Below are 229,165 nucleotides of genomic sequence, written 5' to 3' on the forward strand. Positions count from 1 at the left end.
CCAATGACGAGTACACGCTGTACGTGGCCAACCAGAACCCGCACGTCGAGCGGCTGCTGATGACGGCCTTCGTCATGGGCCTGCCCGAGCACAAGGTGCGCGTGATCGCGCCCGACGTGGGCGGCGGCTTCGGCTCCAAGATCTTCCTGTATGCCGAGGATGTCTGCCTGACCTGGGGCGCGCGAAAGCTCAACCGCAACATCAAGTGGACGGCCGACCGCAGCGAATCCTTCCTCACCGACGCCCATGGCCGCGACCACGTCAGCCATGCCGAGATGGCCATGGACGCCAGCGGCAAGTTCCTGGCCATGCGCGTGCACACGGATGCCAACCTGGGCGCCTACCTGAGCACCTTCGCCAGCGCCGTGCCCACCATCCTCTATGCCACCTTGCTGGCTGGCCAGTACGCCACGCCCCAGGTCTATGTGGAAGTCGATGCCTGGTTCACCCACACCGCGCCCGTCGATGCCTACCGGGGCGCGGGCCGGCCCGAGGCCACCTACCTGCTGGAGCGCCTGGTCAGCCGCTGCGCCTGGCAGCTGAACCTGTCCCAGGCCGAGATACGGCGGCGCAACTTCGTCACCAGCTTCCCCTACCAGACGCCCGTGGCCCTGCAGTACGACGTGGGTGACTACGGCGCCTGCATGGACAAGGCCGAGGCCCTGGCCGACGTGGCCGGCTTTGCCGCGCGCCGTGCCGACAGCGAGGCGCGGGGCCTCAGGCGCGGCCTGGGCTACAGCAGCTACATCGAGGCCTGCGGCCTGGCGCCCAGCAACATCGCGGGCGCCCTGGGCGCGCGGGCAGGCTTGTTCGAATGCGGCGAGGTGCGCGTGCACCCCACGGGCAGCGTCACCGTGTTCACGGGCTCGCACAGCCACGGCCAGGGGCACGAGACCACCTTTGCCCAGGTGGTGGCCGCGCGCCTGGGAATACCCGTGGAGAACGTGGACATCGTCCACGGCGACACGGGCCGCGTGCCGTTCGGCATGGGCACTTACGGATCACGCTCCATCAGCGTGGGCGGCGCGGCCATCATGAAGGCGCTGGACAAGATCGAGGCCAAGGCCAAGAAGATCGCGGCCCACCTGATGGAGGCCAGCGACGCCGACATCGACTTCGCGGGCGGCGAGTTCACGGTGCGAGGCACGGACAAGAAAATCCCCTTCGCCCAGATCGCGCTCACCGCCTATGTGCCGCACAACTACCCGCTGGACAAGCTGGAGCCCGGCCTCAACGAAACCGCCTTCTACGACCCCACCAACTTCACCTTTCCCGCAGGCACCTACATCTGCGAGGTCGAGGTGGACCCGGCCACGGGCGTGGTGCGCGTGGACCGCTTCAGCGCCGTGGACGACTTCGGCACCATCATCAATCCCATGATCGTCGAGGGCCAGGTGCACGGCGGCGTGGCCCAGGGCATAGGCCAGGCGCTGCTGGAAAACTGCGTCTACGACCGCGAGACCGGCCAGCTGCTCACCGGCAGCTTCATGGACTACGCCATGCCGCGCGCCGACGATTTCCCCGAATTCAAGCTCGGCACCGTCTGCACGCCCTGCACGCACAACCCGCTGGGCACCAAGGGCTGCGGCGAGGCGGGGGCCATAGGCTCGCCGCCCGCCGTCATCAATGCCGTGCTTGACGCACTGCATCCCCTGGGTGTCAGGGACCTGGACATGCCGGCCAGCCCGCACCGTGTCTGGTCGGCCGTCGACGCCGCAGCCACCTCCTGAGGAGAGCGCCATGTACGCATTCACCTATGAAGCCCCTGGCACCACGGCCGACGCCGCTGCCCTGGCCGCCCAGGGCGGCCAGTACCTGGCCGGAGGCCAAAGCCTGCTGCCATCGATGCGCCTGCGCCTGGCGCGGCCCGAACAGATCGTGGACCTGAACCGCGTCCAGGGCCTGGCCGGCATCGCCGTCAACGGCCAGACCGTGGAAATCCGCGCCATGACACGCCACGCCGACGTGGCCGCCAACCCGCAGGTCCAGGCCGCCATCCCGGCCCTGGCCGAGCTGGCCGGCGGCATCGGCGACCGCCAGGTGCGTGCGCGCGGCACCATCGGCGGCTCGCTGGCCAACAACGACCCCGCTGCCTGCTACCCCAGCGCCGTGCTGGGCCTGGGCGCCACTGTCGTCACCGACCGGCGCGAGATCGCGGCCGACGACTTCTTCCAGGGCATGTACACCACGGCGCTGGGCAGCGGCGAGCTGATCACGGCCGTGCGCTTTCCCGTGCCGAAGAAGGCCGCCTACCTCAAGTTCAAGCAGCCCGCCTCGCGCTTCGCCCTGGTGGGCGTCTTCGTCGCCCAGACCGACAGCGGCGTGCGCGTGGCCATCACGGGCGCCGGGCTCAGCGTGTTCCGCCACACGGGGCTGGAGGCCGCGCTCAACCAGAGCTTCACGCCCGACGCGGCCGCCCAGGTGCTGATCGACCATGCCGACCTCAACAGCGACCTGCATGCCAGCGCGCGCTACCGGGCGCAGTTGATCAGCGTGCAGACGCAGCGTGCGGTATCGCAGATGCTGGGGTGACTATGGTGACCCCCTGAGTCGCTTCGCGCCTTCCCCCTTGAAGGGGGACGACACCCTCGGTGCGGGGCGGCCCTTCCTCGGTGTCCCTGAGTTGGATTGCGCCAGTTTTGCGCAGCGCAGACGAAGCGCAGTTCCATGACGATTGGATAAGGACTGAATGAAGGTTCCCGAGCAAGCCATTGCCTCCATAGACGCCCTGGTCGCCGCGCTGCAGGCCGAAGGCTATTTCGCCGACCGGCGCCTGGCCACGGCCGTCTTCCTGGCCCTGCGGCTGCAGCGTCCGCTGCTGCTGGAGGGCGAGCCCGGCGTGGGCAAGACCGCGCTGGCCCAGGCGCTGGCACGAGTGCTGGCGCGCCGCCTAATCCGGCTGCAGTGCTATGACGGCATGGAGCAGCGCGAGGCGCTGTATGAATGGAACTACGCGGCCCAGCTGCTGCACCTGCGTGCGGCCGAGCTGGCCTCGGCGCAGCCCGCGGCTGCACCGCAGCACGACCGCATGCAGCGCGCCGAGCAGGAGGTCTACCAGGAGCGCTACCTGGTAAGCCGCCCGCTGCTGCAGGCCCTGCAGCAGCCCGAGCCCGGCGCCGTGCTGCTGATCGACGAGATCGACCGCGCCGACGAGCCCTTCGAGGCCTTCCTGCTCGAATACCTGGGCGAGTACCAGGTCAGCATTCCCGAGCTGGGCACGGTGGCGGCGCGCGTGCCGCCCGTGACCGTGCTCACCAGCAACCGCACGCGCGACCTGCACGACGCCGTCAAGCGCCGCTGCCTCTACCACTGGCTGGACTATCCCGGGCGCGAGCGCGAGCTGGCCATCGTGCGCGCCCTGGTGCCCGGGGCCGGGCAGGCCCTGACCGCCCAGGTGGCGAGCTTCGTGGGACGGCTGCGCAGCCAGCCCTTTGCCGACGCCTTCCAGCGCGTGCCCGGCATTGCCGAAAGCGTGGAATGGGCCAAGGCCCTGGTGGCGCTGGACACCCTGGTGGTCGATCCCGAAGTCGTGCACGACACGGCCGGCATCCTCTTCAAGCAGCGCGAGGACGTGGCCGCGCTCACACCCGAGCGGCTGCAGCAACTGCTGGCGCCGGAGCCCGCGCCGTGACGGCTGGGGCAGCCGGTGCCGCCGGTGCCGCCGGTGCCGCCGATAGGGGCGAGCGCACCAGCTGGCTGGGCGATGCGCGCAGCGGCAAGCTCGCCGGCAACCTGGTCGGCTTTGCGCGTGCGCTGCGCCGCGCGGGCGTGCCCGTGGATGGCGGGCGCATGGCGCTGGCCCAGCAGGCCCTGTCCCTGGTCGGCCTGGCGCGCGAGGACATGGCCGCCGCGCTGGAGGCCGTATTTGTGAGCAACGCCCAGGACCGCGCCGTGTTCCGCGAACTGTTCGACGCCTACTTCCGCAATCCCGACGTGGCCCGGCAACTGCTGGCCCAGTTGCTGCCGCAGGCGCCCCGGCCGTCCGCGCCGCGCCACCGCCCGCGCGTGCAGGAAGCCCTGTCGCCCCGCCAGGCAGGCGAGGGCAGGGCCGCCGTCGATGAAGAGCTGAAGCTGGACGCCGCCATGACGGCCAGCGAGCGCCACCGCCTGCGCCATGCCGACTTCAACCAGCTCAGCGCCAGCGAATACCTGCTGGTGCAGCGCCTGGCCAGGGACATTGCCCTTTCCTTGCCCCGCTACCGCAGCCGCCGCACGCGCACCGGCCAGCGCGGCGCGGTGCCCGACTGGGCTGCCAGCCTGCGCGCGGCATCGCACCACGGCGGCGAAATGCTGCAGCTGCTGCGGCGCGAACGGCGGCGCCTGCCGCTGCCCTGGCTGGCCCTGGTCGATGTCTCGGGCTCCATGGAGCGCTATGCGCGGCTGCTGCTGGCCTTCCTGCACGCGGCCACCGGCACGCAGCGCCATGCGGGCCTGCGCCGCCAGGTCTTCAGCTTCGGCACCGAGCTGCGCGACCTGGGCCCGGCCTTTGCCCAGGCCGATACAGACGCCATGCTCGAGCGCGCCAGCGCCGCCATTGCCGACTTTGGCGGCGGCACGCGCCTGGGCAGCAGCCTGGGCGAACTGCGCCGCCTGCATGCGCGCCACCAGGTTTCAGGCCTGGTGGGCCGGCGCACCCTGGTGCTCATCATCAGCGACGGCCTGGACACCGGCGATGCCGCCGAGCTGGACCGCGAACTGGCCTGGCTGCGCCGCCACAGCGCGCGGCTGCTGTGGCTCAACCCGCTGCTGCGCTTTGACGGGTATGCCCCACTGGCCCAGGGGGCGGCCGTGCTGCATCGTCATGCCCATGCCATGCTTGCGGTACACAACCTGGAATCGCTGCAGCAACTGGCCGGTCACCTGGCGCGGCTGCTGGCGGCGCCAGGCCGCTGAGCCGCTTGCGGCCACCCCCATCGCAGAAAGGAATTGCCATGGAAATGCAAGCCAGCCGTTCCCTCGCCGTCAGCCAGCAGCAGGCCTGGGAGGCGCTCAACGATCCCGAAACGCTCAAGGCCTGCCTGGCCGGCTGCGACCGCTTCGAACCCCAGGGCGATGACCAGTACGCCGTGGGCATGGCGGTCAAGGTGGGGCCGGTATCGGCCAAGTTCAGCGGCAAGGTCACGCTGTCCGACATCACGCCGCCCGAGCGCTACCGCATCGCCTTTGAAGGCCAGGGCGGCGTGGCCGGCTTCGGCAAGGGCGAGGCCGACGTCACCCTCACCCCCGAGCCCGCTGACGCCGCAGGCCAGCCGCGCTGCCTGCTCAGCTACAGCGTGCAGGCCCAGGTCGGCGGCAAGATCGCCCAACTGGGCCAGCGGCTGATCGACGGCGCCGCGCGCAACATGGCCGACGACTTCTTCGCGCGCTTCGACACGCTGATGCAGCAGCGCCACCCGCGCGCGCCCGCAGCGCCTGCCGATGCAGGCGACACCGCCGACCTGTCCCACCTGCCTGCCGGCCTGGCCGATGAAACCGGCCACATCGAGCCCACCGTGGACGCCCAGGCCTGGGAGCACGACGCCGCAGCCGGCGTGGCCACGCCGCTGGATGCCGCACCGGCCACCGAGGCCGAGGAACGCTCGCGCCGCGCCATCCCGCTGTGGTGCTGGGGGCTGGCCATCGTCGTCGTCCTGGGCGCCGGCTGGCTGCTTTCGCGGTACTAGGGCGCTCCCCCTGAGCGGCTGCGCCGCTTCCCCCTCTCTCGCTTCGCGGGAGGGGGACGACGCCCTCGGCTGGGCGCCCCCGCCGCGAGGCGGCTCTTGCTCGGCGTCTCTGGCCTCAGATTTGTTGTGGCTTCTATGCTTCGCCCTGCGCTACCAAGCCCTTTTTACATGCTGCTGCACCCTTCTTGATGCAGAGAGACAATAGCCGCCGAAAAGCGCCAGGCGCCCAGCTGCACAGGCAAGCCAGGTGCCGGCGTGGAGATTTGCAATGGAAAACCTGGATGTTCATGTTCTGCGCCACCTCGCGCAATGGCGCGCTCAGGGCGAGCGCGCGCTGCTGGCCACGGTGGTGCGTACCTGGGGCTCGTCGCCCCGGCCCATCGGCTCCATCATGGCGCTGGGGGCCTCGGGCGCCGTGGTCGGCTCCGTGTCCGGCGGCTGCATCGAGGACGACCTGATCGCCCGCTACAGCCACGCCTCGGACGCCGACGCCCTGCGTGACGGCGCGCCCCGGCTGCTGCGCTACGGCGTCAGCGCCGACGAGGCCCACCGCTTCGGCCTGCCCTGCGGCGGCACGCTGGAGCTGCTGCTCGAATTCAATCCCGACGCTGCTGCGCTGCAGCAACTCGTGCAATGGCTGGACGAAGGCCGCATGGTGCGGCGCACCGTGGACAAGGCCACGGGCCAGGTCGTCCAGCAGGTCAGCGACGCGCCCGAGCCGCTGGTGCATGCCGGGCAGCAGGTCGCCAACAGCTTCGGTCCCGAGTACCGCATGCTGCTCATCGGCGCAGGCCAGCTGTCCGAATACCTGGCCACCATGGCGCTGTTCAACGGCTTTGCGGTCACCGTCTGCGACCCGCGCGAGGAATACAGCCGCCACTGGAGCGTGGCCGGCGTGCAGCTGTCGCGCGAGATGCCCGACGACCTCGTGCGCACCATGCGCGCCGATGCGCGCACCTGCATCATCGGCCTCACGCACGACCCCAAGCTCGACGACCTGGCCCTCATGGAAGCCCTGGAATCCCCGGCCTTCTACGTGGGCGCCATCGGCTCGCGCCGCAACACCGCGCTGCGCCTGCAGCGCCTGAGCGAGCACTTCGGCCTGGGCGACGCACAGCTGGCACGCCTGCGCGGCCCCATCGGCCTGTACATAGGCAGCAAGACGCCCCCCGAAATCGCCGTCAGCATCATGGCCGAGGTCCTGGCCGCCAAAAACGGCGTGGCCCTGCCACGCGGCATGACCGTGGAAGAAGGCAAGCTTGCCGCCGCCCAGCCCCCGCAGCCGCTGGAGGATGACGGGCCCGAGGGCATCACGCCCCTGGTGTGCGGGGTGGGTTAGACCACCGCATGGAAGGCCTTGTTGGCAATCTTCCAGCCCGCTTCCGTCTTGAGCAGCACGAAGTAGTCGATGAAGGTGATGGCGCCGTGCACCAGGGTGATCTTGGCGCTGGCCGCCGTGCCGCCGATGTCGATGGCGTCGATGCTGCGGCGGCGCGTGGCCTCGTCGGCGGCGGGCTGGCCCTTGAAGCGGGCGCAGTAGGTGTCGATGTCCCAGGAGGTCAGCGGGCCTTCGCGCACGCTTTCGATGCGGGCGGTGGGCATGAAGGCGGCGCGCATGTGGGCGCTGTTGTCTTCGGCATGGCCGCGCATGTACAGCTCCAGCGGCACGCGCACGGCGGCTTCTTCGGGGTGGTCGGTCAGGCGTGGGTTGGCAGTCGTCATGGTGTTCTCCTGGGACGGATGGATGGCGGCCTGCGCCTGCAGGCCGGCGGCCGCGCATGGTAGCCACAAGCGCGGGGGGCCGTCCAACGGGGTGCCAGGCGCGACCTGCGCCGGGTTGGAGTGCAATGCCTTGTTTTCAATGGGCTTTCGGGCCGATGCGCCCCGCATTGGCCGTGCCTGGGTCAACAGTGTTGTGAGCGCCGTGCCCTGTCTGAGGCCCTGCCGACGGGTGGCCGACCTGTTTCCCAAAAACGCTCTGGCCAGGGCGGGTAAAGCCGGGGTAAAGCGGGGGTAATGCCTGCGTAAAACGGCGATCTGCCTCGTTTTGGAGAGCATGGGACTGGCTACCATAGCCGCATCCGCCGCCGTGCCCCGTTCCGGGGCCGGGCCCACGGCTTCCTCCCACGATTTCCCGCAGTGACCATGAAACGCCTGTCCAGCAGCCCCCTTGTTGCAGATGCCCACGGCGCACGCCAGCGTGGCCGGATACGGCCTGCCCTGATGTGGGGCGTGGTGGCATTGGCCCTGGTGGCGGGGGGCGGGCTGTGGTGGTGGAACAAGCGTGCGCCGGCGCAGGGCGAGCAGGCCTCGGCCGGTGCGCCCGGCCCGGGTGGCGGGCGTGCGGGAGGCGGCCGGCGCGGCCCCGGCGGGCCGGGTGGGCCTGGCGGCCCCGGCGCCATGGGTGCCCAGGCGCAGCCGGTGTCCGTGGGCGTGGTGGAGCGGCGCGACATGCGCGTGCTGATCAGCGCCATCGGCACCATGAACCCTCGCGCCACGGCCGTGGTGCGCGCCAAGGTGTCGGGCGAGTTGCTGCGCCTGCATTTCAAGGAAGGCGACGAGGTCAAGGCCGGCCAGCTGCTGGCCGAGATCGATCCGCGCAGCTTCCAGGCCAGCTTCAACCAGATCCAGGGCACGCTGCAGCGCGACCAGGCGCTGCTCAAGAACGCCCAGCTGGACCTGCAGCGCTACAAGGAGCTGCAGGCCCAGGATTCCATTGCCGGCCAGCAGGTCGATACCCAGGCTGCGCTGGTGCGCCAGTACCAGGGCACGGTGGCCGCCGACCAGGCCCAGGCCGATGCGGCCAGGCTGCAACTGAGCTACACGCGCATCACGGCGCCCATTGCGGGCCGGCTGGGCCTGCGCCAGGCCGACCGGGGCAATGTGGTCAACCCTTCGGATGCCAACGGCATCGTCACCATCACGCAGGTCAAGCCCATCGATGCGGTGTTCTCCGTGCCCGAGGCGCATGTGGGCACGCTGGCGCGGCGCCTGGCCGAGGGCCGCGAGCTGCCCGTGGAGCTGTGGGACCGGGACCTCAAGCAGCAGCTGGGGCGCGGCCGCCTGAATGCGGTGGACAACAGCATCGACATCGCCACCGGCACCATCAAGGCCAAGGCCGCCTTCGACAATGCCGAGGGCCGGCTGTTCGCCAACCAGTTCGTCAACGTCAGGCTGGAAGTGGACCGGCTGGAGCAGGCGCTGACCGTGCCGACCACGGCCGTGCAGAACAACTACGTCTACCTGGTCCAGGAGGATGGCACGGTGACGCAGCGGCGCATCGCCGTGGGCGTGACCGATGGCGACCGGGTGAGCGTGAAGGGCGAACTCAAGCCTGGCGAGCAGGTGGTGGTCGATGGCATTGACCGCCTGCGCGAAGGCGCCAAGGTCACGGTGATCGAGCCCGACAAGGTGCAGAAGGTGGACCAGGCCGTGCAGGACGCCTCCAGCCAGCCGCGCGGCATGCGCAATCTGCCGCCCGATGTGCGCGCCAAGCTGGCGACCATGAACCCCGACGAGCGCAAGGCCTACCTGCAGAAGCTGCGCGCCGAGCGCGGTGGGCAGCGCAATGGTGGCAATGGCGGTGGCAACAGTGGCGGCAGCAATGGCGCCGGCAGCGGCGCACCGGCCGCCGAAGGTTCCGCGCCTGCATCCCAGGCACCTGCGCCGTCACCGGGCTCGCCCCAGCCATCGCCCGGCCCGGCGTCTGCCGCTCCGGCGGCTCCAGCGGCTCCCGCTCCTGCCGGGCGCTGAGCAGCGCCCGGCACCTGAAGACCGCAAGCCCTTCCAGGCGGCCCCATGAATCTTTCCCGCATCTTCATCCTGCGACCCGTCGCCACATCGCTGCTGATGGTGGCGGTGCTGATCGCCGGCCTGCTGGCCTACCGGCTGCTGCCGATCTCGGCCCTGCCCGAGGTGGACTACCCCACCATCCAGGTCACCACGCTGTACCCGGGCGCCAGCCCCGACGTGATGACCTCCAACGTCACCGCGCCGCTGGAGCGCCAGCTCGGCCAGATGCCGGGGCTGTCGCAGATGTCGTCCACCAGTTCGGGCGGCGCCTCGGTGATCACGCTGCGCTTTGCGCTGGACATGGCCATGGACGTGGCCGAGCAGCAGGTGCAGGCCGCCATCAACGCGGGTGCCAACCTGCTGCCCAGCGACCTGCCCATGCCCCCGCTGTACAGCAAGGTCAATCCGGCGGATGCGCCCATCCTCACACTGGCCATCACCTCGCCCTCGCTGCCGGTGATCCGCGTCAATGACCTGGTGGAAAACCGCCTGGCGCCCAAGCTCTCGCAGGTCAACGGCGTGGGGCTGGTGGCGATTGCCGGTGGGCGCCGTCCCGCCGTGCGCATCCAGGCCAACCCGACGGCGCTGGCCGGCCTGGGCATGACGCTGGACGATGTGCGCACCGCCATCGCCGCCGCCAACGTCAAGCAGGCCAAGGGCGGCTTCGACGGGCCGGCGCGCGCCTCTACCATCGATGCCAACGACCAGCTGCAGTCGGCGGCCGAGTACCGCAACCTCATCATCGCCTTCAAGAACGGCCTGCCCGTGCGCCTGTCCGACATCGCCCAGACCGTGGACGATGCCGAGAATACGCGCCTGGCCGCCTGGGCCGGCACGCCCGAGGGTGGTTCGCGCGCGGGCGTGATCCTCAACATCCGGCGCCAGCCCGGCGCCAATGTGATCGAGACGGTGGACCGCATCAAGGCGCTGCTGCCCCAGCTCAAGGAGACCCTGCCGGCCTCGCTGGACGTGCAGGTGCTGACCGACCGCACGGTGACCATCCGCGCCTCGGTCAACGACATGCAGCTGGAGCTGATGCTGGCCATCGCCCTGGTGGTGGCGGTGATCTTCGTCTTCCTGCGCAGCGCCTCGGCCACGCTGATACCGAGCTTTGCCGTGCCGCTGTCGCTGATCGGCACCTTCGGCGTGATGTACCTGGCCGGTTTTTCCATCAACAACCTCACGCTGATGGCGCTGACGATCTCCACCGGCTTCGTGGTGGACGATGCCATCGTGATGATCGAGAACATCGCGCGCTTCGTGGAAAAGGGCGAGCCGCCCATGCAGGCCGCGCTCAAGGGCGCCAGGCAGATCGGCTTCACCATCATCTCGCTGACGATTTCGCTGATCGCCGTGCTGATCCCGCTGCTGTTCATGGGCGACGTGGTGGGGCGGCTGTTCCACGAGTTCGCCATCACCATGGCGGTGGCCATCCTGATCTCGGCCGTGGTCTCGCTGACGCTCACGCCCATGCTGTGCGCGCGGCTGCTGCGCCACCAGCCCGAAGGGGCCGAGGAGGAAAAGCATGGCCGCCTGTACCACGCCACGGGCCGTTTCTTCGACCGCACCATCGCCGGCTACGGCCGCATCCTCACCTGGGTACTGGACCGCCGGGGCCTGACATGGATCGTCTTCCTGGCCACGCTGGCCGTGACCGTGCTGCTGTACTTTGCCGTGCCCAAGGGCTTCTTCCCGGACCAGGACACGGGCACCATCCAGGCCACGACCGAGGCCGACCAGTCCATCTCGTTTGCCGCCATGGCCGAGCGCCAGCAGGCCCTGGCCGAGCTGCTGCTCAAGGACCCGGCCGTGCAGAGCATCTCGTCCTTCATCGGCGTCGATGGCAGCAACACCACGCTGAACACGGGCCGGCTGCTGATCGACCTCAAGCCCCATGGCCAGCGCGATGGCGTGCCCGCCGTGCTGCGCCGCCTGTCCGACGATGCGCTGCAGATCCCGGGCATACGCCTGTACGCCCAGCCCGTGCAGGACCTGACCATCGAGGACCGCGTGGCGCGCACCCAGTACCAGCTGCTGATGTCCTCGCCCGACATGGCGCAGCTGGCCAAGAGCACCCAGGCCTTGGTCGAGCGCATGCATGACCTGCCCGAGCTGGTGGACGTGGGCAGCGACCTGCAGGACCAGGGCCTGCAGGCCTTCGTGCAGATCGACCGGGCCCAGGCCAGCCGGCTGGGCGTGACGGTCTCGGCCATCGACACGGCGTTGTACAACGCCTTCGGCCAGCGGCTGATCTCCACCATCTTCACGCAGTCCAACCAGTACCGCGTGGTGCTGGAGGTGGCGCCGCAGTTCAAGGTCGGGCCCGAGGCGCTGCAGTCCATCTACGTGGCCTCCAGCGCGGGCGCGCCCGTGCCGCTGTCCTCGGTGGCCACGGTCAGCGAGCGGCCCATGGCCCTGGCCGTGAACCATGTGGGCCAGCTGCCCGCCGCCACCATCTCGTTCAACACTGCGCCCGGCGTGTCGCTGGGCCATGCCGTCAAGGCCGTGCAGGACCTGATGGCCCAGCTGCGCACCGAGGGCCATATGCCGCTGTCGGTGGACGCTGCCTTCCAGGGCGCGGCCCTGGCCTTCCAGGCCTCGCTGTCCAACACGCTGCTGCTGGTGCTGGCGGCGGTGATCACCATGTACATCGTGCTGGGCGTGCTCTATGAGAGCACCATCCACCCGGTGACCATCCTGTCCACGCTGCCCTCGGCCGGCGTGGGCGCGCTGCTGGCCCTGCTGCTGGCGGGGCTGGACCTGGACATCATCGCCATCATCGGCATCGTGCTGCTGATCGGCATCGTCAAGAAGAACGCGATCATGATGATCGACTTCGCGCTGGAGGCGCAGCGCGAGGAGGGGCATACGCCGCGCGAGGCCATCTACCAGGCCTGCCTGCTGCGGTTCCGGCCTATCCTGATGACGACCTTGGCGGCTTTGCTGGGGGCCTTGCCGTTGATGCTGGGGACGGGGGTGGGCAGTGAGTTGCGGCATCCGTTGGGGGTGACGTTGGTGGGGGGCTTGCTGGTGAGTCAGTTGCTGACTCTGTTCACTACGCCTGTGATTTATTTGACGTTTGAGGGGTGGGCGCAGAGGTGGCGGGATCGTTCTTCTCGGGAGAGCGTTCATGCCTGAGCTTGCGCTCTTGTCTTGGCTGGCGCCGCTGGCCGGGGTTCGGCCCGGCGGCCGACCTACTTTCTTGCCTCGCAGCAAGAAAGTAGGCAAAGAAATGCGCCCCCACTGCCCACGACCCTTCGCTTCGCTGCGGGCAACCTGCGTTGGGCACGATGCGGGGTGTGCCGCAGAACTCGCTTTGCGCTTCGCGCGCCGCTCAGACAACTGCGGCAAGTCAGATGACGAAGCAAGCCTGTCCTTCGGCAGGCTTGCCACCCCGCATCGCCCCCAACGCAGGCGTGGGCAGAGGGGGGAAGGCCGGGGGACGGGCCATCGCTTCGCTCGGCCTGGGGTTTTTGGGGCTGGGTCATGAGCCAGCTTTCCAATCTCTCGGCGCCGTTCATCTTCCGGCCCATTGCCACCATGCTGATGACCATCGGCCTGGCGCTGGCGGGGGCAGTGTCGTATTTCCTGCTGCCGGTGGCGCCGCTGCCGCAGGTGGACTATCCGACGATTTCGGTGTCGGCCAGCCTGCCGGGTGCAAGCCCCGACACCATGGCTGCCACGGTGGCGACGCCGCTGGAGCGGGCGCTGGGGGCGATTGCGGGGGTCAATGAGATCACGTCCAGCTCCAGCCTGGGCAGTACACGCATCACGCTGCAGTTCGATCTGTCGCGCACGGTGGACAGCGCGGCGCGAGATGTGCAGGCCGCCATCAATGCGGCGCGCACGCTGCTGCCTTCGGGCATGCCGGGCAATCCGACGTATCGCAAGGTGAATCCGGCCGATGCGCCGATCATGATCCTGGCGCTGACGTCCAGCGCGCTGACGCGCGGGCAGATGTATGACGCGGCGTCCACCGTGCTGGCGCAGAAGCTCTCGCAGGTGGAGGGCGTGGGCCAGGCGTCCATCAGCGGGGGGGCGCTGCCGGCCGTGCGCGTGGAGCTGGACCCGGTGAAGCTGGCGGCCAATGGCGTGTCGCTGGACCAGGTGCGTACCGCCATTTCGGCCACGAATGCCAACCGGCCGCTGGGCGCGGTGGAGCGCGAGGACCATTACTGGCAGGTGACCGCCAATGACCAGGCCCGCGTGGCGGCCGACTATGCGCCGCTTGTGCTGCGCTGGAGCAATGGCAATGCGATCCGGCTGCAGGACGTGGCCGATGTCACGGATTCGGTGCAGGACGTGCGCAACTACGGCGTGGCCAATGGCAAGCCCGCCATCCTGCTGCAGATCTTCAAGCAGCCCGATGCCAACATCCTGGAGGCCGTGGCGCGCGTGCGCTCTTTGCTGCCGCAGCTCAAGGCGTCCATCCCCGAGGCGATCGATCTGACCATCGTGTCCGACCGCACGCCCACGCTGCGCGCCTCGGTGGTGGAGGTGGAACGGGCGCTGTTGATCGCCGTGGCGCTGGTGATCCTGGTGGTGTTCCTGTTCCTGCGCAATGGCCGGGCCACGCTGATTCCGGCCGTGGCCGTGCCGGTGTCGCTGGCGGGCACGTTCGGCGTGATGTACCTGGCCGGCTATACGCTGGACAACCTGTCGCTGATGGCGCTGACCGTGGCCACGGGCTTTGTGGTGGACGATGCCATCGTGGTGCTGGAGAACGTGATGCGCCACATGGAGCGCGGCAAGACCGCGCTGCGCGCGGCGCTGGACGGGGCGCGCGAGATCGGGTTCACCGTGGTGTCCATGAGCCTGTCGCTGATCGCGGTGTTCGTGCCCATCCTGTTCATGGGCGGCATCGTGGGGCGGTTCTTCCGCGAGTTCGCGGTGGTGATGTCGGCGGCGATTCTGATCTCGATGGTGGTGTCGCTGACCACCACGCCCATGATGTGCGCGGCGCTGCTGCGGCCGCAGCGGCCTGCTGCACAGGCGCGTCCGCGCGGGCCAATGGGCCGCGCCTGGGACCGCTTCGGCGCCTGGGTGGGCCGTGCCGAGCGGCGTGCCATGTCCGGCTACCGCGCAAGCCTGGCCTGGTGCCTGCGCCACCAGCCGCTGGTGCTGCTGGTGCTGGCCGGCGTGGTGGCGCTGAACGTGCACCTGTACATGGCCATCGACAAGGGCTTCATGCCCAGCCAGGACACGGGCCGCGTGATGGGCTTCATCCGGGCCGACCAGTCCACCTCCTACCAGGCCATGGAGCAGCGGCTCAAGCGCTTCCTGTCCATCGTGCAGGAAGACCCGGCCGTGGAGTACGTGACGGGCTTCACGGGCGGCGGCCAGCGCAATGCGGCCAACATGTTCATGTCGCTCAAGCCGCTGGCCGAGCGCAAGGTATCGTCCGACGAGGTGATCAACCGCCTGCGCGACAAGCTCAAGAACGAGCCCGGCGCGAGGCTGTTCATGGTCACGCAAAGCGATATCCGCATCGGCGGGCGGCAAAGCTCGGGCTCGTACGACTACACGCTGCAGGCTGACGACATCCAGGACCTGCGCACCTGGGAGCCGCGCATCCGCCAGGTGCTGTCGCAGCTGCCCCAGCTCACGGACGTGAACAGCGATGTCTCCGACTTCGGCCTGCAGACCTCGCTGGTGATCGACCGCGACGCGGCCACGCGCCTGGGGCTGACGGTGGCGCAGATCGACGGCACGCTCAACAACGCCTTCGGCCAGCGCCAGGTGGGCGTGATCTACAACCCGCTCAACCAGTACCGCGTGGTGATGGAGGCCGCGCCGCGCTACCTGCAAAGCCCCGAGACGCTGCGCGGCTTCTTCTTCGTGAACAACCAGGGCGAGCAGGTGCCGCTGACCTCGTTTGCGCGCATCACCACCACCAACACGCCGCTGTCCGTGAACCACGACCGGGGCACGCCGGCCAGCACCATCAGCTTCAGCCTGGCCGAAGGCGTGGCGCTGTCGGATGCCAGCGACGCCATCCGCGCGGCCGTGGCCGAGCTGGGCGTGCCCGTGTCGGTGCGCGGCAGCTTCAGCGGCACGGCCGGGGCCTTCCAGCAGGCGCTGTCGGGGCAGCCGCTGCTGATCCTGGCGGCCATCATCACCATCTACCTGGTGCTGGGCGTGCTCTATGAGAGCCTGGTGCATCCGCTGACCATCCTGTCCACGCTGCCCTCGGCCGGCGTGGGCGCGCTGATGGCGCTGATGCTGTTCAAGACGGAGTTCTCGCTGATCGCGCTGATCGGGGTGATATTGCTGATCGGCATCGTCAAGAAGAACGCCATCATGATGATCGACTTCGCGCTGGAGCGGCAGCGCGCCGGCCATGCCACGGCTGCCCAGGCCATCTACCGCGCCTGCGAACTGCGGCTGCGCCCCATCCTCATGACCAGCCTGGCGGCCATCTGCGGCGCGCTGCCGCTGGCCCTGGGCCGGGGCGATGGCGCCGAGCTGCGCCAGCCGCTGGGCATTGCCATCGTGGGCGGCCTGATGCTGAGCCAGCTGCTCACGCTCTACACCACGCCCGTGGTCTATGTGCTGCTGGACAGGCTGCGCCAGCGTGTCATGGGCCTGCGTGGCCGCGTGCAGGGCAAGGACCGCGGCACCCCTGTGCCCGCCGCATCACCCCAGTGAACCGAATCCGAAAGCCCAAGGCCATGCAGCTGAAGACACTCCAAACCCCGGCGATCTGGCTGGCAGCCGCGCTGCTGGCCGGCTGCTCCACGCAGAGCGCCTACCAGCGCCCCGCACTCGAGGTGCCGGCCCAGTTCAAGGAAGCCACGCCAGAGGCGGCCGAGGCCGGCATCTGGCGGCCCGCAGATCCGTCGCGCGCGCAAGTGCCCGACAACTGGTGGGAGCTGTTCGGCGACGAGCAGCTCAACCGCCTGCAGCAGCAGGCCGCCACCGGCAACCAGAGCATCGCCCAGGCCGCCGCGCGCCTGCGTGCCGCGCAGGCGGCCGTGGCCAGCAGCCAGGCCGGGCTGTTCCCCACGCTGGGCAGCACGGCCGGCGCCACGCGCTCGCGCAGCGGCGGGGCCTCCGGTGCATCGGGTGCATCAGGCACGGGCGGCAACACCGGCAGTAGCGGCAACATCTCGACCAACTACTCGCTGGGCCTGAACGCCAGCTGGGAACTGGACCTGTGGGGCCGCGTGTCGGGCACGGTCAGCGCCAGCCAGGCCAGCGCCCAGGCCAGCAGCGACGACCTGGCCGCCGCGCGCCTGTCGGCCCAGGCATCGATCACGCAGACCTATTTCTCGCTGCGCGCGGCCGATGCCAGCGTGCGGCTGCTGCAGGAAACACTGCAGAGCTACGAGCAGAGCCTGAAGCTCACCAACAACCGCTACCGCGCGGGCGTGGCCTCGTCGGCCGACGTGGCCCAGGCCGAGGCGCAGTACAAAAGCACCCAGGCCCAGCTCATCGAGGCGCAGACCAGCCGCGCCCAGCTGGAGCACGCCCTGGCCGCGCTGCTGGGCCTGCCGCCTGCGGCCTTCAGCCTGGAGGCCGGCGCCGAGCTGCCGCCGCCGCCCGAGGTGCCGGCCATGCTGTCGTCCCAACTGCTGGAGCAGCGCCCCGACATTGCTGCGGCCGAGCGCCGCGTGGCCGCCGCCAATGCCCAGGTGGGCGTGGCGCGCGCGGCCTTCTTCCCGGCGCTCACGCTGTCGGCCTCGGCGGGCTACCGGGGTGCATCGCTGTCCAACCTGGTGAGTGCGCCCAACCTGTTCTGGTCGCTGGGCCCCTCGCTGGCGCTGGCGCTGTTCGACGGCGGCGCGCGCACGGCGGCCGTGGAGTCGGCGCGTGCCTCGCTGGACCTGGCTGCTGCCACCTACCGCCAGACCGTGCTGACGGCGTTGCAGGAGGTGGAGGACAACCTGGTCACCGCATCCGCCCTGGCGCGCGAGCAGCAGGTGCAGATCGAGGCCGTGGCCGCCGCGCAGAAGGCGCTGGATGTCGTCAACAACCAGTACCGCGCGGGCACGGTGGCCTATCTGAATGTGCTCAGCGCCCAGACCACGGTGCTGTCGGCGCGGCGCAGCCTGATCGATGTGCGCAACCGGCGGCTGGCCGCCGTCAACACCTTGCTCAAGAACGTGGCCGGGCGCTGGGAGCCGCTGGGACCGGCCTCCGTGCAGGGGCCGCAGGCTGTCGCGCGCTGATGTTCAGTCCTGCAGCTCAAAGGCCTGGCGCAGTGCTTCGCCGAAGGCCGCGCTGCCGCTGATCGACAGGTTCACCGTGGTGCGGCCATCCCCGGCCGCCACGGATTGCAGGCGCGCCGTGGCTGCGTCAAAGCGCCAGTCCAGCGGCTGGCCGCCGTCGTCCTGGGCCTGCAGCTCGTAGTCCCAGTCGCCGCCTTCCTCGATGGGGCCGCGCCGGCCCTTGAAGCGGCGGTGCGCCCAGGCCAGCAATTGCTCCACCTCGGCCGCCAGCGCCGGTACGCGCGTGGCGGGCACGCTGGCCATGGCGTCCCAGCAGCCCGTGCCTTCGTCGTCTTCGCTGTAGTCGAAATCCAGGTAGTCGAGGGTCATGGTGGCGGTCCGCATGCGTAGTGCGTGGTTGAAAAAGGGAAAGCCCGGCATTGTGCCGCGTGCACAATCGCCCGCATCGCAGAACCGGAAAGACATTCAGATGGACACCGCACAGCAATCGATGGCGCCGCCGATGGTGAGCGCGCAGGCCCTGCGCTTCGGGCAGCCGGGTCTTCTGCTGTGGGATGGCGCCTCGCACGACTGGCCCGTGGGCCTGTGCCTGGTGCGCGGCGGCGAGGGCTGCGGCAAGACCAGCCTGCTGCAGGCGCTGGCCGGCCATTTGCCCTTGCAGGGCGGGCGCCTGGTATATCCGCAGCAGCCGGACCCGTCGCAGCGCCCCGCACTGTTCTGGCGCGACCCGCGCGCCGAACTGTCCAATGCCGAGCGCGCCCGGCCCGCGCAGGAATGGGTGCAGGCCCAGCGGCAATTGCACCCGGCCTGGAGCGAGGCTGCCTGGCAGGCCCATGCCGACGGCCTGGGGCTGGAGCCCCATCTGCACAAGCCCCTGCTGGCCCTGTCCACGGGCAGCCTGCGCAAGCTGTGGATGGCGGCGGGCTGGGCCAGCGGCGTGCCGCTGCTGCTGATCGACGAGCCGCTGGCCGCGCTGGACCGGGGATCGATGGACCATGTGCAGCGCACGCTGGCGGGGCTGAACCGGGCCGGCCAGCAATCTGCGCCCGTGGCCGGGCACGGGCCGCGCTGCGTGATCGTCGCGCACTGGGACGAGATGCAGGGCGTGGCCTGGGACGACGTGCTGGACCTGCCCGATCAGCCGCCGCTGCGCTGACGGAGCCGGCGTCTACATCGCCACCTACATCGCCACCTACATCGCCTTGAACCGCTGCGCGTAGAGGCGGCTGACGGCCAGTTTCTCCGCTCGCTCGCGCAGCTGCAGCCACAGCCGGCCGGCCTCGTCGCGCTGGGCGCTGGCAATGGCGGCTGCGCGCACCACGGTGCCACGGTGCACCTGCCAGAAATCCTCGGCGTCCAGCCGGGGCAGCAGCTCCTTGAGCGGCGTGCGCACCAGGTACTCATGTGATGCCGTGAGCACACGCACGTACTTGTCGGCGGCCTCGAAGTAGACGACGTCCTGCACGGGCACCATCTGGATCTGCGTGCCCACGCCGGCCTGGATCATCTGCAGCGGCGGCTCGGTGGCGGTGGCGGCGGGGGCCGTGGCACCGGCCAGGTGCCGCAATTGCTCCAGCGCCTGCGCCAGCGCAGCGCCGGCCGGGGCCACCGTGCGCTGGGCCAGCAGCTCGCGCAGGCGCTGCACGCTGCGCGCCAGCCGCTCGGGCTGCACGGGCTTGAGCAGGTAGTCCACGGCCTGGGCCTCGAAGGCGTCCATGGCGTACTGGTCGTAGGCGGTCACGAAGACGAGGATGGGAAACGGCTGCGCCTCTGGCCAGGCGTCGGCCAGTTCGGCGGCGGCCTCCAGGCCGCTCTGGCCCGGCATGCGGATGTCGAAGAACAGCACATCGGGCTGCAGCGCCAGCGCCTGCCGGGCGGCACTCAGGCCGTCGCCCACCATGGCGGCGATCTGCAGCTCGGGCCAGGCGCGGGCCAGTGCCTGGCGCAGGTCCTCGGCCAGCAGGGGTTCGTCTTCGGCGATCAGGGCGCGGGGGGAGGAGGTCATTTCAGTCTTCTATTTCACTTGCGCATTGCCGACAGCGTATGAAACTGGCGCGGCCCAACTCAGGGACACCGAGGAAGGGCAGCCCCGCACCGAGGGTGTCGTTCCCCTCCCGCGAAGCGAGAGAGGGCGCCGTGCACACGGGGGAAGGCGCGAAGCGACTCAGGGGGTGCATTTGAGGGTGATGCGGGCTAGCGTGCCGCCTTCGGGCAGGGCGGCCAGTTCGAAGTGTGCGGCGTCGCCATAGCGGCTGGCCAGGCGCTCGCGCAGTTGGGCCGTGCCGAAGCGGCTGCCGGGCAGGGCGGGTGCACCGGAATCCAGGCCCATGCCGTTGTCGGCCACGGTCAGCTCCAACGGGCCGCCGTCCATGCGGCGCGCACGCACGGCGATATGCCCGCCTTCCAGCTTGGGCTCCAGTCCGTGGCGTATGCAGTTTTCCACCAGGGGCTGCAGCAGCAGCGGCGGCACGGGCACCTGGCCCACGTCCTCGGGCAGGTCCAGCGTGTATTGCAGGCGCGGGCCCATGCGGATGGACATCAGCGCCAGATAGTCGCGCAGGCGCGCGAATTCCTCGGCCAGCGCATGCTCGGTGCTGCGCGAGCCGCCCAGCGTGGCGCGCAGGTAGGCGATCAGATGGTCCAGCATGGCCTGGGCGCGCTGCGGGTCGCTGGCTACCAGCACGCGCAGGTTGGCCAGGGTGTTGAACAGCATGTGCGGCTCCAGCTGGGCCTGCAGCAGGGTCAGTCGCGCCTCGGCCGCCTGGCGGCGGGCCTGCTCGGCCTGCATCTGCAGGTGGCGCGAGTAGCCCAGCAGGAAGAAGGCCAGCGACATCACCGTGCTGGCGACGATGGTGACGGCCAGCGGTATCCACAGCCGGTGCATCAGGGCCGTGCTGGCGTCGGGATCGGCCCACTGCCTGTAGGCCGTGCCGATCAGCGACCCGATCACGAACCCCGTCACGATGCCAGCCACCACCAGCGCGGCGCCGCGCCAGCCGCCGGGCCAGGGAATGTCCTGGCCCCGCGTCAGGCGCCAGCGGCCCAGTTCGATGGTGAGCCAGCTGGTCAGGCCGATCGACAGCGAGTAGATGAGGTTCACGTCCCAGCGGCCGTGGTTGCTCAGGCTGAATGCGGCGGCAATCAGGGCGCAGGCCGAGGTCGTCGCGATGCCGTGGCGCAGCAGCGTGGTCCGTTCCACGATGTGGCCAGGGGCGGCCGGCTGGCGTGTGGCGTTGGATGCGGGGTCGGGCATGGAGGGCAATGGTAGTCCCATGGCGTGTTTCAGCGGGCGCGGCCCTGGCGTGACTGCAGCGCCTGCCGCTCGCGCTCCACCATGCGCCCGTGCCAGCCGTTGCCCGGCAGGGCCAGCCAGACCACGGCGCCGTGGATGGCCAGCCCCAGGCCCCAGCCCAGGGCCGGGAAGATGGCCCAGTGCCGGCCCTGGGACAGCGACAGCGCCGCCAGCCCGAGGTTGACCAGCACATAGACGCTGGCGTGGATCATCCAGCCCAGCTTGGCGCCTGCGCGGCGGCGCGCCATGCGCTCCAGGGCATCGTCGTCGTGGCGGGCAGAGGGATCGAGGGGATCAAGGGGATCAAGGGTGCGCATGGGGAGTTCTCCGTCAGTGGGAAGGAAAGCGGCGTCAGGCCAGGCCCAGCTGCTGCCACAGCAGGTCGCCCAGATAGCGGCCGGGCAGCAGGGTGAACAGGCCCGCCACGACGCAGGCGCCGATGTAGACGCTGCGCATGATCTTGCGGTGGCCGGCGATGTTGCCGTGGTACAGGTGCCAGAACGAGCGGCCCAGGCCGGCAAAGGTCAGCGGCACCAGCAGGTGGACGGGCGTGTAGCCGCCCCAGTTGGGCAGGCGGTAGTCGCGGATGAAGCAGGCGGACACCGCCGCGCAGACCATGAGCGTGACGAAGGCATGGCCGGCCGCGCGGTGCAGGCGGGGATGGACGGCGGCCTGGCGGCGTGCCAGCAGGGCGATGGCGCCCGTGGCCGTGGCCCCGAGGGCGGCGCTCATGTGGATGGCGATCAGCGGTGTCATTTGCATGGCGGTGTCCTGGCGTGCGGCCCGGGTTGGCGGGCCTGTATGGGACAGGACTGTCGCTGCCGGGCGCCGCAGGGGCCAGCGCCATGCGACGGACGGACGAGGGCAGGGTGCCAGCTGCATCCTGGCGCCGCGAACGGCAGGCACGTCCACGGCATCTGGAGGATGCAGTCCGCAGGGTGGAGGCCAGGGTGAGTGCGCACGGACTATCGATCAGGGCCTTTGAAACCAATCACCCCCAGGATTGCTTCGATGCAACAGATTGAGAAAACTCATAGTTGCGTGCCCAGGTGGTTGGTAAGCTAACGGGTTCTGCAAATCATTCTCAATCCCATCCTCATGCCTTCCATTCGCCCCATATCCCTGGCCGTTCTTTGCCTGTGCAGCCATCAGGCGCTGATTGCCCAGACCCGGGGCGGTGACACCGTGCTGGAGGCCGTGACGGTGGAGGCCAGCGCCGACGCATCGGCCCAGGGCCTGTCCAAGCCCTTCGCAGGCGGCCAGGTGGCCACGGGGGCGCGCAACGGCGTGCTGGGCACGCTGGACTGGAAGAACTCCTCGTTCTCCACCACCAGCTACACCCAGCAACTGATCGAGGACACCCAGTCCAAGAGCGTGGGCGACGTGCTGCTCAACGACCCGGGCGTGCGCCAGGCGCGCGGCTTCGGCAACTTCCAGGAGCTGTATGTGCTGCGCGGCTTCCCGGTCTATTCGGACGACATCGCCTACAACGGCCTGTACGGCCTGCTGCCGCGCCAGTACATCGCCTCGGAATTCTTCGAGCGAGTGGAGGTGCTGCGCGGCGCCAATGCCTTCCTCAATGGCGCAGCACCCGGCGGCAGCGGCATTGGCGGCACCATCAGCCTGCTGCCCAAGCGCGCCGGCAACGATGCACTGACGCGCGTGGGCGCCGGCATACAGACGGGCGGCCAGGCCTTTGTCTCCACCGACATCTCGCGCCGCTTCGGCCCTGACCGGAGCACCGGCATCCGCCTGAACGCCGTGCGCCGCGACGGCGGCACGGGCGTGGATGGCGAAGACCGCTCGCTCACCGCCCTGGGCCTGGGCCTGGACTGGCGCAGCCGCAACGTGCGCCTGTCGGGCGACGTGGGCTACCAGCGCAACAGCTACAACGGCGGCCGCCCCAGCGTGACGCCCGGCAGCTTCATCCCGGCCGTGCCCGACAACAAGACCAACTACGGCCAGAACTGGTCGTACTCCACCGAGCGCGACCTGTTCGCCACGCTGCGCGCCGAATGGGACATCAACGACACCACCACGGCCTGGGCTGCGGGCGGCCTGCGCCGAGGCAAGGAGGACAACTCCCTGAGCGGCGTGACCGTCACGAATGCGGCCGGCGACACCACGGGCACGCGCTTCGACAACAAGCGCAAGGACAGCGTGGGCACGGGCGAGGTCGGCATCCGCACGCGCCTGGCCACGGGCAGCGTGGGCCATGAGCTGGTGGCCACGGCCAGCACCTACTCGGCCACCGAGCGCAATGCCTGGGGCATGGGCTTTGGCGTGGTCAACAACATCTACAACCCCTGGAGCAGCGCGCGCCCGGCGATGACGCTGTTCGGCGGCAACCTGGCCGATCCCACGCGCGTGGGTGAAACCCGGCTCAACAGCTTTGCCATCGGCGACACGCTGACGATGCTGGACGAGCGCCTGCGCCTGACCGTGGGCGTGCGCCGCCAGAGCATCGAGCAAAGCAGCTACGACTACAACACGGGCGCGCAGACCGACCACTACAAGAAGTCGGCCACCACGCCCATGCTGGGCCTGGTGTTCAAGACCAGCGAGAACACCTCGGTCTACGCCAACTACATCGAAGGCCTGACCAAGGGCGCCGTGGCGCCGCAGACGGCCAACGACCTGCCCGTGTCCAACGGTGGCCAGGTGTTCGCGCCCTACAAGTCGCGCCAGAAGGAAATCGGCTTCAAGTGGCAGGGCCGGCAACTGGGCGCCACGGTGGCGCTGTACACCACGGACATGCCTTCGGCCTATGTGGCCAACCAGGTCTTCGGCCAGTACGGCAAGCAGCGCAACAGCGGCCTGGAGGCCACGGTCTTCGGCGAGCCCGTCAAGGGCCTGCGCGTGCTGGGCGGCGTGACCTTCAGCGAGGCCAAGATCCGCGAGGCCGCCGATGCCGCCACCATCGGCAACTACGCCATCGGCGTGCCCAAGCGCCTGCTCAACCTGGGCGTGGACTGGGATGTGCCCGGCGTCTCGGGCCTGGCCCTCAATGCGCGCGTGATGCACACCTCCAGCCAGTACGCCAACGGCGCCAATACGCTGAAAGTGGCCTCCTGGACGCGTACCGACATCGGCGCGCGTTATCTCATGGACATCGGCAACAACCGCCTGCTGACCCTGCGCGCGCGCATCGACAACCTGTTCGACAAGGGCTACTGGTCGTCCGTGGGCGGCTACCCGGGCGCCAACTACCTGGTGCAGTCCATGCCGCGCACCTTCTCGCTGAGCGCATCGGTGGACTTCTGAGCCGGAGCGATCTGAAGCATGCGCGCGTTGTGGACGGTGGTGCACCGCTGGATAGGACTGGTGCTGGCCGGTTTCCTCACCATGGCCGGCCTCACGGGGGCCGTGCTGTCCTGGGACCATGAAATCGACGAATGGCTCAACGCCGACATGCTGGAGACCCCGGCACGCGGCCCGCTGAAGACCCCGCTGGAGCTGGCCGCCGTGGTGCAGGCCAGCGAGCCGCGCGCCGAGATCAGCTACATGACCCTGGGCCTGGTCGAGGGCGAAGCCGCCATGTTCATGGTGCGCCCCCGGCCCGACCCGGCCACGGGCCAGGCGCCTGCGCTGGGATATGACACGGTCTTCGTCGATCCTGTCAGCGGCCACATCACGGGCCAGCGCAACGGGCGCAGCCTTGCGCTCAGCCAGCGCAACCTCATGCCCTGGCTGCGCCACCTGCACGAAAGCCTGCTGGCCCCGCGCTTTTGGGGCACGGACCGCTGGGGCTACTGGTTCATGGGCAGCCTGGCCCTGCTGTGGGTGGCCGACAGCTTTGTCGCGCTGCTGCTGACCTTTCCCGTCAAGCTCAGGAAAAGCGCCCCGCGCCTGACGGCGGCCATGGGATCGTGGTGGCGGCGCTGGCTGCCCTCATGGCGCGTGCGCTGGGGCGGCGGCGCCTACAAGCTCAATTTCGACCTGCACCGCGCGGGCGGCCTGTGGGTCTGGGCCGTCATCGTCATCGTGGCCTTCACCTCGTTCTCGCTGAACCTGTACCGCGAAGTCTTCTACCCGGTGATGAGCACCGTCTCCACCACCACGCCCGGCCCCTACGAAACCCTCAAGCCCGCGCCACAGGGCACGCTCCTCGAGCCCAAGGTCTCGTTCGCCCAGGCCATCGCCATCGCCCAGAGCGAGGCCAAGCGCCTGGGCTTCGCCCAGCCCGCAGGCGGCATCTGGTGGGGCGGCGACTTCCCGTTCTACAACATCTCCTTCTTCGACCCGCACGACGAAACCGGCGCCATGGGCATGGGCCTGTCCAACATCTACGTCAGCTCGGACAACGGCGAAGTCCTGGGCACCTACCGCCCCTGGCACGGCACGGCCGCCGACGTCTTCGTCCAGCTGCAGCTGCCCCTGCACAGCGGCCGCATCCTCGGCACCCCCGGCCGCGTGCTCATGTCCTTCGTCGGCGTGCTCGTCGCCGTCCTGTCGATCACCGGCGTCATCATCTGGTGGCGCAAGCGAAGGGCCAGGAAGATGACCCCCTGAGCGGCTGCGCCGCTTCCCCCTTCCCGCTTCGCGGAGGGGGACGCAGCCCTCACTGCGGGGCGGCCCTTGCTCGGCTGCCCGCGCTTGAGCCCTGCGAGTTTGAACGGCTGTCGGTAGTACACGGCTCCATTGATAGCCGAATCAGAAAACTATCCGCCTAAACAGCAAAGCCACCGAAAACGGTGGCTTCAATGAAGGCTTGCTGCAGAAATAGGGCGCAGCCTCCAAATCTGGCGCGGCCCGACACCAGAGACGCCGAGCAAGAGCCGCCTCGCGGCGAGGGCGTCGTCCCCCTCCCCCGCGAAGCGGGTAGAGAGGGGGAAGCGGCGTCAGCCGCTCAGGGGGAGCTTCAGTCCTTCTTCAAGCATTCACTCATGAACGCCTTGCGCTCGTCGCCCTTCTTGCCGGTGGCGTCGGCATTGCAGGTCTTCATGCGTTCCTGCTGGCGCTTCTTGCCGTCGGACAGGCAGGACTTCATGAACTCCTTGCGCTCGTCGCCCTTCTTGCCGGCGGCTTCGGTGTTGCAGGTGCCCATCAGCTTTTGCTGGGCCGTGGGGGCCTTGTCTCCGGCGGCCATGCCGATGCTGCAGGCCAGGGAGACAACTGCCAGAACAACGATTTTTTTCATGATGGAATGGTTTTGAAGGCGCGCCGAAATCCAGCGCCCCCACATTGCAGCACAGCGCCGGGCGCACAGCAACGTTGCGCGCCGGCCGTTGTAAAAGTTTGCGATTGCCGCCGGCGGGCCGGCAGGCGTCCATCGTCAGGCCATGGCCAGCGCAGATAATGGCGCACTTTTGCATTGCGACAGGACGCTTGCCGTGGACATTCTTTTGCTGGTCAAGGCCGCCATCATGGGCATCGTGGAAGGGCTGACGGAGTTCCTTCCCATCTCCTCCACCGGCCACCTCATCCTGGCCGGTTCGCTGCTGGGCTTCGACGATGCCAAGGCCAAGGTCTTCGACATCGCCATCCAGACCGGTGCCATCTTCGCCGTGGTGCTGGTGTACTGGCAGAAGATCCGCTCCACCGTGGTCGACCTGCCCACCAGCGGCCAGGCGCAGCGGCTCACGCTGAACGTCATCATCGGCTTCCTGCCGGCCGTGGTGCTGGCGCTGATCTTCGGCAAGTTCATCAAGGCGCACCTGTTCACGCCCACCGTGGTGGCCACCACCTTCATCCTGGGCGGCTTCGTCATCCTGTGGGCCGAGCGCCGGCCCGCCTCGGCCATGCGCGTGCAGACCGTGGACGAGATGACGCCGCTGGACGCCCTCAAGGTCGGCCTGGTGCAGTGCCTGGCCATGATCCCCGGCACCAGCCGCAGCGGCGCCACCATCATCGGCGGCATGCTCATGGGCCTGTCGCGCAAGGCGGCGACCGATTTTTCGTTCTTCCTGGCCATTCCCACGCTGATCGGCGCCGGCGTCTACAGCCTCTACAAGGAGCGCGCCCTGCTGTCGGTGGACGACATCCCCATGTTCGCCGTGGGCCTGGTGTTCTCCTTCATCAGCGCCTGGCTGTGCGTGCGCTGGCTGCTGCGCTACATCTCCACCAACAGCTTCGTGCCGTTTGCCTGGTACCGCATCGCCTTCGGCATCATCGTGCTGGTCACGGCCTTCACGGGCCTGGTCAACTGGAGCGGCGGCTGACCAGGGCCGGGCCATCGATGGGGACAAGCCACCTTCGGGTGGCTTTTTTGCGTCATGTGCCCGGGGGAGCAACCGCATGACGAGCGCGTGGTTGCCCCATGAAAACCCCTGTACTTCTGAGAATGATGATGTTCTATGGTTATAAAAAATATGTTTTTTTTATAACTTTTTCCGAGGGTTGCCATGGCCATCGAACAAGGGCAGTTGATGTGGCGTCCCAGCCCGCAGCAGGTCGCGCAAAGCGGCCTGTCGCGCTACATGGATTGGCTGGCTACGGCAAGGGATAGGCGCTTCGATGGCTACCAGGCGCTGTGGCAGTGGTCGGTCACGGATCTCGATGGCTTCTGGCGCTCGATCTGGGACTACTTCCAGGTCATGGCCGACGGTGACCCGACGCGCGTGCTCGGTGAGCGCGGCATGCCGGGCGCGCAGTGGTTTCCCGACACGCACCTGAACTATGCCGAGCATGTGTTCCGCAGCGCCAGCGCCGAGCACCCGGCCATCATCGCGCGCTGCGAAGGCGCCGAGCCGGTGGAGCTGTCATGGCGGCAGCTGGAGCGTGACGTGGCGGCGCTCGCGGCCCGGATGCGCGAACTCGGCCTGGGCCGCGGCGATCGCGTCGTGGCCTACCTGCCCAATGTGCCCCAGGCGGTCGTGGCCTTCCTGGCCTGTGCCAGCATAGGCGCCATCTGGTCCAGCTGCGCGCCCGAGATGGGTGTTTCCGTGGTGCTGGACCGCTTCCAGCAGATCGGCCCCAAGCTGATTTTCGCCACCGATAGCTATGTCTACGGGGGACGGTGTTTCGATCGCCGCGCCGTACTCGGCGAGGTGCTGCGGGGATTGCCCGAGATAGGCCATGTGATCCACGTGCCCGGCCCCCTGTTCAGGCCCGGGGACCCCGCGTGCGAGCTGCCCTGGCGCGATGTCATGGCCTGGGCCGACGCGCTGGCCAGGCCCGCAGAGCCGGTCTTCGAGCGCTTGCCGTTCTCGCACCCGCTGTGGGTGGTCTATTCCTCGGGCACCACGGGACTGCCCAAAGCCATGGTGCACAGCCATGGCGGCATCGTGCTCACCCACCTCAAGACCCATGGGCTGCAGCACGACGTGCGGCCCGGCGACCGCTTCATGTTCCTGGGCAGCACGGGCTGGATCGTCTGGAATCTCATGGTGGGCAGCCTGCTGGCTGGCGCCACCGTGGTGCTGTCCGATGGCAACCCGACCTCGCCCGACGATGGCGCATTGTGGGACTTCATCGATCGCCAGCAGGTCACGCTGTTCGGTTGCGGCGCGGCCTTTCTGGCCAAGACCATGAAGGATGGCGTGGTGCCCGCCCGGGGCCGCCGCTTCGAGAAACTGCGCGCCATCAATTCCACGGGGTCGGCGCTGCCGCTGGAGGCCTACGGCTGGGTCTACGAGAACATCAAGCGCGATCTGTGGCTGGCCTCGGTCAGCGGTGGAACGGATATCGCCTCGGGCTTCGTGGCCTGCGCGCCCCTGCTGCCCGTGCGTGCGGGCGAGATCCAGTGCCGTGAGCTGGGCGTCGCCGCGCACGCCTTTGACGAGCAAGGGCGCAGCGTGACCGGCGAGGTGGGCGAACTGGTGATCACCGAACCCATGCCTTCCATGCCCTTGTATTTCTGGAACGACGCCGATGGCCTGCGCTACCGTGAAAGCTACTTCGACGTCTTTCCCGGCTACTGGCGCCATGGCGACTGGATCTTGTTCAGCGAGCATGGGTCGGCCGTGATCTACGGCCGCTCGGACACCACGATCAACCGTTTCGGCATCCGCATGGGAACGGCCGAGATCTACCGTGTCGTCGAGGAAGTTGACGAGGTCTTGGACAGCCTCGTCGTGGACCTGGAGTTCCTGGGGCGCCCCTCTTTCATGCCCTTGTTCGTGGTGCTGGCCCCGGGCCTGGTGCTGACGGATGCGCTGGTGGCCCGGATCAAGGATGCCATCAGGGCCCAGGCCTCTGCGCGCCACGTGCCCGATGCGGTCATCCAGGTCGCCGAGATTCCGCGCACCCTCACGGGCAAGAAGATGGAACTGCCCGTGCGCAAGCTGCTGCTGGGTGCAGAGCCCGCCAAGGTGGCCAGCCCCGACGCCATGGCCAATCCGCGCAGCATCGATTTCTTCGTGCAATACCGGGCTCGGGTCCCGCTGGCCTGAGGTGCGGCGACCCTGACCGATTGCATCCATGACGCAGGAGACAAACCCATGACCGTCTCTATCGAAAGGTCCGCCAGGCCCCGTTCGATGCGCCTGGCCCCCCCCTTGGACCGAGCCACCCCATCGCCCATGAAGCCAGCACTCCAGCAGAATTTTCTGATGCAGCAGTTGGGCCACTGCACGCGCCTGGCCCATGCCACCGTAAGGCCTCACTATGCGAAGCACATGCTGGCGCTGGATCTCAAGCCGTCGGAGTTTGCCGTGCTGTCGCTGATCTCGGCCAATCCCGGCGCATCCCAGCGCCAGATCGCCGAGACCGTGATGATTTCCCAGCCCAACATGGCGGCGCTGATGGAAAGACTGCAGGTGCGCGGCCTGCTCAGGCGCGAGGCCGATCCTGCGGACAGGCGCCTGTCGCTGCTGTATCTGACGGCCGAGGGCGAGCGCCTGCACGAAAAGGCGGCGGCGCAGGTGGAAATTCTGGAGCAAGAGGCCAGCCGCATGCTGAGCGCTGAGGACAAGCAGCAGCTGCTGCGCCTGCTTCACAAGATGATCGGTTGCGCCGGGTAGCCGGCCCGCCATCGCCAAGACCCTCGCCCGCTGCCGTGAACGCCGATGGGGCCCGATCCTTGAGGAAGGCGCCAAGGGGTTCAAGCTCCATCCCATGGTCCAGGGTTGCCATCCGGATCTCGGCCTGAGCCGGACGCCGCTCAGGTTTGCATGTTCAGCAGCGCGGCCTCGATGGCGGCGGCCGTGGCGTGGGGCCGCTCCATGGGGAACAGGTGGCTGCCGTCCAGCATCATCACGCGCCCGCGCGTGATGCGGCGCGTGAGGTCCATGCCCACCTGGCGCATCTCCACGGAGGCACGCCCGCCGATGAAGGCCGCCGGGCAGCGCAGCGGATGGTGGTGCAGCAGCGAGGCCAGGTTGTGCGGCAAGGTGTTGTAGATGGCGGTCTCCACCTCGCGCGTGAAGTGCAGCGTGCGCCGGCCGTCCAGGTCGGCCAGGCCGCCCTGCACATAGTCCTGGAGCACCTGCGGATGCCATTGCGCAAACACCTTCTTGGCGCGGAAATAGGCCAGCGCCTCGTCATCGCTGTCCCAGGCATTGCGGCGGCGCGCGCTGATCTTGCCTGGCGAGACCGAGCCCACCAGCTGCGTGCGCTTGGCCACCCCCACCGCATTGGCACGCCAGCCGCTGAGCAATGGCGAGTCGATCAGCAGCACGCCGCGCGCCAGCTCGGGATGGCGCGCGGCCGTCATCACGCTCAGGAAACCGCCCAGCGAATGCCCGACCAGGAAGACCGGACCGCCCACGCGCTCGACCTCGGCGCGCGTGAACTCGGCCAGTTGCTCGACCAGGTGCGGCCAGTTGTTGGTGACGGGAAAGCGCGGGTCATGGCCGAAGCGCTCCACGCCCTGCGCCGCGATGCCGCGCTCGGCCAGCAGCGAGAGCAGCAGCCGGTAGGTGGGCAGCGGAAAACTGTTGGCATGCGAGAACACCACGGGCAGCGGCGCCGATGCAGTGCCCGCGCCCGTACCCGTGCCGGCAACCGCCGCATCGCTCTCGGCCCGCTGTGCGGACCGGGCCGCGTTCACGGCCGAGGCTCCTGGCCGGCCTGTGCGGCGCCATCGGGCACGCCTTGCTGGTGGCCCGAGGGCTGGCCTGCATCGGGCCGCACGGGCGATGCCGGGCCCGGCTGCTGGGGCGTCATGGGTGTCATGGGCGTCATGGGGGAGGTCGCAAGACCGTCTGCCGTGGAGGTGCCCAGGGCCGCGCCCGTGCCGCTGTGATAGGGCTGGCGCAGCGCCGCAGGCGGCAGCCGGCCCATGCTGCGCGCCGACGAGCGCAGGGCGCCTGCCGGCGCGTTGACCTTGGTCAGCGGCTGGGCCTGGCGGCTGTGCACGCGGATGGGCACCTCGGAGGCGCCGCCGTCCCAGGCCGGGTCCTCGATGCTGTCGAAGACATGGCGCAGGCGCTCGCCCCAGCTGTCGTGCAGCATGCGGAAATACGGATTGCTCTCGTCGATGCTGACGATCTTGTCGGAGGCAAAGCGGTCCTTCTCGTACACGATCAGGTCCAGGGGCAGGCCCACCGACAGGTTGGACTTGAGCGTGCTGTCCATGGACACCAGGGCGCACTTGGCGGCCTCGTCCAGCGGCGTGCGCGGCGTGATCACGCGGTCCAGCACGGGCTTGCCGTACTTGGACTCGCCGATCTGGAAGTAGGGCGTCTCGCTCGTGGCCTCGATGAAGTTGCCGGCCGAATACACCTGGAACAGCCGCATGGTCTCGCCCTGGATCTGGCCGCCCAGCACCAGCGAGATATTGAAATCCACGCCCGACCGGGACAGCGCCACGCCGTCGCGCTCGTACACATGGCGCACGGCCGCGCCCAGCACGCGGGCCGCATCGAACATGCTGCGCACGTTCCAGATGGTCAGCATGTCGCCCGTGGCCTCGTCGCGCAGCTGCTGGCTCTCCAGCAGTTCGCGAACGGACTGGGTGATGGACAGGTTGCCGGCCGACAGCAGCACCATGAAGCGGTCGCCGGGGTTCTCGTAGACCATGAGCTTGCGGAAAGAGCTGATCTGGTCCAGGCCGGCATTGGTGCGCGAGTCGGCCAGGAAAACCAGGCCGGCGTTGAGCTTGATGGCAACGCAATAAGTCATGGAAGCGTCCGAATCTGCGGAAATGGCAAGTTTAGTGCGAGGCGATTGACCGCGTTCAGGCGGCGATCTTCTTGAGCTGGTAAAGGGCTTCCAGCGCCTCGCGCGGGCTCAGCGCGTCGGGATTGATGGCGGCCAGCGCCTGGGCCAGCGGGTCGTGGCGGCTTTCGGGCTCGGGCATGTCGGGCGCATCGAACAGGTCCACCTGCAGGCGGCCCTCGTCGGCATGGGCCTCCAGTGCCTCCAGCGCATGGCGCGCGTGGTGCAGCACGCCGGCCGGCATGCCCGCCAGCTTGGCCACCTGGATACCGTAGCTGCGGCTGGCCGGCCCGGGCTGGATCTCATGCAGGAAGACGATGTCCTGGCCGGACTCCGCCGCACTCACATGCATGTTCACGGCCGCGCGTGCCTTGGCCGGCAGCTCGGTCAGCTCGAAGTAGTGCGTGGCAAACAGCGTGAAGGCGCGCGTCCTGTCGTGCAGCTGGGTGGCGATGCCGCTGGCCAGCGCCAGGCCGTCGAAGGTGCTGGTGCCCCGGCCGATCTCGTCCATCAGCACCAGGCTGTGCGGCGTGGCCGAATGCAGGATCTGCGCGGCCTCGGTCATCTCCATCATGAAGGTGGACTGGGCATTGGCCAGGTCGTCGGCCGCGCCGATGCGCGTGTGGATGGCGTCGATGGGCCCCAGCCGGCAACTGGACGCCGGCACATGCGAGCCCATGCTGGCCAGCAGCACGATCAGCGCCACCTGGCGCATATAGGTCGACTTGCCGCCCATGTTGGGGCCGGTGATGATCTGCATGCGCGTGTTGGCGTTCATGCGCGTGTGGTTGGCGATGAAGCTGCCGCTGGAGGTCTCGGCCATGCGGGCTTCCACCACCGGGTGGCGGCCGGCCTCGATCTCGATGCAGGGATGGTTCACGAACTCGGGCGCGCACCAGTTCAGCGTCAGCGAGCGCTCGGCCAGCGTGCACAGCACGTCGATGGCCGCAATGGCACCGGCCACGCGCGTGAGCGCGGGCACATGGGGCTGCAACTGGTCCAGCAGCTGCTCGTAGAGGAACTTTTCGCGCTGCAGCGCACGCTCCTGCGCGGACAGGGCCTTGTCCTCGAAGGCCTTGAGCTCGGGCGTGATGTAGCGCTCGGCGTTCTTCAGCGTCTGGCGGCGGCGGTAGCGCTCGGGCACCGCGTCCTTGTAGCTGTTGGTGATCTCTATATAGAAGCCGTGCACCTTGTTGAACTGCACGCGCAGGTTGGGAATGCCGGTGAGCAGCTTTTCCTTGGCCTCCAGCTCCAGCAGGAAGTCGTCGCAGTTGTTCTGGATGGCGCGCAGCTCGTCCAGCTCGGCGTCGTAGCCCGTGGCAAACACGCCGCCGTCGCGCACCAGGGCGGCCGGCTCTTCCATGATGGCGCGCACCAGCAGTTCGGCGCAGCCCTCGGGCGGTTGCAGGTCGGCAAACAGCTGGGTCAGGTGGGCCGAGGGTGTCTGCCCGGCCTGGGCCAGCAAGGCCGCCTTGTGCAGCGTGCGGCCCAGTCCCACCAGCTCGCGCGGGCGCACCTGGCGCAGGGCGGTGCGCGCCGTGATGCGCTCCACATCGCTCACGCCCTTGAGCTGCTCGCGCAACTGCTGCCAGGGCGCGGCCATGCCGCCTGCGCTGGTGCCCTGCAGCGCCCGCGTGGCCTCCAGCCGCGCCATGGCCTGCGTGCGGTCGCGGCGCGGCTCCAGCAGCCAGGCCTTGAGCAGGCGGCTGCCCATGCCCGTCATGCAGGTGTCCAGCAGGGAGAACAATGTGGGCGAATCCTCGCCGCGCAGCGTCTTGACCAGCTCCAGGTTGCGGCGCGTGGCCAGCGGCAGCGCAATCAGCTCATCGTCGCGCTGCACCTGCAGAGCGTGGATGTGCGACAGGCTGCGGCCCTGCGTGTGCTCGGCATACGACAGCAGCGCGGCGCTGGCGCCATGGGCCAGCGGCATGTCCTCGGCCTCCCAGGCCTTGAGGCTGGCCGCGCCCAGCAGCTCCAGCAGCTTGCGCTCGCCCAGACCGCCGTCGAACTGCCAGTCAGGGCGCGGCGACAGCGGGCAGGCGATGGAGCCGCCATGGCGCAGCGCGAACAGGCTTTGCTCAAAACGCTCGGTCACGCCCGCGCTGTAGATCAGCTCGCTGGGCGCAATGCGAGAAATCCAGGCGCCCAGCTCGTCGTGGGAGCACTCGGCCAGGTGGATGCGCCCCTGCGTCACCGCCATCCAGGCCAGGCCGCAGCGCTGGCGCCCGGCCGTGTGCAGGGACAGCAAGATCGCTTCGCTCTTGTCCGACAGCAGCTCACTGTCGGTCAGCGTGCCCGGCGTCACCACGCGCACCACCTTGCGCTCCACCGGGCCCTTGGCGGCGCCCACCTCGCCCACCTGCTCGCAGATCGCCACCGACTCGCCCAGCTTGATCAGCCGGCCCAGGTAGTTCTCCAGCGCATGGAAGGGCACGCCCGCCATCGGAATCGGCTGCCCCGCCGTCTGCCCGCGCGTGGTCAGCGTGATATCCAGCAGCCGCGCCACCTTCTCCGCATCCCCGAAGAACAGCTCGTAGAAATCCCCCATGCGGTAGAAAACCAGCGTGTCGGGGTAGTTGATCTTGATGCCCAGGTACTGCTGCATCATGGGCGTATGCGCCGACAGATCAGGGGCCGGAGAGGGCTGTGTGCTTTGCGAAAGGTCGCTCATTGGTTTGGGAATCAACAGGTTGCAGCGGCGCGAAGGTGCCGGGCAAGGCCTGCCTGGATGGCGCGGGGCTGCAGGAAGGCGCGAATGTTCTTGTAGGGTACTTGCCGCCTTCGGCCACCTCAGTCAGAGGTGGGCGCGATGCCGGTGAAGGGGGACATTATTCCACGGGGTGTTGAGCGGGGCTTGGGGATGGTGTTCGTGGCCGTGCCACTGCAGAGCAACGGGTGGAATTGCGAATGCTTTCAATCGCCTGCCGGTGATAGGATGCATGAAACTTCAATGAAAAATCCAGCCATCATGCGTGTCGGCCGTTCTTCTGCTGAACCCTTGCGGGGAGGTGCTGCACTCCTGGCGGAAGAGCTGCGCCCTGGTGGCGTGTACCGACGCGAAGACCTGGCACCGCTTTCCACGGCGGTAGACCGGCATCTGAGTGAGCTGGTGGCTGGCGGAAGATTGAAGAAGTTGGCGCAAGGGCTGTATCACGCACCCAAGCAGTCCGATTTCGGGCCGCTGCCACCTGCTGACGATCAAGTGGTCCAGAGCTTTCTGCGGGACAGCGATTTCCTGTTGTTTTCGCCTTCCGCCTTCAATGCGGTGGGTGTCGGTACCACGCAGCTGTACAACAGCACCTGGGTCTACAACCGCAAGCGGCACGGCATCTTTCGGTTGGGCAATCGTGATTTCGACTTTCGGGTAAAGCCCCGTTTTCCAAAGAAACTCAGCCCCGAGTTCCTGTTCGTGGACTTGCTCAACAACCTGGATGAGCTGGCTGAAGATGGGGAACTGGTTCTTGGGCAGGCGCGCAAAAAGATGCCGTCCTTTGATGCCGAGCGCCTGCGCCGGGCGATTGAGCGCTATGCCAACGCGGCTACCCGAAAAATCTTGAGGGAGTGGAGCGGTGGCTGATTTTCTTCACGAGCGCAGAGATTTCGACCAACTCCTCGCGTTGGTGGCCGACGAGCGTGGTTTGGCTCCTGTGCTGGTGGAAAAAGACTACTGGATCATGCATTGCCTCTGGGGTCTTCAGGCCCAGGGGCTGCGGTTCGAGCTGAAGGGCGGCACATCGCTGTCCAAGGGCTTCGGTGTCATCCATCGTTTTTCCGAAGACATCGATATCCGCATCGACCCGCCGCAAGGAATGGACGTCAAGACAGGCCGCAATCACGACAAGCCCGCTCACGTCGAATCACGGCGAGCCTATTACGACGCGCTCGCGCAAACCATCTGCATTCCCGGTGTGGTCGAAGTTCAGCGGGATCGCCTGTTTGACGATGACAAGATGCGCAGCGCCGGGATCCGGTTGTTCTACACGCCAAGAACGGCGGCGCTTGCGGGGATCAAGGACGGCATCCTGTTGGAATTGGGATTCGATGACACGGCACCCAATCGCGCAGTGACCATCTCTTCGTGGGCCTTGGAGGCTGCCATGGGGCGCGATATCCCGCTGCGGGACAACCGTGCGGTGAATGTGCCTTGCTATGCACCGACGCACACTTTCGTCGAAAAATTGCAGACCATCTCCACCAAGTACCGCAGGCTGGATGCAAGCCGGGCATTTCCTGCCAACTTCCTGCGGCATTACTACGATGTGTATTGCCTCCTGGGCATGGAGGAAGTGCAGGGCTTCATCGGAACACCGGCCTATCAGCAACGCAAGATCGAGCGGTTCCGTTCCGGAGATGAGCTGGCTATCTCCCTCAACCCGGCATTTGTGCTGGCCGATGCTGCTCAATGCGACCGTTTTGCGCAGGAGTACCGCAAGACACGGGCCTTGTACTACCAAGGACAGCCGGATTTCGACCTTCTTCTGGCCCGCATCCGCGAGCACATCCATGTGCTGTGATGGGCACAGGAATCCTTGATGAAAAAGGACTCAATAGTCCTCATGGTCTTGCATAGGGATGGCCCGCCTGCCTGACTGGCAAGCCTCTGTGTTCTCTAACCCCGCCCCCCCGCCACCACCCACTCCTGCGGAAACGCCATCCCATCATCCTTGGCAATCTTCCTGAGGATGTGCAGGCAGGCGCTTTGGAGATCCTGCACCACGGCTTGCCGGGCGGCGGGGCCGTCCCTTTGCTCCAGCGCATGGATCAGCCGGATGTGCGGATGTTCGGCCGCGCGGGCGTAGGTGCCACGGTAAAGGTAGCGCACGGAGGGGCCGCACTTGAGCCACAGCAGGCCGATGAGGCTGGCCAGCACGGGCTGCTGCGCGGCTTCGATGATGGAGAAGTGGAAGCGCTCGTTGGCGATCAGCGTGGCGTCGTCGTCCACGGCGATGGATTTTTCCAGGTCCTGGTGCAGCCGGGTGAGGGTGTCGATGAAGCCCTGGCCCGGATGGCGGCTGGCGGCGGCTGCGGCGGCGCGGCCTTCCAGTTCGATGCGCAGGGCGATGATTTCCACGTACTGCTCCACGCTGAGCACGGGCACGGTGGCCACGCCGCGGTCGTCCAGGTCCAGGGCGCCTTCGGAGGCCAGGCGCTGTATGGCATCGCGCACGGGCGTGGGGCTGATGCCGAACTCTTCGGCCAGGCTGCGGTAGACGAGGCGCTGCGCGGGTTGCAGCTGGCCTCTCACGATGGCGTCACGGATCTGCAGATAGGTTTTTTCGGCAAGGGTCTGATTGGTTCGGATCTGTGAAAAAACGCTGGACATCGGGCCTCCGCAACTGCTTGGGCGCAATGGTACCTCCCGGGGGATGGTGGGGTGACCGTCACATCCGAGCGTGCCTGGTCCACGGGCTAACCCCATGTTTGGTGTTTGATGCATCAAGTACCATGCATCAAAATTCAGGGAGGACACATGCCCGTACCACCATCTAACCGCCGCCAATGGCTTGCCATGGGCACGGCCCTTATCAGCCTTTCTTGCGCGGCGTCCGCTGCATCCACTACCTATCCATCCAAGCCGCTGCGAATCCTGGTGCCCTATGCCGCAGGCGGGGCCTCGGACAACATCGCGCGCCAGATTGCGGCGGCCATCACGGGGCAGACCGGACAGGCCGTGGTGGTGGACAACCGGCCTGGCGGCTCGGGCGTGATCGCCGTGCAGGCCCTGCAGGCCGCACCCGCCGACGGCCATACCTTTGCGGTCTTCGATCCCTCGGTGGCGTCGATGAACCCGTTCCTCTTCAAGAAGCTGGCCTATGACCCGGAGCGTGCACTGGTGCCGGTGACCGTGTTGGCGCGCAATCCGATCGCGTTGGTGGCCTTGCCTTCGTTTCCCGCAGGCAGTGTTCGGGCGCTGGTGGCCCATGCCAGGTCGCATGGCGACCTGAGCTATGCCTCCACCGGCAATGGCAACGGCACCAACCTCGCCATGGAGATGTTCCTGGCCGGCAGCGCCATCCAGATGGTGCACGTGCCCTACAAGGGCAGTGCCCCGGCCATGCAGGCCCTGCTGGCGGGGCAGGTGCCGGTCTTCATGTCCGACCTGCCCACCGTCGTGCCCTATGCCCGGTCGGGCAAGGTCCGGGTCATCGCCGTCACGGGAGACCGGCGCTCGCAGCATCTGCCCGATGTGCCGACCTTCGCCGAGGCGGGCGCGCGCGGGGTGGAGATCGCCAACCATTTCAGCGCCTTCGTCGCTGGCGGTACGCCGCCCGCCGTGGTGCAGCAGCTCAACGCCGTGCTGCACAAGGCCCTGGCTGATCCCCGGTTGCAGAAGAATTTCTCGGAAATGGCGCTGGAGGTTTCGCCGTCCACCCCGCAGGAGCTGCGCGCCATGGTCAGGGACGACTCCGAGAAATACGGTGCCGTGATCAGGCGCTTGAACCTGAGCATCGATTGATGGAGTGAGGCGCACATGACATACACGCTGCAAAAAACAGAACCCTCGCTCCGGGCACTGGCCGACGGCCTGGAGTTTCCCGAAGGCCCGGTGGCCATGCCCGATGGATCGGTCGTGCTGGTGGAGATCGCCAATGGCTGGCTGACCCGGGTGACGGCCGATGGCACAAGGCGGCAGCTCGTCCACCTGGGCGCAGGCCCGAACGGCGCCGCCATAGGCCCCGGCGGCAAGCTGTTCATCTGCAACAACGGTGGCTTCCAGTGGCACCGCAGTGCGGAGCATGGACTGCGGCCCATAGGCCAGGCCAACGACTATTCAGGCGGGCGCATAGAGGCCGTGGACCTGGCCTCGGGCCAGGTCGAATGCCTGTACACGCAAAGCGGCAGCGGACCCTTGAAGGGGCCCAACGACCTGGTCTTCGACCGGCATGGCGGGTTCTGGTTCACCGACCACGGCAAGGTGCGCCCGCGCGAGGTGGACCGGGGCGGCGTCTGCTACGCGCTGGCCGATGGCAGCGCCATCCGCGAGGCCGTCTTCCCGCTGTGGTCGCCCAACGGAATCGGTCTTTCTCCCGATGAGAAGACGCTCTATGTGGCGGAGACCTTCACGGGGCGGCTGTGGGCCTTCGACATCGGCGAGCCCGGGCACATCCTGGCCCGGCCCTGGCCCGATTCGCCCAATGGCGGACGGCTGGTCTGCCGCCTGCCGGGCATGCAGAACATCGACTCCCTGGCCGTGGATGCCGAAGGGAACATCTGCCTTGCCACGCTGGGCGAGGGCGGCATCACCGTGGTCTCGCCAGCCGGGCAGGTGCTGCACCGGGTCGAGCTGCCCGACCCCATGACGACCAACATCTGCTTTGGCGGCAAGGACCTGAAGACGGCTTTTGTCACCCTGTCTTCCACGGGGCGGCTGGTGGCGCTGGACTGGCCGTGTCCTGGATTGCCTTTGAATTTCCTGAATAGATAAGTTCCCCCTGGCTTCCCTTTCCATATCGCTGGCGATTGCCATGGCGAGGGAGCCGCTACGCCTTTTTTTGTTGAACGGAAACCGCAACCCATGTCGAAACCCCTGAGCAACCCTGGATTGAACAAGCAGGACACCGTAGGCCACCTGGTGGCCCGGGTCCTGAAGCGGCACGGCATCACGCAGTTCTTCGGGCAGAGCCTGCCCAGCATGTTCGTGCTGGCTGCCGAGGAACTGGGCCTGCGCCAGATCGCCTACCGCACCGAGAACGCGGGCGGCTACATGGCCGATGCCCATGCCCGCATGAGCGGCAGGCCGGCCGTGATCACCGCGCAGAACGGGCCGGCCGCAGCGTTGCTGGTGGCGCCGCTGGCCGAGGCGCTGAAGGTCTCCATCCCCATCATCGCGCTGGTGCAGGACGTGGCGCGCGACCAGACCGACAGGAACGCCTTCCAGGACCTGGACCACATGGGCCTGTTCAAGCCCGTGACCAAGTGGGTGCGGCGCGTGGACCAGGCATCGCGCGTGGAGGACTATGTGGAGCAGGCCATCATCGCCGCCTGCAGCGGCCGGCCTGGCCCCGTGGCGCTGATGCTGCCGGCCGACCTGCTCACCGAGCCTGCCCAGCCCTCCAGCGTGCCCCGGCCCGCTGCACTGGCCCGCTTTCCGCTGGACCGCGCCGTGCCCGAGCGGCAATTGCTGGAACAGGCAGTAGGCGCGCTGCTCCAGGCCCGTGCGCCGGTCATCGTTGCCGGTGGCGGCGTGCACATCTCGGGTGCCAGCGAGGCACTGAGCGCCTTTGCCGATGCGCTGAGCCTGCCCGTGGCCACCACCAACATGGGCAAGGGTGCCGTGGCCGAAACGCATGAGCTGTCGCTGGGCGTGGTCGCCAACTGCCTGGGCCCCAATGGCTCGGGCCGCTACCTGAAGGATTTCGTGTCCGGGGCCGACGTGGTGTTCCTGATCGGCAACCGCACCAACCAGAACGGCACGGACAGCTGGACGCTGTACCCGCGCGATGCGCAATTCATCCATCTCGATATCGACGGCCAGGAGATAGGGCGCAACTACGACGCCATGCGCCTGGTGGGCGATGCGCGGCTGGCGCTGCAGGCCATGCTGGACATCGCCGGGCCGCTGGATCTGTCGGCCCGTACCGGCCAGCGCGCTGCACTGGCCGCACGCATTGCCAAGGGCAGGGAAAGGCACCGACAGGAATCAGCCGAAGTGCGCCTGTCCAGCGCCGCACCCATCCGGCCCGAACGCATCATGCATGAGCTCGACGCCCTGCTGACCGCCGAGGACACCGTGGTGGCCGATGCCAGCTACTCCACGCTGTGGGTCACCAACTACCTGACCGCGCGCCGGGCCGGCCAGCGCTTCATCACGCCGCGCGGCCTGGCGGGCCTGGGCTGGGGCATGCCCATGGCCATGGGTGCGCGCCTGGCGCAGGACGGCGGCCAGGTGTTCTGCCTGGTGGGCGACGGCGGCTTCGGCCATGTGTGGTCGGAGATGGAGACCTGCAGGCGCATGGGCATCAAGGTCATCACCGTCCTCATCAACAACGGCATCCTGGGCTACCAGAAGCATGCCGAGCACGTGAAGTTCGGCGAGCACACCTCGGCCGTGAACTTCAGCGGCGTGGACCATGCGGCCATCGCACGGGCCTGCGGCATCCACGGCGTGCGCGTGGAATCGGCCGATGCCATCGCCCCCGCGCTGCGCGCCGCCATGGCCGCCGAAGAGGCCTCGCTGATCGAGGTCATGTGCACCGAAGACGCCTTTCCCCCCATCACCTTCTACACGCCGGAGAGCCACTGATGAGCGCGCCTGAGAACTTCCCCATCCGCACGGCCCTGGTGACCGGCGCCGCGCGCGGCATCGGCCTGGCCACCGCCATCGAACTGCTGCGCGACGGCCGCCAGGTGGTGCTGGCCGACCTGGCCGCGCCCGACCTGGATCTAGTCCCGCAGGAACTGCGCGCCCGGGCCAGCGCCGTGGTGCTCGATGTCTGCGACGAGGCTGCCCGCCAGCGCGTGGTCGCGGACATGGTGCAGCGCCATGGCGGCGTGGACATCCTGGTCAACAACGCCGGCATCAGCCTCAAGAACGCCAGCGGACAGTCCAACGGCATCCTCGAAGTGGGGCTGGGCGAGGTGCAGCAGATCCTGGACGTCAACCTGCTGTCCATGCTGCGCCTATGCCAGCTGGCGCTGCCGGGCATGAAGCAGCGGGGCTGGGGGCGCATCGTCAACGTGTCCTCGCTGGCCGGGCGCGGCAAATCCATCGTGGCCGGCCCCGCCTACATGCTGAGCAAGTCCGCCGTGCTGGGCCTGAGCCGCTCCATCGCCTCGGAGATGGGCCAGTACGGCATCACCACCAACTGCGTGGCGCCGGGCCGCATCCTGACGCCGATGGCGCAGCAGGCCGGCGACGAAGTCAACCGCCGCTATGCCGAGCAGATCCCGGTGCGGCGCCTGGGCGAGGCGGCCGAGGTCGGTGCCGCCATCCGCTACCTGTGCAGCGAGTCCGCCGGCTTCACCAATGGCGCCGTGATCGACGTCAACGGCGGCTTCTTCATGAATTGAGGAAGGACGACCCCCTGAGCGGCTGCGCCGCTTCCCCCTCTCGCTTCGCGGGGGGGGGGCGGCACCCTCGGTGCGGGGCTGCCCTTCCTCGGTGCCCCCACTTCCAGGGCGTGCCTGTTTCCCGGTCAGTGGGTAGTGCGCAGCACCGTGAAAGCCCGACTTCCAAAGACGACAGAACCCAAGATTGCAACGAGAGACAACCATGCATGCATATCCATCCCCCGCATCTCGCAGATGCCTGCTTTCGGCCTTCTGCGCGGCAGCGCTGGCGGCCGCAGCCGGCGCCCCGGCGCTGGCCCAGGGCACGGACGCGTTTCCCGAGCGGGAACTGACCCTGATCATCAACTACGGCGCAGGCGGCAATACCGACGTGGCCTCGCGCGCCATCGGCAATGCCATGGAGGGCCTGCTCAAGAAGCCCGTGGTGCCCAACAACCGCGCGGGAGCGCAGGGTACGCTGGGTGTCTCGTCGCTGGCCCGGCAAAAGCCCGACGGCTATACGCTGGGCGTGGTGACGTTTTCGACCATCGCCATCACGCCCCACCTCATGAAGGTGGACTACAAGGTCGATGACTTCGACTTCATCGCAGGCGTGGCCCGCTACCGCTATGGCGTGGCCGTGCGCGCGGACTCGCCCTACAAGACCATGGCCGACCTGGTGGCCGCGTCCCGCCAGGGCAAGGGCATCTTCTTCGGCGCGCCGTCCGCGCCCAACAACCTGGCCATGTATGAGCTGGGGCGCAAGACGGGCGGCAGGTTCGAGGAGATCAACTACAAGTCCGGCGCCGAGACCGTGGCCGGCCTGATCGGCGGGCAGGTGGACGTCATCGTGCAGAACCCTTCGGACATCGTCCAGCACGTCAAGGCCGGAAAAATGCGCCTGCTGGCCAGCGCCAGCCCCATGCGCTGGAAGGAGTTGCCCGAGGTGCCCACGCTCAGGGAGCAGGGCTATGACGTGGAGATCGACTCCTGGATCGGCCTGGCCTACCCCAAGGGCGTACCCCCGGCCCTGCGCGACAGGCTGGAGCGCGTCGCCATGGCAGCCGCCGAGGGGCCCCAGGTGGCGCGCATCTTCGAGTCAGCCGGCGTGGACCCGGCGCCGCTCACCGGCGCCGAATACCGCAGGAAGCTGGTCCAGGGCCATGAGTCCATGGGCGCGGCCATCAAGGCAGCGAATCTGCCGCGCATGAACTGAGGGCGGTCCGGCGGCCTGCCGGTCTTGATGCACGGGTACTGCTGCAGCATGTGCCGAAAGATCATGAAAGGCCGCTCGTCGGCGAGGGAGCGCTCGCGCCCGATCCCTGCGTTCGCTGTATCGGTCCACCAGGTAGCCTGAGCAGTCAAGCCGGTGCAGTCCGGTGCAGTCTCGCGCGTCAGCTGGGTGAACTTGACCAGTTCCCCCAATCACGTCCACCGCGCGCAGGGGGCGAGTGCCTGCATCTCAGCGCGGCGCCAGGAACAGCTCCATGCGCTGCAGCTCCTCATCCAGCGCGCTGCGAAAGGCGGCATCGCCGGGCGCCGCGCCGGCCACATAGCCGAATGACGGCTCCAGCCGGCCGTCGCGCGCCTGCAGGTTGGCCCAGCCGATCACATGGCCGCGCCAGAGCATGGGCAGGGCGTAGTAGCCGAGCTGACGCTGAGCTGGTGGCGTATAGGCCTCGAACTTGTAGGTCCAGCCCCAGAGCAGCGTGAAGCGGCGCCGGTCCCAGACCACGGGGTCGAAGGGCGCGAGCAGGCGCAGCCGCTCGTCGAAGGCATGGCGGCGCGAGCGTGGGTTCTCGTCGATGGGCCAGTACCAAGTGGTTCCGTCGATGCGGCAACTGGCCAGCTGCTCGCGCGCCAGCCGCAGCGCCGCCTGGGTCTGCTGCGCCAGATGGGGTGCGCCATAGCCCAGCAGGCGCACCAGGTAGGTGAGGCTGGGAGCCGGCAGCGGTGCGTACTTGCGCACCACCAGGTCGATCAGCGCGGCGGCGCGCCGGGCGCTGGCGGCGGGGCTGTCGTCGGCCGGCGGGTGAGCGATGGCCTCGTAGACGCGCGTGCCGCTGTCGCGGCGCTTGACGCGCAGCAGGCCGCGGTAGTGCATGCCGTCGAGCAACTGCGTGCTGGCGCTGCCCGAGCCGCCCCAGTAGTTCTTCACGCTTCCGTGCGAGAAATGCTGCTCCACCTCGCGCGGATGCACGGCGCCGCGCTCGCGCACGAAGGCCAGCACCTCGGCGGCCTTGCGCTGTGTCTCGGCATCCCAGGCCTTGCGGGCCTGGCGCGGGTGCATCAGCGCCAGGTGCTCACTGGGCAGAAAGCCGTAGTTGACCAGGCAGTCCTCGTCGATCGCCAGGCGCGCGTAGCGGCGTTCCAGGTCGCCGGCGCGGTAGTCCTTGACGCGGTGGCGCAGCGTCAGGTCCTGCGCCCGGGCCGGCGCGCGGATCGGGTCTGCCTGCACAAAGCCCAGGCGCTGTATGGCCGCAGGCAGGGTGGTCGGCGTGAACAGGGTGCGCGCCACGGCATGGCGGCGCAGGTCGTCAAGGCTCGGTTCGGTGGGCATGGCTTGATTGGAGCACGGCCGTGCCGCCGTACTTCCTGATCCTGCCGTGCCGCTCAGGCCTTCCTGGCGCGCCTGCGCCGCCACAGCGCGCGCAGCACCCAGCCCAGCGGCAGCACCACCAGCACCAGCCAGGGCAGCACGGCCGCCACGAAGGTGATCAGGGCTGCCATGCTCTCGCCCAGCACATGGCCGGCATCGCGCAGCGCGCGGCCTATGGGGCTGTAGCTGGTGCCGCCCTGCACCAGGGCGCGGGTGGGCGTGAACTGGATCTGTATGTGCTGCTTGCTGGTCTGCTGCTCCAGCACCTTGCGCTGGGCGGCCATGGCGTCCAGCTCGGCCTGCGTGTCCGACAGCGTGCGCTGTATCTCCAGCAGGTCGGACATGGTGCGCTTGGTCGTGGTGTCGCGCAGCATCAGGCGCAGGCTGTCGCGGAATTCGGTACGGTTCCTGATGCGCGCCTCCACGTCGATCACCTCTGCCGTCTTGTCCTCGCTGATGGTGTTCTGCGACACGATGGTGGCCACGCCGGCCAGCGTGCCCAGCAGCCGCTGCACATCGGCCGGCGCCACGCGCATCTCCAGCATGGCGTTGCCGGGCTGCTGGGGCGTCTCGCGCAGCAGCGATGCCGACAACAGCTCGCAGCGCAGCGTGGCGCACAGGTCGCGCACCTGGCCCCAGGCATCGGCCAGCTGCGCCTGCGGCACTTCCACGTTCAGCTCCTGGCGCACGGCCAGGAAGCGCTGGGCCATCTCGTCCTGCGCCGATGTCTCTGGTGCGGCTGCTGCCGCATCCTCGGCCTGCACGGTGGCGGCGCGGCCTTGCTTCATGCCGGCGCCGCCCGCCATGGGCGCGGGGGCGGGCGCAGATTCCAGGGCTGCCGTGTCATGCCGCTGGTTGCAGCCCGCAAGGGCCAGCGTGGCAGCCAGTGCCAGCACGGCCGGCAATGCCATGCGGGAGGGCAGAGTGGAAGGCCGGGGATGCGTCATGAATTTCCTCTTGAAAACAGGCAAGAACAGGCCGCTGCCAGGACTCAAAGCTCAAGGCTCAAGGCTCAGGGCTTGCCGCCGGGGCCGAACATGGAGTCCACCTCGGACTGCAGCTCGAAGATGTCGGACACCGTGTAGAGCCAGTCGCCCTTTTGCAGATGGCCCGGGTCCGGCGGCGTCTCAACGCAGGCCTTGACCAGGGTGAACTGCCCGGCCGGGTCGGGCAGGAACTTCAGGCCCGATATGGAAAACCGCGCCACCCGCCCCACGCCATCGTTGTAGCGCCGGCCCCGGGCGCGCACGTCGGCCAGCTCCGCCATCTGCGGCACGTGGTCGAACACCGCGTCGTAGAACTCGACGATGGGGCTCTGGTTGGTCCGGGCGCAGCCGTGCACGTACAGGGCGTGGAAGCGCCCGTCCAGCTCCATGGCCACCACGTCGGCCGCTCGGTAGAAGGTCAGGCTGTCGGGCAGGCCCGGCGAGCGTTTGGGCGGTGCGGGCGGCGTGTCCAGGAAGTCCTGGCGGATCTGCGCCGACTTGCGAAAGAAGTCATCGCTGAGCGCCACCTCGGCATTGAGCACATCGATGGCCGTGCGCGCGGCCGCGTTCAGGCCCGCGTCGGCCAGGCCGTTCCTGTGCAGCACGATGGCCAGGGCCAGCGCCGTCTTGTGCCGGTACAGCGCCGTTGCCTTGGCGTCGCCTGCGTGCAGCACGCAGCTCCAGCGCCGCAGCAGGGGCGGCAGGGCATGGCCGCCGTAGTTGGCCGCGATAGCGGCATCGTGCCGGCCCAGCGCAAACGTGCGCGCCATCACGCGCGCCACGTCTTCCTCCAGGGTCTGCACCAGGGTATCGGCTGCCAGCTTGGACAGCGCCTGGGTATGGGTCATGGCCATGGCGTCACTGGCTCCAGTTCGATGGCAGGTTCCTGAAATCCGGCAGGCCATAGCCGCCGGTGCTGCGTTGTTCGTTGCGGTGCTCGATGCAGTGTTCGATGCTCAGGTCATGGGCTTGCATGGGTCTGTCGCAGGCGCCGTCGCGCCGGGGCAGTTGGAACGCCGGCCAGTGTGCCCCAAGCCGGGCCGCTGGCGGGGTGTGGGCGCCATCGGGTCTGTATCGATCCGCTACCGGCGCGGGCTGCCGTGCTGACGTCTTGCCGTCACATGAACCGGCAAGACTCGTCATTTGCTTTGCATGCGGTTCATGCGGTTCATGCGGGTCATGTCAAAAGGGGGGCGCAGCCAGCCCCGGGGAGATGCACGATGTTCTGGGACAAGAAGCTCAGGCGCTGGGCCGAGGCTGTGCGTGCGCGGGCCGATCTGCCGGCGCGGCTGGTGCTGTGGAATGGCGAGCAGTTCGACTTCGGCCGCTTCGAGCAGCCGCGCGTCACGCTCACCGTGCGCAGCGCCTCGGCCCTGCCGCTGCTGCTGGACCCCAGCCTGGACCACCTGGGCCAGGCCTATGTGAAGGGCCAGATCGACATCGACGGGCGCCTGCCCGACATCATCGACTTCGGCTATGCGCTGGCGCGCCGCATGTCCAAGACCCAGGGCGCGGGCAAGGGGCCGGGGCGGCTGGCGCTTGCGGCGCGCGCGGCAAGGCGCTTTCGGCACAGCCGCAGCACGGACCGCGAATCCATCCAGTACCACTACGACGTGTCCGACGACTTCTACCGCCTCTGGCTGGACGAGGGCATGGTCTATTCCTGCGCCTACTTCGAGAACGGCGACGAGGACCTGGCCACCGCCCAGCGCAAGAAGCTGGACCACATCCTCACCAAGATCCGCCTGCAGCCCGGCCAGCGGCTGCTGGACATCGGCTGCGGCTGGGGCGCCCTGGTGCTGCGCGCGGCCCAGCACTTTGGCGCGCACTGCGTGGGCGTGACCCTGTCGCGCAACCAGTTCGAAGCGGCCACCGAGCGCGTGCGCGCCGCAGGCCTGGCCGACCGCATCGAGATCCGCCTGCAGGACTACCGCGACGTGCAGGGGCGCTTTGACCGCATCACCAGCGTCGGCATGTTCGAGCATGTGGGCCGCCGCAACCTGCCCATGTACTTTGCGCACATGCGCGAGCTGCTGGCCGACGACGGGCTGGCGCTGAACCACGGCATCACCTCCACCGATGCCGACGTGGGCGCCACGGCCCTGGGTGGCGGCGCGTTCATTGACCGCTATGTGTTTCCTGATGGCGAGCTGCCGCACCTGAGTCTGGCGCTGGAGGCCATGCAGCGTGGGGGGCTGGAGGTGCTGGATGTGGAGGGGTTGCGGCGTCATTACGTGCGCACGTTGCAGTTGTGGCTGGAGCGGTTTGAGGCTTGTGTGCCGGAGATTCGGGCGTTGGTGGATGAGGAGAGGTTTCGGATTTGGAGGGTGTATCTGGCGGGGTGTGCTTATGCGTTTGAGCATGACGATGTGTCTATTTTTCAGGTTGTTTGTCGGAGGGCGGGGCAGGGGGCTGCTTCGTTGGCTTGGTCGCGGAGGTATATGTACGAGCGGACCTTGTCGTGAGGCTTGTCTTGTTCGTCTGGCGTGACGCGGGTTTGGCTTTTTGACCCTGCCGGGTGGTGTTTTTTCGAGGCCGGGTCTCGGCCCGGCGGCCGACCTACTTTCCTTTGTTTCGCCAAAGGAAAGTAGGCAAAGCAAAGGCGACCCGAATGCCCGCGACCCCTTCGCTGCGCTGCGGGGCAACCTGCGTCGGGCCGCCTGCGGGGTTCGCCGTGAAACTCACTTCGCGCTGCGCGCTACGTTCAGACAATCACGGCGAGTCAGATGACGAAGCAGTCCTGTCCTGCGGCAGGACTGCAACCCCGCAGGCGGCCCGACGCAGGCGCGGGCATACGGGAGGGGGAGCGGAGCGGACTGCCGGGGCAGGGGGCGCTGGCGCGGCTGATTGTTCTGGTTTTCTGGATGATCCATCCCGGCTGCGCGGGTTTATCGCGGGGGGCGGGCTGCCTAAGCTGGGTGCTTCATCCAAGCACAAGGAGCGTTTCCATGGCAGACCATTCCATTCGCGGCAAGGTGGCGCTGATTGCAGGCGGCGGCAAGAATCTGGGCGGGCTGATTGCCCGTGATCTGGCGGGGCACGGCGCGCGGGCCGTGGTGGTGCACTACAACAGCGAGTCTTCACGGGCCGAGGCTGAGACCACGGTGGCCGCAGTGCGTGCGCTGGGCGCAGAGGCCGTGGCGCTGCAGGGCGACCTCACCCGTGCTGGCGCTGTGGAGCGGCTTTTTGCAGAGGCCGTGGACGCCGTGGGCCGGCCGGACATTGCCATCAACACGGTGGGCAAGGTGCTCAAGAAGCCGCTGATGGAGATCACCGAGGCGGAGTACGACGAGATGGCTGCCGTCAACGGCAAGTCGGCGTTTTTCTTCCTCAAGGAGGCAGGGCGCCATGTCAACGACCACGGCAAGATCGTGACCCTGGTGACCTCGCTGCTGGGCGCGTTCACGCCGTTCTATTCCTCCTACGCGGGCACCAAGGCGCCGGTGGAGCATTTCACGCGGGCGGCGGCCAAGGAGTTCGGGGCGCGGGGCATCTCGGTCACGGCCGTGGGGCCGGGGCCGATGGACACGCCGTTCTTCTACGGACAGGAAGGCGCGGACGCCGTGGCCTATCACAAGAGCGCGGCGGCGCTGTCGCCGTTCTCGCCTTCGGGGCTGACGCATATCGAAGACGTGGTGCCCTTCATCCGCCACCTGGTCAGCGACGGCTGGTGGATCACCGGGCAGACCATCCTGATCAACGGCGGCTACACCACCAAGTAGGCCAAGTGGAAGGACCGCTGCACGGACTATGCTGCGTCCCATGGACCGACTCGACCGATACCGGATCTTCATGCAGGTGGCCGAGATGGGCAGCTTCATCAAGGCCGCCCACGCCCTGGACCTGCCGCGCGCCACGGTCTCCGCCGCCGTGCAGCAGCTGGAAGAGCAGGTGGGCGCAAGGCTCCTGCACCGCACCACGCGCCAGGTGAGCCTGACGGCCGATGGCGCCCAGTTGCTGGAGCGTGTGCGCCCGCTGCTGTCAGAGGCCGAGGACGTGGAGCAGATGTTCCAGGCCCGCACGCGCCAGGCCACGGGCCGGCTGCATGTGGACGTGCCCAGCCGCATCGCGCGCCGCCTGCTGGCGCCTGCGCTGCCGGGGCTCATGCGCCGGCACCCGGGGCTGCAACTGGTGCTGGGCTCGTCAGACCGCGCCATCGACCTGGTGCAGGAAGGCGTGGACTGCGCCGTGCGCGTGGGCACGCTGCATGACAGCAGCCTGGTCGTGCGCCCGCTGGGCTGCATTGCCCTCATCAACTGCGCCAGCCCCGCCTACCTGCGCGAGCACGGCCTGCCCGAGCAGCCGCAGGACCTGCTGCACGGCCACTGGAGCGTGGGCTATGCCTCGCCGCGCACGGGGCGGGAACTGCCCTGGGAATGGAGTGGGACGAGCAATGTGGATGGGGTAGATGGGGAGGACGGGCCGCAGACCCTGGCCGTGCCCAGCCGCGTGGTGACCAACAATGCAGAAAGCTATATCGCCTGCTGCCGCGCCGGCCTGGGGCTCATCCAGATTCCGCGCTATGACGTGCAGCACCTGCTGGACACGGGCGAGCTGGTGGAAGTGCTGCCCGCCCACCGCGCAGCGCCCATGCCCGTGGCGCTGCTGTACCCGCACCGCCGCCAGCGCTCGCGCCGGCTGGCGGTTTTCATCGACTGGTTCGAGGCGCTGATGCGGCCGAACCTGGAGCCGTAGGCGCAACCCCGGCCGCCCCAGTCACCGCAGCCGCCCCTGCCGCAGGATGGGGCTGGGCCCCATCGTCGTCATGAATGGGCCGGTAACCGGGCCCGAAGGACACATCGCCCAGCCGCCAGCCCTCGCGCCGGCGAAACGCCCCCCAGAACCGCTTCAGCGTATGCCACTGCATGGCCACCAGGCCGCGCTCGTTGTCGGCATCCACCTCGGGGTCGCTCACGCCCGTGGGGCGCACGGGCTCGTCGGTGTACAGCGCGGTGCCAAACAGCATGTCCCACCAGGGCAGCACCTGCCCAAAATTGCAGTTGTGGCGCGTGGGCCGATCCGGGTCGCGCAGCATGTGGTGGTGGCGGTGGAACAGCGGGCCCACCAGCACCCGCTCGCCCACACGGCCCAGCCAGCCCAGGCGCAGCCGCACATTGGCGTGCGAGAAGTTCTGCACCAGCTCGCTGAGCAGTCCCAGCAACGCAAACTCCGAAGGCTCCACCCCCATCGCCAGCCCCACCGTGGCCAGGATGAAGGACTGCAGCATGCCGTCCAGGTAATGGCTGCGGTCATTGCTCCAGCAGCTCATCTGGCGCTGGCTGTGGTGCATGCTGTGCATGGCCCACCACCAGGGAATCACATGCTGGGCGCGGTGCATCCAGTAATACACCAGGTCGTAGACCACGTAGTACACCAGGAACAGCGCCACCGGATGGTCCGCAAACCACGGCACCCAGTGCTTGAGCCCCGTGGCCTCCTCGGCCGCAGGCCCACCGCCCAGCATGCTGGCAAACGGCATCAGCACCAGAAAACTGAACAGCGGAAACAGCCCCAGCAGCATCAGCAGCGTGTAGTTGCGGTCCACCGTAGTCAGCCGCCGGTCGCTCCAGCGCTCGGCCGGAAACAGGCTCTCCAGCGGCCGCATCACGCCCGCGATCAGGAACAACTGCAGCCCGGCAATCAGCACCGCCTCGGCAATCTCACGCGGGTCGCCGGCCGCCTGGGCGATGTCCAGCCAGTGAACGGTGGGGGTTACGGCGTGGGTGGCGAGCCAGGTGATGGCTGCCTGCCACAGCTCGGTCAGTGAAGTCATGTCTTGTGCCTGCAAGAAGGGCCGGGGGAGGGCTGGGGGTTGCGGGCGGGATTATGGGGTGGGGGTGTGGAGGGAGTGTGTGGGGGAATGGTGATGCATAGACCGGTTGAATTCACAGCCCGTTGCTGCCACTCGCACGGTCACCTGCCAGTGCCTACTGGACTGTCCCTGATTCGGCAGAGAGCAGCGCCAACGGACTTGCCAACTTCGCTGCGAAGCTCGGTCTCAACCACGCCTTACTTCAGAGCTTTGTGAATAGAGATCCTCGGCCGTATGATCTTCGGTGGTAAATAGCTTCATGATCTCATGCCTCCTCTCGACTTTGGCTGTAAGGCCTCCAACCCCAGTCGAACTCGCCCAGATGGAAGACCTTCGCCCCCTCCACGCTGGTGGTCACCACACTTTCAGACTCAGCATGTATGAGTAGTAAAAACAAAACTGCTGCGACTAAGGACGATGTAAAGCTTGCGCTGGCGCCGAAGTTGCGGTTTTCTGGCTCTAAATTTTCGCGAAATTGGGAAGTAAAGCAACTTGGTCAAATTGCGGTGAATCTAGATAATCGGCGTATTTCTATTAAGTCAAGCGACCGAATACCTGGTGATATTCCATATTATGGAGCTTCTGGTATAGTCGATTATGTGAAAGGCTTTATATTTGATGAAGACCTTCTCTGTGTTTCGGAGGATAGCCCCAACTTGGTTACAAGAAATTATCCTATTGCATTTGCAATTAAGGGGAAAGCTTGGGTGAGTAACCATGCCCATGTGTTGGGGTTTGAAAATGATTGCACCCTGAGGTTCGTCGAACTATATCTGAACTCGATCAAACTCGATGACTTCATTTCAGGAGTAGCGCAGCCGAAGTTGAAAAAGGCAATGCTGGATAGAATTCCTATTCCTTATCCAAGCCTCTCTGAGCAAAAAAGCATTGCCGATTGCCTTGGCTCTATTGATGCTATCATTGTTGCACAATTGCGTAAAATTTCTGCTCTCAGGAACTTCAAAAAAGGTCTTGTATCGGAGATTTTTCCCAGAGAAAGCAAAGACAAGCCCAGTCTAAGGTTTTCGGAATTCCAAAGCGCCGGGGAATGGAGGAAGATGAAATTAGGTGAGGCTGCTAAATTTTATAGTGGTCGAGCCTATAAACAAGAAGAACTTCTTGAATCTGGAAAATACCCAGTTCTTCGCGTCGGAAATTTTTCTGGCAGCGACATATGGTATTACTCAAACCTTGAGTTGGATGATGATAAGTATTGTGAGAGTGGCGATCTCCTTTATGCGTTGTCCATGCCCTTTGGTCCTCGCATTTGGCACGGAAAAAAATCTATCTATCACTATCAAATTTGTAAAGTTATTGAGGAATTTGGAATCGATAAGCAATTTATTTTCAATACCCTTGAAAAAGAAACAGAAAATATGAGAGCTAAGACTACAAGTGGTCTTGGCGTCATGCGCATCAATAAAGGTGGGGTTGAAAAATGGATAAGCACATTTCCGACTATAGCAGAGCAGAAAAAGATAGTCGGGTGTCTCGCAAGCCTCGAAGATTCTATCGCTGCTGAAATTAAGAAGGTTGATGCCCTCAAGATCCATAAGGAAGGTTTGATGCGGCAGATATTCCCATCTCTTGATGTAATTAAGTTATGAGTAAAGCAACAAGCATTGCGAAATTTAGGTCGCTGGAGTCCTTGACAAAAAAGCTTCGCAGGGATTTGAAGGGAGTAAGTAAGCGCAAGAAAACTGCCAATAGAAAGGGCACCACGCCAGTTTCAGGAAATGATTTTATTCTGATATTTGCGCACAATGGTGTGGGGAAAACACGCCTTTCGATGCAATTTAAAGATCTCGGTAAGAGGGAAGATAGGCGAGATACGCTGTATTTCAATGCGTTCACTGAAGATCTGTTTGATTGGGATAACGATCTTCATGAGGATAGAGATCGAAAAATCAAATTTAAGGCAGAGTCTCGTTTCTTTGATGGCCTTGATGGGATAGGTATCGAAGACCTAATTCGACCGATTCTTCATCAATATGCTGATTTTGATTTTCGGATCAATTACTCTGAAGCAGAGATTCGCTTCAATCGTAATGTGGTCGTGGCAGGAAATAGAAAACGGCTTGAGGATATAAAAATTTCTCGAGGTGAGGAGAATATTTTTATCTGGTGCTTCTTTTTGGCCATTCTCCAGCTCACTATTGAGGCTGAAAAGGGATCGCCTTACGATTGGGTAAAGTATGTTTACATTGATGACCCTATTTCTTCATTGGATGAGCAAAATACAATTGCCGTTGCGGCAGGGCTTGGTTCATTGTTGAAAAATGAAAGCAATAAGTTGAAGGTGGTAATTTCTACGCACCATGGCTTGTTTTTCAACGTGATGTTCAACGAGCTGACGGGTAAGCGGACTATTGGGGGAAAAGACAATATCAAGAAAAAAGCATATATTTTGCATCGGCTCAATGAAGCGCAGACATACACTCTCGAAGATACAGGGGAATCTCCATTTTTGCATCATGTCGCGGCTTTGGATGAACTGCGAAAGGTGGCGAGATCGGGGGATATTTCGCAATATCATTTCAACTCGCTTCGAAGTATCCTTGAAAAGACGGCTATTTTTTTTGGCCGTCAACATATATCTACATGCTTTGACGGGCATGCAAAAAAGAGCCTATACTCGCGTTTTTTGAATGTTAGGAGTCACGCAAAATATTCCGTCTTTGAATCCGAGTTGCTCACCACTAATGACAAGAAAATGTTCCGAGAGATTCTCAAGGTCTTTTTGGATCGTTATTCATTTCGTCTGGAGGCTGTAGCTGCATCAAATATGATTGTAAATAATCCGGGATTGCCGCAGATACCATGAGCGAATTCAACCAAAAGCAGCTCAATCAAGCCCTTTGGAGCATCGCTGACCAACTGCGTGGCGCGATGGATATAGACGATTTTCGCGACTACATTCTCTCCTTGCTGTTCCTGCGCTACCTGTCTGACAACTACGAGAAGGCGGCCAAGGAGGAATTGGGCGAGGGTTACTCCGAGATGGAAAGTGATATATGTATTTTGCCGTTGGTACTGTGGTATAGGAGAAATTTGGACGACATCCAAGCGTTCGAAAAGAAAATGCGCCGCACGGTGCACTATATTATCAAGCCCGAGTACCTTTGGAGTAGCATCGCGAACCTTGCTCGCGCAAAAAATGCAGAGCTGCTCAACACGCTGTATGCCAGCTTTGAGTATATCGAAACCAAATCTTTCGCGAGCACTTTTAAGGGCTTATTTTCCGCGGTCGATCTGAGCTCCTCAAAAATTGGAAAAACTTATATCGATCGTAATGCTAAACTCTGCGTCTTCATCCAGAAGATTGACGAAGGTCTGGCCAATTTCTCGGTTAGCGGCGACGCACTGGTTGATGCCTATGAGCATTTTATTGGAGAGTTTGCTGCAGGGGCCGGAAAAAAGGCGGGCGAGTTCTATACTCCACAGCAGATTTCCGAAATTCTTGCCGCTATCGTCACGATGGACAGCCAAGAACCAAGAAAAGGCGTCAAGAAGCGGTTGGAAAGCGTGTTGGACTTTGCTTGCGGCTCAGGCTCACTATTGCTTAATGTGAGCAAGCATGTTGCCAAGGCGGGCGGCACAATTGGCAAGATCTTTGGCCAAGAAAAGAAACTTACTAACTACAACCTCGCGCGCATGAACATGCTTCTGCACGGGGTAAAAGACACGGAGTTTGAAATCTTCCACGGCGATACTTTGCTCAATGAGTGGGACATGATGCGAGAGCAGAGCCCAGCCAAAAAGCCGAGCTTTGACGTCATCGTCGCTAACCCTCCCTTCAGCTACCGCTGGGAACCGACGGACGCGGTGGCCGACGACGTGCGCTTTAAGAGCTACGGTCTTGCACCAAAGTCCGCTGCTGACTTCGCCTTCTTGTTGCATGGCTTTCACTACCTCAAAGACGAGGGCGTGATGGCCATCATCCTACCTCACGGGGTGCTGTTCCGGGGGGGGGTGGAAGAACGTATCCGCACTAAGTTGCTGAAGGACGGGCACATCGACACGGTGATCGGTCTACCCGCCAATCTGTTTTATTCCACCGGTATCCCCGCCTGCATCTTGGTGCTGAAGAAGGACAAGAAGCTGAACGACGTGTTGTTCATCAACGCCGCTGAGCATTTTGAAAAAGGCAAGCGGCAGAGCCAGCTCAAGCCAGAGCACATCGCCAAGATAATCAAGACCTACCAGTTTCGTGAGCAAGAGGTGCACTACTCACGCAAGGTGGAAATGGCTGAGATTGAAAAGAACGATTTCAATCTGAATATCTCACGCTATATCAGTACAACGGTAAACGAGACAGAAATTATTCTGGATGAGACGCACCGACAGCTGGTGGAGATTGAAAAGGCAATTACTGCTGCGAAGGAAAAGCACAATGCTTTCCTGAGAGAACTTGGTTTGAAGCCGTTGCCATAGTCGTTCAAGCTAATTGGGTCTTCCGCGCAGGTTCCGGCTTCAGCCTGCTCTGAGAACGCCGAGGCGATGTGTTGCACCAAGTTATCGTTGTTACCATCTACTAATGTTCGCTTGCTTGCTTCGTAAGTCGATGCGGCATTGATGAGATGAATCCGTTTCGAGCTTAAGGAAAATCACCGAACTCCTGATTCTGCAGACTCAGTCCTGGACTGCAACTCCTCCTCATTAGTCCCCATCACCTCCGCCGTGCCGAACCCTATCCCCAGCGCAATAATGAATACGATAGCCTACTGTTGCCTCCCGGTTCGGCAGCTAAATCTTTGACCTGCTCAATCCTGGTCTTGTGTCTTTGTAAATATGCTTCGCATAAATTTTCTTTAGATAATGGGCGGATTTTCGTCATCAGACGAAGAGTCTGCCGTGCCATCTGATAATGGCGGAGAAATCGGCATCTGGAAGTATGGAATAAGAGGTGGATTTTCTGTATCACCCGGAGCCATATGCCGACTCTTGACTTTTAACTGCGATTCATTTGGAGGCTCGGGGAACTCTTTGTCAATAAAGATGAACTGTGTCTTTGCGAGTTCAGTCTTCGCAAGTTCATAGACCATTGTGAAGAATGATTGGAATATCTCCCTGTTCTCCCGTTCGCTCAAATTTTTCATCGCTGAGTCGATTATCAGCAGCGTCGGAAGTGCTGTGGCGCGGGTTGCTGCGAAACGATGAAGTGCGATGACAAAGCATGCTTTGAAGATACATTTCATCCCGCCGCTGCCCATGTTGGCGAAGGACGTTACTGCGATGTCCTCAATCCCATCTTGCATAACCTCTGGCCAGAAGCTCTTCCGGTCAATCTTGACCATATGCGTGGGCGTGATGCCAGGAAACTTGGCCCGAAGTAGGCAGTCATGGAACAACGTCTCTAACTGCTCAATGCTCCTCAGGTCCTTGTACGCTTCCGCTCTCAGGCCGTTCAACTGAGTCTGCAGTTCCGCTTCTTCTCTCGCCAAGGCATCGGCATCTTCAAGATAGGTCGCGAGCTTTTCAGGCAGCTTTCGAAGCCTCAACAATGTGTTGATCTTCTGTTCGACGGTTGTGGCGCGGCGTTCGGTTTCGACAGCGCGGGACAGGTATGCTGAATCGTACTCTCGCATGCGCTGGCTTAGGCCATGGTCCACCGATGCTTTCCTCCGAATAGCATCTTCCAGGCGGCTGGTTGTACGACCTTTTTGGATGTCCAAGCCTGCATGAGTTTCCATCAGCTCGTTGAGACGAGCCCGAAGGTCTACTTGAAGAACCTGCTCATCCAGATGTTCGCGTGTGCCCGTGCCATCGGATTCTTTTTGGCCGCAAACGGCGCAATGGCTGAAGGGTCTTGACGGCAAATGTTGATTGCAGCGTGGACAGTCTTGAAAGTCCACGGCTGCCAATATTGCTCTTGCCGATTTGGTTCGGCTGTATCTGATGGTCAGCATCTTCAACTCACTGATGAGTGACTCCGTTTCCTGCAAACGCTTGTGAACAGAATCGAGCTGAGCCTCATGGCCTGCAATTTCATGTGCAAGCGCGCGCGCTTCCTTCCGTAAGGTATCGACAGCGTGCTGTCCTTGATGCAGTAGGGCATTGGCATCGGACCGAGTCTTAAGGGCGTCGGCCCTAATTCGGTCTGCCTCTGCCTTGAGCTCCTCAACTCGTGCATCTATCTCGATTTCGGTTTCAAATCCTTCATCCTTCAAAAATGTCGCGAGCGCATGAGCCGATTGCTTAGCGGCCAGGCGTCGCTCATGGAGGCCCTGAATCTGTGCTTCTAGCGCCGCAACACGGTCTTGGTGATACCCAAGAAGCAGTCTCATCGTGTCAACGCTCTTAGCGCGTCGATAAACATCTGCAGTTGCTTCTAGTCTGAAAAAATCACTATCAATGTGATCTTGGTCGAGATAGCAAAAGTGATAAATGTCGCGAAAACTTAGTCTTTCCAGCCGTTGACGGTCGCTTCCTCATCCCTTACGAACCATTGGGGGCGGAATTTCGGCTAGAACGAACAATAGATCGGAGAGAACCTGAATTTTCGATTCGTCAATGACCACCCCATCAGGACGGCGAGCAGGGAGTAGTACTTGCTCGATTTGCTCTCCTTCTTGCCAAGTCGCTATGACCGTGGTGCTTCCCTTCTGGCGGTGAATGGTTAAATCTTTGCCGGCCAACTCAAGGGACAACGCCGCTTCTAAAAACTCACTTTGCAATGCATAAGTCCACTCAATGTTGCCGCCAAAGCAATAATCGATAAGTCGTGCAATACTGGATTTGCCAGCGCCAATTTTACCCCAATAGAAATTAAATCTGCCAAACTCAATGGTTTCGGTTGACTGTCTGAACACTAGATGGAGTGACTTTAAATAGAGATTCATATTCCTATGGGGTCTCCCCATTTCATGGTTTCAATTTCAGGAAAAGTCTGCTGAAAAAATAATGAGAGTGCCTTGCCACTTCGGTGGCCGAACGCGTTGGCAATCAATCGCGCACGCTGCGCCATGTCTCCAAGGGCTGCATCTTGTGCCAATGCTTCGGCTGCGAGCCGTCCAAGATCCGTAGCATGCAAGATAACCGTGCGGCCATGCGCAGATATATGTACTAAACGCTTTGCCACTAGTAGAGCAAGCCACCTTCGATACAAAGGGTCCCATGGTCCATATCTGAATCTTACCATCTTCGCTTCGATAGTAGTACGCTCAAAAGGTTGAACGATTGCAGTGTCTGAGTTCACTCCGATGGCTTTTAGCGAGCGCTCTAAACATGTCGGATAGCGAAGTAAGAAGTCCAGCTTCGCAAGCTTCGTAATTCCATCTAGCGGTTTTGCGTTCTTGCCCCCTATTGCTGTTAGCAGCAATAGCAGTCTCGCCATATGGAGGTGGTCATCAAGCTCTGTATAGGCGAGCGCACGTACAAGCTCAAACGCCATCGACTACCCCGAAATCGAGCGGAAGAGACTTGCCCCATGCAAAGTAGCAACTACCAGAAAGCAGTCCTGCCATACCTCGCAGTGTTTCGACCCGAACGTTGAAAACCTGTTCACCATCGCCGCTACTGAGCTGTTCCGTTCGTGCAAGGATTCGCCTGAAAATTCTTGGACCTCGAGTTTCTTCTGGGTCATCACTGAACTCAGCCTCGGCGTTTTGGCACTCTACAATCATCACCGCTTCTAACTGATTGAGCTTCTGCAAACCTCGCTTTGGGTCTAAATGCATTTCCTCCATAAGATGCTTCTCCGCAGAAATTGCCTGCAGCCAAATACTGCTGAACTGACCACCCACTCCGCCAAGCTCCATCTTCTGGCGAAGCACTGCCTTTTGTCCTGATAGTTTTCCGAGCTTTAGCTGCCCTTGGGCGTCGTAGAGGAAGTTCTCGCCTGGGTGCCGCATCAAAATCTGCCTCACCTCATCTGCTGTAATCTTCTTTGCCTCTATTGAGGCGAGCTCGCGACCGTCAGGAGCTAATGGACACGCCAATAGCGATAGCGTCGAAGCATCTTTGATAGATGCGTAATGCATACGTTGGTAAACTTGCTGCCCGGCCTCGCGAAGCCGAGACATTGGAAGGTTCTCGCATTCGGGTACTTCAGAAACTATGGTTGCGAGCTGGTCCCTAAAAGCCTCCAGCTGTGGTCCCTTCTGGAACAATAACTTCTGCATCACGCGAAACACCACATCAGGTGCGTAGCCGACGGCATCGCTCAGCGTCTTTAGCACCGTCTTGTACGGCTCATTCAATCGCGTGAATGATGACTTCTTTTTGCACTCGTCGATGAGGTGCGTTGGGCTGGATGCGAACGTTTCTGGCTTCTTGGTGTTGGCCGTCGGTACGTAGGGCTTGATATTCGAGAAAAGAACGTAGTGACGGATTTGGTCGCCGTACTCATGCTCTAGTTTGCATTGTTTCCTTACTGCGTCGATAAAACCTTCGTGAGTGCATTTCCAGCGGGTCCCTGCATTTAGGGTCGTCTTGGACTGGATCGCGTCATATTGCCCCCCGCCGCAGTCGGCCAGCAGGTCGTCGTGATGCTCCATCCATATGGCGTTGTAGCCATTTTTGCCTGCAATCGCTCCACATAGGAGCACTACGCCCGCAATGCACTGGTATGAGTATTGAAGTTGAGTGTCGTCTCCTTTGTCGGCCTGAACGGTAGGCCTCCCGTGTATTTGGCCAGGTAGGCCTAGCGGTACAGAATGAGACTTCACTAATATGGAGAATGACGTACTACCGTCTTTCGACATTGTTGAACTCCGATGGTTGGCAACACACGTCTCTTCGCTCGGGCCAACGCCGAGGCCTCTGCGTGCCCATCTGCTCGAATGATGGGGACACTACAGTCGTAACGAAGCAATTTACAGAGCATAGTCGATTGCTTTTAGTAGGTTGCAGTGCTCGGGCCGAACACTGCGCTGCTCCGCTTCCAAATCCGACATTGGCGGCGCAAGTGCGAAAGCTTGGCACAGGTGACCCAGCTCAAGATTGGCAGCCCGAAGAATTTGAGGAGCCGCCGGGCATCTGTGGCCCAACACTCAGTAGAAAGCTCGAGGCCGAAGCGATGAGCTTGCGAATGGTGCTACTGGAGGCCTGCATGTGTGGGAGCCAAGGGCGGGTATGGCTCTGCCGCGACGTTCTCAAAGATGTTCATGAGCACGATGAGCCGAAGCAACCACAGGTCGAGCGTCGTTGATTTGCTGGCTTTTGAGCATTTTGCGCGCATACCTGAGAGGCCTGATAAGGATCGAAATCATAGGGTTGGCTGGACCGAATTTCGCTGTTATCGCTCCAAATTTTTGAGGCTTCCCATGGCAAGCTGCGTACCTACCGAGCCCCAACAATTAACCGTAGGAGGTCGCCGACATGACCGTCACGATACTCAGAGACGGCGTCCTGGATATCTCCGTTGGGCGCTAAGCAGCGCTCCGAGGGGCGCAGCCTATTGCCTTAGGCCGTCCCTCGGGAGTCCGCTGCGACCGGCAACTTCTGAACCCTTGCCAGCATCGCAAGCTTCATGCAAATCACTGAATTCCTGATTTCGCAGGTTCAGCCCCCGCCCCCAACACCCCCTCCGCCCTCCCCATCACCTCAGCCGCGCCACACCCCAGCCCCCGCGCAATCTTGAACACGATGACCAGCGTGGGCATGTGCTCCCCACGCTCCACCTTGCCCATGTGAGAGCGTTCGATATCGGCGAGGTTGGCCAGTGATTCCTGGGAGATGCCGCGCTCGTTGCGAAGGGCGCGCACCGCCGCGCCGAAAGCCCGGGCAATGTCTGCATCAAATGAAGTGGCGCCGGCTGGACGGCCGCGTTTGACAGGACGCTTTTGCATGGGCAAGAGCGTCAGTTTTTGATGCAATTTAAACCACGTTATATTTAACTCTTTTGTTGATCTTGGGCTGCTGCTGCCTTGCATCCGGCACAGCTCGGTACGAGGCCGAGACGCAGGCTTCAATCATCAGAGGAGGCTTCGATGGATCAAGACATCTGCACCGTTTCTCAACCCAAACTCGACGACCTGGCCATCGACGCCGTTCTGCACCTGGGCGCTGCCCTCGAAGTGCTGGAGCTGCACGCCAGCCACAAGGTCACGGCCATCAACTGCGTGTGCCGCGACCTGCTGCGCATCTACTACGCCAAGGCCGATCAGGCGCAGTCGCTGGAACCGCAGGACAAGGAACTGCTGGGCCTGCTGCACGACACGGCGGTGGACCTGGGCTATGCCGTCGAGGTGGTGGACCATCTGAATGGCGACGAGGCCGACGACCCCATCCTCTATGCCGTGAGCTATCTGCTCAAGGCGGCCAAGCGGTTTGCGGATGAGGGCGTGGCGGCGGGGCTTACCGTGAAGGGGTAGGGCGCAGGGCTGCCGCCTGCGTTGCAGGGGCGGGGCTTCAAGAGCAGGGTTTGAGGTGGGCCGCCGTGGCCTGTTCGGTCAGCGGGTCTTCGGCCAGGGCCTGCAGCAGCGCGTCCAGCAGGCCGGGAAAGCGCGCATCCAGGTCTTCGCGGCGCAGGGAGAGCAGGTTTTCCCGGCCATCGGGGCGCTGCCAGATCACGCCGCTGTCGCGCAGCACGCGCCAGTGGTGGGTCATGGTGGATTTGGACTGGCCTTGAAGCAGCGAGCCGCAGGCGCGCTCATGGCCTGCGGCCAGCGCGCGCACCACGGCCAGGCGCAGGGGGTTGCCCATGGCGTTGAGCAGGTTTTCCAGGCGTATCTGTTCGCGGTCGGGGTGGTTGGCAAGCATGAATCGTCCAGTCGATGGGGCGCCACTGTGCCATGGAAGCAATGCCGCAGGTCGCTGATGCGGCGTGGCGCGGGCAGTTATCTGGCAGACAGGGGCATGGCGTGGTGAAAACATGGATCGTTCTGCAAGAAGTTGCGGAAGATAGTACGATTGTCTTCGTACATTCCAATTGTCATCAACCCTCATTCAACCCCCGCGAGAATCCCAGCCCACGGCAGATCCACGCATCAACGCTTATCAGCACCCAGGAGTCCTTTCATGGCCCGCCATACCCCCATAGAACGCTATCGCAACATTGGTATCTCCGCGCACATCGATGCCGGCAAGACGACCACGACCGAGCGCATCCTGTTCTACACCGGGGTGAGCCACAAGCTGGGCGAGGTGCACGAGGGCGCCGCCATCATGGACTGGATGGAGCAGGAGCAGGAGCGCGGCATCACCATCACCTCGGCGGCGACCACCTGCTTCTGGAAGGGCATGGACGGCCGCTTTGACCAGCACCGCATCAACATCATCGACACCCCGGGCCACGTGGACTTCACCATTGAGGTGGAGCGCTCCATGCGCGTGCTCGACGGCGCCGTCATGGTCTATGACGCCGTGGGCGGCGTGCAGCCGCAGTCCGAGACGGTCTGGCGCCAGGCCAACAAGTACAAGGTGCCGCGCCTGGCCTTCGTCAACAAGATGGACCGCACGGGCGCGGATTTTCTGCGCGTGCGGCAGATGATGGTGGACCGCCTCAAGGCCAATCCCGTGCCCATCGTGCTGCCCATTGGCGCGGAGCAGCAGTTCACCGGCGTGGTGGACCTGCTCAAGATGAAGGCCATCATCTGGGACGAGGCCACGCAGGGCATGAAGTTCGAGTACCAGGACATTCCCGCAGCCATGGTGGCAGACGCCAGGAAGTGGCGCGAGTCCATGGTGGAGGCGGCTGCCGAGGCCAGCGAAGACCTGATGAACCGCTACCTGGAAGAGGGCGACCTGCCCGAGGCCGACATCCTGCGCGGCCTGCGCCTGCGCACCATTGCGGGCGAGATCCAGCCCATGCTGTGCGGCTCGGCCTTCAAGAACAAGGGCGTGCAGCGCCTGCTGGACGCCGTGGTCGAGCTGATGCCTTCCCCGCTGGAAGTGCCGCCCGTGGAGGGCCATGCGGAAGACGGCTCCATCATCGTGCGCCATGCCGATGACAGCGAAAAATTCTCTGCCCTGGCCTTCAAGCTGATGACCGACCCCTTCGTGGGCCAGCTCACCTTTGTGCGCGTCTACTCGGGCGTGCTCAACAAGGGCGACAGCGTGCTCAACTCCGTCAAGGACAAGAAGGAGCGCATTGGCCGCATCGTGCAGATGCATGCCAATGAACGCCTGGAGGTCGATGAAATCCACGCCGGCGACATTGCCGCCTGCGTGGGCCTGAAGGACGTGACCACGGGCGAGACCCTGTGCGACCCGTCCGCGCCCATCGTGCTGGAGAAGATGGTCTTCCCCGAGCCCGTCATCGCCCAGGCCGTGGAGCCCAAGTCCAAGGCCGACCAGGAAAAGATGGGCATTGCCCTGTCGCGCCTGGCGGCCGAAGACCCGTCGTTCCGCGTGCGCACCGATGAGGAATCGGGCCAGACCATCATTGCCGGCATGGGCGAGCTGCACCTGGAAATCATCGTTGACCGCATGAAGCGCGAGTTCAACGTGGAAGCCAACGTGGGCAAGCCCCAGGTGGCCTACCGCGAGACCATCCGCAAGAAAGTCACCGACGTGGACGGCAAGTTCGTGCGCCAGTCCGGCGGCAAGGGCCAGTACGGCCACGTGGTCTTCACGGTGGAGCCGCAGGAACCCGGCAAGGGCTTCGAGTTCGTCGACGCCATCAAGGGCGGCGTGGTGCCGCGCGAGTACATCCCTGCGGTCGAGAAGGGCGTGATCGAGGCCCTGACCAGCGGCGTGCTGGCCGGCTACCCCGTGGTGGACGTCAAGGTCACGCTGACCTTCGGCTCGTACCACGACGTGGACTCCAACGAAATGGCATTCAAGATGGCGGCCATCTTCGGTTTCAAGGAAGCTGCCCGCAAGGCCAGCCCCGTCATCCTGGAACCCATGATGGCCGTGGAAGTCGAGACGCCCGAAGACTACGCCGGCACCGTCATGGGCGACCTGTCCTCGCGTCGCGGCATGGTGCAGGGCATGGACGACATGGCCGGCGGCGGCAAGTCCATCAAAGCCGAAGTGCCCCTGTCCGAAATGTTCGGCTACGCCACCTCCCTGCGCTCGCAAACGCAAGGCCGTGCCACCTACTCCATGGAGTTCAAGCACTACGCCGAAGCACCGCGCAACGTGGCCGAGGCCGTGATCAACGCACGGGTCAAGTAAAAGAGTCTGCGCCACAGGCCAGGCCGTGAGGCCATGGCCGTGGCCCTCACCCCTCCCGTATGCCCACGCCTGCGTCGGGCCGCCTGCGGGGTTGCAGTCCTGCCGAAGGACAGGACTGCCTCGTCATCTGACTCGCCGTGATGTTTGAACGTAGCGCGCAGCGCGAAGAGAGTTTCACGGCGAACCCCGCAGGCGGCCCGGCGCAGGTTGCCCGCAGCGAAGCGAAGGGACGTGGACATTCGGGTCGCCTTCTTTGATCTGACCTTTCTTGGCGAATCAAGAAAGGGCAGTCGGCCGCCGGGCCGAGACCCGGCCTCGAAAAGCAACCCCCCGGCAGGGTCAAAAACAAAGTACCCAAATCCACGCCCAATGAAAAACAGCCCCTTGAAGGAGCTGTTTTAAAGAGAGAGAGGAGAAGCCGGAATCAAGCCTCAGGCTGCTGCTCAGACTCAGCAGTTTCAGCCTCAGCAGCCGGAGCCGCCTCACCCGAATCCGCCAAAGCCTGCCGCACACCCGCCTTCTCACCAGCCGAAGCAAACTTGCTGTACTTGCCAACGATGCCGACCAGCGCGCCATAGATGCGCGGATTGCCCGCCAGGCATTCCTTCTGCTCCAGGAAATCCGCCTCGCCCGTGAAGTTGCCGACCAGGCCACCAGCCTCGGTCACCAGCAGGCTGCCGGCGGCCACGTCCCAGATCTGCAGGCCGCTTTCGAAGAAGCCGTCGGCAAAGCCGGCTGCCACGTAGGCCAGGTCCAGCGCGGCGGCGCCGGGGCGGCGCACGCCTGCGGTTTCCTGCATCACGTCGCCCAGCATGTTCATGTACTGCTTGAAGTTGTCGCCACGGCGGAAGGGGAAGCCGGTGGAGATCAGGCTGTCCTTGAGCTGGATGCGCTTGGACACGCGGATGCGGCGGTCATTCAGGTAGGCGCCGCGGCCGCGCGTGGCCGTGAACAGGTCGTTGCGCGAGGGGTCGTACACCACGGCATGCTCGACCTTGCCCTTGAAGGACAGGGCAATGCTCACGCAGTACACGGGGAAGCCGTGGATGAAGTTGGTGGTGCCGTCCAGCGGATCGATGATCCAGACGTAGTCGGAGTTCTTGGCGCCGAACTCGTTGCCCGATTCCTCGGCAAGGATGCCGTGGCCCGGGTAGGCGCCCAGCAAGGTTTCGATGATGGCCTGCTCGGCCGCCTTGTCCACCTCGGTCACAAAGTCGTTGACCTGCTTTTGTGCGACACGCACGGATTCCACGTCAAGAGCCGCGCGGTTGATGATGGCGCCGGCGGCGCGTGCGGCCTTGATGGCCACGTTGAGCATGGGATGCAGGTTGGTCGACATAGATTGTGAGGCGTTGGCGGAGCAGCGGCTGTGCAAGGAGAGGACGGTCCTCTCTGGCAAAAGCAGGCTGTTTGACGCGGGTAAGAACGGAAAAAGCCGCGTCCGGCGATGCGGGGCGGCGACAATAGCGCGCAATTTTACCCGCCTTGTCCGTTTTGTGCTGCGCAACCTGTCCCGTCTTGGGGGCTCTGCCGGCGCCGGCAGGCCAGCGACGCCATGAAAACCCGATTCGTACTGATAGAAACCAGCCACGCCGGCAATGTGGGTGCCGCCGCCCGCGCCTTGAAGACCATGGGCTTTGACGACCTGGTGCTGGTGCGCCCGCGCTGGCCGAACGTGCTGCGCAAGGAAGAGACCATCCAGCGGGCCAGCGGCGCGCTGGACGTGCTGGGCAATGCGCGCGTGGTCGAGACGCTGGAGGAGGCGCTGGACGGCATCAGCCACCTGTGCGCCACGGCCATGACGCCGCGCGACTTCGGCCCGCCCACGCGCACGCCGCGCCAGCATTTCGAGCTGCTGCTCAGCGGGGCGCTGGATGTGCTGGCTGGCCCCGATGCGCCCGATGAAGCGGCGCCGCCCATCGATGCATCCGTGTCCGCACCGGCTCCCACGCCGCGCTGCAACCAGTCGGGCGTGGCCTTCCTGTTCGGCTGCGAGCGCTTCGGCATGAGCAACGACGATGTCTACCGCAGCGATGTGGCGCTGTCGATTCCGTCCAATCCGCAGTTCGGCTCGCTGAACCTGGGGGCGGCCATCCAGGTGGTGGCCTACGAATGGCGCCAGGCGCTGGGCGGCTTTCCCGTGGTGGAGCACACGCCCGCGCCGCAGCGCGCCGACGCGGCCCAGGTGGCCGGCATGCTGGGCCATTGGGAGCAGGCGCTGGCGCATATCGGCTTTCTCGATCCGGCTGCGCCCAAGAAGCTCATGCCGCGCCTCAACCAGCTTTTCAACCGCTCGCAACTGACCGCCGAGGAAATCCACATCCTGCGCGGTGTTGCGAAGGCCATGCTGCAGAGCACCCCACCGAAACGCTAGACTGAGCGGTCTTGTCAACAATAACCAGCCCCTAGATGCTTGACCGCCTGCGCTCCGATATCCAGTGCATCCTCGACCGCGACCCTGCGGCACGCAGCACCTGGGAGGTCATCACCTGTTACCCGGGTCTGCATGCGATCTGGCTGCAGCGTCCGGCGCACTGGTGCTGGAACCATGGCCTCAAGTGGCTGGGGCGCTTCATCTCGCACATCGGCCGCTGGCTCACCGGCATCGAGATCCACCCCGGCGCCGTCATCGGCGAGCGCGTCTTCATAGACCACGGCATGGGCGTCGTCATCGGCGAGACGGCCGTGGTCGGCGACGGCTGCACCATCTACCACGGCGTGACCCTGGGCGGCACCTCGCTGTACAAGGGCGCCAAGCGCCATCCCACGCTGGGCCGCGATGTGGTGGTCAGCGCGGGCGCCAAGGTGCTGGGCGGCTTCGAGGTGGGCGACGGCGCCAAGATCGGCAGCAATGCCGTGGTCATCAAGCCCGTGCCCGCAGGCGCCACGGCCGTGGGCATTCCGGCGCGCATCATCGCCAGCAAGAACGGCCACAGCGCCGATGTGACCGAGCACGACCTGGCATCGGCCAAGGCCGAGTCCATCAAGGTCCCGTCCGCTGCCGCGCCCCAGCCGTTCACGGCCTACGGCATCACCCAGGAAATGGACCCCGTGGCCCAGGCCATGCGCGGCCTGAGCGATGGCGCGGCCGCGCATGAGCAGCAGATCGCGCTGCTGTGGGAGGCCATTGCCAAGCTCTCTGCCGGCAGCAAGGTGGGCGACTGCGTGCCCTGCGAGTCCGAGCGCCCGCAGGCCTTCCAGAAGGACAAGATCGACCAGATCATGGGCAAGTAGGCCTGCACAAGATCATCAAAGATCCCCAAGATCCCCCAAGAAGACCGGAGACTCCGACCAGCATGAACGTTGAACAGGCCTTGCATGCGCGCCGCTCCGTGCGCGCCTTCCTGCCCCAGTCGCCCGATGCGGCGCTGGTGCGCACCCTGATGGAACAGTCGGCCAATGCGGCCTCGGGCGGCAACCTGCAGCCCTGGCGCGTGCTGGCGCTGACGGGCGATCCGCTGCAGCAGTTGCTCACCGCCGTTGCCGAAGCCGAGCCCCAGGACGCCCAGCCCGGCCTGTCCTACCCGCCCAATCTCTGGGAGCCCTACCGCAGCCGGCGCTTTGCCAATGGCGAAGAGCTGTACCAGTCGCTGGGCATTCCGCGCGACGACAAGCCCGCGCGGCTGGAGCAGCTGGCGCGCAACGGCCAGTTCTTCGGCGCGCCCGTGGGCCTGATCGTGGCCGTGGACGAGCGCATGGGCCTGCCGCAATGGGTGGACCTGGGCATCTACCTGCAGTCCTTCATGCTGCTGGCCTGTGCCAATGGCCTGGCCACCTGCGCCCAGGGCTTCTGGCGCCGCTACAACGACGCCGTGACCCAGGCGCTGGCGCTGCCCGAGGGCTACCACGTGGCCTTCGGCATTGCGCTGGGCTACGAGGACAAGGATGCCCCCATCAACGGCTGGCGCGCCACGCGCGCACCGATGGCCGAATGGGGTGCGCTGCGCGGCTTCGACTGACGACGGCGCATGGCCCCTGGGCAAACCCGCAGGCGATGGGCCGCCCACCATCCCCTATACTTGCCGCTGCTCCGGGGTGTGCTGATGCACTGAGATGCCAACCGGTCCATGCGCTGCATGGGCCAGGCGGCGAACCCGACGAACTTGATCCGGTTGATACCGGCGGAAGAAGAGCGGGACCCTGAAGCGGGGCCGAAGTCAGAGGATGGAAGTCCGCCACGGCGGATACACGCAGGGCCGCAACGGCCAGGCAGGCCACCATCCGATGCGCATCGGCCCTTGCCAACCAAGGCTGCTCGTGCGCCTTGGCGTGCGTGGCAAGCAGGGGCCAAGGCCATACGGCCCTGGCAGGCCCACACTGGCATAGCCCGGTGCGCGGCCTTTGGCACAGCCCAAGGAGTGTCCGGTTCCCGGAGCGTTGTTGATCGACGCTTTGAACGCAAGGAACCCGACATGAACGCTCCCGATTCCATCTTCACCCCCGCAGCCGGCGAAGCTCCAGACGCACAGCGTTTTTCCGACCTGCTGGCGCAGTCGCGCAAGCCGTTCCCGGCCTCCACCAAGAGCTATCTGCAAGGCAGCCTGCACAGCGGCCTCAACGTGCCCGTGCGCGATATCCAGCTGACCAATGGCGAGCAGGTCAGCGTCTATGACACCTCGGGCCCCTACACCGATCCGGCCGTGGCCATCGACGTGCGCAGCGGCCTGCCGGGCGTGCGCAATGCCTGGATCGAGTCGCGCGGCGACAGCGAGTACTACGCCGGCCGTCTGCGCCAGGCCCTGGACGACGGCGGCAAGCGCGGCGAGGAGGACGAGCGCGTGGCCCGCCTGCGGGCCGAGGCCGCATCGCTGCAGCGCCAGCCGCGCCGCGCCAAGAGCGGCGGCAACGTCACCCAGATGCACTACGCGCGCAAGGGCATCATCACGCCCGAGATGGAGTACGTGGCCCTGCGCGAGAACGGCCGCCGCGAATGGATGGCCGAGTACCAGCAGGATGCCGCGCGCGAGGCGCGCCTGGCCGGCAACGGCCTGGGCGCTGCCATCCCCAAGATCATCACGCCCGAATTCGTGCGCGACGAAGTGGCGCGCGGCCGCGCCATCATCCCGGCCAACATCAACCACCCCGAGATCGAGCCCATGGCCATCGGGCGCAACTTCAAGGTCAAGATCAACGCCAACATCGGCAACTCGGCCGTCACCTCCAGCATCGAGGAAGAGGTCGAGAAGCTGGTCTGGGCCATCCGCTGGGGCGCGGACAACGTGATGGATCTGTCCACCGGCAAGAACATCCACACCACGCGCGACTGGATCATCCGCAACTCGCCCGTGCCCATCGGCACCGTGCCCATCTACCAGGCGCTGGAGAAAGTGGGCGGCATTGCCGAGGACCTGACCTGGCCCATCTTCCGCGACACCCTGATCGAGCAGGCCGAGCAGGGCGTGGACTACTTCACCATCCACGCCGGCGTGCGCCTGGCCTACATCCACCTCACGGCCCAGCGCCGCACGGGCATCGTCTCGCGCGGCGGCTCCATCATGGCCAAGTGGTGCATGGCCCACCACCGCGAGAGCTTCCTGTACGAGCACTTCGAGGACATCTGCGACATCATGAAGCAGTACGACGTCAGCTTCTCGCTGGGCGACGGCCTGCGCCCCGGCAGCGCCTCGGACGCCAATGACGAGGCCCAGTTCGCCGAACTCAAGACCCTGGGCGAGCTGACCCAGCTGGCCTGGAAGCACGACGTGCAGACCATGATCGAAGGCCCTGGCCACGTGCCCATGCACATGATCCAGGCCAACATGACCGAGCAGCTCAAGCACTGCCACGAGGCGCCGTTCTACACCCTGGGCCCGCTGACCATCGACATCGCCCCCGGCTACGACCACATCGCCAGCGCGATCGGCGCGGCCATGATCGGCTGGTTCGGCACCGCCATGCTGTGCTACGTCACGCCCAAGGAACACCTGGGCCTGCCCGACCGCGACGACGTCAAGCAGGGCATCATCGCGTACAAGATCGCCGCCCACGCCGCTGACGTCGCCAAGGGCCACCCCGGCGCCCGCGCCCGCGACGACGCGCTGAGCCAGGCCCGCTTCGACTTCCGCTGGCAGGACCAGTTCAACCTGGGCCTGGACCCCGACACCGCCCAGGCCTACCACGACGAAACCCTGCCCAAGGACAGCGCCAAGGTGGCGCACTTCTGCTCCATGTGCGGCCCCAAGTTCTGCTCCATGAAGATCACCCAGGAAGTGCGCGAATTCGCCGCTGCCAAGGGCGTGGCCGAGCAGGAAGGCATTGCCGCCGGAATGCAGGCCAAGGCCGAGGAATTCAACCGCGCGGGCGGGGAGTTCTATATCCCCATCGTGGCGGCCAGCAGCGATACGACGGCGCGTTGAAATCTGCTGACTCCTGATCGGGAATGCGCCATGTAGGCTGATATTTCCCCTATAGTCGATCCAGCCTTGGACTGGTCAAATAAACACCGCAGGCGCTTTGGTGCCTGCGGTGTTTTTTCTTAGGACTATTCCTGTTTTTACCGAGAAATAGACGGAAGAATCTGAATTGTCTTATGGGTGACTTCTTTGCGCATTCCACAGCCAATGTTTCAAAGGCCGATTGGCAATCCCTGCCGGATCACCTGAAGGGTGTGGGCACATTGGCTCGACAGTTCGCACAGGCCTTCGGTGCCGGTGAGCTGGCTGAGATACAGGGCTGGCTGCATGACCTGGGCAAGTACACCGAGCCCTACCAACTTCGGCTGCAAGGCGGCGCACTGCGCGTGGACCACTCCACCTGGGGTGCGCGCATTGCAGCCAGACACTATCCCGGAATAGGCCATTTGCTGGCCTATGGAATTGCCGGGCACCATGCGGGATTGGCCAATGGGGATGGGCAAGGGGAAAGATCCGCATTGCGCCAGCGGCTCGATGACGGGTATGAATTGCCGGCGCTCGATTCCGCCTGGAAGCGAGACATCGCATTGCCCGCCAAGCTGCCCATGGTCGATCTCAAGCCCTGTGACGGCAAACGCAAGAATTTCCAGTTGGCATTTTTCACACGCATGATGTTTTCATGCCTGGTCGATGCCGATTTTCTCGATACGGAGCGCTTTTATCTGAAGACGGAAAGCCGTCCCGATCATCGCAGCGCGGGTAAGCCGGCCCCCAGCCTGCAGGCCTTGCGCGAGCAGCTCGATCACTTCCTGGCAGGTCTGCCGACGGGGGGCGACGTCAACCCCATCCGCTCAGGCATCCTGCAGCATGTGCGTGCGCAGGCGGAACTGGCGCCGGGGCTGTTTTCCCTGACGGTGCCCACGGGTGGGGGCAAGACGCTGGCGTCGCTGGCCTTCGCGCTGGACCACGCCATACGCCATGGCCTGAGCCGAGTGATCTTCGTGATTCCGTTCACCAGCATCGTCGAGCAGAACGCCGCCGTATTCCGCAATGCCCTGGGCCCGCTGGGCGACGCCGCCGTGCTGGAGCACCACAGCGCTTTCGTGCAGACCGAGCCGCTGCGCGACGACCCTGAAAAATACCAGGCGCAAAAGAAGCTGCAGCTGGCCATGGAGAACTGGGACGCGCCCATCATCGTTACCACGGCCGTGCAGTTCTTCGAAAGCCTGTTCGCCGCCCGGCCATCGCAATGCCGCAAGCTGCACCGCATCGCGGGCAGCGTGGTCGTGCTGGACGAGGCCCAGACCATGCCCCTCAAACTGCTGCGGCCCTGCGTGGCGGCCATCGACGAACTGGCGCGCAACTACCGCGCGAGCGTGGTGCTATGCACCGCGACCCAGCCTGCACTGGTGGCGCCCGATTTCGAGGACGGCCTGAACGAAATGAGGGAGCTGGCGCCCGACCCGGACCGGCTGTTCACGCAACTGGAGCGCGTGCGCGTGCGGCACCTGGGCGTGCTGGACGATGAGGCGCTGGCCGGGCACATGCGCTCGCGCGAACAGGTGCTGTGCATCGTCAACAACCGCCGCCATGCGCGGGCCGTCTACCAGGCCATGGCCGATCTGCCCGGCGCACGCCATCTGACCACGCTGATGTGTGCCCGGCACCGCAGCGAGGTGCTGGCCGAAGTGCGGCAGATGCTCAAGGAAGGCAAACCCTGCCGGCTGGTATCGACGAGCTTGATAGAGGCCGGCGTCGATGTGGACTTTCCCACCGTGCTGCGTGCCGAGGCGGGCCTGGACTCCATCGCCCAGGCCGCTGGCCGCTGCAACCGGGAGGGACGGCGCGCCAGGGATACCAGCGAGCTGCTTGTGTTTCTGCCGGGCAATCCGGATTGGGCACCGCCACCTGAACTCAAGCAGTACGCGGAGAAGGCGCGAGAAGTACTCAGGCAGTTCGAGGCGCAGCCTCTGGCCCCCGAGGCCATCCAGCGCTACTTCTCGCTGCTTTACTGGCAAAAGGGCTCGCAGGCCCTGGATGTGCCGGATCTGCTGGGGCAACTGACGGCAAGCCGCTTCGACAGCCTGCCGATGGAAACCCTGGCGGCGAAGTTCCGGCTCATCGACAGCGTGCAGATGCCGGTGATCGTGCCGTATGACGACAAGGCCAGGGACGCGCTGCGGGCGCTGGAGCATGCGCAAGGCAGCGTGGGCCTGGCGCGCAGCCTGCAGCCCTACCTGGTGCAACTGCCGCGACAAGGCTTTGATGCGCTGCGCAAGGCCGGGGCCGTGGTGCCGGTGGCCGAAAGCAAATGGGGTGATCAATTCATGGTGCTGGCGCACGAGGGCTTGTACGACCCGCGCCATGGCATCCATTGGGATGAGCCCGCGCTGATCCAGACCGAGCATTTGTGCTGGTAGCGCAGGCAACGGTGTCTTGCCGCTGAAGGAGAGGAGAGGGCATGGGATTTGGAGTGAAACTGAAGGTCTGGGGTGAGCGCGCCTGCTTCACCAGACCCGAGATGAAGGGTGAGCGCGTCAGCTATGACGTCATCACGCCTTCGGCCGCGCGCGGCATTCTGGAGGCCATCCACTGGAAGCCGGCCATACGTTGGAGCGTAGACCGCATCCACGTTCTGAAGCCGATCCGCTTTGAATCGATACGGCGCAACGAGGTGGGCAGCAAGATCTCTCCGGCCAGTGTGTCCAAGGCGATGAAGGCCGGCTCCACGGAAGGCTTGGTCACACATGTGGACCAGGACCGCCAGCAGCGTGCGGCCACGGTGCTGCGCGACGTGGCCTATGTGATCGAGGCGCATTTCGAGCTCACGCCCAAGGCAGGCGCCGACGACTCGGTGGGCAAGCACCTGGACATCTTCAACCGCCGAGCGCGCAAGGGCCAGTGCTTTCAGATGCCCTGCCTGGGCGTGCGCGAGTTTCCGGCGGACTTCGGCCTGCTCGAAGACGGCGAGGCATTGCCCACGCCGCACGAAAGCCTGCTGCCCGAGCGGGACCTGGGCTGGATGCTGCACGACATCGACTTTGCCAACGGCATGGCCCCGCGCTTTTTCCGCGCCAGCATGTCCGGTGGCGTGATCGCCGTGCCGCCCTGGAACAGCGAGGAACTCAAGTCATGATCCTGCAGGCGCTTGCCACCTACTACCAGCGGCTGCTGGAACGCCGCGAGGAGGGCCTGGCGCCTTTTGGCTACAGCCCCGAGAAGATCAGCTACGAGATCCTGCTGGCCACCGATGGCCGTGTGGTGCAGGTCAACGACATCCGAGACACCACGGGCAAGAAGCCGCTGCCGTGCGTGATGAACGTGCCCCAGCCTGAGAAAAGGACGGTGGGCATCAAATCCAACTTCCTCTGGGACAAGACCAGCTATGTGCTGGGCGTGAGCGCCACCAGCAAGCGCGCGGACAAGGAGCATGAAGCCTTCAAGGCATTGCACCGCGAGCATCTGGCCGGCACGCAGGACGCGGGCCTGAAGGCCTTGCTGGGCTTTCTCGATGCCTGGACGCCGCAGCAATTCGAAGCGCCCCATTTCACCCCGGACATGCTCGATGCCAACATGGTGTTCCGCATGGATGGCGAAAAGGCCTATCTGCACGTACGCCCGGCCGCTCAGGCCCTGCGTGCCCGGCTTCTGGACAGCGACGACGGTGGACAAAGCGGTCAGGAATCGGTGGCGACCTGCCTTGTGAGCGGCGAAAGCCTGCCCGTGGCGCGCCTGCACCCGGTCATCAAGGGCGTCAGTGGTGCCCAGAGCTCCGGCGCCTCCATCGTCTCCTTCAACCAGGAGTCATTCACCTCCTACGGCAAAAGCCAGGGCGACAACGCACCTGTCTCGGAGCAGGCCGCCTTTGCCTACACCACCGTGCTCAACCACCTGCTGCGGCGCGGCGAGCATAACCGCCAGCGCCTGCAGATCGGCGATACCAGCATCGTCTTCTGGGCCGAGGCCGCAGATGGCCAGGAGGCCGAACAGGCCGTACGGGCCGAGTCGCTGCTGGCCGACCTGCTCGATGACCGTCCCTCGGACGACCAGGAGGCCGCGCGCATCCGCATCGAACTGGAGAAGGTGCAGAAAGGCCGGCCGCTCAGCGACATCGACCCCAGGCTTGAGGAAGACACGCGCATGTACGTGCTGGGCCTGGCGCCCAATGCCTCGCGCATCTCCATCCGTTTCTGGGAGGTCGGCACGCTGGGCCTGTTTGCGCGCCGCCTGGCGGAGCATGTCCATGACTTCGCGCTGGAGCCACAGCCCTGGAAGACGGCCCCGTCGGCCTACCGCGTGGTCTTGGCCACGGCACCGCACCGTGAGGGCAGCGCACCCAAGATGGATGACGCCATGAGCAATCTCGTGGGCGAGTTCATGCGCGCCGTGCTCACCGGCCGCCCCTATCCACGCAGTCTGCTGGCCAACGTGCTGATGCGCATGCGCAGCGACGGCCATCTGTCGGGGCTGCGCGTGGGTATCTGCAAAGGCATTCTGGCGCGTGAGCGCCGCCTCGGAATCAACAGTGACAAGGAGGAGATCCCCGTGAGTCTGGACAAGGAATCCACCAACGCGGCCTACCGGCTGGGCCGCCTTTTCGCCGTGCTGGAAAGCGCGCAGCGCCAGGCGTTGGGCGGGCAGGTCAACGCGACCATCCGCGACCGCTACTACGGCGCCGCTTCGGCCACGCCGGCATCGGTATTTCCCATGCTGCTGCGCAATGCGCAAAACCATCTGGGGCGCCTGCGCAAGGACAGGCCGGGCGCTGCCGTGGGGCTGGAAAAGGACATTGGCGAGATTGTCGGCGGCCTCACCGACAGCTTCCCCCGCAGCCTGCGCATCGAAGACCAGGGCCGTTTCGCCATCGGCTACTACCACCAGTCGCAAAGCCGCTTCAACAAGTCTGCCGCCAACGACGACAGCACCGATTCCACCGAAGACCGCACTGACGGAGATCCCGCATGACCGCCATCGCCCACCGCTACGAATTCGTCTACCTGTTCGACATCACCAATGGCAATCCCAATGGCGATCCCGATGCCGGCAACCTGCCGCGCCTGGACCCCGAGACCAATCGAGGCCTGGTCACCGATGTCTGCCTCAAGCGCAAGATCCGCAACTTCGTGAGCCTGGACAAGGAAGATGCGCCTGGCCATGCCATCTACATGCAGGAAAAGGCCATCCTGAACCACCAGCACCGCAAGGCCTACGAGGCCATCGGCCTCAAGCCTGAAGACAAGAAACTGCCCAAGGACGAAGCCAAGGCCCGCGAGATCACGGCCTGGATGTGCGCCAACTTCTTCGACATCCGCACCTTCGGCGCTGTCATGACCACGGGCGTCAATGCCGGCCAGGTGCGCGGTCCCATACAGATGGCCTTCGCCACCTCCATCGACCCCGTGGTGCCGCTGGAAATCTCCATCACGCGCATGGCCGTCACCACGGAAAAAGAGGCCGAAGCCCAGAGTGGCGACAACCGCACCATGGGCCGCAAGCACATCATTCCCTACGGCCTGTACCGTGCCCATGGCTTCATCTCGGCCAAGCTGGCCGAGCGCACCGGGTTTTCCAACGAGGACCTGGACCTGTTCTGGCGCGCGCTGATCAACATGTTCGAGCATGACCGCTCCGCTGCACGCGGCGAGATGGCGGCGCGCAAACTCATCGTCTTCGAACATGAAAGCGCCATGGGCAACGCGCCTGCGCATGTGCTGTTTGACGCCGTCAAGGTGGAGTCCGCACAGCCGGCCGATGCGGGCGCTCCCCGGCGCTTTGCTGACTACCGTGTGCACATCGACACTGCGGCCGTGCCTTCGGGCGTGACCCTGCGGGAACTGATCTGAGACGGGTGGCAAAGCCGCCGACGCACCATGAGCGAAGACGACGCCATTGCCCTGTCGGCATTGCAGCACTACCTGTACTGCCCAAGGCAATGCGCCCTCATCCATGTCGAGCAGCTGTGGGCCGAAAGCCGGCATACGGCTGAAGGCCGGCTGCTGCATGAAAAGGCCGACAAGCCCAAGGCCGAGCGGCGCAAGGGTGTGCGCACCGTCACGGCCATGCCGCTGGCCGAGACGCGCCTGGGCATCACCGGCATTGCCGACGTGGTGGAGTTCCACCAGGGCCCACAGGGCGAGCGAGCGTTTCCCGTGGAATACAAGCGCGGCCGGCCCAAGGCCCATCGTGCCGATGAAGTCCAACTCTGCGCCCAGGCGCTGTGCCTGGAGTCCATGCTGGGCCAGCCGGTAGAGGCGGGCGCCCTTTACTACGGCGAGGCCCGCAGGCGCACCGATGTGCGCTTCGACGAAGAACTGCGTCAGCTCACCTGCGGCACCATTGCCGCGGTGCGCTCCATGCTGGACTCGGGCACCACGCCAACGGCGCGCTACAGCCCCCGGCTGTGCGATGCCTGTTCGCTGCTGGACCTGTGCCAGCCCAGGCTGCTGGGGCGAACCCAGAGTGTCAATGCCTGGCTGTCAGCGCAATGGGGCCAGCAGATGGAAGAAGGTCCATGCGACGGCAACTGAACACCCTGTACGTGACCACCGAAGGCGCCTGGCTGCGCAAGGACGGTGCCAACATCGTGATGGAGGTCGAGCAGCGCGAGCGTGCCCGGCTGCCGGTGCACATGCTCGAGAGCTTGGTTTGCTTCGGACGCGTGCTGGTGTCTCCACCGCTGATGGGCTATTGCGCCGAGCAGGGCATCTGCACCAGCTTTCTCACGCCCAACGGGCGCTTTCTTGCGCGGGTGGAGGGGCCTGTTTCCGGCAACGTGCTGCTGCGCCGTCAGCAGTACCGGGTCAGCGATGATCCGGGCCGTTGCGCTGCCATCGTTCACAACATCCTGCTGGGCAAGCTGCACAACCAGCGCGCGGTCCTGGGCCGGGCACTGCGTGACCACGGCGACAAGCTGGAGCCCGAAGCCGAGGCAGCACTGACGCACGCCTACAGGCGCCTTGGGCGCATTGCGGAAAAACTGCCCGGAGAAACCAGCCTGGACATGCTGCGCGGCTACGAGGGCGAGGCGGCGCAGGCCTATTTCGGCGTGTTCGACATGCTCATTCGCGTGGACAGCCCCGCCATGCGCTTTCAGGGGCGCAGCCGGCGCCCACCGCGCGACGCGGTCAATGCCTTGCTGTCTTTTCTCTACACCCTCGTCACGCACGACTGCCGCTCAGCACTCGAAAGCGTGGGCCTGGACCCCGCCGTGGGCTTCTTGCACCGTGACAGGCCCGGGCGCCCCAGCCTGGCGCTGGACCTGCTGGAGGAATTCCGCCCCCTGCTGGCGGACCGGTTGGCGCTGTCGCTGATCAACCGCAAGCAACTGGGTGAGCGCGACTTCCAGACCATGGACAACGGAGCGGTCCTGCTGACCGAAGCATCACGCAAGACCGTGCTGACCGCCTACCAGGAACGCAAGCGTGAAGAACTGCGCCACGCCTTCATCGAAGAAAAAGCCGCCATCGGACTGTTCCCCTTTATCCAGGCGCAACTGCTGGCCCGACACCTGCGCGGTGATCTCGATGCCTATCCGCCATTCCTTTGGAAATGAAACATGGCCCCCACGCTTCCTTTGTTGCGCAAGGTCCGCTGCCCCCCGAGGGAGCCGCTTTTTTATCTTGGGGCAGCCCGGCGATGAGAAATGAGGTGTGCCGATGATGGTCCTGGTGAGCTATGACGTCCGTACCCAGGACCCGGATGGTGCCCGCCGCCTGCGGCGCATCGCCAAGGCCTGCCGGGACTTCGGCCAGCGCGCGCAATACTCCGTCTTCGAAATAGAAGTGGACGCCGCGCAATGGGTCGCCCTCAAGGCGCGGCTGATGCAAATCATCGACCCCGCCCAGGACAGCCTCAGGTTCTACTACCTGGGCCAACACTGGCGCAGCAAGGTCGAACACATCGGCGCAAAGCCCGTGCTGGACCTCGACGCCCCCCTCGTCTTCTGAACCTCCGCGCGAACCCCAAGTGACCGCCACCTGCCCTTGAGGTTCGCGGCCGCGCAAGCTGTTGTTTTCAAAAGGGGGTGTGCGAGGGATTGGCTGAACGCCGATTCCGCGGCATGACAGCGCCGCCTGGTTCGCGGAAGCCTGGCTTTTTTCATAGCGGTGAAATTGCTCTATAAGTACCCCGTCGCGCCCCGTGCGGGCGCGTGGATTGAAACGGTACGGCTTACAGCGACCTGGCCGCCAGCGGAACGTCGCGCCCCGTGCGGGCGCGTGGATTGAAACCACCGTGGCGCCATCGTGCTGGCCACCCGCGCTCGTCGCGCCCCGTGCGGGCGCGTGGATTGAAACGCCCAAGGCCAGGGGCCGCGCAATATCGCGGTTGACGTCGCGCCCCGTGCGGGCGCGTGGATTGAAACATGTGCTGGGCGAGTCCCCGGAAACGCTGTCTCGTCGCGCCCCGTGCGGGCGCGTGGATTGAAACTCGTCGGCCAAAACGACCATCTGCTGCACGCGGCGTCGCGCCCCGTGCGGGCGCGTGGATTGAAACGTCCGGGAAATCATTAGGAATCACTAGGGCGCCGTCGCGCCCCGTGCGGGCGCGTGGATTGAAACTTTGAGTCCACGACCGGGGGCGGCACTGATTGGCGTCGCGCCCCGTGCGGGCGCGTGGATTGAAACAGCTTCGCTGTCGTCCATGGAGATGTTTTTGGGCGTCGCGCCCCGTGCGGGCGCGTGGATTGAAACGCTTGTAGGCGATGGGCTTGGACGCTGCTGCGTTGGTCGCGCCCCGTGCGGGCGCGTGGATTGAAACGATGCCGGGCAAAGCCGCCGCTTACTAGCTTGGTGGTCGCGCCCCGTGCGGGCGCGTGGATTGAAACACGCGGCATGATGACGCGCCGCCGCCCCTGTGCGACGTCGCGCCCCGTGCGGGCGCGTGGATTGAAACGGCAGGTAGCGGCACGCCGCCGGCTGCGAGCCAAGCGGTCGCGCCCCGTGCGGGCGCGTGGATTGAAACTCGACAAGAAATGAAACAGGCCTTCCTGTAGCTTGGTCGCGCCCCGTGCGGGCGCGTGGATTGAAACACCCCAAAGCCCGGATGTGCGTAGGTGGGCGCACGTCGCGCCCCGTGCGGGCGCGTGGATTGAAACATTGAGCCCGCGCTGCAGCAGGAGCGTGACAACGGTCGCGCCCCGTGCGGGCGCGTGGATTGAAACAAGTTCGGTGACTCCACCGAGATCGAGAAATGGGGTCGCGCCCCGTGCGGGCGCGTGGATTGAAACGAATGTGGTCCTGCCTAAAGACAGCACAGGAGCGAGTCGCGCCCCGTGCGGGCGCGTGGATTGAAACCGCGCCGTGGTCGCCGACCGCGTCACGCCGGAGGGTCGCGCCCCGTGCGGGCGCGTGGATTGAAACAGACCGGAGCGGCGTCAAAAACTGCTGCCGGAGCAGTCGCGCCCCGTGCGGGCGCGTGGATTGAAACCACGTAGGCAAGGGCAAAGGCCTCCTGCTTGATGGGTCGCGCCCCGTGCGGGCGCGTGGATTGAAACATGGCAAATGCCGACGCGGGTTTCGGTTTGATACTGTCGCGCCCCGTGCGGGCGCGTGGATTGAAACAACAGAGACGCTGAACAGCACGGTCCCAGCAACAGTCGCGCCCCGTGCGGGCGCGTGGATTGAAACCCAGGCCCACCACGCGGCCCTGGCTCGGGGCAATCGTCGCGCCCCGTGCGGGCGCGTGGATTGAAACCAGCTCAATGCGGAACATCAGACCCTTCAGGCGGTCGCGCCCCGTGCGGGCGCGTGGATTGAAACATGCGCTACGGCGAGCACATCAGCGAGGGCGCGGCCCTGGGCGTCGCGCCCCGTGCGGGCGCGTGGATTGAAACAAGGAAATCGACCTGCTCACGCGGCAGATGGAGCGGTCGCGCCCCGTGCGGGCGCGTGGATTGAAACCTTAAAACAGCCAATACCGCCTGCACCCGGCGATGTCGCGCCCCGTGCGGGCGCGTGGATTGAAACAGGCGGATGTCGCGGGGCGTCATCCACAGCCATTGTCGCGCCCCGTGCGGGCGCGTGGATTGAAACACGTAGCTCAGCATGCGGGACTACTCCTGGGGATGTCGCGCCCCGTGCGGGCGCGTGGATTGAAACCGTACTCAGTCAATAATTATTTTTCGCCGAGCGGCTGTCGCGCCCCGTGCGGGCGCGTGGATTGAAACTGCAAGGACGCAGGCTTCCGTGAGTTCAAGGCGGGTCGCGACCCGTGCGGGCGCGTGGATTGAAACCACCGCATCGCCTGCCCGCACTGCGAGAGCCCGGTCGCGCCCCGTGCGGGCGCGTGGATTGAAACAGCGCCTCGTAGCTGTACGCGCCGCCATCAGGCGTCGCGCCCCGTGCGGGCGCGTGGATTGAAACGACTTCGCAGCCGCGCACCGCGTGCAGCCGAACGTCGCGCCCCGTGCGGGCGCGTGGATTGAAACGAACGCACTCTGATCCGAGAGCGGACGATTGCTGTCGCGCCCCGTGCGGGCGCGTGGATTGAAACCAGCTCATCGCGCCGCTTCTGCGGGAAGCCCGTGGTCGCGCCCCGTGCGGGCGCGTGGATTGAAACAGCTCGCAGCCCAGGTACTGGCGGCCGAGTTGGAGGTCGCGCCCCGTGCGGGCGCGTGGATTGAAACAGTGCCCTGGGAAGGATCGACGCGCAACCGGCGCAGTCGCGCCCCGTGCGGGCGCGTGGATTGAAACATCCCATTCTTGGCCGCGCAGCAGCATGGACCCGTCGCGCCCCGTGCGGGCGCGTGGATTGAAACACCAACGTGATCGAAGGCCATCCGTTCGCCGAGAGTCGCGCCCCGTGCGGGCGCGTGGATTGAAACATCGCATCGCGCACGATCCCAGTAGTCGCGCCGGGTCGCGCCCCGTGCGGGCGCGTGGATTGAAACACGGCGTGCTCCACAAAGCCCACCCCGCCCTCGCGTCGCGCCCCGTGCGGGCGCGTGGATTGAAACCCCTGCCGCCACAGCAAGCGCCCCACGCATTTGAAACGAATCGCCGGACTCATTCCTCGCCGCGCAGACCGCCATTGAGAGAGAGTCCAGCCACTGCCTGCAGCAGGTACCCGCGTGCCTCATCCAGCGAGGGACCCGCATGCCCATCGATCCGCCGGATATAGGGAGACGTCAGCACAGCCAGGGCATGGCCATCGGGCCCGAGGATGGGGCAGGAGATGTCCACCACGCCATAGGACTGCAGGCTTTCGCTCTGCTTGTGACCCGTGCTGCGTATCTGTTCCAGCATGTCGTGCAGTTGTGCCTCGGGCAGATGTACCTCGCCTTCCAAAGGCGTGTGCTCGGCCAGCATCTGCGAGCGGCGTTCGGTTGTCTGGCAGGCCAGCAGCACATGGCCTGACCCGGTGTCCAGCAGCCCGACGCGTGCGCCCAGCCTGATTGACAGGCCCCAGTTCCCGGGGCCGGGGACCTGGGCCACGATCAGGACATTGCCACGGTCGTAGAGGCCCAGGTGGCAGGACTGCTCGGCCTGCCGCGCATAGGCATCCATGACGGGCAGCGCCTGGGTCACGAGGCGGTTGACGGGTGGGTGGCGGTGCGCCAGCGCGAACATCTTGAGGCTGAGCGCATGGCGGTCGCCGCCGGCCGAGCGCATCACATATTGCCGGGCCACCAGCCGCTCGAGCATGCGGTAGATCTCACTGGGGCCCCGGCCCAGTTCCTTGACGATCTCGGCCCGCGTCAGGCCATCGGGGTGCTCGGCCAGCAGCTCCAGGATGTCCAGCCCCTTGTCCAGTGCCGGCGCGCGGTAGCGCTCGCCGTCTTCTGCGTTGTCCAGTGCTTTGCTCATGCGTGCAGATCTTACGTTCGGGATAGGACAAGTCCTGTTTTTGCTGCGGACCTGCGCAAGCGGTGCGTGGGCTGGGTAAACCATAGCTGCCGAAGTGAAGTTTATTTATAAATAATTAATTCATGGATGAATGAATCACCCCAGCGATGTGCCACGCGCCATCGGCAAAAAGGCGATCCAGCGGCACCGCCGGAGTCCCGGCACACATGAGGAGGCACTTTCCATGGCTGCACTGCACGGCGTTTTCCAGGTTCCGGCCGGATGTTCCGCAATGCTTTGCCGGCTCATGTCTGCTGTAGCCGCGCTGGCTTCAGTGGCGGCGCTGGCCGGCGCGGGGCCGGCGCTGGCGGCGGAACCTGGCCCGGCGCAGGGCAGGATCGGGGTCAACCTGCCACTGCTGACCTCGCCGTTCTGGCAGGCCTACAACGGCTACCTCCCGCAAATGGCCAAGGCCCTTGGGGTCGACATCCTGGCGCCGGTGAACTCCAACCAGGACCCGGCCCAGCAGATCACCGACGTGGCCAATCTGATCAACCTCGGCGCCAAGGGGTTGGTGGTGGCGCCATTGGATTCGGCGGCCATTGGTCGAGCGCTCGCCTTGGCCGAGCAGGGGAAGATTCCTGTGGTGGCGGTGGACGTGGCGCCTACCCGGGGCAAGGTGGCGATGGTGGTGCGTGCCGACAACCGCGCCTATGGCACACGGTCCTGCCAGTACTTGGGCGCGCAGGTGAAGGCGGGCAAGGTGGTGCAGATCATGGGCGACCTGGCATCGGTCAACGGCCGTGATCGGGCCGAGGCTTTCCGCAGTTGCATGAAGGATTTCCCGGCGCTGCAGTTGCTGGAGATTCCCGCGGCCTGGAAGTCCGATGCCGCCGCCGCCGCGCTCGACGGCCTGCTGTCCGCGCATCCGGACCTGAAGGGCATCTACATGCACGCGGGCGGCGTCTATCTGGCGCCCACGCTGCAGACGCTGCGGCGCAGGGGGCTGCTGCGTCCGGCCGGCGATCCGAGGCACATCGTGGTGATCAGCAACGACGGCATCGCCCAGGAGCTGGATGCCATCCGCAGGGGCGAGATCGACGCCACCATCTCGCAGCCCGCCGATCTCTACGCAAAGTACGGCCTGTACTACATCAAGGCAGCGCTGGCAGGGCAGTCGTTCAAGCCCGGGCCCACCCCGCATGGCAGCCGCATCGTGGAGGTGGCGCCCGGCATTCTGGAGGACCAGTTGCCCGCACCCGTGGTGACCCGCGAGAACGTGGACGACAAGTCGCTGTGGGCCAACCAGCCATGACGATACTCCCCGGATTCATGGCTGACAGACCGGGCACGCCGGTGATGGAGGCGCGTGGGCTCGGCTTGCGTTTCGGCTCCACGACGGCCTTGCACGATGTGAGCCTGGCGGTCATGCCGGGCGAGTCGCATGCACTGGCTGGCCGCAACGGCGCAGGCAAGTCCACCTTGGTCGCCTTGCTGACCGGCCTGCACCAGCCCGGCACGGGAAGCATCCGCTTCAACGGCCAGCCCGCGCCTGCGGTGACCGACCGCATGGCCTGGCGCCAGCATGTGGCCTGTGTCTACCAGCATTCGACCATCATCGGCGAGCTGTCGGTCGCCGAGAACCTGTTCATCAACCGGCAGCCGCTGCGCCATGGCTGGATTTCCTGGCGCGTGCTGCGGCGCGAGGCAAGGGCCTTGCTGGATGCCTGGCAGATCGATGTGCACGAGGATGCGCTGGCCCGGGATCTGACGGTGGAAGCCCGCCAACTGGTGGAGATCGCGCGGGCGCTGTCGCTGGGCGCGCGCTTCATCATCCTGGACGAACCCACGGCGCAGCTTGACCACGACGAGACGCGGCGGCTGCTCAGGCGCGTGCACGATCTGCAGCAAGGCGGCGTCACGTTTCTCTTCATCTCGCACCACTTGCAGGAGATCTATGAGATTTGCCAGACGGTCACCGTGCTGCGCGATGCTCGCCATGTGGTGACGGCGCCGGTGGCGCAGTTGCCCCGGCAGGCACTGATCGAGGCCATGACCGGCGAGCGGGACAGCCTGGCCGGCTCGCCTTGCGCCGCCCACGCACCCCCGGCAGGCGGGGGCACGGGCGTTGCCCCCGTGGTGCTGGCGCTGCAGCAGGTGTGCGGCAAGGGTTTCGGGGCTGTCAGCCTGCAGGTGCGGCGTGGCGAGATCGTGGGGCTGACAGGCTCCACCAGCAGCGGGCGCACGGCTGTGGGTGAGGCGGTGGCGGGCCTGCGGCGCACCACGGCAGGCCGGATCCTGGTGTCGGGCCGCGTGCTGCCGCCCGGCGATGTGGGCGCCGCGCTGGCGCACGGCGTGGGTTGCGTGCCGCAGGACAGGCACCGCCAGGGCCTGGTGCCGGGGCAGTCCATTGCCGAGAACGCCACCATGACCATCATGGACAGGCTGGGCCGGTTCGGGTTCATCGCGCCATCGCGCAGGCAGGCCGCGGCGTTGTCGGCCATGCGTGCACTCGATGTGGCGGCCAGCGGGCCGCACCAGGCCGTGTCCGGCCTGTCGGGCGGCAATCAGCAGAAGGTGGTGATGGCGCGCGCCCTGGCCAGCGAGCCCGATGTGCTGGTGCTCATCGATCCCACTGCGGGTGTGGATGTGAAGTCCCGGCAGGCATTGCTGGCCGTGGTGGAGGAGGAGCGACGGCAGGGCCGGGCCGTGCTGCTGGCGAGCAGCGAGCTGGACGACCTGCGCATCTGCGACCGCGTGCTGGTGATGTCGCATGGCCATGTGGTGGCCGAACTCGCCAGAGGCTGGGACGACGGTGAACTGATTGCCTCCATGGAAGGAGTGAGCCTGCATGCGCACTGAAACCTTCGTCTCGCCGAACACGGCTGTGCCCGTGCCGGCCGCCCGGCGGCTCGCCCTGCACCGGCTGCGCGACTATGCGCTGGTCCCTGCGCTGGCCCTGCTGTTCTTGCTGGGAGCCTTGACCAGCCCCAGCTTTCTGACACCGGCCAACCTGGTCAGCATCCTGGGGGCCTCGGCAGCCCTGGCGCTGGTGGTGTTGGCGGAGTCGCTGATCATCATCACGGGCAAGTTCGATCTGTCGGTGGAGTCCACGGTGGGCATTGCGCCGGCGGTGGGCGCCATGCTGGTGATTCCTGCAGCCTCGGGAGGCTTTGGCACGGCATGGCCGGTGGCGGCGGGGCTGCTGGCCATCGCGGCCGTAGGCGCATGCACGGGTTTTCTCAATGGCCTGTTGGTCGTCAGGCTGCGGCTCAATGCCTTCATCGTCACGCTGGCGATGCTGATCGTGCTGCGCGGCGTGCTGGTGGGCGCGACCAGGGGCGGCACCCTGTTCGACATGCCGCAGCCTTTCTTCGCCCTGGCCACGGCCACGCTGCTGGGGCTGCCGCTGTCGGTCTGGCTGGCGGCGCTGGCGTTCGGCACGGCCGCCGTGGTGCTGCGCCACCACCGGCTGGGCCGCGCGCTGTATGCGATTGGCGGCAACCCCCATGCGGCGCGCGCGGCGGGCATCAATGTGGACCGTATTACCTGGGGCGTCTTCGTGCTGGCCGGTGTGCTGGCCGCAGTGGGCGGGCTGGTGGTCACGGGCTATGTGGGCGCGATCAATGCCAACCAGGGCAGCTCGATGATTTTCACGGTGTTCGCGGCGGCCGTCATCGGCGGGATTTCGCTCGACGGCGGCAAGGGCTCCATGTCGGGTGCGCTGTGCGGCGTGCTGCTGCTGGGCGTGGTGCAGAACCTGCTGACGCTGGCCCAGGTGCCATCGTTCTGGATACAGGCGATCTACGGCGCCATCATCCTCGGCGCCCTGATGCTGGCCCGGCTCGCAGGTGAGCAGCAGCAATAGGCGCGGTCCGCGAATCGCCCGTGCAGAACCCTTTTCAAGCAAGGGAAGGAATGGCTCCATGAGACTCGCCGGAAAACACATTCTCGTCACCGCAGCCGGGCAGGGCATAGGGCGAGCCTGCGCGCTGATGTTTGCCCGCGAGGGGGCCAGCGTGCTGGCCACCGACATCGACATGCAGGCGCTGGCAGAACTGGAGGGACGGGACGGCCTGCGTACGCGGCGGCTGGATGTGACCGATGCGCAAGACATCCTGGCACTGGCCGGGCAGGAGAGGGCCTTTGACGCACTGCTCAACTGCGCGGGCTTCGTGCACCACGGCAGCATCCTGGACTGCAGTGACGAGGACTGGGCCTTTGCGTGGCAGCTCAACGTCACCTCCATGCACCGCATCATCCGCGCCCTGCTGCCTGCCATGCTGGCCCAGGGCGGCGGGTCGATCATCAACATGTCGTCCGCGGCCTCCAGCGTGAAGGGCGTGCCCCTTCGCCATGCCTATGGCGCCACCAAGGCTGCCGTGGTCGGGCTGACCAAGGCCGTGGCGGCCGATTTCGTCACGCAGGGCATACGCTGCAACGCCATCTGCCCTGGCACGGTGGAGTCTCCGTCGCTGCAGGCGCGCATCGTCAGCCAGGCCCGGCAGCAGGGCGTGCCGCTGCAGCAGGTGCGCGCCGCCTTCGTGGCGCGCCAGCCCATGGGCCGGGTGGGTCGGCCCGAGGAGATCGCCGCGCTGGCCACCTATCTCGCCAGCGATGAATCCCGCTTCGTCACCGGCACGCTGAGCGTGATCGACGGCGGCTGGTCCAACTGAACTGCACAGGAGCGCACCATGAAATTGCTGCGATACGGCCCCAGGGGCCATGAAAGACCGGGCCTGCTCGATGCGCAAGGGCGTGTGCGCGACCTCTCGGGCGTGGTGGACGACATTGCCGGCCCTGTGCTGCTGCCGTACAGCCTGGCGCAACTGGGCGCCCTGGACCCCTTGCAGCTGCCCCTGGTGGAAGGCGTGCCGCAGCACACGCTGCGTCTGGGCCCCTGCGTGGGGCGGGTGGGCAAGTTCGTGTGCATAGGCCTCAACTACTCGGACCATGCGGCCGAGGCCGGCATGCAGGTGCCGCCCGAGCCCGTGGTGTTTGGCAAGTGGACCAGTGCCATCTGCGGCCCGGACGACGCCATCGAGATTCCGCCCGGCTCCGTGAAGACGGATTGGGAGGTGGAGCTTGGCGTGGTCATAGGCCAGGGCGGGCGCCATATCGACGAGGCCCGGGCCATGCAGCACGTGGCGGGCTATTGCGTGGTCAACGACATCTCCGAGCGCGAGTACCAGCTCGAGCGCGGTGGCACCTGGGACAAGGGCAAGGGCTGCGACGGCTTCGGCCCGCTGGGGCCCTGGCTGGTCACGGCCGACGAGGTGCCCGATCCGCAGGCGCTGCGCATGTGGCTGGATGTGGACGGCCGGCGCATGCAGGACGGCAGCACGGCCACCATGGTGTTCGGCGTGGCCTTTCTCGTCAGCTATCTGAGCCGCTTCATGAGCCTGCAACCGGGCGATGTGATCTCCACCGGCACGCCGCCGGGCGTGGGCATGGGCCAGAAGCCGCCCATGTACTTGCGTGCCGGGCAGGCCATGCGGCTGGGCATCGCCGGCCTGGGCGAGCAGCGCCAGACCATGGTGGCGGCTCGCGTGCAACCGAATCCCTCGACAACCGGCAAGGCCTGAGAAGACCATGACGCGAATCCTGTCCCTGCGCGTGCTCGATGTGCGCTTTCCGACCTCCAGTCACCTGGATGGGTCTGACGCCATGAACCCGGACCCGGACTACTCCGCCGCCTATGTGATCCTGGAGACGGATACGCCCGGCCTTGAGGGGCACGGGCTGACCTTCACCATCGGTCGCGGCAACGAGGTCTGCTGCGCCGCCATCGCGGCCATGCGCCATCTGGTGGAGGGCATGGAGCTTGACTGGGTCCGCCAGGACATGGGGCGCTTTTGGCGCCACATCACCTCCGACAGCCAGTTGCGCTGGATCGGCCCGGACAAGGGGGCGATGCACCTGGCCACCGGCGCCGTGGTCAATGCCGTGTGGGACCTGTGGGCCAAGGCCGAGGGCAAGCCGCTGTGGCGTCTTGTGGCCGATTTCACGCCCGAGGAGTTCGTCCGCGCGCTGGACTTCCGCTACATGACGGATGCCCTGACCGAAGCCCAGGCGCTAGAGCTGCTGCATCGCCAGTCGCCGCGCAAGGCCGAGTGCATCGGCGTGCTGGAGTGCGAGGGCTATCCCTGCTACACGACCTCGGCCGGCTGGCTGGGCTATGACGACGACAAGCTGCGCCGCCTGTGCCGCGAGGCGGTGGCCGGCGGCTTCAACCACGTCAAGCTCAAGGTGGGGCGCAGCCTGCAGGACGACATCCGGCGCGTGTCCATTGCGCGCGAGGTGCTGGGGCCGGATCGCCAGCTGATGATCGACGCCAACCAGGCCTGGGAGGTGGGGCAGGCCATCGGCTGGGTGCGGGAGTTGGCCTTTGCCAGGCCCTGGTTCATCGAGGAGCCGACCAGCCCTGACGATGTGGAGGGCCACCGCGCGGTGCGCGAAGCCGTTGCCCCGGTCCAGGTCGCCTCTGGAGAGATGTGCCAGAACCGCATTCTCTTCAAGCAGTTCATCCTGCGTGGCGCCATCGACGTGGTGCAGATCGACGCCTGCCGGCTGGGAGGGGTCAACGAGGTGCTGCTGGTACTCCTGCTGGCCGCAAAGTACGGTCTGCCCGTGTGTCCGCATGCCGGGGGCGTGGGCCTTTGCGAGTATGTGCAGCATCTGTCCATGATCGATTTCGTCTGCGTGTCCGGCACGCGTGAGGGGCGCGTGATCGAGTACGTAGACCATCTGCACGAGCACTTCGTGGATCCCTGCGTGGTACGCAATGCGGCCTATATGCCTCCCGGTGCGCCCGGCTTTTCCATCACGATGAAGCCGGAAACTCTGGCCAGGTATCGCTTCCAGGCCTGAGCCATGGCCCTGTCCCATTCCCATTCACTTTTGCATCCGCGCATCGATGCACACCTGCATTTCTGGCGCTACAGCGCCGGGGACTATCCATGGATAGGCGCGGACATGCGGGCCCTGGCGGTGGACCGCACGCCCGGCCATCTCCTGCCCCAGCTGTCTGCCTGCGGCTTCACGGGCGCCATCGCCGTGCAGGCGCGCGCCACGGTCGATGAGACGCGGTTCCTGCTGGAGCTGGCGCGGCGCAATGACTGGATACGCGGCGTGGTGGGGTGGGAAGACCTGACCTGCGAGGGCCTGGGCGAGCGCCTGCAGGACTGGCGTGCCGAGCCGAGGCTGTGCGGCTGGCGCCATCAGGTGCAGGACGAGCCCGATGCCGCAGCCTTTCTGGGCTGCGCCGCATTCGGGCGCGGCATGGCCTTGTTGCAGCGCCAGGGCTGGGCGTATGACCTGCTCGTCTTCCATCACCAGATGGAGGCGGCTGCCGCCTTCTGCGCACGGCACGACGCGCACTGGCTGGTGCTGGACCATCTGGGCAAGCCCCCGCTGGCCGTGCTGGCCCGGGAACAGGCCGCATTCGGCCACTGGCAGGCGCGGCTGGGGCGTTTTGCCGCGCTGCCGCATGTGGCCTGCAAGCTCTCGGGCCTAGTGACCGAGGCCGACTGGCGCGCCGGGCTGGACGGGGCAGGCAGGGCTTGCCTGCTGCGCTGTCTAGATATGGCGCTGCAGGTGTTCGGTCCGCAGCGGCTGATGTTTGGCTCCGACTGGCCGGTCTGCCTGCTGGCCGCGCCATACGCCACGGTCTTTGAGCTGGTGGATGGCTGGGCGTCGTCGCGGCTGTCGGCCTCCGAGCGCGAGGCGCTGTGGGGCGGCACCGCCGCGCGCTGCTATGGCCTGCAGCCGCAAGGCATGACCTGACCACATGGGAGGCAGCATGGACCTGAACCTGAAAGACAAGACCTTCATCGTCACGGGCGGTGCCAGCGGCATCGGGGCGGCCATCTCGCTGCGGCTGGCCGGTGAAGGTGCGATTCCGCTGATCTGCGGCAAGGACACCATGTCCGCGCGGTTCGAGGCGCAGCTCATGGAGCTGCAGCCCCGGGCCCGCCACTTCCGCTTCGACCTGGTCGATGAACAGGCATGCGGTGAGATGGTGGCCCGCGCTGCGGCGGACTGCGGCCACATCGACGGCCTGGTGAACAACGCGGGCATCAATGACGGCGTGGGCCTGGAGGCAGGGCGCGACGCCTTCGTGAGCTCGCTGCAGGCCAACCTGGTGCACTACTACGTCATGGCCCACCATTGCCTGCCGCACCTCAAGGTCAGCCGTGGCGCCATCGTCAACATCTCGTCCAAGACCGCGCTGACCGGGCAGGGCCAGGCCAGCGGCTACTGCGCGGCCAAGGGGGCCCAGCTCTCGCTGACGCGCGAATGGGCTGCCGCGCTGGCAGCCGATGGCGTGCGCGTCAATGCCGTGGTGCCCGCGGAGGTGGTGACGCCGATGTACCTGCACTGGCTGGGCCGCTTCGACGACCCCGGGCGCCAGCTGGAACAGATCAGCGCCCAGATTCCGCTGGGCCGGCGCATGACGGCGGCCGAGGAGATTGCGGACACGGTCGTCTTTCTTCTGTCCGAGCGGGCATCGCACACCACGGGGCAATGGCTGTTCGTCGATGGCGGCTACACCCACCTGGACCGCGCGCTGACCTGACCACCATGGAGACACCATGCGCCAATGCCTTGCACTCGACCTCAGGGATGACCCGGCGCTGATCGCCCGGTACGAAGCCCTGCATCACCGGATCTGGCCGGAGGTGGCGGCGCATCTGCGTAGCCATGGCGTCACCGGCATGGAAATCCACCGCCTTGGCACGCGCATGGTGATGGTCATGGACACCGATGACGCGGTGCATGACGCCCGAGCCATGGCCCTTGCCTCCGCCACCGATCCGAAGTTGTGCGAATGGGAAGACCTGATGTGGGCCTTTCAGGCCCCCACGCCGTGGACACCACCTGGAGACAAGTGGACGCCCATGGCCTGCATTTTTCGGCTGGAGGATTCTGCGCAGGAGTGAGCGACTGAGCATCCGTCGGCCATGCCCCATCCCCGAACGTCGCTCAACCCCCTTCCAGGGGAAAACACCGGGGCGCCCGCGCCGCAAATGCATAGGTCTGCGCATGAATCGCTCAGGCCTGGCGCCATCCCTGCGGAGAATTCATGAAAGCAGCCTGCAGGGCATCGCAACCACGGGGCTGCATGCACCCGCAATAACAAGAAGCACAAGAACAAGAAGCACAAGAACAAGAAGCACAAGAAAAGGGGCTGGCGACCGGTTTCAAGCTGCTCCCCATGGCAGCCGTGCTGCGGCCATGGGGATTTTCGCCAATCGGCAATGTCAAGGAGGAGAGGGAGATGAATAAACGCATGATCCGCAGCGCTGGCCTGGCCGCGCTTGCATTGGGCACGGCCCTGGCGGCCCAGGCCCAGAGTTCGGTCACGCTCTATGGGCGTGTGGTCGCGGGGGTGGACTACCAGAACAATGTGTACGACCCGGCCACGGGGGGCTCCGGCAGCCTGTGGCGGGCCGTGGGCAACCAGTGGGGCACGAGCATGCTGGGTTTCAAGGGGGAGGAGGACCTGGGCGGCGGGCTGCATGTGCTGTTCACGCTGGAGTCGGGCTTCAGCATCGACGATGCCAGGTTCAACGGCGCAGGTTTCTTCAACCGCCGCACCTTCGTGGGCCTGCGCAGCGGCTGGGGCACGCTGAAGCTGGGCAAGGACCTGTCGATCTCGGATGCGCACTGGGCGCTGGACCCCACGGGCCAGCAGTTCATCGGCTCGGCCACGCTGGTGCGGGGGCGCAACTGGGGCGGGCATGACAACATGGTCTCGTACGAAACGCCCAGCTGGGGCGGCCTGCGCGTGCTGGCGCTGACCGGCCTGGGCGAGCAGCCGCAGGGCGCATCGCGGCTGCGCAAGGATGCGCTGTCGGTGTCCTATACCGCGCCCACGTTCGAGTTGCGCGCCATCTACGATGTGGCCCGCGATGCCAATGGCCGTTTCAGCGATCTCTACACCACCTCCCGCAACCTGACGCTGGGCGGCACGGTGACGCTGTCCGCGCTCAAGCTGTTCGCGGGCTATGAGCAGCTGTCCGCGCCCGACAGCGCGGCCGGCGTGCCCAACAAGGCGCGGCAGTACTGGATGGGCGCGCGCTACAAGGTGTCAGGCCCGCTGACGCTGATCGGGGCGGGCTACCGCACCACGGTCAACAACGGCGGCGGCAGCGCCAACCTGTTCATGGCGGGCGCCGACTACGCGCTGTCCAGGCGCACGCTGCTGTACGCCAGCGTGGGCAATGTGCGCAATGGCGGCAATGCGAACTTCTCGGTGGAGACCACCAACAACAACCCGGCGCCGGGCGGCAGCCAGACCGGCCTGTACCTGGGCATGGCGCATTCGTTCTGACAGGGGCGGGGCACTTTGGCGGAGGTTGCCGGCCCTTGCTCAAGGGGCTTGCCATCCGCCGCCCAGCACCTTGTTGATCGTCACCTGGTTTTGCAGTTGCGCCAGGTGCAGGGCCGACAGGGCCAGCTGTGCGTTGCGGCTGCGCTCCTGCGCATCCAGCCAGGTGCGCAGGGGTACCTGGCCTGCGCGGTAGCGTGCCTCGTACAGGCGGGTGATTTCTGCCGATTCCTGCATGACGCGCTGCTGTGCCTGCTCCTGGCTGGCCAGCTCGGTGCGGGCGGACAGGGCTTTTTCCGTTTCCGCCAGCGCGGCGTACAGCGACTTGCGGAAGTTGACCACGGCCTCTTCATGCTGGTTGCGCGCAATGGCGGTGTTCAGCCGCATCTCGCCCACGTTCAGAAAGGGCAGGGTCATGCTGGCGCCCAGGGCCGCCACGGGGTTGGCCAGCAGGTCGAGCAGCGAGTTGCTGGAGCCCCCCAGGCTGCCGGTCAGCGACAGCGTGGGGTAGTAGCGCGCGGTGGCCGCATCGCTGCTGGCCAGGGAGGCGCGCAGCCGCAGTTCGGCGGCGCGCAGGTCGGGGCGGCGGCCCAGCAGTTCGGCGGGCAGTCCTGCGGCAATGGCAGGCAGCGCGCCCGTGGGCAGGGCCTGCGGCTCGCCACCGGGTGCCTCGGCGCCCAGGAGCAGCTCGTTGAGCGCCTGCCGCAGTTCGGCGCGGGACTGCGTGTACTGGCTGAGCAGCGCCTGCTGCTCGGCCAGCGCCTGCCGGGCCTCGCGCCGTTCCAGGCTGGATACGGCGCCGCTGCGGTACTGCGCCTCCACCAGCTCGCCGGTGCGGCGTGTGTACTCCAGGCTTTGCCGCGCAAATTCCAGGCGCTCGTTGGCCAGGGCCAGTTGCCAGTACAGGCTGGCGGTGGTGGCCGCCAGGGACAGAGCCACGGCCTGCCTGTCCTGCTCGCTGGCCTGGGCCTCGAAGACGGCCGCATCGCGCTGGGCACCCAGGCGGTCGAACAGGTCCAGCTCCCAGCCCACGCTCAGCGTGGCGCTGGACGTCTCCAGCGTGCTGCGCGGGCTGCCGGACAGCGGCCGGCTGGCCCCGGTGCTGAGTGTGCCGCCGGGTTGCGGCAGCAGGGCGCGGCCCGCCAGCTGCGCCTGCAGCGCGGCGCGGCGCACACGGATGCCTGCCGTTGCCAGGTCGGGGTTGCGCGCAAGGGCCATGTCGATCCATGCATCCAGGCGCGGATCGCCGAAGGCGCGCCACCATGCCTCGGGCGCAGGCGCGGCCGCCGAGGGCTGCGCATGCTCGAACTGTGCGGGCAGCGCCACCTGCGGCGCCTCGTAGGTTGTGCGCGTGATGGCGCCGCAGCCCGCCAGGGCCACTGCGCATGCCAGCACGCCGGTCTTCAGCATATGCATGTCAATCTCTCGATAGAGCCTGTACGGGGTCGAGGCGCGCAGCACTGCGCGCCGGCAGGAAGCCGAAACCGATCCCGATGAGGGAGGAGCAGGCCACGGCCAGCACGATGGAGGCGGCCGAGAACGACAGCTGGAAGCTGCTACCGGACAGGCTGACGGCCAGCCCCAGGCCCAGCGCCAGCGACACGCCCAGGATGCCGCCGACGATGCAGACCAGCACGGCCTCGATCAGGAACTGCTGAAGGATGTCCGACTGGCGCGCGCCGATGGCCATGCGCACGCCGATCTCGCGCGTGCGCTCGGTCACCGACACCAGCATGATGTTCATCACGCCGATGCCGCCCACCAGCAGCGCAATCATGGCGATGGCCGAGACCAGCAGCGTCAGCGTGGTGCTGGTGCGCGTGATGGCCTGGCGGATCTGGTCGGAGTTCCAGATGAAGAAGTCCTTGGTGCCATGGCGCTCGGTCAGCAGGCTGGTGGCGGCCTTTTGCGCGATCTCGGCCGGCACCGCGTCCTTGATGCGCAGCGTGATGCTGTCCAGGTGGTACTTGCCGACCAGGCGCGTGGCGGCTGCGGTGTAGGGCACGAAGAAGGTGGGCGTGGAGCCGCCGAAGCTGTTTTGCGCAGGCCGGAGCACGCCGACGATTTCCACGGGCATCTGGCCCAGCAGCACGACCTCGCCCAGCGGGTTGGGGTTGGTGGGGAACAGGGCGGTGGCGGTCTTCTGGTCGATCACCGCCACCTGGGCGTGCAGGTCCACGTCGCGCTGGTCGAAGAAGCGGCCCGATGCCAGGCGCAGGCCGCGCACGCGAAAGTGCTCGAAGCCAACGCCCGTCACCTGGGCCGTGGCCGCGTTCTCGCGGTACAGCGCCGTGACGCCGACCGACACATTGGGCGTGGCGCTGTCCACGTAGGGCTGCTCGGCCAGGGCCTGGGCGTCGGCGGCGACCAGGGTCTCGATGGCGGCGGCGCGCGTGTCGCCGAAGTCCTTGCCGGGGAAGATGTCCAGCGTGTTCGTGCCCAGCTCGCTGATCTGGTTCATCACCTGCTGCTGCGCACCGCGCCCCAGCGCCACCACCGAGACCACGGCCGAGATGCCGATGATGATGCCCAGCATGGTCAGGAAGGTGCGCAGGCGGTGGGCGTTCATGGCGCGCAGGGCCATGCGCAGGGCCTCGCCAAAGCGGTCCGACAGTCCGCGCCAGGAGGCCCGGCGCGCGCCGGATGCCGGCTCCACGGGCGGCCTGGCTTCGTGCGGGGTGCTGCGCCGGTCGGCAATGATGGCGCCGTCGCTGATCTCGATCACGCGCGTGGCGTGGGCCGCCACGGCCATGTCGTGCGTGACCAGGATGATGGTGTGGCCGTCGGCATGCAGCTCCTGCAGGATGCGCATGACCTGCTCGCCGCTGGCCTTGTCCAGCGCGCCCGTGGGCTCGTCGGCCAGGATGACGGCGCCGCCGTTCATCAGCGCACGCGCAATGGACACGCGCTGCTGCTGCCCGCCCGACAGCTGGCCCGGCCGGTGCTGCATGCGGTCGGCCAGGCCCAGGCGTTCGAGCAGGGCGGCCGAGCGCGCATGCCGCTCGCCGGCCGGTGTGGCCGCGTAGACGGCGGGCAGCTCCACATTGCCCTGGGCCGTGAGGTCGGGCAGCAGGTGGTAGCGCTGGAAGATGAAGCCGAAGTGCTCGCGCCGCAGCGCGGCCAGCGCGTCGGGCCCCAGCTCGCTGGTCTCGCGGCCCGCGATGCGGTAGCTGCCCGAGGTCGGATGGTCCAGGCAGCCGAGGATGTTCATCAGCGTGGACTTGCCCGAGCCCGAGGCGCCGACGATGGCCACCATCTCGCCGGCCTCGATGGTCAGGTCTATGTCCTTGAGTACCGCCACCGTGGTGTCGCCCGCAGGAAACTCCCGGCGCAGGCCCTGCATCTGCAGCAATGCATGGTCCATGCTTACATTCCCATCGGGTCGCTGCCGGCCGGCTTGCCGCCGGGGCTGGCCTCGCCGATCACCACCTGCTCGCCGGGCTCCAGCCCCGACAGCACCTGGGCCTGGGCGTTGGTGCGCAGGCCCACGCGCACCTTGCGCTCGGTGACCTGGCCCTGGGCATCGCGCACGCGCACGCTGTAGTTGTCGTCGGCATCGCGGCTGCCCAGCGCGGCGGCCGGCATGAGCACGGCCTTGTCGGCCTGGGCCACGCGCACGGTGACCTGGGCGGTCATGGAGGGGCGCAGCTTGCCTTCCGGGTTGGGCACGTCGAACTGGGCGTTGTAGTAGATGGCCTTGGCGGCCTGGGCGCCGGTGGCGGTCGCTGCGCCAGCGGTGGCGTCCGTGGCGATGGAGGCGGGCGCAGGCTCTATGCGCTCTATCGTGGCGGTGTGGCGCTGGCGGCCGCTGCCCAGCGTGGTGAACCAGACCGTCTGGCCCAGCTGGATCTTGTCCACGTCGGCCTCGGCAATCTCGGCGCGCACGGTCATCACGTCGAGCTTGGCCAGCATGACGATGGTGGGCGTGGTCTGGAAGGAGTTCAGGGTCTGGCCCTGCTTGGTGACCACGGCCACGATCACGCCGTCCATGGGCGCGACGATGCGGGTGTAGCCCAGGTTGATGCGCTCGGTCTCCACCTGGGTGCGTGCCTGCTCGATCTGTGCCTGAAGGGCGCCGACATCGGCCAGCGCGGTGTCGAGCGCAGCCTTGGCGGCTTCATGGTCGGCTCGCGAGGTGGCGTCGGCCTGCAGCAGCTCCTGCTGGCGCTGGAAGGTCAGCCGGGCCTGCACCAGCGCCGCGCGCCGCGCGGCCAGCTGGGCCTGCAAGGCGGTGACGGATGCCTCGGCATTGCGCAGCTTGATGCGCTGCGGCTGGGCATCGACTTCGGCGATCAGGTCGCCGGCCTTGACCTTCTGGCCCAGCTCCACGTGCAGGCGCCGGACCTGGCCCGAGACCTGGGCGCCCACGGCCACCAGTTCCTTGGGGTGCAGCCGGCCCACGGCGAGCACGGTCTGCTCCAGGTCGCCGACGGTGACGGGTGCGGTTGCGAATTGGGTGGAGGGCTTGGCACTGGCCTTCCACCACACCAGGCCTGCGACCATGCATGCGCCTGCGACGGCGACCATGGCCCATTTGCGATTGAACTTCATTCTTCCCCTGCCGCGCGGTCGGCCGCAGGGGAGACAGTCCCTGCCCGGCGCCGCGCCAGATGCTCGAACTTACCAGTCTGGCGCGGTTCGATGTCCCGGCATTGACCAAGGCATGGAGATTCAGTGGAGAGCAGGCCTGGGATACGCCTGAAACCTCGCAACTCTGTCTTATGGCGGGGACATGTTGACCCCCCAGCCGCAAATCAGGGACACCGAGGAAGGGCCGCCCCGCCCCGAGGGTGTCGTCCCCCTCTGGGGGAAGCGGCGAAGCCGCTCAGGGGGAGCGATGTTTACCGCCAATATTGGCACTTGCTCTCGGCCTTGGTGGTCCAGACCTGCTCGGCCGGCAGCTTCTTGACCAGCTTGTAGTAGTCCCAGGTGCCCTTGGATTCGGCCGGGGATTTCACTTCCATCAGGTACATGTCGTGCACGTAGCGGCCGTCCTCGCGCAGGTAGCCGCTGCCGAAGAAGTCATCCATCTTCATGCCGCGCCAGGTGGCCATGACCTTGTCGGCATCCAGCGTGCCGGCCTTTTCCACGGCCTTGAGCCAGTTCATGGTGGCCGAGTAGTCGGCCGCATGGATTTCGCTGGGGCGGCGCTGGGTCTTGGCCATGAAGGCGTCGGCGAACTTGCGCGAGGCATCGTTCATGTCCCAGTACCAGCTGGTGGTGAACTGCATGCCCTGCGTGTTCTTCAGGCCCAGGCTGTGCACGTCGGTGAAGAACACCAGCAGGCCGGCCAGCTTCATGTCCTTGGTCACGCCGAACTCGCGCGCGGCCTTGATGGAGTTGATGGTGTCGCCACCCGCGTTGGCCAGGCCCAGGATCTGGGCCTTGGAGTTCTGCGCCTGCAGCATGAAGCTGGAGAAATCGCTGGCGTTCAGCGGCGTCTTGACCGAGCCCAGCACCTTGCCGCCACGCGCCTCGATGATCTTGGTGGTATCGGCCTCCAGCGCATGGCCGAAGGCATAGTCGGCGGTCACGAAGTACCAGCTCTTGCCTCCGGCCTCCACCACGGCCGCGCCCGTACCCTTGGCCAGGGCCACGGTGTCGAAGGCGTAGTGCACGGTGTAGGGGCTGCACTGCTCGTTGGTCAGCGCCGAGCTGCCCGCGCCGTTGTCGATGAAGACCCGCTTTTTCTCCTGCGCCACCTTGGCCATGGACAGGGCCGTGGCCGAGTTGGTGCCGCCAAACACCAGGCTGATGCCCTGCGTGTCAATCCACTCGCGCGCCTTGCTGGCGGCAATGTCGGCCTTGTTCTGGTGGTCGGCCGTCAGCAGCTCGATGGGCTTGCCCAGCAGCTTGCCGCCGTAGTCGTCGATGGCCATCTGTATCGCCACGGCGCCGTTCTTGCCCTCGACATCGGCATAGAGACTGGACATGTCGGTGATGAAGCCGATCCGAACCTTGTCCTGCTGCGCCAGGGCCGGCGTTGCCAGTGCGGCGGCGCACAGTGCCAGGGCCAGCGGTGTCATCAGCGATGTCTTGGGGCGTTGCTGCATGAAGTCTCCTTGCTTTGGATGGAAAAAGCCCGCTGCTGTTGCGCAGGGGCCGGGGTGATTCCATGCTGGCAGGGACAGGGGCCTGCCGCATTGGGGCAAGCACGGGCTTGGTGGCCCCGGTGCGACAGTACAGCCGCTCATCCTTGCAACGTGGCCGGCCCGTTGATTGATCGCCGTGCGCTGCGCATCCCGGCCGTGGCTTGTGCGCGCGTCAGGACCTGCTGTTCCGTTCCGTGACTTGGAGATGCGAAAGCACTGGTCTTGAATTAATTTGTCTAGAAAAACAATCAAAAATTCAGGTTTTGCTTAGAATAATGGACAAATGAAAACGCCAGAAAAGTCCACCCTTCTTCAGCGCCAACTGCTTTTGCAGTTCGGTGACCGGCTCAAGCGCCTGCGCAAGGAGCAGGGGCTGGGCACGGTCGAGATGGCCTCGCGCGTAGGCATATCCCGCAGCACGCTCGCTGCAGTCGAGTCCGGCGATCCCGGGCCATCCATGGGCACGTACCTGCGGGTCATGTCGGAACTGGGCATAGGGGGAGAATTGGCATTGCTGGCGGGCGACGCCCTGCAGCCCGCGCCCGCAGGAACTGCCGCAGCCCGTTCGCGCCATGCCAGGCCCGTCGTACAGGTTCTGGTGCGTGCGCAGGATGCGCGCCATGAAGTGCAGGATCTGCAAAGCCTCGCATTGCATGAAGAAGCCGTGCGCCTTGTGCGATCTGACCCGGCATTGCTGCAGCAGGCACAGGACACGTTGGAGAGGTGGTTGAGCCAGGGGGATTCGCATTCCGCCAGCCTGTGGAGGCAGTGGCAGGATGTCTTACAAAATGGCCGCTGGCGCAGCATCCTGGCCCGCACGCGAAGGGCCCAGGAACTGCGCCAGGCCTCGCCCCTGACATCGGTGCTGCCCGAACAGGTGCGCCAGCAGATACTGGCGCAGGTGGGGGATCTCAAGCGGGGCGTTGCATTGGGAGATACAGGGCGGGCCTATGAACCGAGAGGATCTTGAGCACATCATTCGTGCGAGCGGGGATGTGACGAATGAGTATGAATTCGTCATCGTGGGAAGCCAGGCAATCCTGGGCTCCATCCCGTATCCCGAGCCGGTTTTCAAGATGTCCGCAGAGGCGGACATCTATCCGCTCAACGCTCCGGATCTGGCGGACCGGATCGACGGATCCATTGGCGAAGGCTCTCGCTTCCACGAGTATGGCACTGATGGAGCATGGCCATGTACAGGTCGATGCGGCACTGAAACTGGCAAGCGGCATGCCGTTGGGTGATGACGGCAAACGGCAATTGCGGGCCCGGATTCAGCGCTGGTTCAAGGGGCTGAAAAAATAAAAAACAGCCCGCAGGCTGCTTGTCGATTGCCGTGTCCGCGCGATCAGGCCGCAGGTCGGGCGGTGCGCACTGCGCTCTTGGGGCGGAAAGCCTTGCAGACGCTGTCGTCCGTTTCCAGATAGGGCCCGCCGATCAGGTCCACGCAATAGGGCACGGCCGCAAAGATGCCGTTGACCTTTTGCGTGCCATCGGGGTTCTTCAGACCTTCCAGGGTTTCGGCAATGGCCTTGGGCTGGCCCGGCAGGTTGATGATCAGGCTCTTGCCACGGATCACCGCCACCTGGCGCGACAGGATCGCCGTGGGCACAAAGGCCAGGCTGATCTGGCGCATCTGCTCGCCAAAGCCCGGCATTTCCTTGTCGGCCACGGCCAGGGTGGCTTCGGGCGTGACATCGCGCGGGGCGGGGCCGGTGCCGCCCGTGGTCAGCACCAGGCAGCAGCCTGCATCGACCAGCTCGATCAGCGTGGCGCTGATACCTGCCTGCTCGTCGGGGATCAGGCGCGGCTCGAACGTGATGGGGTTCCTGAGCGCGCGGGTGAGCCAGTCCTGCAGGGCCGGCAGGCCCTTGTCCTCATAGACGCCGCTGCTGGCACGGTCGCTGATCGAGACGATGCCGATGCGCACGGCGTCATGGACGGGCTCACTCATCGTCAGCTTCCTCGCCAGCGCCGTCACCGTCCTCGGCTGTCTCGCGGCCCGTGCCGCCCAACTGCTGGCGCACCAGCTGGAACAGATCGCGGTAGGCGCGGCCCTTGCGCTGGGCCAGGCCGGTGGATTCCTGCACATTGGCCTCATGGGCGCCCGGCATGTCCTTGCGGGCCTGGCGGATCAGGGCGCGCAGCTGCTGGGTGTCGGTGTCGGGGAAATGGTCCAGCCAGATGGACAGGGCCGATTCCTCGGCAATCAGGCGGTCGCGCCATTGCTCGGCGGCGTGCAGGGCCATCTTCTCGGCGGCCGAGCCGTTGTGCTGCTCGTCCAGTGCCGCGCGCACGGCGGCGATCTCGGTCTCGTCCAGCTTGCGCATGAGCTTGCCGACGTACTGCATCTGGCGGCGCTTGCCTTCGAAATTGGTGATGCGCTTGGCCTCGGCCAGGGCATCGGCCAGTTGGTCGGGCAATTGCAGGCGCTTGAACAGGTCGGAGCGCAGCGTCAGCAAATCCTTGCCGAGGTCCTGCAAGGCGTCGGACTCGCGCTTGAGATCCGTCTTGCTGGAGTCGGGGGTGCCTTTGAGTTCGGCCTTGAGCTGCAGGTCGAGTTCGCTGCCTTCGGCAACGAAGTGACCTTTGACGTAGTAGCCTTTTTTGGGTTTGCGTGACATGGGGTAGGGGACAAATACAGTGGCGGCGCGGAGGGCGCTGCAGTGGCGGCTATCATAGCCGCCGCTATGAAAAAACCCCGTCCCCGCGCGGCAAGCACCGCCAAACCGCAGGCTGATTCCGGCTTCAGCTACAGCCAACCGTTTTTTGAAGACCTGGTGGACCGTGCCCTGGTCCATGCCAAGAAGCTCGGCGCCACCGACGCCGGAGCCGAGGCTTCCGAGGGCTGCGGCCTGAGCGTGAGTGTGCGCAAGGGGGCGCTGGAGACCGTGGAGCGCAACCGCGACAAGTCGCTGGGCGTGACCGTCTACCTGGGCAACCGCCGTGGCAACGCCAGCACCTCCGACTTCTCGGATGCCGCCATCCAGCAGACCGTGCAGGCCGCCTACGACATCGCGCGCTTCACCGCCGAGGACCCCATGGCCGGCCTGCCCGATGCGGCCGACATCGCCCCGCCCGGCACCCACCGCGACCTGCAACTGTTCCACCCCTGGGAGCTGACCAGCGAGGCTGCGGCGCAGCTGGCGCTGCAGTGCGAAGAAGCTGCCCTGGGCACGCACAAGCGCATCACCAACAGCGAAGGCGCTGGCGTCTCGGCCCAGCAAAGCCATTTCTTCAGCGCCCATACCAATGGTTTCCGTGGCGGCTACGCCAGCTCGCGCCACAGCCTGTCGGTGGCGCCCATCGCATCGCTGCCCGGCCGCAATGGCGAGATGCAGCGCGATGCCTGGTACAGCTCCATGCGCAACGCGGCCGACCTGGCCTCGCCCGAAGCCGTGGGCCGCTACGCCGCCCAGCGCGCCCTGAGCCGCCTGGGCAGCCGCAAGATCCCGACCACCGAGTGCCCGGTGCTGTTCGAGTCCACGCTGGCCGCCGGCCTGCTGGGCAGCTTCGTGCAGGCCGTCAGCGGCGGCGCGCTGTACCGCCGCAGCACCTTCCTGCTCGACTCGCTGGGCAAGCCCGTCTTCCCCAAGCACATCGACATCACGGAAGATCCCTTCATCCTCGGCGGCAAGGGCAGCTCGCCCTTCGACGAGGAAGGCGTGCGCGTGCAGGCCCGCAAGGTGGTGGATGCCGGCCGCGTCGAGGGCTACTTCCTGTCCAGCTACTCGGCACGCAAGCTGGGCATGAAGACCACCGGCAATGCCGGCGGATCGCACAACCTGGTCATGACCTCGCGCCGCACCAAGGCCGGCGACGACCTGCCCGCCATGCTCAAGAAGCTGGGCACTGGCCTGTTCGTGATCGAACTCATGGGCCAGGGCGTGAACTACGTGACCGGCGACTACTCGCGCGGCGTCAGCGGCTTCTGGGTGGAAAACGGCGAAATCGCCTTCCCCGTGCATGAGATCACCATCGCCGGCAACCTCAAGGACATGCTCAAGGGCATCGAGGCCGTGGGCGCGGATGCCTACAACTACGGCGCCAAGACCGTGGGCTCTATCCTGATCAACCGCATGAAGGTGGCTGGTAGCTGATTGGCTTGCGGCTGCGCATGCTGAGGAAAAGCGGCCTGAAAGGCCGCTTTTTTGTGGGCACCCAGTCACCGCGTGCCCCGGACGCAGTTGGCCGCACCAGCTCGCGTCCCGCGAACCCCAAGTGACCTTTGTCCTCCCCTGAGGTTCGCATTTCTGCAAGCCGTTGTTTTTGTTGAGGCATCACTGCGTCTGTCGTGGTCCTTGCCGTTTTTCCGTGACAGAGCGCGCAGGTTCGCGATGGTGAAGCTTTTTTTGCAGTGGTACGGCTGGGTTATAAGCATGCCGTCGCGCCCCGTGCGGGCGCGTGGATTGAAACAGTCGGGAAATGATGCGCAAGGGGTGACACGGCCGTCGCGCCCCGTGCGGGCGCGTGGATTGAAACTGCGCGGCGTCGGCATCCCCACTTGCATCGGCAGTCGCGCCCCGTGCGGGCGCGTGGATTGAAACAGGTTATCGGACATCGTCTTGGCAGCGGAGGCAGTCGCGCCCCGTGCGGGCGCGTGGATTGAAACTCCAGCGCCCCAGCCGCCTCCACGCTGGTGTACGTCGCGCCCCGTGCGGGCGCGTGGATTGAAACCTCGTGGAAAAGGACACCTGCCTGACCCTGTTGCTGTCGCGCCCCGTGCGGGCGCGTGGATTGAAACCAGGCGCTGATCGACGAAGGCATCCCAGAGGACTGTCGCGCCCCGTGCGGGCGCGTGGATTGAAACGGCGATCTGCAGCGCGGCGATCACTACGTGCTCCGGGTCGCGCCCCGTGCGGGCGCGTGGATTGAAACATCTCGTCATGCAGTTTGGACACCTTGCCGTCCAGTCGCGCCCCGTGCGGGCGCGTGGATTGAAACATGAGCAGGGCCGTCAGCATGATGCCCGCGGCAATGGTCGCGCCCCGTGCGGGCGCGTGGATTGAAACATTTCCGCAGGGCGGCACTAACCCCTCAAGCCCTGTCGCGCCCCGTGCGGGCGCGTGGATTGAAACAACTACTGGCGCACCGCTTCGACCGAGCTTGTCGTCGCGCCCCGTGCGGGCGCGTGGATTGAAACGGCACGACCGTGACCGTGTAGCCCGCTTGCCTGAGTCGCGCCCCGTGCGGGCGCGTGGATTGAAACGCGGTCATCGGCACCACGTATGGCGTCGGCGACAAGTCGCGCCCCGTGCGGGCGCGTGGATTGAAACCGACCCGCGCGAGCTGCTGGCCAAGGGCCTGCCGTCGCGCCCCGTGCGGGCGCGTGGATTGAAACGTCAAGAAAGAGATTGGTGTCGCGCTCACAGGCGTCGCGCCCCGTGCGGGCGCGTGGATTGAAACGCCCTTGCTGGGGTCGACGCCGTCATACCAGGTGGGTCGCGCCCCGTGCGGGCGCGTGGATTGAAACATCGTCGCTGCTCCTCGCGTTGCTTGTCCCTGCTGTCGCGCCCCGTGCGGGCGCGTGGATTGAAACCCGACAGGCCAGCAATGCCCACCGAGGCCCTGGCGTCGCGCCCCGTGCGGGCGCGTGGATTGAAACGGCGTCTCGCTGAGCATCCGGCTGACCGATACCGTCGCGCCCCGTGCGGGCGCGTGGATTGAAACCAGCCATCCCACTCCAGTGTCTTCGCGGCAATCTGGTCGCGCCCCGTGCGGGCGCGTGGATTGAAACCTCACTGCACTCACCGAATGTGGGAGGGCGCCATGTCGCGCCCCGTGCGGGAGCGTGGATTGAAACATCTGGACGCGCGCAATGATCATCGACTACCTCAGTCGCGCCCCGTGCGGGCGCGTGGATTGAAACGCCGCATCCGATGAGCAGGGTCGAGACCTCATCAGGTCGCGCCCCGTGCGGGCGCGTGGATTGAAACAAACAGGCGCATCTGCTGCAGGTACGGACCAAGGTCGCGCCCCGTGCGGGCGCGTGGATTGAAACACATCGCTTAACGCCTCATCCATAGCGCAGCCTGCGTCGCGCCCCGTGCGGGCGCGTGGATTGAAACCTGGGCCAGATGATCGAAGTCCTGGAGGGCGAAGTCGCGCCCCGTGCTGGCGCGTGGATTGAAGCATGGCCATCAAGCGCGAAATGACGGGTTTTGGCAATGGCTGGCAGCCCGATGCCTGCATGCCGGCAAGGCGCTGTCCTACTGGATGTGCAGGGTTTGGGAAGGCGGTGCGAGTGATTCAAATTGTCAAATTTGTTCCTAGATGTGTTTCTTCCGTGCCAGCAGTCTGGCCGGTTTGCGTAGGTGGTTCGAGGGAGAGCGACGTGGGTTTTCTGAGGCGTATGAAGTTGGGAACCATGCTGGGCATGGGTTTCCTTGCGGTGATCGTGGTCTGCGTGTGCGTGGCCGGCTTCGGCTGGATGAAGCTGCACGATCAGGGGGAGCAGTTGCGTGTTTTGGCCGAGGACCGCATGGGCAATCTGGCCCGGCTGCAATCGCTCAAGGACAACGCCAATGTGTCGGCGCGGGTGGTGCGCAATCTGGCGCTGATCACCGATCCGGCTCAGATGGCCGAGGAGAGCCGCCGGCTGGATGAGGTGGTTGCCAGGAACGGCCTGGTCATGAAGGAGTTGGACCAGCGCCTGCAGACCGAGCAGGCGCGCCGGCTCTTTGCCGACATACGGCAGGCGCGCCAGCCTTTCGTGGAGACCATGCGCCAGGCCGGTGACCTGGGCCTGGCCAACCAAGGCGATGCGGCCAGGGACCTGATCATGGGACGCCTGCGCGCCTTGCAGACGACCTATTTCGATGCGGTCGAGGCGCTGGTCTCCTACCAGAAGTCCCAGACACAGGCCACGGTGGACGGCTCCCTGCGCAGCGTGGCCGAAGACGGCGTGGCCATGCTGGTGCTGACGCTGCTGGCCGCCGCGCTGGGCTCTCTGGTGGCCTGGATGATCACCAGGACGGTCAAGCAGCAGCTGGGCGGAGAGCCCTCCTATGCCGCCGGGGTGGCGCGCCAGATCGCGCAGGGCGATTTGTCCGTGCGGGTGCAACTGGCGCCCGGAGACACCTCCAGCCTGCTGCACGCCATGGAGGACATGCGGGCCGGTCTGGCGCGCGTGGTCGCCGATGTGCGGCAAAGCAGCGAATCCATCGCGACCGGCGCCAGCCAGATCGCATCGGGCAATGCCGACCTGAGCCAGCGCACGGAGGAGCAGGCCAGCAATCTGGAGCAGACCGCCGCCTCCATGGAGGAGATGAACGCCACCGTCAAGCTCAATGCCGATACGGTGCGTACCGCCACCCAGCTGGCCGCATCGTCGAGCCAGGCCGCCACCGGCGGCGGCAAGATCGTGGACCGCGTTGTGGCCACCATGGAGCAGATCACCGCGAGTTCCCGGAAGATCGAGGACATCATCGGCGTGATCGACTCCATTGCCTTCCAGACCAACATCCTGGCGCTCAATGCCGCCGTGGAGGCAGCACGGGCGGGCGAGCAGGGGCGAGGCTTTGCCGTGGTGGCTTCCGAAGTGCGCAGTCTGGCCCAACGCAGCGCGGGGGCAGCCAAGGAGATCAAGGCCCTGATAGGTGAGAGCGTGTCCAAGGTGGACGAGGGCTCGGGCCTGGTGAGCGAGACGGGCTCCGCGATGAAGGACATCGTCCAGCAGGCGCAACGCGTTGCCGACCTGATCGGCGAAATAGGCGCGGCCACGGCCGAGCAGGCCGATGGTGTGGCGCAGGTGGGCGACGCCGTCGTACAGCTGGACCAGGTCACGCAGCAGAATGCGGCCCTGGTCGAGGAATCGGCGGCGGCTGCCGCAAGCTTGAACGCGCAGGCTGCCAAGCTGGTCGATCTGGTCAGTCTGTTCAAGCTGGACGGGGTGTCCTCGTCCGTGTCCCTGCCCGCGTCCTCACCGGCCCAGGCGCCAGCGCCAGCCGCCTCAGGCAGCAAGGGCGGCCAGCGGACGAAGGCGTCCCCAGCGGCACCCAGGGTTGCTGCAGCGCCTGCCAAGGTCACCCCGCTGCGCAATGCGGGCGAGCGTGTGGACGAGAACTGGGAAGTGTTCTGACCGCGAGCGCGGCAATGCCGCGCTTTGCGCATAGAACCGGGGGGGCTTGTCGGCCTCATGCCGTCGGATGGGGTGGGGTCTGCCCAGATGCCTGCCCAGGCGCCTGCCCCGGTGCATGGGCCGGTGCATGGGCCGGTGCATGGGCCGGTGCATGGGCCGGCATGTTACGCACATGCAGGTCCAGCTGCGGGAAGGCCACGGCAATGCCAGCGTCCTTGAGCCGGTCGTTGACGCGGCGGTTGAGGTCGTGGCGCACGGGCAGGCGGTCTTCGACCTTGCCCACGTAGGCGCGCAGCTCGAAGCGCTGGCCGTTGCCTTCCAGCGCCATGAACCAGCAGTTGGGCTCGGGCTCGCGCAGCACCTGGGGGTGCTCCCTGGCAATGTCCAGCAGCATGTCGCGCACCTGCTCGGGGTCGTTGCCGTGGGCCACGGGCACGTCGATCACCAGGCGGGTCACGTCGTCGCTCAAGGTCCAGTTCGTCACCTGGCCCGTGATGAAGGTCTTGTTGGGGATGACGATTTCCTTGTTGTCGAAGTCCAGCACCGTGGTGGCCCGCGTGCGGATGCGCGTGACGGTGCCGGTGAGGGTGTCGATGGTGATGACATCGCCCACGCGGAAGGGCCGCTCCACCAGCAGTATCAGGCCCGAGACGAAGTTGGCGAAGATCTCCTGCAGGCCGAAGCCCAGGCCCACGGTGAGCGCCGCCACCATCCACTGCAGCTGGCCCCAGCGCAGGCCCAGCAGCGTGAAGGCGCTGACCGTGCCCGCGATGGTGATGGCGTAGCGCGCCAGCGTGGCCAGGGTGTAGCGCGCGGAGCTGCTGATGCGGTTGGAGGCCGACAGCGTCACTTCCAGCAGGCCGGGCAGGTTGCGTGCAAAGCTGAAGGTGAGCAGCAGGATCATCACGCCCAGCAGCGCATCCATCAGGCTCACGGGGGCGGCATGCGCGATGCCGTCGGCGCCGGTGTTGGTGGTGTACCAGAGCACCACGCCTTCGGAGCGCAGCAGCGCAGGCAGCACGGGCAGCCAGGCGTAGACCAGGGTCAGCACGACCAGCACCTGCTGCAGCAGGCCCAGCAGCCGGTGCGCCTGGGCGCCCACGGTGACCAGGGCCATCTGGGTGGCTTCGTCGGTGGGGGCCTTGCCGGTGTCCACTCCCGAGCCGCTCTGGGCCAGCCTGGCGGCTTCGCGCAGCCGGTTCAGCGCCAGGCGCCGCTCGCCCAGCAGCAGCCAGCGCCGCAGCAGGTTGACCACGACCTCGACCGCGCCCAGGAACACGAAGCTGGCCATCAGGGCCTGGATGACTTCGGTGGCCGTGTAGACATAGCCGAGCACGATGCCCACGGCCAGCGCGCTGAGCATGAGCATCAGCACCACGCTGACGATCTGGCCCCAGTGGATGCCGGGCCGCTTTTGCTGCATGACACGGCGAAAGTACAGCCAGGCCATCCAGGCCAGCCCCAGCGACAGCATGAGGATGGAGATGCGCCCCCAGGTGCTGATGGCGTGGTTGTCATGGCTGTAGAAGGCCAGGCCGCCCAGCAGTTCGGCAGGCACGATCAGCCAGGCGGCGCGGCGCACCATCTGGCGCAGCATCTGCACGCGAGCAGCCGGCCAGCCGAAGTGGGCCAGTGCCAGCCCGCCCGGGCAGAACAGGGCGTTGAGCAAGGTGGCCACGAAGATGAAATCGCTGAGCTGGACCAGGGTGGCGCCCAGCGGCTCCAGCGCCGTGCCCACGGTTTCCGGGCCTTGCAGCAGGCTGCCCAGCGCCGCGGCCGCAAAGCTCCAGGGCAAGGTGTAGAGCAGGCTCCAGCCCAGCGCCAGCAGGCTCAGCCCGAAGTGGTCGCGCATGAAGTCGCCCACGCGCACGGCGATGGACTGCAGCTGGCGCAGCGCGTAGCGGCGCAGGCCCAGCAGCAGGGCCACGATCAGGCCGACGGCGCCAAAGGCCCAGGGATCGTTCCAGATGCTGGCGGCCAGCGCCCGCGCGGTTTTCCAGGGCGAGCTGCTGCCTTCGATGTCCTGCTCCAGCGCCTGCCACTCGCTGAGCCAGGTACGGTCCATGGGGCGGTGGCTGGGGAACCACAGCAGCTCCTTGTCCAGCACCTGGCGCAACTCATTGCCGCTGCGCAGGGCCGCGCGCAGCGCGTCGTCGGTCTGCTCCAGCACGGCGATGCGGCGCAGCAACACCGGTTGCAGCTGATCGGTGAGCGCCACCTGCCGGGCCAGCAAAGCGGTCTGCTGGGCCGATACCGTGGCGTTGGCGGCCGGCTCCGGTGCCGCCACGCCGCCTGCATCCGCAGCGTCGGCCGGGGCCTGCGCCGCCGTGTCCGCGCCGGGGTTCTGGCGCCATTTGCTGGAGTTGAACAGTGTCAGGCGCAGCTCGGCCAGCTGGCGCTGCACGGCCCGGTGCCTGGCCTGCAGGGTGCTGCCGGAGGACAGCTCCACGCGCTGCTGCCACAGCCACTGGCCCACGGCCGCGCTGCCACCGCCCAGCCGCAGGCGTGCCTGGGTGTCGCGCAGCGTGGCGCTCAACTGGTCACGCACATATTCGTCATTGGCCAGGGTCTTGCGCTCCTGCGCCAGTTCATTGGAGTTCTTGAGGATCTGCGCGGCCAGCGCAGCATTGCGCTGGGCCAGGTCGCGTATGGCGGGATCGGCGGCGGAAGCGTGCTGGGCGGCCAGCTCCATCTCCTGCACCTGCTGCTCCAGTTGCTGGCGGCTGCGCTCGGCAATGCGCTGGGTCAGCCAGGCGGCGCGCGGCATACGCTCCAGCAGCTCGCGGCGCTGGGCCTGCAGCTGGGCGGCCAGCAGGCGCTGGCGGGCTTCGATGGTGGACTGCTCTTCCTGGCGCAGCGCCAGCTCCAGCAGGGCGCGGCGGTGCTCGGCGCTGCGGCGCGCCTGGCGGGCCTGGGTGAGATCGGGGGCCTCGCCGGGCTCGGCCGTCACGGGCTCGGCGTTTTCCTGGGCGCGCTGCTGCAGGATGGACAGATCGATGCGCCCCGGGCCGGGCTGCGAGACCAGGTTGGCCTGGTCGGCCGCGGATTTCTCGATGCCGGCCTTGAGGGCGGCAATGGCATCGCGCTCATCGGCCAGCAGGCGTTCCAGCACTTCCTGGCTGGCGTTGGCGGGAACGCGTTCCTTCCAGCGATCGAACAGGCTGCCCAGCTGCTCGTCGCTCAGCGGCGCGGGCAGGGGCGGCACGGGCGTGCGTGCCCTGGCGCGCATGCGGTCCAGTTCCTGGGCCAGCGCATCGGCTTCCTTTGTGGCCGAGGCTGCGGCATCGAGCTGGGTCTGAATGGCGTTGCTTCGTTCCTTGTCGGACGCGGAGCCACCGCCCAGGGTGCCCTGCAAGGCACCCAAAGGGCCTGCTGCCGGTGCGGCCTTGGCCAGGCCCGGTGCCAGCAGGGCGAGCAGCAGGCCGAGCACCAGGCACATGGCCCACAGCAGGTGCATCGGCGTGACGGCAGCCAGTTTGCGCGATGGGCGACCGGCGGCAAGTAGGGGGTTGTCGGCAGGAGACATCGGTTCTGAATTCGGGCCTGTGCCGCTGTGTGAGTGCGGACTATCATTTGTCAAAAGTGGGAGCGTGAGGCGCTGTATTCACGGGCCTTGCTGCAGGCCCGGCTGGCTCAAGCCCCTGTCCCGGCGCCGCAAAAAGCGGGGTAGTCCAGGAACCTGACATTGTGACCTCGCGCGCAATGCAGACATGTGGGACGTATGAGCTATTCAAAGCGGATGCAAGGTGCTACAACAGTTCCACACGGTAGCGAATGCCTTGCAACTTCGCGGCACTGTTCGCCCTCGGGTGCCGCCGGGAGAGGTCGTATGGATGTCATCAGCAACTCGGCTGCACGTTACGTTCGCCTTCGCGAAGAAGAGATGTCGCTGGACGAATTTCTCGCCCTGTGCCAGCGCGATCCCATGGCCTACGAGGGCGCCGCCCAGCGCATGCTGGCGGCCATAGGCGAACCCGAAATGGTGGACACGCGCAATGATCCGCGCCTGTCGCGGCTGTTTGCCAACAAGGTCATCCGGCGCTATCCGGCCTTCGCCGAGTTCTACGGCATGGAAGACTCCATCGAGCAGGTGGTGAGCTTCTTCCGCCATGCGGCCCAGGGCCTGGAAGAGCGCAAGCAAATCCTCTATCTGCTGGGCCCCGTGGGCGGTGGCAAGAGCTCCATCGCCGAGCGCCTCAAATACCTGATGCAGAAGGTGCCGTTCTACGCGCTCAAGGGCTCGCCCGTGAACGAGTCGCCGCTGGGCCTGTTCGACCCCGTGGAGGACGGGCCGCTGCTGGAGGAGCAGTTCGGCATTCCCCGGCGCTGCCTCAACCATGTGCTGTCGCCCTGGGCCGTCAAGCGCCTGGAGGAGTTGGGCGGCGACATCCGCCAGTTCCGCGTGGTCAAGCGCTATCCCAGCATCTCCAGGCAGGTGGGCATTGCCAAGACCGAGCCCGGCGACGAGAACAACCAGGACATCTCCAGCCTGGTGGGCAAGGTGGACATCCGCAAGCTGGAGAACTTTGCCCAGGACGATACCGATGCCTACAGCTACTCGGGCGGCCTGTGCCTGGCCAACCAGGGCCTGCTGGAGTTCGTGGAAATGTTCAAGGCGCCCATCAAGGTGCTGCACCCGCTGCTGACGGCCACGCAGGAGAGCAACTACAAGGGAACGGAGGGCTTTGGCGCCATTCCCTTCGACGGCATGGTGCTGGCCCACAGCAACGAGAGCGAGTGGAAGGCCTTCCGCAACAACCGCAACAACGAGGCCTTCCTGGACCGGGTCTACATCGTCAAGGTGCCTTACTGCCTGCGCGTGTCGGAGGAGGTGCGCATCTACGAGAAGCTGATCCGCGAGTCCTCGCTGGCCAGCGCCGTGTGCGCGCCCGGCACGCTCAAGATGATGGCCCAGTTCGCCGTGCTCACGCGGCTGAAGGAGCCCGAGAACTCCAGCATCTTCAGCAAGATGCAGGTCTATGACGGCGAGAGCCTCAAGGACACGGACCCGCGCGCCAAGAGCTTCCAGGAGTACCGCGACTATGCGGGCGTTGACGAGGGCATGTCGGGCATCTCCACGCGCTTCGCGTTCAAGATCCTGTCCAAGGTCTTCAACTACGACAGTACCGAGGTGGCGGCCAACCCGGTGCACCTGATGTATGTGCTGGAGCAGCAGATCGAGCGCGAGCAGTTCCCTGCCGAGCTGGAGACCAAGTACACCAGCTACATCAAGGAATACCTGTCGCCGCACTATGCCGAGTTCATCGGCAAGGAAATCCAGACCGCCTATCTGGAGAGCTACAGCGAGTACGGCCAGAACATCTTCGACCGCTACGTCACCTACGCCGACTACTGGATACAGGACAGCGAGTACCGCGACAACGATACCGGCGAGGCCTTCGACCGCAACGCGCTCAACGCCGAGATGGAGAAGGTCGAGAAGCCCGCGGGCATCGCCAATGCCAAGGACTTCCGCAACGAGATCGTCAACTTCGTGCTGCGCGCGCGGGCCAACAACCAGGGCAAGAACCCCAGCTGGACCAGCTACGAGAAGCTGCGCGTGGTGATCGAGAAGAAGATGTTCTCCAATACCGAGGAGCTGCTGCCCGTGATCAGCTTCAACGCCAAGGCCAGTGCCGAGGATGCCCGCAAGCACGAGGACTTTGTCACCCGCATGGAGGCCAAGGGCTATACGTCCAAGCAGGTGCGCCTGCTGTGCGAGTGGTATCTGCGCGTTCGCAAGAGCAACTGACGGGTGGGTGCGCCGCCCTTCGGCGCGCCCGGGCTGGGGGGAACAGATGGCATTGCAAATCATCGATCGCAGGCTGGCCGGCAAGAACAAGTCGGTGGGCAACCGCGAGCGCTTCGTGCGCCGCTACAAGGCGCAGATCGCCGAGGCGGTGCGCCGCGCGGTGGACAAGCGCGGCATCCGCCACATGGAGGAGTCCGAGAGCGTCTCCATCCCGCGCAAGGACATCCGCGAGCCCGTGTTCCACCATGGGCAGGGCGGCGTCCATGACACGGTGCACCCGGGCAACACCGAGCATGTGCGCGGCGACCGCATTGCCCGGCCGCAGGGCGGCGCAGGCGGCGGCGGCTCCCAGGCCAGCGACAGCGGCGAGGGCGAGGACGACTTCACCTTCACCCTGACCAAGGAAGAGTTCATGGAACTGTTCTTTGAAGACCTGGCCCTGCCGCGCCTGCTGCGCACCCACATCGGCAACACCATGCAGTACAAGACGCGCCGCGCCGGCTACAGCCACGACGGCACGCCGCACAACCTGGCGCTGCTGCGCACCATGCGCGGCGCCCTGGGCCGGCGCATTGCGCTGACCAAGGCGCCGCACCGCGAACTCAAGGCACTGGAAGAGCAGCTGCAAGCGCTGCTGGCGCAGGACGATGGCACCAGCGAGGCGGCGGCCGAGCTGCAGCAGCGTATCGATGCGCTGAAGCTGCGCATGGGCACGGTGGCCTTTCTCGACCCCATCGACCTGCGGTTTCGCAACCGCACGCGCGTGCCTGCGCCCATCAGCCAGGCCGTGATGTTCTGCGTGATGGATGTGTCCGGCTCCATGGACCAGGACCGCAAGGACCTGGCCAAGCGCTTCTTCATCCTGCTGTACCTGTTCCTGACGCGGCACTACGAGAAGATCGACATCGTCTTCATCCGCCACCACACGCAGGCGGCCGAGGTCAGCGAGGACGAGTTCTTCCACTCCCAGGAAAGCGGCGGCACGGTGGTCAGCAGTGCGCTGGTGCTGCTGGACCAGATCATCCGCGCGCGCTACCCGTCCGGGGACTGGAACATCTACGTGGCCCAGGCCAGCGATGGCGACAACTTCGGCGACGACGGCTCCAACTGCCGCAACCTGCTGGTCGACAAGATCCTGCCGCTGGTGCGCTACTTCGCCTATGTGCAGGTGGTGCAGGAAGAGCAGAGCCTGTGGCAGGAGTACAGCCAGGTGCTGCCGCTGTTCTCGCATTTCGCCATGCGCAAGGTGTCGGAAGCCAGCGAGATCTACCCCGTGTTCCGCGACCTGTTCAAGAAAGAGGGGGTATCGGTATGAACCTCTCTCACTATCCCGTGCTGGCGCCCCGCCATGCCACGCCGCAGTGGAAATCCCATCTGGCCAGCGAACGGGCCCAGCGCATAGTGCCCTCCGCGCCGCTGCCGGCGGGGGAGCGGCCGGCCGAGCCTCTGCCCGATCCCAGCGACTGGACCTTCGAGCTGATCGAACGCTATCACGCAGCGATTGCGGCCGCCGCCGAACGCTACGGCCTGGACACCTATCCCAACCAGCTGGAAGTGATCTCGGCCGAGCAGATGATGGACGCCTACGCCAGCGTGGGCATGCCCGTGGGCTACCGCCACTGGAGCTATGGCAAGGAATACATGGCGACGGAGCGGCGCTACCGGCGCGGCCACATGGGCCTGGCCTACGAGATCGTCATCAACTCCAATCCCTGCATCAGCTATCTGATGGAGGAGAACACCACGGCCATGCAGGCCCTGGTGATCGCCCATGCGGCGTACGGCCACAACAGCTTCTTCAAGAACAACTACCTGTTCGGCATGTGGACGGATGCCGGCAGCATCATCGACTATCTGGTCTATGCGCGCGACTTCATCACCCAGTGCGAGGAGCGCCACGGCCTGACGACGGTGGAGCAATGGCTGGACTCCTGCCACGCCCTGTCCAACCTGGGCGTGGACCGCTACCGCCGCCCCTCCAAGAAAAGCCTGGCGCGCGAGCGGGCCGAGCGCGAGCAGCGCGAGGCCTATGCCCAGCAGCAGGTCAACGAGCTGTGGCGCACCCTGCCGGCCCGCCCGGGCAAGGACAGCGCGGCGCAGCACAGCGAGCGCTTTCCCAAGGAGCCCGAGGAAAACCTGCTGTACTTCATCGAGAAGAACGCCCCGCTGCTGGAGCCCTGGCAGCGCGAGATCGTGCGCATCGTGCGCAAGATCGCCCAGTACTTCTACCCGCAGCGCCAGACCCAGGTGATGAACGAGGGCTGGGCCACGTTCTGGCACTACACCCTGCTCAACACCCTGTACGACGAAGGCTGGCTGACCGACGGCGTGATGATCGAATGGCTGTCCTCCCACACCAACGTCATCTACCAGCCGCCCGCCGGACACCGCGCCTACAGCGGCATCAACCCCTATGCGCTGGGCTTTGCCATGTACCGCGACATCCGCCGTATCTGCCAGGACCCCACCGAGGAAGACCGCCGCTGGTTCCCCGACCTGGCCGGCACGCCCTGGCTGCCGGCGCTGCACCATGCCATGCAGAACTTCAAGGACGAGAGCTTTGTCGGCCAGTACCTGAGCCCACAGCTGATGCGCGACATGCGCCTGTTCGCCATCCATGACGACGCCAGCGAACGCGAGCTGCTGGTCAGCGCCATCCATGACGACGACGGCTACCGCACCCTGCGCCAGACGCTGTCGCAGCAATACGACCTGGGCGCGCGCGAGCCCAATATCCAGGTCTGGAACGTCAATCTGCGCGGCGACCGCTGCCTCACCCTGCGCCACACCCGCTACCAGGGCCGGCCGCTGTCCGACGATGCGCTGGAAGTGCTCAAGCACGCAGCGCGCCTGTGGGGTTTTGGCGTGCAGCTGGAAAGCGTCAACGGCGATGGCGACGCGCCCGTGCTGCTGCACTCGGTGCCCGCTCCACCGGCCTGATCCTCCTGCCTGAGCCAGCCAGGCCCTAGCGCAGCGTGCCCACGTACTTGCGGTTTTCCGCACGCTGGCGCATCAGCTCGCCGGCGCGCTGCATGAGCGGCGAGCGCTCGGCGGGCCCGGCCAGCGCGGCATTCCAGGCCGCTTCGAAGCGATGGGTCCATTCCACCAGTTCGGGCGTGCTGCGCGCCCCTTCCTGCTCCCGTGCGAAGCGGATGATTTCGGCGGCGTACTCGGCATTGGCCGCCAGCCATTCGGTATCGGTCACGCGGCCGCAGCTTCTGCGCAGCAGCACATGCAGGTGCGCGGCGATGGCCAGGAGTTCGCTTTCGGGCATGTAGTGGCACTCCTTCGGTTTGACGATCATCGGGCGATCGGGTGCCGGGCCGCTTCGCGGCTCGGCCGTTCATCCACTCAGGCGTTCGCGGTGCAGCGCCAGGTCCAGGCCCTGCAGTTCGCTTTCCTCATCCACGCGCAGGCCGATCAGCATGTCCAGCAACCACAGCAGCACTGCCGTGGCCACCAGCGTGAACAAGGCCACGGCCAGCACGCTCACGGCCTGGGTGAGCACGCTGGCCTGCACGCCGCCGATCTGCGGACTGGCAAACACGCCGGTCAGCAGCGATCCCACGATGCCGCCCACGCCATGCACGCCAAACACATCCAGCGAATCGTCCGCGCCCAGCAGCCGCTTGAGGCCCGTGGCGCCCCAGTAGCAGGCGACACCGGCGATCAGGCCGATGCACAGCGCCGACAGCGGCGTCACGAAACCGGCTGCCGGCGTGATCGCCACCAGGCCGCCGACCAGCCCCGAGCACAGCCCCAGCAGCGTGGCCTTGCCGCGCACCACATACTCGGCCAGCGACCAGGCCAGGGCGCCCGCGCTGGCGGCAATGTGGGTGACGGCCAGCGCCAGCGCCGCCCGGCTGTCCCCGGCCAGCGATGAGCCGGCGTTGAAGCCGAACCAGCCCATCCACAGCAGCGCCGCGCCCATCATGGTCAGGGCCAGGTTGTAGGGCTCGAAGGGCTCGTGCCCGTAGCCGCGGCGCGGCCGCAGGAACCAGGCGCAGACCAGCCCGGCCACGCCCGCGTTCACATGCACCACGGTGCCCCCGGCAAAGTCCAGCGCGCCCATGCGCGCCAGCCAGCCGCCCGGCTCCCACACCCAGTGCGCCACCGGGGCATAAACCAGCAGGCTCCACAAGCCCACGAAGATCAGCATGGCACCGAAGCGCATGCGCTCCACCCAGGCGCCCACCAGCAAGGCGGCGGTGATCACGGCAAAGGCCAGCTGGAACATCGCATAGGCTGCTTCGGGCACATGCGGCGCCAGGTGGCTCACGGCCACCAGGCCCTTGGCGGCGTTGAAATCCAGCCCCGCGAACCAGGCGCGCGAATCACCGCCTATCCACGCATTGCCGGGCGTGAAGGCCAGCGAATAGCCCAGTGCGAACCACAGAATGCTGACCAGGCAGGCAATCGCCACCACGCTGGCCATGGTGTTGAGCACGTTCTTGCGGCGCACCATGCCCGCATAGAACAGCGCAATGCCGGGCAGCGTCATCAGCAGCACCAGCACCGTGGCCGTCATCAGCCAGACCGTGTCCACGGCGCTGATGGATTCCACCGCCACCAGCGACGGCCGCGTGATCGCCTGCTCGGCCGCCTGCGCCGTCTGCGCCGCACCCAGGACGGCGACCCATCCTCCCGCCACCAATGTTCTCAATGCCCGTGCGAACCTGTGCATGCAATGACTCCCTTGTTTGTTGTGGTCATGGGGCCGTCTGCCGTTGCCGCCATGGCTGCATTGGCCGGCCTGCAGCGGCCTTGCACAAGTCGTGCCAGCGCAGACGGGGCCCTTGGGGGCCGTGCGATGCAGCCGGAACACCAAAACGGGAAAACCGCGAGTCAAAACAGGGCAGCCGGGCGGACGGTGCACCATCGGCGTGCGGTGGTGCAGCTCTTAAACTGCCGGCATGAATCGAAGAAATCTGATGTGCGCCGCGCTGCTCGCCTGTCTGTCACAGGCGGCGCTGGCGGCTGCCGAACTGCAGGACAGGCCCGAGTGGGCCCGCTTCTTTGCCGATGCCAAGGTCGATGGCAGCATCGTCGTGGTCGATGCCAGAGGCCCGGCCGAAGCCGTCTACGTCCACAACCGTGAACGCGCGGCGCGGCGCTACTCGCCCGCTTCCACCTTCAAGATCCCGCACAGCCTGTTCGCGCTGGACGCCGGCCTGCTGCGCGACGAGTTCCAGCGCATTGCCTGGGATGGCGTGAAGCGCCAGTTGCCGGCCTGGAATGCCGATCAGGACCTGCGCTCGGCCATGCGCAACTCCACCGTCTGGGTGTACGAACGCTTTGCCGGGGAGCTTGGCAGTGCGCGTGAGGCTGCCTACATGCGCAAGATCGACTACGGCAATGCGCTGGCCACGGGCGAGCAGCCGTTCTGGGTGGAGGGCGACCTGGCCATCTCGGCGCTGGAGCAGGTGGCCTTCCTGCAGCGGCTGTACCGCAATCGGCTGCCATTGCCGGTGGAGCACCAGCGGCTGGTGAAGGACGTGATGATCAACGAGGCGGGCCCGGACTGGATACTGCGCGCCAAAACCGGCTGGACGGGCCGTATCGGCTGGTGGGTGGGCTGGGTGGAATGGCCTGCCGGCCCCGTGTTCTTCGCCATGAACATGGACACGCCCCACCGGCTGGCCGACCTGCCCAAGCGCCAGGCCATCACGCGCGACATCCTGCGCACCATCAACGCGTTGCCCAAGGCGCCGTAGCGCGCGGGACAAGCCCCATGCGTCAGCCCATCAGCCCGTCAGCCCATCAGGCCTGGAGGCCGCTTGTCGGCCTTGCGCTCCACGGGGTTGGCGGTGAGCCAGTTGGAGGGGTACTGGCGCATGAACTCGCGCGCCTTTTCCACGCGCGCGTTGAGCCAGGCGTCGTAGGCGCCTTCGTTGAGAATCGCCGGCATGCGCTTTTCCGCGCCGGGCTGCTGGTAGCGGTGCAGCAGCGCATGGCTGTTGGCGTTGACCGTGAGCAGGGCGTAGCTCAGCAGCACCTCGCCATCCGGGCCCGTCCACTGCGCCCACACGCCGGCCACGCCCATGGGCTTGCCGTCGATGCGCGAGATGCGCGTGGGCAGGGCCTTGCCGTTGCGGTAGTCATCCTCGAAAAAGGCGGCCATGGGCACGATGCAGCGCTGGCCATTGAGCCAGGCATCGCGGAACGCCTGGGCCGTGGAGACGGTCTCCGAACGCGCATTCACCAGCTTGAGCGCGCGCAGCCGTCCGTCGGAGGCCGACTTCACCCAGTGCGGCACCAGGCCCCATTGGGCGGCAACCAGCTCGCGTGCGGGCGGTGCCGCAGGCGCGGGCGGTGTGTCGGAAGCGGAGGGTTCTTGCTGTCGGGTGGCGGCATCCGCGGCCACGGCGACGCTGCGGATGAAAAAGCCGGACTTGCGCGGTGTCATGTTGCGCTCGCTGGCGGCAGGCGCCTCCACGCCGAAGGCGTCGCGGTAGGCGTCGGCTTGCGACAGGGATTCGTAGTGGGTACTCATGCGCGGATGGTACCTGCGTGCCAGCGCAAAGTCGGGCGTCAGACGGTAATGGTCCCGGTCAGATAACGCGCGCAATGGCCGGCCACCTCGACGCTGGCATCGGTCACCTCGCAAAACAGCGTGCCCGTGCGGCGAGAGGCCTGGTGGCCGATCAGACGGTTCTTGCCCAGCCTGCCCGCCCAGTAGGGCGCAAGCGCCGCATGGATGGAGCCCGTGACGGGATCTTCCTCGCCGCCATTGGCGGGCCAGAAATAGCGGCTGACGAAGTCATGGGAGGCGCCCGCATCCGCAGGCGCCGTCACCACCACGTCCAGCGGGCCCAGCGATTTGAGGCGCTCCAGGTCCGGCTTGACGGCTCGCACCTGGTCTTCGGTTGCGTAGACGGCCACGTAGGCCTGCTGGTTCACGAGATAGGCCGTGGGTGCGGGCGTCAGGCCTTCGCGCAGTGCGGCGGGCACCTCATCCAGCGGCTTGGCATCGCGGCGCGGGAAGGTCATGACGATGCGTCCGCCATCCTCCTGCGTGGCCGTGACCTTGCCCACGGCGGCGGCCCAGAACGTGATGCTGCGCAGCGCCGGGTCGGCCTCGAACAGCACGAAGGCGCTTGCCAGCGTGGCATGGCCGCAGAACGCGATCTCCGTGAGCGGGGAGAACCAGCGGATCTCGAAGGCAGCGCGCTCGGCACTCCAGACCAGGAACGAGGTCTCCGAAAGATTGTTCTCGGCGGCAATGGCCTGCAGCGTGGAATCGGCAAGCCATGCATCCAGGGGAATGACGGCGGCCTGATTGCCCTTGAATCGTTCCGATGTGAATGCGTCTATGACGTGGATGGGGAGTTGCATTTGCAAAAGGCCTTTGGGTCGGATTCGTGTGCAGCCCGTCATTGTTGTCTCTGTCTCCAATGGCTGCGCGCGGATTCTACGGTCCGGCAGGATGGAGTTGAGGCATGCATGCCCGGCATGCCGTCCCACGCGGCTGCGGGGCGCCGCGTGGGATGCCTCGCCCCATCCCTTGCTTGAAATGCCCGCTCCCGGCTGCAAGGCTCACTCAATGCCCAGAACCGTTTTCATGGCAGCCCAGGCCACGCCGTTCAGCCGGGTGGAATAGCTGAGCGCCTGGTCTTCGCTGGCAATGGCGGCAGGCAGGCGATAGCCGAATACGCTGCCGTCGAATTCCGTATAGCCCCGCGTCACGCCTTGCATGAAGGTCTTGCCAGGGAAGTCGGCAAAGCTCAGCAGGCGCACGCCCTGGGAGGTGGAGAGGGTGTAGGCGCTTTGCGAATGCACGGTGCAGGCGCCCAGATCGCTGTAGGCCGGAGGGGTGGACTCACAGCTGTAGAACTGGGCGTTGGCCGCATCGATGAAGGCCACGCGCAACACATGGTTGGCATCGACCGGCCCCGCCGCCCCGACTGTCGAGGCGCGCACGGTGGCTGGAGTCGACAGGTTCACCGCGCTGGCCGGGCGGCCGGCAATCATGGCTTCCAGCGTGGCGAAGCCGAAGCGGTCCGTGGCCGTGTTGTTGATGAAGGCCGGCGACCGGTTCAACTGCACCGACAGTGCAGTGCGCATCTGTGCGCCCTGCGGGAAGACGGCCGAGCCCAGCGTGGCAGGGTCCATTTCGATGGAGCGGTCATGGCGGATGCCCTCGGCCTGCAGCGTTGTGTCTCCGGCACGCAATTGCGTGATGACTTCGGCCATGGGCTTGCCGCTGACGTCCTGCGAAGCGGTGGTAAAGCCCAGGTAGGCGGTGGACTGGTTGCACAGCAGTGTGCGCGAGGGAACCCCCTGTGTCGTCAGGCGCGCAACGGAACTGTCGCAGCGCGTCCATCCGGTGCTGGTGAGCGTGACGGACGGGAACAGCGCTTCCTGCGTACTGGGTGCACCGTTGGTTTTTCCGCTGCGTGTCTCGAACTGGTGGGCAAAGCCGTCTGCCTGGACGACGCCGTCGGACCTGCGTTCACGCACGGAGTAGTTCTGCGCGTTGCCATAGTTCAGAAACGCCAGTTGGTTCGATGCCACGGCCGCTGCGCCAGGTGCCGTCACCTGAATAGGCACGCCCAACTCAAGCGCGTAGGCGGTGACCTTGGCGGCTGTGCGCGCGGTATCCGCAAGCACGGCGGCACTGGAGGCCGCGTCGCTCTGGTAGTCGTAGATCCTGGCGGCGTCGATGCCGAGCTGGCGGGCCACTGCAGCCTCGGCCACTTCCCTGGCCGTGCCGGCCGCGATGGCCTTTTGCACCAGGCTGGTCAGTGGATTGATCTGCGCGGATTTGCCAGCCGGTGCAGACAGCACGAACGCCTTGGCTGTGGCGGTGCTGGTGGGGTCCGCAGCGTCCACGGATTCGGGTGTGATGCGAGCCAGCACGGGAGCCTGGTTGAAGGCAGCGGTGGCTGCCGCATCGCCGGGTTGATAGGTCAGGCTGAACTTGCCGTCACTGCCGGTGGCCGCTGCGCTGGGCTCGCCCGTGTCGCAGGCTGCATTGGCGTTCAGATCCACGCAGACTGCAGCGTTGCGCACGGCCTGGTCGATGGCGACGGTGCCTGACAGCGTGATGGCCGGCTGTGTCACGGTGCCGCCGCCGGTGCCCCCGCCGCTGTCGGTGCCGCCGCTGCCTCCTCCACAGGCATAGAGGCTTGCAACAAGGCCGCACAGCAGCACAGGGCGCACGGCGGGAAAGGAAGTGGATGCACTGGGGTGGATTTGCATGGTGTCGGTACAGGAATGTGGGTGGCAAGCCAACTCTATGTGTGACACGCAACAAACAAAATGATGCAATTGCACTATCCTGAAGCGCTGCCGGGGTGGGGCAAGAGGGCACGGCTCGCGCAACACCCGCCCGTGCAGTCGATCTCAACGTATCGAAGAGAGGCAGGCAAGCCGCCATGGACGCTGCATACAACCACCTGCTGCTGAACCTCTACCGGCTATCGCACGAGCAGCCTGTCGAACATTTCCAGGACCAGGCGCTGGACCTGCTCAAACCCGTGCTGCCCTTCGACTCGGCCATGTGGGGCTCGGCCACCATGACGGCGGCCGGCATCGATATCCACACCATCCACCTTCATCGGCAGCCACCCGAAATGCTGCAGGCCTATGAAGAGGTCAAGCACCTGGACACGGCGGCGCAGGCCGTCACCATGCATCCCAGCGAGACGCTGGCCTTCGAAGCGAGGACCTGGTTCAGTGGCCGGCATCAGGGGGCGCTGCGCGACTACGGCAGGCGCTTCGAGCAGTCGCACTTCTTCATCGGCGGGATGCTGAACCCGAGCACTCTTTACACGCGCTGGCTCACGCTGTTTCGCGCCCGCACGGATGCGCATTGCACCGAGGGCGAGCGCCAACTGCTGGCCGCGCTGCTGCCCCATGTGCAGCAGGCGCTGGAACTCAACCGCCTCACGCATCTGGGGCAGCTTCGGCAGGGCCTGGCCCGTGATCGGTTGGGCTCGGCACTGGCAGACCCGCGCGGCATCATCCACCACATGGACGTCGTCTTCGAGCACGCCTTGCGCGCCGAATGGCCGGGCTGGCAAGGTCCTCGCCTGCCTGCGGCCGTGCAGACTGTGGCACAGGGCGGCGCCCATCGTCTGGTGGCCCACACCCTGGTCATCACGCTGTTCACGCAGCACGGTCTGCTGTGGTTGCGAGCGCGCCCCCGGTGCGCAGCCGACGGGCTGTCCCCCCGCGAAGCCACGGTTGCCCGGCTTGTGGTCCGGGGCCTGACCCACAAGCAGATTGCAGTCCAACTCCAGCGTGCTCCTGCCACGGTGCGCAATCAGATCCGCTCCATCTACGAAAAGCTGGGCATTGCCAACGTGGCATCGCTTGCCGAGGCACTCCGGCTGATGGATTGAGGCCAAGGTCCAGGAAAACCCTGGTGTAGTTTGCACGTGCTTGTGAAAAATAGAATGAAGATTCGTTCTACGATCATTTCCCATGCAAGACGAGGCCTGGACCTTCTTTCCGCATGCGGGTTCGCGCCATGTGCAGACGCTGCGCGTGGCGCTCAGGCTGTTCGTGGAGCGGGGCTTCTTCAATACCTCGATACAGGACCTGTGCGCCGAGGCCGGCGTGTCCATCGGTTTCTTCTACAACCACTTTGCCGACAAGGAAGGCATTGCGCGCGAGCTGTACCGGCATTTGCTGGCGCGCATGAATGTGCTGCTCGACGATATCGAGGAGCGGCACGCGGGCAGCGCCCAGCGCTGCCGCGAGGTGCTGCGCATGCTGTTCGGGCTGGCCGAGGCCGAGCCCGAGGCCATGGGCTTCGTGGTCAATGCGCGCCACCGTGAGTTTCTGCCCGACGAGCAGGCCATCTGCTCGGCCTCGGCCTTCGTGCGCATGCGCGGCTTCGTGTTCGCCGGCATGACAGATGGCGAGATCCGCCAGATGGAGCCCATGGTGGCGGCCAGCCTGATGTACGGCAGCGCGATCCGCATGATCTGCCTGCGGCTGGACGGCATCATCGACACGCCCATAGAGCCCCTGTTCGACGCGCTCTGGGACGGGGTGTGGCGATCGCTCAAGCCTGACTGAGCGGCGCATTTTCCGGCGCGGGCGCCGTGCGGCGCCAGCGGTTGTTCCACTGAGGCGAAAGCACAAGGAGTAGCAGGGATGGCGCATCACATCTTGATCATCGGAGGGGGCATTGGCGGCACCATGACCGCCAACCACCTGGTCAGCAAGCTGTATCCGGAGGTGGTCACGGGCAAGGTGCGCATCACCATGCTGTCGAACTCGCCCTGGCACTACTACAAGCCGGCCTTCATGTACGTGGCCTTCAATGCCTTCTTTCGCGACGAGCTGCGGCGCAGGCAGCGCGGCCTGCTGCGGCCCGAGATCGACTTCCAGGTGGAAGAAGTGGAACGCTTCGACTTCGCGCTGCAGGCCGTGCACTGCAGGAGCGGCAAGCGCTTCGGCTACGACCATCTGGTGATCTCCACGGGCTGCGTGCCTTCGCCCGAGCGTATCGAAGGCCTGGCCGAGGCCGGCGACCACTTCTACCAGCACGCGCCCGCGCGGCAGCTGGCCGACAAGCTGGCGCGCATAGAAAAGGGCCGCATCTTCGTCACCGTGACCTTTCCCAAGACGCCCAATGTGCCGCACCAGTGCGGCATCGCGCCCATAGAGACCACGCTGATGCTGGACGACCTGCTGCGCCGGCGCGGCGTGCGCGACAAGGTGGAGATCGTCTACACCTATCCCACGGTCTCGCAGCTGCTGCGCAACTGCCTGTTCCTGCAGAAGGACACCTGCGAGATCCTGCCCACGGTGTTCGAGCAGCGCGGCATTCGCCACCAGCGCGGCTTCACGCTGGCGCGCGTGGACCCCGAGGCCAAGGTGGCCCACTCGGAAGAGGGCCAGGCCGAGGACTTCGACATCCTCATGGCCACGCCGCCGATACGCGCCGTGCAGGCCGTGCGCGACTGCGGCCTGTCGCAGGCGCAGGATGGCGAAGGCTGGCTGCCCACCGACCACGAGACCATGCAGGTGCTGGGCCAGAGCCATGTCTATGTGCTGGGCGATACGGTGGACCTGCCGGTGAGCAAGGCCGGCGGCGCCTGCCACAACCAGTCGCCCGTGGTGGTGAACAACATCGCCTCGCAGATCCGCTTCGGCCGCACCAGCGATGCCTACGACGGGCGCGTGGTGGCCATCGCCCAGATGGGCCTGGACGGCGGCATGCCGCTTTGGTACGACTACCAGGTCGACGTCAAGCCCACGCCGCCGACCAAGGTCGGCTCCATGATGCGCAAGGGCTTCAACCGCGGCATGTACTGGGCCGTGGCCCGCGCCCTGGTCTGAGGCCAGGGCCTTTGCATTGTCATTCCAAGCACGAAGACAAGGAGCACCGAGATGAACATCGCTTCCGACATTCCCGTGGCGCAGCCCGCCGCCGGCGGCCTGCTGCAGGACGACGCCGCGCTGCAGGGGCTGGCCGAACTGATGGGCAAGCTGGAGCCGCTGCTGGCGGGCCGGCGCCTGAACCGCGTGGTCGATCTGCTGTCGGCCACGGCGGACCTGGTGGACATGGCAGACGACTACATGGTCGAGAAGGTCGCCAAGGCCTTCGAGGATGGCGTGGGCGGGGCCTGGGCCGCGGGCAATGCCGCGCGCATGGCGGCGGCCCAGGTGCAGGCCATGGAGGAAACGCCCACCCTGATCGGCCTGATGCGCATGGCACGCGAGCCCGATGTGCGGCGCGGCCTGGCCTTCATGCTGGCCATGGCCGGCGCGCTGGGGCGCCAGCATGCCCACGATCCCATCGACTACGCGGCGGACTGAAACCCAGGGCCGAGCCACGGCCGCCCGGCAGCGCACGGGCTGCGGTGGTACAAACGCCGGGGGCGGATGTGATCCGCCCCTTTTCTTTTTGCCCATTGCCCGCCATGCCTTCTTCCTGTTTCTTGCCGGTGCTGCCGGCCGCTGTCCCTGACCATTGCAGGCCCCGCCGCACCGAGGGCAGGGCATGACCGCGCAGCACCTGAGCCGTGGCGACTGGGCGCGTGCGCTGCTGGTCATCCTGATCTGGGGCACCAACTTCGTGGCCATGAAGTTCGGCCTGCTGACGCTGTCGCCCATGCTGCTGAGCGCGCTGCGCTTCGTGGTGGCGTCGCTGCCCTTTTTGCTGTTCGTGCGCCCGCCCAAGTCGGTGGGCTGGCGCTATCTGGCCGCCTATGGGCTGGTGCAGGGCGTGGGCCAGTTCGGCATGCTGTTCCTGGGCCTGAAGCTGGGCATGCCGGCGGGCATGGCCTCGGTGGTGCTGCAGACGCAGGCCTTCGTCACGCTGCTGCTGGCCGCCTTCCTGCTGGGCGAGCCCGCGCGCCTGTGGCATTGGCTGGGCCTGGTGGTATCGCTGGGCGGGCTGGTTGCCATTGGCAGCGCCCATGGCGAGGGCGACAACGCCATGACGCTGGTCGGCTTTTTGCTGACCGTGGGCGCAGCCTGCATGTGGGCCGTGTCCAACATGATCACGCGCTATGCGGCGCGCAGCGGCCCCTACGAGCCTTTCCCCTTCATCGTCTGGAGCAGCATCTTCCCCATTGCGCCGCTGATGGCCCTGGCTGTCTGGACCGATGGCGCGGATACGGTCGTGCAGCAACTGGCGGGGATCGACCTGACCGCCGTGGCCTCCATCCTGTACCTGGCGCTGCTGGCCACGCTGCTGGGCTACGGCCTGTGGACGCGCCTGCTGCAGCGCTATGCGGCCGGCACGGTGGCGCCGCTGTCTCTGATGGTGCCCGTGGTAGGCCTGGTCTCGGCCATGCTGCTGCTGGGCGAGCGGCCCACCTTCATGCAGTGGATGGGCACGCTGGCCGTGCTGGCGGGCATGGTGATCAACCAGTTCGGCGGGCGCTGGCTGGCGGGGCGGGCGCGATAGAGGAACAGGCGCCAGGGGGATGGTCGGGGCCGGTGGCAGCAGGCCGGCTTTGCATTTCTTTAAATGACTCGGGTAATAAAAATCATTATCATTCCCGCTCTTTGAAAGGCGGCGTGCTCCAGGCGCGCGGCCAACGCCCGGCGCCGCACAGACCTTGAACTGTTGTGGCGCCTTTGTCCGTCCGGGCCTGCGCGTGGTGTCTGCAGCGGCCGCGGCGTCCATGACGGGCAACGATCCGCAAGAAAGGTCATCCCCATGCAAGCCTCGACCCCGGGAGGGTCCTCTCCATCCTTGCTGCGCTACCGCGTGGCCGTGGCCTCGCGCGCCTTGGCGGCGATCGGCGGCGGCTATCTGCTGTCGGCCGCCTGCGCCGCCACGGGCGCGCGCGCCATGGTCTGGCTGGGCGTGGAACGGGCCGATGCGGCGCTGGGCTCGACGCTGCTGGCCTTCATCATCTACGCCGTGGCGGCCATGTGGGCCTTTGGCTGCGCCAGCGCCTGGCGCGCCTGGGCCGTGATCGGCCTGCCGGGCGCGGGCCTGGGACTGCTGGCCTGGGTGCTGTCGAACGGAGCCGCCGCATGAGGGCAGACGGCAAACCCGAGGGACTGCGCCAGTCCATGTCCTGGCTGCACACCTGGAGCGGCCTGCTGCTGGGCTGGCTGCTCTACGCGGTGTTCTTCACGGGCACCCTGAGCTATTTCCGCGACGAGATCAACGACTGGATGCGGCCCGAGCTGCACGGCTCGGTGCAGGACGCCGATACCGCGCAGCGCGCACTGGAGGCCATGCAGCGCATCGCGCCGGAGGCCACGACCTGGACGCTGGGCCTGCCCGGCCCGCGCCAGGTGGCCGTGGCCGCATCCTGGCGCGAGCCCGGCGCCGCCACGGGCCGCGCAGGCACCAGGCGCGCCGAGATCGACGCCGCCACGGGCGAGAAGCTGGAGCCGCGCGAGACACGCGCCGGCAACTTCTTCTACCGCTTCCACTTCGAGCTGCACGCCATGCCGCGCATCTGGGGCCGCTGGATCGTGGGCTTCGCCACCATGCTGATGTTCGTGGCCATCATCACGGGCGTGATCACGCACAAGAAGATCTTCACGGACTTCTTCACCTTCCGCCCGCGCAAGGGCCAGCGCTCCTGGCTGGACGCGCACAACGCCACGGCCGTGCTGGCGCTGCCGTTTCACATCGTCATCACCTTCAGCGGACTGGTGCTGCTGATGTTCATGCTCATGCCCTGGGGCATACAGGCGGCCTACAACGGCGACACCAATGCCTACTTCGCCGATGTGCGGGGCGCGCGCGGTCAGGCGGCCAACCAGGGCCCGGGCGCGCGCGGTGACAAACAGGAGCGCCAGGCCGCTGCGCTGGCCGATATCGCGCCCATGCTGGCCGAGGGCGCGCGCCGCTGGCCCGAGCACGGCGTGGGCAGCATCACGGTCAACGCGCCCGGCACCTCGCGCGCGGTGGTGGAGCTGCGCGAAGGCGGCGGCATGAGCCTCATCAACCGCGGCCAGTCCGAGACCCTGCGCTTCGACGGCGTGACCGGCCAGTTGCAGGCCAGCGCCGAGGCGCCCGCCATCTCATGGGTGCGCGCCACCAGCAACGTGATCACCGGCGTGCACCTGGGCCGCTTTGCAGAGCCCGCCACGCGCTGGCTGCTGCTGCTCAGCGGCGTGGTCGGCACCTTCATGGCCGCGTCCGGCATGGTGCTGTGGGTGGTCAAGCGCATGCCCGAGCGCCGCAAGCTGGGCCGCACGCCCTTCGGCCACCGTCTGGTGGAGGTGCTCAACGTGGGCTCCATCGCGGGCCTGTCGGTGGCCGTGGCCGGCTTCTTCTGGCTCAACCGCCTGCTGCCCGTGCCCATGCAGGCGCGCAGTGATTGGGAGATCAACGGCTTCTTCCTGATCTGGCTGCTGTGCCTGCTGCATCCGCTGCGGGTCTCTCACCGCAATGCCTGGCTGCAGCAGATGGCGCTGGCCGCCGTGCTGTATGCGCTGCTGCCCCTGCTCAACCTGCTGACGGGCGGCGCATCGCTGGTGCAGACCATGGCCAACGGGCAGTGGAGCATCGCCAGCTTCGAGTTGCTGATGCTGGGCCTGGCCGCCATCCACGGCGTGGTGGCCTGGTGGCTGCTGCGCGGCAAGCCGGCAGCGGCTGCAGCGCCTGCAGCCCCCCGCACGCAAGCCCGTGCCGCCAGCCATGCCCCCACGCTGGAGCGCGCGTCATGATGATTCTTGCCGCCTTTTTTCTGGCCTTTGCAGGCTTTGCCGTCGTCGCCGCTTCCATGGACCGGCACCAGGACCAACTGGGCACCGAAGGCCTGGCGCCCGCGCGCCTGAAGGCCTGGCGGCTGGCCGGCTACGCGCTGCTGGCCCTATCGCTGGCGCCTTGCCTGCTGCGCTGGAATGCCTCGGTGGCCGTGGCCGCCTGGCTGGGCCTGCTCACCTTTGCGGCCCTGGCCCTGGGCCTGCTGCTGACCTATGCACCGCAGTTCGCGCGGCGTGTGGCGGCCGCTGCAGCGGCGGCGGGGCTGCTGGCCTGGCTGGTGGCTGGCTGATTCAATAGGCGGCAGCTGCCTGCTGTGCAGGCGTGGCCACCGGCGAATCATCGAACTGCCCCCGCAGCCTGCGCGCCGCATTCGCAAACAGCAGCACATCCACGCCCACGGCCACGAAGCTGCAGCCCAGGTCCAGGTAGCGGCGGGCCAGGGCGGGGTCCGAGGTCAGGGTGCCGGCCGCCTTGCCGCTGGCGATGATGGTCTTCATCGCGCCCTCGATGGCGGCCTGCACTTCGGGGTGGCCCGGGTTGCCGCGGTGGCCCATGGAGGCGGCCAGGTCGGCGGGGCCGATGAAGACGCCGTGCACGCCGTCCACCGCGCAGATGGCTTCAAGGTTGTGCAGCGCGGCCACGGTCTCGGCCTGCACCAGCAGGCAGATCTCGTCGTCGGCCACCTGCAGGTAGTCGGCGCGTGCGCTCCACTGCGATGCGCGGCCCACGGCGCTGCCCACGCCGCGCACGCCCAGCGGCGGGTAGCGCGTGGCGGACACCACGGCGCGCGCCTGTTCGGCCGTGTCCACCATGGGCACTAGCAAGGTGGTGGCGCCTATGTCCAGCATTTGCTTGATCAGGGCCGTGCTGCCTTCGACCACGCGCACCACGGCCTGGGCCGGGTGCGGGGCCACGGCCTGCAGCGCGGCCAGGGTGCTGCGCACGTCGTTGGGCGCGTGCTCGCCGTCGATCAGCAGCCAGTCGTAGCCGCAGGTGGCGGCCGCCTCGGCCAGGTAGGGGTCGGCCATGGACAGCCACAGGCCGATGCGGGGCTGGCCTGCGGCCAGGGCGGTCTTGAAGGGGTTATGGGCTGGCATGGTGTCCGGTGATTTCGTGGAGGGAAAGATTCAGTCCAGCAGGCCCTGGCAGACGTACTTGGTGTGCAGGTAGTCGTCCAGGCCGTGGGTGGAGCCCTCGCGGCCGTAGCCCGATTCCTTGACGCCGCCGAAGGGCGCTGCCTCGGCGGCCAGCGCGCCTTCGTTGATGCCGACGATGCCGGTCTCCAACGCATCGGCCATGCGCCAGATGCGGCGCGCGTCGTTGCTGTAGAAGTAGGCGGCCAGGCCGAAGGGCGTGTCGTTGGCGGCTGCGATGACCTCGTCCTCGCTGTCGAAGACGGTGAGCGGCGCCACGGGGCCGAAGGTTTCCTCGCAGGCGCAGGCCATGGAGGCATCGGCGCCCGTGAGCACGGTGGGCGCGTAGTAGTTGGCGCCCAGGGCATCCAGGCGCCTGCCGCCCGTGAGCACCCTGGCGCCGCGCGCCACGGCGTCCTGCACATGGCGCTCGATCTTTTCCACGGCGCGCGCATTGATCATGGGGCCGATCTGCGAGGCCGGGTCGCTGGCCGGGCCCACGTGCAGTGCGGCCACGCGCGCGGCCAGCTTCTGTGCGAACGTGTCGTGCACGCTGCGGTGCACGAAGACGCGGTTGGGGCACACGCAGGTCTGGCCGCCATTGCGGAACTTGGCGGCCATGAAGCCGTCAACGGCGGCATCGATGTCGGCGTCCTCGAAGACGATGAAGGGCGCATTGCCGCCCAGCTCCAGCGAGAGCTTCTTGAGCGTGTCGGCGCTGCGCCGCGCCAGGTGCTTGCCCACGGGTGTGGAGCCCGTGAAGGTGATCTTGCGCACGCGCGCGTCGTCCAGCCAGACATCCACCACCTCGGGCGTCTTCTCGCGCGAGGCCGTGACGATGTTGAGCACGCCGGCCGGCACGCCCGCCTCCTGGGCCAGCAGCACCAGGGCCAGCGAGGTCAGCGGCGTGTCTTCCGCGGGCTTGCAGACCACGGTGCAGCCGGCGGCCAGCGCGGGCGCGATCTTGCGGGCGATCATGGCGGCAGGAAAGTTCCAGGGCGTGATGGCGGCCACCACGCCCACGGGCTCGCGCAGCGCAAACATGCGCCGGCCCGGCACGGGCGCGGGAATGATCTCGCCGTTCATGCGCGTGGCCTCTTCGGCAAACCATTCGATGTAGCTGGCCGCGTAGGCGACCTCGCCCTTGCCCTCGGCCAGGGGCTTGCCCTGCTCGCGGCTGATGAGGCGGCCGAGGTCGTCCTGGTGGGCCAGCACCAGGTCGTTCCAGCGCTTGATGATGGCGGCGCGCTGTTTGGCGGGCGTCTTGCGCCAGGCGGGAAAGGCGGCATGCGCGGCGTCCAGCGCGGCGCGGGCCTCGGCGGCGCCGGAGTCGGGCACCTCGGTGATCAGTGCGCCCGTGGCGGGGTCGGTCACGGCCAGGCGCGGGGCGGGCGCGGTCGTCCATTGGCCGGCGATGAAGTTGGCGCTGCGCAGCAGCTCGGGGCGGGTCAGGGTCAGTGGCATGGAATCGGTGGATACGAGGTTTGCAAGGGGCGGATCAGCTCACGATGCCCAGGTGCCAGGGCACGAACTCATGGTCGCCCAGGCCCAGGGCCTCGCTCTTGGTGGGCTCGCCGCTGGCGTGGCGCAGGATCTGCGCGAAGATGCGCTGCCCCATCTCGGGCACGCCGCATTCGCCGTCCACGATCAGGCCGCAGTTGATGTCCATGTCTTCCTCCAGGCGGCGGTACATGGGCGTGTTGCTGGCCAGCTTGATGGTGGGCGCGGGCTTGCTGCCGAACATGGAGCCGCGCCCCGTGGTGAAGCAGATCAGGTGCGCACCGCTGGCAATCTGGCCCGTGGAGGCCACGGGGTCGTAGCCCGGCGAATCCATGAAGACGAAGCCCGGCTCGGTGATGGGCTCGGCGTATTCGTAGACGGCGCGCAGCGGCGTGGTGCCGCCCTTCATGGCCGAGCCCAGCGATTTCTCGAAGATGTTGGCCAGGCCCCCGGCCTGGTTGCCGTGGCCGACCACGCCGTTGAACTGCGCGTTCTGGCCGGCCGCGTAGCGCTCCCACCAGGCCAGGCGGTCCAGCAGCTTCTGCCCTACGGCTGGCGTGATGGCGCGGCGCGTGAGCATGAATTCCACGCCATGGATCTCGGGCGTTTCCGACAGGATGGCCGTGCCGCCGTGGCGCACCAGGATGTCCATGGCCGCGCCCAGTGCCGGGTTGGCCGTGATGCCCGAAAAGCCGTCCGAGCCGCCGCACTCCAGCCCGATCTTCAGGTGGCTGGCACTGACCGTGCTGCGCCGCGCGGCATCGGCTTCGGGCAGCATCTCTTCGATGGCGCGGATGCCTGCCTCTATGGTCACGCGCGTGCCGCCGACCTCCTGCATCACCAGGGTGCGCATGAGCCGGCCTTCGCACAGGCCCTGCGACTCCACGAGGGCATCGACCTGGTTGCGCTCGCAGCCCAGGCCCACGATGAGCACGCCGGCCAGGTTCGGGTGGCGCGCATAGCCGGCCAGCGTGCGGCGCAGCACGTCGAAATGCTCGCTGGGCGAGGACATGCCGCAGCCGCTGGTCTGGGCGAAGGCCACCACGCCGTCCACGTTGGGGAAGGCTGCCATGCGCTCGGCCGTGAAATGCGCGGCAATGCGCTTGATCACCGTAGCCGAGCAGTTCACCGACGACAGGATGCCGATGAAATTGCGCGTGCCCACGCCGCCGCCGGCGCGCACAAAGCCCTGGAAGCTGGCGCGCTGCGCCTCGGGCACATAGTCCACGGGCCGCACATCGGCGCCGAAGGCCGGGTCGCGGTAGTAGTCCACGATGCGCAGGTTGTGGCTGTGCACATAGTCGCCGGCCTCCAGCTCACGCGTGGCCACGCCGATCACGGTGTCGTACTTCTTCACCTGCTCGCCCTCTGCGATGCGGCGCGCGGCGATCTTGTGGCCCGCAGGCACCTGGGCGCGGGCGCGCACGCCCAGTTCGGGAATCTCCTGGCCCAGCGACAGAGCGGTCCTGGCGACCAGCACGTTGTCGTTGGGATGCAGGTGCAGCAGGGGGCTATCGGTGCGGGACATGCGGGGCTTTCATCGGTGTGGGTTCGCGGGCTGTCAGCCCTTCATCAATTCGCGCAGCTTGAGCTTGTCGATGAGGACGGTCTCTTTTTGATAGACCGTGTTGACGTATTTCTCGTAGTCCGGGCCATCCAGGTACAGCAGCGGCGCGTCCAGCTTCTCGGCCACGGACTTGAACTCGGGGCTGGCCACGGCGGCGCGGAAGGCCTCGCGCAGCCTGGCCGCCACGGCCGGGTCCAGGCCACGCGGCGCGCCGATGCCGTTGGGCGCATCGACCACCACGTCGTAGCCGCATTCGCGCAGCGTGGGCACGTCCTTGAAGCGCGCCGTGCGCTGCTCGCCCCAGGTGGCCAGCAGGCGCAGCTTGCCGGCTTCCACATGGGGGGCCCAGGAGCTGGAGTCGGCCAGCGCATCCACATGGCCGCCCAGCACACCCTGCAGTGCCTCGGCGCCGCCCTTGTAGGGCACATGGTTGAGCTGTATGCCGGCCACGCCCGCAAACTCCTCCATGCCCACACGCGTGGCACCGCCCACGCCTGCATGGGCATAGGTCACCTGGCCGGGCCTCGCCTTGGCGGCGGCCACGAAGTCCTTGAGCGTCTTGAACGGCGAATGGGCGGGCACGGCAATGCCGAAGGTCTGGCCCGAGGTGCGCGCGATGTAGGTGTAGTCCTTGCGCGGATCGGCCTGCAGGCTGCCCAGTTGCGAAAAGCGCGTGACCGAGATGGGAATCTGGCCGATGGTGTAGCCGTCCGCCCTGGCCGAGGCCAGCGCCTTGGCGCCGATCATTCCCGAGGCGCCCGCGCGGTTCTCCACCGCGATCGGCTGGCCCAGCAGCTTGCCGGCCACGGTGCACAGCGCGCGCATGGACTGGTCGGCCGTGCCGCCCGCAGGCCAGGGGCAGATGAAGGTGATGGGGCGTTCGGGCCAGTTCTGGGCGAAGAGGGGGCCGGTGGCGGCCAGTGCGCTGGCGCCGAGGGTGGCGAGCACGAATTCGCGCCGGCTTGCATGGCGTGTGCGTGGGGTGTTCATCGCTTGTCTCCTGTATTGGCTTTTTGCAGCCCTGTGATCCGGGCCTTGGGCTGACTGGCGCGATTGTTCAGCGCCTGATCATGACAATCCAATGAAAAGATAGACTGGCTTCATAACCTCAAAGCTATGAAGACCCCATGAGCAAGATAGACCGCGTGCTGCGCTCCAACCTCAAGCTGCGCCATCTGCAGCTGCTGGTGGCGCTGGACCAGTTCCGCCACCTGGGCCGCGCCGCCGAGTTCCTGGCCGTCACCCAGCCCGCCGTCTCCAAGACCCTGGCCGAGATAGAGCGCATGCTGGACATGACGCTGTTCGAGCGCTCCACGCGCGGCACCGAGCCCACGGCGGCCGGGGTCAGCATGGTGCGCTTTGCGCGCTCGGTGCTGGCGGGCTTCGAACGCACGCGCGATGAAATGGCGGCCGAGGCCAGCGGCACACGCGGGCGCACCAGCGTGGGCGCCATGGTCGTGGCCACGCCCGTGCTGCTGGCCCGGGCCGTCGAGCAGTTGAAGGCGCGATCGGCCCAGACCACGGTGCTGGTCGAGGAGGGCGATCTCACGCGGCTGCTGCCCAAGCTGCGCATGGGCGAGCTGGACCTGTTCGTGGGCCGGCTCGAACCCGGCTATGCCTCGCCCGACCTGGAGACCGAAGCCCTGTACGACGAGCCCATGGTCGCCGTCGTGCGCCCCGGCCATGCGTTGCTGGCGCAGCCTGCGAGCTGGCAGGCGCTGGCCGACATGCCCTGCGTCATGCCCCCGCCCTGGGCATCGCTGCGCGTGAAGCTGGAGCAGCAGTTCTTCGCCCACGGCCTGCATCCTCCGGCCGATCTGGTGGAGTCCGCCTCATTCCTGTCGCAGATCAGCTTCCTGCACCAGCGCGGCGCCGTGGCCTTCATGGCGCGCGGCGTGGCCGAGCATTTCGCGCAGCAGGGGCTGGTCGCCGTGCTGGACCTGCCCGTGCCCATCGACCTGCCCCCCGTGGGCCTGATCACCCTGCGCGGCCAGCCGATGACGGCGACGACGCGGTTGCTGGTGGAGTGTTTGCGGGCGGTGGGGCGCAGCCTGGCAACGCGCTGATCCTGCGGCTGCGGCTGCATTGGCGCTGCGCCACCGGCGCCGCCGCATTCGGCATGAGGCTCTGTCCCTCCGTGGCCTGCACCGCATGCTCGCTGCCGCCGTGCTCCATGAAGGCAATGGAGATCATGACGTGAGTGGGGCTTTGGAGGGGAGCGTTGGGAAACCGGGGTCGGCGCAGTGCGTGGCGGCGATGGCCTTGCGCGCAGCCATGAATTCGCCCGGCGAATTCACGCATTCGGCGGCGCACAGCTGGCCGCCGCGCAGGTGCAGGACGGCGAACCTGCCGCTGGCCGGGTTGCCGCGCAGCACGGTCTGGTCGCCCTGGCCGGGCAGGCCGGCGATCTGCAGCCTGGTGTCGTACTGATCGGACCAGAACCAGGGCGTTTCATGGGCGGGCAGTTCGCTGCCCGTGATGGCGCAGGCCGCGCGCCGGGCCTGTTCGAGCGCGCTGGGCACGCTTTCGAGCCGGTGCAGCCCGGGGTAGCCGGCCAGCGGGCGGCGCGTGGCATCGCCTATGGCGTAGATGCCGCTCATGGCGGTACGGCCTTCGCCATCCACGGCAATGCCGTCGGCGCAGTCCAGGCCGAGGGATTGCGCCAGTTCCATGCAGGGCGCCGCGCCCACGCCAATGAGCACGGCATCGCACTCCAGTCGGGAGCCATCGGCCATCCACAGGGCCGTGATGCGGGTGGGGCTGTCTCCCTGGATGGCGGCGACCGCTGCATTGAAATGCACCTCCACGCCCTGGCCTGCATGCAGCTGCAGCAGATGCGCAGCCATCTGCGGCGAGGCGCTGCGCGTCAGCAGCCTGCCTTCGCGCTCGATGATCCGGACCTGCACGCCCAGCTTGCGGGCCGTGGAAGCGATTTCGAGGCCCGCATAGCCGCCGCCGATGATGGCCAGGCAGCGTGCGGTCTGCAGATGGCCCCGCAGCGCCTGCGCGTCTTCCATGGTGCGCAGGTAGGTGATGCCAGGCCGCTCATCCCCGGGCAGGACCAGCCAGCGCGGCGCGGAGCCTGTGGCAATGACCAGGTGTTCGTAGTGCAGCACCGATCCGTCGTTCAGCGCCACCTGCCGCGAGCCCGGCTCTATGGCCATGGCGCGCATGCCCGGGCGCAGGGCGATGGCCTGGTCCGCGGAGGCGCCGGCGGGCCGCGGCAACAGCTCGTCCGGGCCCATGGCCTGCTGCAGCCATGCCCTGGACAGCGGCGGGCGCAGGTAGGGCGGCAGGTCCTCGCCGCCGACCACAGTGATCGGACCCGGGTGGCCGTACTGGCGCAGCAGGGCGGCCAGGGTGCCACCGGCGTGTCCGGCGCCGATGATGACGGCATGGCCTTGGGGGTGTTGTGCGGGGTTCATGCTGCACCTTCGCAGGAGGCCCGGAGTACGGGGCGGGCGCAGATCTCGTCCCAGGCTTGCCGCATGAAGCGCGCGGCCGCCACGTTCTGCTCCAGCAGGTCATAGCCTGCGCCCAGGCCGTAGTCGGGGAGATTGATGAATTCGGTGGTGAGGTAGCGCAGCGGGCTGTGCGGCTGCGCATGGTGGCAGGCCAGCACCTTGCGGATGGCCTCTTTGGAGGGCTCCAGCAGGTAGGCATGCCAGGGCGAATGCCATTCGCCGGGTCCGGGCCGCAGCATGGGGTACTGGATGCCCCGGCCCGGGCTGCCGTCCTCGTCGCGGTGCCACAGGTTCAGGGGCTGGTTGGGGCCGGCCGCTCGCAGCTGGGCCCAGCGCACGATGCCCATGTCCAGCCATTGTTCGCACAGCGAGCCGGGCTCGAACGGGTCCAGCACCAGTTCGCCGCGCTCGAGCAGCCCGCGCACGCCAGACCGGTCCAGCTCGGCCGGGTTGCCGATCTTGAAGTTCACATGGCTGTAGTCCAGCGTGAAGTGAAAGGGCACGCCGCGTGCCTGCACGCGCCCGGCCACGCTGCGCACGCGCAGGAAGTCTTCGGTCCACGTGTTCACATGCAGCGCGAAGCTGGGCTCCACGCCCAGGCCCATGGCGTCGTCATAGACCCGCAGATAGTGTTCGGCGATTTCCACATCGGACAGCACATGGCCGTCGCGGTGGTGCTTGAAGGTCATGATGTTGTGGCAGCGCACGCCGATCTCGCGGCAGATGCGAAGGTTGCCGGCCAGCAGGACCTCGTCCTCGCCCAGGCGGTAGAACCAGCTGGCGGTGTGCACGGGCAGCTTGAATTCGGCGATGGCCGACTCGTAGTCGGCCAGCTGGTGGCGCAGCGGCAGGCGGTCGAAGCAGTCGAACACGCCGGTCTCGCTGACGAGGCGGAACTGCTCGCGTATGGGCAGCTCCTGCAGGCCGATGGGCTGGTGGCGCGAGGAGCGCTGCACGCCACGGCCGTTGCAGCCGATGGGCGGGAGGGTGGGGCGGGGGGCTTCGTGCATGACCTGCTCCTCAGCCGCCCGTGGGCGCGCCCACGATCATGCGGTCCGCCGGCAGAGGGTGGCCCGCGTTGCGCGACCCGGTCAACGGGGACCGGGCATCGAGTACATCGGTTGTCATGGATCTGTCTCCTTGTTGAGTGTGGTGTTGCGCCCCGGCCGCTGCTCAGCCCCATAGGCGCTGCGGGCCAAGAAGGCTTCATCGGCCAAGCGGCTCCCGGCGCCGCTGCCCGCACGGTGGAAGGCCTCCAGCGCGAACACTGCTTTCAGCCTGCTGCCCGGCGCGTGCGTTTGCCGCAGGGGCCAGAAGCTGGCCTGCATGCCGCCTGGCGTGGGCTCGCCCATGCCCTGTCTTCGAATACAGTCTGGGCATGGGATGTCTCCTCGGTTCCGATCGCGGATCTCGACCCATGGCTTCTGGGTTGATGCGGGAAATTAAGGTGTATGCACTCCAATTAAGTCGGATTGCCTACAAAGGAACACCAAGGCTTTCCATGGAGTGATGCCTCTTTTTTCCCTGCTTGTAAGGATTGTGAATTTTTCTATTTGCCTTGACTATCGGGAAAATACTTTGTTTGTTTTTGACTATCGATTTGGGAATTTAAGCGTAGGCGCTTGAAATTTCCACCGTGTACGGCTGTTTCCAGCAGGGCCGGCTGCAGTGCGCCAGAGTGGCGACGCAGGATCCAAGGACGGTGGCAATGGTCGACACCGCAAGGAGTTGAAATGTCAGCCCCCAGCCATGCAGGCATCGGCGGCATGCAGGGGCAGGAGGTCCATTTCGGAGAAGGGAGAAGGAGCGGCGGCAGCTGTGGATCGCGCGCAGCTTCTGGGTGCCCACCAGCGTCCGCGAGGCTGGCGTCAGGAGCACGGCGCAGATCGGCCTGCTCACGGCCATTTCCGATGCCTTGGCCAACCTGGGCGGCCTGGCGGCCACCTGTTTGCCGGGCTGGCTCAACGAGCTCACGCACTCGCCCGGCGCGTGTCCTGCCCAAGGCCGTGGTCAACCGCTGAGGTCAGCCTGTGCGCCTGTTCAGCGCATGGTCACGAACTCCTCGGCCGCCGTGGGGTGGATGGCCACGGTGTCGTCGAAGTCGCGCTTGGTGGCGCCCATCTTCAGGGCCACGGCAAAGCCCTGCAGCATCTCGTCCATCCCCAGGCCGATGCCGTGTATGCCCACGATGCGTTCCTCTGGGCCCACGCAGACCAGCTTCATGCGCGCGGGCTGGCGGTGGCGCGTGACGGCCGTGTACATGGCGGTGAAGGCCGACTGGTAGACCTTGACCTGATCGTCGCCAAAGCGCTCGCGCGCCTGCGGCTCGGTCAGGCCCACGGTGCCGATGGGCGGGTGGCTGAAGACCACGGTGGGTACGTTGTCGTAGTCCAGGTGCTCGCCGGTCTTGCCGTTGAACAGGCGCTCGGACAGGCGCCGGCCTGCGGCCACGGCCACGGGCGTGAGTTCGATGCGGCCCGTGATGTCGCCCACGGCGTGGATGCCGGGCACATTGGTGTCCTGGAACTTGTCCACAGCGATGTGGCCGCTGTCCTGCAGCGCCACGCCTGCGGCCTCCAGGTTCAGGCCCGAGGTGTCGGGCCGGCGGCCCACGGCCCAGACCACGCAGTCCACGGTGTGGCTGCTGCCGTCCTGCAGTTGCAGGTCCAGGCTGCCGTCTGCGTTGCGGACCACGGCCTTCGGGGTGGCCTGGCGGTGCACGGCGGGGCCTTCGGCCTCCATGATTTCCATCAGGGTCTGGCTCAGCAGCGGATCGAACCCGCGCAGTGCCGAGTTCTGGCGCAGGAACAGATGGGTCTGCGAGCCCAGCGCGTGCAGCACGCCGGCAATCTCCACGGCGATATAGCCGGCACCCACCACGGCCGTGCGCGCAGGCAGGGCCTTGAGGGCAAAGAAGCCGTCGGAGTCGATGCCCAGCTCGGCGCCCGGAATGTCGGGCCGTGCCGGGCGCGTGCCCGTGGCGATGAGGATGTGATCGGCACTGAGCCGCTGGCCGCCCACCTCCACGGTGCGCGCATCCACGAAGCGGCCGAAGCCCTGGATCAGCTCGACCTTGTTGCGCGCCAGGCCGATTTCATACGAGGCATGGATGCGGTCGATGTAGGCGCTGCGGCTGTCCAGCAGGCGTTGCCAGTCCAGGCGGTTGACGGTGGCATCCCAGCCGTAGTCGGGGCCGTAGCGGTGCATGGCCTCGCCGATCTGGGCCGCATGCCACATGACCTTCTTGGGCACGCAGCCCACGTTGACGCAGGTGCCGCCGATCTCGCCGGCTTCGATCAGCGCGCAGTGGCGCCCGTGCATGGCGGCGCGGTTGGCCGATGCAATGCCGCCGCTGCCGCCGCCGATGACGATGTAGTCGTAGTGCTTCATGGAGATTCCGTGCTGTGTCTGAGCGGCCCGAATGCCGCAGCCGGCCATCTTGCCCTGTTCGCCGGCCAGGGGCCTGCGGCGGGGGCAATGCCGCCATCTCCGCGCCCAGACGACGGCCCGGTTGGACGGCGTATCGCCGCTTTGCAGGGCCGGGGGCAGCAGGCGTTTGGTGGCAAATGAACTGACGGTGGCGCGGCAGCCCGCGTTGCGCAGGGGGCGGGACGCACTGTCAAGAAAAGCGCAACGCGCAGTCAAGGCGCGGGCAGGTGCGGCCGCTAGGCTCCTGCATTGCCGATACCCCCGGCACGGACCAGAAGAACAGCAAGTTGAAACGGGAGTGCATGTGAGAGAACGAGGCAGTCGCCTTCAGGCGGAATTTTCCAGGGCCATGATGCCGTGGGTGGTGGTATTCGGAGCCGGCCTGCATTGCGTCGCGGCCGTGGCCGCGCCGGCGCAGGGGCTGGTCATGACGGGCTACCAGACGCAGTCCAACGCTTGGTATACGTCCATGGTGACCGAATACACGTTCAGCGTGGGCGGCGTGGTGCAGCAAGGCGGCTCGCCGCCCTCCACTGCGGATTGGGTCACCCCTTCCAACTACTGGGATGACGGCTGGGGTCTCAACAGTTGGAACGAGGACTACACATACAGCTACCAGGGCCAGGTCCTGCGGACGAGCGATCCCATGGGAATTCCCGCAGCGGCAGCCTGGGCCACGATCAGCTCCTTTCAGATCGAGGGGTCCTCCCTCCCGCGCCCCATCGACAGCACTGTTTTCCACTATTCGCTCGATGGCATCCAGACCCTGCTCGCCATGGACGCATCGACCATCCCCGCCAATGCGGTCTGGGCGGGTCTGTCATCCCTGTCCGATGGGTGGCATGCAGCGCAAAACCCTGGGTTTGCCGGCTATGTGCTGGGCCGCCCGGTCTTCAGTCTGGCTCCCGTCGTCGACCCGCAGGCGGGCGGTGTGACGGCCAAGGCCCGCGTGGCGCTGGACCGGGACGGCACGGGCTACTGGCAGGTGCTTGCTGCGGCCGCCGCGGCGCCGGATGCCGCCGCGCTGCAGGCCGGCGGCTCCCCGGTCGGCATGACGGCAGGCGTGGTCCACGATATCGATATCGGGGGGCTGGCGGTGAATACGGCCTACAGGCTGCACTTCATCGCCAGGGATGGCGCAGGCCGCGTGCAGCCGGATGTGGCCAGCGTGCCCTTCACCACGCTCAGGCTGGAGCAGACCATCGACTTTGCGCAGCCGTCGGCGCAAACCTTCGGCACGACATTCACGCCCGTTGCAACGGCTACCTCCGGCCTGGCCGTGACGTTTTCCGCATCTGCGCCAGAGGTTTGCACCGTCGATGCCGCAGGGGTGTTCAGCTTCCATTCCGCAGGCACTTGCACGATGACGGCCCGGCAGGGCGGCGACGCGACCTATGGTCCCGCCCCCGAGGTGGCTTACCCGGTGACGGTGCAGCCTGCTGCGCAGAACATCGTCTGGAGCATGCCGGCGCCCCTGGTCGTGGATGCACGGGTGGCTCTGAGCGCCGCCGGCGGTGGCTCGTCCCAGGCCGTGCAGTTCAGCTCCCTGACGCCGGCGGCGTGCTCCGTCAGCGGTGCCGAGGTGTCCGGCAGGCTGGCGGGTACGGACAACTGCCTGCTGGCCGCCGATCAGCAGGGGGATGCCAACCATCTGCCTGCGGCCCGGCAAGTCCTGTCCCTGAGCATCGGCAAGGGCGCGCAGGCCATTGCCTTCACTTCCGTGGCGCCAGCGGCCGCCAAGGTGGGCGATACCTATGCCGTGGCAGCAACGGGCGGGGCTTCCGGCAAGGCGGTGGTGTTCTCCGTGGATGCGGCGACGGCTGCCCATTGCACCATCGCGGGCGGTTCTGTCTCCTTCATTGCGCCGGGACCCTGCCGCATCCTGGCAGACCAGGCCGGCGATGCGAACTACGAGGCGGCGGCAAGGCAGCAGCAAAGCGTGCAGATCGCCCAGGCCACAACCACCCTGGCGATCACCTCCACCCCCAACCCTTCCCGGCCCGGCGACGATGTGACCATCAGCGTGTCGGCCGTGACCGGGGCGCAGGACCGACGGGGGGCGCTGCGGGCGATGGCGGCGGCGCTCCCCTCGGGCAGCATCACGGTCTCGTACAACGGGGCGCAGCTGGGGTCGGCGCCCCTGGTTGGCGGCGCCGCCAGCATCACGGTCCGGCTGCCCGTGGCGGCCGGATCCCATGGCCTTGTGGTCGACTACAGCGGGGATGCAGTCCACGCCCCGATGAGCCAGGGCTTCACACAGGCCGTGGTGGCGGCGCCGGTGCCCACGCCTGTGCCGGCCCTGCACACCGTGGCGCTGGTCATGCTGAGCCTGCTGGCGGCCGGGATGGGGGCCGGCAGGCTGCGCAGGGGCCGCATGGGCCGCATGGGCCGGTAGGCCAGGCTGCCGGGCGGCATGAACCCCGGCGCGGCGCCTCAGGCGGCAGCGATGCGCCGGGCGATGGCCTGGCCCACCTCGGTGGTGCTGGCCGTGCCGCCCAGGTCGGGCGTGCGCGGGCCGCTCCTGATGACTTCCTCGATGGCCGAGACGATGGCGTCGTGCGCCGCGCGGCCTGCGCCCTGGCCGTGGGTCAGGAAGTCCAGCATCAGCGCCGCCGACCAGACCATGGCGATGGGGTTGGCGATGTTCTTGCCGTAGATGTCGGGCGCCGAGCCGTGCACGGGCTCGAACAGGCTGGGGAAGCTGCGGTCGGGGTTGAGGTTGGCCGAGGGGGCCAGGCCGATGGTGCCCGTGGTGGCCGGGCCCAGGTCGCTGAGGATGTCGCCGAACAGGTTGGTGGCGGCCACCACGTCGAAGCGGCCCGGCTGCAGCACGAAGCGCGCGGTCAGGATGTCGATGTGCTGCTTGTCCAGCGTGACTTCCGGGTAGGCCTTGGCCACGTCCTCGGCGCGCTGGTCCCACCAGGGCATGCTGATGGCGATGCCGTTGCTCTTGGTGGCCAGGGTGACGTGCTTGCGCTCGCGGCTTTGGGCCAGGTCGAAGGCGTACTTGAGCAGGCGCTCGGCGCCCTTGCGCGAGTAGACCGATTCCTGGATCACGATCTCGCGGTCCGTGCCCTCGTACATGATGCCGCCCAGCGAGGTGTACTCGCCTTCGGTGTTCTCGCGCACCACGTAGTAGTCGATGTCGCCGGGCTTGCGGCCGGCCAGCGGGCAGGGCACGCCCTCGAACAGGCGAACGGGGCGCAGGTTGATGTACTGGTCGAACTCGCGGCGGAACTTGAGCAGCGAGCCCCACAGCGAGACATGGTCGGGCACGGTGGCGGGCCAGCCCACGGCGCCGAAGAAGATGGCATCCATGCCGGAGAGCTGCGCCTTCCAGTCGTCGGGCATCATTTTTCCGTGGGCCAGGTAGTAGTCGCAGTGGGCCCAGTCGAAATGGTGGAATTCGAGCTTGATCGCAAAGCGGCTGGCGGCAGCTTCCAGGGCGCGCAGGCCTTCGGGCATGACTTCCTTGCCAATGCCGTCACCGGCGATGACGGCGATCTTGAATGTGTCTTGCATGGTGTCTGTCCTTGGATCGAATGGATGGATATGAAGCGGCGCCGCTGACAGCCTGGCCGCATGCATGGCATTGTTGGCTGCGCCAGGGCTAAATACAATCGGCCAACTGTGGTTCCATTATTTACAGATCGTGAATAAACAGCCGTCTCCCGAAGACCTGCGCGTCTTCACCGTGGTGGCCCGCAAATCCGGCTTTGCCGCTGCGGCCGAGGAATTGGGGGCTTCGCCCGCCTATGTGAGCAAGCGCATCCGCCTGCTGGAGGAAGAGCTGGGCGTGAAGCTGCTGCACCGCACCACGCGCCGCGTGGCCGTGACCGAGGAGGGCGAGCGCGTCTTCCACTGGGCGCAGCGCATCCTCGACGACATGGACCAGCTGATGCAGGAGGTGGTCATCACGCGCAGCGAGCCGCGCGGCCTGCTGCGCGTGAGCAGCAGCTTCGGTTTCGGGCGGCATGTGATCGCGCCCGCGCTTTCCAGGCTGGTGGAGCGCCATCCGGGGCTGCAGGTGCGGCTGGACGTGTTCGACCGGCTGGTGGATGTGGCGGGCGAGGGCTTCGATCTGGATGTGCGCGTGGGCGACGAGATCGCGTCCCACCTGATTGCGCGGCGCCTGGCCGACAACCACCGCGTGCTGTGCGCCGCGCCTGCCTACCTGGCGCGCCGTGGCACGCCGCGCACGCCGGCCGAGCTGTCGGCCCATGACTGCCTGGCCATCAAGGAGCGCGACCAGGCCTTTGGCGTGTGGCGGCTGCGCGCGGGCGCGGCCGAGCAGGCGGTGAAGGTCACGGGGCCGCTGTCGGCCAACAACGGCGAGATGGTGGTGCAGTGGGCCGTGGACGGTCGCGGCATTGCGCTGCGCTCGCTATGGGATGTGGGCGCCCATCTGCAGGCCGGGCGCCTGGTGCAGGTGTTGCCCGAATGGCGGCAGGAGGCCAATGTCTGGGCTGTGTATCCGACGCGGCTGCAGCTGTCGGCCAAGGTGCGGGTGTGCGTGGAGTTCCTGCAGGAACACTTCAAGAAGGAGTGGATGGCAGCCGCTCCCTGAGCGGGGCGGCTGCTGCAGCGGACTGGCCGGGGATCAGCCTGCCAGGGCGGCCTTCACTGCGGCGGAGACCTGGCCCATGTCGGCCTTGCCTGCCAGTTGCGCCTTGACCGCGCCCATGACCTTGCCCATGTCGCCGGGGCCGGATGCGCCCAGTTCGGCCACGATGGCCTTGACGGCGGTGGCCACTTCCTCGGCCGACATGCGCTCGGGCAGGTAGGCGGTCAGCACGGCCATCTCGGCCTTTTCCTTGTCGGCCAGGTCCTGGCGGCCCGCGCCCTCGAAGGCGGCGATGCTGTCCTTGCGCTGCTTGATCAGCTTGTCCACGATGGCGATGACGGCGGCGTCGTCCAGCTCGATGCGCTCATCGACTTCCTTTTGCTTCATCGCTGCCTGCAGCAGGCGGATGGTGCCCAGGCGCTCGCTGTCCTTGGCGCGCATGGCGGTCTTCATGTCTTCGGTGATCTGGGCCTTGAGGCTCATGGCTTTTCTCCTGAGGTGATGGCGTCGGAAAACACGGAACAAAAAACAAAAAACCCGCGCCTGGCGTCCCGAGCGCGGGTTTTGCGGCTGACGAGAGCCGGCTGGTCAAGGGCTGATCAGTACAGCTTCTTGGGCAGCTGCATGCTGCGAACGCGCTTGTAGTGACGCTTGACGGCGGCAGCCTTCTTGCGCTTGCGTTCGGCAGTGGGCTTCTCGTAGAACTCGCGAGCGCGCAGGTCGGTCAGCAGGCCGAGCTTTTCGATGGTGCGCTTGAAGCGGCGCAGGGCAACTTCATAGGGCTCGTTTTCTTTTACGCGGATGGTGGTCATTAGCTAGATTTCCAGATATCTGTGCTGACAGCGGGTTCCCGGGAAGATCGGGCCTGAGAGCCATGTTCAGCGGTTGGTCCCCGTCCAAAGTTAACTAGTATTGGCCGACGGGGCGATTGCCAGCAAAGCGGGCGATTATACGCGAGACGAAAGCGGTCTGACAAATCAGGCAGAAGGCAAGGCCTGCGCACAGGCGTACCCACTGGCCCAGGCCCATTGGAAGTTGTATCCGCCGAGCCAGCCGGTGATATCCACCACTTCGCCAATGCAGTACAGGCCCGGCTGGGTCTTGCATTCCATGGTCTGCTGCCAGAGCGCCCGCGTGTCCACGCCGCCCAGCGTCACTTCCGCCTTCTTGTAGCCTTCCGTGCCCGTGGGCACGATCTCCCAGCGTGACAGGCGCTCGGCCAGCTGGTTCAGGGCCTTGTCGGAGGCTTCGGCGATGGGGCGCTGCCAGGCAGCATCCTGCTGCACCCAGGCATCGGCCAGTCGCGAGGGCAGCCACTGCGCCAGTTCATTGGCGATGAGCTTGCGCGAGCGCGACTTGGCCCTGAGCAGCTCGCCCTGCAGGTCCACCTCGGGCGCGAGGTTGATGCTCAGGGGCGTGCCGGGCTTCCAGTAGCTCGATATCTGCAGCACGGCCGGGCCCGACAGGCCCCGGTGCGTGAACAGCAGGTCTTCCATGAAGGCCATACGCTCTTTCTTGCTACCGGTGCTGATCTCCACGGGCAGGGCCAGGCCCGCGAGCTGGGCGTAGGGGGCCCAGGCGTCGCCATCGAAGGTCAGCGGCACCAGGCCCGGCGTGCGTTCGACCAGGGGCAGGCCGAATTGCTGGGCCAGGCGGTAGCCGAAGTCGGTGGCGCCGATCTTGGGGATGGACAGGCCGCCCGTGGCGATGACCAGGCTGGGCGCCTGCACGGCGCCCCGGCTGGTCTGCAGGCGGTATTGGCCGTCCGAGTGCGCCACGGAATCGACCTTGCAGGGCTGCCAGCGCTGCACGCCGCCGGCCTGGCATTCGGCCAGCAGCATGGCGATGATGTCTTCGGCCGAGCGGTCGGCAAACAGCTGGCCCTTGTGCTTTTCATGGTGGGCGATGCCGTGCCTGTCCATGAGCGCAATGAAGTCGGCCGGCGTGTAGCGCGACAGGGCCGAGCGGCAGAACTGCGGGTTGCCGCCCACGAAGTGCTTGTGGGGCGCGCGCACGTCCAGGTCGCGGTTGGTGAAGTTGCAGCGGCCACCGCCCGAGATGCGGATCTTCTCTGCCACCTTCTCCGCGTGGTCCAGGAGCAGCACCGACAGGCCACGCTGTCCGGCCTGGGCCGCGCAGAACAGACCGGCCGCGCCGGCGCCGATGACGATGGCGTCGAAAGAGAGGGAAGAGGTCACAAAAACGTCACTCGGGGGGCAAAAGGGCGCCCATTCTCGCGCAATGGCGCTTTTTCCTAGAATCCCGTGATGAATTTCCCATCGCACCAGCTGAGCATGACTGTGCTCATGTCGCCCGACATGGCGAACTTTTCGGGCAACGTCCATGGCGGCGCCGTTCTCAAGCAGCTCGACCAGGTGGCCTATGCCTGCGCCAGCCGCTACGCGGGCCGTTATGTGGTCACGCTGAGCGTGGACCAGGTGATGTTCCTGCAGCCCATCCACGTGGGCGAGCTGGTGACCTTCCTGGCCAGCGTCAACCACACGGGCAAGTCGTCGATGGAGATCGGCATCAAGGTGGTGGCCGAGGACATCCGCACCCAGGTGGTGCGCCATGTGAACAGCTGCTTTTTCACCATGGTGGCCGTGGACGAGAACAAGCAGCCGGCCGCCGTGCCGACGCTGGTGCCGTCCAACGACGAGGAAAGGCGCCGCTGGCAGGCTGCGCTGATCCGCAAGGACCTGCGCCGCGAGCTGGCCCAGCGCTTCGAGCAAAGCCGCGTGACGGCCAGCAGCACGGTCAGGCCGGGCTGAGCGTGGAGGGCGCGGCGGGCGGCGGATGCCAGGTGCCGGGCGTGCCGCCCTGCAGCTCGTTCCGCACCTGTTCGATGACGCGCCTGAGGTCTTCCATGGCAGCCGGCTTGGACAGCACCTCGTCGGCGCCGGCCTGCAGGTAGCGCAGCGCTTCGGAGGCTTCGGGGCTGGCGGTCAGTGCGATCACGCGGCAGCGGCGCAGCTGGTTTTCGGCCTCGCGCTGGCGCAGGCGCCGGATGAACTCGAAGCCGTCCATGAGCGGCATGCGTCCATCGGTGATGATGAGATCGAAGGACTCGACCAGGCAGCGTGCCCAGGCTTCCTGTCCATCGCCGGCCAGGCAGATGCCGTGGCCCAGCGCGGCCAGCTGGCTCTTGAGCAGCTCGCGGTTGAACAGATAGTCTTCCACGGCCAGGATTCTGAGGTCGGACCCGGACCCGGGCTGTGATGCGGGCAGGGGCTCGGCACTGGCCTGAGGCTTTCCTTGCAGCGCCACCGAGGCGGGCAGGACCAGGGGCAATATTCCCTCTGACGCGGGCGTGACGTCGGCCTGCATGCGGTGGTCCGGCTCCACCAGTGGCAGGCTCAGCCTGACCGTGAAGCGCGAGCCTCGGCCCGGTGCGCTGTCCACCGTGATGGTTCCCCCCATGTGCTCCAGCAGGCGCCGCGTGATGCTCAGGCCCAGGCCGCTGCCAAAGGCCCTGTCCTGGTGGGCGCCTTCCACCTGCGAGAAAGGCTGGAACAGCCGGGCCTGGTCCTGCGGCGCAATGCCGATGCCCGTGTCCTCGACCTCCATCTGCAGCAGAAGGCGGTCATGCCGGCTGGCGCCATGCGCGCGCAGGGTGACGCTGCCGCGCTCGGTGAACTTGATGGCATTGCTGAGCAGGTTGAACAGCACCTGCTTGAGGTGCAGCGGGTCGGCCGTCACGCTGTGGTCCACGCCGCTGCCCACTTCGGTGCGCAGCGACAGCCGCTTGCCGTGGGCCAGGCCTTGCAGCAGCGGGGCCATGTCTTCGATCAGCGGGCGCAGTGCCACGGGCTGGAGCGTGGAGTCGATATGGCCCGACTCGATGCGGTGCAGATCCAGCACATTGCCCAGCAACAGCAGCATGCCCTGGGCGGCCTTGTGGGCGGAGGCCAGCATATCGCGGTGGGGCAGGCCGAGCTTTTCCCGGTCCTGCGCCAGTTCCAGCAAGCCGATGACGGCGCTCAGCGGCGTGCGTATCTCGTGGCTGGTGGTGGACAGAAACAGGCTCTTGGCCTGGTTGGCGGCCTCGGCGCGCCGCTCGGCCCGGCGTGTCCTGCGCATCTGGCGGCTCAGGTAAAAGCCCCAGACCAGTGAGATGACCGTGACCAGGGCCAGCGCCCCGGCCAGCAGCAGCAGGCGCTGGCGGTGCTCGCGCCAGAAGCTCGCGCCGTTGCCGTTATGGTGCGGCGCCCAGTGGTGGACGATTTCGGCCACCTCTTCGGGTGCGATGGACAGCTGGGCCTTTTCCAGGATGCCCAGCAGTTCAGGTTCGGCGGCGTGCACGGCCAGGCTGATGGGGCGGGTGTAGTCGTCCAGGATGCCGGTGAGCTGCAGCCGGCTGCCCAATTGCTGGGCGTTGGCATAGCGCGCCGCGTAGTCGTTGCCCACGAAGGCATCGCTGTCATTGGCCGCCACGCTGGCCAGGGCCTGGGTCAGGTCGGCATACAGCTGCAGCCGTATGCTCGGATGTTCCCTGCGCACCGTGCTTTCGAGAAAGAAGCCCGCCACCATGGCCACGCGCTTGCCCTCCAGTCCCTGGAGGTGGTGTATGGGTTTGTCGCGCGGGGTGCCTGCGTTGGCCTCGGGCCGGGCCATCACCACGACCGTGCTGCGCAGATAGGGCGGCAGCAGCCTGATATCGGGCGAGGCCGTGGGCGGCGAGGTGTACGCCGGGGTGAGCAGGGCCTTGCCGGAGCCCAGCATGGTTTCGAGTTCGGAATAGTTGCGCGCGGCGATGTACTCGAACTGCAGGCCGGCGCGGCGGCTGATCAGGTCCAGGTAGTCGGGGCCGATGCCCTGGGCCTGGCGGTCGGCATCGAGCTGTCCCAGCGGACCCAGCGAGCCGTTGAGGACCACGGGAATGCGCGGATGGGCATCCAGCCACTGCTTTTCCGAGGGCGTCAGCGCCACGCGGTCGCCGCCCAGCAGCGGGCGGCGGCTTCCACTCCAGCTGCGCAGGATGTCGTCGCCGTGCTGCACGGTGATGCTGGGCAGGGCCTGGTCCAGGTAGGCCTTCAGCTGTGCATCGCCATGCCTCACCAGCATGCCGAAGCCACGGCTTTCTATGGGCGCAAAGCCCTGCACGCGCAGGTTGAGCAGGTAGTTGGCCTGGATCAGGTAGTGCACCGTGACCGTGTCGCCGACGAAGCCGTCGATCTCGCCCAGGCTCAGCGCCTCCAGCGCGCGGCGGGGTGTTTCATAGGTCAGCAGCTCGCTGAGGGGATAGGCGGCAGCCACCTGGGAGCGCAGCAGCTGGTCGGGCGTCATGGCCAGCCGCGCACCCCGGCGCCGAACGTCGAAGGGGGCATTCGACGGGGAGACCAGCACGGGCTGGCTGGGCAGGTAGGGCACGCTCAGGGCCAGGTCGGCGCGCTCGGCTTCCAGCTCGGTGCCGCCGCAGGCCAGGTCGATCTCGCCGCGGCGCAGCGCATCGAGCACGGCCGCACGCGATCCATAGGACTTGAAGCGCACGGGCGTGGGAAAAAGCAGGCCCAGGTGGTCGGCCGTGATGCCTTGGAAGCGATCGCCATCGATCATGCCCAGCGGCGGATGGTCCGGCGTGGAAATGCCCAGCGTCAGCGGCCCGCGCGCCTGCAGCCATTGGCGGTGCGCAGGCGTGAGCCAGGGCTTGGCGCCTGCCGTGACGCGCGTGGCCAGCACCATGTCGGCGCCGCTGGCCAGGCCGGGCATGGGCATGGCCATGCCAAGTGCGCAGCCGGCCAGCAGTTGGGCCGCCAGGTGTCGGCATGCCGGCCACCATGCCTGCGTCGCTGTGGAAGTGAGAGTACGGCTTGATGTTTTCATTGAATCCCCCGGTGGCGCTGCCGCCGTCCGGCGCAGCTGACGGCCTGCGAAAACGGTCTAGACGCTGTTTTCGGCAACCAACAGGGGATTTTTAATGAAAACTAATGATTTTATCTATCGATAGATTTTTTCTTTGTTGCAGCTCGGCACTCAGGCGGCAGCAACCGCAGGGTTGGGCTGCTCCTGGGGTTCGGCCATTGCCCGAATGCCATGGACCACATCTCCAACGACGATGACGCTGGGGCTGCCCAGTCCGGTGTCGGCAATGCATTGCACGAGCGTGTCCAGCGTGGCCAGTGCATGGCGCTGCTGCGGCAGGCTGGCGTGCTGGATCACGGCCACGGGCGTGGCGGCGGGCAGGCCGTGCAGCAGCTCGGCGCGGATGTGTTCCACGCTGCTCACGCCCATGTAGATCACCAGGGTGAGCCGGGCATCGCGCGCGGTGGCGGCCAGCTGGCGCCAGTCCGTGCCGCTGTCGCCGGGCTTGGCGTGGCCGGTGATGAAGACCACGCCGTGCGCCCGGTCGCGGTGCGTGAGCGGCGCGCCCAGGCTGGTGAGCCCGGCCAGGCCGGCCGTGATGCCGTTGACGACCTGGACCTCGATGCCGGCCTCGCGCAGATGCTCCACCTCTTCGCCGCCGCGCCCGAAGATGAAGGGGTCGCCGCCCTTGAGGCGCACCACCGTCTCGCCATCCTGCACGGCGGACAGCATGAGCTTTTCGATGAAGGCCTGGGGCGTGCTCTTGCAGCCGCCGCGCTTGCCCACGTAGACGATGCGCGCCGTGGGCGAGGCATGGGCCACGATGGCATCGCTGACCAGGTCATCGACCAGCAGCATGGTGGCCGTCTGTATGGCCTTGAGGGCCTTGATGGTCAGCAGCTCCGGGTCGCCGGGGCCGGCGCCGACCAGGGTGCAGCTGCCGCGCCGGGCGGTGTTTGCGGGGGTGGGGGACGGGGTCGTCATGGCGGGGCTCCGTTTTTCTGGGGTGTTCAGCGAATCTGATCGGCAAGGTGGACGATGTGTTCCACCTGGCGCGTGAGCGCCGGCGGCACGGGCAGGCGGCCCGCAAGCACGTCCTCGGTGTAGCGCGCCGTGGTGTCCACGTCGATCTCGGCGGGCAGGCCCGGGATTTCGGAGGCCGTGCCGCTTTGCTGCTCGGCCAGCAGCTGGTGGGCGCCTGCGACGAATCCGTCGTAGCGCGGCAGCCGGCGCGGGTCGGCCGCGACCTCGCCTTCCAGCCCGCGCGAGAGCAGCACATTCATGCCCAGCGTCCCGAAGGTGCCGTGCAGCATGGGCAGGTACTCGGGATGGGTGTAGGCCGTCACCAGCAAGGACGGGCCGTCGCAGGGCGCCAGCAGCTTGACCACGCTGTGGCCCGGATTGCGCAGGCCGATGACCTCGCGCACGGACAGCAGCCGGGCCAGCGCCGGATGCAGGTGTTCGGTATGCAGATGGGCCACCTGGCCGCCATCGAGTGCCTGGGGTGCCTGCAGCGGCGCAATGCCCAGCGCCTGCAGCACATCGCTGGCCAGGATGCGCCGCGCCTCGGTGCGCATGCCGTGCAGCAGCACGGGCAGGCCTTCGCGCGCCAGCAGCAGGGCCAGCAGGGGCGTGAGCACGGGCAGGCGGCGCGCGCCGTTGTAGCTGGGCAGCACGATCACGGGGCGGCCATGGGCCGAGGCGGGAAAGCGCGCGGCGCGCGCATGCACGGCATCCAGGAAGCCGCTCATCTCCTCGACCGTCTCGCCCTTGATGCGCATGGCGATGCAGAAGGCCCCGATCTCCAGGTCGCTGACGCCGCCGTCCAGCACCTGGCCGAACAGGTCGGCGGCCTGCGCGCGCTCCAGCGCCTTGGCTCCGCGTGCGCCGCGGCCTATTTCCTTGATGTATTGGCTGATGCCCATGGCGTGGTGATCGTGGGTGGAATCCTGTGGGCGCATATTTTCCCGCAGGTTTCATTACTTTTCGCTATATATGCAAACCTGTCGTTCCATGGCCTCTTTCATGCCGCCTGCGGGCTGGGCGCAACGGGGATGTGGCGCACCAGGCGCTTGAGTTCAGGCAGGCAGGAGCCGCAGTTGGTGCCGCAGCGCAATTGGCCTTGCAAAGCGGCCAGGCGGGCATCGTCGCTGCCCTCGCAGCGCGCAAGCACGCCTTCGATGGCGGCCTCGTCCACGTCGAAGCACGCGCAGACCTGGCGCGTGCGCTGCGCCAGGGGCAGCGGTGCCGAGGCCGAGGACATGAGCAGCAGGCGCCCATAGTCCTGGGCCGGCAACTGGTCCTTCAGCAGGGTGCCCAGCCAGCTGCCGGCGCGCGTGTCTCCGGCCAGCAGCAAGGCTTCGACCGTGGTGGACAGGCTGGTGCGGTCCAGCCGCAGCGCACGGCTGTGCTGGCGGCGGCGGTCGCTGTAGCGCAGGGTGTCGGCGGCATCCAGGCCCAGCAGGGACTCGATCTGCGCGATGAGGGCGTCGTCGGGCGCCTCATGCGCGGCGGCGCGCAGCAGCACGCCGTGGCGGGCGCGGGCGGCGTCCTGCAGCGGCACGGCATTGCCGAAAGGCACGCAGCTGGCGAAACCGAAGCGCGGCATGAGGGCAGACAGCTGCTCGCGCACGGCCAGCACGCGGTCCTCGGGCAGCCAGGCCATGGCCAGCAGGGTCCAGGGCAGAGCGGCCTTTTGCAGCTTGACGGCCGTGTGCTTGAGTTCAGGCTGCTTGGATGCGGGGCAGAAGGCCGGCGTGGTCAGTGCGTTGAGGCCCCCCGTGGCCGTGCCGCCCAGGTACTCGCCGCCCCAGTGCATGGCCATGAAGAGCTGGGAGGGCGCGAGCGTGGCATCGGGCTGCACCGGCACCAGCAGGGCACCGCGGCGGCTGCTCACCTGCACCAGGTCGCCCGCGCGCAGGCCGCGCTCGGCCATGTCCTGCGGATGCATCTGCACACTGGGCTCGGCAGCCTGGCCGAACAGTCGTCCCAGCTGGCCCGTGCGGCTCATGCCGTGCCACTGGTCGCGCAGCCGGCCCGTGGTCAGGCTGAAGGGGTAGCTCGCATCGGGCGACTCGGCCAGCGGCTGCCAGGGCAGCAGGGCAAAGCGGGCGCGGCCATCGGGCGTGGGAAAGCGGCCGTCTTCGTAGAGCCGTGCGCGGCCCAGGGCTGCGCCTTCGGGCAGCGGCCATTGCTGGGGGCCTTGCGCTTCCAGCAGATCCCAGGACAGGCCGGTGATGTCCAGGTCACGCCCGCGCGTGCTTTCGCGGTGCTCGTTCCAGATGGCTTCGGCGCCTGCGGCGGCGTCCTCGGTGTCGTAGGGGAAGAGGCTGGGCCGGCCCGGGCGCAGCCGCGTTTCCATGCGCCGCGCGCAGTCCACGGCGATGTGCCAGTCATGGCGCGCGGCGCCCGGCGCGGCCACGGCGGGGCGCACGCGCGAGATGCGCCTTTCGCTGTTGGTCACCGTGCCGATCTTCTCGCCCCAGGTGGTGGCGGGCAGCAGCAGGTCGGCGTAGGCGCAGGTGGCGGTGGTGGCGAAGGCCTCCTGCACGATGACGAATTCGGCCCGCTGCAGTGCGCGCCGCACCAAGGCCTGGTCGGGCATGCTTTGCGCGGGGTTGGTGCAGGCTATCCACAGCGCGCGGATCTCGCCCTCGGCGGCGGCCTCGAACATCTCCACGGCGGTCTTGCCGGGCCGTGATGGCACGACGTCCACGCCCCACAGTGCGGCCACTTCGGCGCGGTGGGCGGGGTTGGCCAGGTCGCGGTGGGCCGACAGCAGATTGGCCAGCCCGCCCACCTCGCGCCCGCCCATGGCATTGGGCTGGCCCGTGAGCGAGAACGGCCCTGCGCCTGCGCGCCCGATCTGGCCCGTGGCCAGGTGCAGGCCGATCAGCGCGGCGTTCTTGGCCGTGCCGTTGCTGCTCTGGTTCAGGCCCTGGCAGTACAGACTGAGCGTTGCGCCACGGGCGGCGCCGTCCCGCGCATCTCCTCCCAGCGCGAACCACTGCGCGGCCTGGAAAAGGTCGTGGCGGGGCAGGCCGCAGACCTCGCTCACGCGCTCGGGCGTGGCCTCCCGCACCAGGGCCTGCAGGTCGGCAAAGCCGCTGGTGTGGCGCGCGATGTAGGCCCGGTCCAGCCAGTCTTCCAGCTCCATGATGTGCAGCATGCCGTGGAACAGCAGGGTGTCGCTGCCGGGGCGCAGCGGCAGGAAGAGGTCGGCCATGCCGGCCGTGTCGGTGCGGCGTGGGTCGGCCACGATGATCTTCATCTGCGGCCGCGCAGCACGCGCCTGCTCTATGCGCCGCGTGAGCACGGGATGGGCCCATGCCGCGTTGCTGCCCACGATGAACAGGCAGTCCGCATGGTCCACGTCCTCGTAGCAGGCCGGCGGCGCGTCGGCGCCCAGCGTGGCCTTGTAGCCCGCCACGGCGCTGCTCATGCACAGGCGCGAGTTGGTGTCGATGTTGTTGGTGCCGATCAGGCCCTTGGCCAGCTTGTTGAAGACGTAGTAGTCCTCGGTCAGCAACTGGCCGCTCACATACAGGCCCACGGCGTCGGGGCCGTGCTCCTGCGCGATGGAGGCCAGCCTGCCGGCTGCCAGGTCCAGCGCGGCATCCCAGCTGATGTCCCGGGGCGCCGCCCCGCGCGTGGTGCGCAGGGCGGGCTGCAGCAGCCGGGTCTGCCGCGCCAGGGCGGGCGAGGCCGTCAGATGCAGCGTGCTGCCCTTGGTGCACAGGCGGCCGTGGTTGGCGGGGTGCGCCGGATCGCCACGCACGCCCGTGATGCGCGCACCATCGCTTTCGATGATGACGCCGCAGCCTGTGCCGCAGTAGGGGCAGGTGGATCGGGTTTCTTGCATGGTGGGCCTGGGGTGGATGAGGGAAGGGCAGGGCACGGGGGCGGGCGCCGTCATGGGCCGCTGGCCGGGTCGGCCTGGCTGGCTTGACTTTCGCCGAACATGAGGCGGTCGCGCAGTTCCTGCACTGCCACGCCATCGCGCAACAGGCGGAAGTACCAGCCACCGTCCTCGGTGTCGCCATACAGGCAGGCGCCGACCAGCCTGTCGCCGCGCAGCACCAGCTTGCGGTACACGCCCGCGCCGGGGTCGCTGAGCACGATTTCCTCCGTGCCGTCGTCACCGCGAAAGTCGCCTGCGCTGAACAGATGAATGCCCGTGACCTTGAGCTTGGCCGAGGTCTGCGAGCCCGGATAGCGGCCGATGCCGATTTCGGCCAGGTGGTTGGCCAGCACCTTGCCCTGCTCGAACAGCGGCGCCACCAGCCCGTAGGCCACGCCCCGGTGCGCCGCGCATTCGCCCACGGCATAGATGCGCGGGTCGGTCACGGTCTGCAGCGTGTCGCTGACCACGATGCCGCGCTGCACATGCAGGTGCATCTGCTCGGCCAGCGCGGTCTCGGGTCGGATGCCCACGGCCATGACCACGAGCGAGGCCGGCGCATCGCGCCCGTCCTGCAGGTGCACGCAGGCCACGCGGCCCCGGCCGTCGCCCGTCAGCGCGCGGGTCTGGGCCTGCATCAGAAAGCGCATGCCGCGCTCGGCCAGCGAGGCCTGCAGCAAGGCGGCGGCGGTCTCGTCGAGCTGGCGGTCCAGCAGGCGCTCGCCCGCATGCACCACGGTGACCTCCATGCCGCGCTTCATGAGGCCGTTGGCGGCCTCCAGGCCCAGCAGTCCGCCGCCGATGACCACCGCCTGGCGGTGGCTGGCGGCCGCCGCGATCATGGCCTGGGTGTCGGCAATGTCGCGGTAGCCGAGCACGCCTTCCAGCTCGCGCCCGGGCACGGGCAGCATGAAGGGGCGCGATCCCGTGGCCAGGATCAGGCGGTCGTACCCGGCGCTCACGGGCTGGCCGGTGGCGTCCACGGCATGCACCACGCGGCGCGCCCGGTCCACCGCATGCACGCGACAGCCTGCATGCAAGGTGATGCCGTGCCGGGCATACCAGGACCAGTCGTTGAGGATGATTTCGTCCAGCTGCTGCTCGCCCGCCAGCACCGGCGACAGCATGATGCGGTTGTAGTTGGGGTGCGGCTCGGCGCCGAACACGGTGATCTCGTAGAGGTCGGGCGCGATCCTGAGCAGCTCTTCCAGCGTGCGCACGCCGGCCATGCCGTTGCCCACCATCACCAGCCTGGATTTCTTCATTGCGCCCCCGCATCGGTTCGAAAAGCAAAAAGGCGTCATCCCACTGCGCGGCTGCTGCCTGCGCGCGGGTTGACGCCTTTGTCCCTGGGGCAGCGGCACCTCGTTGCGCCTTGCCCCCATGGCCTGCAATGGCCACGCACGGGATGAAGCAAGCGGCATGCCAGGGCGCGCAGCCCTGCGCGGGCGCTGTCCTCGGGGCTGCCGCCCGGCGGCCGAGCCATGGTGGTGCGCCGCATGCCTCAAGGCGGTGCGCCCGCTATCGAGAGCGCGCAATCAGATGTCTGAATCGAATGGAGGTTTTGTGGCGATTTGTTTCAAATGCGACGAATCGGAGTACAACAAGCCACCGGGTCCTGCAGTAAGCCAGGGCCGCAATGACGTGAAGGATTTTTCTTCTTCAAGGGACCACGCCTATGAGAGTGAATCTGCCAGTCAGCACGCGTGAATACGCATTTCCCAAGGGCCAGACCCTGGTGTCCACCACGGACCTGAAGGGGCGCATCCTCTACTGCAACCCGATGTTCATCGAGGTCAGCGGCTACGAGCGCGAAGAACTGCTGGGCCAGCCCCACAACATGATCCGCCACCCCGACATGCCCGAGGAAGCCTTCCGCGACATGTGGGCCACCATCTCGGCCGGCCTGCCCTGGTCGGCGCCCGTGAAGAACCGGCGCAAGAACGGCGACTTCTACTGGGTCATGGCCAATGTCACGCCGCTGATGGAAGGCGACCGGCCCTCGGGCTACATGTCGGTGCGCACCGAGGCCACGCGCGAGCAGACGGATGCGGCCGAGCGCCTCTACGCCACCATGCGCGCCGAAAAGGACGCAGGGCGCAAGGTCCACGTGCTGCGCGCCGGCCATCTGGTGCGCAACAACCTGCGCGGACGCCTTGCCAGCGCGCTGAGCCTGGGCCTGGCAGGCAAGCTGGTGCTGATCTTCTTTCTGGTGGTGGCGGCGGCCTTTGGCGCGGCGATGGCGGGAGGGCACACGCTGGATGCATGGTCCGCGCTGGCCTGGCTGGCGGTCTGCATCTTCACGGGGCTGGCCGGGGCCTGGGCGTACCGGCTGACCGTGGCGCCGCTGGCGCAGATGGTGCTGCAGGCCAACCGCCTGGCGGCCGGCGACCTGACGCAGACCATACGCATCACGCGCAAGGACGTGGTGGGCGATCTGCAGAAGGCGCTGAGCCAGCTCAATGTGAACCTGCTGTCCATCGTGCGCGATGCGCGCGAGGAAAGCGACAAGATGCAGATCTCCACGCGGGAAATCGCGCAGGGCAACCAGGACCTGTCCGCGCGCACGGAAACCCAGGCCGGCAACCTGCAGCAGACGGCGGCCTCGATGGAGGAGATCACGGGCACGGTCAAGCACACGGCCGAGTCGGCGCGCCAGGCCACGGACCTGGCCACCCAGGCCAGCGAGGTGGCCGAGCGCAGCAGCGGCGCCGTCGACGGCGTGGCGGCCACCATGAAGCAGATCCAGGCCGCGTCGGGGCGCATCGGCGAGATCACGCAGCTCATCGACTCCATCGCCTTCCAGACCAACATCCTGGCGCTGAACGCCGCCGTGGAGGCCGCGCGCGCGGGCGACCAGGGCCGGGGATTTGCGGTGGTGGCGGCCGAAGTGCGCAGCCTCTCGCAGCGCACGCAGGCAGCGGCCAAGGAGATCCGCGAACTCATAGACGACTCCGCCGCCAAGGTGCTGGATGGCAATCAGCGCACCGAGGTCGCGCAGAAAACCATGACCGAATCGCTGGACCTGGTGCGGCGCGTGAACCTGCTGATCGGCGAAATCCACAGCGCCTCCAACGAGCAGCTCAGCGGCATCTCGCAGGTCAACGCGGCCGTGGCGCATCTGGACAACATCACGCAGCAGAACGCGGCGCTGGTGGAGCAGAACGCGGCATCGGCCATGGCCTTGCAGGCCCAGGCGCAGACCGTGTCGGAGACCGTGCAGGTCTTCCGGCTGGACGCCACGGCCCGGGCACCGGCGGCCGTGGCCGACGCAGTGGCGCTGCGCCGGTCCATGAAGGCGCAGGCGCCGCTGCCGCCACTGCGGCCGCCGCGCACCCAGCCGCAGCCGGCGCTGACCACGGGCTGAGCGCGATCCGGGCGCTGGAAAACATCGTTGACACTTGGGGCGCTGAGCCGTCATGCCCGCTGCACCGGCCGGCGCTACCATGTGACTTTGTGTTGACCGGGCGACCGGATGAAGGAACGACCATGAACTCCAGCTCTTCCCTGGCCGCCGAACTGATGGCCCAACTGCAGGGCGCGCCCATGCAGCAGATGGCAGACCAGATCGGCGCCAGCCCCGCTCAGACCGAAAGTGCCGTGGGCGCGGCCCTTCCCGTGCTGCTGGGCTCGCTGGGCCGCAATGCGGCCGATCCGCAGGGCGCGGCCAATCTCTTCGGCGCGCTGCAGCGCGACCACGGCGCGGCCAGCGGTGGCGCCGGCGGGCTGGATCTGGGAGGCCTGCTGGGCTCGCTGCTGGGCGGCGGCGCAGGCGCAGGCGGCAATGCGGGCGGCGGGCTCGACGGCGCAGCCATCCTGGGCCATATCCTGGGCGGCAACCAGCAGCGCGCGCAGGACGGCCTGGGCCAGGCCACGGGCCTGGGCAGCGGCGGCGCGGCCCAGCTGCTGCAACTGCTGGCCCCCATCGTCATGTCCTTTCTTGCACAGCGCGTGAGCGCAGGCGGCATGGATGCCGGCGGCCTGGGCCAGGTGCTGGGCCGCGAGCATGCGCAGGCGCAGCAGCAGGGCGGCCTGGGTGGTGGTTTGCTGGGCAGCCTGCTCGATCAGGATGGCGACGGCCAGGTAGGTCTCAGCGATCTGATGAAGATTGGTGGCAGCCTGCTGGGCGGCCGCCGCTGAAGGGCCGCATTCACTGAATCGGGCAGGGCCGGTGCGTGTGCATACACGCGCTGGCCCTGTTGCTTTTTGGGCGCAGTTCGGATGACACTAGAACCGAATTGGCGAACGACTGAAAGGCACCCATGACAGCAGTTGCAGACATTCTCAAGTCCAAGGCCACCAGCGCGGTGTACAGCATCGCGCCTACCGATTCCGTGCTCGATGCGCTGCGGCTCATGGCCGACAAGGGCATTGGCGCCCTGCTCGTGATGGAGGGCAGCGAGATCGCCGGCATCGTCACCGAGCGCGACTACGCGCGCAAGATCGCGCTGCTGGGGCGCACCTCCGGCGCCACCCTGGTGCGCGACGTGATGACGCGCGACGTGCTGTTCGTCGGCCCCACCCAGACCACGCAGGAGTGCATGGCGGTGATGACCGAGAACCGGCTGCGCCACCTGCCCGTGGTGGACGAAGGCGGCAAGCTGCTGGGCCTGATCTCCATCGGAGACCTGGTCAAGGACATCATCTCCGAGCAGAAGTTCATCATCGAGCAGCTGGAGCACTACATCTCGGGCCGGCACTGAGCCGGGGCTCGGCCTGCCCGCCATGGGCAGGGTCTCGAAGGCGGCAGGACCTGCGAAGGTTCAGGCCGCCTTTTCCACATGCCCCTGGCGGGTGTAGAGGAAATCGATCACGGCCTTGCGGCACTGGCGGTAGAGGTCGTCCTCGGCCAGCGCCACGCGGTTGCGCGGGCGGGCCAGGCCGACCTGCAGCACCTCGCCGATGGTGGCGGCCGGGCCGTTGGTCATCATCACGATCTTGTCGGACAGCAGCACGGCCTCGTCCACATCGTGCGTGACCATGACCACGGTGCTTTGCGTGCGCGCCACGATCTCCAGCAGCTCGTCCTGCAGCTTGGCGCGCGTGAGCGCATCGAGCGCGCCGAAGGGCTCGTCCATCAGCAGCACCTGCGGCTCCATCGACAGCGCGCGCGCAATGCCCACGCGCTGCTTCATGCCGCCCGATATCTCGCCGGGCCGCTTGTGCGCGGCATGGGCCAGGCCCACCAGTTCCAGCGCGGCCAGGGTGCGGGCCTTGAGCTGGGCGCGGCTTTCCGTGCGGCCATAGACGCGCTCCACGGCCAGGTGGATGTTGCCCTCGCAGGTCAGCCAGGGCAGCAGCGAGTGGTTCTGGAAGACCACGGCGCGCTCGGGCCCGGGGCCCTTGATCTCCTTGTTGGCGCACAGCAGCACGCCCGTGGTGGGCGTGGTCAGGCCCGCGATCAGGTTCAGCAGGGTGGACTTGCCGCAGCCCGAGTGGCCGATCAGCGAGACGAACTCGCCTCGCGCAATGGTCAGGTCGATATTGCGCAGCGCCGGAAACAGGCCCTTGGCGGTCTTGAAGCTCTGCTCCACGCCCTGGATCTCGATGAACTTGGACGATGCATTCATGCCTTCACCTCTTCGAACGTAAATGCCGTTGCCAGCTTGACCAGGGCCATCTCCAGCAGCAGGCCCACGATGCCGATCACGAAGATCGCGATGATGATGTTCTTGACGTTGAGGTTGTTCCACTCGTCCCAGACCCAGAAGCCGATGCCCACGCCGCCGGTGAGCATCTCGGCCGCGACGATGACCAGCCAGGCCGTGCCCACGGCCAGGCGCACGCCGGTCAGCATGTAGGGCAGCACGGCCGGGAACAGGATGGTGGTGGCGATCTTCCACTCGCTGAGGTTGAGCACGCGCGCCACGTTCATGTAGTCCTGCGGCACGCGCTGCACGCCCACGGCGGTGTTGATGAGCATGGGCCAGATCGAGCAGATGAAGATGGTCCAGATGGCCGCCGGGTTGGCGCCCTTGAAGACCAGCAGGCCTATGGGCAGCCAGGCCAGCGGCGACACCGGGCGCAGCAGGCTGATCAGCGGGTTGAACATGCGCGACAGGAAGTTGAAGCGCCCGATCACGAAGCCGGCCGGAATGCCGACCAGCGCCGCCAGGCCGAAGCCCACGGCCACGCGCTGCAGCGAAGCGAGCACGTTCCAGCCCACGCCCTGGTCATTGGGGCCGTTGCGGTAGAACGGGTCGCTGAAAATCTCCACCGCCTGCTGCCAGGTCGCCAGGGGCCCCGGAATGCTCTGGCCGGAGCCCGCGGCCACCAGGGACCACACGCCCACGAGCAGGCCGAGGCCGCACAGCGGCGGCAGCACGGCCAGCCAGAAGGCGCGCGACAGCGCCGCCCAGTCGCGCGCAGGGGCGGGAGTCCTGGGCGTTGCCGGTGCAGCCTGCATGGCCGGGACCGGGGATGCAGCGGTGGGGGAAACCGGCGCAGGCGGGGCGGCGGCGGTGGAGGACTCTGCCGGGAAGTGGAAGACGGCGCTGACCATGGTGTGTTCCTCGGTGGGATGGGTCTTCAAAGGGGATCTCTCAGGCCTTGATGGCGAAGCTGTCCGCGTACTTGCGCGGGTCCTTGCCGTCCCAGACCGTGCCGTCCATCAGCTTGCTGCTGCGCATCTCGCCCTTGGGCAGCGGGGCCTTGGCGGCGGTGGCGGCCTGCTGGTAGATGTCCAGGCGGTTGATGGAGCGGGCCACGCCCAGGTAGTCGGGGTGGTCCTTGAGCAGGCCCCAGCGCTTGTGCTGGGTGAGGAACCACATGCCGTCGGACAGATAGGGATAGCCCACGCTGCCGTCGCCATAGAACTTCATGTGGTGGGGGTCGTCCCAGGTCTTGCCCATGCCGTCCTGGTAGCGGCCCAGGATGCGCTGGTTGATGGCGTCCACGCCGGTGTTCACATAGGCCTTGCCGGCAATGGTGTCGGCCATGCGGGTCTTGTTGGCCAGGCTCTCGTCGATCCAGCGGCCGGCCTCGATGATGGCGGCCGTCACGGCGCGTGCCGTGTTGGGGTTCTGGCGGGCAAATTCGGCCGTGGTGCCCAGCACCTTCTCGGGATGGTCCTGCCAGATGGCCTGGGAGGTGGTGGCCGTGACGCCGATACCGTCCATGATGGCGCGGTGGTTCCAGGGCTCGCCCACGCAAAAGCCGTCCATGTTGCCCACGCGCATGTTGGCCACCATCTGCGGCGGCGGCACGGTGATGACCTTGGCATCCTTGAGCGGGTGGATGCCGTTGGCCGCCAGCCAGTAGTACAGCCACATGGCATGCGTGCCCGTGGGAAAGGTCTGGGCAAAGGTGTATTCGCGCTTTTCGCTGGCCATCAGCTTGGCCAGGCCTGCGCCGTTGACGGCGCCCTTGTCGGCCAGCTTCTTGGACAGCGTGATGGCCTGGCCGTTGTGGTTGAGCGTCATCAGCACGGCCATGTCCTTCCGGGCGCCGCCCACGCCCAGGTGCATGCCGTAGACCAGGCCGTACAGCACATGGGCAAAGTCCAGTTCGCCATTGGCCAGCTTGTCGCGCACGCTGGCCCAGCTCGCTTCCTTGGAAGGAATGATCCTGACACCGTACTTCTGGTCGATCCCCAGCACCGAGGCCATGACCACGCTGGCGCAATCGGTCAGCGGAATGAAGCCGATGCGCACTTCCTTTTTCTCGGGCGCATCCGAGCCGGCCGCCCAGGCGCCGTGGTGGCCCAGCTGGGTGTAGAGCGCCGCGCCGCCTGCCAGCGTGCTGGCCTGGCGCAGAAAATCGCGCCGGGGCAGTGCCGGGCCGGAGGTGAGAGGGCCTGTGGTGGGCTGGGGCGTGGACGCCATGGCGGAACTCCTTCGATCGTCGGGAATGGAACACTTGCAAACCGGCATATCCCAAGCAAAACGGCGTCCTCTCCGGCCGCGCTGCGCGGGGAGAGTGACGCCGTTGTCCTGGGGTCCTGAATCAAGACCGGGTTCCCGGCCGCCTTTGGCCGGGATTTGCCAGATTCAATGCAGAAACCGTGCCAGGCGGCGTTCAAGGGGGACCATGCACTCCACCGGCCTTGCTGTCCGCGCCGGGCCACCTTCTGGTGCGCGACTTGCCGCAGCACTGCACCAAGTCGGTGCTGCGCTGCAACATGGCGCGCAGCGGCCCGGGTTCATGGGGCGGGCGGCAGCAGATCGGCCATGGAAAGCACGGCCTGCGCCACTTCGGCCAGGCGGCGGTTCTGGTTCATGGCGGTCTGGCGCAGCAGCTTGTGGGCCTCGCCTTCGCTGAGCTGGCGCCGTGTCATCAACAGGCCCTTGGCGCGCTCCAGCAGCTTGCGTTCCGTCAGCGTGGCGCGCACGGTCTCCAGCTCGGCCTGCATGGCCTGCAGCCGCTGGGACTGGTCCTGCACCAGGTCCATCACGGATCGGTCCAGCTGCGGGCCCAGACGCGCGGCCGGGGGCTGCAGCCCGCCCAGCGCCAGCGTGGCGGAGACGGGCGTGATCTCCATTGCCTGCGGCGCCTGCAGCAGCGTCTGCAGGGCGGCGCGCGCATCGACAATGCAGCGCTGGCACTGCTGCTGCAGCTCGGCCGTCAGGCGGGCCTCGACGGTGTGCAGCGCATCCATGCGCCGCGAGCAGCTGTCGAACCAGGGCTCGGCCATCTCCGGCGCCAGGGGAGTGCCCGGCGCGGCCGTGCAGCCCACGCGGCGCAGGCGTTCGATCACGGCCAGCGTGGCATCGGCCGCGCTGCTTTCTTGCCACAGGGCCAGGGAATGGGGCGGCGCAAACTCCGCAAAGACCTGAAAGCAGCGCTCCTGCGAGGCGATCAGGTGCAGCCAGTGCTGCTGGCGCGGCGCATCGCTGACGCCCGCACCAAAGGCGGCCACGCCCGTGGCACGCTCCTGGCCCGCGAATTCCTTGCCCTGCATGAAGTTGAACAAGGCCACCAGCAGGCGCGAGATACCGGGCTCGGGGGCGCTGTCGGCCGCCTCGAACACCACGGCCAGCAGGCCTGCCACCAGCTCGATGTAGATGGCGGTGGCCGCCTCCGGCGACAGGTCGTGGCTGGCGACGCGCTCGCGCAGCGCAGGCAGGGCGTCCAGGCACTGCAGCACATGGGCGATGCGGCTGAACAGCCGCGCGCCATGGCCGGGGTGTCCCGTGGAGTCTGTTTGGCCGGGCTGCATGTCCAGCCGGTCGAAGCCGTCAAGCGCCGCCGCGGCAATCCGGTCGCACTCGGCCATCTGCGCCAGCCGTGCCTCGCCGCCATGCGCGCCCGCGCTGGCCAGAAAGACGTTGGACAGGCCGCGCTCCTTTTGCAGCGCATGGATGAGGCGGCTGAGCAGATCCACCAGTGCGCTGGTGCGCTGCAGTTGCTCCAGCTCGCCGATTTCGCACTGGCGCGCGGCCACAAGAAAGTTGAGAGCGGTTTTCATGGGGGACTGGTCCTGTCTGCCTGCGTTGATGCAATTCCCATGCCGGGCCTGCCGTGGCGCAAAAGGAGAAGTAGAAGCAAGGCGCAGGGTTTGATAGAATTTTTCTAACGTTTTGAAATCGTCGATACAAATTTGGACGCGCGAATGTGTCGAATATTTGCCGGGCGCCCTGCAGGAAAAAGCCCGGCTTTCCGGCACACACGACAACCATGGCATAGCCATCCACAAGATCGGGCTGCGCAATGCGGCAGCGAGGCTGAATCAGCATGAGCTTGCAATATCACGAGAAGATCGGATGTCCCCCGTGCGCTGGCGGTTCATGACCCAGGCGGTGTTGGGGCGGACTGCTGTGCGCCGGCGTGGCCCGTCCCTGGCTGCGCTGCTGCTGGGCCTGGCGCAGTGCCGGGCACTGGCGGGGGGCGAGCTCCTGGCCGCATCGGCGCCATCCGATGGCCAGGGAAGCTGGGCCGCGGGGTGGAGCGCTTTCGGCCTGTGGGGCGCCATTCCCGTTCTGATATTCCTGCTGGTTTCGCTGGTGGTCCATGTGCGCCTGCGCGAGAAGGCTCAGCGCCTGACGCAATCGCTGCAGCAGACCAATGAAAAGCTGCTGCGCGCCAATGTGAAGCTCAAGCGCATCGCCTTCAGGGACCCGCTGACCGGCACGGCCAACCGGGCGCTGCTCGAGTACCGGCTTGGCCGGGCGATTGCGCGCGCCGACAGCTCGGTGGAGCAGCCAGGGCCCGGCGGGCCGGTGCGCGTGGGCCTGCTGTACATCGATCTGGACGGATTCAAGCCCATCAACGACGTGGAGGGCCATGCCGCAGGTGACGCGCTGCTGTGCCAGGTGGCCGTGCGCCTGAACCGTATGACGCGCAAGTCGGACACGCTGGCGCGCGTGGGGGGCGATGAGTTCGTGCTGCTGCTGGGCTGCCTGGCATCGGAGGACGATGCCGTGGCCATGGCCGGCCGGGTGCAGAAGGTTTTGGGTCAGCCCTTCGATCTGCCGGGAAAGTCCATCTCCATCGGCAGCTCCGTCGGCGTGGCCATCTATCCCGATCATGGCCAGAAGGAAAAGCTCATGGCGGCGGCCGACCTCGCCATGTACACGGCCAAGCGCGCCGGCGGGAATTCCTGCGCCATCTTCAAGGAAAGCATGCGCAAGGATGTGGCCGTGCAGTTCGACCTGCAGCAAGCCCTGCGCCGCGCCGTGGCAAGCCAGCAGCTGGTGCTGTTCTACCAGCCCAAGATCGATGCCCGCACGGGCCGCATCCGCAGCGTGGAGGCGCTGGTTCGATGGAACCATCCCCGATTCGGCCTCATCAGCCCCCGCGTGTTCATTCCGCTGGCCGAGCGCTTCGGCCTGATCAGCGAGATCGGCGACTGGGTCATCGACGAGGCCTGCCGCCAGACTGCCCAGTGGACGCGCCAGCGGCGCTTCATGCGCGTCTCCATCAATATTTCGGGCTATCAGCTCTTTCAGACGCGGCTGGCCCAGTACATCGGCGAAGCGATCGAGCGGCACCGCATTCGGCCCGAGCAGCTGGTCTTCGAGATCACCGAGTCCGTGGCCATGGAGGACGACAAGACCACCATGGCCGTGATTGCCGAGTTGACGGGCATGGGCGTGCAGATTTCCATCGACGACTTCGGCACCGGCTACTCCAGCCTGGCCCTGCTGCGCCAGCTGGGCGCCGACGAGGTCAAGATCGACCGCAGCTTCGTGCGGGACGTGGCCATCAAGAGCGACGCGCGGGCCGTGGTCGATGCCATCGTGCGCCTGGCCCATGCGCTGGAGCTGCGCGTGGTGGCCGAAGGCGTGACCGACCAGCAGCAGCGCGAAGTGCTTCAGACGCTGGGCTGCGACGAGCTGCAGGGCTTTTACTTCGCTCGCCCCATGAACGCCCAGGCGCTGATCGCCAGCGAAATCTGGACCTCCGACGGCATCGAGCCCGTGCAGTTCTCGCGCTCGTCATACCTGGACAACCTGTAGCGGCCCGCCGGCCCCGCAACTGCCCGCCGGCCAGGGGCCATTGACGCGGGCGGCCGTGCGCCGCGCCCGCAGGTTCTACACTTCAGTCCCATGAGTTTGCTGATTCTGGGGATCGAATCCTCCTGCGATGAAACCGGCGTGGCCCTGGTCGAGGCCCCCGATGGCACGGGCGTGCCCAGGCTGCTGTCCCATGCGCTGCACAGCCAGATCGACATGCACCGCGCCTACGGCGGCGTGGTGCCCGAGCTGGCCAGCCGCGACCACATCCGCCGCGTGCTGCCGCTGACCGAAAACGTGCTGGGCGAGTCCGGCCGCTCGCTGGACCAGGTCGATGTGATCGCCTTCACGCGCGGCCCCGGCCTGGCCGGCGCGCTGTTGGTGGGCGCGGGCGTGGCCTGCGCCATGGCTGCGGCATTGAACAAGCCCGTGCTGGGCGTGCACCACCTGGAAGGCCATCTGCTGTCGCCCTTCCTGAGCGCCGATCCCCCCGAATTCCCCTTCGTGGCCCTGCTGGTCTCGGGCGGCCACACGCAGCTGATGCGCGTGGACGGCGTGGGCAGCTACGCCATCCTGGGCGAGACCATCGATGACGCGGCCGGCGAGGCCTTCGACAAATCGGCCAAGCTCATGGGCCTGCCCTATCCGGGCGGTCCCGTGCTCTCGCGCCTGGCCGAAGGCGGCGATGCCCAGGCCTTCAAGCTGCCCCGGCCGCTGCTGCATTCGGGCGACCTGGACTTCTCCTTCGCCGGCCTGAAGACGGCCGTGCTGACCCAGGCGAAGAAGCTAGGCGATGACCTGGAGACGCGCAAGGCCGACCTGGCCGCCAGCACGCAGGCGGCCATCGTCGAGGTGCTGGTCAAGAAGACCCTGGCCGCGCTGCAGCAGACCGGCATGAAGCGCGTGGTCGTGGCCGGCGGCGTGGGCGCCAACCGTCTGCTGCGCGCCCAGCTGGATGCGGCCTGTGCCAAGCGCAAGCTGCGCGTGCACTACCCCGAGCTGCACCTGTGCACCGACAACGGCGCCATGATCGCCATGGCCGCCGCCATGCGCCTGCAGGCAGGCCGCGAAATGGCGAACAGGCACTACGCGTTCGACGTCAAGCCGAGCTGGCCGCTCGATTCGCTGGCCTGATGGTCCGGGGCCGCGTGCCCGGCCTGCACGGCGGGCGCAAAAAAAGCCCGGCGCGGGCCGGGCTCTGGAAACGGGCTGTCACCTTGCCAAGAGGATGGAAGAAAGGATGGTTGACAGCCCGGGTGCACAAACGCGCTGACCGTGACCGGACTTACTGGATGCTCAGCATGGTGGCCTTGCTCTGGGGTTCCAGGCGGGCCAGGGACAGCGTGAGCACGCCGTTTTCCAGCTTGGCGCTGCTGGCGGCCGTGTCGATTTCATGGTCCAGCTCCCAGGCACGCTGCACCTGGCGGGGCGCGCCCTCGACGCTGGACAGACGTACCACGGCGCCTTCGATGCTCAGCTGCAGCTGCTCGCGGGACAGGCCGGGCACATCCAGCTGCAAGGTCGTGGCCTTTTCATCGCGCTGAACCTGCACCGACGAGAGCGAAGGGGCCGCGTTGCCCAGGGTGCCTTGCAAGAAGCGCTGCAGGGCCAGATCGGCGGCTTGGGGAGCGAAGGCGTTGCGGCGGAGAACAGGCGTGAAGATCATGGTGGGTTGGCTCCTATAAACTGCGCGGCTTCATCGAAGTTGTCGCCGCATGGAGCCTAGTTAAGCGGTGTTGAACGCATTTCAAGAGGAAAAAGCCATGAATAAATTGCGCCGCAAGGTCTTGAAAAGCGGCGCCATGGCGCTATTTGCGGCGCCCGCGCTGCTGGCCCGGGCGTCAAGCGGACACGACCGGCCCGTGTCGCCGCCGCGCGGCGAGCCGATACGGCTGGCGCTGATCGAAAGCCTGTCCGGCCCCTTTGCCAACACGGGCGAGGCCGTGTTCCGCAACCTGCTGTGGGCCGCCGAGCGCGTGAACGCGCGCGGCGGTGTGCTGCTGCCGGCCGCGCAGGGCGGCGCCCGGCCCCTGGCCATCGAACGCCATGACAGCAAGGGCCAGAACGAGGAGGCGCTGTCTGCGCTGCGCGCAGCCATCGACGGCGGCGCGCGCGTGGTCATGCAGGGCAATTCATCGGCCGTGGCCGCCGTGCTGGTCGACGCCATTGCCAAGCACAACGAGCGCGATCCGGCCCGGCGCGTGCTGTACCTGAACTACTCGGCCGTCGATCCCGCGCTCACCAACGAGCGCTGCAGCTTCTGGCACTTTCGCTTCGACGCCCATGCCGACATGCGCATGGCCGCGCTGATGCAGGTGCTGCGCGAGGACGGGTCCGTGCGCAGCGCCTACCTGATCGGGCAGGACTACAGCTTTGGCCAGGCCGTGCTGCGCGAGGCAAGGCGCCAGCTGGCCGCGCAGCGGCCCGATGTGGCCATCGTGGGCGACGAGCTGCATCCCGTGGGGCGCGTCAAGGACTTTGCGCCTTATGCGGCCAAGATCAAGGCCAGCGGCGCCCAGGCCGTGGTCACGGGCAACTGGGGCAACGATCTGATGCTGCTGGTCAAGGCCGCGCGGGAGGCGGGTTTTGACGGCCGCTTCTACACCTTCTACGGCAATGCGCTGGGCGCGCCCGCTGCCCTGGGCGAGGCCGGCGTGGGCAAGGTGCTGGCCGTGGCCGACTGGCTGCCCAACGTGCCGGGCCCCGACAGCCAGGCCTTCTACAAGTCATTCCGCGAGCGCTTTCCCAGGCCTGCCGATGACTATGTGCACATGCGCATGCAGCTGATGATCGAGGCCCTGGCCCAGTCCATGGCGCGTGCGGGCAGCACCGACACGGTGGCCGTGGCGCAGGCGCTGGAAAGCGCGGACGTGACCCTGGCCGGACGCAGGGGCCGCATGCGCGCGGTCGACCACCAGTTCCAGCAGGCGCTGGTGGTCGGCGTCATGGACAGGCAGGGGGCGCCAGGCGTGCCCTTCGATGTGGAAGGCTCGGGCTACGGCTTCCGCGTGGTGCGAGAGATCGAGGCCGCGCGTGCCGAGCAGCCCGCGATGTGCCGCATGCGCCGGCCCTGACCGCCTCGACGGTTTGGATGGCCTGGATCAGCGGCCCATGGCTGCCGCGACTTCCTGGCCCAGCTCGATCACGGACAGCGCGTAGTAGCTGGACCAGTTGTAGCGCGTGATGGCATAGAAGTTCTCCGTGCCCGCGATGTACAGCGGCTGGCCCTGCGCGCCGTTTTCCAGCTTGACCAGGGCCAGCGGCCCCGGGTGCGCGGCGCCGTCGCCAGGCAACTGCACGCCGCGTGCGGCCATCTCGTCGGCCGTGAACTGGGGAAGGATGTCGGGCGCCAGCAGGGCGGCCAGGTCGGCGCCCTGGGCCTGCATGATCACCGGGTAGTGGGTGGGCATGCCGCTTTTCCAGCCATGCGCGACAAAGTAGTTGGCCACCGACCCGATGGCATCGGCCGCGCTGCCGAACAGGTCGATGCGGTCGTCGCCGTCAAAGTCCACGGCCCACTTCACCCAGCTGCTGGGCATGAACTGGCCCATGCCCATGGCGCCTGCGTAGCTGCCGCGCAGCGAGAACGGGTCCGTGCCCGCACGGTGGGTGAAGCGCAGGAACTGCTCCAGCTCGCCACGGAAGTACTCGGTGCGTGCCTGCGCGCGGGGGTGGGCTGCGGGGAAGTCGAAGCTCAGCGTGGCCAGGGCGTCGATCACGCGGAAATTGCCCATCTGCTGGCCGTAGATGGTCTCCACGCCGATGATGCCGACGATGATTTCGGCCGGCACGCCGTACTGCTTTTCGGCACGCGCCAGCGCAGCGGCATTGGCCTGCCAAAAGCGTGTCCCGGCACGTATGCGCACGGGCTCGACAAAGCGGCTGCGGTAGACGCCCCAGTTCTTTGCCGTGCCCTGGACGGCCGGCGTCATCAGGCGCGGCACCTGGGGCAGAAAGCGGGCCTGGGCGATGGTCTCGCGCACCCAGTCCACCGGCAGGTCGTGGCGCATCGCAATGTCGGCGGCCATCTGCATGGCTTCAGGCCGTTCGCCGTAGGGCGTGCTGCCCTGCACGGTCCTGGCCACGGCGGCGCCGCCAGCGGCCGTGGCGGCGGCACCAGCGGCCGTGCGCTTTTTCGTGGAAGGTTTGGCCGTGGACTTGGTCGTGGTTTTAGCGGAGGTTTTGGCCGTGGCTTGGGCGGCAGGGCTGGCTGCCGGCTTGCCGGCCAGCGCGCCGCAGGGCACGGCCGCGGCCGCGAGCAGCAGCAGGGCGCAGGGGATCAGTCGTTGCTTGGTCATGGTGTGCTTGTCGTGGGACCGGCAGCGGCGGCTTGTGGCCGTGGCTGCGGATTGCGTGGCCAGTCCAGCGCCCGCCATTGGCGTCGCAGGGCGGGCAGGCCGGGGGTGTCGGGTGCGGATGAGGATGGGGATGGGGATGGCCGTGCGTAGCGCTGGCGCTCCATGCCCAGGAGCCAGTCGTGAAGGGCCTGGGCCGCCTTGGCATCGTCCCGGCCCCAGCGGTCCATGACCTGGGCTGCCAGCGCACGTGGGGGCAGGCTGGCGTCGGCGTCCAGGCCGATGCGCCGCAGCCGGGCGCGGGTCCTGTCCATGAGGCGCAGCCATTCGTCGCGGCTGGTGCGCTGGGCGCGGGCCATCCAGGCCAGCCACGCCAGCGCAGCCACGCCGGCCAGCGCGCCCAGCAGGCGCAGCATGTCCACCCACGAGGGCGATTGCACGCCCAGGTTCTTGAGCAGGTCCAGCTGGCGGCTTTGCGTGTAGTTGAGCACCCACTGGTTCCAGCCGTTGTTGACGGCCTCCCACACGGCGCGCATCTGCTGCAGCATGCCCACGCTCACGAAGTTGCCCATGGCTCCGGCGATGGCGCCCTGCGGTGCGCGCAGGCGCTGGAACTCGCCCACGCGCGACGGGGCCACGGCGCCAGTGGGGTCGATGCGCACCCAGCCCTCATCCTCCAGCCACACCTCGGTCCAGGCATGGGCGTCGGCGTTGCGCACGGTCCAGTAGCCGTCGACCGGGTTGCGCTCGCCACCCTGGTAGCCGGTGACGATGCGGGCAGGCACGCCCATGCCGCGCATCAGCACGGCGAAGGCCGAGGCGATGTGCTCGCAGAATCCCTCTTTGCTGTCGAACCAGAAGTCATCGGCCGTGTGCACGCTGTCCACCACGCCGGGCGCCAGCGTGTAGGTGTAGCCGCCCTTGCGCAGGCGCGCCAGCGCGGCCTGCACCCAGGCGCGGGGCGCGGCATCGGCCAGTTGCGGGTCGGCACGCATCTGCCGGGCCAGCTCCAGCGTGCGCGGGTTGCTGCCTTCGGGCAGCTGGGTGTAGCGGCGCAGGCCGCGCGTGGGCTTGAGCGGGCCGTAGCTGAACTGCACATGGCTTTGGGCGCTGATGCGCACCACGTCGGTGATGGGGCGCCAGGTCAGCCATTGCAGCTGGGGTGTCATGCGGGCGGTGCCCATGCCTGGGGGGAGCTCGGGAGTCCTGGCCGCGGCGTCCAGCAGGGGTAGCCAGGGGCGGCGGCTGGGCTCTATGGTCATCTGGTAGCTCACGCCCTCGCCGGAGACGCGCAACTGCGCGTCCTCCAGAACGGCCTCCGTGTCCATCTGCCATTCCTGTCCGTCAAAGCGAGACAGAACGGGTCCCCGGAAATACAGGGTGTTGGCAGGCGGAGGAGCACCATCGGGCGTATCGAAACGCAGGCGCAGGGCCACGTTTTCGTCCAGCACCAGCGAGGCCATGGAGCCCACGCGCATGTTCTCCGACAGGCCGCTGCGGCCGGCCAGGTCGTTGCCCGGCACGCCCCACAGCGGGGCCATGCGCGGAAAGAACAGGAACAGCGCCACCATCACCGGCGTGCCCCACAGCGCCAGCAGGGCTGCCGTGCGCAGCGCCTGGGTCAGCGGCGGCCGGCCGGCGGTCATGTGGGCATTGACCAGGGCCGTGAGCAGGCCCAGCAGGCCCAGCACCATGGCCAGGGCCAGCAGCAGGGACTGCGAGTAGAAGAAGTTGGCCAGCAGCGCGAAGAAGCCCAGGAAGAACACCACCATGGCGTCGCGCCGGGCGCGCAGCTCCAGTGTCTTGAGCGCCAGCAGCAGCACGATCAGCGTCACGCCCGCATCGCGCCCGACAAAGGTGCCGTGCGAGACCCAGGTGGCGCCCAGGGCCAGCAGCAGCAGTCCGCCCAGCAGCCAGCGGCCGGGCAGGGGCTGGCCGCGCCAGGCCAGCAGGGCGCGCCACAGCAGCAGGCCGGCCACGAAGACCATGGTCCACCAGGGCGTGTGGGCGGCCTGGGGCATCAGCACCCAGGCCACCACGGCCAGCAGGAACAGGGTGTCTCGCGCATCGCGGGGCAGGGCGGCCAGGCGCTGGCGCCAAGTGGCCGCAGGCTGCGCAATGGCTTGGAAGGAGGAGGGCATGGACGTGCGATTCATGGGCAGGCCGCCAGGGCTTCCAGGCAGAGCGTGGCATGGGCCGGGCCCTGGTCGGGGGCGATCTCGCGGCCGTCGGGCAGGCGCAGGCCCCAGGTCAGGTCCTGCTGGCGCGCGGCCAGCACCCAGGCGGTCAGGCGGCTGAGGCGGGCCTCGGGGTCGGCCAGGCCGGTGGCCTTGGCATCCAGCCACAGGCGGTGCTGCTGGGACAGCGGGCGGTCGCGGCTCACCAGCTGGTTGCTGCCCGTGGCAAAGGCCTGTGCAGCCTTTTTCCAGACCACCAGCTTGAGCGGATCGCCGCGACGGTAGGCCCGCACACCGTCGAACTCGTCGCCGTGCCGCGTGGCAGCCGCGCTGCGGCCGCCGGCATCGGCGCTGGCCGGTGGCAGGGGTGGCGGATTGTGCTCGGGCGCCGGGTAGATCCAGGCCTGCGTCTGTGCGCGCCACAGCGCCCAGACGCGGAAGGTGCCCAGCGGATAGCGGGTGGCCGCTGTGATCGTGGGCAGCGGCTGCCGTCCCCGGCGCAGCGGCGTGAAGGCCAACTGTGCCGTGGTGCTGCCCTGTGCCGGTACATCGATCCAGGTCCAGTCGGTGGCCGGGACATCGCCCTGCACGGCCAGGCCTATGCCCCAGCGCGTGCTGCGGCGGCTGTTGTGCAGCACCACGTCGAAGCGGCAGGGCCGGCCGGCAAAGCTGCCGGCCGGCGGCACCAGGTGCATTGCCAGGCCGCGCAGGTTGCCGTGGCCGACCACCATGCCCGCAGCCGCGCTTCCGGCCAGCAAAAAGGTCAGCAGGTAGCCCAGGTTGAGCTGGTAGTTGATGGCCGCCACCAGCAGCACGCACAGCGTCAGCGCCAGGGCCCAGCCTGCGCGCGAGGGCATGATGTAGACATTGCGCTGGGTCAGCCTGAGGCTGTCGGTGCGCGGCAGGCGGGCATGCCACCACTGGCGCACGCGCCGCGCAGGAGACCAGCGCTGGCGCAGCGGTGCCCCCGGCTGGGCGGCGCCGGGCGAGGACGCGGGAGCGGCCGGCATCAGCGCAGCGCCACGGCGTCCAGCATGGCGCGCACCTGCTCCACGGCACCCCGGCCGCTGGAGCCTATGGGCACCAGGCGGTGGGCGGCCGTCTGCGGCAGGATGGCCTGCACATCGTCGGGCGCCACGTAGTCACGCCCCTCCATCAGGGCCACCGCCCTGGCCGCGCGCAGCAGCGCAATGCCCGCGCGAGGCGACAGGCCCTGCACGAACCACTGGCCCGAGCGCGTCGCCTCCAGCAGGTCCTGCACATAGTCGAGCAAGGCATCGCTGGCATGGACCTGCAGCACGGCGGCCTGCAACTGCTGCAGCTCGTCCGTGGCCAGCAGCGGGAGCAGTGCATCGGCCTGGGCGCGCCGGCCATTGCCGGACAGCAGGGAGCGCTCGGCCGCGCGGTCGGGATAGCCCAGGCTGATGCGCATCAGAAAGCGGTCCAGCTGGCTTTCGGGCAGCGGGAAGGTGCCCAGCTGTTCCTGCGGGTTCTGCGTGGCGATCACGAAGAAGGGCTCGGGCAGGCGGTGCGTGCGGCCTTCGGACGAGACCTGGCGCTCTTCCATGGCTTCGAGCAGGGCGCTCTGTGTCTTGGGGCTGGCGCGGTTGATCTCGTCGGCCAGCAGTACCTGGGCGAAAACGGGACCTGGATGGAAGACGAAGGACTCGCTGCTGCGCTCATAGATGGACACGCCGGTGAGGTCGCTGGGCATGAGGTCGGCCGTGAACTGCACGCGCGAGAACTGCAGCCCGAAGCTGTGCGCCAGCGCATGGGCCAGCGTGGTCTTGCCCACGCCGGGAACGTCTTCCAGCAGCAGGTGTCCCCCGGCCAGCAGGCAGGCCACGCTGTCGCGGACTTGAGCCGGCTTCCCTACAACCACCGTGTTAAGCTGATCCAGAAGCGCCTTGATCTTGTGTGTAGCTTGCATGGCGCGACGTTATCCTAAAAAAAACATCGCGGAGACATCACTGTGGGCAAGACGGGTTATTTCACCCATAGGGAGTGCTGGCGGCATGAGATGGGGCCGGGGCACCCAGAGTGCCCGGCCCGGCTGGACGCCATCGAGGACCGGCTGCTGGTGACCGGCGTGGCCGATGCGCTGGAGCGGCACGAGGCCCCCCAGGCCTCGCTGGCCGACATCGAACTGGCCCATGACCGCATGCATGTGGCCGCGCTGCAGGGCCTGACCCAGCGCCTCATCGAGGAGCAGCAGGCCGGCGGCCCCGAGTACTCCCAGATCGACACCGACACATCCATCAACAGCCACACCTTCTCGGCCGCGCTGCATGCGGCCGGTGCCGCGCTGGCGGCCACCGATGCGGTGATGGCCGGCGAGCTGGAGAACGCCTTTTGCGCCGTGCGCCCTCCCGGCCACCATGCCACCCGCCACCAGGCCATGGGCTTTTGCTTCTTCAACAACGTGGCCGTGGGCGTGAAGTACGCGCTCAGCCGCCACCACCTCAAGCGCGTGGCCGTGATCGATTTCGACGTGCACCACGGCAATGGCACGGAGGACATCCTCTCCGGCGACGACCGCGTGCTCATGTGCGGCATCTTCCAGCACCCCTTCTATCCCTTCAGCGGCGACCAGCACCCGGCCGCCAACATGGTCAACGTGCCGGTGGCCGCCTATACCAAGGGCATGGACATCCGCGAGATCGTCGAGATGATGTGGATCCCGCGACTGGAGGCCTTCAAGCCCGAGCTGATCTTCATCAGCGCCGGCTTCGACGCCCACCGCGAGGACGACATGGGCCAGCTGGGCATGACCGAGCAGGACTTCACCTGGATCACCTCGCGCATCAAGGACATTGCGCGGCGCTTTTCCAAGGGGCGTATCGTCTCCTGCCTGGAAGGCGGCTACGTGATGGGGCCGCTTGCGCGCAGCGTGGAAGCGCACGTGCGCGTGCTGGCCGACCTCTGAATCCGATCTGGAGCACCATGAACGCGAGCACCCATCCTTCTGAAGCCAGCCCCCTGCTCGACGTGCAGCGCGACGCGCGCGGCGTCGTGCGGCTCACGCTCAACGATCCGCAGCGCTTCAATGCCCTGGGCGAGCAGATGCTCACGCAGCTGCAGCAGGCGCTGGACGATGTGGCGCGTGACGAGTCGGTGCGCGTGGTCGTGCTGGCTGCAGCCGGCAAGGCCTTTTGCGCCGGACACAATCTCAAGGACATGGCGGCCCATCCGCAGCTGGACTACTACCAGAAGCTGTTCGCCCAGTGCAGCCGCATGATGCTGTCCATCCACCGGCTGCCCGTGCCCGTGATTGCGCGCGTGCACGGCATTGCCACGGCGGCGGGCTGTCAGCTCGTGGCCCAGTGCGATCTGGCCGTTGCTGCGCAGGCGGCACGCTTTGCCACCAGTGGCATCCACTATGGCCTGTTCTGTGCCACGCCCAGCGTGCCCTTGGTGCGCAATGTGCCGGCCAAGCAGGCCATGGAGATGCTGCTCACGGGCGACTTCATCGACGCGCAGCAGGCGCTGGACCAGGGCCTGGTCAACCGCGTGGTGGCCGAGGAGGCGCTGGACGATGCGGTGGAGCACTTCGTGCAGTCCATCGTCAGCAAGCCCCGCGCGGCCGTGGCCATGGGCAAGGCCCTGGTCTACCGCCAGCGCGAGATGGGCATCGAGGCCGCCTACCAGCTGGCCGGCCAGACCATGGCCGCCAACATGATGGATGCCGACGCCCAGGAGGGCGCCCAGGCCTTCGCCGCCAAGCGCGAACCGGCCTGGAAGACGGGCCGCTGACCGACCTGCATGTAGGCCCCGGTCCGGTTGGCCTGTCCTGGATCTGCGCGATGATGGCGGCCTGCGCCCTTGCGGCGGAACGGCCCTGATCCATGGACATCTTCGACAAGCTCATCAACGACTTCCAAAGCTCCAGCGCCTGGCTGGAGTTCTCCGTTCTCATCGGCTGCCTGCTGTTGGCCTACGGCGCCATGCGCGGCCTGCATGCGCGCTACGGCCATCTGAACGATGGAAAGCCCTCCGTATGGATTGGCCGCCATGCGCTCGATGGCGCACTGTTCCCGCTGCTGGCGCTGGTGCTGGTCTTCACCAGCCAGGAGATCCTGGCGCGGTTTTCCACGGTGTTCTGGTTGCGCGTGGCCGTGTCGCTGCTGGTATCCCTGTCGGTGATCCGCTTCGTGGCGCGGGTGCTCAGCCGGACCTTCCCCCACTCCACCGTGGTGCGCCTGATCGAGCGCATCTTCTCCTGGCTGGCCTGGGGCGCGGCCGTGCTGCACAGCATCGGCCTGCTGCCGCAGGTCATGGAGGAGCTGGAGGCCCTGCAGTTCAACATCGGCAAGACGCCGGTCAGCCTGCTCAACCTGATCGAGGGCACGCTGTCGGCGGGGCTGATGATGGTGGCCGTGCTCTGGCTGTCCACGCTGTTCGAGCAGAAGGTCATCAACCAGTGGGTCAGCGACCTGTCCATGCGCAAGGTGGCCATGAACATCACGCGCAGCGTGCTGATCCTGGTGGGCCTGCTGGTCTCGCTGTCCATGGTGGGCGTGGACCTGACGGCGCTGTCCGTCATGGGCGGCGCCATCGGCGTGGGCCTGGGTTTCGGCATGCAGAAGATCGCCTCCAACTACGTCAGCGGCTTTCTGGTGCTGATCGAGCGTGCGCTGCGCATCGGCGACAACGTGCGCGTGGACGGCTTCGAGGGCCGCATCACCGACATCCGCACGCGCTACACCATCATCCGCGCGCTCAACGGCCGCGAATCCATCGTGCCCAACGAGACGCTGATCACCCAGCGTGTGGAGAACCTCACCGGATTCGACGTCAAGTTCGGCCTGTCCACCAACATCGTCGTGGGCATGGACAGCGATGTGGAGCAGGTGCGCGGCATCCTGCTCGAAGCCGCAGCCGCGCAGCCGCGCGTGCTCAAGACGCCCGCGCCTTCGGTGGCTCTGGTCGACTTTGTGGAGCAGGGCCTGCAGTTCAGTCTCAGCTACTACATCAACGACCCGCAAAATGGCCAGGGAAATGTGCGCTCCGAGGTCAACCTCGCCGTGCTGCGCGGCCTGCGTGCCGCAGGCGTGAGCCTGCCGGTCCCCAGGCAGGTGGTACAGATCACCGAACGCGTGGGCGTGGCGGCCCAGGCAGCAGAGAAAAGCAGCTAGGATTATTCCTAGGTGCATACCCTGAGTTCAGGCTGTTCCCCTGCAGGAAATCTCAAGGGTCGTGCTTAAAATGGCACGATCGTTCTTTTTTTGTGAGCGCGCATGCGGCCCTCGGCCGTCAGGGAAACCTGCCTCAGCTGCTGCAGCGCCGCATACAATGATTTCGGTTTACGTAAACGTCAATCTATCAATCAATCAGGAGCCGCTGCAATGAAGGTTTTGGTCCCGGTCAAGCGCGTGGTGGACTACAACGTGAAGGTCCGCGTGAAGTCGGACGGCACGGGCGTGGACATCGCCAACGTCAAGATGAGCATGAACCCCTTTGACGAAATCGCCGTCGAAGAAGCCGTTCGCCTCAAGGAAAAGGGCGTGGCCACCGAAGTCATCGCCGTCTCCTGCGGCGTGGCCCAGTGCCAGGAAACCCTGCGCACGGCCATGGCCATCGGTGCCGACCGCGGCATCCTGGTGGAGACCACCGAGGAGCTGCAGCCCCTGGCCGTCGCCAAGCTGCTCAAGGCGCTGGTGGAAAAGGAGCAGCCCGGCCTGATCATCCTGGGCAAGCAGGCCATCGACGACGATGCCAACCAGACCGGCCAGATGCTGGCGGCCCTGGCCGACCTGCCGCAAGCCACCTTCGCCTCCAAGGTCGAAGTCGCTGGCGACAAGGTGAATGTCACGCGTGAAGTGGACGGCGGCCTGGAAACCCTGGCCCTGAGCCTGCCGGCCGTCATCACCACCGACCTGCGCCTGAACGAGCCGCGCTACGTCACGCTGCCCAACATCATGAAGGCCAAGAAAAAGCAGCTGGACACGGTCAAGCCTGAAGAGCTGGGCGTGGATGTCGCCCCGCGCCTGAAGACGCTCAAGGTGGCCGAGCCCGCCAAGCGCGGTGCTGGCGTGAAGGTGCCCGATGTGGCGACCCTGGTCAGCAAGCTCAAGAACGAAGCCAAGGTCATCTAAAGGAATTCGCAGACATGACATCCCTCGTTATTGCAGAACACGACAACGCTTCCATCAAGAGCGCCACGCTCAACACCGTCACTGCGGCCCTGGCCTGCGGCGGCGACGTGCATGTGCTGGTGGCGGGCGAGAATGCCGGCGCCGCTGCGCAGGCTGCGGCCCAGATCGCCGGCGTTGCCAAGGTCATCCACGCCGACGGCGCCAGCTTGAAGGACGGCCTGGCCGAGAACATCGCGGCGCAAGTGCTGGCGATTGCCTCGAACTACAGCCACATCCTGTTCCCCGCCACCGCCAGCGGCAAGAACGCCGCGCCGCGCGTGGCCGCCAAGCTGGACGTGGCCCAGATCAGCGACATCACCAAGGTGGACAGCGCCGACACGTTCGAGCGCCCCATCTACGCGGGCAACGCCATTGCCACGGTGCAAAGCAGCGACAAGATCAAGGTCATCACCGTGCGCGGCACGGGCTTTGACGCAGCGGCCACCACGGGCGGCAGCGCCCAGGTGGAGCAGCTGGCGGCCGCTGGCGACAGCGGCAAGAGCAGCTTCGTGGGCCGTGAAGTGACCAAGAGCGACCGCCCCGAGCTGACGGCCGCCAAGATCATCGTCTCCGGCGGCCGCGCGCTGGGCAGCAGCGAGAAGTTCCAGGAAGTCATCACGCCCCTGGCCGACAAGCTGGGCGCGGCCATCGGCGCTTCGCGCGCTGCGGTGGATGCGGGCTATGCGCCCAACGACCTGCAGGTCGGCCAGACCGGCAAGATCGTCGCCCCGCAGCTGTACATTGCCCTGGGCATCTCGGGCGCCATCCAGCACTTGGCCGGCATGAAGGACTCCAAGGTGATCGTGGCGATCAACAAGGACCCCGAGGCACCGATCTTCTCGGTGGCCGACTACGGCCTGGAGGCCGACCTGTTCCAGGCCGTGCCCGAGCTGGTGCAGGCGCTGTAAGCGACCAAAGCTGAAAAATGAGGGGCACAAGGCCCCTCTTTTTCCGTCACGGATGCCGGGATGGCCCGCTGGTCATGGTTCGCGGCAACGACTACAACAACGGCTTTGGCCGCCAGCGGGTGCTGGCAATGGCATGAACCGAGAGGGAGATTGAAATGAAGATGATGCGCTTGCGCCTGGCCCGCACGGCCGTGGCCTTTGTCTGTGGCGCCATGGCGCTGGCCGCGGAGGCCAATGCCTGGGTGGTGGGGCAGGTGGCACCCATGTCGGGAGCCGGCGCGACGCAGGGCCGGGCCTATGCCCAGGGCATGCGACTTTACTTCGACCAGATCAACAAGGCCGGCGGCGTGCAGGGCCAGCCCGTGCAACTGGTCACGGTGGACGATGTGGGCCACCCCGATGAAACCGTGGACAAGACCCGCAAGCTGCTGGACGAGTCCAAGCCCGTGGTGCTGGCCGGCTACTTCGGCAACCGCAACATGGCTTCGCTGCTGGACAGCAAGCTGCTCGACCAGTCCCAGATCTCCCTGGTGGGTTACCAGAGCACGGACACGCGGGTGCTGAGCCATCCCCAGATCTTCAGCACGCGCGCCAACCTGCCCGAGGAAATGGCCAAGATCGCCTCGCACCTGGCCACCGTGGGCATCACGCGCCTGGCCCTGCTGCATGACGAGCGCCCGGATGCCAAGGCCGTGGCGGAACTTGTGGACAAGGCAATTGCGCCTTCCAAGGCCAAGCTGGTGGTCAGCGCCTCGCTGAGCACGGGCAAGGGCGCCATGGACAAGGCCGTGTCCCAGTTGCAAAAGGCCCAGCCTTCGGCGCAGGCCGTGATGGTGGTGGCCTCCAGCCCCGTGACCTCGGCCTTCGTCGAGGCGTACCGCATGGCGGGCGGCACGGCCCAGATCTACGCCACGTCCGAAGCCGATATCGAGCAACTGGCCAAGCGCCTGCCCGTGGAGTTCATGAGCGGCCTGTCCATTGCCCAGGTCGTGCCCAGTCCCTACAAGGTGACCATGCGCCTGAACAAGGAGTTCAGGGACGCGGCCACCGCTGCCGGCAAGTCGCTGACCGTGCCGGTCAGCTACGCCATGATGGAAGGCTATGTGAACGCCCGCGTCATCGTGGAGGCCATGCGCCGCACCCAGCCGCTGACGCGCGAGAAGCTGGCCGCTTCGCTGCGCGGCCTGGACGCCTTCGATCTGGGCGGCTACTGGGTTACCTATCGTCCGGGCTCGCAGGCGGGCTCGAAATTCGTGGATTTGTCCATCGTCAACGCATCGGGCCGCGTCACGCAATAACGCAGCAATGCAGTAGTGCCGTGGCGGCGCGCCCGCTGTCCCAGGTCGCCGCGCGCTGCGCGCCGGCGGTCCAGGCTCTGTTCAGGAAGGTTCAACAATGACTTACTCGGCTCCCCTCAAAGACATGCTGTTCGCCATGGAGCATCTGGCCCAGATCGACCAAGTGGCGCAGTTGCCCGGTTTCGAGGAGGCTGGCCTCGAGACCGCCCAGGCCGTGCTGGAGGAATGCGCCAAGCTGTGCGAAGGCGTGGTGGCGCCGCTGAACCTGCCGGGCGACGTGTCGCCTTCCAGCCTCAAGGACGGCGTGGTCACCACCACGGCGGGCTTCAAGCAGGCCTTTCGCCAGTACGCCGAAGGCGGCTGGCAGGGCCTGCAGCATCCGCAGGATTTTGGCGGCCAGGGCCTGCCCAAGACGATTGGCGCGGCCTGTGTGGAAATGCTCAACAGCGCCAACCTGAGCTTTGCGCTGTGCCCGCTGCTGACCGACGGCGCCATCGAGGCCCTGCTGACGGCGGGCAGCGATGAGCTCAAGGCCACCTATCTCGAGAAGCTGGTGACCGGCGAGTGGACCGGCACCATGAACCTGACCGAGCCCCAGGCCGGCTCCGACCTGGCCCTGGTGCGCACCAAGGCCGATCCGCAGCCCGATGGCAGCTACAAGGTCTTCGGCACCAAGATCTTCATCACCTATGGCGAGCACGACATGGCCGAGAACATCGTCCATCTGGTGCTGGCCCGCGTGGCCGGGGCGCCCGAGGGTGTCAAGGGCATCAGCCTGTTCGTGGTGCCAAAGTTCCTGGTCAACAAGGATGGCTCGCTGGGCGCGCGCAACGATGTGCACTGCGTGAGCATCGAGCACAAGATGGGCATCAAGGCCTCGCCCACGGCCGTGCTGCAGTACGGCGACAACGGGGGCGCCATCGGTTACCTGGTGGGCGAGGAAAACCGCGGCCTCGAATACATGTTCATCATGATGAACGCGGCCCGCTACGCCGTGGGCGTGCAGGGCATTGCCGTGGCCGAGCGCTCCTACCAGCATGCCGTGGCCTATGCCCGCGAGCGCGTGCAAAGCCGCCCCGTGGACGGCAGCGTCAAGGCCAGCGCCACCATCATCCACCACCCCGATGTGCGCCGCATGCTCATGACCATGCGCGCCTACACCGAGGGCTGCCGCGCCATGGCGGCCACGGCCGCCGCGGCCTACGACGCAGCCCACCACCATGCCGATGCCCAGGTGCGCGAGGCCAATGCGGCCTTCTATGAATTCATGGTTCCCCTGGTCAAGGGCTACAGCACCGAGATGAGCCTGGAAGTCACCAGCCTGGGCGTTCAGGTGCACGGCGGCATGGGCTTCATCGAGGAGACGGGCGCCGCCCAGTACTACCGCGACGCCAAGATCCTGACCATCTACGAAGGCACGACCGCCATCCAGGCCAATGACCTGGTGGGCCGCAAGACGGCGCGCGATGGCGGCCAGACCGCGCTGGCCATTGCGGGCCAGATCGAGAAGACCGAGGCCGAGCTGGCCGCCAGCGGCACGCCCGAGGCACTGGCCGTGGCCCGCCAGCTGGCCGCCGCGCGCCAGGCTTTCGCGGAGGCGGTGCACTTCGTCTCGGGCCAGGCCAAGGCCGAGCCCAATGCCGTGTACGCCGGCAGCGTTCCCTACCTGATGCTGGCGGGCAACCTGGTGGCAGGCTGGCAGATGGGCCGCGCCCTGCTGGCGGCCGAGCAGCTGTTGCACAAGGGACAGGACGAGGCCTTCATGCGCGCGAAGATTGCGACGGCGCGCTTTTATGCCGAGCACATCCTCGTCAAGGCGGCGGGCCTGCGCGATGCCATCGTGCACGGCGCAGGCAGCGTGATGGCACTGCCCATGGACGCCTTCTGACCCGGCGCTCCCGCAAGGCACAACGCAGACAGAGATACCGAGAACCAACGGAGACAACGCATGTCCAAGCTTCCCCCGGCGCTGAAGAAACTGGCCCTGCCAGTGATCGGCTCGCCGCTGTTCATCATCAGCAACCCAAAGCTCGTGATCGCCCAGTGCCAGGCCGGCATCGTGGGTTCCATGCCCGCGCTCAACGCGCGCCCGGCCGAGCAGCTCGAAGACTGGCTGGCCGAGATCACCGAGACCCTGGCCGCCTGGGACAAGGCCCATCCGGACCGGCCCTCGGCGCCGTTCGCCATCAACCAGATCGTGCACAAGAGCAATGACCGGCTCGAGCACGACATGCAGATGTGCGCCAAGTACAAGGTGCCCATCGTCATCACCAGCCTGGGTGCGCGCGAGGACGTGAACCAGGCCGTGCACAGCTGGGGCGGCGTGGTGCTGCACGACATCATCAACAACAAGTTCGCGCACAAGGCCATCGAAAAGGGGGCCGACGGCCTGATCGCCGTGGCGGCGGGCGCGGGAGGCCATGCGGGTGTCAAGAGCCCGTTCGCGCTGATCCAGGAGATCCGCGAATGGTTCGACGGCCCCGTGGCGCTGTCGGGCTCCATCGCCTCGGGCGGTGCCATCCTGGCGGCCCAGGCCATGGGTGCGGACTTCGCCTATATCGGCTCGGCCTTCATCGCCACGCATGAGGCGCGTGCGCACGACGCCTACAAGCAGGCCATCGTGGACGGCACGTCCGACGACATCGTCTACAGCAACCTGTTCACGGGCGTGCACGGCAACTACCTGGCGCCGTCCATCCGCGCGGCTGGCCTGGACCCCGACAACCTGCCCGAGTCGGACCCCAGCAAGATGAACTTCGGCGGCGACGCCAAGAAGGCCTGGAAGGACATCTGGGGCTGCGGCCAGGGCATTGGTGCCATTCGCGAAGTCACGGGTGCGGGCGAGCTGGTGGAGCGTCTCAAGCGTGAATACAACCAGGCGCGCGACCGCCTGCTGTCCACCCCGTAAGGTCGGCAGAGCCCAGGACGGGCTCTTCTCCTACTCTGCCAGACGGCGCCTTCGGGCGCCGTTTTCTTTGGGTATTACCCACGCTGTGCGGGTCCGGTCCTCGAAGTTGTTTGCGCAAAACCTCTTGCGCACGCTTGACTGCTTCACTCGGCTTCCCCCTACGAGCGACTTGCCTGGAGCAAGTTTGTTTAGAATTCTTTGCGTAATTTCAGTAAATACTGAAATTACAGAATAAATGAACAAACCTTGTACCCCGTCATTGCCTGAGTTCCACCAGCTGGCGCGCCGTCCGATGGCGGGTACGGGGCGCCTGGTGCTGGCCTCGCTGCTGTGGCTGCCCCAGGCGGCGCTGCTGGCGCTGGCCGTGCAGTCCATGGCCGATGGCGCGGGCGCGGGCGCGGGCGTGGAGCCGCTGTGGCCACTGTGGCAGCTTGCGGCTGGCGTGGCACTGCTGGGCGGGTTGCGCGCCTGGTGCGATGCCAGCGGCACGCGCCGTGCGAATCTGCAGGCGCGCAGCTTGGTGAGTGCGCTGCGCGCGCAGGTGCTGCGCACGCTGGCGGGCACCTCGCCGCTGGACCGCCAGCGCGCGGCCTCGGGCCAGGCGGCCAGCGCCATGGCCGAGCAGGCCGAGGCCATCGTGCCCTGGCTGTCGCGCTACCAGACCGCCATGTGGCGCGTGCGCACCGTGCCGCTGGTGATTGCGCTGGCCGTGGCCAGCCAGAGCTGGGTGGTGGCGCTGATCCTGGTGGTGGCCGCGCCGCTGATCCCGCTGTTCATGGCCATCGTCGGCTGGCGCGCCAAGGCGGCCAGCCAGGCGCAGATGGTGGAGCTGGGCGGAATGAACGCCTTCCTGCTCGACCGGCTGCGCGGCCTGTCCACCCTGCGCGCCCTGGGCGCGGTGGATGCCACGGCGCTGCGGCTGCGCGCCAATGCCGAATCCCTGCGCGAACGCAGCATGCGCGTGCTGCGCATCGCCTTCCTCTCCTCCGCGGTGCTGGAGCTGTTCTCGGCCCTGGGCGTGGCCATGGTGGCCGTCTACGTGGGCTTTCACCTGCTGGGCCATCTGCCCTTTGGCAGCTGGGGCCAGACACTGAGCCTGGGCCAGGCGCTGTTCGTGCTGCTGCTGGCGCCCAGCTTCTTCGATCCCCTGCGTGAGCTGTCTGCCGTCTGGCACGACCGCGCCAGCGGCGAGGCTGCGCTGCAGGCCCTGGGCGATCTGGGCCGCGATGCGCAGCCGCTGCCCGGCGCACTGGCTGCGCCCGGCAGGGCGGCCGGCCAGGCCTGCGCCCTGCACCTGGAGCAGGTGCGGCCCCAGGCGCCAGGCGGCGCGGTCACGCTGCCGGCGCTCACGCTGGACGTGCGGCCTGGCGAGCATGTGGCGCTGTGGAGCCCCAGCGGCAGCGGAAAGTCGCTGCTGCTGGCGCAGATTGCCGGCCTGCTGCCGGTGGCCGAGCCTGGGCGCATCCATATCGACGGCCAGCTGCTCGACGGCGAATCGGCCGGACGGCTGCGCGCGCGCATGGCCTGGATGGGGCAGAGCCCCCATGTGTTCGCCGGCTCGGTGGCCGAAAACCTCCGGCTGGGCCGCCCGGGATTCACCTTCGGCGAACTGCGCCAGGCCTTGCGGCTGGCCGGTCTGGGCAAGCTGGCCGAGGCCCGTGCCGGCGCCACGCTGGGCGAGGGCGGAGCCGGCCTGTCGGGCGGGGAGATCGTGCGCCTGGCCCTGGCGCGCCTGGCCCTGTCGCGCGATGCAGGCCTGCTGCTGGTCGATGAACCCACGGCCCACCTGGACCCGGCCACGGCCGCCCAGGTCACCGATGCCCTGCTGCAACTGGCACGCGGGCGCACACTGATCGTCGCCACCCACGATGCCGAGCTGGCCGCCGCCATGCACCGCGTGGTGGAGCTGGCGGGCCATGCCGCCCCGCAGGAGCTGGCCGCATGAAGCCCCGCTCCACCCTCCGGCCCGTGCTTGCCGCCCTGGCGCGCATGGCGCCCCGCCGCCTGTGGCTGGGCGGCGCGCTGCTGGCCCTGCTCACGGTGCTCATGGGCATGGCGCTGCTGGGCCTGTCGGGCTGGTTCATCACGGCCACGGCGCTGGCCGGGCTGGTGCCGGCCACGGCCATCGTCTTCGACGTCTTCATGCCCTCGGCCGGTATCCGCCTGCTGGCCCTGGGCCGCACGGGCACCCGCTATGCCGAACGGCTGGTCACCCATGACGCCACCCTGGCCGTGCTGGCCGCCCTGCGCGAGCGGCTGCTGCGCAGCTGGGCCACTCCCGCCGCCGCCCTGAGCCTGCGCCTGCGGCCCGCGCGCCTGCTGCAGCGGCTGACGGCCGACGTGGATGCGCTGGACAGCCTGTACCTGCGCCTGTTCGTGCCCTTGCTGGCCGCCACGGGTGCCACGCTGGTGGCCGCCCTTGCGCTGGGACTGATGCGCTGGTGGCTGGGCCTGGCCTTGGCTGCGTGGCTGCTGGCCACGGGCCTGGGCAGCGCCCTGTGGCTGGCCCGCAGTGCGCGCCGGCCCGCCGTGCGCCGCGCGCTGGCGCTGGAGTCCCTGCGCGCCCGCACGGCCGACCTGGTGGCCGGGCAGGCGGAGCTGGCCATGGCCGGCACCCTGGCCGCGCATTGCGAACGCATTGCCGCCCTGGACGCCCGCGTGGCCGAGGCCGACGCCGCACTCCACGGCCTGGAGGCCCGAACTTCCTTCGTGCAAGGCCTGTGCGGCGCCCTGGCCCTGGCCGGTGTGCTGCTGGCCGTAGGCTGGCTGGCCGAGGCCGGCCTGCTGGGCGCCCCCGTGGCTGCGCTGGCCCTGTTGCTGGCGCTGACGGCCATGGAGCCCTTTGCGGCATTGCGCCGTGGCGCGCTGGAGGCCGGCCGCAGCTGGCTGGCCGCGCGCCGGCTGGCGCCTGCCCTGCGCGATGGCGCTGCGCAAGGCGCCTGCGAACCGGCTGCGCCCGGGCAGGGCTTGGCGGTTGAGCTGGAGCAGGTCGTGGCACCCCGTGCCGCCGTGCTGGCCCAGGACATCCGTATCGCCGAAGGCGAACGTGTCGCCCTGCTGGGCGCCAGCGGCGCGGGCAAGACCACGCTGCTGTCCCTGATGGCCGGCGAGCTCCAGCCGCTGGCCGGCGCCGTGCGTGCCCGGCGCTGCACCTGGATGACGCAGCGCACCGAACTGTTCGAGGACAGCCTGCGCGACAACCTTTTGCTGGCCTGCCCCGAGGCCGCCGAGGACACGCTGTGGGCGGCGCTGGAAGTCGCCGGGCTGGCCGGCGATGTGCGCGCCATGGCGCAGGGCCTGGACACGCGGCTGGGCGAGGGCGGGCTGGGCCTGTCCGGCGGCCAGGCACGGCGCCTGGCGCTGGCGCGGCTGCTGCTGAGCCCCGCGCGCTGCTGGCTGCTGGACGAAGTGACCGAAGGCCTGGATGCACGCACGGCCGCCGACCTGCTGGTGCGGCTGGACAGCGCAGCCCGGGGCCGCACCCTGGTGCTGGCCACCCACAAGCTGCGGGAGGCGCAACTGGCCGACCGGCTGCTGTGGGTGGAGCAGGGCCGCGTGGTGTCCGAGGCGCTGCGCGGCACACCGCCGTTCGATGCGGCCCTGGCGCGCCTGCGGCAGGACGGCTGATCAAGGATTTCACCAAGTACCCCGAGAGAAAGGATCTCACCATGGACCTCGACATCGTCGATCTATCGCGGCTGCAGTTCGCGGTAACGGCGCTCTACCACTTCCTGTTCGTGCCGCTGACCATCGGCCTGGCCGTGATCATCGCCATCATGGAGACCGTCTTCGTGATGACGGGCCGCACCATCTGGCGCGACATGACGAAGTTCTGGGGCACGTTGTTCGGCATCAACTTCGCCATGGGCGTGGCCACGGGCATCGTGATGGAGTTCCAGTTCGGCATGAACTGGAGCTACTACAGCCACTACGTGGGCGACATCTTCGGCGCGCCGCTGGCCATCGAGGGGCTGATGGCCTTCTTCCTGGAAGCCACCTTCGTGGGGCTGTTCTTCTTCGGCTGGGACCGCCTGAGCAAGGTCGGCCATCTGGTGACCACCTGGTGCGTGGCCCTGGGCTCGAACTTCTCGGCGCTGTGGATCCTGATCGCCAACGGCTGGATGCAAAACCCCGTGGGCGCGGCGTTCAACCCGCAGACCATGCGCATGGAGGTCACCGACTTCTTCGCGGTGCTGACCAACCCCGTGGCCCAGGCCAAGTTCGTGCACACGGTCTCGGCAGGCTACGTGACGGCCGCCATCTTCGTGCTGGGCGTCTCGGCCTGGTATCTGCTCAAGGGCCGGCACATCCAGCTGGCGCGCCGCTCCATGACGGTGGCCACCTCGTTCGGCCTGGCCGCTGCGCTGTCGGTGGTGGTGCTGGGCGATGAAAGCGGCTACCTGTCGTCGGAGCACCAGAAGATGAAGCTGGCCGCCATCGAGGCCATGTGGGACACCGAGCCCGCACCGGCCGCCTTCACGGCCTTCGGCTTCCCCGACAAGGCCGCACGCGAGACGCACTACGCCGTTCACATTCCCTGGGTCATGGGCCTGATCGGCACGCGCTCGCTGACCACCGAGATCCCCGGCATCAACGACCTGGTCCAGCGCACCGAGCAGTACATCCGCAACGGCATCGAGGCCTATGGCGCGCTGGAGGCCATCCGCGCCGCCGGCCCCACGGGCCAGGTGCCGGCCGAGGCCAAGGCCGTCTTCGAGGACAAGGGCGGGCAACTGGGCTACGCGCTGCTGCTCAAGCGCTACGTGGACGACCCGCGCCAGGCCACGGACGCGCAGATCGCCCAGGCCGCCTGGGACACCGTGCCGGCCGTGGGGCCGCTGTTCTGGGCCTTCCGCATCATGGTGGGGCTGGGCATGTTCTTCATCGCGCTCACGGCCGCCTTCTTCTGGCTGTCGGTGCGGCGCAGGCTGGACGCCCATCCGTGGATGCTCAAGCTGGCCGTGATCGCCATTCCCCTGCCCTGGATCGCGGCCGAGTGCGGCTGGATCGTGGCCGAGGTGGGCCGCCAGCCCTGGATCATCGAAGGCGTGCTGCCCACGGCGCTGGCCGTCTCCAACCTGGGCGCGGGCACGCTGCTGCTGACGATTGCAGGCTTCATCGCCATCTACTCCGTGCTCTTCGTCATCGAGATGAAGCTCATGGTGAAGGCCATCCGCAAGGGACCGCAGGAGGAAAGCGCACCGCACCTGACCACCTACTTCCCTCTGATGCAAAAACTCGCCCGCGGGCAATGACCAAGGGAGATTGTCACCATGATTCTTCACGAACTGATCAGCTACGACGTCCTGCGCCTGCTGTGGTGGGGCCTGCTGGGCGTGCTGCTCATCGCCTTTGCCGTCACCGATGGCTTTGACCTGGGCGCTGCCGCGCTGCTGCCGCTGGCGGCCAGGACCGACGTGGAGCGCCGCGTCGTCATCAACTCTCTGGGCCCGGTCTGGGAAGGCAACCAGGTCTGGCTCATCCTGGGCGGCGGCGCCATCTTTGCGGCCTGGCCGCAGCTGTACGCGGTCTCGTTCTCGGGCTTTTACCTGGCCATGTTCGCGGCCCTGGTGGCGCTGATCCTGCGGCCCGTGGCCTTCAAGTTCCGCAGCAAGCGCGAGGAGCCGGCCTGGCGCGCGCGCTGGGATGCCGTGCTGTGCATGGCCGGCGTGGTGCCCGCGCTGATCTTCGGCGTGGCCCTGGGCAATGTGCTGCAGGGCGTGCCCTTCCGCCTGGCGCCCGACATGCGCATCTACTACGAGGGCACGTTCTTCGGCCTGCTCAACCCGTTTGCGCTGCTGGCCGGCCTGGTCTCGCTGTGCATGCTGCTCATGCATGGTGCGTCCTGGCTGGTGTTCAAGACCGAGGGCGATGTGGCCGCGCGCGCGCGCCGCCTCGGCATGGTGGCTGCCGTCGCCACCACGGTGCTGTTCGCGGCGGCCGGCGTGTGGCTGGCCGCGCTCAACGGCTACCGCATCACCAGCGAGGTCAACACCACCGGACCGTCCAACCCGCTGTTCAAGACGGCTGCGCTGCAGGCGGGCGCCTGGTTCGCCAACTACCAGGCCCGGCCCGTGCTCTGGGCCGTGCCGGCCATCGGCCTGCTGATGCCGCTGCTGGCGGCGCTGGGCCTGTGGCTGCGCCGCGAGTGGCTGGCCCTGCTGTCCAGCGGCCTGGGCATTGCCGGCATCATCGCCAGCGTGGGGGCGTCCATGTTCCCGTTCATCCTGCCCTCGTCGCTGAACCCGCAGCACAGCCTCACGGTCTGGGACTCTTCGTCCAGCCATGTGACGCTGTTCATCATGCTGGTGTGCGCGCTGATCTTCGTGCCCCTCATCGTGGCCTACACCAGCTGGGTCTACAGCGTGCTGCGCGGCAAGGTCGACCCGATGGCCATCATCGAGGGCCGCGGCCACTCGTACTGATCCACCGAATCAAGCAACGACATTCAACGTCAAGAAAGGACACAACACCATGTGGTACTTCGCCTGGTTGCTCGGCCTGCCGCTGGCGGCCGCCTTCGCGGTGCTCAACGCGATGTGGTACGAACTTATGGACGACGAGGCCACGCGCCGCGAACTCCTGGCCCGGGAGAAATAAAGCTCCCCCGAGGCGCTTCGCGCCTTCCCCCTCTCTCTTCGGGAGGGGGACGACACCCTCGCTGCGGGGGCGGCCCTTGCTCGGTGTCCCTCGCTTTGGGCTACGCCAGTTTTTGCACGCGCTTACCGCCAATGAAACATTGCTGTAAACACAATGAGCTCCCTCGGGAGCTCATTTTTGTACGCAGGCTTGCCAGGTTCAATCGTCGGTGTCGTCCGCCTTGGCGCGGCCCTTGCCGCCCGTGATGCGGTCCTTCAGGTCCAGCAGCCGGGTCACGGCCGTGCCCATGCCCATGAGCTGCATGGCGGTCTCGGGCGACAGGCGCTGCACGTCGTCGAACCAGTTCATGAGCCGGTCGATCAGCTCGTACATGTCGCGCATGCGCTGCTGGGCGTAGCGCTCTTCTTCGGTGGTGACTTCCTCCAGCATGGCGGCGCGCAGCATGGACTGGGTGGGCTCGATCTCGCGGCGGCGGCGTTCCTCGGCCAGGCGGCGGAAGATTTCCCAGACATCCTGCGGCGCCTCGAAATACTCGCGCCGGTCGCCGGGCTGGTGGCGCAATTGCACCAGGCGCCAGGCCTGCAATTCCTTGAGCCCCATGCTCACGTTGGAGCGCGAGAACTCCAGCGTCTCGGCGATCTGGTCGGCATTGAGCGGCTCGGGCGAAAGAAACAGCAGAGCGTAGATCTGGCCTACCGTGCGGTTGATGCCCCAGCGGCTGCCCATCTCGCCGAAGTGCGAGACGAACTGCCGGTTCAACGCCGGAAGAGGTTTGGGTTGCGTCATGGCATGCATTGTGCCCTCGCGTGCCGGCATGTCCTGTGCGGCTTGGAAAGCGGTGCGTCAGCTTTCTGCAAGACGCGGTCAAAAGGCGCACAATGGCGCCTTTGCGGGCTTGCGGCCAGGCGGCCCGGCCCAGCGCCTCCCGCTTCCCGACCCGTTCGCAGATTGCAGATTGCCCCATGTCCCACGCTAGCCGCAGTGCGCTGATCGACTGCACCAAGGGCCTGGCCTGTGCCGCCATCGTCTGGCACCACCTGGCCTTCTACGGCCCCATGTCCGATATCGCCCATCCGGCCGCGCCGGACCTCATCGACTGGCTCTATGAATATGCGCGCATGGCCGTGCAGATCTTCCTGGTGCTGGGCGGCTACCTGGCGGCAGCCAGCATGGCGCCGCAAGGCCACGGCCTGCACAGCGATCCGTGGTCGCGCATCGGGCGCCGCTTCGTGCGCCTGGTCGTGCCCTATGCCGTGGCCCTGGTCGTGGCCGTCGTCGTCTCGGCGGCAGTGCGGCCCTGGTTCGACCATGCCTCGGTGTCGGGCGAGCCCGATCTCTGGCAGCTGGTGGCGCATGCGCTGCTGCTGCAGAACATCGTGGGCGAGGAGTCGCTGTCCGCCGGCGTCTGGTACGTGTCCATCGACTTCCAGCTGTTTGCGCTGACGGCGCTGCTGCTGGCCGGCACGCGCTGGGGCGGCGCCTTGCTGCGCCGCCGCTTCGGTGGCCAGGCGCTGTCGCGCTGCTGGCCCTGGACGCTGAGCGTGGCGCAGGCGCTGGTGGTGATCGGCGTGGCGGCCTCGCTGCTGGGCTTCAATCTGGATGCGCAATGGGATGTGTGGGCGCCGTACTTCTTTGGCGCCTACGGCCTGGGCATGCTGGCGTACTGGGCCGCGCATGCGGACAAGTCCTCGACGGCCTGGAGCTGGTCCCTGCTGATCGTGGCCCTGGTCGTGGCGGCGCTGGCACTGGAGTGGCGCGACCGCATCGCGCTGGCCGGTGCCACGGCGCTGGCCCTGGTCGCGGCCATGCGCAGCCCCGCGTTTGCCCAGGCACAAGGCTGGGCGCCGCTGCGCCGGCTGGGCAAGATTTCGTACTCGGTGTTTCTCGTGCACTTCTCGGTCTGCCTGCTGGTCAACGCCGTGGAAAGCCATTTCTGGCCGCAGTCCATTCCCGCCGCCCTGCTGGGCATGTGCACGGCCTTTGCGCTGTCGATTGCGGCCGGTCATCTGCTGTACGAGCGCGTGGAGCGCCACGTTCCCAGCTGGCACATGGCGCTGCGCTGGCAGGCCGGCCTGGTGGGCACCGGCCTGATCGCGGCATTTGTGGCGGGCCTGCGCTGAGGTGCGGTGCGTCAGTCCACAAACAACAAAGGCAGCCGGTGGGCTGCCTTTTTCGCTTCACGCCGGTCGGCGTTCAACGGTGCAGCTCGCCTGCGCTTTCCGGCTGGAACTCGATGGCATCCACGCGCACGGTGACCTGGCCCGAGGGGCCGGGCATGCGGGACTGGTCGCCCACGCTCAGGCCCAGCAGGGCAATGCCCACGGGCGCGAACACCGACACCTTGTCGGCGCTGCCATCCATCTCCTTGGGATAGACCAAGGTCAGCGTATTGGTCTTGCCCGACTCCAGCAGCGTGAAGCGCACCGTGGAATTCATGGTCACCACGTTGGGCGGCATTTCCTTGGGCTCGAGCACGTCGGCACGGTCCAGCTCGGCCTCGAGCGCCTCGCGGCCGGGAAAGGCGGGCTGCTTGTCCAGCAGGGCCTCGATGCGTTCCAGGTCCAGGGACGAAAGAATGATGTGGGGCTTGCGCTCCATGGTGTTGGCTCCCTTGTGTGCTTGCGCCGTGGCTGCAGTGAAGGGCAGCGGCGCCCAAACGGACAAAAGCCCGGGCAACGCGGTTGTCCGGGCCAAGGCATCTTCAGAAAAGAGAAAAGCACCAAGTTGGTGCGATAAGGCCATTGTGCAGGCCCGTGCGCGTTCTGCCAAGCGAACCCGCACGGTGCGGTGCGGATTGGCGCGGGCACTTGCCAAGCCGGCAAAACCCACTTCGCAACCGCAGGCATGCGGGGAGTGCTTGTTGGTATGACTGTATTTTTATACAGTTGCTTCATGCTTTCCAGTCCTCCCACGCCTCATCACGACACGGCCCGGGTGCCCCTGCACCCCATCAAGGGCCGGGGCGCAGCCAGCCAACTGGCACACCGCTTCACCACCGATCCGCGCGAGGCCTTTGACGACGGCTGGGGCAGTCTTGAGGCGCCGGCCGAAGGCGAAGAGGCCGCTGCGCTGCGCACCGAACTGCGCTGGGAGCAGGCCCGCTCGGCGCTGAGCCGCCACCAGTCGCCCGACCTGCCGTTTCACATGGGGCTCAATCCCTACCGGGGCTGCGAGCATGGCTGCATCTATTGCTATGCCCGGCCCACGCACAGCTACCTGGGCTGGTCGCCGGGGCTGGACTTCGAGACCCGGCTCATCGCCAAGCAGAACCTGCCAGAGCTGCTGCGCGCCGAGCTGTCGCGCGCCAGCCATGTGGCCGCGCCCGTGATGCTGGGCTCGGTCACCGACTGCTACCAGCCCGTGGAGCGCGAGCTGGGGCTGACGCGCCGCCTGATCGAAGTGCTGGCCGAGGCGCGTCACCCGTTTTCCATCGTCACCAAGGGCAGCGGGGTGGAGCGTGACCTGGACCTGCTGGCCCCGCTGGCGCGCCAGGGCCTGGCCTCGGTGCACATCACGCTGACCACGCTGGATGCCGACCTGGCACGTCACCTGGAGCCACGCGCCGCCGCGCCGCACCGCCGGCTGCGCAGCATCCGCGCGCTGACCGAGGCGGGCGTGCCCGTGGGCGTGAGCCTGGCACCGCAGATTCCCTTCATCAACGAAGACCTGGAGAAGGTGCTGGAGGCGGCCGCCGACGCAGGCGCGCGCCACGCCTTCTATGCCGTGCTGCGCCTGCCCTGGGAAGTGGCGCCGCTGTTCGAGCAATGGCTGCAGGTGCACTACCCCGACCGCGCCCGCCGCGTGATGGAGCGCGTGCGCGACCTGCACGGCATCCAGGGCGAGCAGCGCGAGGCCGGCCGCGTGTACAACGCCGAGTTCGGCCAGCGCATGAAAGGTACCGGCCACTGGGCCGAGCTGCTGCGCCAGCGCTTCGCCCTGGCCTGCCGTCGGTACGGGTTCAACCGCGAGCCGCTGCGGCTCGATTGCAGCCTCTACCATCCGTCGCTGCTGCTGCCGCAGCGCAGTCTGTTCTGAGCGCGGACCGGCAGGCTCAAACCGCCTCCAGAAACGACCTCACCAGCAGGCTGTCGCTGCGCTCGCGCATGCAATAGACATAGGTGGTGGTGCTGGCCGGGTCGCCCGCGATGCGCAGCGGGCGAAAGCGCGGGTCGGGGATGAATTCGGCTTCGGACACGGCGCCCAGTCCCAGGCCGCGCGCCACGGCTTCGCGTATGGCTTCGCGGCTGCCGATCTCCAGTTCGGTGCGCGGCTGCACGCCGGCGGCCTGCAGCACCGATTCCAGCGCGGTGCGCGTGGTCGAGCCGTGCTCGCGCAGCAGCAGAGGCTGGCCCTGCAGTTCGGACAGCGCGATTTCGCTGCGCCGCGCGAAGGGATGGGCGACATGGGCGAACAGGATGATGGCGTGGCGCGCGTACTCGCGCGCCAGCAGCTCCGGGCGGTCGTAGAGGCCGGCGAGCACGGCCACGTCGGTGTCGTAGCGTTCCAGGTCGGCCAGCACCTGCTGCGAGTTGCCCATGCGGATGGACAGCTGCATGCCCGGGTGCCGTGCGCGGTAGGCGGCCACCATCTCGATCACATGGAAGGGCCCCACGGCGCCGATCTTGAGCTCGCCCTGGTGCAGCTGCCCCGAGTCGCGCAGGAAGAATTCGGCCTCGGCCTCCAGCGCCATGATTTTCTGCGCCATGGGCAGCAGTCTGGCGCCTGCGCCCGTGAGCGTCATGCGGTAGCCGCGGCGGTGGAACAGCTCGATCTGGCTTTGGCGCTCCAGCGTGGCGATCTGGGTGGAGATGGTGGGCTGGCTCACGCCCAGTGCGCGGGCGGCGGCGCTGAGGCTGCCATGGTGGGCGACGGCGATGAAGGCGCGGTAGCGGGCGTTGCTCACGAAAGTCGGTATCTCAAGGTTTTGTCTATGGATGCTGTCAAAACCGATTCTGAAACTTTCACATGGCAGAAATATGTCGCTCCTAGCATTCAGCCATACCCACCCGCCTGGCGATTTGACCGGCGATTCACGGATCCACCGATCCGCCGATGTGCCTGACCTGATGCAAAGGAACGCTCCCATGAAGATGAACCGCAAGACCTGGCTGCGCCATGCCGGCGCCGTGCTGGCCCTGGCCTCCACCGCTACCACTGCCGCCTTTGCCCAGAGCGCCGAGCTGCGCGTGGGCCTGATCCCCTCGGAGGACGCGCAGGCCATGATCCGCGCCAGCCAGCAGGTCATGGACCAGCTGGCCACCCGCACCGGCATGAAGGTGCGGCCCTTCGTGGCCAATGACTACAACGGCGTGATCGAGGCGCTGCGCTCCAACAAGATCGACATCGCCTTCCTCGGCCCGTTCTCGTACGTGCTGGCCAACCAGGTGGCCGGCGCCGAGGCCTTTGCCGTGGCCGTGACCAAGAAGACGGGCAAGAGCGCTTACCACAGCATGGTGATCTCCCGCAAGGACAAGGGCCCGGCCAGCGTGGCCGATCTCAAGGGCCGCAGCTTTGCCTTTGTGGACCCGACCTCGGCGTCGGGCCACCTGTTTCCCAAGGCGGGGTTGATGGCCGAGGGCTTCGATGCGGACAAGGGCTTTTCGCGCGTGATCTTCTCGGGCTCGCACGACGCCAGCATCATGGCCGTGGCCAACGGCAAGGTGGATGCGGCGGCCGTGGCCGACCGCATCTTCGACTCCGCCGTGAACAAGGGCCTGGTCAAGCGCGAGGACTTCCAGATCGTCTGGCGCTCCCAGCCCATCCCCGAGTCGCCCATGACCTGGCGCAAGAACCTGGACGCCGGCACCAAGCAGAAGGTGGCTGCGGCCCTGGCCGAGGTCAAGGACCTGCCCTGGGGCGACCAGGGCGTGCTCGACGGCTTTGCGGCCACGGATGACAAGGCCTACGACGTGGTGCGCCAGACGGCCAAGGCCCTGAAGCTGGACCTCGGGAGCATGAAATGATCCGCATCCGCCAATTGCGCAAGAGCTATGGCAGCAACCATGTGCTGCATGGCATCGACCTGGATGTGCAGCCCGGCGAGTTCGTCGTCATGCTGGGCCTGTCGGGGGCCGGCAAGTCCACGCTGCTGCGCTGCATGAACGGCCTGGCCCGCGCCGACAGCGGCACGCTGGAGGTGGGCGGCATGGACCTGATGCTGGGCGGCGGCAGGCACAGCCGGCGCGAGCTGGCTCGCGACGTGGCCATGGTCTTCCAGCACCACAACCTGGTGCCGCGCCTGTCGGTGCGCAAGAACGTGCTGACCGGGCGCCTGGGCCAGACCGGCACCCTGGCCTCGGTGCTGCAGCTGTTCCGCGAAAGCGATATCCGCCTGGCCGACCAGTGTCTGGAGCGCGTGGGCCTGGCCCACAAGGCGCTGGAGCGCACCGAGGCGCTGTCGGGCGGGCAGATGCAGCGCGTGGGCATTGCCCGCGCGCTGGCCCAGCAGCCCCAGGTCATCCTGGCCGACGAGCCCGTGGCCAGCCTGGACCCCAAGACCGCGCGCAGCGTGCTGCAGTACCTGCGTGATGCCACGCGCGAGCTGGGCATTGCCGTGGTCTGCAACCTGCACCAGGTGGACTACGCGCGGGAGTTCGGCGACCGCGTGCTGGGCCTGGCCCAGGGCCGCATGGTCTATGACGGATCGCCGCAGGCGCTGGATGAGGCCGCGCTGCAGGCCATCTACCATGCGCAGCCCACTGCAGGGCAAGGCGCAGGGCAGGGCGCAGAGCCGGACACACCACCGGGCGCGCAGGCCATAGGGCCTGCCGGCCTGCATGCGCAGGCGCCTGTGCCTGCCTCGTGGATGCGGGCCAGCGCGCCCGCAGGAGGACTGTGATGACCAGCGCCAATTCCTGGAGCCCTGAGCCGCGCGACCGCTGGCAATGGACCGCGCCGCGCCCCCACGGTGCCCTGGGCTGGACCGGCTATGCGGCTGCGGCCCTGGCCATCGCCTGGGTGCTGCACTGGAGCGCGGGCGGCGCGCAGATGAGCTGGGGCGAACTGGCGGCAGGCATGCCCCAGATCGCGGATTTCGTGGCGCGCTCCGTGCCGCCGGACTGGAGCATGCTGCCGCGCCTGATGGCGCCCGCGCTGGAGACGGTGCAGATCGCCATCTGGGGCACGCTGCTGTCCGTGGTGCTGGCGCTGCCGCTGTCCTTCATCGCGGCCAGCAACCTGCATGGCTGGCACTGGCTGCGGCGCATCACGCGTCAGTTCCTGAACGTGGTGCGCAGCATCAACGAGCTGATCCTGGCGCTGGTCTTTGTCTCGGCCGTGGGCCTGGGGCCGTTTCCCGGCGTGCTGGCCCTGGCCCTGCATGGCATGGGCATGCTGGGCAAGTTCTTCGCCGAGAGCATCGAAGAGATCGACGACGGCCCGCTGCAGGCCCTGCGCAGCGCAGGCGCCACGCAATTGCAGCTCATCGTCTTCGGCGTGATACCGCAGGCCATCACGGCCTGGATCGCGGTCGTGCTCTACCGCTTCGAGGTCAACCTGCGCTCGGCCACGGTGCTGGGCATGGTGGGCGCGGGCGGGCTGGGGTTCGAGCTGGTCGGCAGCCTCAAGCTGTTCCGCTACCAGGAGACGGCCACCTGCATCGTGGTCATCACCGTGATGGTGATCGCCGCCGATCTCGTCTCCCACTGGCTGCGCAGCCGCATCCAGCAGGGCACCCGCCATTGAGGGCTGCGCTTTTCCCGGCGCCCCCGTTTCATTCAAAGGACCGATTTGTGTGGACCTATCACAACCCCGTTGCCATCCATGCCGGCCCCGGCCGCCTGGACCGCCTGCCCGAGCTGCTGGCCGGGCGCGACTGCCTGCTGGTGACGTTTCCCGAGGCCGAATCCCTGGGCCTGGTGCAGCAGCTGCGCCAACGGCTGGGCAGCCAGCTGCGCGGCGTGGTGGACGGCATTGCGCCCAATCCCGATGTGCAGTGGCTGGCCCCGCTGTATGACCGCGTGCACCGCGAATACGCCGAGGTCCCGTGCATCGTGGCCCTGGGCGGCGGCAGCGCCATCGACTCGGCCAAGGCGCTGATGTGCGCCACGCCCACGCGGCGTTTCGGCGAGCTGCTGCAGGCCCTGGAGCAGGGGCTGGCCCTGCCGGCCGCAGGCCACAAGGCGCTGATCGCCATTCCCACCACGGCCGGCACGGGCAGCGAGGTCACGCCCTGGGCCACGATCTGGGACCAGGCCGCTGGCCGCAAGCACTCGCTGCACCAGCACTGGACCTGGCCCGAGGCCGCCATCATCGACGCGCAGCTCATGCAAAGCCTGCCGGCCGGCGCCACGCTGGCCTCGGGGCTGGATGCGCTGTCGCATGCGCTGGAGTCCATCTGGAACCGGCACCGCAATCCCGTCTCCACCACCTTGGCCGTGGGCGCCGCGCGCCGCACCCTGGCCACGCTGCCCGCGCTGATGCAGGACCTGGGCAGCCTGCCGCTGCGAAGCCGCATGGCCGAGGCCGCCCTGATGGCCGGCCTGGCCTTCTCCAACACCCGCACGGCGCTGGCGCATTCGCTGTCCTACGACATCACGCTGCGCCATGGCGTGGCCCACGGCATTGCCTGCTCGTTCAGCCTGCCGCTGGTGCTGGAGATGGCCCTGGGCGCCGACGACCAGGCCGACGCGGCCCTGCTGTCCATCTTCGATGCCGCCACGGGCGAGCTGGCCGTGCAGCGCCTGCGCAACTTCCTCGAAGGCCTGGGCGTGGCCACCGATCCCGCCCACTACGGCGTGCCCGGGGGTGAGTGGCAGCAGCTGCTGCAGTCGGCCGCATCCGGCCCGCGCGGGCGCAATTTCATCCGCACGCTGGAATGAACAGGCGCGTGCGGCCCTCTTTTGTTTGAACCTCTTTCCTTGTCAAAAAGCACCATGAACCACACCACCGTCTCCACCGCCGCCGCCGCCGATCTGTCGCCGCTGCAGGCCGTCATCTTCGACTGGGCCGGCACCCTGGTCGATTTCGGCTCGCTGGCACCCACGCAGATCTTTGTCGAGGCCTTTGCCAGCTTCGGCATCACCATCACCCTGGCCCAGGCACGCGGCCCCATGGGCCTGTCCAAGTGGCAGCACATCCATGAACTGCTGCAGGACGAGGGCATCCGCGCGCAATGGCACAAGGCCTTCGGCCAGCAGCCTGGCGACGCCGACGTGGACGCCATCTACGCCCGCTTCATGCCCATGCAGATCGCCAAGGTCGGTGAGTTCTCGGCGCCGATCGAAGGCGCCCCCGAGCTGCTGGGCTGGCTGCGCGCGCAGGGCCTGAAGGTGGGCTCGTGCTCGGGCTATCCGCGTGAAGTCTTGAATCAATTGCTGCCGCAGGCCGCCGCCAACGGCTTGGCTCCCGACCATGTGGTGGCCGGCGATGAAATGGCCGCAGGCGGCCGCCCCGGCCCCTTCATGGCGCTGGCCAATGTGCTGGCGCTGGGCATCGGCGACGTGCGTGCCTGCGTGAAGGTGGACGACACCGTGCCCGGCATCGAGGAAGGCCGCAACGCCGGCATGTGGACCGTGGGCCTGACCCTGTCCGGCAACGAAGTCGGCTACTCCCCCGCCGAACTGGCCGCCGCCCCCGCCGAAGAAGTGCGCGAGCGCGTGGCCCGCGCCGAAGCCAAGCTGCGCGCAGCCGGCGCCCACCACGTGATCGCCAGCGTCAAGGACCTGCCGCAGGTACTGGAGCGGATTGCGCAGGACATGCGCGCTGGCCATAGGCCAGGTTGAGGCAAGCTGCCCTGCACCTGTTGGGCGCATCACCCTTTGAAACTGGCGCGGCCAAAAAAACAGGGACGCCGAGCAAGAGCCGCCTCGCGGCGATGGCGTCGTCCCCCTCCCGCGAAGCGAGAGAGGGGGAAGGCGCGAAGCGCCTCAGGGGGTGTTCAGTTGTTCTGCATGATGGCGCAGATGGTCATCAATGAAGCTCTGGATGAAGTAGTAGCCGTGGTCGTAGCCGCCGTGGCGGCGCAGCGTCAGCGGCTGGCCGGCCTGGGCGCAGGCGGCCTCGAAGGCTTCGGGCAGCAGCTGCTTTTCGATCAGGAACTTGTCGGCCAGGCCCTGGTCCACGAGGATGCCGGCCGGGTAGGGCGCCTGGGTCTGCGCGGCCATCAGGCAGCTGGCGTCATGCGCTTCCCAGGCCTTGCGGTCATCGCCCAGATAGCCTGAGAAGGCTTTCTGGCCCCAGGGGCAGTTGACGGGGTTGGCGATGGGCGCGAAGGCCGACAGGCTCTTGAAGCGGTCCGGATGGCGCAGCGCCAGCGTGAGCGCGCCGTGGCCGCCCATGGAGTGGCCGAAGATGCCCAGCCGCTGCGCGTCGATGGGCAGGCGTGCGGCGATCAGCGGCAGCAGCTCGCCCAGCAGATAGCTTTCCATGCGCCAATGCAGTGCCCAGGGCTTGGTGGTGGCGTCCAGGTAGAAGCCCGCGCCCACGCCGAAGTCCCAGGCATCGGCCTCGCCGGGCAGGCCTGCGCCGCGCGGGCTGGTGTCGGGCGCGATCAGCGCAATGCCCAGCTCGGCGGCCAGGCGCTGGGCGCCGGCCTTGGTCATGAAGGTCTCTTCGGTGCAGGTCAGCCCGGCCAGGTAGAGCACGGCGGGCACCTTCTCGCCGGCCACGGCCTTGGGCGGCAGGAAGACCGAGAACTTCATGTTCAGGCCGATCTCGGCGGAGAAATGCTCGTAGAAACGCTGTGCGCCGCCGAAGCAGGCATGGGCGTTCTTGAGTTCCAGGGGCGGCAGTGCGGACATGGTGTTCCTCAAAAAGAAAAATGCTACGGGCACCTTGGCAAGCGGTGCGTGCAGCATTCAAAGATGGGAGTTGATACGCTATACACGGTCAACGGCCCATGAAACTGGCGCTGCCCAGGCGCGCAGCGCCTCAGGGGGAGCTTCAGTACACGACGACGGAGCGGATGGACTTGCCTTCGTGCATCAGGTCAAAAGCCTCGTTGATCTCCGGCAGGCCCATGGTGTGCGTGACGAAGGGGGCCAGCTGGATCTCGCCGCTCATGGCCTGCTCGACCATGCCGGGCAGCTCGCTGCGGCCCTTGACGCCGCCGAAGGCCGTGCCCAGCCACTTGCGGCCCGTCACCAGCTGGAAGGGTCGTGTGGAGATTTCCTGGCCCGCGCCGGCCACGCCGATGATGACCGACTGGCCCCAGCCGCGGTGCGCGCATTCCAGGGCGGCACGCATCACGTTGACGTTGCCGATGCATTCGAAGCTGTGGTCCACGCCCCAGCCCGTCATCTCGACGATGACCTGCTGGATGGGCTTGTCGAAATCCTTGGGATTCACGCAGTCGGTGGCGCCGAAGGTGCGGGCCAGGTCGAACTTGGAGGGGTTGGTGTCCACGGCGATGATGCGGCCGGCCTTGGCCAGCTTGGCGCCCTGGATCACGGCCAGGCCGATGCCGCCCAGGCCGAACACGGCCACGGTGTCGCCTTCCTGGACCTTGGCGGTGTTCTTGACGGCACCCAGGCCCGTGGTCACGCCGCAGCCCAGCAGGCAGACCTGCTCGGGGTTGGCATCGGGGTGGATCTTGGCCAGCGAGACTTCGGCGACCACGGTGTATTCGCTGAAGGTGGAGCAGCCCATGTAGTGGTAGATGGGCTCGCCGTTGTACGAAAAGCGCGTGGTGCCGTCGGGCATCACGCCCTTGCCCTGGGTGGCGCGCACGGAAACGCACAGGTTGGTCTTGCCGCTCTTGCAGAACAGGCATTCGCCGCATTCGGCCGTGTACAGCGGGATCACGTGGTCACCGGGCTTGACGCTGGTCACGCCTTCGCCGACCTCGACGACGATGCCCGCGCCTTCATGGCCGAGCACGGCGGGGAAGATGCCTTCGGGGTCGTCGCCCGACAGCGTGAACGCGTCGGTGTGGCAGACGCCGGTGTGGGTGATCTTGATCAGGACCTCGCCCTTCTTCGGGGGGGCCACGTCGATCTCGACGATCTGCAGGGGTTCTCCAGCCTTGAAGGCGACGGCGGCTTTGGATTTCATGGGCGTGTCTTTCTGTCGGGGTGGCTCAGGAGCGGCAGTGCGCGCGCTCCGCGAAGCCTTGAATGTAGGCCATGGCCGCGGGGGCCGGCCGCATCATGGCCGCAGCCTCAGGTGATATGTCCGAATCTGAGGGGTGTGGCCGGCTTCGGCCGGGCCTGCAGGCCGTGGGTGCTTGCGTCTTTTCGTATAGTCCGCCCCATTCTTTCCACCCTGACCGCCTCCGAGCCCGCCGTTTCCCATGGACCACCGCCACGCCAGCGCCCACCGCATCGATCTTGTCGTCTACCCCGGCTTCAAGGCGCTGGAGGCCATAGGACCCATGTCGGTGTTCGACTATGCCAACGTGCACCTGCGCGCGCGCGGCCAGAGCGACGGCTACGAGGTGCGCGTGGTCTCGCAGCGGCAAGGGCCCGTGCGCTCGGACACGCTGATGTCGCTGGAGGCCACGCATACGCTGGCCGGGCTGGAGGCTGCAGGCATGGGCTGCACCGTGGTCGTCGTGGGCTCGCGCCATATCGAGCAGGTGCTGGGTGGCTCGGGCGAGCTGGTCGCCTGGCTGGGCCGGGTGGCGCCGCGTGTGCAGCGGCTGATTGCGCTGTGCTCGGGCAGCTTCTTCCTGGCCGAAGCGGGCTTGCTGGACGGCCGGCGCGCGGCCACGCACTGGAGCGTGACGGCGCAACTGGCCCAGCGCCATCCGCGCGTGCAGGTCGATGCCGATGCCATCTACCTGCGCGAGGAGATCCGCGATGGTGAAGGCAGCCGCCAGCTGTGGACCTCGGCCGGCGTGACGGCCGGCATCGACCTGGCCCTGGCCGTGGTGGAAGAGGATTTCGGCCACGCGCTGGCGCTGGAGGTGGCGCGTGACCTGGTCATGTACCTCAAGCGTCCCGGTGGCCAGTCGCAGTTCAGCGTGCCGCTGGCGGCCCAGGCCGCGCAGCACGGCGGCGTGCAGGCCGTGCAGCAGTGGGTGATGACCCATCTGGCCGAGCCTCTGACCCTTGCGCAGATGGCCGAGCAGGCGCACATGAGCGAGCGGCACCTGCGCCGCGTGTTCCAGCAGGAAACCGGGCAAAGCCCCACGGCCTTTGTGGAGAGCGCGCGGCTGGAGGCGGCCAAGCAACTGCTGGAAAGCCAGGCCCATCTGCCGCTCAAGACCGTGGCCGCGCGCGTGGGCCTGGGCTCGGAGCAGGCGCTGCGCCACCTGTTCGTGCGCCACCTGGGCATTACCCCGGTGGCGTACCGGGATCGCTTTGGCGGGCGAGGCGGCGCGGGCTGAACCGGAAACGCTCAGTTCTTTTTTGCGGTCTCGGCTGCTTCGGCGGCCGCGGCACGCAGCTTGTCCTTCTTGCTGGGGCGGCGGCCCTTGATGCCGCCGTTGCCGTCCTGCGCCACCGGGGGCGGCGGCACGGGCTCGGTGGGCTCGAAGCCCGGCAACTGCTCCAGCGCCAGGTCCAGCTGGTTGCGCTTGCAGATCAGCGCCCAGTGCGCCTGGTCGGCCGGCGTGACAAAGCTGATGGCCGTGCCATCCTCGCCCGCCCGGCCCGTGCGGCCGATGCGGTGCACATAGTCGGTGGCCGAGCGCGGCAGGTCGTAGTTGACGACCAGGGGCAGTTGGGTGATGTCGATGCCGCGCGCCGCCAGGTCGGTGGTGATCATCACCTGCCAGCGCCTGGCCTTGAAGTCGGCCAGCGCTTCCTTGCGTGCGCCCTGGCTCAGGTCGCCATGGAAGGCCGTGGCGAAGATGCCGGCCTTGTAGAGCTTTTCCGCCACCAGTTCGGCCGTGTGGCGCGTGGCCACGAAGACCAGGGCGCGCTCCAGCGTGGCGGGGTCTGTGCCGGGCGCCGTCTCCCCCTGTACCAGTGTGCGCAGCAGCTGGGTGCGGCGCGCACGGTCCACGGCAATGGCGCGCTGGGCAATGCTCTGGGGGCTGGCGGCATCCTGGCCTTCGGCGGCATCGACGCGGGCCTGAACGGGATCGTGCAGCAGGCCTGTGGCCAGCGATTGCACGGCATCGGGATAGGTGGCCGAGAACAGCAGGGTCTGGCGCTGCTTCGGCAGCAGGGCCAGCACGCGCTGCAGCTCGTCCTGGAAGCCCAGGTCCAGCAGGCGGTCGGCCTCGTCCAGCACCAGATGGCGCACGGCGGACAGGCGCACGGCGTTGTGCTCCACCAGGTCCAGCAGGCGGCCCGGCGTGGCCACGAGGAAATCGGCACTGCCGCGCAGCATCATCATCTGCGGGTTGATGGACACGCCGCCATAGACCACGCCGATGCGCGGCGGCTGCCTGAGCGTGCGGCCCAGGTCGGACAGCGTCTCGCCCACCTGCTGGGCCAGCTCGCGCGTGGGCACCACGATCAGCGTGGTCAGGGTTCGCACAAAGCCGCCCTGGGCACCTTGGGCCTTGCCGCCATCCATCCAGCGCTGCAGCAGCGGCAGCAGGTAGGCGGCCGTCTTGCCCGAGCCCGTGGGCGCGCAGGCCCAGAGGTCGCGGCCCGCAAGCACGGGGGCGATGGACTGGGTCTGTATGGGCGTGGGATCGACCAGGCCCAGGTCTTGGAGGCTGGAGACCAGCGCCGGGCTCAGGCCGAGGGAGGCAAAGTTCATGGTGTGCAGGAATGGCTGGGGCCGGAACCCCGGCGCAAGAAAGGCCCGGCCACGAGGGCCGGGGGGGCATTGTCGGCGAAACCGCGCCGCTGCGTGAAGCAGGGGGCTTGGCCCGGGCGCTCAGGCCAGGCGGCGCTGCCGACCAGCAGGCTGTTCACCAGGCCGCCAGCCGTTGCAGCGGGGCCGGTGGCGCATGCCTGTCCAGGGATCGGGCATCGCCGAAATGAGTGCCCAGAAGATCGAATGGAGGCGGCTCATGGAGGAAGTCGTCCCTGCCTCTTCAGCTCCTTGAGCCGTCGTTCGGTTGCGCGGTCCAGGGCGTCCTGCAGCAGGTCCATCTTGCGTTTGTTGCAGGGGGGGCAGTCGTAGAAGCTTTCAGAAATGCTCTTGGGCTTGAGCGTTTCGGTGGCTTCGAAGATGTTAATGAACCCGGTCGGCTCAACTCCGATGACGATGAGCGTGCCGTTGTTGAACCTGACCGACGCACTCCCTGCGCAGCCTGTTCTTTCCCTGTCCTCGCTGAAGAATGCCTTCCTCGAGATCCTGCGTATGTGCTGCAACGCATATCGCACGTCTTCCTCGGTCAAGACCACATCGTCGCAATCGAGCCAGTTCCTGCTCGCCCAGGAGGAGCTTTCAGATGGCGAGATGATGTCGATTTTCTGGATGGTCTTGACGGGGTATCTGGCATCGCCCGCATACAGCGAAGAAACCATGGTCATGGCCATCGCGGAGATGGCAATCCGAGAACGCATGCGAATGGGATTCATGGTGTCATTTTCCAGTTCGCACCTTCCGCTTCGGTCAGGTTTTTTCGGCTCACTTCCGGATGCTTGAAGATCTCGCTGGGCGACAGCTGCATGGAATCTTGAAGCGCTCCAACAAGCCATGTCAGAGCTCGGTTCTGTGCCTCAGTCGGCGTGGGATAGATACCAAACCATCCGCGCAGCTCCTCGGTGGTCCAGCCCCTTGGTCTGGGTGGAGGGGTGAACCCCTTCGGCAACTCCGCCCGGCCCACCATCTCGATACCTATGGCCTCCATATTGCTCGGATAGCGTTCACCAGGAGCCTTCATCATCTCGATGCGGTGTACCCCTTTTGCCTTCAGTCCTTCATAGTCCTTGGCCCTGCATTTCCCCACAAGCAGGCATCTTGCCTTCAGCGGCCCCACATGGTTGGTGCGCTGGTAGATGGCCGCAGTCTGGTAGATGGTTCCGTCCTTGTCGATGAGAAAGTGTGCCGCATTGGCCTTCGGGTTTTTGTAGCTGTTCAGCGAAGACTGGGCCGTGTTGGCATCGGTCTGGTGCACGACGATGCCGGTGATGGCGGCGGTCCGCTTTCCTCTCTCGATGGCGGGGCTGCGCGCATTCTTGACGCGCGCATGGATGAGCATTCCGTCCTTGGTGATTTCGACAAGCATGTGAGTCCCGGGGTTGCGTTGAACGGCAGCGGGCATTGCGCTGCGCCTCCATCCCGTTTCAGGGAGGGTCAACGGTCACCTTAGGGTAGATGTGATCAATCGAGGTCCATGCCACGATAGCCAGAATGGTGTTCCTAGGACTGGTGCGGCCTTCTGGAACGGTGGACTCGACAATGAAAAAAGCCCCATGCAAAGGCATGGGGCTTTTGGGTGCCGGGCCGCTGAGGCCCGGACCTGCGATCAGCGCTGGCCGATCGGCTTGACGTCGCGGGACACGGAGCCCGTGAACAGCTGGCGGGGACGGCCGATCTTGTACTCGGGGTCGGCCATCTGCTCGTTGAGCTGGGCGATCCAGCCCACGGTGCGGGCCAGGGCGAAGATGCCGGTGAACAGGTTCACGGGCACGCCGATGGCGCGCTGCACGATGCCGGAGTAGAAGTCCACGTTCGGGTAGAGCTTGCGCTGCACGAAGTAGTCGTCTTCCAGGGCGATCTTCTCGACTTCCTTGGCCAGGGCGAACAGGGGGTCCTTTTCCAGGCCCAGTTCGGCCAGCACTTCATTGCAGGTTTCCTGCATGAGCTTGGCGCGGGGGTCGTAGTTCTTGTAGACACGGTGGCCGAAGCCCATCAGCTTGACGCCGCTGTTCTTGTCCTTGACCTGTTCCATGAACTCGCCGACCTTGGCAACGCCGCCGTTGGCCTGCAGGTATTCCAGCATGTTCAGGCAGGCTTCGTTGGCGCCGCCGTGGGCAGGGCCCCACAGGCAGGCCACGCCGGCCGAGATGGCGGCGAAGGGGTTGGTGCCCGACGAGCCGCACAGGCGCACGGTGGAGGTGGAGGCGTTTTGCTCGTGGTCTGCGTGCAGGATGAAGATGCGGTCCAGCGCGCGCTCGACTACGGGGTTCACCTTGAACTCCTCGCAGGGGTTGCCGAACATCATGCGCATGAAGTTGCCGGCGTAGCTCAGGTCGTTCTTGGGGTACATGTACGGCGCACCGATGCCGTACTTGTAGGCCATGGAGACCAGCGTGGGCATCTTGGCGATCAGGCGGATCGCGGCGATGTCGCGGTGCTCGGCGTTGTTGATGTCCATGTTGTCGTGGTAGAAGGCCGACATGCCGCCGACCAGACCCGTCAGGACGGCCATGGGGTGGGCGTCACGGCGGAAACCACGCAGGAAGAACTGCATCTGCTCGTTGACCATGGTGTGCTTGGTCACGCGCTCGACGAAGTCGGCCTTCTGCGACTCGTTGGGCAGCTCGCCGTACAGCAGCAGGTAGCAGGTCTCGAGGTAGTCGCAGTTCTTGGCCAGCTGCTCGATGGGGTAGCCGCGGTACAGCAGCTCGCCCTTGTCGCCATCGATGTAGGTGATGGCGGACTGGCACGAGGCGGTAGAGAGGAAGCCCGGGTCATAGGTGAACATGCCGGTCTGCGCGTACAGCTTGCGGATGTCCACCACGTCGGGACCGACGTTGCCCTGGTAGACGGGCAGCTCGACGCTGGGGGCGCCGTTGCTGAAAGACAGCGTTGCTTTGTTGTCTGCGAGTTTCATTTCCAAACTTCCTTCTCTAGATTGCCTAGCCTACTAGCGGGAGAGAACCGGGCTTGCGCTTGCGCACCAGTTCCAGAACTTCCCTGATTTCTTGGGTATCGAGTTCACCTTCAGGCTCCTTGCGGCGCAAGAAGAGGTCCATCAGGTCGTTGTCTGCCAGGTCCATCAAGGCAGACAGACCGCTCGCGTGTCTCCGCGTGAGCTGGTCTCCGTAGGTGGCGAAGAACTGCGCGATGAACAGGTCGTTCTCGACCAGGCCGCGCCGGCAGCGCCAGCGCAGCAGGTCTCGCTCGCGTTCGTCGAGCAGAGTATTCGTCATGGTCATCAGATGGCCCGGCGGACCATCAGTTCCTTGATCTTGCCAATGGCCTGCGTGGGGTTCAGGTGCTTGGGGCACACGTCCACGCAGTTCATGATGGTGTGGCAACGGAAGAGGCGGTACGGATCTTCCAGGTTGTCAAGGCGGTCACCCGTGGCCTCGTCGCGGCTGTCCGCGATGAAGCGGTAGGCCTGCAGCAGGCCGGCCGGGCCCACGAACTTGTCGGGGTTCCACCAGAAGCTGGGGCAGCTGGTGGAGCAGCTGGCGCACAGAATGCACTCGTACAGGCCGTTGAGCTCTTCGCGCTCTTCAGGCGACTGCAGGCGTTCCTTGGTGGGAGACGCGAAGCTGTCGTTCTGCAGGTACGGCTTGATCGAGTGGTACTGCTTGAAGAACTGCGTCATGTCCACGATCAGGTCGCGGATCACGGGCAGGCCGGGCAGGGGCTTGAGAACGATGTCGCCCTGCAGGGTCTTCATGTTCGTCAGGCAGGCCAGGCCGTTCTTGCCATTGATGTTCATCGCGTCCGAGCCGCACACGCCTTCGCGGCAGGAGCGGCGGAACGAGATGGAGGGGTCCATCTCCTTGAGCTTGACCAGGGCGTCCAGCAGCATGCGCTCGTGGCCGTCCAGCTCGACCTCGACGGTCTGCATGTAGGGCTTGGCATCCTTGTCCGGGTCGTAGCGGTAGATCTTGAAAGTGCGCTTCATTTGTCTGTTCTCTCGTGGGCTGCTGGATTAGAACGTGCGGACCTTGGGCGGCACGCTGTCCACCGTGAGGGGCTTCAGGTTCACGGGCTTGTAGTCCAGGCTGTTGGTGGCGCTGTACCACAGGGTGTGCTTGAGCCATTCCTTGTCATTGCGGCCCAGCGGGAACTCGGCGTGGTCGGCAGGATGCTCGTAGTCGTACACGGTGTGGGCGCCGCGGCATTCGTGGCGGGCAGCGGCCGAGATCATGGTGGCCTGGGCCACTTCGATCAGGTTGTCCACTTCCAGCGCTTCCATGCGGGCGGTGTTCCAGACCTTGGACTTGTCCTTGAGGGTCACGGAGCCCACGCGTTCGCGGATGGCGTTGATCTTGACTTCGCCTTCGTCCATGCTCTTTTGCGTGCGGAACACGCCGGCATGCTGCTGCATCGTGGCGCGGATGTCGCCAGCCAGGTCCTGGGCGTAGGTGCCTTCCTTGGAGTCGTCGAGCTGGTTCAGGCGCGTGAGCGTGCGCTCGGAGCCATCGGCCGGCACGGCCTTGTGGTCACCGAAGCCGTTGACGAACTGCACGATGTGCTTGCCGGCCGACTTGCCGAAGACCAGCAGGTCCAGCAGCGAGTTCGTGCCCAGGCGGTTGGCGCCGTGCACCGACACGCACGAGCATTCGCCCACGGCATACAGGCCATTGACCACGTTGTTCTGCTGGCCGTCCCACACCACGACCTGGCCGTTGATGTTGGTGGGAATGCCGCCCATCTGGTAGTGGATGGTGGGCACCACGGGAATCGGTTCCTTGGTGATGTCCACGTTGGCGAAGTTGTGGCCGATCTCCTCCACCGAAGGCAGGCGCTTGCGGATGGTGTCTGCACCCAGGTGGTCCAGCTTCATCAGGATGTAGTCCTTGTTGGGACCACAGCCACGGCCTTCCTTGATTTCCTGGTCCATGGAGCGGGACACGAAGTCACGCGGTGCCAGATCCTTCAGCGTGGGAGCGTAGCGCTCCATGAAGCGTTCGCCTTCGCTGTTGAGCAGGATGGCGCCTTCGCCACGGCAGCCTTCGGTCAGCAGCACGCCCGCGCCGGCCACGCCGGTGGGGTGGAACTGCCAGAACTCCATGTCCTGCAGCGGGATGCCTGCGCGTGCAGCCATGCCCAGGCCGTCGCCGGTGTTGATGAAGGCATTGGTCGATGCCTGGAAGATGCGGCCAGCGCCACCCGTGGCCAGCAGCACGGCCTTGGCGTGCAGCTCGTACAGGTCGCCGGTTTCCAGTTCGATGGCGGTCACGCCGACCACGTCGCCCTGGGTGTTGCGGATCAGGTCCAGCGCCATCCACTCCACGAAGAAGTTGGTCTTGGACTTGACGTTCTGCTGGTACAGCGTGTGCAGCATGGCGTGGCCGGTACGGTCGGCCGCGGCGCAGGCGCGCTGCACGGGCTTTTCACCGTAGTTGGCCGTGTGGCCGCCGAAGGGGCGCTGGTAGATGGTGCCGTCGGGGTTGCGGTCGAACGGCATGCCGAAGTGTTCCAGCTCGATCACGACGTTGGGCGCTTCGCGGCACATGAACTCGATCGCATCCTGGTCGCCGAGCCAGTCGGAGCCCTTGATGGTGTCGTAGAAGTGGTAGTGCCAGTTGTCCTCGCTCATGTTGCCCAGCGAAGCGGACACGCCGCCTTGCGCGGCCACGGTGTGCGAGCGCGTGGGGAAGACCTTGGACAGCGAGGCCACGGACAGGCCGGCGCGCGACAGTTCCAGCGCGGCACGCAGGCCGGAGCCGCCAGCGCCGACGATGACGACGTCAAACTTGCGCTTGGTGATGTTTGCTTTGGAGTAGCTCATTCTTAACCTTCAATCGTGGAGACCGAGTCTCTATCAGATACGCCACAGGATCTGGATGCCCCAGCCGGCGCAGCCGACCAGCCAGACCAGGGTGAAAACGTTCAGCACCAGGCGCAGGCCCACGGGCTTGACGTAGTCCATCCAGATGTCGCGCACGCCGACCCAGACGTGCCAGGCCAGCGAGACGATCACGGCGAAGGTCAGGAACTTCATCCACTGCGGGGCAAAGATGCCGGCCCACAGGTCATAGCCGACGGAGCCGGTGCTGAAGATCAGCTTGGCCAGCAGCACGATGGTGAACAGTGCCATCAGCACGCCGGTGACGCGCTGCACCATCCAGTCGCGGATGCCGTAGTGCGCACCGACCACGGTGCGCTTGGAGCCGTAATTCACGGACATGGTTCTTTTTCCTTATCGTGAGGGGAGATCGTCTATCAGTACAGGCCGAACAGCTTGGCGCCCAGGATCAGGGTCAGGCCCACGCTCAGCACCAGCACCACCAGGGCGGAGGTCTTGCCGAACTGCTTGTTGACCGCATGGTGGTTCACGTCCATGAACAGGTGGCGCAGGCCGGCGCAGAAGTGGTGCAGGTAGGCCCAGATCAATGCCAGGCACACGAGCTTGAGGAACCATCCGAAGGGACCCGCGAAAACCGAGGTGAAGCCGTCGAAGGAGATCTCCGAGGTCAGCGACATGTCCATCATCCACAGGATGAAAGGCAGCAGGATGAACATCAGCAGGCCGCTGATGCGGTGCAGGATGGACACGATGCCGGCCGGCGGCAACCGGTAGGTGGGGAGGTCCTTGAAGAAGTTGATGTTGCGGAACTCTGGCCGCTTTTTGGCTTGCTCAGTCATGGCAGGGTACTTTCGTGGATGTAACTGCTTCGTAATCGCTCAGGGGCGGCGATGCAAAATTCTATTGCAATGCAATAAAAACAGCTTTGCTGGGAATTGCGTATTTTCGCCCGCTTCTCTGGGGAACGGATCGTTCAGCTCAACGCGTTGCGGTAGTGATGGGTGTCGGTGCGGTACAGGCCGCGGCGTAACTCCATGGGAACATCGTTGTATGTGTAAGCGGTGCGCTCCACGCTCAGCAGGGGCGTGGTGCTGGGCACGTCCAGCAGCAGGGCCTGTTCGGCCTCGGGCAGGACGGCGCGGATCTTTTCGTCGGCGCGCACCATGCGCACGCCGTAGTCCAGCTCGAACATGGCGTAGGTGGGGCCCTGGTAGGCGGACATCTGCTCGGCGGTCAGGCCCTTGAAGGCGTGGCCCGGCAGCCAGATGTCTTCCAAAATGGTCGGGATTGCGGAGAACGACAGCACGCGGCGCACGTGCATCACGGCATCGCCGCTGCGCAGCGCCAGGCCGCGCGCCACGTCGGCCGATGCGCGCAGGCGCCGGCAGTCGATGATGCGGCGCTCGGCACGGCCCTCGCCCTGCTGGTCGCCGGCGTCGGGCTGCAGCTTGAGGAAGCGGTACTGCACATGCTGGGCCGCGTGGGTGGCCACGAAGGTGCCCTTGCCCTGGCGGCGCATCACCAGGTTCTCCGCGGCCAGCTCGTCGATGGCCTTGCGCACCGTGCCCTGGCTCACGCGAAAGCGCGCCGCCAGCTCCATCTCGCTGGGGATCAGCTCGCCGGGCCGCCATTCGCCTGCTTCAAGGCTTTGCAGTATCAGTCCCTTGATCTGCTGGTACAGCGGGCTGAAGGCCGGGGTCGATGCACCCGCGCCGATGGTGGCAGCGGCGGTTTCAGAGGCGAGGGGAGGCAGGGCTGGCATGGGAAAGTTCGGGGTGGGGAGGCTCCCGGCGACGCAGATGAAAGACTTGGAAACAGACGTCGATCATATCTTATATAAGACATAAGACAAATTGACCGGGCTCCGAAATCGGGAGTACACTTTCGCGTTGTTTGCGGAGCACGGGCTGCTGGTTTCTGACGCTGGTGCGACCTGGCGCCGATAACACCTGATTTTTTCCCCATCCCTGGAGTTTCATCATGAGCAAGAAGCCCGTTCGTGTCGCCGTCACCGGTGCCGCCGGTCAAATTGGTTACGCCCTGCTGTTTCGCATCGCCTCCGGCGAAATGCTGGGTAAGGACCAGCCCGTCATTCTGCAACTGCTGGAGATTCCCGACGAGAAGGCCCAGAACGCGCTCAAGGGCGTGATCATGGAACTCGAAGACTGCGCCTTCCCCCTGCTGGCCGGCATCGAAGCCCACTCCGACCCCCTGCAAGCCTTCAAGGACACCGACTACGCCCTGCTGGTCGGCGCGCGTCCCCGCGGCCCCGGCATGGAACGCGCCGACCTGCTGGCTGCCAACGCACAGATCTTCACGGCCCAGGGCAAGGCGCTGAACGCCGTGGCCTCGCGCAACGTGAAGGTGCTGGTCGTCGGCAACCCCGCCAACACCAACGCCTACATCGCCATGAAGTCGGCTCCGGACCTGCCGGCCAAGAACTTCACCGCCATGCTGCGCCTGGACCACAACCGCGCTGCATCGCAGCTGGCTGCCAAGGCCGGTTTCAAGGTCGGCGACATCCGCAAGCTGACCGTCTGGGGCAATCACTCGCCCACGATGTACGCCGACTACCGCTTCGCCACCGTCAACGGTGAAAGCGTCAAGGCCAAGATCAACGACCAGGCCTGGAACAAGGACGTGTTCCTGCCCACCGTCGGCAAGCGTGGCGCCGCCATCATTGCCGCTCGTGGCCTGTCCTCGGCTGCCTCGGCTGCCAACGCCGCCATCGACCACATGCGCGACTGGGCCCTGGGCTCGGGCGGCGAATGGGTCACCATGGGCGTGCCCTCCAACGGCGAATACGGCATCCCCGCCGGCATCGTCTTCGGCTTCCCGGTCACCACCGAGAACGGCGAGTACAAGATCGTCGAAGGCCTGGAAATCGACGCCTTCTCGCAAGAGTGCATCGACAAGACCCTGGCCGAGCTGCAAGGCGAACAGGACGGCGTCAAGCACCTGCTGTAAGCCGCCGGTAAGCCATGCTCGACTGGAATCCCGCGCTTTACCTGCGTTTCGCCAATGAGCGTACGCGCCCCGCAGCCGAGCTGCTGGCGCGTGTGCCCTTGGCCCAGGCCCGCCATGTGGTGGACCTGGGATGCGGGCCGGGCAATTCCACCGAGCTGCTTGCACAGCGCTATGCCGGTGCCACGATCACCGGCATAGACAACTCCCAGGCGATGCTGGCCACCGCGCGCCAGCATCTGCCTGAGGCCCGCTTCGCGCTGGCCGACATTGCTTCCTGGACGCCCGCCCCCGGCGAGAGCGCTCCCGACCTGATTTATGCCAATGCCTCCCTCCAGTGGGTGGGGGAGCATGAAACGCTGATACCCCGCCTGTTCGCCCAACTGGCGCCAGGGGGCGTGCTGGCGATACAGATGCCCGACAACCGGCAGGAAGCCACGCACCGCGTGATGCGCGAGATTGCCAGCCTGCCCAAGTTTGCCGCCTACATCGGCGATGCCGCCAAGGTGCGGGCCGACATCCTGCCCATCCGCAGCTACTACGACCTGCTGGCCGGACCGCAGGAGCAGGCCGGCGTCGAGGCCGGCGCCGTCGATGTCTGGCACACCGTCTACCAGCATCCCATGGACTCGGCCGGCGCCATCGTCCAGTGGCTGCGCGGCACCGGCCTCAAGCCCTTCGTCGAAGGCCTGCCCGAAGCCCTGCAGGCCGACTTTCTCACCGAATACGAAAACCGCGTGGACGCCGCCTACGGCGTGCGCGCCGACGGCCGGCGCCTGCTGGCCTTCCCCCGCCTGTTCATCGTCGCCCAGCGCAAGCCATGACCGCCGCCACGTCCACACCCTCTCGCGCACACCCGGCCCAGGTGCTGCTCGATGCGCAGGGCGGTGCCCTGCACCTGCCCGTCTGCGACCACTACAGCGGCGTGGAAGTGCGCATGCGCAAGAGCCTGCAGCTGCAGGCCGAGATGATGGCCGAGTTCGGCACCTGCGTGTTCGACGTCACGCTGGACTGCGAGGACGGCGCCCCCGTGGGCCAGGAGGCCGCCCATGCGCGCCTGGTGGCCTCGCTGGTGCGTGATGCCACGCCCGGTGCCCGCGTGGCTGCGCGCGTGCATGCCGTGGACCACGCCAGCTTCGCGCAGGACCTGGACATCATCGTCGGCGAAGCCGGCGACCGCCTGTGCCACCTCATGCTGCCCAAGGTGGAAAGCGTGGACGACGTGCTGCTGGCCGAGCGGCATCTGGGCCGACTGGGCTGCCGCGAACTGCCGCTGCATGTGCTCATCGAGTCGCCCGCCGCCGTGCACCGTGCCTTCGACATCGCCGCACACCCGCGCGTGCAGAGCATTTCCTTCGGCCTGATGGACTTCGTCTCGGCCCATGGCGGCGCGATTCCCGCCTCGGCCATGGGCTCGGCCGGCCAGTTCGACCATCCGCTGGTCGTGCGTGCCAAGCTGGAGATCGCAGCTGCCTGCCACGCGCACGGCAAGGTGCCTTCGCACTGCGTGGTCACCGAGTTCAGGAATCCACAGGCGCTGCAGGCCGCTGCCACACAGGCGTCACGGCGGCTCGGCTATACCCGCATGTGGAGCATCCACCCGGACCAGATCCGTCCCATCCTCGCCGCCTTCGCGCCCCAGGCCGACGAAGTGGCGCAGGCCGCACAAATACTTACCGCCGCGGAGGCCGCCGACTGGGCGCCCGTCAGCGTGGATGGTGTATTACATGACCGGGCGAGCTACCGCTATTTCTGGCAGTTGCTCACACGTGCCCACCAGACCGGCCAGGCGCTGCCCCCGCAGGTGCAGCCCTGGTTTGCATCAGAATCACTTGCTTAGCCCACACCGGGAATTTGCAGGAGCCCAACGTATGAAGACAGCTATCGCCTCCATCCTGATCGCAGCCCCCTTGCTGGCCATGGGCCTGGGCGCCAGCGCCGCCGAACCTGCCAAGAAGGCTCCGGCCAAGGCCGCCGCCAAGCCTGCGGTCAAGAAGGCTCCCGCCAAGAAGGCCACCGCGGCCAAGGCCGCTGCCGGCGCTGCCGCAGTCGGCGGTGCGGCGGCCGTGGCAGCTGCTGCCCAGCAGCCGCTGTCCGCCGAAGACCTGGCCATCTCGGAGCGCGTGCACACCGGCCGCATTCCCTGCGAGCTGGGCGCCTTCGTCAATGTGACGGCCGACCAGTCCAACCCCGGCTACTTCAACATCGACGGCAAGGGCTTCAAGTACCACATGGCGCCCGTCAAGACCTCGACCGGCACCGTGCGCCTGGAAGACAAGCATGCCGGCGCCGTCTGGCTGCAGATCGCCAACAAGTCCATGCTCATGAACCAGAAGGTCGGCCAGCGCCTGGCCGACGAATGCATGAGCCCTGACCAGCTTCAGGTGGCCGAGGCCATCAAGAAGAACCCGCCTCCCAGCCTGCTGGAAGCACCCAAGCCCGCCGGCCAGTAATCCAGGCCCGGACCTGAGCGTCCCGCAAGCAGCCCCACTTTAGAAAACCATGGAGAGAGAATCATGTTGAAAGCCTACCGTGACCACGTGGCCGAACGCGCCGCGCTCGGTATCCCCCCGCTGCCGCTGGATGCCAAGCAGGTTGCCGAACTGATCGAGCTGATCAAGAACCCGCCCGCTGGCGAGGACGCCTTCCTGCTCGACCTGCTCACGCACCGCGTTCCTCCGGGCGTGGACGATGCCGCCAAGGTCAAGGCCAGCTTCCTGGCAGCCGTGGCCCACGGTGACATCCAGGTGGCTCTCATCTCCAAGGCCAAGGCCACCGAGCTGCTGGGCACCATGGTGGGCGGCTACAACGTGCATCCCCTGATCGAGCTGCTGGACGACGCCGAAGTCGCCGGCGTCGCTGCCGATGCGCTGAAGAAGACGCTGCTGATGTTCGACTTCTTCAACGACGTGGCCACCAAGGCCAAGGCCGGCAACGCCAAGGCCCAGGAAGTCATGCAGAGCTGGGCTGACGCTGAGTGGTTTACCTCGCGCCCCGAAGTGGACAAGAAGATCACCGTCACCGTCTTCAAGGTGCCCGGCGAGACCAACACCGACGACCTGTCGCCCGCACCCGATGCCTGGAGCCGTCCGGACATCCCGCTGCACTACCTGGCCATGCTCAAGAACACCCGTCCCGACGCGGCCTTCAAGCCCGAGGAAGACGGCAAGCGCGGCCCGATGCAGTTCATCGACGACCTCAAGAAGAAGGGCCACCTGGTCGCCTACGTGGGCGACGTGGTCGGCACCGGCTCCTCGCGCAAGTCGGCCACCAACTCCATCGTCTGGGCCACGGGCCAGGACATCCCCTTCGTGCCCAACAAGCGCTTCGGCGGCGTGACCCTGGGCGGCAAGATCGCCCCCATCTTCTTCAACACGCAGGAAGACTCCGGCTCGCTGCCCATCGAAGTGGACGTCTCCAAGCTGGAGATGGGCGACGTCATCGACGTGCTGCCCTATGACGGCAAGCTGGTCAAGAACGGCGAGACCGTCGCCGAGTTCCAGCTCAAGAGCGACGTGCTGTTCGACGAAGTGCGCGCCGGCGGCCGCATCAACCTGATCATCGGCCGTTCGCTGACCGCCAAGGCCCGCGAATTCCTGGGCCTGTCTGCCTCCACCGTGTTCCGCCTGCCTCAGGCGCCCGCTGCTTCGAACGCCGGCTTCACGCTGGCCCAGAAGATGGTCGGCCGCGCCGTCGGCCTGCCGGAAGGCCAGGGCGTGCGCCCCGGTACCTACTGCGAGCCGCGCATGACCACCGTGGGTTCGCAGGACACCACCGGCCCCATGACCCGCGACGAGCTCAAGGACCTGGCCTGCCTGGGCTTCTCGGCCGACATGGTCATGCAGTCCTTCTGCCACACGGCCGCCTACCCCAAGCCCGTGGACGTCAAGACCCACCGCGAGCTGCCCGCCTTCATCAGCAACCGCGGCGGCGTGGCCCTGCGTCCCGGTGACGGCGTGATCCACTCCTGGCTCAACCGCCTGCTGCTGCCCGACACCGTGGGCACGGGCGGCGACTCGCACACGCGCTTCCCCATCGGCATCTCCTTCCCTGCAGGTTCCGGCCTGGTGGCCTTCGGCGCCGCCACGGGCGTGATGCCCCTGGACATGCCTGAGTCCGTGCTCGTGCGCTTCAAGGGCGAAATGCAGCCCGGCGTCACCCTGCGTGACCTGGTGCATGCCATTCCCCTGTACGCCATCAAGGCAGGCGCGCTGACCGTGGCCAAGGCCGGCAAGAAGAACATCTTCTCGGGCCGCATCCTGGAAATCGAAGGCCTGCCCGACCTGAAGGTGGAACAGGCCTTCGAGCTGTCCGACGCCTCGGCCGAGCGCTCGGCTGCCGGCTGCACGATCAAGCTCAACCCCGAGCCGATCAAGGAGTACCTGACCTCGAACATCGTTCTGATGAAGAACATGATCGCCGACGGCTACGCCGACGCCAAGACGCTGCAGCGCCGCATCGAGAAGGTCGAAGCCTGGCTGGCCAAGCCCGACCTGCTCGAAGCCGACAAGGACGCCGAATACGCTGCCGTGTTCGAGATCGACCTGGCCGACATCAAGGAACCCATCGTCTGCTGCCCCAACGATCCCGATGACGCCAAGTTCCTGTCCGAAGTGGCCGGCACCAAGATCGATGAAGCCTTCATCGGTTCGTGCATGACCAACATCGGCCACTTCCGCGCAGCAGCCAAGCTGCTGGGCGGCCAGCGCGACATCCCCGTCAAGCTGTGGGTGGCTCCGCCCACCAAGATGGACCAGAACGAGCTGATCAAGGAAGGCCACTACGCTGCCTTCGGCACGGCCGGTGCCCGCACCGAAATGCCGGGCTGCTCGCTGTGCATGGGCAACCAGGCCCAGGTCCGCGAAGGCGCGACGGTGATCTCCACCTCGACCCGCAACTTCCCCAACCGCCTGGGCAAGAACACCAACGTGTTCCTGGGCTCGGCCGAGCTGGCCGCCATCGCATCGCGCCTGGGCAAGCTGCCCACCAAGGAGGAATACCTCAAGGAAATGGGCGTGATCGATGCCGACAAGTCCAGCGTCTACCGCTACATGAACTTCGACCAGATCGAAGAGTACGCGGATGTGGCCAAGGGCGTGAGCGCCTGAGTCCGGCCTGATCCGGCTCCATGAGCAAAGCCCGCTTCGGCGGGCTTTGCTGCTTTCTGGCTCTGTACTTTCCGGTTTACGCAGCCTGCCTCAACCGCCCCAGCACCTCCTGCGTCTGCGCATCCGCCGGAAAGAACGACTCCACGGCCAGCTCCTGCAGCGTCACATCCACCGGCGTGCCGAAGATGGTGATGGTGCTGATGAAGTTCAGCCGGCCATGGTCGGTGTCCAGCGCGAAGGGCACGGCGATGTGACTGGCAGGTGCTGCGCCATGTGGTGAGTCCGCTTCATCTTCCTTGAACGGGTAGGCGGCAATCTCGTCGTGCAGCGCCTGCAACTGCGCATCCGACGTGGCGGCAATCTGCTGCTGCAGGCGGTGCAGCAGATGCGCGCGCCAATGGGCTGCATTGGCCAGGCGCGGGCCCAGGCCTTCGGGGTGCAGGCTCAGGCGCAGCACATTGACGGGCGGCTCCAGCAGCCAGGGCGCCACGCCGGCCAGCAGCAGCGGCACGATGGCGTTGGCGGCCACCAGGTTCCAGTGACGGTCCACGGCCAGGGCGGGATTGGGTTCGTGGCCCTTGAGCACCAGGTCCACGGCCTGGCGCGCGGCGGCCAGATCCGGGTGGTCCAGCGGCCGGGCCTGGTACATGGGCGCATAGCCTGCGGCCACCAGCAGCGCGTTGCGCTCGCGCAGCGGCACGCCCAGGCGCTCCACCAGGCGCAGCACCATCTCGCGGCTGGGCTGGGCGCGGCCGGTTTCCACATAGCTCAGGTGGCGCGTGGAGATCTCGGCCTCCAGCGCCAGGCCCTGCTGGCTCAGGCGGCGGTGCTGGCGCCAGTGGCGCAGATGGTCGCCGAAGGGCGAGCGCGCGGACGGTGGATGGGCGGTGGAGGTCATGGCCCGCATCGTAGCGGCGGGGCCGGCGTGGCGGCCATGACCTGCGAGGTTATCGACCCTGTGCAGCCTGCGGCGGACCATGCAGTCCATGGCATGCACGGTGTGTGCCTGTTGCTCTCAAGGAGTTCGCCATGTCGATGTTCGCTTCCCCCCGTTTCCTGCCCCGCGTGATGTGGGCCGATGCTGCTTCCTGCGCCGCCTCGGGCGCCTTGCAACTGGTGGCGGGGCAGCCGCTGTCGGATGTGACGGGGTTGCCTCTGGCGCTGCTGCAGTCCACAGGCTGGTTTTTGCTGGGCTATGCGCTGCTGGCTGCGTGGATGGCGGCGCGCTCGCCTGTGCCGCGGCGGTTGATCGGGCTGGTGGTTGTGGGGAATTTGGGGTGGGCTGTGGGCTGTGTTGCGCTGTTGGCGTTTGGTGGGTTGGGGTTGTCTGCCTGGGGGGGGGCGTGGGTGTTGGCTCAGGCGTTGGTGGTTGTGGTGTTGGCTGAGTTGCAGTGGACTGGGTTGAGGCGCACGCGCGCTGTGGTTGGCGGTGCGCGTGTTGCCATGTCATGACTACAGCGGGCTTGTTTTGACCCTGCCGGGCCGTTGTTTTTCGAGGCCGGGTCTCGGCCCGGCAGCCGACTGCCCTTTCTTGATTCGCCAAGAAAGGTCAGATCAAAGAAGGCGGCCCGACGCAGGCGCTGGCATACGGGGAGCTGGTGCGGGCCTTTGCTGCGCTCGGCCGGGTTCAGGGGACTGCGCTGCTTTTGACGTAGTGGGAGCAGCCCACGGCGACGACTTCGCCGCTGGTTTCGCTGGCCAGCATGTCGGCGCTGTTGCGGATGGTGCGCAGGGCGCTGGCGAGCACGTCCAGGCGGTTGCTGGTTTCGGGCGTTTCCAGCCACAGCAGGGCCATGCGGGAGAGCGCCGAGATTTCGGCACAGCCTTGCTGCACCAGGCGATCCACCTCGGTCACGACCTGGGTGAAATGCTCGGCGCTTGGTGGGGGTCTGGGTGTCATGGCTCGGCTCTCCTTGCAAGATTGAGAGAGGCCGTGGAAAGGCAAACGTTGCGCATGCTTCCGTGCTCCTAGTCGAGGCTTGAGACCACCGGGTTGCGTTTTCAAGCGCAGGCAGGTGGGCGGGATGTTGAAAACACGAGACTAGTCGTGCGGGCAGCCTTGCGGTGAGCCCCATCCCGCCCGAAATCGCACAGACGTGGGCAAGCGCCCACGAATACAGGATTCAGACGTGACAAAGCCTCGCTGACGGGGAGGCTGCACCGCTAGTCTTGGAAAAGGTGTTTTCAAGCACCGGCCCCTTAACAGGGGGCTGGTGCGGATTGTGGCATAGCGACTGGAGTTGCTCCAGCGGGGCTGGCATGACCTGGCAGGTCATGGACGCGGGGGGCGGTTGCGGCGGAGCATCGGCGGGGCCGGCTTGCGAGGTGCATGCCCGGCAATCCACAAGGAGTGCTGATGCCGATGTTTTCCCATGCCCGTTTCCTGCCCCGCACTCTGTGGGCCGACGCCATCTGCTGCGCTGCCGCGGGTGCGGTGCAACTGGCCTTTGCGCAGCCGCTGGCCGTTGTCACGGGGTTGCCGCAGGCGCTGCTGCTGGGCACGGGGTGCTTCTTGCTGGCCTGGGCCTGCGTGGCTGGCTGGGGCGCGTGCCGCATGCCGCGCAGCCGGGGGCTGGTGGCCATTGCCGTGTTCGGCAACTTCGGCTGGGCCCTGGCCTGCGGGGTTGTGCTGTACAGCGGCGTGCTGGAGCCTGCGCCCGCAGGCTGGGCATGGGTGCTGGGCCAGGCGGCCATCGGCGTGGCGCTGGGCGATCTGCAGTGCGCGGGGTTGTGGCGCAGCAGGGCTTCGCTGGCCGGTTCGATGACAGCCCTGTGAAAGCCTGCCGCTTTTTCCGCGTGGACAGCGTTGTCCGCGTGTGACTATCGCCAATGGACCACAGCATCTGCGGGCACTTCTGGGCACAATGGAAATCAGAGTCTTGGTGCATGCCCAGCAGCCCGGAAAAGGCGGCGCGCATGTGCCTTCCCAGAGTTTCATCCAGGAGTCTCACGATGCGCCACGAATATGAAAACACCCTCAAGACCTTTGCTGCGGCGGGGGGCAAGAAGGGCAAGTTCTTCTCCCTGCCTGAGCTGGCAAGGCAATATCCACAGGTCCGGCGATTGCCCGTGTCGCTGCGCATCGTGCTGGAGTCCGTGCTGCGCAACTGCGATGGCAACAAGGTGACGCGCGAGCATGTGGAGCAACTGGCGAACTGGAAGCCCCAGGCCGAGCGCGTGGACGAGATCCCCTTCGTGGTATCGCGCGTGGTGCTGCAGGATTTCACGGGCGTGCCGCTGCTGGCCGACCTGGCCGCCATGCGCAGCACGGCCGCCAGGCTGGGCAAGAAGCCCAAGTCCATCGAGCCGCTGGTGCCCGTGGACCTGGTGGTGGACCACTCCATCATGGTGGACTACTTCGGCACCAAGAAGGCGCTGGACCTGAACATGAAGCTGGAGTTCCAGCGCAACAAGGAGCGCTACCAGTTCATGAAGTGGGGCATGCAGGCCTTCGACACCTTCGGCGTGGTGCCGCCGGGCTTCGGCATCGTCCACCAGGTGAACCTGGAGTACCTGGCGCGCGGCGTGCACAAGACCAAGGACGGCGTGCATTACCCCGACACCCTGGTGGGCACGGACAGCCACACGACCATGATCAACGGCATCGGCGTCGTGGGCTGGGGCGTGGGCGGCATCGAGGCCGAGGCGGCCATGCTGGGCCAGCCCGTGTACTTCCTCACGCCCGATGTGGTGGGCTTCGAGCTGTCGGGCCAGCTGCGCGAGGGCGTGACGGCCACCGACCTGGTGCTGTCGGTGACCGAGATCCTGCGCCGCGAGAAGGTGGTGGGCAAGTTCGTGGAGTTCTTCGGCGAAGGCACGCGCAGCCTGGCGCTGCCCGACCGCGCCACCATCGGCAACATGGCGCCCGAGTACGGCGCCACCATGGGCTTTTTCCCCGTCGATGAAAAAACCATCGACTACTTCAGGGGCACGGGCCGCAGCAAGGCCGAGATCGAGGCCTTCGAGGGCTATTTCCGCGCGCAGGAACTGTTCGGCGTGCCGGCCGCCGGCGAGATCGACTACTCGCATGTGGTGCGCCTGGACCTGGGTACGGTGGCGCCCAGCCTGGCCGGACCCAAGCGCCCGCAGGACCGCATTGAGCTGGGCAATGTGTCGTCCAAGTTCGATGAGCTGTTCAGTGCCCCTGCGGCGCACAACGGGTTCAACCAGCCGATCGAACGGCTGGGCCGGAGCTTTCCCGTAGGCGGTGGCGGCGAGGGCGAGGTGGCTCCCGAGACGCCGGCACATCCGCCCGGCGCGCAGCGCTCGCTGGCCGAGATGGAGGCCAACAAGCCCAAGCTGGAGGCCGCTCACAGCGAGGCGCCGGTCGATGCCCCCACGCCGCCCAAGCGCCTGAGCATCGCCAACGGCGACGTGCTGATTGCCGCCATCACCAGCTGCACCAACACCTCCAACCCCAGCGTGATGCTGGCCGCCGGCCTGCTGGCCAAGAAGGCGGTGAAGGCCGGGCTCACGGTGCAGCCGCACATCAAGACCTCTCTGGCGCCGGGCTCGCGCGTGGTGACCGAGTATTTGACCGAAGCTGGCCTGTTGCCCTACCTGGAAAAGCTGGGCTTTGCGCTGGCCGGCTACGGCTGCACCACCTGCATCGGCAACGCGGGCGACCTCACGCCGGAGCTCAACGAGGCCATCACCAGCAACGACCTGGTCTGCGCGGCCGTGCTGTCGGGCAACCGCAACTTCGAGGCGCGCATCCACCCCAACATCAAGGCCAACTTCCTGGCCAGCCCGCCCCTGGTCGTGGCCTATGCCATTGCCGGCACGGTGCGCCGCGACCTGATGACCGAGCCCGTGGGCCAGGGCAAGAACGGCCGTGACATCTACCTGGGAGACATCTGGCCGACCAGCGAAGAGATCCACGCGCTGATGAAGTACGCCATGAACGGCAAGGCCTTCCGCGAGAACTACGAGAAGGTGCGCTCCGAGCCCGGCAAGCTCTGGGAAAAGATCCACGGCGTGATGGGCGCCACCTATACCTGGCCCGAGAGCACCTACATTGCCGAGCCGCCGTTCTTCGACGGCTTCCGGCTTGAGCTGGAAGCGCCTGCCGCCGGTGCTGCTGGCGCCGAAGGCTCCAACCCCTACGTGGTGCACGGCGCGCGCGTGATGGCGCTGTTCGGCGACTCCATCACCACCGACCACATCTCGCCTGCCGGCTCCATCAAGGAAAGCTCGCCCGCAGGCCAGTGGCTGCTGGCCCACGGCGTGCAAAAGGCCGACTTCAACAGCTACGGCTCGCGGCGCGGCAACCATGAGGTGATGATGCGCGGCACCTTTGCCAACGTGCGCATCAAGAACCTGATGATTCCCGCGCAGCCCGATGGCTCGCGCGAGGAGGGCGGCCTGACGCTGTACCGCGACGGCACGGGCCAGGTCACCAAGATGCCCATCTACGACGCGGCCATGAAGTACCAGGCCGAAGGCCGTGCCACCGTGATCTTCGCGGGCGAGGAATACGGCACGGGATCGAGCCGCGACTGGGCCGCCAAGGGCACGCAGCTGCTGGGCATCAAGGCCGTGGTGGCGCGCAGCTTCGAGCGCATCCACCGCTCCAACCTGGTGGGCATGGGCGTGCTGCCGCTGCAGTTCCTGGGCACGGACAGCTGGCAGACCCTGGGCCTGACGGGCGAGGAGTTCGTGGAAGTGATTCCCGCCGCCGACCTGGCACCGCAAAGCGAGGCCCAGCTGGTGATCACGCGTGCCGATGGCAGCAAGCAGACCGTGGTGGTCAAGCTGCGCATCGACACGCCCATCGAGGTGGACTATTACAAGCACGGCGGCATCCTGCCGTACGTTCTCAGGCAGCTCCTGGAATGAAGTTGGATCCCCTGAGCCGCTATGCGGCTTCCCCCTGCAAGGGGGACGACACCCTGGCGGCGGGGCGGCCCTTGCTCGGTGTCCCTCGCCTCTGGGTCACGCCGGTTTTGGACAGAGTGAACTGAGCAAGGGTGTGGCGTTTAGGGCTGCTGTCCCAGCCTGCCCACGCTGTCGCGCAGATGGGCCAGCAGCGATTCGACCAGGGGCTGCACATGGCCCGGGTGCCACATGGCCTGCATCTGCGACTGCGGGTGCCGGCCCTGGATGGGCACGAAGGCCAGCCCCGGGAAGCCCACGCGCTGCAGGCAGGCCGGCACCAGGGACACGCCCTGACGCAGCGAAACCAGGGACAGCACGGACAGCCAGTGCCTCACCTCATGGTGCAGGTCGGGCGTGAAGCCTTCGCTCTGGCAGATCTGCCATATCTGCTGGTGGTAGTCGGGCGAGACCTGGCGCGAGAACAGCACCATGCGTTCGCCCGCCAGCTGGCGCACCTGCAGCTTGCGCAGTCCGGCCAGCGCGTGGCTGTCCGGCAGGCAGGCCATGAAGGGCTCGCTCACCAGGGTGTGTGATTGCAGGCCTGGCGCGGGGCGCGTGGCGTGCAGCAGGCCCAGGTCCAGGCGTTCCTGCTGCAGGCCGGCGATCTGCTCTGCGCTGTTGAGCTCCAGCATGTCGATGCGCACCAGCGGGTGCCGGGTGCGAAAGCTCTCCAGCGCCTCGGGCAGCCCGCGGTAGATGGCCGAACCCACAAAGCCCAGCCGGATGCGGCCCTGCACGCCGTCGGCGATGGCGCGCATGTCCTGGCGCACGCGCTGGGCCTGCTCCATGATGTCCTGGGCCTGCACGCGCAGGTGCTTGCCGGCGGCCGTGAGCCGCACCTCCTTGCTGGTGCGCTCGAACAGCTGGGCGCCCAACTCCTCCTCCAGCTGGCGGATGGCCACGCTCAGCGGCGGCTGGGAGATGGACAGGCGCTGGGCTGCGCGGCTGAAGTGCAGCTCCTCGGCCAGCACCAGAAAGTACCTCAGTTGTCTCAGCTCCATGGCGTTCTATCCGGTTTGACTATTGATCAATACGTTATCGATATTTGACTCGAATAGGACTGTTTCCAAGAATGGGGGCATCCCCAAGACCCGGAGCCCATGCGCCCGGGCCCGGTTCCCGCACAGGAGACAGACCATGAACCCCGAACCGCAGGCGCTGGCCGCCATGCAGTCTTCCCCCGCCCAGGCTTTCCAGGCCGTGCCCGACCGCCACGGCAGCAACCTGTACACCACCGATTCGCAGTTGCAGCCGCTGCTGGCGCTGTACCTGCCGCCCGAGGTGAACGATCATCTGCAGCCCTATCTGGAGCGCATGGGCGCGCTGGCCGGCCGCGAGATCGATGAATGGGCGCTGACCGCCGACCGCAATCCGCCCGAGCTGGAGCACCGCGACCGCACGGGGCGCGATGCGCAGCGCATCGTCAAGCACCCGGCCTATGTGGAGATGGAGCGCATTGCCTATGGCGAGTTCGGCCTGGCCGTCATGTCGCACCGCACGGGCGTGCTGGGCTGGGATGGCAAGCTGCCGCCGCTGGCCAAGTACGCACTGACCTATCTGTTCGTGCAGGCCGAGTTCGGCCTGTGCTGCCCGCTGTCCATGACGGACTCGCTGGCGCGCACGCTGCGCAAGTACGGCGAGCCGGCCCTGGTCGAGAAGTACTGGCCGCGCATGACGCAGCTGCGCTTCGAGGACCAGGCCCAGGGCGCCATGTTCATGACCGAGCAGGCGGCCGGCTCCGACATCTCCAACACCCAGACGCTGGCCCGCCCGGCCGCCGACGGCAGCTGGCGCCTGTCGGGCGACAAGTGGTTCTGCTCCAACCCCGATGCCGACTTCGCCATGGTGCTGGCGCGCGTGGAAGGCGCGCCGGCGGGCATGAAGGGCATCTCGCTGTTCCTGCTGCCGCGCCGGCTCGATGACGGCTCGGCCAACCACTACCGCATCGTGCGGCTCAAGCACAAGCTGGGCACGCGCTCCATGGCCAGCGGCGAGATCGTGCTCGACGGCGCCGTCGCCTACCTGGTGGGCGAGCAGGGCCGGGGCTTCGTGCAGATGGCCGACATGGTGAACAACTCGCGCCTGTCCAACGGCGTGCGCTCGGCCGGGCTGATGCGCCGCGCCGTGGCCGAGGCCGAGTACGTGGCGCGCGAGCGCCGCGCCTTCGGCAAGGCCCTGCAGGACATGCCGCTGATGCAGCGCCAGCTCGACAAGCTGCGCATCTACTCCGAGCAGGCCCGCACCATGGTGCTGCAGACGGCCCAGGCGCTGCAGCGTTCGGACGCAGGCGAAGACGGCGCCTACGCGCTGCTGCGCATCCTCACGCCCATGATCAAGTTCCGCGCCTGCCGCGACGCGCGCAAGGTCACGGGCGACGCCATGGAGGTGCGCGGCGGCTGCGGCTACATCGAGGAGTGGAGCGATCCGCGCCTGGTGCGCGACTCCCACCTGGGATCGATCTGGGAAGGCACCAGCAACATCGTGGCGCTGGACGTGATCCGCGCCATCAAGCGCGAAGGCTCGCTGCCCGTGCTGCGCGACCACGCGGCCCAGCTGCTGGCCCAGACCGAGGCGGCCACGGACTTCAAGGCCGCGCTGTCGGCCAGCATGGACAAGGCTGCGGCCCTGGCCCTGCGCGCGGCCGAGGAGGGCGGTGACCGCCTGGCGCGCGCCGCCGCCTCGGGCCTGTACCACTGCTTCACGGCCACGGCCATGGCCTGGGAGGCCTCTTGCACACGCAGTGCCGAACGCATGCGCTGGGCCCAGCTGGTGCTGCTGCACCGCGTGCTGCCGCGCGACCCGCTGGCGGCAGGCGACCTGCCCGAAGGCTGGACACGCTGAGCCCATCGACCGCACCGACCCAGAACACACATCCCGTCCACAGGGATGACCACACAAGTACCGGAGACAAACACCATGCCTTGCACTGACCCGAAGCCGTCCTTCCAGAAACGCCGATTCCTGTGCGCCTGTGCGCTCGCCGCCACCGCCGCGCTGCCGGCCGCCGCACTGGCCGAGCGTTTTCCCGAGCGGCCCATCAGCTTCGTCGTTCCCTTCCCGCCCGGCGGGCCCACGGACGCCATGGCACGCGTGCTGGCCACGGCGCTGACCGAGACGCTGGGCCAGAGCGTGATCGTGGAGAACAAGGCCGGTGCGGGCGGCAACATCGGCGCCGACTTCGTGGCCCGCGCCAGGCCCGACGGCTACACCATCATGTTCGGCACCTCGGGGCCGCTGGCCATCAACAAGCACCTGTACCGCAAGATCAACTACGACCCGCAGACCAGCTTCGCGCCCATCATCCGCGTGGGCCACCTGCCCAATGTGCTGGTGGTCAATCCGGCCACCAAGGCCACCACCGTGCAGGAGCTGATTGCCCAGGACAAGGCCAAGCCGGGCAGCCTGGACTATGCGTCCTCGGGCAACGGCGCCTCCTCGCACCTGGCCGGCGTGCTGTTCAACAAGATGGCCGGCACCTCGCTGCAGCACATCCCGTACAAGGGCACGGGCCCGGCGCTCAACGACCTGCTGGCGGGGCAGGTGAACATGACCTTCACCGACATCCTCACCGCCATGCCCTACATCAAGGCCGGCAAGTTCAAGGCCATTGGCGTGGCCACGGAAAAGCGCTCCCAGGCCATGCCCGACATCCCCACCATCGCCGAGCAGGGCCTGCCCGGCTACGACGTGAGCGTGTTCTTCGGCGTGGTGGCACCGGCCGGCACGCCGGCCGACCGCATCGAGACGCTGA

At 66.9% G+C, this 229,165-nt stretch carries 188 protein-coding genes, 2 CRISPR repeat arrays and 1 riboswitch (2 of these 191 only partly in view); of the genes, 109 read left to right on the forward strand and 79 right to left on the reverse strand.

All coding sequences use genetic code 11. The features are described from left to right. The 6 genes from ACN20X_RS10595 to ACN20X_RS10620 form a co-directional block, all read left to right on the forward strand. Positions 1-1,730 carry the 3' portion of a xanthine dehydrogenase family protein molybdopterin-binding subunit gene (locus tag ACN20X_RS10595; protein ID WP_473210569.1) on the forward strand. Its footprint begins 661 nt before the window's first position, so 1,730 of the gene's 2,391 nt are visible here — the last part of the coding sequence; the start codon falls outside the window, past its left edge; it ends in the stop codon at positions 1,728-1,730. Positions 1,731-1,740: 10 nt separating this feature from the next. Next, entirely contained in the window at positions 1,741-2,532 is a 792-nt protein-coding gene (locus ACN20X_RS10600; protein WP_074921584.1) for an FAD binding domain-containing protein, read from the forward strand. A gap of 157 nt (positions 2,533-2,689) precedes the next feature. After that, positions 2,690-3,631, forward strand: coding sequence for an AAA family ATPase (locus tag ACN20X_RS10605; RefSeq protein ID WP_473210570.1), 942 nt, complete (start codon positions 2,690-2,692; stop codon positions 3,629-3,631). After that, positions 3,628-4,893 carry a vWA domain-containing protein gene (locus ACN20X_RS10610; protein ID WP_473210571.1) on the forward strand — a complete coding sequence of 422 codons (1,266 nt, stop codon included), beginning with the start codon at positions 3,628-3,630 and terminating at the stop codon, positions 4,891-4,893. The genes ACN20X_RS10605 and ACN20X_RS10610 overlap by 4 nt, the downstream gene beginning before the upstream one ends. Positions 4,894-4,931: 38 nt before the next feature. Then, on the forward strand, positions 4,932-5,663 hold the full coding sequence (locus tag ACN20X_RS10615; protein WP_016448920.1) for a CoxG family protein: 732 nt from the start codon (positions 4,932-4,934) through the stop codon (positions 5,661-5,663). 268 nt (positions 5,664-5,931) lie between these two features. Further along, positions 5,932-7,002: an XdhC family protein gene (locus ACN20X_RS10620; RefSeq protein WP_016452484.1), complete on the forward strand. Its 1,071-nt coding sequence runs from the start codon at positions 5,932-5,934 to the stop codon at positions 7,000-7,002. Here the strand turns inward: ACN20X_RS10620 and ACN20X_RS10625 are convergent. Continuing rightward, entirely contained in the window at positions 6,999-7,385 is a 387-nt protein-coding gene (locus ACN20X_RS10625; protein WP_016452483.1) for a nuclear transport factor 2 family protein, read from the reverse strand. The two genes, ACN20X_RS10620 and ACN20X_RS10625, sit on opposite strands and share 4 nt — an antisense overlap. A gap of 423 nt (positions 7,386-7,808) precedes the next feature. On the opposite strand from ACN20X_RS10625, the gene ACN20X_RS10630 reads away from it, so the two are divergent. From ACN20X_RS10630 to ACN20X_RS10645, 4 genes are all read left to right on the forward strand, one after another. Continuing rightward, positions 7,809-9,416, forward strand: a complete 1,608-nt coding sequence (locus ACN20X_RS10630) for an efflux RND transporter periplasmic adaptor subunit (RefSeq protein WP_473210572.1) — start codon at positions 7,809-7,811, stop codon at positions 9,414-9,416. Positions 9,417-9,461: 45 nt separating this feature from the next. Beyond that, the gene (locus tag ACN20X_RS10635; protein ID WP_047471886.1) at positions 9,462-12,593 is read left to right on the forward strand and encodes an MdtB/MuxB family multidrug efflux RND transporter permease subunit; all 3,132 of its coding nucleotides are present in this window, start codon (positions 9,462-9,464) and stop codon (positions 12,591-12,593) included. A gap of 348 nt (positions 12,594-12,941) precedes the next feature. Further along, complete coding sequence (locus ACN20X_RS10640; protein ID WP_209800938.1) at positions 12,942-16,103, forward strand: multidrug efflux RND transporter permease subunit; 3,162 nt, start codon at positions 12,942-12,944, stop codon at positions 16,101-16,103. Between the two features lie 23 nt (positions 16,104-16,126). Beyond that, positions 16,127-17,626, forward strand: coding sequence for an efflux transporter outer membrane subunit (locus ACN20X_RS10645; protein ID WP_473210573.1), 1,500 nt, complete (start codon positions 16,127-16,129; stop codon positions 17,624-17,626). Positions 17,627-17,629: 3 nt separating this feature from the next. Here ACN20X_RS10645 and ACN20X_RS10650 read toward each other — a convergent pair whose 3' ends face one another. After that, on the reverse strand, positions 17,630-17,995 hold the full coding sequence (locus tag ACN20X_RS10650; protein ID WP_016454686.1) for a hypothetical protein: 366 nt from the start codon (positions 17,993-17,995) through the stop codon (positions 17,630-17,632). Between the two features lie 13 nt (positions 17,996-18,008). Between ACN20X_RS10650 and ACN20X_RS10655 the strand changes: the two genes are divergently transcribed. Further along, entirely contained in the window at positions 18,009-18,782 is a 774-nt protein-coding gene (locus ACN20X_RS10655; RefSeq protein WP_473210574.1) for an ABC transporter ATP-binding protein, read from the forward strand. 36 nt (positions 18,783-18,818) lie between these two features. Here the strand turns inward: ACN20X_RS10655 and ACN20X_RS10660 are convergent, their stop codons facing one another. From ACN20X_RS10660 to ACN20X_RS10675, 4 genes are all read right to left on the reverse strand, one after another. Next, entirely contained in the window at positions 18,819-19,631 is an 813-nt protein-coding gene (locus ACN20X_RS10660) for a LytR/AlgR family response regulator transcription factor (protein WP_046987141.1), read from the reverse strand. 159 nt (positions 19,632-19,790) lie between these two features. Then, a complete protein-coding gene (locus tag ACN20X_RS10665; protein ID WP_250438817.1) occupies positions 19,791-20,879 on the reverse strand; it encodes a sensor histidine kinase in 1,089 nt (362 codons plus the stop codon). Between the two features lie 29 nt (positions 20,880-20,908). Continuing rightward, positions 20,909-21,235, reverse strand: a complete 327-nt coding sequence (locus ACN20X_RS10670; RefSeq protein ID WP_016454690.1) for a 2TM domain-containing protein — start codon at positions 21,233-21,235, stop codon at positions 20,909-20,911. A 34-nt stretch (positions 21,236-21,269) separates the two neighbouring features. Beyond that, positions 21,270-21,680, reverse strand: a complete 411-nt coding sequence (locus ACN20X_RS10675; protein WP_016449692.1) for a DUF2306 domain-containing protein — start codon at positions 21,678-21,680, stop codon at positions 21,270-21,272. Between the two features lie 336 nt (positions 21,681-22,016). Here ACN20X_RS10675 and ACN20X_RS10680 point away from each other — a divergent pair, with 336 nt between their 5' ends. Next, positions 22,017-24,182, forward strand: coding sequence for a TonB-dependent receptor (locus tag ACN20X_RS10680; RefSeq protein ID WP_250438806.1), 2,166 nt, complete (start codon positions 22,017-22,019; stop codon positions 24,180-24,182). 18 nt (positions 24,183-24,200) lie between these two features. Next, entirely contained in the window at positions 24,201-25,430 is a 1,230-nt protein-coding gene (locus ACN20X_RS10685; RefSeq protein ID WP_046241628.1) for a PepSY-associated TM helix domain-containing protein, read from the forward strand. A 349-nt stretch (positions 25,431-25,779) separates the two neighbouring features. Here ACN20X_RS10685 and ACN20X_RS10690 read toward each other — a convergent pair whose 3' ends face one another. Next, the gene (locus tag ACN20X_RS10690; RefSeq protein ID WP_016454694.1) at positions 25,780-26,058 is read right to left on the reverse strand and encodes a PsiF family protein; all 279 of its coding nucleotides are present in this window, start codon (positions 26,056-26,058) and stop codon (positions 25,780-25,782) included. A gap of 193 nt (positions 26,059-26,251) precedes the next feature. On the opposite strand from ACN20X_RS10690, the gene ACN20X_RS10695 reads away from it, so the two are divergent. The 3 genes from ACN20X_RS10695 (at position 26,252) to ACN20X_RS10705 (ending at position 29,821) form a co-directional block, all read left to right on the forward strand. After that, positions 26,252-27,079 carry an undecaprenyl-diphosphate phosphatase gene (locus tag ACN20X_RS10695; RefSeq protein WP_016449688.1) on the forward strand — a complete coding sequence of 276 codons (828 nt, stop codon included), beginning with the start codon at positions 26,252-26,254 and terminating at the stop codon, positions 27,077-27,079. Between the two features lie 183 nt (positions 27,080-27,262). Then, on the forward strand, positions 27,263-29,251 hold the full coding sequence (locus ACN20X_RS10700; RefSeq protein WP_473210575.1) for an acetoacetate--CoA ligase: 1,989 nt from the start codon (positions 27,263-27,265) through the stop codon (positions 29,249-29,251). A 129-nt stretch (positions 29,252-29,380) separates the two neighbouring features. Continuing rightward, positions 29,381-29,821: a MarR family winged helix-turn-helix transcriptional regulator gene (locus ACN20X_RS10705; protein WP_016454696.1), complete on the forward strand. Its 441-nt coding sequence runs from the start codon at positions 29,381-29,383 to the stop codon at positions 29,819-29,821. A 140-nt stretch (positions 29,822-29,961) separates the two neighbouring features. On the opposite strand, the gene ACN20X_RS10710 is transcribed toward ACN20X_RS10705, so the two are convergent. The 3 genes from ACN20X_RS10710 to mutS are packed head-to-tail and all read right to left on the reverse strand — an operon-like array spanning position 29,962 to position 34,566. Further along, a complete protein-coding gene (locus tag ACN20X_RS10710) occupies positions 29,962-30,849 on the reverse strand; it encodes an alpha/beta fold hydrolase (protein ID WP_016454697.1) in 888 nt (295 codons plus the stop codon). Further along, positions 30,846-31,922, reverse strand: a complete 1,077-nt coding sequence (locus ACN20X_RS10715; RefSeq protein ID WP_016454698.1) for a proteasome-type protease — start codon at positions 31,920-31,922, stop codon at positions 30,846-30,848. The genes ACN20X_RS10710 and ACN20X_RS10715 overlap by 4 nt, the downstream gene beginning before the upstream one ends. 55 nt (positions 31,923-31,977) lie before the next feature. Further along, positions 31,978-34,566, reverse strand: a complete 2,589-nt coding sequence (gene mutS / locus ACN20X_RS10720) for a DNA mismatch repair protein MutS (protein WP_016454699.1) — start codon at positions 34,564-34,566, stop codon at positions 31,978-31,980. Positions 34,567-34,908: 342 nt separating this feature from the next. Between mutS and ACN20X_RS10725 the strand changes: the two genes are divergently transcribed. Together ACN20X_RS10725 and ACN20X_RS10730 are read left to right on the forward strand one after the other, a co-directional pair. Next, complete coding sequence (locus ACN20X_RS10725) at positions 34,909-35,535, forward strand: hypothetical protein (RefSeq protein WP_227469602.1); 627 nt, start codon at positions 34,909-34,911, stop codon at positions 35,533-35,535. Beyond that, positions 35,528-36,472, forward strand: coding sequence for a nucleotidyl transferase AbiEii/AbiGii toxin family protein (locus ACN20X_RS10730; protein ID WP_016454701.1), 945 nt, complete (start codon positions 35,528-35,530; stop codon positions 36,470-36,472). The genes ACN20X_RS10725 and ACN20X_RS10730 overlap by 8 nt, the downstream gene beginning before the upstream one ends. A 95-nt stretch (positions 36,473-36,567) precedes the next feature. On the opposite strand, the gene ACN20X_RS10735 is transcribed toward ACN20X_RS10730, so the two are convergent. After that, positions 36,568-37,281: a GntR family transcriptional regulator gene (locus tag ACN20X_RS10735; protein WP_016454702.1), complete on the reverse strand. Its 714-nt coding sequence runs from the start codon at positions 37,279-37,281 to the stop codon at positions 36,568-36,570. A gap of 147 nt (positions 37,282-37,428) precedes the next feature. On the opposite strand from ACN20X_RS10735, the gene ACN20X_RS10740 reads away from it, so the two are divergent. From ACN20X_RS10740 to ACN20X_RS10760, 5 genes are all read left to right on the forward strand, one after another. Next, on the forward strand, positions 37,429-38,415 hold the full coding sequence (locus ACN20X_RS10740) for a Bug family tripartite tricarboxylate transporter substrate binding protein (protein ID WP_016454703.1): 987 nt from the start codon (positions 37,429-37,431) through the stop codon (positions 38,413-38,415). 15 nt (positions 38,416-38,430) lie between these two features. Then, positions 38,431-39,384, forward strand: a complete 954-nt coding sequence (locus ACN20X_RS10745; protein ID WP_016454704.1) for an SMP-30/gluconolactonase/LRE family protein — start codon at positions 38,431-38,433, stop codon at positions 39,382-39,384. 90 nt (positions 39,385-39,474) lie between these two features. Then, positions 39,475-41,202: an acetolactate synthase catalytic subunit gene (locus tag ACN20X_RS10750; RefSeq protein ID WP_016454705.1), complete on the forward strand. Its 1,728-nt coding sequence runs from the start codon at positions 39,475-39,477 to the stop codon at positions 41,200-41,202. Then, complete coding sequence (locus ACN20X_RS10755) at positions 41,202-41,969, forward strand: SDR family oxidoreductase (protein ID WP_016454706.1); 768 nt, start codon at positions 41,202-41,204, stop codon at positions 41,967-41,969. Before ACN20X_RS10750 ends, ACN20X_RS10755 begins: the two co-directional genes overlap by 1 nt. Positions 41,970-42,171: 202 nt before the next feature. Beyond that, positions 42,172-43,164 carry a tripartite tricarboxylate transporter substrate binding protein gene (locus tag ACN20X_RS10760; protein ID WP_012204208.1) on the forward strand — a complete coding sequence of 331 codons (993 nt, stop codon included), beginning with the start codon at positions 42,172-42,174 and terminating at the stop codon, positions 43,162-43,164. 246 nt (positions 43,165-43,410) lie between these two features. Here ACN20X_RS10760 and ACN20X_RS10765 read toward each other — a convergent pair whose 3' ends face one another. The 3 genes from ACN20X_RS10765 to ACN20X_RS10775 all read right to left on the reverse strand — a co-directional run bounded on the left by ACN20X_RS10765 (position 43,411) and on the right by ACN20X_RS10775 (position 46,387). Beyond that, positions 43,411-44,508, reverse strand: a complete 1,098-nt coding sequence (locus tag ACN20X_RS10765) for a DNA glycosylase AlkZ-like family protein (RefSeq protein ID WP_473210576.1) — start codon at positions 44,506-44,508, stop codon at positions 43,411-43,413. Between the two features lie 53 nt (positions 44,509-44,561). Beyond that, positions 44,562-45,494, reverse strand: coding sequence for a DUF4349 domain-containing protein (locus ACN20X_RS10770; protein ID WP_016454707.1), 933 nt, complete (start codon positions 45,492-45,494; stop codon positions 44,562-44,564). Between the two features lie 65 nt (positions 45,495-45,559). Next, positions 45,560-46,387 carry a hypothetical protein gene (locus ACN20X_RS10775; RefSeq protein ID WP_473210577.1) on the reverse strand — a complete coding sequence of 276 codons (828 nt, stop codon included), beginning with the start codon at positions 46,385-46,387 and terminating at the stop codon, positions 45,560-45,562. A 366-nt stretch (positions 46,388-46,753) separates the two neighbouring features. On the opposite strand from ACN20X_RS10775, the gene ACN20X_RS10780 reads away from it, so the two are divergent. From ACN20X_RS10780 to ACN20X_RS10790, 3 genes are all read left to right on the forward strand, one after another. After that, positions 46,754-47,998, forward strand: a complete 1,245-nt coding sequence (locus ACN20X_RS10780) for an SAM-dependent methyltransferase (protein WP_047474133.1) — start codon at positions 46,754-46,756, stop codon at positions 47,996-47,998. Between the two features lie 483 nt (positions 47,999-48,481). After that, entirely contained in the window at positions 48,482-49,255 is a 774-nt protein-coding gene (locus ACN20X_RS10785) for an SDR family oxidoreductase (RefSeq protein WP_047219355.1), read from the forward strand. 40 nt (positions 49,256-49,295) lie between these two features. After that, the gene (locus tag ACN20X_RS10790) at positions 49,296-50,228 is read left to right on the forward strand and encodes a LysR family transcriptional regulator (RefSeq protein WP_473210578.1); all 933 of its coding nucleotides are present in this window, start codon (positions 49,296-49,298) and stop codon (positions 50,226-50,228) included. Here ACN20X_RS10790 and ACN20X_RS10795 read toward each other — a convergent pair. After that, positions 50,182-51,306: a sterol desaturase family protein gene (locus ACN20X_RS10795; RefSeq protein WP_047325819.1), complete on the reverse strand. Its 1,125-nt coding sequence runs from the start codon at positions 51,304-51,306 to the stop codon at positions 50,182-50,184. The two genes, ACN20X_RS10790 and ACN20X_RS10795, sit on opposite strands and share 47 nt — an antisense overlap. A 419-nt stretch (positions 51,307-51,725) precedes the next feature. Between ACN20X_RS10795 and ACN20X_RS10800 the strand changes: the two genes are divergently transcribed. Genes ACN20X_RS10800 through ACN20X_RS10810 form a run of 3 tightly spaced genes read left to right on the forward strand, consistent with a single transcriptional unit; the run spans position 51,726 to position 55,779 of the window. After that, complete coding sequence (locus tag ACN20X_RS10800; RefSeq protein WP_473210579.1) at positions 51,726-52,952, forward strand: restriction endonuclease subunit S; 1,227 nt, start codon at positions 51,726-51,728, stop codon at positions 52,950-52,952. Then, entirely contained in the window at positions 52,949-54,169 is a 1,221-nt protein-coding gene (locus ACN20X_RS10805; protein WP_473210580.1) for an AAA family ATPase, read from the forward strand. Before ACN20X_RS10800 ends, ACN20X_RS10805 begins: the two co-directional genes overlap by 4 nt. Continuing rightward, on the forward strand, positions 54,166-55,779 hold the full coding sequence (locus ACN20X_RS10810) for a type I restriction-modification system subunit M (RefSeq protein WP_445609542.1): 1,614 nt from the start codon (positions 54,166-54,168) through the stop codon (positions 55,777-55,779). Before ACN20X_RS10805 ends, ACN20X_RS10810 begins: the two co-directional genes overlap by 4 nt. A 377-nt stretch (positions 55,780-56,156) precedes the next feature. On the opposite strand, the gene ACN20X_RS10815 is transcribed toward ACN20X_RS10810, so the two are convergent. From ACN20X_RS10815 to ACN20X_RS10835, 5 genes are all read right to left on the reverse strand, one after another. Beyond that, on the reverse strand, positions 56,157-57,632 hold the full coding sequence (locus tag ACN20X_RS10815) for a hypothetical protein (protein WP_473210581.1): 1,476 nt from the start codon (positions 57,630-57,632) through the stop codon (positions 56,157-56,159). A gap of 144 nt (positions 57,633-57,776) precedes the next feature. Beyond that, a complete protein-coding gene (locus ACN20X_RS10820) occupies positions 57,777-58,187 on the reverse strand; it encodes a hypothetical protein (protein WP_473210582.1) in 411 nt (136 codons plus the stop codon). Then, positions 58,184-58,738, reverse strand: a complete 555-nt coding sequence (locus tag ACN20X_RS10825; protein ID WP_473210583.1) for a hypothetical protein — start codon at positions 58,736-58,738, stop codon at positions 58,184-58,186. The genes ACN20X_RS10820 and ACN20X_RS10825 overlap by 4 nt, the downstream gene beginning before the upstream one ends. Continuing rightward, positions 58,728-59,843 (reverse strand): hypothetical protein, encoded by a 1,116-nt coding sequence (locus ACN20X_RS10830; protein WP_473210584.1) that lies wholly within the window; start codon positions 59,841-59,843, stop codon positions 58,728-58,730. Before ACN20X_RS10830 ends, ACN20X_RS10825 begins: the two co-directional genes overlap by 11 nt. A 981-nt stretch (positions 59,844-60,824) precedes the next feature. Continuing rightward, positions 60,825-61,136 (reverse strand): helix-turn-helix domain-containing protein, encoded by a 312-nt coding sequence (locus ACN20X_RS10835; protein WP_473210585.1) that lies wholly within the window; start codon positions 61,134-61,136, stop codon positions 60,825-60,827. 141 nt (positions 61,137-61,277) lie between these two features. Between ACN20X_RS10835 and ACN20X_RS10840 the strand changes: the two genes are divergently transcribed. Beyond that, entirely contained in the window at positions 61,278-61,661 is a 384-nt protein-coding gene (locus tag ACN20X_RS10840; protein WP_473210586.1) for a hypothetical protein, read from the forward strand. A 37-nt stretch (positions 61,662-61,698) separates the two neighbouring features. On the opposite strand, the gene ACN20X_RS10845 is transcribed toward ACN20X_RS10840, so the two are convergent. Beyond that, on the reverse strand, positions 61,699-62,049 hold the full coding sequence (locus ACN20X_RS10845; protein WP_473210587.1) for an ArsR/SmtB family transcription factor: 351 nt from the start codon (positions 62,047-62,049) through the stop codon (positions 61,699-61,701). Positions 62,050-62,307: 258 nt separating this feature from the next. Here ACN20X_RS10845 and fusA point away from each other — a divergent pair, with 258 nt between their 5' ends. Next, positions 62,308-64,410, forward strand: a complete 2,103-nt coding sequence (gene fusA, locus ACN20X_RS10850; protein WP_473210588.1) for an elongation factor G — start codon at positions 62,308-62,310, stop codon at positions 64,408-64,410. A gap of 424 nt (positions 64,411-64,834) precedes the next feature. On the opposite strand, the gene ACN20X_RS10855 is transcribed toward fusA, so the two are convergent. Continuing rightward, the gene (locus tag ACN20X_RS10855; RefSeq protein ID WP_473210589.1) at positions 64,835-65,749 is read right to left on the reverse strand and encodes an inositol monophosphatase family protein; all 915 of its coding nucleotides are present in this window, start codon (positions 65,747-65,749) and stop codon (positions 64,835-64,837) included. Positions 65,750-65,965: 216 nt separating this feature from the next. On the opposite strand from ACN20X_RS10855, the gene ACN20X_RS10860 reads away from it, so the two are divergent. The 11 genes from ACN20X_RS10860 (at position 65,966) to cas2 (ending at position 78,709) form a co-directional block, all read left to right on the forward strand. After that, on the forward strand, positions 65,966-66,784 hold the full coding sequence (locus ACN20X_RS10860; RefSeq protein WP_473210590.1) for an RNA methyltransferase: 819 nt from the start codon (positions 65,966-65,968) through the stop codon (positions 66,782-66,784). A gap of 35 nt (positions 66,785-66,819) precedes the next feature. Next, entirely contained in the window at positions 66,820-67,644 is an 825-nt protein-coding gene (gene cysE / locus ACN20X_RS10865; RefSeq protein WP_017407425.1) for a serine O-acetyltransferase, read from the forward strand. A 62-nt stretch (positions 67,645-67,706) separates the two neighbouring features. Continuing rightward, on the forward strand, positions 67,707-68,369 hold the full coding sequence (locus ACN20X_RS10870; protein WP_473210591.1) for a nitroreductase: 663 nt from the start codon (positions 67,707-67,709) through the stop codon (positions 68,367-68,369). 62 nt (positions 68,370-68,431) lie between these two features. Next, a riboswitch (TPP riboswitch) is annotated at positions 68,432-68,557 on the forward strand. 265 nt (positions 68,558-68,822) lie between these two features. Further along, positions 68,823-70,766, forward strand: a complete 1,944-nt coding sequence (gene thiC, locus ACN20X_RS10875; protein WP_012204233.1) for a phosphomethylpyrimidine synthase ThiC — start codon at positions 68,823-68,825, stop codon at positions 70,764-70,766. Positions 70,767-70,939: 173 nt separating this feature from the next. After that, the gene (locus ACN20X_RS10880; RefSeq protein WP_016453852.1) at positions 70,940-73,183 is read left to right on the forward strand and encodes a CRISPR-associated helicase/endonuclease Cas3; all 2,244 of its coding nucleotides are present in this window, start codon (positions 70,940-70,942) and stop codon (positions 73,181-73,183) included. A gap of 41 nt (positions 73,184-73,224) precedes the next feature. Continuing rightward, positions 73,225-73,899 (forward strand): type I-C CRISPR-associated protein Cas5c, encoded by a 675-nt coding sequence (gene cas5c, locus ACN20X_RS10885; protein WP_016453851.1) that lies wholly within the window; start codon positions 73,225-73,227, stop codon positions 73,897-73,899. Further along, positions 73,896-75,728 (forward strand): type I-C CRISPR-associated protein Cas8c/Csd1, encoded by a 1,833-nt coding sequence (gene cas8c / locus ACN20X_RS10890; protein WP_016453850.1) that lies wholly within the window; start codon positions 73,896-73,898, stop codon positions 75,726-75,728. The genes cas5c and cas8c overlap by 4 nt, the downstream gene beginning before the upstream one ends. Then, positions 75,725-76,606 (forward strand): type I-C CRISPR-associated protein Cas7/Csd2, encoded by an 882-nt coding sequence (gene cas7c / locus ACN20X_RS10895; RefSeq protein WP_016453849.1) that lies wholly within the window; start codon positions 75,725-75,727, stop codon positions 76,604-76,606. Before cas8c ends, cas7c begins: the two co-directional genes overlap by 4 nt. A 27-nt stretch (positions 76,607-76,633) precedes the next feature. Further along, the gene (cas4, locus tag ACN20X_RS10900; protein WP_016453848.1) at positions 76,634-77,290 is read left to right on the forward strand and encodes a CRISPR-associated protein Cas4; all 657 of its coding nucleotides are present in this window, start codon (positions 76,634-76,636) and stop codon (positions 77,288-77,290) included. Beyond that, positions 77,275-78,315 (forward strand): type I-C CRISPR-associated endonuclease Cas1c, encoded by a 1,041-nt coding sequence (gene cas1c / locus ACN20X_RS10905; protein WP_016453847.1) that lies wholly within the window; start codon positions 77,275-77,277, stop codon positions 78,313-78,315. The genes cas4 and cas1c overlap by 16 nt, the downstream gene beginning before the upstream one ends. A gap of 103 nt (positions 78,316-78,418) precedes the next feature. Beyond that, the gene (cas2, locus tag ACN20X_RS10910; RefSeq protein WP_016453846.1) at positions 78,419-78,709 is read left to right on the forward strand and encodes a CRISPR-associated endonuclease Cas2; all 291 of its coding nucleotides are present in this window, start codon (positions 78,419-78,421) and stop codon (positions 78,707-78,709) included. Between the two features lie 183 nt (positions 78,710-78,892). After that, positions 78,893-81,717: direct repeats of the CRISPR family, unit length 32 nt; unit sequence GTCGCGCCCCGTGCGGGCGCGTGGATTGAAAC. Between the two features lie 49 nt (positions 81,718-81,766). On the opposite strand, the gene ACN20X_RS10915 is transcribed toward cas2, so the two are convergent. Further along, positions 81,767-82,567 carry an IclR family transcriptional regulator gene (locus tag ACN20X_RS10915; protein WP_016453845.1) on the reverse strand — a complete coding sequence of 267 codons (801 nt, stop codon included), beginning with the start codon at positions 82,565-82,567 and terminating at the stop codon, positions 81,767-81,769. 271 nt (positions 82,568-82,838) lie between these two features. On the opposite strand from ACN20X_RS10915, the gene ACN20X_RS10920 reads away from it, so the two are divergent. The 10 genes from ACN20X_RS10920 to ACN20X_RS10965 all read left to right on the forward strand — a co-directional run bounded on the left by ACN20X_RS10920 (position 82,839) and on the right by ACN20X_RS10965 (position 92,882). Continuing rightward, on the forward strand, positions 82,839-83,861 hold the full coding sequence (locus ACN20X_RS10920; RefSeq protein WP_473210807.1) for a sugar ABC transporter substrate-binding protein: 1,023 nt from the start codon (positions 82,839-82,841) through the stop codon (positions 83,859-83,861). A gap of 17 nt (positions 83,862-83,878) precedes the next feature. Then, positions 83,879-85,408 (forward strand): sugar ABC transporter ATP-binding protein, encoded by a 1,530-nt coding sequence (locus ACN20X_RS10925; RefSeq protein WP_464182234.1) that lies wholly within the window; start codon positions 83,879-83,881, stop codon positions 85,406-85,408. Beyond that, positions 85,398-86,414 carry an ABC transporter permease gene (locus ACN20X_RS10930; protein ID WP_313283638.1) on the forward strand — a complete coding sequence of 339 codons (1,017 nt, stop codon included), beginning with the start codon at positions 85,398-85,400 and terminating at the stop codon, positions 86,412-86,414. The genes ACN20X_RS10925 and ACN20X_RS10930 overlap by 11 nt, the downstream gene beginning before the upstream one ends. Before the next feature lie 58 nt (positions 86,415-86,472). Further along, a complete protein-coding gene (locus ACN20X_RS10935; protein WP_473210592.1) occupies positions 86,473-87,222 on the forward strand; it encodes an SDR family oxidoreductase in 750 nt (249 codons plus the stop codon). A gap of 18 nt (positions 87,223-87,240) precedes the next feature. Next, the gene (locus ACN20X_RS10940; protein WP_473210593.1) at positions 87,241-88,131 is read left to right on the forward strand and encodes a fumarylacetoacetate hydrolase family protein; all 891 of its coding nucleotides are present in this window, start codon (positions 87,241-87,243) and stop codon (positions 88,129-88,131) included. Between the two features lie 7 nt (positions 88,132-88,138). Continuing rightward, complete coding sequence (locus ACN20X_RS10945; RefSeq protein ID WP_473210594.1) at positions 88,139-89,416, forward strand: L-fuconate dehydratase; 1,278 nt, start codon at positions 88,139-88,141, stop codon at positions 89,414-89,416. A gap of 3 nt (positions 89,417-89,419) precedes the next feature. Continuing rightward, positions 89,420-90,331 carry an L-fucono-1,5-lactonase gene (locus tag ACN20X_RS10950; RefSeq protein ID WP_046986692.1) on the forward strand — a complete coding sequence of 304 codons (912 nt, stop codon included), beginning with the start codon at positions 89,420-89,422 and terminating at the stop codon, positions 90,329-90,331. 16 nt (positions 90,332-90,347) lie between these two features. Then, on the forward strand, positions 90,348-91,124 hold the full coding sequence (locus tag ACN20X_RS10955) for an SDR family oxidoreductase (protein ID WP_473210595.1): 777 nt from the start codon (positions 90,348-90,350) through the stop codon (positions 91,122-91,124). Positions 91,125-91,140: 16 nt separating this feature from the next. Further along, a complete protein-coding gene (locus ACN20X_RS10960) occupies positions 91,141-91,488 on the forward strand; it encodes an L-rhamnose mutarotase (protein WP_279492982.1) in 348 nt (115 codons plus the stop codon). Positions 91,489-91,826: 338 nt separating this feature from the next. Beyond that, positions 91,827-92,882 (forward strand): porin, encoded by a 1,056-nt coding sequence (locus ACN20X_RS10965; protein ID WP_392443612.1) that lies wholly within the window; start codon positions 91,827-91,829, stop codon positions 92,880-92,882. Between the two features lie 39 nt (positions 92,883-92,921). Here ACN20X_RS10965 and ACN20X_RS10970 read toward each other — a convergent pair whose 3' ends face one another. From ACN20X_RS10970 to ACN20X_RS10985, 4 genes are all read right to left on the reverse strand, one after another. Then, the gene (locus ACN20X_RS10970) at positions 92,922-94,295 is read right to left on the reverse strand and encodes an efflux transporter outer membrane subunit (protein ID WP_203399781.1); all 1,374 of its coding nucleotides are present in this window, start codon (positions 94,293-94,295) and stop codon (positions 92,922-92,924) included. A gap of 1 nt (position 94,296) precedes the next feature. Beyond that, positions 94,297-96,243, reverse strand: a complete 1,947-nt coding sequence (locus tag ACN20X_RS10975; RefSeq protein WP_473210596.1) for a MacB family efflux pump subunit — start codon at positions 96,241-96,243, stop codon at positions 94,297-94,299. A 2-nt stretch (positions 96,244-96,245) separates the two neighbouring features. After that, on the reverse strand, positions 96,246-97,430 hold the full coding sequence (locus tag ACN20X_RS10980) for an efflux RND transporter periplasmic adaptor subunit (RefSeq protein ID WP_017405711.1): 1,185 nt from the start codon (positions 97,428-97,430) through the stop codon (positions 96,246-96,248). Positions 97,431-97,720: 290 nt separating this feature from the next. Next, the gene (locus tag ACN20X_RS10985) at positions 97,721-98,932 is read right to left on the reverse strand and encodes an ABC transporter substrate-binding protein (protein ID WP_016449656.1); all 1,212 of its coding nucleotides are present in this window, start codon (positions 98,930-98,932) and stop codon (positions 97,721-97,723) included. A 322-nt stretch (positions 98,933-99,254) separates the two neighbouring features. Here ACN20X_RS10985 and ACN20X_RS10990 point away from each other — a divergent pair, with 322 nt between their 5' ends. Then, a complete protein-coding gene (locus ACN20X_RS10990; protein WP_016453832.1) occupies positions 99,255-99,941 on the forward strand; it encodes a helix-turn-helix transcriptional regulator in 687 nt (228 codons plus the stop codon). After that, positions 99,922-100,215, forward strand: a complete 294-nt coding sequence (locus tag ACN20X_RS10995; RefSeq protein ID WP_082001488.1) for a hypothetical protein — start codon at positions 99,922-99,924, stop codon at positions 100,213-100,215. The genes ACN20X_RS10990 and ACN20X_RS10995 overlap by 20 nt, the downstream gene beginning before the upstream one ends. A 104-nt stretch (positions 100,216-100,319) precedes the next feature. Here ACN20X_RS10995 and mog read toward each other — a convergent pair whose 3' ends face one another. Further along, a complete protein-coding gene (mog, locus tag ACN20X_RS11000) occupies positions 100,320-100,925 on the reverse strand; it encodes a molybdopterin adenylyltransferase (RefSeq protein ID WP_016449653.1) in 606 nt (201 codons plus the stop codon). Then, positions 100,918-101,595, reverse strand: a complete 678-nt coding sequence (gene yjgA / locus ACN20X_RS11005; protein ID WP_016449652.1) for a ribosome biogenesis factor YjgA — start codon at positions 101,593-101,595, stop codon at positions 100,918-100,920. The genes mog and yjgA overlap by 8 nt, the downstream gene beginning before the upstream one ends. A gap of 66 nt (positions 101,596-101,661) precedes the next feature. Here yjgA and pmbA point away from each other — a divergent pair, with 66 nt between their 5' ends. Then, positions 101,662-103,071 carry a metalloprotease PmbA gene (pmbA, locus tag ACN20X_RS11010; RefSeq protein ID WP_016453829.1) on the forward strand — a complete coding sequence of 470 codons (1,410 nt, stop codon included), beginning with the start codon at positions 101,662-101,664 and terminating at the stop codon, positions 103,069-103,071. 284 nt (positions 103,072-103,355) lie between these two features. Then, a CRISPR array of direct repeats spans positions 103,356-105,104; the repeat unit is 32 nt; unit sequence GTCGCGCCCCGTGCGGGCGCGTGGATTGAAAC. A gap of 219 nt (positions 105,105-105,323) precedes the next feature. Continuing rightward, positions 105,324-107,051 (forward strand): methyl-accepting chemotaxis protein, encoded by a 1,728-nt coding sequence (locus ACN20X_RS11015; RefSeq protein WP_074923157.1) that lies wholly within the window; start codon positions 105,324-105,326, stop codon positions 107,049-107,051. A 55-nt stretch (positions 107,052-107,106) separates the two neighbouring features. Here ACN20X_RS11015 and ACN20X_RS11020 read toward each other — a convergent pair whose 3' ends face one another. Beyond that, positions 107,107-110,508, reverse strand: a complete 3,402-nt coding sequence (locus tag ACN20X_RS11020) for a mechanosensitive ion channel domain-containing protein (RefSeq protein ID WP_133073266.1) — start codon at positions 110,506-110,508, stop codon at positions 107,107-107,109. Between the two features lie 372 nt (positions 110,509-110,880). Between ACN20X_RS11020 and ACN20X_RS11025 the strand changes: the two genes are divergently transcribed. The 3 genes from ACN20X_RS11025 to ACN20X_RS11035 are packed head-to-tail and all read left to right on the forward strand — an operon-like array spanning position 110,881 to position 115,743. Next, complete coding sequence (locus ACN20X_RS11025) at positions 110,881-112,803, forward strand: PrkA family serine protein kinase (protein WP_016449756.1); 1,923 nt, start codon at positions 110,881-110,883, stop codon at positions 112,801-112,803. A 46-nt stretch (positions 112,804-112,849) separates the two neighbouring features. Next, positions 112,850-114,118, forward strand: a complete 1,269-nt coding sequence (locus ACN20X_RS11030) for a YeaH/YhbH family protein (protein WP_016453825.1) — start codon at positions 112,850-112,852, stop codon at positions 114,116-114,118. Further along, a complete protein-coding gene (locus tag ACN20X_RS11035; RefSeq protein WP_016449754.1) occupies positions 114,115-115,743 on the forward strand; it encodes a SpoVR family protein in 1,629 nt (542 codons plus the stop codon). The genes ACN20X_RS11030 and ACN20X_RS11035 overlap by 4 nt, the downstream gene beginning before the upstream one ends. Positions 115,744-115,768: 25 nt before the next feature. Here ACN20X_RS11035 and ACN20X_RS11040 read toward each other — a convergent pair whose 3' ends face one another. Then, positions 115,769-116,077 carry a hypothetical protein gene (locus tag ACN20X_RS11040; protein ID WP_016449753.1) on the reverse strand — a complete coding sequence of 103 codons (309 nt, stop codon included), beginning with the start codon at positions 116,075-116,077 and terminating at the stop codon, positions 115,769-115,771. 69 nt (positions 116,078-116,146) lie between these two features. Then, complete coding sequence (locus tag ACN20X_RS11045; protein WP_473210597.1) at positions 116,147-117,487, reverse strand: ammonium transporter; 1,341 nt, start codon at positions 117,485-117,487, stop codon at positions 116,147-116,149. 229 nt (positions 117,488-117,716) lie between these two features. Between ACN20X_RS11045 and blaOXA the strand changes: the two genes are divergently transcribed. Continuing rightward, on the forward strand, positions 117,717-118,517 hold the full coding sequence (gene blaOXA / locus ACN20X_RS11050; RefSeq protein WP_473210598.1) for a class D beta-lactamase: 801 nt from the start codon (positions 117,717-117,719) through the stop codon (positions 118,515-118,517). Between the two features lie 38 nt (positions 118,518-118,555). Here the strand turns inward: blaOXA and ACN20X_RS11055 are convergent, their stop codons facing one another. From ACN20X_RS11055 to ACN20X_RS11065, 3 genes are all read right to left on the reverse strand, one after another. After that, positions 118,556-119,296, reverse strand: a complete 741-nt coding sequence (locus ACN20X_RS11055) for an SOS response-associated peptidase (RefSeq protein ID WP_473210599.1) — start codon at positions 119,294-119,296, stop codon at positions 118,556-118,558. 38 nt (positions 119,297-119,334) lie between these two features. Next, positions 119,335-120,138: a PhzF family phenazine biosynthesis protein gene (locus tag ACN20X_RS11060; protein ID WP_244386583.1), complete on the reverse strand. Its 804-nt coding sequence runs from the start codon at positions 120,136-120,138 to the stop codon at positions 119,335-119,337. Between the two features lie 201 nt (positions 120,139-120,339). After that, positions 120,340-122,004, reverse strand: coding sequence for a hypothetical protein (locus ACN20X_RS11065; protein WP_392443640.1), 1,665 nt, complete (start codon positions 122,002-122,004; stop codon positions 120,340-120,342). Positions 122,005-122,180: 176 nt separating this feature from the next. Between ACN20X_RS11065 and ACN20X_RS11070 the strand changes: the two genes are divergently transcribed. The 8 genes from ACN20X_RS11070 (at position 122,181) to ACN20X_RS11105 (ending at position 129,236) form a co-directional block, all read left to right on the forward strand. Next, positions 122,181-123,149, forward strand: a complete 969-nt coding sequence (locus tag ACN20X_RS11070) for a helix-turn-helix transcriptional regulator (RefSeq protein WP_473210600.1) — start codon at positions 122,181-122,183, stop codon at positions 123,147-123,149. Positions 123,150-123,231: 82 nt separating this feature from the next. After that, positions 123,232-123,831 carry a TetR/AcrR family transcriptional regulator gene (locus tag ACN20X_RS11075; protein ID WP_012204257.1) on the forward strand — a complete coding sequence of 200 codons (600 nt, stop codon included), beginning with the start codon at positions 123,232-123,234 and terminating at the stop codon, positions 123,829-123,831. 78 nt (positions 123,832-123,909) lie between these two features. Beyond that, entirely contained in the window at positions 123,910-125,100 is a 1,191-nt protein-coding gene (locus ACN20X_RS11080; RefSeq protein ID WP_016449746.1) for an NAD(P)/FAD-dependent oxidoreductase, read from the forward strand. Positions 125,101-125,151: 51 nt separating this feature from the next. Further along, positions 125,152-125,580 (forward strand): helical membrane plugin domain-containing protein, encoded by a 429-nt coding sequence (locus tag ACN20X_RS11085; RefSeq protein ID WP_012204259.1) that lies wholly within the window; start codon positions 125,152-125,154, stop codon positions 125,578-125,580. A 184-nt stretch (positions 125,581-125,764) separates the two neighbouring features. Further along, the gene (locus tag ACN20X_RS11090; RefSeq protein ID WP_070080565.1) at positions 125,765-126,676 is read left to right on the forward strand and encodes an EamA family transporter; all 912 of its coding nucleotides are present in this window, start codon (positions 125,765-125,767) and stop codon (positions 126,674-126,676) included. A 255-nt stretch (positions 126,677-126,931) separates the two neighbouring features. Beyond that, complete coding sequence (locus tag ACN20X_RS11095) at positions 126,932-127,258, forward strand: DUF3649 domain-containing protein (RefSeq protein WP_016449744.1); 327 nt, start codon at positions 126,932-126,934, stop codon at positions 127,256-127,258. Beyond that, entirely contained in the window at positions 127,255-128,907 is a 1,653-nt protein-coding gene (locus tag ACN20X_RS11100; protein ID WP_279492970.1) for a PepSY-associated TM helix domain-containing protein, read from the forward strand. Before ACN20X_RS11095 ends, ACN20X_RS11100 begins: the two co-directional genes overlap by 4 nt. Beyond that, positions 128,904-129,236 (forward strand): DUF3325 family protein, encoded by a 333-nt coding sequence (locus tag ACN20X_RS11105; protein ID WP_088166825.1) that lies wholly within the window; start codon positions 128,904-128,906, stop codon positions 129,234-129,236. Before ACN20X_RS11100 ends, ACN20X_RS11105 begins: the two co-directional genes overlap by 4 nt. Position 129,237: 1 nt before the next feature. On the opposite strand, the gene hpaI is transcribed toward ACN20X_RS11105, so the two are convergent. The 4 genes from hpaI to ACN20X_RS11125 are packed head-to-tail and all read right to left on the reverse strand — an operon-like array spanning position 129,238 to position 134,137. Then, a complete protein-coding gene (hpaI, locus tag ACN20X_RS11110; protein ID WP_473210601.1) occupies positions 129,238-130,044 on the reverse strand; it encodes a 4-hydroxy-2-oxoheptanedioate aldolase in 807 nt (268 codons plus the stop codon). A 30-nt stretch (positions 130,045-130,074) separates the two neighbouring features. Continuing rightward, the gene (locus tag ACN20X_RS11115) at positions 130,075-131,544 is read right to left on the reverse strand and encodes an NAD-dependent succinate-semialdehyde dehydrogenase (protein ID WP_133073263.1); all 1,470 of its coding nucleotides are present in this window, start codon (positions 131,542-131,544) and stop codon (positions 130,075-130,077) included. Between the two features lie 34 nt (positions 131,545-131,578). Then, positions 131,579-133,108 (reverse strand): UxaA family hydrolase, encoded by a 1,530-nt coding sequence (locus ACN20X_RS11120; protein WP_016453813.1) that lies wholly within the window; start codon positions 133,106-133,108, stop codon positions 131,579-131,581. Between the two features lie 33 nt (positions 133,109-133,141). After that, positions 133,142-134,137: a Bug family tripartite tricarboxylate transporter substrate binding protein gene (locus ACN20X_RS11125; protein WP_473210602.1), complete on the reverse strand. Its 996-nt coding sequence runs from the start codon at positions 134,135-134,137 to the stop codon at positions 133,142-133,144. A gap of 137 nt (positions 134,138-134,274) precedes the next feature. Between ACN20X_RS11125 and ACN20X_RS11130 the strand changes: the two genes are divergently transcribed. Beyond that, on the forward strand, positions 134,275-135,213 hold the full coding sequence (locus ACN20X_RS11130; protein ID WP_043791045.1) for a LysR substrate-binding domain-containing protein: 939 nt from the start codon (positions 134,275-134,277) through the stop codon (positions 135,211-135,213). Positions 135,214-135,336: 123 nt separating this feature from the next. Here the strand turns inward: ACN20X_RS11130 and ACN20X_RS11135 are convergent, their stop codons facing one another. From ACN20X_RS11135 to gorA, 4 genes are all read right to left on the reverse strand, one after another. Beyond that, the gene (locus tag ACN20X_RS11135) at positions 135,337-136,572 is read right to left on the reverse strand and encodes an NAD(P)/FAD-dependent oxidoreductase (protein WP_209670668.1); all 1,236 of its coding nucleotides are present in this window, start codon (positions 136,570-136,572) and stop codon (positions 135,337-135,339) included. Then, complete coding sequence (locus ACN20X_RS11140) at positions 136,569-137,621, reverse strand: hypothetical protein (protein ID WP_016449735.1); 1,053 nt, start codon at positions 137,619-137,621, stop codon at positions 136,569-136,571. The genes ACN20X_RS11135 and ACN20X_RS11140 overlap by 4 nt, the downstream gene beginning before the upstream one ends. A 114-nt stretch (positions 137,622-137,735) precedes the next feature. Next, entirely contained in the window at positions 137,736-137,963 is a 228-nt protein-coding gene (locus tag ACN20X_RS11145; RefSeq protein WP_473210603.1) for a hypothetical protein, read from the reverse strand. A 688-nt stretch (positions 137,964-138,651) separates the two neighbouring features. Beyond that, positions 138,652-140,001 carry a glutathione-disulfide reductase gene (gene gorA / locus ACN20X_RS11150; RefSeq protein WP_473210604.1) on the reverse strand — a complete coding sequence of 450 codons (1,350 nt, stop codon included), beginning with the start codon at positions 139,999-140,001 and terminating at the stop codon, positions 138,652-138,654. A gap of 388 nt (positions 140,002-140,389) precedes the next feature. Here gorA and ACN20X_RS11155 point away from each other — a divergent pair, with 388 nt between their 5' ends. Next, positions 140,390-142,435: an Ig-like domain-containing protein gene (locus ACN20X_RS11155; protein WP_473210605.1), complete on the forward strand. Its 2,046-nt coding sequence runs from the start codon at positions 140,390-140,392 to the stop codon at positions 142,433-142,435. A 38-nt stretch (positions 142,436-142,473) separates the two neighbouring features. On the opposite strand, the gene ACN20X_RS11160 is transcribed toward ACN20X_RS11155, so the two are convergent. Next, a complete protein-coding gene (locus tag ACN20X_RS11160; protein WP_017406912.1) occupies positions 142,474-143,562 on the reverse strand; it encodes a tartrate dehydrogenase in 1,089 nt (362 codons plus the stop codon). A 130-nt stretch (positions 143,563-143,692) separates the two neighbouring features. Here ACN20X_RS11160 and ACN20X_RS11165 point away from each other — a divergent pair, with 130 nt between their 5' ends. Further along, positions 143,693-144,607, forward strand: coding sequence for a LysR substrate-binding domain-containing protein (locus ACN20X_RS11165; RefSeq protein WP_473210606.1), 915 nt, complete (start codon positions 143,693-143,695; stop codon positions 144,605-144,607). Between the two features lie 33 nt (positions 144,608-144,640). Here ACN20X_RS11165 and ACN20X_RS11170 read toward each other — a convergent pair whose 3' ends face one another. From ACN20X_RS11170 to ACN20X_RS11180, 3 genes are all read right to left on the reverse strand, one after another. After that, positions 144,641-145,087 (reverse strand): GatB/YqeY domain-containing protein, encoded by a 447-nt coding sequence (locus ACN20X_RS11170; RefSeq protein ID WP_016449728.1) that lies wholly within the window; start codon positions 145,085-145,087, stop codon positions 144,641-144,643. A 116-nt stretch (positions 145,088-145,203) separates the two neighbouring features. Next, complete coding sequence (rpsU, locus tag ACN20X_RS11175; RefSeq protein ID WP_003052999.1) at positions 145,204-145,416, reverse strand: 30S ribosomal protein S21; 213 nt, start codon at positions 145,414-145,416, stop codon at positions 145,204-145,206. A 165-nt stretch (positions 145,417-145,581) separates the two neighbouring features. Continuing rightward, a complete protein-coding gene (locus ACN20X_RS11180; protein ID WP_473210607.1) occupies positions 145,582-146,802 on the reverse strand; it encodes a BaiN/RdsA family NAD(P)/FAD-dependent oxidoreductase in 1,221 nt (406 codons plus the stop codon). Positions 146,803-146,871: 69 nt separating this feature from the next. On the opposite strand from ACN20X_RS11180, the gene ACN20X_RS11185 reads away from it, so the two are divergent. Then, on the forward strand, positions 146,872-147,375 hold the full coding sequence (locus tag ACN20X_RS11185; RefSeq protein WP_017406259.1) for an acyl-CoA thioesterase: 504 nt from the start codon (positions 146,872-146,874) through the stop codon (positions 147,373-147,375). On the opposite strand, the gene ACN20X_RS11190 is transcribed toward ACN20X_RS11185, so the two are convergent. The 5 genes from ACN20X_RS11190 to ACN20X_RS11210 form a co-directional block, all read right to left on the reverse strand. Then, positions 147,362-150,325 carry an ATP-binding protein gene (locus tag ACN20X_RS11190; RefSeq protein WP_473210608.1) on the reverse strand — a complete coding sequence of 988 codons (2,964 nt, stop codon included), beginning with the start codon at positions 150,323-150,325 and terminating at the stop codon, positions 147,362-147,364. The two genes, ACN20X_RS11185 and ACN20X_RS11190, sit on opposite strands and share 14 nt — an antisense overlap. 252 nt (positions 150,326-150,577) lie before the next feature. Further along, on the reverse strand, positions 150,578-151,390 hold the full coding sequence (cobA, locus tag ACN20X_RS11195) for a uroporphyrinogen-III C-methyltransferase (RefSeq protein WP_252652766.1): 813 nt from the start codon (positions 151,388-151,390) through the stop codon (positions 150,578-150,580). Between the two features lie 26 nt (positions 151,391-151,416). Beyond that, positions 151,417-152,331, reverse strand: a complete 915-nt coding sequence (gene ybiB / locus ACN20X_RS11200) for a DNA-binding protein YbiB (RefSeq protein WP_016453799.1) — start codon at positions 152,329-152,331, stop codon at positions 151,417-151,419. A 98-nt stretch (positions 152,332-152,429) separates the two neighbouring features. Continuing rightward, complete coding sequence (locus tag ACN20X_RS11205; RefSeq protein WP_473210609.1) at positions 152,430-155,267, reverse strand: nitrate reductase; 2,838 nt, start codon at positions 155,265-155,267, stop codon at positions 152,430-152,432. Positions 155,268-155,317: 50 nt separating this feature from the next. Further along, a complete protein-coding gene (locus ACN20X_RS11210) occupies positions 155,318-156,571 on the reverse strand; it encodes an NAD(P)/FAD-dependent oxidoreductase (RefSeq protein WP_212646088.1) in 1,254 nt (417 codons plus the stop codon). Positions 156,572-156,984: 413 nt separating this feature from the next. Between ACN20X_RS11210 and ACN20X_RS11215 the strand changes: the two genes are divergently transcribed. From ACN20X_RS11215 to ACN20X_RS11225, 3 genes are all read left to right on the forward strand, one after another. Beyond that, entirely contained in the window at positions 156,985-158,673 is a 1,689-nt protein-coding gene (locus ACN20X_RS11215) for a methyl-accepting chemotaxis protein (protein WP_016449720.1), read from the forward strand. 122 nt (positions 158,674-158,795) lie between these two features. After that, positions 158,796-159,446 carry a DUF937 domain-containing protein gene (locus ACN20X_RS11220; protein WP_016449719.1) on the forward strand — a complete coding sequence of 217 codons (651 nt, stop codon included), beginning with the start codon at positions 158,796-158,798 and terminating at the stop codon, positions 159,444-159,446. 122 nt (positions 159,447-159,568) lie between these two features. Next, on the forward strand, positions 159,569-160,009 hold the full coding sequence (locus ACN20X_RS11225) for a CBS domain-containing protein (protein ID WP_016449718.1): 441 nt from the start codon (positions 159,569-159,571) through the stop codon (positions 160,007-160,009). Positions 160,010-160,069: 60 nt separating this feature from the next. Here the strand turns inward: ACN20X_RS11225 and ACN20X_RS11230 are convergent, their stop codons facing one another. From ACN20X_RS11230 to ACN20X_RS11245, 4 genes are all read right to left on the reverse strand, one after another. Continuing rightward, a complete protein-coding gene (locus ACN20X_RS11230) occupies positions 160,070-160,876 on the reverse strand; it encodes an ABC transporter ATP-binding protein (protein ID WP_017407363.1) in 807 nt (268 codons plus the stop codon). Next, on the reverse strand, positions 160,873-161,808 hold the full coding sequence (ntrB, locus tag ACN20X_RS11235; RefSeq protein ID WP_034367678.1) for a nitrate ABC transporter permease: 936 nt from the start codon (positions 161,806-161,808) through the stop codon (positions 160,873-160,875). Before ntrB ends, ACN20X_RS11230 begins: the two co-directional genes overlap by 4 nt. A 40-nt stretch (positions 161,809-161,848) precedes the next feature. Beyond that, complete coding sequence (locus ACN20X_RS11240) at positions 161,849-163,129, reverse strand: CmpA/NrtA family ABC transporter substrate-binding protein (RefSeq protein ID WP_461609195.1); 1,281 nt, start codon at positions 163,127-163,129, stop codon at positions 161,849-161,851. 317 nt (positions 163,130-163,446) lie between these two features. Continuing rightward, positions 163,447-164,712, reverse strand: a complete 1,266-nt coding sequence (locus ACN20X_RS11245; protein WP_017407366.1) for a nitrate regulatory protein — start codon at positions 164,710-164,712, stop codon at positions 163,447-163,449. Positions 164,713-165,007: 295 nt separating this feature from the next. On the opposite strand from ACN20X_RS11245, the gene ACN20X_RS11250 reads away from it, so the two are divergent. Together ACN20X_RS11250 and tsaD are read left to right on the forward strand one after the other, a co-directional pair. Beyond that, positions 165,008-166,702, forward strand: coding sequence for a putative bifunctional diguanylate cyclase/phosphodiesterase (locus tag ACN20X_RS11250; RefSeq protein WP_016449713.1), 1,695 nt, complete (start codon positions 165,008-165,010; stop codon positions 166,700-166,702). 90 nt (positions 166,703-166,792) lie between these two features. Next, positions 166,793-167,833: a tRNA (adenosine(37)-N6)-threonylcarbamoyltransferase complex transferase subunit TsaD gene (gene tsaD, locus ACN20X_RS11255; protein ID WP_473210610.1), complete on the forward strand. Its 1,041-nt coding sequence runs from the start codon at positions 166,793-166,795 to the stop codon at positions 167,831-167,833. 151 nt (positions 167,834-167,984) lie between these two features. Here the strand turns inward: tsaD and ACN20X_RS11260 are convergent, their stop codons facing one another. Further along, positions 167,985-168,365 (reverse strand): Hsp20/alpha crystallin family protein, encoded by a 381-nt coding sequence (locus ACN20X_RS11260; protein WP_016449711.1) that lies wholly within the window; start codon positions 168,363-168,365, stop codon positions 167,985-167,987. A 97-nt stretch (positions 168,366-168,462) separates the two neighbouring features. Here ACN20X_RS11260 and ACN20X_RS11265 point away from each other — a divergent pair, with 97 nt between their 5' ends. Continuing rightward, positions 168,463-169,773, forward strand: coding sequence for a branched-chain amino acid ABC transporter substrate-binding protein (locus ACN20X_RS11265; protein ID WP_473210611.1), 1,311 nt, complete (start codon positions 168,463-168,465; stop codon positions 169,771-169,773). Between the two features lie 27 nt (positions 169,774-169,800). Here ACN20X_RS11265 and mltB read toward each other — a convergent pair whose 3' ends face one another. The 4 genes from mltB to ACN20X_RS11285 are packed head-to-tail and all read right to left on the reverse strand — an operon-like array spanning position 169,801 to position 175,101. Continuing rightward, complete coding sequence (gene mltB / locus ACN20X_RS11270; RefSeq protein ID WP_473210612.1) at positions 169,801-170,997, reverse strand: lytic murein transglycosylase B; 1,197 nt, start codon at positions 170,995-170,997, stop codon at positions 169,801-169,803. After that, the gene (locus ACN20X_RS11275; protein WP_473210613.1) at positions 170,994-173,150 is read right to left on the reverse strand and encodes a transglutaminase TgpA family protein; all 2,157 of its coding nucleotides are present in this window, start codon (positions 173,148-173,150) and stop codon (positions 170,994-170,996) included. The genes mltB and ACN20X_RS11275 overlap by 4 nt, the downstream gene beginning before the upstream one ends. Beyond that, on the reverse strand, positions 173,147-174,181 hold the full coding sequence (locus tag ACN20X_RS11280; RefSeq protein WP_473210614.1) for a DUF58 domain-containing protein: 1,035 nt from the start codon (positions 174,179-174,181) through the stop codon (positions 173,147-173,149). Before ACN20X_RS11280 ends, ACN20X_RS11275 begins: the two co-directional genes overlap by 4 nt. Next, positions 174,181-175,101 carry an AAA family ATPase gene (locus ACN20X_RS11285; protein WP_016449706.1) on the reverse strand — a complete coding sequence of 307 codons (921 nt, stop codon included), beginning with the start codon at positions 175,099-175,101 and terminating at the stop codon, positions 174,181-174,183. The genes ACN20X_RS11280 and ACN20X_RS11285 overlap by 1 nt, the downstream gene beginning before the upstream one ends. A 90-nt stretch (positions 175,102-175,191) precedes the next feature. Between ACN20X_RS11285 and ACN20X_RS11290 the strand changes: the two genes are divergently transcribed. From ACN20X_RS11290 to cydX, 13 genes are all read left to right on the forward strand, one after another. Beyond that, entirely contained in the window at positions 175,192-176,097 is a 906-nt protein-coding gene (locus ACN20X_RS11290; RefSeq protein ID WP_017406772.1) for a histone deacetylase family protein, read from the forward strand. 17 nt (positions 176,098-176,114) lie between these two features. Then, positions 176,115-176,924 carry an enoyl-CoA hydratase gene (locus ACN20X_RS11295; RefSeq protein WP_016449704.1) on the forward strand — a complete coding sequence of 270 codons (810 nt, stop codon included), beginning with the start codon at positions 176,115-176,117 and terminating at the stop codon, positions 176,922-176,924. A gap of 92 nt (positions 176,925-177,016) precedes the next feature. Continuing rightward, positions 177,017-178,306, forward strand: coding sequence for a mechanosensitive ion channel family protein (locus tag ACN20X_RS11300; protein WP_016449703.1), 1,290 nt, complete (start codon positions 177,017-177,019; stop codon positions 178,304-178,306). A gap of 210 nt (positions 178,307-178,516) precedes the next feature. After that, positions 178,517-179,266 carry an electron transfer flavoprotein subunit beta/FixA family protein gene (locus ACN20X_RS11305; RefSeq protein ID WP_473210615.1) on the forward strand — a complete coding sequence of 250 codons (750 nt, stop codon included), beginning with the start codon at positions 178,517-178,519 and terminating at the stop codon, positions 179,264-179,266. A gap of 14 nt (positions 179,267-179,280) precedes the next feature. Continuing rightward, positions 179,281-180,213, forward strand: coding sequence for an electron transfer flavoprotein subunit alpha/FixB family protein (locus ACN20X_RS11310; RefSeq protein ID WP_070080554.1), 933 nt, complete (start codon positions 179,281-179,283; stop codon positions 180,211-180,213). A gap of 155 nt (positions 180,214-180,368) precedes the next feature. Continuing rightward, positions 180,369-181,511 (forward strand): ABC transporter substrate-binding protein, encoded by a 1,143-nt coding sequence (locus ACN20X_RS11315; protein WP_016450177.1) that lies wholly within the window; start codon positions 180,369-180,371, stop codon positions 181,509-181,511. Positions 181,512-181,608: 97 nt separating this feature from the next. After that, on the forward strand, positions 181,609-183,399 hold the full coding sequence (locus tag ACN20X_RS11320; protein WP_473210616.1) for an acyl-CoA dehydrogenase: 1,791 nt from the start codon (positions 181,609-181,611) through the stop codon (positions 183,397-183,399). A gap of 60 nt (positions 183,400-183,459) precedes the next feature. Beyond that, positions 183,460-184,419, forward strand: coding sequence for an NAD(P)H-dependent flavin oxidoreductase (locus tag ACN20X_RS11325; RefSeq protein ID WP_012204314.1), 960 nt, complete (start codon positions 183,460-183,462; stop codon positions 184,417-184,419). Positions 184,420-184,711: 292 nt separating this feature from the next. Further along, a complete protein-coding gene (gene cydD / locus ACN20X_RS11330) occupies positions 184,712-186,364 on the forward strand; it encodes a thiol reductant ABC exporter subunit CydD (RefSeq protein WP_473210808.1) in 1,653 nt (550 codons plus the stop codon). After that, positions 186,361-188,046 (forward strand): amino acid ABC transporter ATP-binding/permease protein, encoded by a 1,686-nt coding sequence (locus ACN20X_RS11335; protein ID WP_279492945.1) that lies wholly within the window; start codon positions 186,361-186,363, stop codon positions 188,044-188,046. The genes cydD and ACN20X_RS11335 overlap by 4 nt, the downstream gene beginning before the upstream one ends. Positions 188,047-188,087: 41 nt before the next feature. Next, positions 188,088-189,674 (forward strand): cytochrome ubiquinol oxidase subunit I, encoded by a 1,587-nt coding sequence (locus ACN20X_RS11340; protein WP_016450181.1) that lies wholly within the window; start codon positions 188,088-188,090, stop codon positions 189,672-189,674. Between the two features lie 18 nt (positions 189,675-189,692). Continuing rightward, on the forward strand, positions 189,693-190,844 hold the full coding sequence (gene cydB / locus ACN20X_RS11345; RefSeq protein WP_016450182.1) for a cytochrome d ubiquinol oxidase subunit II: 1,152 nt from the start codon (positions 189,693-189,695) through the stop codon (positions 190,842-190,844). Between the two features lie 49 nt (positions 190,845-190,893). Then, positions 190,894-191,019 carry a cytochrome bd-I oxidase subunit CydX gene (gene cydX / locus ACN20X_RS11350; protein ID WP_012204319.1) on the forward strand — a complete coding sequence of 42 codons (126 nt, stop codon included), beginning with the start codon at positions 190,894-190,896 and terminating at the stop codon, positions 191,017-191,019. A gap of 198 nt (positions 191,020-191,217) precedes the next feature. Here the strand turns inward: cydX and ACN20X_RS11355 are convergent, their stop codons facing one another. Next, positions 191,218-191,814 carry a GbsR/MarR family transcriptional regulator gene (locus ACN20X_RS11355; RefSeq protein WP_026062606.1) on the reverse strand — a complete coding sequence of 199 codons (597 nt, stop codon included), beginning with the start codon at positions 191,812-191,814 and terminating at the stop codon, positions 191,218-191,220. A 167-nt stretch (positions 191,815-191,981) separates the two neighbouring features. Between ACN20X_RS11355 and ACN20X_RS11360 the strand changes: the two genes are divergently transcribed. After that, the gene (locus tag ACN20X_RS11360; protein WP_310037586.1) at positions 191,982-193,139 is read left to right on the forward strand and encodes an acyltransferase family protein; all 1,158 of its coding nucleotides are present in this window, start codon (positions 191,982-191,984) and stop codon (positions 193,137-193,139) included. A gap of 73 nt (positions 193,140-193,212) precedes the next feature. Here ACN20X_RS11360 and rnk read toward each other — a convergent pair whose 3' ends face one another. Further along, entirely contained in the window at positions 193,213-193,617 is a 405-nt protein-coding gene (rnk, locus tag ACN20X_RS11365) for a nucleoside diphosphate kinase regulator (protein WP_026062607.1), read from the reverse strand. Positions 193,618-193,911: 294 nt separating this feature from the next. On the opposite strand from rnk, the gene ACN20X_RS11370 reads away from it, so the two are divergent. Then, positions 193,912-195,054: a PA0069 family radical SAM protein gene (locus ACN20X_RS11370; protein ID WP_280048293.1), complete on the forward strand. Its 1,143-nt coding sequence runs from the start codon at positions 193,912-193,914 to the stop codon at positions 195,052-195,054. A gap of 16 nt (positions 195,055-195,070) precedes the next feature. Here ACN20X_RS11370 and ACN20X_RS11375 read toward each other — a convergent pair whose 3' ends face one another. Next, the gene (locus tag ACN20X_RS11375) at positions 195,071-195,922 is read right to left on the reverse strand and encodes a LysR substrate-binding domain-containing protein (RefSeq protein WP_016450187.1); all 852 of its coding nucleotides are present in this window, start codon (positions 195,920-195,922) and stop codon (positions 195,071-195,073) included. Positions 195,923-196,103: 181 nt separating this feature from the next. Between ACN20X_RS11375 and phnD the strand changes: the two genes are divergently transcribed. From phnD to phnX, 5 genes are read left to right on the forward strand one after another with little or no spacing between them, the layout of a single operon-like run. After that, complete coding sequence (gene phnD, locus ACN20X_RS11380) at positions 196,104-196,982, forward strand: phosphonate ABC transporter substrate-binding protein (RefSeq protein WP_043792232.1); 879 nt, start codon at positions 196,104-196,106, stop codon at positions 196,980-196,982. Then, the gene (gene phnC / locus ACN20X_RS11385) at positions 196,979-197,857 is read left to right on the forward strand and encodes a phosphonate ABC transporter ATP-binding protein (protein ID WP_473210617.1); all 879 of its coding nucleotides are present in this window, start codon (positions 196,979-196,981) and stop codon (positions 197,855-197,857) included. Before phnD ends, phnC begins: the two co-directional genes overlap by 4 nt. Beyond that, a complete protein-coding gene (gene phnE, locus ACN20X_RS11390) occupies positions 197,857-198,702 on the forward strand; it encodes a phosphonate ABC transporter, permease protein PhnE (protein ID WP_017406123.1) in 846 nt (281 codons plus the stop codon). Before phnC ends, phnE begins: the two co-directional genes overlap by 1 nt. A gap of 47 nt (positions 198,703-198,749) precedes the next feature. Next, on the forward strand, positions 198,750-199,838 hold the full coding sequence (gene psrA, locus ACN20X_RS11395) for an iron-containing alcohol dehydrogenase PsrA (RefSeq protein WP_017406124.1): 1,089 nt from the start codon (positions 198,750-198,752) through the stop codon (positions 199,836-199,838). 54 nt (positions 199,839-199,892) lie between these two features. Beyond that, positions 199,893-200,741: a phosphonoacetaldehyde hydrolase gene (gene phnX, locus ACN20X_RS11400; RefSeq protein WP_017406125.1), complete on the forward strand. Its 849-nt coding sequence runs from the start codon at positions 199,893-199,895 to the stop codon at positions 200,739-200,741. A gap of 144 nt (positions 200,742-200,885) precedes the next feature. Here the strand turns inward: phnX and fghA are convergent, their stop codons facing one another. Together fghA and ACN20X_RS11410 are read right to left on the reverse strand one after the other, a co-directional pair. After that, complete coding sequence (gene fghA / locus ACN20X_RS11405; protein WP_026062821.1) at positions 200,886-201,758, reverse strand: S-formylglutathione hydrolase; 873 nt, start codon at positions 201,756-201,758, stop codon at positions 200,886-200,888. Between the two features lie 142 nt (positions 201,759-201,900). Beyond that, complete coding sequence (locus ACN20X_RS11410) at positions 201,901-203,010, reverse strand: S-(hydroxymethyl)glutathione dehydrogenase/class III alcohol dehydrogenase (protein WP_012204334.1); 1,110 nt, start codon at positions 203,008-203,010, stop codon at positions 201,901-201,903. 238 nt (positions 203,011-203,248) lie between these two features. Between ACN20X_RS11410 and ACN20X_RS11415 the strand changes: the two genes are divergently transcribed. After that, on the forward strand, positions 203,249-204,286 hold the full coding sequence (locus ACN20X_RS11415; protein WP_154834923.1) for a GlxA family transcriptional regulator: 1,038 nt from the start codon (positions 203,249-203,251) through the stop codon (positions 204,284-204,286). An 11-nt stretch (positions 204,287-204,297) separates the two neighbouring features. Here the strand turns inward: ACN20X_RS11415 and ACN20X_RS11420 are convergent, their stop codons facing one another. The 10 genes from ACN20X_RS11420 to ACN20X_RS11465 all read right to left on the reverse strand — a co-directional run bounded on the left by ACN20X_RS11420 (position 204,298) and on the right by ACN20X_RS11465 (position 213,227). Beyond that, positions 204,298-205,614 carry a DEAD/DEAH box helicase gene (locus tag ACN20X_RS11420; RefSeq protein WP_047325746.1) on the reverse strand — a complete coding sequence of 439 codons (1,317 nt, stop codon included), beginning with the start codon at positions 205,612-205,614 and terminating at the stop codon, positions 204,298-204,300. A 254-nt stretch (positions 205,615-205,868) separates the two neighbouring features. Then, positions 205,869-206,384, reverse strand: coding sequence for a hypothetical protein (locus tag ACN20X_RS11425; RefSeq protein WP_473210618.1), 516 nt, complete (start codon positions 206,382-206,384; stop codon positions 205,869-205,871). Further along, positions 206,381-207,034, reverse strand: coding sequence for a peptidoglycan recognition protein family protein (locus ACN20X_RS11430; protein ID WP_235434545.1), 654 nt, complete (start codon positions 207,032-207,034; stop codon positions 206,381-206,383). The genes ACN20X_RS11425 and ACN20X_RS11430 overlap by 4 nt, the downstream gene beginning before the upstream one ends. A gap of 240 nt (positions 207,035-207,274) precedes the next feature. Next, entirely contained in the window at positions 207,275-208,585 is a 1,311-nt protein-coding gene (locus ACN20X_RS11435) for a citrate synthase (protein ID WP_016450198.1), read from the reverse strand. Positions 208,586-208,610: 25 nt separating this feature from the next. After that, on the reverse strand, positions 208,611-208,910 hold the full coding sequence (locus ACN20X_RS11440; protein WP_012204343.1) for an FAD assembly factor SdhE: 300 nt from the start codon (positions 208,908-208,910) through the stop codon (positions 208,611-208,613). Continuing rightward, complete coding sequence (locus tag ACN20X_RS11445) at positions 208,910-209,614, reverse strand: succinate dehydrogenase iron-sulfur subunit (protein WP_012204344.1); 705 nt, start codon at positions 209,612-209,614, stop codon at positions 208,910-208,912. Before ACN20X_RS11445 ends, ACN20X_RS11440 begins: the two co-directional genes overlap by 1 nt. A gap of 27 nt (positions 209,615-209,641) precedes the next feature. After that, complete coding sequence (gene sdhA, locus ACN20X_RS11450; RefSeq protein WP_012204345.1) at positions 209,642-211,447, reverse strand: succinate dehydrogenase flavoprotein subunit; 1,806 nt, start codon at positions 211,445-211,447, stop codon at positions 209,642-209,644. Positions 211,448-211,480: 33 nt separating this feature from the next. Beyond that, positions 211,481-211,846, reverse strand: coding sequence for a succinate dehydrogenase, hydrophobic membrane anchor protein (sdhD, locus tag ACN20X_RS11455; protein WP_012204346.1), 366 nt, complete (start codon positions 211,844-211,846; stop codon positions 211,481-211,483). Between the two features lie 35 nt (positions 211,847-211,881). Beyond that, entirely contained in the window at positions 211,882-212,304 is a 423-nt protein-coding gene (gene sdhC, locus ACN20X_RS11460) for a succinate dehydrogenase, cytochrome b556 subunit (protein WP_016450200.1), read from the reverse strand. Positions 212,305-212,438: 134 nt separating this feature from the next. Beyond that, positions 212,439-213,227 carry a GntR family transcriptional regulator gene (locus tag ACN20X_RS11465; RefSeq protein ID WP_016450201.1) on the reverse strand — a complete coding sequence of 263 codons (789 nt, stop codon included), beginning with the start codon at positions 213,225-213,227 and terminating at the stop codon, positions 212,439-212,441. 218 nt (positions 213,228-213,445) lie between these two features. Between ACN20X_RS11465 and ACN20X_RS11470 the strand changes: the two genes are divergently transcribed. The 5 genes from ACN20X_RS11470 (at position 213,446) to acnB (ending at position 219,537) form a co-directional block, all read left to right on the forward strand. After that, a complete protein-coding gene (locus ACN20X_RS11470; protein ID WP_012204349.1) occupies positions 213,446-214,432 on the forward strand; it encodes a malate dehydrogenase in 987 nt (328 codons plus the stop codon). 14 nt (positions 214,433-214,446) lie between these two features. Next, a complete protein-coding gene (tam, locus tag ACN20X_RS11475; RefSeq protein WP_013803434.1) occupies positions 214,447-215,253 on the forward strand; it encodes a trans-aconitate 2-methyltransferase in 807 nt (268 codons plus the stop codon). Continuing rightward, positions 215,250-216,269, forward strand: coding sequence for an HpcH/HpaI aldolase/citrate lyase family protein (locus tag ACN20X_RS11480; RefSeq protein WP_074923100.1), 1,020 nt, complete (start codon positions 215,250-215,252; stop codon positions 216,267-216,269). The genes tam and ACN20X_RS11480 overlap by 4 nt, the downstream gene beginning before the upstream one ends. Positions 216,270-216,300: 31 nt before the next feature. Then, positions 216,301-216,882 carry a hypothetical protein gene (locus ACN20X_RS11485; protein WP_016450203.1) on the forward strand — a complete coding sequence of 194 codons (582 nt, stop codon included), beginning with the start codon at positions 216,301-216,303 and terminating at the stop codon, positions 216,880-216,882. A 63-nt stretch (positions 216,883-216,945) separates the two neighbouring features. Beyond that, positions 216,946-219,537 (forward strand): bifunctional aconitate hydratase 2/2-methylisocitrate dehydratase, encoded by a 2,592-nt coding sequence (gene acnB / locus ACN20X_RS11490; protein WP_016450204.1) that lies wholly within the window; start codon positions 216,946-216,948, stop codon positions 219,535-219,537. A gap of 76 nt (positions 219,538-219,613) precedes the next feature. Here acnB and ACN20X_RS11495 read toward each other — a convergent pair whose 3' ends face one another. Further along, complete coding sequence (locus tag ACN20X_RS11495) at positions 219,614-220,435, reverse strand: helix-turn-helix domain-containing protein (RefSeq protein WP_074923101.1); 822 nt, start codon at positions 220,433-220,435, stop codon at positions 219,614-219,616. Between the two features lie 131 nt (positions 220,436-220,566). Between ACN20X_RS11495 and ACN20X_RS11500 the strand changes: the two genes are divergently transcribed. Beyond that, entirely contained in the window at positions 220,567-220,989 is a 423-nt protein-coding gene (locus ACN20X_RS11500) for a hypothetical protein (RefSeq protein WP_473210619.1), read from the forward strand. Between the two features lie 175 nt (positions 220,990-221,164). On the opposite strand, the gene ACN20X_RS11505 is transcribed toward ACN20X_RS11500, so the two are convergent. Further along, complete coding sequence (locus ACN20X_RS11505; RefSeq protein ID WP_151020822.1) at positions 221,165-221,437, reverse strand: hypothetical protein; 273 nt, start codon at positions 221,435-221,437, stop codon at positions 221,165-221,167. Between the two features lie 456 nt (positions 221,438-221,893). On the opposite strand from ACN20X_RS11505, the gene ACN20X_RS11510 reads away from it, so the two are divergent. After that, positions 221,894-222,313: a hypothetical protein gene (locus ACN20X_RS11510; RefSeq protein ID WP_016450208.1), complete on the forward strand. Its 420-nt coding sequence runs from the start codon at positions 221,894-221,896 to the stop codon at positions 222,311-222,313. 176 nt (positions 222,314-222,489) lie between these two features. Beyond that, positions 222,490-225,375: an aconitate hydratase gene (locus tag ACN20X_RS11515; RefSeq protein ID WP_473210620.1), complete on the forward strand. Its 2,886-nt coding sequence runs from the start codon at positions 222,490-222,492 to the stop codon at positions 225,373-225,375. A 140-nt stretch (positions 225,376-225,515) separates the two neighbouring features. On the opposite strand, the gene ACN20X_RS11520 is transcribed toward ACN20X_RS11515, so the two are convergent. Then, positions 225,516-226,415, reverse strand: a complete 900-nt coding sequence (locus ACN20X_RS11520) for a LysR substrate-binding domain-containing protein (RefSeq protein ID WP_473210621.1) — start codon at positions 226,413-226,415, stop codon at positions 225,516-225,518. 136 nt (positions 226,416-226,551) lie between these two features. Between ACN20X_RS11520 and ACN20X_RS11525 the strand changes: the two genes are divergently transcribed. Further along, on the forward strand, positions 226,552-228,255 hold the full coding sequence (locus ACN20X_RS11525; protein WP_016453922.1) for an acyl-CoA dehydrogenase family protein: 1,704 nt from the start codon (positions 226,552-226,554) through the stop codon (positions 228,253-228,255). Positions 228,256-228,330: 75 nt separating this feature from the next. Further along, positions 228,331-229,165: the 5' portion of a Bug family tripartite tricarboxylate transporter substrate binding protein gene (locus ACN20X_RS11530; RefSeq protein WP_016453921.1), read on the forward strand. It continues 170 nt past the right edge of the window; only the first 835 of its 1,005 coding nucleotides appear in the window; its start codon is at positions 228,331-228,333; its stop codon lies beyond the right edge, outside the window.

The organism is Delftia sp. PX-1 (assembly GCF_055797465.1).

Coding starts and splice junctions, on each gene's coding strand:
- cydX (WP_012204319.1), top strand. CDS start 190,894: ATGTGGTACTTCGCCTGGTTGCTCGGCCTGCCGCTGGCGGCCGCCTTC.
- ACN20X_RS10765 (WP_473210576.1), bottom strand. CDS start 44,508: ATGCCCACCGAACCGAGCCTTGACGACCTGCGCCGCCATGCCGTGGCG.
- ACN20X_RS10605 (WP_473210570.1), top strand. CDS start 2,690: ATGAAGGTTCCCGAGCAAGCCATTGCCTCCATAGACGCCCTGGTCGCC.
- ACN20X_RS11510 (WP_016450208.1), top strand. CDS start 221,894: ATGCCGATGTTTTCCCATGCCCGTTTCCTGCCCCGCACTCTGTGGGCC.
- ACN20X_RS11230 (WP_017407363.1), bottom strand. CDS start 160,876: ATGAATGCATCGTCCAAGTTCATCGAGATCCAGGGCGTGGAGCAGAGC.
- tam (WP_013803434.1), top strand. CDS start 214,447: ATGCTCGACTGGAATCCCGCGCTTTACCTGCGTTTCGCCAATGAGCGT.
- phnC (WP_473210617.1), top strand. CDS start 196,979: ATGATCCGCATCCGCCAATTGCGCAAGAGCTATGGCAGCAACCATGTG.
- ACN20X_RS11210 (WP_212646088.1), bottom strand. CDS start 156,571: ATGAAGAAATCCAGGCTGGTGATGGTGGGCAACGGCATGGCCGGCGTG.
- ACN20X_RS11080 (WP_016449746.1), top strand. CDS start 123,910: ATGGCGCATCACATCTTGATCATCGGAGGGGGCATTGGCGGCACCATG.
- ACN20X_RS10820 (WP_473210582.1), bottom strand. CDS start 58,187: ATGAATCTCTATTTAAAGTCACTCCATCTAGTGTTCAGACAGTCAACC.
- ACN20X_RS11185 (WP_017406259.1), top strand. CDS start 146,872: ATGAATTTCCCATCGCACCAGCTGAGCATGACTGTGCTCATGTCGCCC.
- ACN20X_RS11220 (WP_016449719.1), top strand. CDS start 158,796: ATGAACTCCAGCTCTTCCCTGGCCGCCGAACTGATGGCCCAACTGCAG.
- ACN20X_RS11420 (WP_047325746.1), bottom strand. CDS start 205,614: ATGAACTTTGCCTCCCTCGGCCTGAGCCCGGCGCTGGTCTCCAGCCTC.
- ACN20X_RS10825 (WP_473210583.1), bottom strand. CDS start 58,738: ATGGCGTTTGAGCTTGTACGTGCGCTCGCCTATACAGAGCTTGATGAC.
- cas7c (WP_016453849.1), top strand. CDS start 75,725: ATGACCGCCATCGCCCACCGCTACGAATTCGTCTACCTGTTCGACATC.
- ACN20X_RS10805 (WP_473210580.1), top strand. CDS start 52,949: ATGAGTAAAGCAACAAGCATTGCGAAATTTAGGTCGCTGGAGTCCTTG.
- cobA (WP_252652766.1), bottom strand. CDS start 151,390: ATGACGACCCCGTCCCCCACCCCCGCAAACACCGCCCGGCGCGGCAGC.
- cas2 (WP_016453846.1), top strand. CDS start 78,419: ATGATGGTCCTGGTGAGCTATGACGTCCGTACCCAGGACCCGGATGGT.
- ACN20X_RS11240 (WP_461609195.1), bottom strand. CDS start 163,129: ATGGCGTCCACGCCCCAGCCCACCACAGGCCCTCTCACCTCCGGCCCG.
- ACN20X_RS11075 (WP_012204257.1), top strand. CDS start 123,232: ATGCAAGACGAGGCCTGGACCTTCTTTCCGCATGCGGGTTCGCGCCAT.
- ACN20X_RS11430 (WP_235434545.1), bottom strand. CDS start 207,034: ATGCTTGTCGAAATCACCAAGGACGGAATGCTCATCCATGCGCGCGTC.
- ACN20X_RS11440 (WP_012204343.1), bottom strand. CDS start 208,910: ATGACCATGACGAATACTCTGCTCGACGAACGCGAGCGAGACCTGCTG.
- ACN20X_RS10755 (WP_016454706.1), top strand. CDS start 41,202: ATGAGCGCGCCTGAGAACTTCCCCATCCGCACGGCCCTGGTGACCGGC.
- ACN20X_RS11285 (WP_016449706.1), bottom strand. CDS start 175,101: ATGCAAGCTACACACAAGATCAAGGCGCTTCTGGATCAGCTTAACACG.
- ACN20X_RS10815 (WP_473210581.1), bottom strand. CDS start 57,632: ATGAGACTGCTTCTTGGGTATCACCAAGACCGTGTTGCGGCGCTAGAA.
- ACN20X_RS11245 (WP_017407366.1), bottom strand. CDS start 164,712: ATGAAAACCGCTCTCAACTTTCTTGTGGCCGCGCGCCAGTGCGAAATC.
- ACN20X_RS10880 (WP_016453852.1), top strand. CDS start 70,940: ATGGGTGACTTCTTTGCGCATTCCACAGCCAATGTTTCAAAGGCCGAT.
- ACN20X_RS10830 (WP_473210584.1), bottom strand. CDS start 59,843: ATGGAGCATCACGACGACCTGCTGGCCGACTGCGGCGGGGGGCAATAT.
- ACN20X_RS11090 (WP_070080565.1), top strand. CDS start 125,765: ATGACCGCGCAGCACCTGAGCCGTGGCGACTGGGCGCGTGCGCTGCTG.
- ACN20X_RS11120 (WP_016453813.1), bottom strand. CDS start 133,108: ATGTCCCGCACCGATAGCCCCCTGCTGCACCTGCATCCCAACGACAAC.
- ACN20X_RS10860 (WP_473210590.1), top strand. CDS start 65,966: ATGAAAACCCGATTCGTACTGATAGAAACCAGCCACGCCGGCAATGTG.
- ACN20X_RS11155 (WP_473210605.1), top strand. CDS start 140,390: ATGATGCCGTGGGTGGTGGTATTCGGAGCCGGCCTGCATTGCGTCGCG.
- ACN20X_RS11115 (WP_133073263.1), bottom strand. CDS start 131,544: ATGCCACTGACCCTGACCCGCCCCGAGCTGCTGCGCAGCGCCAACTTC.
- ACN20X_RS11035 (WP_016449754.1), top strand. CDS start 114,115: ATGAACCTCTCTCACTATCCCGTGCTGGCGCCCCGCCATGCCACGCCG.
- ACN20X_RS10950 (WP_046986692.1), top strand. CDS start 89,420: ATGGCCCTGTCCCATTCCCATTCACTTTTGCATCCGCGCATCGATGCA.
- ACN20X_RS10690 (WP_016454694.1), bottom strand. CDS start 26,058: ATGAAAAAAATCGTTGTTCTGGCAGTTGTCTCCCTGGCCTGCAGCATC.
- ACN20X_RS11040 (WP_016449753.1), bottom strand. CDS start 116,077: ATGCCCGAAAGCGAACTCCTGGCCATCGCCGCGCACCTGCATGTGCTG.
- gorA (WP_473210604.1), bottom strand. CDS start 140,001: ATGAAGCACTACGACTACATCGTCATCGGCGGCGGCAGCGGCGGCATT.
- ACN20X_RS10700 (WP_473210575.1), top strand. CDS start 27,263: ATGGCCATCGAACAAGGGCAGTTGATGTGGCGTCCCAGCCCGCAGCAG.
- ACN20X_RS11355 (WP_026062606.1), bottom strand. CDS start 191,814: ATGCATGCCATGACGCAACCCAAACCTCTTCCGGCGTTGAACCGGCAG.
- ACN20X_RS10670 (WP_016454690.1), bottom strand. CDS start 21,235: ATGCGCACCCTTGATCCCCTTGATCCCCTCGATCCCTCTGCCCGCCAC.
- ACN20X_RS11310 (WP_070080554.1), top strand. CDS start 179,281: ATGACATCCCTCGTTATTGCAGAACACGACAACGCTTCCATCAAGAGC.
- ACN20X_RS10760 (WP_012204208.1), top strand. CDS start 42,172: ATGCATGCATATCCATCCCCCGCATCTCGCAGATGCCTGCTTTCGGCC.
- ACN20X_RS11410 (WP_012204334.1), bottom strand. CDS start 203,010: ATGAAATCCAAAGCCGCCGTCGCCTTCAAGGCTGGAGAACCCCTGCAG.
- ACN20X_RS10835 (WP_473210585.1), bottom strand. CDS start 61,136: ATGCAAAAGCGTCCTGTCAAACGCGGCCGTCCAGCCGGCGCCACTTCA.
- ACN20X_RS11315 (WP_016450177.1), top strand. CDS start 180,369: ATGAAGATGATGCGCTTGCGCCTGGCCCGCACGGCCGTGGCCTTTGTC.
- thiC (WP_012204233.1), top strand. CDS start 68,823: ATGAACGCTCCCGATTCCATCTTCACCCCCGCAGCCGGCGAAGCTCCA.
- ACN20X_RS10615 (WP_016448920.1), top strand. CDS start 4,932: ATGGAAATGCAAGCCAGCCGTTCCCTCGCCGTCAGCCAGCAGCAGGCC.
- ACN20X_RS10980 (WP_017405711.1), bottom strand. CDS start 97,430: ATGAAGTTCAATCGCAAATGGGCCATGGTCGCCGTCGCAGGCGCATGC.
- ACN20X_RS10725 (WP_227469602.1), top strand. CDS start 34,909: ATGAAAAATCCAGCCATCATGCGTGTCGGCCGTTCTTCTGCTGAACCC.
- fghA (WP_026062821.1), bottom strand. CDS start 201,758: ATGTCCGCACTGCCGCCCCTGGAACTCAAGAACGCCCATGCCTGCTTC.
- hpaI (WP_473210601.1), bottom strand. CDS start 130,044: ATGCCAGCCCATAACCCCTTCAAGACCGCCCTGGCCGCAGGCCAGCCC.
- ACN20X_RS10645 (WP_473210573.1), top strand. CDS start 16,127: ATGCAGCTGAAGACACTCCAAACCCCGGCGATCTGGCTGGCAGCCGCG.
- ACN20X_RS11205 (WP_473210609.1), bottom strand. CDS start 155,267: ATGCAAGAAACCCGATCCACCTGCCCCTACTGCGGCACAGGCTGCGGC.
- ACN20X_RS11260 (WP_016449711.1), bottom strand. CDS start 168,365: ATGATCTTCACGCCTGTTCTCCGCCGCAACGCCTTCGCTCCCCAAGCC.
- ACN20X_RS11465 (WP_016450201.1), bottom strand. CDS start 213,227: ATGCCAGCCCTGCCTCCCCTCGCCTCTGAAACCGCCGCTGCCACCATC.
- ACN20X_RS10635 (WP_047471886.1), top strand. CDS start 9,462: ATGAATCTTTCCCGCATCTTCATCCTGCGACCCGTCGCCACATCGCTG.
- ACN20X_RS11370 (WP_280048293.1), top strand. CDS start 193,912: ATGCTTTCCAGTCCTCCCACGCCTCATCACGACACGGCCCGGGTGCCC.
- ACN20X_RS10955 (WP_473210595.1), top strand. CDS start 90,348: ATGGACCTGAACCTGAAAGACAAGACCTTCATCGTCACGGGCGGTGCC.
- ACN20X_RS10925 (WP_464182234.1), top strand. CDS start 83,879: ATGGCTGACAGACCGGGCACGCCGGTGATGGAGGCGCGTGGGCTCGGC.
- ACN20X_RS11145 (WP_473210603.1), bottom strand. CDS start 137,963: ATGGGCGAGCCCACGCCAGGCGGCATGCAGGCCAGCTTCTGGCCCCTG.
- cas8c (WP_016453850.1), top strand. CDS start 73,896: ATGATCCTGCAGGCGCTTGCCACCTACTACCAGCGGCTGCTGGAACGC.
- ACN20X_RS10975 (WP_473210596.1), bottom strand. CDS start 96,243: ATGGACCATGCATTGCTGCAGATGCAGGGCCTGCGCCGGGAGTTTCCT.
- yjgA (WP_016449652.1), bottom strand. CDS start 101,595: ATGTCACGCAAACCCAAAAAAGGCTACTACGTCAAAGGTCACTTCGTT.
- ACN20X_RS10740 (WP_016454703.1), top strand. CDS start 37,429: ATGCCCGTACCACCATCTAACCGCCGCCAATGGCTTGCCATGGGCACG.
- ACN20X_RS11275 (WP_473210613.1), bottom strand. CDS start 173,150: ATGAATCGCACGTCCATGCCCTCCTCCTTCCAAGCCATTGCGCAGCCT.
- ACN20X_RS11295 (WP_016449704.1), top strand. CDS start 176,115: ATGAACGCGAGCACCCATCCTTCTGAAGCCAGCCCCCTGCTCGACGTG.
- mog (WP_016449653.1), bottom strand. CDS start 100,925: ATGAGTGAGCCCGTCCATGACGCCGTGCGCATCGGCATCGTCTCGATC.
- phnE (WP_017406123.1), top strand. CDS start 197,857: ATGACCAGCGCCAATTCCTGGAGCCCTGAGCCGCGCGACCGCTGGCAA.
- pmbA (WP_016453829.1), top strand. CDS start 101,662: ATGAAAAAACCCCGTCCCCGCGCGGCAAGCACCGCCAAACCGCAGGCT.
- cydD (WP_473210808.1), top strand. CDS start 184,712: ATGGCGGGTACGGGGCGCCTGGTGCTGGCCTCGCTGCTGTGGCTGCCC.
- ACN20X_RS10855 (WP_473210589.1), bottom strand. CDS start 65,749: ATGTCGACCAACCTGCATCCCATGCTCAACGTGGCCATCAAGGCCGCA.
- ACN20X_RS11500 (WP_473210619.1), top strand. CDS start 220,567: ATGTCGATGTTCGCTTCCCCCCGTTTCCTGCCCCGCGTGATGTGGGCC.
- ACN20X_RS10680 (WP_250438806.1), top strand. CDS start 22,017: ATGCCTTCCATTCGCCCCATATCCCTGGCCGTTCTTTGCCTGTGCAGC.
- sdhC (WP_016450200.1), bottom strand. CDS start 212,304: ATGACTGAGCAAGCCAAAAAGCGGCCAGAGTTCCGCAACATCAACTTC.
- ACN20X_RS10970 (WP_203399781.1), bottom strand. CDS start 94,295: ATGCATATGCTGAAGACCGGCGTGCTGGCATGCGCAGTGGCCCTGGCG.
- ntrB (WP_034367678.1), bottom strand. CDS start 161,808: ATGGTCAGCGCCGTCTTCCACTTCCCGGCAGAGTCCTCCACCGCCGCC.
- ACN20X_RS10620 (WP_016452484.1), top strand. CDS start 5,932: ATGGAAAACCTGGATGTTCATGTTCTGCGCCACCTCGCGCAATGGCGC.
- ACN20X_RS10600 (WP_074921584.1), top strand. CDS start 1,741: ATGTACGCATTCACCTATGAAGCCCCTGGCACCACGGCCGACGCCGCT.
- ACN20X_RS11015 (WP_074923157.1), top strand. CDS start 105,324: ATGAAGTTGGGAACCATGCTGGGCATGGGTTTCCTTGCGGTGATCGTG.
- ACN20X_RS11160 (WP_017406912.1), bottom strand. CDS start 143,562: ATGCAAGACACATTCAAGATCGCCGTCATCGCCGGTGACGGCATTGGC.
- ACN20X_RS11325 (WP_012204314.1), top strand. CDS start 183,460: ATGTCCAAGCTTCCCCCGGCGCTGAAGAAACTGGCCCTGCCAGTGATC.
- ybiB (WP_016453799.1), bottom strand. CDS start 152,331: ATGGGCATCAGCCAATACATCAAGGAAATAGGCCGCGGCGCACGCGGA.
- ACN20X_RS10930 (WP_313283638.1), top strand. CDS start 85,398: ATGCGCACTGAAACCTTCGTCTCGCCGAACACGGCTGTGCCCGTGCCG.
- rnk (WP_026062607.1), bottom strand. CDS start 193,617: ATGGAGCGCAAGCCCCACATCATTCTTTCGTCCCTGGACCTGGAACGC.
- ACN20X_RS11030 (WP_016453825.1), top strand. CDS start 112,850: ATGGCATTGCAAATCATCGATCGCAGGCTGGCCGGCAAGAACAAGTCG.
- ACN20X_RS10735 (WP_016454702.1), bottom strand. CDS start 37,281: ATGTCCAGCGTTTTTTCACAGATCCGAACCAATCAGACCCTTGCCGAA.
- ACN20X_RS11095 (WP_016449744.1), top strand. CDS start 126,932: ATGCAAGCCTCGACCCCGGGAGGGTCCTCTCCATCCTTGCTGCGCTAC.
- tsaD (WP_473210610.1), top strand. CDS start 166,793: ATGAGTTTGCTGATTCTGGGGATCGAATCCTCCTGCGATGAAACCGGC.
- ACN20X_RS10940 (WP_473210593.1), top strand. CDS start 87,241: ATGAAATTGCTGCGATACGGCCCCAGGGGCCATGAAAGACCGGGCCTG.
- mutS (WP_016454699.1), bottom strand. CDS start 34,566: ATGATGCAGCAGTACCTGGGCATCAAGATCAACTACCCCGACACGCTG.
- ACN20X_RS11505 (WP_151020822.1), bottom strand. CDS start 221,437: ATGACACCCAGACCCCCACCAAGCGCCGAGCATTTCACCCAGGTCGTG.
- ACN20X_RS11190 (WP_473210608.1), bottom strand. CDS start 150,325: ATGGCCATGCCCATGCCCGGCCTGGCCAGCGGCGCCGACATGGTGCTG.
- cydB (WP_016450182.1), top strand. CDS start 189,693: ATGATTCTTCACGAACTGATCAGCTACGACGTCCTGCGCCTGCTGTGG.
- ACN20X_RS10625 (WP_016452483.1), bottom strand. CDS start 7,385: ATGACGACTGCCAACCCACGCCTGACCGACCACCCCGAAGAAGCCGCC.
- ACN20X_RS10775 (WP_473210577.1), bottom strand. CDS start 46,387: ATGGCCATGACCCATACCCAGGCGCTGTCCAAGCTGGCAGCCGATACC.
- ACN20X_RS10870 (WP_473210591.1), top strand. CDS start 67,707: ATGAACGTTGAACAGGCCTTGCATGCGCGCCGCTCCGTGCGCGCCTTC.
- ACN20X_RS11520 (WP_473210621.1), bottom strand. CDS start 226,415: ATGGAGCTGAGACAACTGAGGTACTTTCTGGTGCTGGCCGAGGAGCTG.
- ACN20X_RS11305 (WP_473210615.1), top strand. CDS start 178,517: ATGAAGGTTTTGGTCCCGGTCAAGCGCGTGGTGGACTACAACGTGAAG.
- ACN20X_RS10705 (WP_016454696.1), top strand. CDS start 29,381: ATGAAGCCAGCACTCCAGCAGAATTTTCTGATGCAGCAGTTGGGCCAC.
- ACN20X_RS11335 (WP_279492945.1), top strand. CDS start 186,361: ATGAAGCCCCGCTCCACCCTCCGGCCCGTGCTTGCCGCCCTGGCGCGC.
- mltB (WP_473210612.1), bottom strand. CDS start 170,997: ATGACCAAGCAACGACTGATCCCCTGCGCCCTGCTGCTGCTCGCGGCC.
- ACN20X_RS11070 (WP_473210600.1), top strand. CDS start 122,181: ATGGACGCTGCATACAACCACCTGCTGCTGAACCTCTACCGGCTATCG.
- rpsU (WP_003052999.1), bottom strand. CDS start 145,416: ATGACCACCATCCGCGTAAAAGAAAACGAGCCCTATGAAGTTGCCCTG.
- ACN20X_RS10845 (WP_473210587.1), bottom strand. CDS start 62,049: ATGCTTGCCAACCACCCCGACCGCGAACAGATACGCCTGGAAAACCTG.
- ACN20X_RS11140 (WP_016449735.1), bottom strand. CDS start 137,621: ATGCACGAAGCCCCCCGCCCCACCCTCCCGCCCATCGGCTGCAACGGC.
- ACN20X_RS10920 (WP_473210807.1), top strand. CDS start 82,839: ATGCTTTGCCGGCTCATGTCTGCTGTAGCCGCGCTGGCTTCAGTGGCG.
- ACN20X_RS11445 (WP_012204344.1), bottom strand. CDS start 209,614: ATGAAGCGCACTTTCAAGATCTACCGCTACGACCCGGACAAGGATGCC.
- ACN20X_RS10810 (WP_445609542.1), top strand. CDS start 54,166: ATGAGCGAATTCAACCAAAAGCAGCTCAATCAAGCCCTTTGGAGCATC.
- ACN20X_RS11300 (WP_016449703.1), top strand. CDS start 177,017: ATGGACATCTTCGACAAGCTCATCAACGACTTCCAAAGCTCCAGCGCC.
- ACN20X_RS10945 (WP_473210594.1), top strand. CDS start 88,139: ATGACGCGAATCCTGTCCCTGCGCGTGCTCGATGTGCGCTTTCCGACC.
- ACN20X_RS11320 (WP_473210616.1), top strand. CDS start 181,609: ATGACTTACTCGGCTCCCCTCAAAGACATGCTGTTCGCCATGGAGCAT.
- ACN20X_RS10650 (WP_016454686.1), bottom strand. CDS start 17,995: ATGACCCTCGACTACCTGGATTTCGACTACAGCGAAGACGACGAAGGC.
- cas1c (WP_016453847.1), top strand. CDS start 77,275: ATGCGACGGCAACTGAACACCCTGTACGTGACCACCGAAGGCGCCTGG.
- ACN20X_RS11485 (WP_016450203.1), top strand. CDS start 216,301: ATGAAGACAGCTATCGCCTCCATCCTGATCGCAGCCCCCTTGCTGGCC.
- sdhD (WP_012204346.1), bottom strand. CDS start 211,846: ATGTCCGTGAATTACGGCTCCAAGCGCACCGTGGTCGGTGCGCACTAC.
- ACN20X_RS11085 (WP_012204259.1), top strand. CDS start 125,152: ATGAACATCGCTTCCGACATTCCCGTGGCGCAGCCCGCCGCCGGCGGC.
- fusA (WP_473210588.1), top strand. CDS start 62,308: ATGGCCCGCCATACCCCCATAGAACGCTATCGCAACATTGGTATCTCC.
- ACN20X_RS10995 (WP_082001488.1), top strand. CDS start 99,922: ATGAACCGAGAGGATCTTGAGCACATCATTCGTGCGAGCGGGGATGTG.
- ACN20X_RS10630 (WP_473210572.1), top strand. CDS start 7,809: ATGAAACGCCTGTCCAGCAGCCCCCTTGTTGCAGATGCCCACGGCGCA.
- cas4 (WP_016453848.1), top strand. CDS start 76,634: ATGAGCGAAGACGACGCCATTGCCCTGTCGGCATTGCAGCACTACCTG.
- ACN20X_RS11225 (WP_016449718.1), top strand. CDS start 159,569: ATGACAGCAGTTGCAGACATTCTCAAGTCCAAGGCCACCAGCGCGGTG.
- ACN20X_RS11265 (WP_473210611.1), top strand. CDS start 168,463: ATGAATAAATTGCGCCGCAAGGTCTTGAAAAGCGGCGCCATGGCGCTA.
- ACN20X_RS10715 (WP_016454698.1), bottom strand. CDS start 31,922: ATGACTTATTGCGTTGCCATCAAGCTCAACGCCGGCCTGGTTTTCCTG.
- ACN20X_RS10915 (WP_016453845.1), bottom strand. CDS start 82,567: ATGAGCAAAGCACTGGACAACGCAGAAGACGGCGAGCGCTACCGCGCG.
- ACN20X_RS11250 (WP_016449713.1), top strand. CDS start 165,008: ATGTCCCCCGTGCGCTGGCGGTTCATGACCCAGGCGGTGTTGGGGCGG.
- cas5c (WP_016453851.1), top strand. CDS start 73,225: ATGGGATTTGGAGTGAAACTGAAGGTCTGGGGTGAGCGCGCCTGCTTC.
- ACN20X_RS10660 (WP_046987141.1), bottom strand. CDS start 19,631: ATGACCTCCTCCCCCCGCGCCCTGATCGCCGAAGACGAACCCCTGCTG.
- blaOXA (WP_473210598.1), top strand. CDS start 117,717: ATGAATCGAAGAAATCTGATGTGCGCCGCGCTGCTCGCCTGTCTGTCA.
- ACN20X_RS10985 (WP_016449656.1), bottom strand. CDS start 98,932: ATGCAGCAACGCCCCAAGACATCGCTGATGACACCGCTGGCCCTGGCA.
- ACN20X_RS11215 (WP_016449720.1), top strand. CDS start 156,985: ATGAGAGTGAATCTGCCAGTCAGCACGCGTGAATACGCATTTCCCAAG.
- ACN20X_RS11470 (WP_012204349.1), top strand. CDS start 213,446: ATGAGCAAGAAGCCCGTTCGTGTCGCCGTCACCGGTGCCGCCGGTCAA.
- ACN20X_RS11045 (WP_473210597.1), bottom strand. CDS start 117,487: ATGCACAGGTTCGCACGGGCATTGAGAACATTGGTGGCGGGAGGATGG.
- ACN20X_RS11065 (WP_392443640.1), bottom strand. CDS start 122,004: ATGCAAATCCACCCCAGTGCATCCACTTCCTTTCCCGCCGTGCGCCCT.
- phnD (WP_043792232.1), top strand. CDS start 196,104: ATGAAGATGAACCGCAAGACCTGGCTGCGCCATGCCGGCGCCGTGCTG.
- ACN20X_RS10665 (WP_250438817.1), bottom strand. CDS start 20,879: ATGCCCGACCCCGCATCCAACGCCACACGCCAGCCGGCCGCCCCTGGC.
- ACN20X_RS11435 (WP_016450198.1), bottom strand. CDS start 208,585: ATGAAACTCGCAGACAACAAAGCAACGCTGTCTTTCAGCAACGGCGCC.
- ACN20X_RS10990 (WP_016453832.1), top strand. CDS start 99,255: ATGAAAACGCCAGAAAAGTCCACCCTTCTTCAGCGCCAACTGCTTTTG.
- ACN20X_RS11480 (WP_074923100.1), top strand. CDS start 215,250: ATGACCGCCGCCACGTCCACACCCTCTCGCGCACACCCGGCCCAGGTG.
- ACN20X_RS10745 (WP_016454704.1), top strand. CDS start 38,431: ATGACATACACGCTGCAAAAAACAGAACCCTCGCTCCGGGCACTGGCC.
- ACN20X_RS11525 (WP_016453922.1), top strand. CDS start 226,552: ATGAACCCCGAACCGCAGGCGCTGGCCGCCATGCAGTCTTCCCCCGCC.
- ACN20X_RS10800 (WP_473210579.1), top strand. CDS start 51,726: ATGAGTAGTAAAAACAAAACTGCTGCGACTAAGGACGATGTAAAGCTT.
- cysE (WP_017407425.1), top strand. CDS start 66,820: ATGCTTGACCGCCTGCGCTCCGATATCCAGTGCATCCTCGACCGCGAC.
- ACN20X_RS10770 (WP_016454707.1), bottom strand. CDS start 45,494: ATGACGCATCCCCGGCCTTCCACTCTGCCCTCCCGCATGGCATTGCCG.
- ACN20X_RS10790 (WP_473210578.1), top strand. CDS start 49,296: ATGGACCGACTCGACCGATACCGGATCTTCATGCAGGTGGCCGAGATG.
- ACN20X_RS11055 (WP_473210599.1), bottom strand. CDS start 119,296: ATGAGTACCCACTACGAATCCCTGTCGCAAGCCGACGCCTACCGCGAC.
- ACN20X_RS11290 (WP_017406772.1), top strand. CDS start 175,192: ATGGGGCCGGGGCACCCAGAGTGCCCGGCCCGGCTGGACGCCATCGAG.
- ACN20X_RS11340 (WP_016450181.1), top strand. CDS start 188,088: ATGGACCTCGACATCGTCGATCTATCGCGGCTGCAGTTCGCGGTAACG.
- ACN20X_RS11130 (WP_043791045.1), top strand. CDS start 134,275: ATGAGCAAGATAGACCGCGTGCTGCGCTCCAACCTCAAGCTGCGCCAT.
- ACN20X_RS10785 (WP_047219355.1), top strand. CDS start 48,482: ATGGCAGACCATTCCATTCGCGGCAAGGTGGCGCTGATTGCAGGCGGC.
- ACN20X_RS11360 (WP_310037586.1), top strand. CDS start 191,982: ATGTCCCACGCTAGCCGCAGTGCGCTGATCGACTGCACCAAGGGCCTG.
- ACN20X_RS11515 (WP_473210620.1), top strand. CDS start 222,490: ATGCGCCACGAATATGAAAACACCCTCAAGACCTTTGCTGCGGCGGGG.
- ACN20X_RS11125 (WP_473210602.1), bottom strand. CDS start 134,137: ATGAACACCCCACGCACACGCCATGCAAGCCGGCGCGAATTCGTGCTC.
- ACN20X_RS10840 (WP_473210586.1), top strand. CDS start 61,278: ATGGATCAAGACATCTGCACCGTTTCTCAACCCAAACTCGACGACCTG.
- ACN20X_RS10655 (WP_473210574.1), top strand. CDS start 18,009: ATGCGTAGTGCGTGGTTGAAAAAGGGAAAGCCCGGCATTGTGCCGCGT.
- ACN20X_RS10965 (WP_392443612.1), top strand. CDS start 91,827: ATGAATAAACGCATGATCCGCAGCGCTGGCCTGGCCGCGCTTGCATTG.
- ACN20X_RS10750 (WP_016454705.1), top strand. CDS start 39,475: ATGTCGAAACCCCTGAGCAACCCTGGATTGAACAAGCAGGACACCGTA.
- ACN20X_RS10675 (WP_016449692.1), bottom strand. CDS start 21,680: ATGCAAATGACACCGCTGATCGCCATCCACATGAGCGCCGCCCTCGGG.
- ACN20X_RS11170 (WP_016449728.1), bottom strand. CDS start 145,087: ATGAGCCTCAAGGCCCAGATCACCGAAGACATGAAGACCGCCATGCGC.
- ACN20X_RS11425 (WP_473210618.1), bottom strand. CDS start 206,384: ATGAATCCCATTCGCATGCGTTCTCGGATTGCCATCTCCGCGATGGCC.
- ACN20X_RS11105 (WP_088166825.1), top strand. CDS start 128,904: ATGATGATTCTTGCCGCCTTTTTTCTGGCCTTTGCAGGCTTTGCCGTC.
- ACN20X_RS10685 (WP_046241628.1), top strand. CDS start 24,201: ATGCGCGCGTTGTGGACGGTGGTGCACCGCTGGATAGGACTGGTGCTG.
- ACN20X_RS10795 (WP_047325819.1), bottom strand. CDS start 51,306: ATGACTTCACTGACCGAGCTGTGGCAGGCAGCCATCACCTGGCTCGCC.
- ACN20X_RS10935 (WP_473210592.1), top strand. CDS start 86,473: ATGAGACTCGCCGGAAAACACATTCTCGTCACCGCAGCCGGGCAGGGC.
- ACN20X_RS10780 (WP_047474133.1), top strand. CDS start 46,754: ATGTTCTGGGACAAGAAGCTCAGGCGCTGGGCCGAGGCTGTGCGTGCG.
- acnB (WP_016450204.1), top strand. CDS start 216,946: ATGTTGAAAGCCTACCGTGACCACGTGGCCGAACGCGCCGCGCTCGGT.
- ACN20X_RS11060 (WP_244386583.1), bottom strand. CDS start 120,138: ATGCAACTCCCCATCCACGTCATAGACGCATTCACATCGGAACGATTC.
- ACN20X_RS11415 (WP_154834923.1), top strand. CDS start 203,249: ATGGACCACCGCCACGCCAGCGCCCACCGCATCGATCTTGTCGTCTAC.
- ACN20X_RS11025 (WP_016449756.1), top strand. CDS start 110,881: ATGGATGTCATCAGCAACTCGGCTGCACGTTACGTTCGCCTTCGCGAA.
- ACN20X_RS11100 (WP_279492970.1), top strand. CDS start 127,255: ATGAGGGCAGACGGCAAACCCGAGGGACTGCGCCAGTCCATGTCCTGG.
- ACN20X_RS11495 (WP_074923101.1), bottom strand. CDS start 220,435: ATGACCTCCACCGCCCATCCACCGTCCGCGCGCTCGCCCTTCGGCGAC.
- phnX (WP_017406125.1), top strand. CDS start 199,893: ATGAACCACACCACCGTCTCCACCGCCGCCGCCGCCGATCTGTCGCCG.
- ACN20X_RS11020 (WP_133073266.1), bottom strand. CDS start 110,508: ATGCACCTGCTGTGGGCCATGTGCCTGGTGCTCGGCCTGCTGCTCGCC.
- ACN20X_RS11280 (WP_473210614.1), bottom strand. CDS start 174,181: ATGCCGGCCGCTCCCGCGTCCTCGCCCGGCGCCGCCCAGCCGGGGGCA.
- ACN20X_RS11135 (WP_209670668.1), bottom strand. CDS start 136,572: ATGAACCCCGCACAACACCCCCAAGGCCATGCCGTCATCATCGGCGCC.
- ACN20X_RS10640 (WP_209800938.1), top strand. CDS start 12,942: ATGAGCCAGCTTTCCAATCTCTCGGCGCCGTTCATCTTCCGGCCCATT.
- ACN20X_RS10960 (WP_279492982.1), top strand. CDS start 91,141: ATGCGCCAATGCCTTGCACTCGACCTCAGGGATGACCCGGCGCTGATC.
- sdhA (WP_012204345.1), bottom strand. CDS start 211,447: ATGAGCTACTCCAAAGCAAACATCACCAAGCGCAAGTTTGACGTCGTC.